The sequence below is a fragment of the Thermodesulfovibrio sp. 3462-1 genome (assembly GCF_040451425.1).
Lineage (GTDB): Bacteria > Nitrospirota > Thermodesulfovibrionia > Thermodesulfovibrionales > Thermodesulfovibrionaceae > Thermodesulfovibrio > Thermodesulfovibrio obliviosus.
In genome coordinates, this window is sequence record NZ_CP144374.1 from 1318094 (window position 1) to 1547258 (window position 229165).

The 229165-nt window shown below is 35.0% G+C and carries 242 protein-coding genes, 14 tRNA genes, 1 other RNA gene and 1 riboswitch (2 of these 258 cut by a window edge); of the genes, 126 read left to right on the forward strand and 131 right to left on the reverse strand.

Annotation, left to right across the window (positions count from 1 at the left end; translation table 11 throughout):
• Both V4D31_RS06725 and metE read right to left on the reverse strand, forming a co-directional pair.
• A protein-coding gene (locus tag V4D31_RS06725; RefSeq protein ID WP_353685684.1) for a ribonucleoside triphosphate reductase crosses the window boundary here: on the reverse strand, positions 1–337 show its start. 1745 nt of this gene lie to the left of the window's left edge; the window shows 337 of its 2082 coding nt (coding positions 1–337); the start codon lies at positions 335–337; its stop codon lies off the left edge, out of view.
• Positions 312–2558, reverse strand: coding sequence for a 5-methyltetrahydropteroyltriglutamate--homocysteine S-methyltransferase (gene metE / locus V4D31_RS06730; RefSeq protein WP_353685685.1), 2247 nt, complete (start codon positions 2556–2558; stop codon positions 312–314). The genes V4D31_RS06725 and metE overlap by 26 nt, the downstream gene beginning before the upstream one ends.
• A gap of 29 nt (positions 2559–2587) precedes the next feature.
• A riboswitch (cobalamin riboswitch) is annotated at positions 2588–2758 on the reverse strand.
• Between the two features lie 157 nt (positions 2759–2915).
• On the opposite strand from metE, the gene V4D31_RS06735 reads away from it, so the two are divergent.
• Positions 2916–5000, forward strand: a complete 2085-nt coding sequence (locus V4D31_RS06735; RefSeq protein WP_353685686.1) for an autotransporter outer membrane beta-barrel domain-containing protein — start codon at positions 2916–2918, stop codon at positions 4998–5000.
• A gap of 121 nt (positions 5001–5121) precedes the next feature.
• On the opposite strand, the gene V4D31_RS06740 is transcribed toward V4D31_RS06735, so the two are convergent.
• From V4D31_RS06740 to V4D31_RS06755, 4 genes are read right to left on the reverse strand one after another with little or no spacing between them, the layout of a single operon-like run.
• The gene (locus V4D31_RS06740) at positions 5122–5676 is read right to left on the reverse strand and encodes a LytS/YhcK type 5TM receptor domain-containing protein (protein WP_353685687.1); all 555 of its coding nucleotides are present in this window, start codon (positions 5674–5676) and stop codon (positions 5122–5124) included.
• A 42-nt stretch (positions 5677–5718) separates the two neighbouring features.
• Positions 5719–6462 carry an ABC transporter permease gene (locus tag V4D31_RS06745; protein WP_353685688.1) on the reverse strand — a complete coding sequence of 248 codons (744 nt, stop codon included), beginning with the start codon at positions 6460–6462 and terminating at the stop codon, positions 5719–5721.
• The gene (locus tag V4D31_RS06750) at positions 6459–7310 is read right to left on the reverse strand and encodes an ATP-binding cassette domain-containing protein (RefSeq protein ID WP_353685689.1); all 852 of its coding nucleotides are present in this window, start codon (positions 7308–7310) and stop codon (positions 6459–6461) included. The genes V4D31_RS06745 and V4D31_RS06750 overlap by 4 nt, the downstream gene beginning before the upstream one ends.
• On the reverse strand, positions 7307–9076 hold the full coding sequence (locus tag V4D31_RS06755) for an adenosylcobalamin-dependent ribonucleoside-diphosphate reductase (RefSeq protein WP_353685690.1): 1770 nt from the start codon (positions 9074–9076) through the stop codon (positions 7307–7309). Before V4D31_RS06755 ends, V4D31_RS06750 begins: the two co-directional genes overlap by 4 nt.
• Before the next feature lie 41 nt (positions 9077–9117).
• On the opposite strand from V4D31_RS06755, the gene V4D31_RS06760 reads away from it, so the two are divergent.
• Together V4D31_RS06760 and dapB are read left to right on the forward strand one after the other, a co-directional pair.
• On the forward strand, positions 9118–9336 hold the full coding sequence (locus V4D31_RS06760; protein WP_353685691.1) for a DNA gyrase inhibitor YacG: 219 nt from the start codon (positions 9118–9120) through the stop codon (positions 9334–9336).
• A complete protein-coding gene (dapB, locus tag V4D31_RS06765; protein ID WP_353685692.1) occupies positions 9290–10093 on the forward strand; it encodes a 4-hydroxy-tetrahydrodipicolinate reductase in 804 nt (267 codons plus the stop codon). The genes V4D31_RS06760 and dapB overlap by 47 nt, the downstream gene beginning before the upstream one ends.
• Positions 10094–10172: 79 nt before the next feature.
• Here the strand turns inward: dapB and V4D31_RS06770 are convergent.
• The 3 genes from V4D31_RS06770 to V4D31_RS06780 form a co-directional block, all read right to left on the reverse strand.
• Positions 10173–10245: transfer RNA gene (locus tag V4D31_RS06770), tRNA-Cys, on the reverse strand.
• An 8-nt stretch (positions 10246–10253) separates the two neighbouring features.
• Positions 10254–10326, reverse strand: a tRNA-Gly gene (locus V4D31_RS06775).
• Between the two features lie 3 nt (positions 10327–10329).
• Positions 10330–10578 carry a hypothetical protein gene (locus V4D31_RS06780; RefSeq protein WP_353685693.1) on the reverse strand — a complete coding sequence of 83 codons (249 nt, stop codon included), beginning with the start codon at positions 10576–10578 and terminating at the stop codon, positions 10330–10332.
• A 220-nt stretch (positions 10579–10798) separates the two neighbouring features.
• Between V4D31_RS06780 and V4D31_RS06785 the strand changes: the two genes are divergently transcribed.
• The gene (locus tag V4D31_RS06785) at positions 10799–11677 is read left to right on the forward strand and encodes a phosphoribosylaminoimidazolesuccinocarboxamide synthase (RefSeq protein WP_353685694.1); all 879 of its coding nucleotides are present in this window, start codon (positions 10799–10801) and stop codon (positions 11675–11677) included.
• Here V4D31_RS06785 and V4D31_RS06790 read toward each other — a convergent pair.
• Positions 11658–12500: a deoxyribonuclease IV gene (locus V4D31_RS06790; RefSeq protein ID WP_353685695.1), complete on the reverse strand. Its 843-nt coding sequence runs from the start codon at positions 12498–12500 to the stop codon at positions 11658–11660. The genes V4D31_RS06785 and V4D31_RS06790 overlap by 20 nt on opposite strands.
• 347 nt (positions 12501–12847) lie before the next feature.
• Between V4D31_RS06790 and V4D31_RS06795 the strand changes: the two genes are divergently transcribed.
• Both V4D31_RS06795 and V4D31_RS06800 read left to right on the forward strand, forming a co-directional pair.
• Positions 12848–13900 (forward strand): arsenic resistance protein, encoded by a 1053-nt coding sequence (locus V4D31_RS06795; RefSeq protein WP_353685696.1) that lies wholly within the window; start codon positions 12848–12850, stop codon positions 13898–13900.
• Positions 13901–13902: 2 nt separating this feature from the next.
• Positions 13903–14604, forward strand: coding sequence for a universal stress protein (locus V4D31_RS06800; RefSeq protein WP_353685697.1), 702 nt, complete (start codon positions 13903–13905; stop codon positions 14602–14604).
• Between the two features lie 123 nt (positions 14605–14727).
• Here V4D31_RS06800 and thiD read toward each other — a convergent pair whose 3' ends face one another.
• Genes thiD through V4D31_RS06815 form a run of 3 tightly spaced genes read right to left on the reverse strand, consistent with a single transcriptional unit; the run spans position 14728 to position 17074 of the window.
• Positions 14728–15495, reverse strand: a complete 768-nt coding sequence (thiD, locus tag V4D31_RS06805) for a bifunctional hydroxymethylpyrimidine kinase/phosphomethylpyrimidine kinase (protein WP_353685698.1) — start codon at positions 15493–15495, stop codon at positions 14728–14730.
• Positions 15492–16289 carry a YihY/virulence factor BrkB family protein gene (locus V4D31_RS06810; RefSeq protein WP_353685699.1) on the reverse strand — a complete coding sequence of 266 codons (798 nt, stop codon included), beginning with the start codon at positions 16287–16289 and terminating at the stop codon, positions 15492–15494. The genes thiD and V4D31_RS06810 overlap by 4 nt, the downstream gene beginning before the upstream one ends.
• Positions 16283–17074: an amidohydrolase family protein gene (locus V4D31_RS06815; protein ID WP_353685700.1), complete on the reverse strand. Its 792-nt coding sequence runs from the start codon at positions 17072–17074 to the stop codon at positions 16283–16285. Before V4D31_RS06815 ends, V4D31_RS06810 begins: the two co-directional genes overlap by 7 nt.
• Before the next feature lie 100 nt (positions 17075–17174).
• On the opposite strand from V4D31_RS06815, the gene V4D31_RS06820 reads away from it, so the two are divergent.
• From V4D31_RS06820 to V4D31_RS06835, 4 genes are read left to right on the forward strand one after another with little or no spacing between them, the layout of a single operon-like run.
• The gene (locus V4D31_RS06820; protein WP_353685701.1) at positions 17175–18377 is read left to right on the forward strand and encodes a 2,3-bisphosphoglycerate-independent phosphoglycerate mutase; all 1203 of its coding nucleotides are present in this window, start codon (positions 17175–17177) and stop codon (positions 18375–18377) included.
• The gene (locus tag V4D31_RS06825) at positions 18374–19723 is read left to right on the forward strand and encodes a TatD family hydrolase (protein ID WP_353685702.1); all 1350 of its coding nucleotides are present in this window, start codon (positions 18374–18376) and stop codon (positions 19721–19723) included. The genes V4D31_RS06820 and V4D31_RS06825 overlap by 4 nt, the downstream gene beginning before the upstream one ends.
• A 3-nt stretch (positions 19724–19726) precedes the next feature.
• Positions 19727–20047: a hypothetical protein gene (locus tag V4D31_RS06830; RefSeq protein WP_353685703.1), complete on the forward strand. Its 321-nt coding sequence runs from the start codon at positions 19727–19729 to the stop codon at positions 20045–20047.
• The gene (locus tag V4D31_RS06835) at positions 20035–20775 is read left to right on the forward strand and encodes a prepilin peptidase (RefSeq protein ID WP_353685704.1); all 741 of its coding nucleotides are present in this window, start codon (positions 20035–20037) and stop codon (positions 20773–20775) included. The genes V4D31_RS06830 and V4D31_RS06835 overlap by 13 nt, the downstream gene beginning before the upstream one ends.
• 3 nt (positions 20776–20778) lie before the next feature.
• On the opposite strand, the gene glgP is transcribed toward V4D31_RS06835, so the two are convergent.
• Positions 20779–22473: an alpha-glucan family phosphorylase gene (gene glgP, locus V4D31_RS06840; protein WP_353685705.1), complete on the reverse strand. Its 1695-nt coding sequence runs from the start codon at positions 22471–22473 to the stop codon at positions 20779–20781.
• The gene (locus V4D31_RS06845; RefSeq protein WP_353685706.1) at positions 22464–23270 is read right to left on the reverse strand and encodes a 1,4-dihydroxy-6-naphthoate synthase; all 807 of its coding nucleotides are present in this window, start codon (positions 23268–23270) and stop codon (positions 22464–22466) included. The genes glgP and V4D31_RS06845 overlap by 10 nt, the downstream gene beginning before the upstream one ends.
• 79 nt (positions 23271–23349) lie before the next feature.
• On the opposite strand from V4D31_RS06845, the gene rpsT reads away from it, so the two are divergent.
• The 5 genes from rpsT to acsB all read left to right on the forward strand — a co-directional run bounded on the left by rpsT (position 23350) and on the right by acsB (position 29126).
• The gene (gene rpsT / locus V4D31_RS06850) at positions 23350–23658 is read left to right on the forward strand and encodes a 30S ribosomal protein S20 (protein WP_353685707.1); all 309 of its coding nucleotides are present in this window, start codon (positions 23350–23352) and stop codon (positions 23656–23658) included.
• A 257-nt stretch (positions 23659–23915) separates the two neighbouring features.
• Positions 23916–24701: a dihydropteroate synthase gene (locus V4D31_RS06855; protein WP_353685708.1), complete on the forward strand. Its 786-nt coding sequence runs from the start codon at positions 23916–23918 to the stop codon at positions 24699–24701.
• Between the two features lie 9 nt (positions 24702–24710).
• Entirely contained in the window at positions 24711–25670 is a 960-nt protein-coding gene (locus tag V4D31_RS06860; protein ID WP_353685709.1) for an acetyl-CoA decarbonylase/synthase complex subunit delta, read from the forward strand.
• Positions 25642–26982: an acetyl-CoA decarbonylase/synthase complex subunit gamma gene (gene acsC, locus V4D31_RS06865; protein ID WP_353685710.1), complete on the forward strand. Its 1341-nt coding sequence runs from the start codon at positions 25642–25644 to the stop codon at positions 26980–26982. The genes V4D31_RS06860 and acsC overlap by 29 nt, the downstream gene beginning before the upstream one ends.
• Positions 26979–29126, forward strand: coding sequence for an acetyl-CoA decarbonylase/synthase complex subunit alpha/beta (acsB, locus tag V4D31_RS06870; RefSeq protein ID WP_353685711.1), 2148 nt, complete (start codon positions 26979–26981; stop codon positions 29124–29126). The genes acsC and acsB overlap by 4 nt, the downstream gene beginning before the upstream one ends.
• 4 nt (positions 29127–29130) lie before the next feature.
• Here acsB and V4D31_RS06875 read toward each other — a convergent pair.
• Both V4D31_RS06875 and V4D31_RS06880 read right to left on the reverse strand, forming a co-directional pair.
• Positions 29131–29204, reverse strand: a tRNA-Met gene (locus tag V4D31_RS06875).
• Positions 29205–29268: 64 nt separating this feature from the next.
• On the reverse strand, positions 29269–29553 hold the full coding sequence (locus V4D31_RS06880) for a hypothetical protein (protein WP_353685712.1): 285 nt from the start codon (positions 29551–29553) through the stop codon (positions 29269–29271).
• Positions 29554–30024: 471 nt separating this feature from the next.
• Between V4D31_RS06880 and V4D31_RS06885 the strand changes: the two genes are divergently transcribed.
• The 7 genes from V4D31_RS06885 (at position 30025) to proB (ending at position 35160) form a co-directional block, all read left to right on the forward strand.
• Positions 30025–30192, forward strand: coding sequence for a hypothetical protein (locus V4D31_RS06885; RefSeq protein ID WP_353685713.1), 168 nt, complete (start codon positions 30025–30027; stop codon positions 30190–30192).
• A gap of 296 nt (positions 30193–30488) precedes the next feature.
• A complete protein-coding gene (locus V4D31_RS06890) occupies positions 30489–31406 on the forward strand; it encodes a hypothetical protein (protein ID WP_353685714.1) in 918 nt (305 codons plus the stop codon).
• A gap of 149 nt (positions 31407–31555) precedes the next feature.
• The gene (gene hisG, locus V4D31_RS06895; protein ID WP_353685715.1) at positions 31556–32434 is read left to right on the forward strand and encodes an ATP phosphoribosyltransferase; all 879 of its coding nucleotides are present in this window, start codon (positions 31556–31558) and stop codon (positions 32432–32434) included.
• Between the two features lie 13 nt (positions 32435–32447).
• Complete coding sequence (gene rplU, locus V4D31_RS06900; RefSeq protein WP_353685716.1) at positions 32448–32762, forward strand: 50S ribosomal protein L21; 315 nt, start codon at positions 32448–32450, stop codon at positions 32760–32762.
• A 1-nt stretch (position 32763) separates the two neighbouring features.
• Positions 32764–33033, forward strand: a complete 270-nt coding sequence (rpmA, locus tag V4D31_RS06905) for a 50S ribosomal protein L27 (RefSeq protein WP_353685717.1) — start codon at positions 32764–32766, stop codon at positions 33031–33033.
• Between the two features lie 34 nt (positions 33034–33067).
• Positions 33068–34066, forward strand: a complete 999-nt coding sequence (gene obgE / locus V4D31_RS06910; RefSeq protein ID WP_353685718.1) for a GTPase ObgE — start codon at positions 33068–33070, stop codon at positions 34064–34066.
• Positions 34063–35160 carry a glutamate 5-kinase gene (gene proB, locus V4D31_RS06915; protein ID WP_353685719.1) on the forward strand — a complete coding sequence of 366 codons (1098 nt, stop codon included), beginning with the start codon at positions 34063–34065 and terminating at the stop codon, positions 35158–35160. The genes obgE and proB overlap by 4 nt, the downstream gene beginning before the upstream one ends.
• Here proB and V4D31_RS06920 read toward each other — a convergent pair.
• From V4D31_RS06920 to V4D31_RS06945, 6 genes are all read right to left on the reverse strand, one after another.
• Complete coding sequence (locus tag V4D31_RS06920; RefSeq protein WP_353685720.1) at positions 35147–36223, reverse strand: DUF763 domain-containing protein; 1077 nt, start codon at positions 36221–36223, stop codon at positions 35147–35149. The genes proB and V4D31_RS06920 overlap by 14 nt on opposite strands.
• 312 nt (positions 36224–36535) lie before the next feature.
• On the reverse strand, positions 36536–36802 hold the full coding sequence (locus tag V4D31_RS06925) for a hypothetical protein (protein WP_353685721.1): 267 nt from the start codon (positions 36800–36802) through the stop codon (positions 36536–36538).
• Positions 36768–37193, reverse strand: a complete 426-nt coding sequence (gene fliS / locus V4D31_RS06930) for a flagellar export chaperone FliS (protein WP_353685722.1) — start codon at positions 37191–37193, stop codon at positions 36768–36770. The genes V4D31_RS06925 and fliS overlap by 35 nt, the downstream gene beginning before the upstream one ends.
• Entirely contained in the window at positions 37190–38518 is a 1329-nt protein-coding gene (fliD, locus tag V4D31_RS06935) for a flagellar filament capping protein FliD (protein WP_353685723.1), read from the reverse strand. The genes fliS and fliD overlap by 4 nt, the downstream gene beginning before the upstream one ends.
• On the reverse strand, positions 38519–38908 hold the full coding sequence (locus V4D31_RS06940; RefSeq protein WP_353685724.1) for a flagellar protein FlaG: 390 nt from the start codon (positions 38906–38908) through the stop codon (positions 38519–38521). It lies immediately after the preceding gene.
• Between the two features lie 56 nt (positions 38909–38964).
• On the reverse strand, positions 38965–40497 hold the full coding sequence (locus V4D31_RS06945) for a flagellin (protein WP_353685725.1): 1533 nt from the start codon (positions 40495–40497) through the stop codon (positions 38965–38967).
• 207 nt (positions 40498–40704) lie between these two features.
• On the opposite strand from V4D31_RS06945, the gene V4D31_RS06950 reads away from it, so the two are divergent.
• Genes V4D31_RS06950 through V4D31_RS06975 form a run of 6 tightly spaced genes read left to right on the forward strand, consistent with a single transcriptional unit; the run spans position 40705 to position 46513 of the window.
• On the forward strand, positions 40705–40929 hold the full coding sequence (locus V4D31_RS06950; RefSeq protein ID WP_353685726.1) for a NifU family protein: 225 nt from the start codon (positions 40705–40707) through the stop codon (positions 40927–40929).
• Between the two features lie 4 nt (positions 40930–40933).
• The gene (locus V4D31_RS06955; RefSeq protein ID WP_353685727.1) at positions 40934–42139 is read left to right on the forward strand and encodes an N-acetylmuramoyl-L-alanine amidase; all 1206 of its coding nucleotides are present in this window, start codon (positions 40934–40936) and stop codon (positions 42137–42139) included.
• Positions 42140–43687, forward strand: coding sequence for a D-aminoacylase (locus V4D31_RS06960; RefSeq protein ID WP_353685728.1), 1548 nt, complete (start codon positions 42140–42142; stop codon positions 43685–43687). It abuts the gene before it with no gap.
• On the forward strand, positions 43684–44325 hold the full coding sequence (locus V4D31_RS06965) for a type 1 glutamine amidotransferase (protein WP_353685729.1): 642 nt from the start codon (positions 43684–43686) through the stop codon (positions 44323–44325). The genes V4D31_RS06960 and V4D31_RS06965 overlap by 4 nt, the downstream gene beginning before the upstream one ends.
• Before the next feature lie 3 nt (positions 44326–44328).
• Positions 44329–45402 (forward strand): AI-2E family transporter, encoded by a 1074-nt coding sequence (locus tag V4D31_RS06970; RefSeq protein WP_353685730.1) that lies wholly within the window; start codon positions 44329–44331, stop codon positions 45400–45402.
• Complete coding sequence (locus V4D31_RS06975; protein WP_353685731.1) at positions 45395–46513, forward strand: Vms1/Ankzf1 family peptidyl-tRNA hydrolase; 1119 nt, start codon at positions 45395–45397, stop codon at positions 46511–46513. Before V4D31_RS06970 ends, V4D31_RS06975 begins: the two co-directional genes overlap by 8 nt.
• Here the strand turns inward: V4D31_RS06975 and uvrA are convergent.
• Complete coding sequence (gene uvrA / locus V4D31_RS06980) at positions 46502–49243, reverse strand: excinuclease ABC subunit UvrA (RefSeq protein ID WP_353685732.1); 2742 nt, start codon at positions 49241–49243, stop codon at positions 46502–46504. The two genes, V4D31_RS06975 and uvrA, sit on opposite strands and share 12 nt — an antisense overlap.
• A gap of 65 nt (positions 49244–49308) precedes the next feature.
• On the opposite strand from uvrA, the gene V4D31_RS06985 reads away from it, so the two are divergent.
• The 8 genes from V4D31_RS06985 to V4D31_RS07020 all read left to right on the forward strand — a co-directional run bounded on the left by V4D31_RS06985 (position 49309) and on the right by V4D31_RS07020 (position 55530).
• Positions 49309–49851, forward strand: a complete 543-nt coding sequence (locus V4D31_RS06985; protein ID WP_353685733.1) for a DUF2148 domain-containing protein — start codon at positions 49309–49311, stop codon at positions 49849–49851.
• 203 nt (positions 49852–50054) lie between these two features.
• Positions 50055–51713, forward strand: a complete 1659-nt coding sequence (locus V4D31_RS06990) for a tetratricopeptide repeat protein (RefSeq protein WP_353685734.1) — start codon at positions 50055–50057, stop codon at positions 51711–51713.
• Positions 51713–52558, forward strand: coding sequence for a 4-(cytidine 5'-diphospho)-2-C-methyl-D-erythritol kinase (gene ispE, locus V4D31_RS06995; protein WP_353685735.1), 846 nt, complete (start codon positions 51713–51715; stop codon positions 52556–52558). The genes V4D31_RS06990 and ispE overlap by 1 nt, the downstream gene beginning before the upstream one ends.
• Positions 52559–52564: 6 nt before the next feature.
• A tRNA-Gln gene (locus V4D31_RS07000) sits at positions 52565–52636 on the forward strand.
• A 46-nt stretch (positions 52637–52682) separates the two neighbouring features.
• Positions 52683–53627, forward strand: coding sequence for a ribose-phosphate pyrophosphokinase (locus V4D31_RS07005; RefSeq protein ID WP_353685736.1), 945 nt, complete (start codon positions 52683–52685; stop codon positions 53625–53627).
• A 12-nt stretch (positions 53628–53639) separates the two neighbouring features.
• Positions 53640–54284: a 50S ribosomal protein L25 gene (locus V4D31_RS07010; RefSeq protein WP_353685737.1), complete on the forward strand. Its 645-nt coding sequence runs from the start codon at positions 53640–53642 to the stop codon at positions 54282–54284.
• Between the two features lie 5 nt (positions 54285–54289).
• Positions 54290–54859, forward strand: coding sequence for an aminoacyl-tRNA hydrolase (gene pth / locus V4D31_RS07015; protein WP_353685738.1), 570 nt, complete (start codon positions 54290–54292; stop codon positions 54857–54859).
• Positions 54856–55530 carry a zinc dependent phospholipase C family protein gene (locus tag V4D31_RS07020; RefSeq protein ID WP_353685739.1) on the forward strand — a complete coding sequence of 225 codons (675 nt, stop codon included), beginning with the start codon at positions 54856–54858 and terminating at the stop codon, positions 55528–55530. The genes pth and V4D31_RS07020 overlap by 4 nt, the downstream gene beginning before the upstream one ends.
• On the opposite strand, the gene V4D31_RS07025 is transcribed toward V4D31_RS07020, so the two are convergent.
• From V4D31_RS07025 to atpB, 5 genes are all read right to left on the reverse strand, one after another.
• Positions 55527–56381: a M48 family metalloprotease gene (locus V4D31_RS07025; protein WP_353685740.1), complete on the reverse strand. Its 855-nt coding sequence runs from the start codon at positions 56379–56381 to the stop codon at positions 55527–55529. The genes V4D31_RS07020 and V4D31_RS07025 overlap by 4 nt on opposite strands.
• Positions 56378–56845 carry an SH3 domain-containing protein gene (locus V4D31_RS07030; protein WP_353685741.1) on the reverse strand — a complete coding sequence of 156 codons (468 nt, stop codon included), beginning with the start codon at positions 56843–56845 and terminating at the stop codon, positions 56378–56380. The genes V4D31_RS07025 and V4D31_RS07030 overlap by 4 nt, the downstream gene beginning before the upstream one ends.
• The gene (locus tag V4D31_RS07035) at positions 56842–58932 is read right to left on the reverse strand and encodes an adenylate/guanylate cyclase domain-containing protein (RefSeq protein WP_353685742.1); all 2091 of its coding nucleotides are present in this window, start codon (positions 58930–58932) and stop codon (positions 56842–56844) included. The genes V4D31_RS07030 and V4D31_RS07035 overlap by 4 nt, the downstream gene beginning before the upstream one ends.
• A 66-nt stretch (positions 58933–58998) precedes the next feature.
• Positions 58999–59334, reverse strand: coding sequence for a F0F1 ATP synthase subunit C (locus V4D31_RS07040; protein WP_353685743.1), 336 nt, complete (start codon positions 59332–59334; stop codon positions 58999–59001).
• A 30-nt stretch (positions 59335–59364) separates the two neighbouring features.
• A complete protein-coding gene (atpB, locus tag V4D31_RS07045) occupies positions 59365–60042 on the reverse strand; it encodes a F0F1 ATP synthase subunit A (protein ID WP_353685744.1) in 678 nt (225 codons plus the stop codon).
• Positions 60043–60154: 112 nt separating this feature from the next.
• On the opposite strand from atpB, the gene V4D31_RS07050 reads away from it, so the two are divergent.
• Together V4D31_RS07050 and V4D31_RS07055 are read left to right on the forward strand one after the other, a co-directional pair.
• Positions 60155–61057, forward strand: coding sequence for a metal-dependent hydrolase (locus V4D31_RS07050; RefSeq protein WP_353685745.1), 903 nt, complete (start codon positions 60155–60157; stop codon positions 61055–61057).
• Positions 61054–61680, forward strand: a complete 627-nt coding sequence (locus V4D31_RS07055; protein ID WP_353685746.1) for a radical SAM protein — start codon at positions 61054–61056, stop codon at positions 61678–61680. Before V4D31_RS07050 ends, V4D31_RS07055 begins: the two co-directional genes overlap by 4 nt.
• On the opposite strand, the gene V4D31_RS07060 is transcribed toward V4D31_RS07055, so the two are convergent.
• Together V4D31_RS07060 and V4D31_RS07065 are read right to left on the reverse strand one after the other, a co-directional pair.
• Positions 61677–62921 carry a replication-associated recombination protein A gene (locus V4D31_RS07060; protein ID WP_353685747.1) on the reverse strand — a complete coding sequence of 415 codons (1245 nt, stop codon included), beginning with the start codon at positions 62919–62921 and terminating at the stop codon, positions 61677–61679. The genes V4D31_RS07055 and V4D31_RS07060 overlap by 4 nt on opposite strands.
• On the reverse strand, positions 62918–64126 hold the full coding sequence (locus tag V4D31_RS07065) for an HD-GYP domain-containing protein (protein ID WP_353687094.1): 1209 nt from the start codon (positions 64124–64126) through the stop codon (positions 62918–62920). Before V4D31_RS07065 ends, V4D31_RS07060 begins: the two co-directional genes overlap by 4 nt.
• A 52-nt stretch (positions 64127–64178) precedes the next feature.
• Between V4D31_RS07065 and pgeF the strand changes: the two genes are divergently transcribed.
• Both pgeF and V4D31_RS07075 read left to right on the forward strand, forming a co-directional pair.
• Positions 64179–64853, forward strand: a complete 675-nt coding sequence (gene pgeF, locus V4D31_RS07070; protein ID WP_353685748.1) for a peptidoglycan editing factor PgeF — start codon at positions 64179–64181, stop codon at positions 64851–64853.
• A 242-nt stretch (positions 64854–65095) separates the two neighbouring features.
• Positions 65096–65169, forward strand: a tRNA-Pro gene (locus V4D31_RS07075).
• A 48-nt stretch (positions 65170–65217) separates the two neighbouring features.
• On the opposite strand, the gene V4D31_RS07080 is transcribed toward V4D31_RS07075, so the two are convergent.
• The gene (locus V4D31_RS07080; RefSeq protein WP_353685749.1) at positions 65218–65484 is read right to left on the reverse strand and encodes a SemiSWEET transporter; all 267 of its coding nucleotides are present in this window, start codon (positions 65482–65484) and stop codon (positions 65218–65220) included.
• Between the two features lie 47 nt (positions 65485–65531).
• Between V4D31_RS07080 and V4D31_RS07085 the strand changes: the two genes are divergently transcribed.
• The 7 genes from V4D31_RS07085 (at position 65532) to V4D31_RS07115 (ending at position 70804) form a co-directional block, all read left to right on the forward strand.
• Complete coding sequence (locus V4D31_RS07085) at positions 65532–66371, forward strand: HDOD domain-containing protein (RefSeq protein WP_353685750.1); 840 nt, start codon at positions 65532–65534, stop codon at positions 66369–66371.
• On the forward strand, positions 66368–67609 hold the full coding sequence (locus tag V4D31_RS07090) for a sensor domain-containing diguanylate cyclase (protein ID WP_353685751.1): 1242 nt from the start codon (positions 66368–66370) through the stop codon (positions 67607–67609). The genes V4D31_RS07085 and V4D31_RS07090 overlap by 4 nt, the downstream gene beginning before the upstream one ends.
• Positions 67610–67745: 136 nt before the next feature.
• Complete coding sequence (rpsB, locus tag V4D31_RS07095; RefSeq protein WP_353685752.1) at positions 67746–68531, forward strand: 30S ribosomal protein S2; 786 nt, start codon at positions 67746–67748, stop codon at positions 68529–68531.
• Between the two features lie 12 nt (positions 68532–68543).
• Entirely contained in the window at positions 68544–69137 is a 594-nt protein-coding gene (tsf, locus tag V4D31_RS07100; protein ID WP_353685753.1) for a translation elongation factor Ts, read from the forward strand.
• Positions 69130–69882: a UMP kinase gene (gene pyrH, locus V4D31_RS07105; protein WP_353685754.1), complete on the forward strand. Its 753-nt coding sequence runs from the start codon at positions 69130–69132 to the stop codon at positions 69880–69882. The genes tsf and pyrH overlap by 8 nt, the downstream gene beginning before the upstream one ends.
• The gene (gene frr, locus V4D31_RS07110) at positions 69854–70411 is read left to right on the forward strand and encodes a ribosome recycling factor (protein ID WP_353685755.1); all 558 of its coding nucleotides are present in this window, start codon (positions 69854–69856) and stop codon (positions 70409–70411) included. The genes pyrH and frr overlap by 29 nt, the downstream gene beginning before the upstream one ends.
• Positions 70412–70804 (forward strand): TraR/DksA family transcriptional regulator, encoded by a 393-nt coding sequence (locus V4D31_RS07115; protein WP_353685756.1) that lies wholly within the window; start codon positions 70412–70414, stop codon positions 70802–70804.
• Here V4D31_RS07115 and truA read toward each other — a convergent pair.
• On the reverse strand, positions 70798–71562 hold the full coding sequence (gene truA, locus V4D31_RS07120; protein WP_353685757.1) for a tRNA pseudouridine(38-40) synthase TruA: 765 nt from the start codon (positions 71560–71562) through the stop codon (positions 70798–70800). The genes V4D31_RS07115 and truA overlap by 7 nt on opposite strands.
• 240 nt (positions 71563–71802) lie before the next feature.
• On the opposite strand from truA, the gene V4D31_RS07125 reads away from it, so the two are divergent.
• Together V4D31_RS07125 and V4D31_RS07130 are read left to right on the forward strand one after the other, a co-directional pair.
• The gene (locus V4D31_RS07125; RefSeq protein ID WP_353685758.1) at positions 71803–72471 is read left to right on the forward strand and encodes a hypothetical protein; all 669 of its coding nucleotides are present in this window, start codon (positions 71803–71805) and stop codon (positions 72469–72471) included.
• Positions 72472–72492: 21 nt separating this feature from the next.
• Positions 72493–73410: a histone deacetylase gene (locus V4D31_RS07130; protein ID WP_353685759.1), complete on the forward strand. Its 918-nt coding sequence runs from the start codon at positions 72493–72495 to the stop codon at positions 73408–73410.
• On the opposite strand, the gene V4D31_RS07135 is transcribed toward V4D31_RS07130, so the two are convergent.
• The 9 genes from V4D31_RS07135 to V4D31_RS07175 all read right to left on the reverse strand — a co-directional run bounded on the left by V4D31_RS07135 (position 73407) and on the right by V4D31_RS07175 (position 84413).
• Positions 73407–73829: a PPC domain-containing DNA-binding protein gene (locus tag V4D31_RS07135; RefSeq protein WP_353685760.1), complete on the reverse strand. Its 423-nt coding sequence runs from the start codon at positions 73827–73829 to the stop codon at positions 73407–73409. The genes V4D31_RS07130 and V4D31_RS07135 overlap by 4 nt on opposite strands.
• A 1-nt stretch (position 73830) precedes the next feature.
• The gene (locus tag V4D31_RS07140; RefSeq protein ID WP_353685761.1) at positions 73831–75057 is read right to left on the reverse strand and encodes a methyl-accepting chemotaxis protein; all 1227 of its coding nucleotides are present in this window, start codon (positions 75055–75057) and stop codon (positions 73831–73833) included.
• A gap of 41 nt (positions 75058–75098) precedes the next feature.
• Positions 75099–77273: an L-lactate dehydrogenase (quinone) large subunit LdhH gene (ldhH, locus tag V4D31_RS07145; protein WP_353685762.1), complete on the reverse strand. Its 2175-nt coding sequence runs from the start codon at positions 77271–77273 to the stop codon at positions 75099–75101.
• Entirely contained in the window at positions 77230–77766 is a 537-nt protein-coding gene (locus V4D31_RS07150) for a lactate utilization protein (RefSeq protein ID WP_353685763.1), read from the reverse strand. Before V4D31_RS07150 ends, ldhH begins: the two co-directional genes overlap by 44 nt.
• 2 nt (positions 77767–77768) lie before the next feature.
• Positions 77769–79064: a (Fe-S)-binding protein gene (locus V4D31_RS07155; protein ID WP_353685764.1), complete on the reverse strand. Its 1296-nt coding sequence runs from the start codon at positions 79062–79064 to the stop codon at positions 77769–77771.
• A 1-nt stretch (position 79065) separates the two neighbouring features.
• The gene (locus tag V4D31_RS07160; RefSeq protein WP_353685765.1) at positions 79066–80457 is read right to left on the reverse strand and encodes an FAD-linked oxidase C-terminal domain-containing protein; all 1392 of its coding nucleotides are present in this window, start codon (positions 80455–80457) and stop codon (positions 79066–79068) included.
• Positions 80454–82217: a lactate permease LctP family transporter gene (locus tag V4D31_RS07165; RefSeq protein ID WP_353685766.1), complete on the reverse strand. Its 1764-nt coding sequence runs from the start codon at positions 82215–82217 to the stop codon at positions 80454–80456. The genes V4D31_RS07160 and V4D31_RS07165 overlap by 4 nt, the downstream gene beginning before the upstream one ends.
• 94 nt (positions 82218–82311) lie before the next feature.
• Positions 82312–83211, reverse strand: coding sequence for an ornithine carbamoyltransferase (gene argF, locus V4D31_RS07170; protein ID WP_353685767.1), 900 nt, complete (start codon positions 83209–83211; stop codon positions 82312–82314).
• Positions 83208–84413, reverse strand: a complete 1206-nt coding sequence (locus V4D31_RS07175) for an acetylornithine transaminase (RefSeq protein WP_353685768.1) — start codon at positions 84411–84413, stop codon at positions 83208–83210. Before V4D31_RS07175 ends, argF begins: the two co-directional genes overlap by 4 nt.
• A gap of 50 nt (positions 84414–84463) precedes the next feature.
• On the opposite strand from V4D31_RS07175, the gene V4D31_RS07180 reads away from it, so the two are divergent.
• From V4D31_RS07180 to pyk, 8 genes are read left to right on the forward strand one after another with little or no spacing between them, the layout of a single operon-like run.
• The gene (locus V4D31_RS07180) at positions 84464–85012 is read left to right on the forward strand and encodes a 5-formyltetrahydrofolate cyclo-ligase (RefSeq protein ID WP_353685769.1); all 549 of its coding nucleotides are present in this window, start codon (positions 84464–84466) and stop codon (positions 85010–85012) included.
• Positions 85005–85568, forward strand: coding sequence for a GTP cyclohydrolase I FolE (gene folE / locus V4D31_RS07185; RefSeq protein ID WP_353685770.1), 564 nt, complete (start codon positions 85005–85007; stop codon positions 85566–85568). Before V4D31_RS07180 ends, folE begins: the two co-directional genes overlap by 8 nt.
• Positions 85569–86426, forward strand: coding sequence for a bifunctional methylenetetrahydrofolate dehydrogenase/methenyltetrahydrofolate cyclohydrolase FolD (gene folD, locus V4D31_RS07190; protein ID WP_353685771.1), 858 nt, complete (start codon positions 85569–85571; stop codon positions 86424–86426).
• Positions 86423–87070: a methylenetetrahydrofolate reductase C-terminal domain-containing protein gene (locus V4D31_RS07195; protein ID WP_353685772.1), complete on the forward strand. Its 648-nt coding sequence runs from the start codon at positions 86423–86425 to the stop codon at positions 87068–87070. The genes folD and V4D31_RS07195 overlap by 4 nt, the downstream gene beginning before the upstream one ends.
• Before the next feature lies 1 nt (position 87071).
• Complete coding sequence (locus V4D31_RS07200; RefSeq protein WP_353685773.1) at positions 87072–87956, forward strand: methylenetetrahydrofolate reductase; 885 nt, start codon at positions 87072–87074, stop codon at positions 87954–87956.
• Entirely contained in the window at positions 87956–89644 is a 1689-nt protein-coding gene (pilB, locus tag V4D31_RS07205) for a type IV-A pilus assembly ATPase PilB (RefSeq protein ID WP_353685774.1), read from the forward strand. Before V4D31_RS07200 ends, pilB begins: the two co-directional genes overlap by 1 nt.
• Position 89645: 1 nt before the next feature.
• Positions 89646–91208: an L-aspartate oxidase gene (nadB, locus tag V4D31_RS07210; protein ID WP_353685775.1), complete on the forward strand. Its 1563-nt coding sequence runs from the start codon at positions 89646–89648 to the stop codon at positions 91206–91208.
• A 5-nt stretch (positions 91209–91213) separates the two neighbouring features.
• Positions 91214–92632: a pyruvate kinase gene (gene pyk, locus V4D31_RS07215; RefSeq protein WP_353685776.1), complete on the forward strand. Its 1419-nt coding sequence runs from the start codon at positions 91214–91216 to the stop codon at positions 92630–92632.
• Here the strand turns inward: pyk and V4D31_RS07220 are convergent.
• The gene (locus V4D31_RS07220) at positions 92627–93535 is read right to left on the reverse strand and encodes a selenium metabolism-associated LysR family transcriptional regulator (RefSeq protein WP_353685777.1); all 909 of its coding nucleotides are present in this window, start codon (positions 93533–93535) and stop codon (positions 92627–92629) included. The genes pyk and V4D31_RS07220 overlap by 6 nt on opposite strands.
• Positions 93536–93655: 120 nt before the next feature.
• On the opposite strand from V4D31_RS07220, the gene V4D31_RS07225 reads away from it, so the two are divergent.
• From V4D31_RS07225 to V4D31_RS07235, 3 genes are read left to right on the forward strand one after another with little or no spacing between them, the layout of a single operon-like run.
• Entirely contained in the window at positions 93656–93919 is a 264-nt protein-coding gene (locus V4D31_RS07225) for a metal-sensitive transcriptional regulator (protein WP_353685778.1), read from the forward strand.
• 13 nt (positions 93920–93932) lie between these two features.
• Positions 93933–94115: a zinc ribbon domain-containing protein gene (locus tag V4D31_RS07230; protein WP_353685779.1), complete on the forward strand. Its 183-nt coding sequence runs from the start codon at positions 93933–93935 to the stop codon at positions 94113–94115.
• A gap of 42 nt (positions 94116–94157) precedes the next feature.
• Positions 94158–95582, forward strand: a complete 1425-nt coding sequence (locus V4D31_RS07235) for a 4Fe-4S dicluster domain-containing protein (RefSeq protein ID WP_353685780.1) — start codon at positions 94158–94160, stop codon at positions 95580–95582.
• Between the two features lie 92 nt (positions 95583–95674).
• Here the strand turns inward: V4D31_RS07235 and V4D31_RS07240 are convergent, their stop codons facing one another.
• Positions 95675–95920, reverse strand: coding sequence for a hypothetical protein (locus tag V4D31_RS07240; protein ID WP_353685781.1), 246 nt, complete (start codon positions 95918–95920; stop codon positions 95675–95677).
• Positions 95921–95979: 59 nt separating this feature from the next.
• On the opposite strand from V4D31_RS07240, the gene V4D31_RS07245 reads away from it, so the two are divergent.
• The 4 genes from V4D31_RS07245 to V4D31_RS07260 all read left to right on the forward strand — a co-directional run bounded on the left by V4D31_RS07245 (position 95980) and on the right by V4D31_RS07260 (position 97041).
• A tRNA-Arg gene (locus V4D31_RS07245) sits at positions 95980–96053 on the forward strand.
• 3 nt (positions 96054–96056) lie between these two features.
• Positions 96057–96132, forward strand: a tRNA-His gene (locus V4D31_RS07250).
• Between the two features lie 32 nt (positions 96133–96164).
• The gene (locus tag V4D31_RS07255) at positions 96165–96614 is read left to right on the forward strand and encodes a CBS domain-containing protein (RefSeq protein ID WP_353685782.1); all 450 of its coding nucleotides are present in this window, start codon (positions 96165–96167) and stop codon (positions 96612–96614) included.
• Positions 96615–96648: 34 nt separating this feature from the next.
• Positions 96649–97041, forward strand: coding sequence for a GGDEF domain-containing protein (locus V4D31_RS07260; protein ID WP_353685783.1), 393 nt, complete (start codon positions 96649–96651; stop codon positions 97039–97041).
• Here the strand turns inward: V4D31_RS07260 and V4D31_RS07265 are convergent.
• From V4D31_RS07265 to ssrS, 11 genes are all read right to left on the reverse strand, one after another.
• On the reverse strand, positions 96964–97410 hold the full coding sequence (locus V4D31_RS07265) for a DUF488 domain-containing protein (protein WP_353685784.1): 447 nt from the start codon (positions 97408–97410) through the stop codon (positions 96964–96966). The genes V4D31_RS07260 and V4D31_RS07265 overlap by 78 nt on opposite strands.
• Positions 97403–97912, reverse strand: coding sequence for a nitroreductase family protein (locus V4D31_RS07270; protein ID WP_353685785.1), 510 nt, complete (start codon positions 97910–97912; stop codon positions 97403–97405). Before V4D31_RS07270 ends, V4D31_RS07265 begins: the two co-directional genes overlap by 8 nt.
• A 30-nt stretch (positions 97913–97942) precedes the next feature.
• On the reverse strand, positions 97943–99145 hold the full coding sequence (locus V4D31_RS07275) for an MFS transporter (protein ID WP_353685786.1): 1203 nt from the start codon (positions 99143–99145) through the stop codon (positions 97943–97945).
• Positions 99138–100562: a glycoside hydrolase family 3 N-terminal domain-containing protein gene (locus V4D31_RS07280; protein WP_353685787.1), complete on the reverse strand. Its 1425-nt coding sequence runs from the start codon at positions 100560–100562 to the stop codon at positions 99138–99140. Before V4D31_RS07280 ends, V4D31_RS07275 begins: the two co-directional genes overlap by 8 nt.
• A 105-nt stretch (positions 100563–100667) precedes the next feature.
• Positions 100668–101738 (reverse strand): response regulator, encoded by a 1071-nt coding sequence (locus V4D31_RS07285; protein WP_353685788.1) that lies wholly within the window; start codon positions 101736–101738, stop codon positions 100668–100670.
• Positions 101735–102103 carry a response regulator gene (locus V4D31_RS07290; RefSeq protein WP_353685789.1) on the reverse strand — a complete coding sequence of 123 codons (369 nt, stop codon included), beginning with the start codon at positions 102101–102103 and terminating at the stop codon, positions 101735–101737. The genes V4D31_RS07285 and V4D31_RS07290 overlap by 4 nt, the downstream gene beginning before the upstream one ends.
• A gap of 2 nt (positions 102104–102105) precedes the next feature.
• Positions 102106–104775: an ATP-binding protein gene (locus V4D31_RS07295; RefSeq protein ID WP_353685790.1), complete on the reverse strand. Its 2670-nt coding sequence runs from the start codon at positions 104773–104775 to the stop codon at positions 102106–102108.
• A complete protein-coding gene (locus tag V4D31_RS07300) occupies positions 104775–105212 on the reverse strand; it encodes a cytochrome c family protein (protein ID WP_353685791.1) in 438 nt (145 codons plus the stop codon). Before V4D31_RS07300 ends, V4D31_RS07295 begins: the two co-directional genes overlap by 1 nt.
• Positions 105213–105250: 38 nt before the next feature.
• Complete coding sequence (locus V4D31_RS07305; RefSeq protein WP_353685792.1) at positions 105251–106048, reverse strand: TIGR00282 family metallophosphoesterase; 798 nt, start codon at positions 106046–106048, stop codon at positions 105251–105253.
• Positions 106038–107597, reverse strand: a complete 1560-nt coding sequence (gene rny, locus V4D31_RS07310; RefSeq protein WP_353685793.1) for a ribonuclease Y — start codon at positions 107595–107597, stop codon at positions 106038–106040. Before rny ends, V4D31_RS07305 begins: the two co-directional genes overlap by 11 nt.
• 143 nt (positions 107598–107740) lie before the next feature.
• Positions 107741–107917: non-coding RNA, 6S RNA (ssrS, locus tag V4D31_RS07315), on the reverse strand.
• Positions 107918–108009: 92 nt separating this feature from the next.
• Here ssrS and V4D31_RS07320 point away from each other — a divergent pair.
• Positions 108010–110361, forward strand: a complete 2352-nt coding sequence (locus V4D31_RS07320) for a DNA-directed DNA polymerase (protein WP_353685794.1) — start codon at positions 108010–108012, stop codon at positions 110359–110361.
• Here the strand turns inward: V4D31_RS07320 and V4D31_RS07325 are convergent.
• The 16 genes from V4D31_RS07325 to V4D31_RS07400 form a co-directional block, all read right to left on the reverse strand.
• A complete protein-coding gene (locus V4D31_RS07325; RefSeq protein WP_353685795.1) occupies positions 110353–110847 on the reverse strand; it encodes a Mut7-C RNAse domain-containing protein in 495 nt (164 codons plus the stop codon). The genes V4D31_RS07320 and V4D31_RS07325 overlap by 9 nt on opposite strands.
• Positions 110822–114937, reverse strand: a complete 4116-nt coding sequence (rpoC, locus tag V4D31_RS07330) for a DNA-directed RNA polymerase subunit beta' (RefSeq protein WP_353685796.1) — start codon at positions 114935–114937, stop codon at positions 110822–110824. Before rpoC ends, V4D31_RS07325 begins: the two co-directional genes overlap by 26 nt.
• A 57-nt stretch (positions 114938–114994) precedes the next feature.
• Positions 114995–118915, reverse strand: coding sequence for a DNA-directed RNA polymerase subunit beta (gene rpoB / locus V4D31_RS07335; protein WP_353685797.1), 3921 nt, complete (start codon positions 118913–118915; stop codon positions 114995–114997).
• A 27-nt stretch (positions 118916–118942) separates the two neighbouring features.
• Positions 118943–119332, reverse strand: a complete 390-nt coding sequence (rplL, locus tag V4D31_RS07340; RefSeq protein WP_353685798.1) for a 50S ribosomal protein L7/L12 — start codon at positions 119330–119332, stop codon at positions 118943–118945.
• A 14-nt stretch (positions 119333–119346) separates the two neighbouring features.
• Positions 119347–119925, reverse strand: coding sequence for a 50S ribosomal protein L10 (rplJ, locus tag V4D31_RS07345; RefSeq protein WP_353685799.1), 579 nt, complete (start codon positions 119923–119925; stop codon positions 119347–119349).
• 105 nt (positions 119926–120030) lie between these two features.
• Positions 120031–120717 (reverse strand): 50S ribosomal protein L1, encoded by a 687-nt coding sequence (rplA, locus tag V4D31_RS07350; RefSeq protein ID WP_353685800.1) that lies wholly within the window; start codon positions 120715–120717, stop codon positions 120031–120033.
• Positions 120718–120722: 5 nt separating this feature from the next.
• Positions 120723–121151, reverse strand: coding sequence for a 50S ribosomal protein L11 (rplK, locus tag V4D31_RS07355; protein ID WP_353684210.1), 429 nt, complete (start codon positions 121149–121151; stop codon positions 120723–120725).
• Positions 121152–121165: 14 nt separating this feature from the next.
• Positions 121166–121690 carry a transcription termination/antitermination protein NusG gene (gene nusG, locus V4D31_RS07360; RefSeq protein WP_353685801.1) on the reverse strand — a complete coding sequence of 175 codons (525 nt, stop codon included), beginning with the start codon at positions 121688–121690 and terminating at the stop codon, positions 121166–121168.
• A gap of 4 nt (positions 121691–121694) precedes the next feature.
• A complete protein-coding gene (gene secE / locus V4D31_RS07365) occupies positions 121695–121880 on the reverse strand; it encodes a preprotein translocase subunit SecE (RefSeq protein WP_353685802.1) in 186 nt (61 codons plus the stop codon).
• A 26-nt stretch (positions 121881–121906) separates the two neighbouring features.
• Positions 121907–121980 (reverse strand) — tRNA-Trp (locus tag V4D31_RS07370).
• A 4-nt stretch (positions 121981–121984) separates the two neighbouring features.
• On the reverse strand, positions 121985–122137 hold the full coding sequence (gene rpmG, locus V4D31_RS07375; protein ID WP_353684207.1) for a 50S ribosomal protein L33: 153 nt from the start codon (positions 122135–122137) through the stop codon (positions 121985–121987).
• Positions 122138–122141: 4 nt separating this feature from the next.
• Positions 122142–123341 carry an elongation factor Tu gene (tuf, locus tag V4D31_RS07380; protein WP_353685803.1) on the reverse strand — a complete coding sequence of 400 codons (1200 nt, stop codon included), beginning with the start codon at positions 123339–123341 and terminating at the stop codon, positions 122142–122144.
• A gap of 43 nt (positions 123342–123384) precedes the next feature.
• A tRNA-Thr gene (locus tag V4D31_RS07385) sits at positions 123385–123457 on the reverse strand.
• Between the two features lie 7 nt (positions 123458–123464).
• Positions 123465–123536: transfer RNA gene (locus tag V4D31_RS07390), tRNA-Gly, on the reverse strand.
• Positions 123537–123541: 5 nt separating this feature from the next.
• Positions 123542–123624: transfer RNA gene (locus V4D31_RS07395), tRNA-Tyr, on the reverse strand.
• A 38-nt stretch (positions 123625–123662) separates the two neighbouring features.
• Positions 123663–123735, reverse strand: a tRNA-Thr gene (locus V4D31_RS07400).
• A 110-nt stretch (positions 123736–123845) separates the two neighbouring features.
• Between V4D31_RS07400 and V4D31_RS07405 the strand changes: the two genes are divergently transcribed.
• From V4D31_RS07405 to V4D31_RS07425, 5 genes are read left to right on the forward strand one after another with little or no spacing between them, the layout of a single operon-like run.
• Complete coding sequence (locus tag V4D31_RS07405) at positions 123846–124247, forward strand: CBS domain-containing protein (protein WP_353685804.1); 402 nt, start codon at positions 123846–123848, stop codon at positions 124245–124247.
• Positions 124247–124693, forward strand: a complete 447-nt coding sequence (locus tag V4D31_RS07410) for a DUF47 family protein (RefSeq protein ID WP_353685805.1) — start codon at positions 124247–124249, stop codon at positions 124691–124693. Before V4D31_RS07405 ends, V4D31_RS07410 begins: the two co-directional genes overlap by 1 nt.
• A gap of 38 nt (positions 124694–124731) precedes the next feature.
• Positions 124732–124878 (forward strand): hypothetical protein, encoded by a 147-nt coding sequence (locus tag V4D31_RS07415; RefSeq protein ID WP_353687095.1) that lies wholly within the window; start codon positions 124732–124734, stop codon positions 124876–124878.
• A 4-nt stretch (positions 124879–124882) separates the two neighbouring features.
• Positions 124883–125458: an inorganic phosphate transporter gene (locus V4D31_RS07420; protein ID WP_353685806.1), complete on the forward strand. Its 576-nt coding sequence runs from the start codon at positions 124883–124885 to the stop codon at positions 125456–125458.
• A complete protein-coding gene (locus V4D31_RS07425; RefSeq protein ID WP_353685807.1) occupies positions 125439–125699 on the forward strand; it encodes an inorganic phosphate transporter in 261 nt (86 codons plus the stop codon). Before V4D31_RS07420 ends, V4D31_RS07425 begins: the two co-directional genes overlap by 20 nt.
• Here the strand turns inward: V4D31_RS07425 and V4D31_RS07430 are convergent.
• The 7 genes from V4D31_RS07430 to V4D31_RS07460 all read right to left on the reverse strand — a co-directional run bounded on the left by V4D31_RS07430 (position 125685) and on the right by V4D31_RS07460 (position 132552).
• The gene (locus V4D31_RS07430; RefSeq protein WP_353685808.1) at positions 125685–126125 is read right to left on the reverse strand and encodes a hydrogenase maturation protease; all 441 of its coding nucleotides are present in this window, start codon (positions 126123–126125) and stop codon (positions 125685–125687) included. The two genes, V4D31_RS07425 and V4D31_RS07430, sit on opposite strands and share 15 nt — an antisense overlap.
• Before the next feature lie 65 nt (positions 126126–126190).
• Positions 126191–127660: a Ni/Fe hydrogenase subunit alpha gene (locus V4D31_RS07435; RefSeq protein ID WP_353685809.1), complete on the reverse strand. Its 1470-nt coding sequence runs from the start codon at positions 127658–127660 to the stop codon at positions 126191–126193.
• A gap of 55 nt (positions 127661–127715) precedes the next feature.
• Positions 127716–128672 carry a F420-nonreducing hydrogenase gene (locus V4D31_RS07440; RefSeq protein ID WP_353685810.1) on the reverse strand — a complete coding sequence of 319 codons (957 nt, stop codon included), beginning with the start codon at positions 128670–128672 and terminating at the stop codon, positions 127716–127718.
• A complete protein-coding gene (locus V4D31_RS07445) occupies positions 128669–129085 on the reverse strand; it encodes a hydrogenase iron-sulfur subunit (RefSeq protein WP_353685811.1) in 417 nt (138 codons plus the stop codon). Before V4D31_RS07445 ends, V4D31_RS07440 begins: the two co-directional genes overlap by 4 nt.
• A 2-nt stretch (positions 129086–129087) precedes the next feature.
• Positions 129088–129984, reverse strand: a complete 897-nt coding sequence (locus tag V4D31_RS07450; protein ID WP_353685812.1) for a CoB--CoM heterodisulfide reductase iron-sulfur subunit B family protein — start codon at positions 129982–129984, stop codon at positions 129088–129090.
• An 11-nt stretch (positions 129985–129995) separates the two neighbouring features.
• Complete coding sequence (locus V4D31_RS07455; RefSeq protein WP_353685813.1) at positions 129996–130532, reverse strand: 4Fe-4S dicluster domain-containing protein; 537 nt, start codon at positions 130530–130532, stop codon at positions 129996–129998.
• Positions 130533–130551: 19 nt separating this feature from the next.
• Positions 130552–132552 carry a CoB--CoM heterodisulfide reductase iron-sulfur subunit A family protein gene (locus tag V4D31_RS07460; protein WP_353685814.1) on the reverse strand — a complete coding sequence of 667 codons (2001 nt, stop codon included), beginning with the start codon at positions 132550–132552 and terminating at the stop codon, positions 130552–130554.
• A gap of 331 nt (positions 132553–132883) precedes the next feature.
• Between V4D31_RS07460 and V4D31_RS07465 the strand changes: the two genes are divergently transcribed.
• A tRNA-Leu gene (locus tag V4D31_RS07465) sits at positions 132884–132966 on the forward strand.
• A gap of 285 nt (positions 132967–133251) precedes the next feature.
• Positions 133252–134325, forward strand: coding sequence for an ATP-binding protein (locus tag V4D31_RS07470; RefSeq protein ID WP_353685815.1), 1074 nt, complete (start codon positions 133252–133254; stop codon positions 134323–134325).
• Here the strand turns inward: V4D31_RS07470 and V4D31_RS07475 are convergent.
• The 6 genes from V4D31_RS07475 to V4D31_RS07500 are packed head-to-tail and all read right to left on the reverse strand — an operon-like array spanning position 134297 to position 140997.
• Positions 134297–134716: a universal stress protein gene (locus V4D31_RS07475; RefSeq protein WP_353684195.1), complete on the reverse strand. Its 420-nt coding sequence runs from the start codon at positions 134714–134716 to the stop codon at positions 134297–134299. The two genes, V4D31_RS07470 and V4D31_RS07475, sit on opposite strands and share 29 nt — an antisense overlap.
• Positions 134717–134727: 11 nt before the next feature.
• Positions 134728–135699 carry an SDR family NAD(P)-dependent oxidoreductase gene (locus V4D31_RS07480; protein WP_353685816.1) on the reverse strand — a complete coding sequence of 324 codons (972 nt, stop codon included), beginning with the start codon at positions 135697–135699 and terminating at the stop codon, positions 134728–134730.
• Between the two features lie 24 nt (positions 135700–135723).
• Complete coding sequence (gene der / locus V4D31_RS07485) at positions 135724–137067, reverse strand: ribosome biogenesis GTPase Der (RefSeq protein ID WP_353685817.1); 1344 nt, start codon at positions 137065–137067, stop codon at positions 135724–135726.
• A gap of 11 nt (positions 137068–137078) precedes the next feature.
• Positions 137079–138452, reverse strand: coding sequence for a sigma-54 dependent transcriptional regulator (locus V4D31_RS07490; protein ID WP_353685818.1), 1374 nt, complete (start codon positions 138450–138452; stop codon positions 137079–137081).
• Positions 138449–140446, reverse strand: a complete 1998-nt coding sequence (locus V4D31_RS07495) for an ATP-binding protein (protein ID WP_353685819.1) — start codon at positions 140444–140446, stop codon at positions 138449–138451. The genes V4D31_RS07490 and V4D31_RS07495 overlap by 4 nt, the downstream gene beginning before the upstream one ends.
• Positions 140443–140997, reverse strand: coding sequence for a DUF4390 domain-containing protein (locus tag V4D31_RS07500; protein ID WP_353685820.1), 555 nt, complete (start codon positions 140995–140997; stop codon positions 140443–140445). Before V4D31_RS07500 ends, V4D31_RS07495 begins: the two co-directional genes overlap by 4 nt.
• Before the next feature lie 81 nt (positions 140998–141078).
• Between V4D31_RS07500 and V4D31_RS07505 the strand changes: the two genes are divergently transcribed.
• The 9 genes from V4D31_RS07505 to glyA are packed head-to-tail and all read left to right on the forward strand — an operon-like array spanning position 141079 to position 147587.
• The gene (locus V4D31_RS07505; RefSeq protein ID WP_353685821.1) at positions 141079–141426 is read left to right on the forward strand and encodes an alanine-zipper protein; all 348 of its coding nucleotides are present in this window, start codon (positions 141079–141081) and stop codon (positions 141424–141426) included.
• A 40-nt stretch (positions 141427–141466) separates the two neighbouring features.
• The gene (locus tag V4D31_RS07510) at positions 141467–142234 is read left to right on the forward strand and encodes a sulfite exporter TauE/SafE family protein (RefSeq protein WP_353685822.1); all 768 of its coding nucleotides are present in this window, start codon (positions 141467–141469) and stop codon (positions 142232–142234) included.
• Entirely contained in the window at positions 142231–143193 is a 963-nt protein-coding gene (locus V4D31_RS07515) for an N-acetylmuramoyl-L-alanine amidase (protein WP_353685823.1), read from the forward strand. Before V4D31_RS07510 ends, V4D31_RS07515 begins: the two co-directional genes overlap by 4 nt.
• The gene (locus V4D31_RS07520; protein WP_353685824.1) at positions 143186–143692 is read left to right on the forward strand and encodes a GerMN domain-containing protein; all 507 of its coding nucleotides are present in this window, start codon (positions 143186–143188) and stop codon (positions 143690–143692) included. The genes V4D31_RS07515 and V4D31_RS07520 overlap by 8 nt, the downstream gene beginning before the upstream one ends.
• A complete protein-coding gene (gene racE, locus V4D31_RS07525; protein WP_353685825.1) occupies positions 143692–144498 on the forward strand; it encodes a glutamate racemase in 807 nt (268 codons plus the stop codon). The genes V4D31_RS07520 and racE overlap by 1 nt, the downstream gene beginning before the upstream one ends.
• Positions 144499–145209 (forward strand): ribonuclease PH, encoded by a 711-nt coding sequence (rph, locus tag V4D31_RS07530; protein WP_353685826.1) that lies wholly within the window; start codon positions 144499–144501, stop codon positions 145207–145209.
• Positions 145210–145211: 2 nt separating this feature from the next.
• A complete protein-coding gene (locus V4D31_RS07535) occupies positions 145212–145862 on the forward strand; it encodes a hypothetical protein (RefSeq protein WP_353685827.1) in 651 nt (216 codons plus the stop codon).
• A 37-nt stretch (positions 145863–145899) separates the two neighbouring features.
• On the forward strand, positions 145900–146352 hold the full coding sequence (gene rpiB / locus V4D31_RS07540) for a ribose 5-phosphate isomerase B (protein ID WP_353685828.1): 453 nt from the start codon (positions 145900–145902) through the stop codon (positions 146350–146352).
• On the forward strand, positions 146349–147587 hold the full coding sequence (glyA, locus tag V4D31_RS07545) for a serine hydroxymethyltransferase (RefSeq protein ID WP_353685829.1): 1239 nt from the start codon (positions 146349–146351) through the stop codon (positions 147585–147587). The genes rpiB and glyA overlap by 4 nt, the downstream gene beginning before the upstream one ends.
• On the opposite strand, the gene tadA is transcribed toward glyA, so the two are convergent.
• From tadA to V4D31_RS07580, 7 genes are read right to left on the reverse strand one after another with little or no spacing between them, the layout of a single operon-like run.
• On the reverse strand, positions 147581–148015 hold the full coding sequence (gene tadA, locus V4D31_RS07550; protein WP_353685830.1) for a tRNA adenosine(34) deaminase TadA: 435 nt from the start codon (positions 148013–148015) through the stop codon (positions 147581–147583). The two genes, glyA and tadA, sit on opposite strands and share 7 nt — an antisense overlap.
• Positions 148012–148656, reverse strand: a complete 645-nt coding sequence (gene hypB / locus V4D31_RS07555) for a hydrogenase nickel incorporation protein HypB (RefSeq protein ID WP_353685831.1) — start codon at positions 148654–148656, stop codon at positions 148012–148014. The genes tadA and hypB overlap by 4 nt, the downstream gene beginning before the upstream one ends.
• Positions 148646–149002, reverse strand: a complete 357-nt coding sequence (gene hypA / locus V4D31_RS07560; protein ID WP_353685832.1) for a hydrogenase maturation nickel metallochaperone HypA — start codon at positions 149000–149002, stop codon at positions 148646–148648. Before hypA ends, hypB begins: the two co-directional genes overlap by 11 nt.
• Positions 149002–149319: a YtxH domain-containing protein gene (locus V4D31_RS07565; RefSeq protein ID WP_353685833.1), complete on the reverse strand. Its 318-nt coding sequence runs from the start codon at positions 149317–149319 to the stop codon at positions 149002–149004. The genes hypA and V4D31_RS07565 overlap by 1 nt, the downstream gene beginning before the upstream one ends.
• Positions 149320–149321: 2 nt before the next feature.
• A complete protein-coding gene (locus V4D31_RS07570) occupies positions 149322–149729 on the reverse strand; it encodes a DUF948 domain-containing protein (protein WP_353685834.1) in 408 nt (135 codons plus the stop codon).
• A gap of 36 nt (positions 149730–149765) precedes the next feature.
• Complete coding sequence (locus V4D31_RS07575) at positions 149766–150341, reverse strand: CDP-alcohol phosphatidyltransferase family protein (protein WP_353685835.1); 576 nt, start codon at positions 150339–150341, stop codon at positions 149766–149768.
• Between the two features lies 1 nt (position 150342).
• On the reverse strand, positions 150343–151437 hold the full coding sequence (locus V4D31_RS07580; protein ID WP_353685836.1) for an inositol-3-phosphate synthase: 1095 nt from the start codon (positions 151435–151437) through the stop codon (positions 150343–150345).
• 126 nt (positions 151438–151563) lie between these two features.
• Here V4D31_RS07580 and xerC point away from each other — a divergent pair, with 126 nt between their 5' ends.
• From xerC to V4D31_RS07615, 7 genes are read left to right on the forward strand one after another with little or no spacing between them, the layout of a single operon-like run.
• A complete protein-coding gene (gene xerC, locus V4D31_RS07585) occupies positions 151564–152472 on the forward strand; it encodes a tyrosine recombinase XerC (RefSeq protein ID WP_353685837.1) in 909 nt (302 codons plus the stop codon).
• Positions 152473–153006, forward strand: coding sequence for an ATP-dependent protease subunit HslV (hslV, locus tag V4D31_RS07590; RefSeq protein WP_353685838.1), 534 nt, complete (start codon positions 152473–152475; stop codon positions 153004–153006).
• A complete protein-coding gene (gene hslU / locus V4D31_RS07595; protein WP_353687096.1) occupies positions 152997–154346 on the forward strand; it encodes an ATP-dependent protease ATPase subunit HslU in 1350 nt (449 codons plus the stop codon). The genes hslV and hslU overlap by 10 nt, the downstream gene beginning before the upstream one ends.
• A 13-nt stretch (positions 154347–154359) precedes the next feature.
• Positions 154360–155007 (forward strand): septal ring lytic transglycosylase RlpA family protein, encoded by a 648-nt coding sequence (locus tag V4D31_RS07600; RefSeq protein WP_353685839.1) that lies wholly within the window; start codon positions 154360–154362, stop codon positions 155005–155007.
• The gene (locus tag V4D31_RS07605; protein WP_353685840.1) at positions 154997–155581 is read left to right on the forward strand and encodes an FmdE family protein; all 585 of its coding nucleotides are present in this window, start codon (positions 154997–154999) and stop codon (positions 155579–155581) included. Before V4D31_RS07600 ends, V4D31_RS07605 begins: the two co-directional genes overlap by 11 nt.
• A complete protein-coding gene (rlmD, locus tag V4D31_RS07610) occupies positions 155578–156747 on the forward strand; it encodes a 23S rRNA (uracil(1939)-C(5))-methyltransferase RlmD (protein ID WP_353685841.1) in 1170 nt (389 codons plus the stop codon). The genes V4D31_RS07605 and rlmD overlap by 4 nt, the downstream gene beginning before the upstream one ends.
• 14 nt (positions 156748–156761) lie before the next feature.
• Positions 156762–157097, forward strand: coding sequence for a cupin domain-containing protein (locus tag V4D31_RS07615; protein ID WP_353685842.1), 336 nt, complete (start codon positions 156762–156764; stop codon positions 157095–157097).
• A 16-nt stretch (positions 157098–157113) separates the two neighbouring features.
• Here V4D31_RS07615 and V4D31_RS07620 read toward each other — a convergent pair whose 3' ends face one another.
• A complete protein-coding gene (locus V4D31_RS07620) occupies positions 157114–157686 on the reverse strand; it encodes a DJ-1/PfpI family protein (protein WP_353685843.1) in 573 nt (190 codons plus the stop codon).
• Between the two features lie 215 nt (positions 157687–157901).
• Here V4D31_RS07620 and greA point away from each other — a divergent pair, with 215 nt between their 5' ends.
• Genes greA through hslO form a run of 5 tightly spaced genes read left to right on the forward strand, consistent with a single transcriptional unit; the run spans position 157902 to position 161629 of the window.
• Positions 157902–158375, forward strand: coding sequence for a transcription elongation factor GreA (greA, locus tag V4D31_RS07625; RefSeq protein WP_353685844.1), 474 nt, complete (start codon positions 157902–157904; stop codon positions 158373–158375).
• Entirely contained in the window at positions 158368–159111 is a 744-nt protein-coding gene (locus V4D31_RS07630) for a dihydroorotate dehydrogenase electron transfer subunit (RefSeq protein ID WP_353685845.1), read from the forward strand. The genes greA and V4D31_RS07630 overlap by 8 nt, the downstream gene beginning before the upstream one ends.
• Positions 159111–160019: a dihydroorotate dehydrogenase gene (locus V4D31_RS07635; RefSeq protein ID WP_353687097.1), complete on the forward strand. Its 909-nt coding sequence runs from the start codon at positions 159111–159113 to the stop codon at positions 160017–160019. The genes V4D31_RS07630 and V4D31_RS07635 overlap by 1 nt, the downstream gene beginning before the upstream one ends.
• Positions 159991–160773, forward strand: coding sequence for an SAM-dependent chlorinase/fluorinase (locus V4D31_RS07640; protein WP_353685846.1), 783 nt, complete (start codon positions 159991–159993; stop codon positions 160771–160773). The genes V4D31_RS07635 and V4D31_RS07640 overlap by 29 nt, the downstream gene beginning before the upstream one ends.
• Positions 160766–161629: an Hsp33 family molecular chaperone HslO gene (gene hslO / locus V4D31_RS07645; protein ID WP_353685847.1), complete on the forward strand. Its 864-nt coding sequence runs from the start codon at positions 160766–160768 to the stop codon at positions 161627–161629. Before V4D31_RS07640 ends, hslO begins: the two co-directional genes overlap by 8 nt.
• Here hslO and V4D31_RS07650 read toward each other — a convergent pair.
• The 25 genes from V4D31_RS07650 to V4D31_RS07770 all read right to left on the reverse strand — a co-directional run bounded on the left by V4D31_RS07650 (position 161616) and on the right by V4D31_RS07770 (position 187652).
• The gene (locus V4D31_RS07650) at positions 161616–162032 is read right to left on the reverse strand and encodes a DNA polymerase ligase N-terminal domain-containing protein (protein ID WP_353685848.1); all 417 of its coding nucleotides are present in this window, start codon (positions 162030–162032) and stop codon (positions 161616–161618) included. The two genes, hslO and V4D31_RS07650, sit on opposite strands and share 14 nt — an antisense overlap.
• An 8-nt stretch (positions 162033–162040) precedes the next feature.
• Complete coding sequence (truD, locus tag V4D31_RS07655) at positions 162041–163213, reverse strand: tRNA pseudouridine(13) synthase TruD (protein ID WP_353685849.1); 1173 nt, start codon at positions 163211–163213, stop codon at positions 162041–162043.
• Between the two features lie 10 nt (positions 163214–163223).
• Positions 163224–163961, reverse strand: a complete 738-nt coding sequence (locus V4D31_RS07660; RefSeq protein ID WP_353685850.1) for a pseudouridine synthase — start codon at positions 163959–163961, stop codon at positions 163224–163226.
• A 3-nt stretch (positions 163962–163964) separates the two neighbouring features.
• Positions 163965–164951 (reverse strand): SurA N-terminal domain-containing protein, encoded by a 987-nt coding sequence (locus V4D31_RS07665; protein ID WP_353685851.1) that lies wholly within the window; start codon positions 164949–164951, stop codon positions 163965–163967.
• Entirely contained in the window at positions 164945–165943 is a 999-nt protein-coding gene (gene hypE / locus V4D31_RS07670; RefSeq protein ID WP_353685852.1) for a hydrogenase expression/formation protein HypE, read from the reverse strand. The genes V4D31_RS07665 and hypE overlap by 7 nt, the downstream gene beginning before the upstream one ends.
• Complete coding sequence (locus tag V4D31_RS07675; RefSeq protein ID WP_353685853.1) at positions 165936–166805, reverse strand: fibronectin type III domain-containing protein; 870 nt, start codon at positions 166803–166805, stop codon at positions 165936–165938. Before V4D31_RS07675 ends, hypE begins: the two co-directional genes overlap by 8 nt.
• 116 nt (positions 166806–166921) lie before the next feature.
• Positions 166922–168298: an argininosuccinate lyase gene (gene argH, locus V4D31_RS07680; protein ID WP_353685854.1), complete on the reverse strand. Its 1377-nt coding sequence runs from the start codon at positions 168296–168298 to the stop codon at positions 166922–166924.
• Between the two features lie 10 nt (positions 168299–168308).
• Positions 168309–170405, reverse strand: a complete 2097-nt coding sequence (gene fusA, locus V4D31_RS07685) for an elongation factor G (protein ID WP_353685855.1) — start codon at positions 170403–170405, stop codon at positions 168309–168311.
• A 73-nt stretch (positions 170406–170478) separates the two neighbouring features.
• Positions 170479–171780 carry an adenylosuccinate lyase gene (gene purB, locus V4D31_RS07690; RefSeq protein WP_353685856.1) on the reverse strand — a complete coding sequence of 434 codons (1302 nt, stop codon included), beginning with the start codon at positions 171778–171780 and terminating at the stop codon, positions 170479–170481.
• Positions 171777–172670, reverse strand: a complete 894-nt coding sequence (gene truB, locus V4D31_RS07695) for a tRNA pseudouridine(55) synthase TruB (RefSeq protein WP_353685857.1) — start codon at positions 172668–172670, stop codon at positions 171777–171779. Before truB ends, purB begins: the two co-directional genes overlap by 4 nt.
• Positions 172648–174759, reverse strand: a complete 2112-nt coding sequence (gene lptD, locus V4D31_RS07700; protein WP_353685858.1) for an LPS assembly protein LptD — start codon at positions 174757–174759, stop codon at positions 172648–172650. The genes truB and lptD overlap by 23 nt, the downstream gene beginning before the upstream one ends.
• Positions 174756–176057 (reverse strand): folylpolyglutamate synthase/dihydrofolate synthase family protein, encoded by a 1302-nt coding sequence (locus tag V4D31_RS07705; RefSeq protein ID WP_353685859.1) that lies wholly within the window; start codon positions 176055–176057, stop codon positions 174756–174758. The genes lptD and V4D31_RS07705 overlap by 4 nt, the downstream gene beginning before the upstream one ends.
• Positions 176054–176950, reverse strand: coding sequence for an acetyl-CoA carboxylase, carboxyltransferase subunit beta (gene accD, locus V4D31_RS07710; protein WP_353685860.1), 897 nt, complete (start codon positions 176948–176950; stop codon positions 176054–176056). The genes V4D31_RS07705 and accD overlap by 4 nt, the downstream gene beginning before the upstream one ends.
• Entirely contained in the window at positions 176937–177725 is a 789-nt protein-coding gene (gene trpA / locus V4D31_RS07715; protein ID WP_353685861.1) for a tryptophan synthase subunit alpha, read from the reverse strand. Before trpA ends, accD begins: the two co-directional genes overlap by 14 nt.
• Complete coding sequence (gene trpB, locus V4D31_RS07720; protein ID WP_353685862.1) at positions 177722–178909, reverse strand: tryptophan synthase subunit beta; 1188 nt, start codon at positions 178907–178909, stop codon at positions 177722–177724. The genes trpA and trpB overlap by 4 nt, the downstream gene beginning before the upstream one ends.
• A 139-nt stretch (positions 178910–179048) precedes the next feature.
• Entirely contained in the window at positions 179049–179390 is a 342-nt protein-coding gene (acpS, locus tag V4D31_RS07725) for a holo-ACP synthase (RefSeq protein WP_353685863.1), read from the reverse strand.
• Entirely contained in the window at positions 179387–180406 is a 1020-nt protein-coding gene (locus V4D31_RS07730) for a deoxyguanosinetriphosphate triphosphohydrolase (protein ID WP_353685864.1), read from the reverse strand. Before V4D31_RS07730 ends, acpS begins: the two co-directional genes overlap by 4 nt.
• Before the next feature lie 7 nt (positions 180407–180413).
• Complete coding sequence (gene selA / locus V4D31_RS07735; protein WP_353685865.1) at positions 180414–181784, reverse strand: L-seryl-tRNA(Sec) selenium transferase; 1371 nt, start codon at positions 181782–181784, stop codon at positions 180414–180416.
• 13 nt (positions 181785–181797) lie between these two features.
• The gene (locus tag V4D31_RS07740) at positions 181798–182109 is read right to left on the reverse strand and encodes a hypothetical protein (RefSeq protein WP_353685866.1); all 312 of its coding nucleotides are present in this window, start codon (positions 182107–182109) and stop codon (positions 181798–181800) included.
• A gap of 30 nt (positions 182110–182139) precedes the next feature.
• On the reverse strand, positions 182140–184764 hold the full coding sequence (gene alaS / locus V4D31_RS07745) for an alanine--tRNA ligase (protein ID WP_353685867.1): 2625 nt from the start codon (positions 184762–184764) through the stop codon (positions 182140–182142).
• A 3-nt stretch (positions 184765–184767) separates the two neighbouring features.
• Positions 184768–185103: a hypothetical protein gene (locus tag V4D31_RS07750; RefSeq protein ID WP_353685868.1), complete on the reverse strand. Its 336-nt coding sequence runs from the start codon at positions 185101–185103 to the stop codon at positions 184768–184770.
• Positions 185100–185594, reverse strand: a complete 495-nt coding sequence (locus V4D31_RS07755) for a regulatory protein RecX (RefSeq protein ID WP_353685869.1) — start codon at positions 185592–185594, stop codon at positions 185100–185102. Before V4D31_RS07755 ends, V4D31_RS07750 begins: the two co-directional genes overlap by 4 nt.
• Positions 185575–186600 carry a recombinase RecA gene (recA, locus tag V4D31_RS07760; RefSeq protein ID WP_353685870.1) on the reverse strand — a complete coding sequence of 342 codons (1026 nt, stop codon included), beginning with the start codon at positions 186598–186600 and terminating at the stop codon, positions 185575–185577. Before recA ends, V4D31_RS07755 begins: the two co-directional genes overlap by 20 nt.
• Before the next feature lie 38 nt (positions 186601–186638).
• Positions 186639–187199 (reverse strand): RNA 2',3'-cyclic phosphodiesterase, encoded by a 561-nt coding sequence (thpR, locus tag V4D31_RS07765; protein WP_353685871.1) that lies wholly within the window; start codon positions 187197–187199, stop codon positions 186639–186641.
• Positions 187200–187205: 6 nt separating this feature from the next.
• On the reverse strand, positions 187206–187652 hold the full coding sequence (locus tag V4D31_RS07770) for a phosphatidylglycerophosphatase A (RefSeq protein WP_353685872.1): 447 nt from the start codon (positions 187650–187652) through the stop codon (positions 187206–187208).
• A gap of 238 nt (positions 187653–187890) precedes the next feature.
• Between V4D31_RS07770 and V4D31_RS07775 the strand changes: the two genes are divergently transcribed.
• On the forward strand, positions 187891–188409 hold the full coding sequence (locus V4D31_RS07775; RefSeq protein WP_353685873.1) for a chemotaxis protein CheW: 519 nt from the start codon (positions 187891–187893) through the stop codon (positions 188407–188409).
• On the opposite strand, the gene V4D31_RS07780 is transcribed toward V4D31_RS07775, so the two are convergent.
• From V4D31_RS07780 to V4D31_RS07805, 6 genes are all read right to left on the reverse strand, one after another.
• Positions 188396–188800 carry a hypothetical protein gene (locus V4D31_RS07780; RefSeq protein ID WP_353685874.1) on the reverse strand — a complete coding sequence of 135 codons (405 nt, stop codon included), beginning with the start codon at positions 188798–188800 and terminating at the stop codon, positions 188396–188398. The two genes, V4D31_RS07775 and V4D31_RS07780, sit on opposite strands and share 14 nt — an antisense overlap.
• Positions 188801–188863: 63 nt before the next feature.
• On the reverse strand, positions 188864–189214 hold the full coding sequence (locus V4D31_RS07785; RefSeq protein ID WP_353685875.1) for a hypothetical protein: 351 nt from the start codon (positions 189212–189214) through the stop codon (positions 188864–188866).
• Between the two features lie 127 nt (positions 189215–189341).
• Positions 189342–190115 (reverse strand): 16S rRNA (adenine(1518)-N(6)/adenine(1519)-N(6))-dimethyltransferase RsmA, encoded by a 774-nt coding sequence (gene rsmA, locus V4D31_RS07790; RefSeq protein WP_353685876.1) that lies wholly within the window; start codon positions 190113–190115, stop codon positions 189342–189344.
• Positions 190108–190746 (reverse strand): hypothetical protein, encoded by a 639-nt coding sequence (locus tag V4D31_RS07795; protein ID WP_353685877.1) that lies wholly within the window; start codon positions 190744–190746, stop codon positions 190108–190110. Before V4D31_RS07795 ends, rsmA begins: the two co-directional genes overlap by 8 nt.
• Positions 190718–192073: a DNA repair protein RadA gene (gene radA / locus V4D31_RS07800; RefSeq protein WP_353685878.1), complete on the reverse strand. Its 1356-nt coding sequence runs from the start codon at positions 192071–192073 to the stop codon at positions 190718–190720. The genes V4D31_RS07795 and radA overlap by 29 nt, the downstream gene beginning before the upstream one ends.
• Positions 192074–192095: 22 nt before the next feature.
• The gene (locus V4D31_RS07805) at positions 192096–193679 is read right to left on the reverse strand and encodes an L-lactate permease (RefSeq protein ID WP_353685879.1); all 1584 of its coding nucleotides are present in this window, start codon (positions 193677–193679) and stop codon (positions 192096–192098) included.
• A gap of 112 nt (positions 193680–193791) precedes the next feature.
• On the opposite strand from V4D31_RS07805, the gene V4D31_RS07810 reads away from it, so the two are divergent.
• From V4D31_RS07810 to V4D31_RS07885, 16 genes are all read left to right on the forward strand, one after another.
• On the forward strand, positions 193792–194769 hold the full coding sequence (locus tag V4D31_RS07810; RefSeq protein WP_353685880.1) for an NrpR regulatory domain-containing protein: 978 nt from the start codon (positions 193792–193794) through the stop codon (positions 194767–194769).
• Complete coding sequence (locus V4D31_RS07815; protein WP_353685881.1) at positions 194769–197381, forward strand: CBS domain-containing protein; 2613 nt, start codon at positions 194769–194771, stop codon at positions 197379–197381. Before V4D31_RS07810 ends, V4D31_RS07815 begins: the two co-directional genes overlap by 1 nt.
• A gap of 25 nt (positions 197382–197406) precedes the next feature.
• Positions 197407–198498, forward strand: coding sequence for a DUF3782 domain-containing protein (locus V4D31_RS07820; protein ID WP_353685882.1), 1092 nt, complete (start codon positions 197407–197409; stop codon positions 198496–198498).
• Position 198499: 1 nt separating this feature from the next.
• Positions 198500–198760: a hypothetical protein gene (locus V4D31_RS07825; protein ID WP_353685883.1), complete on the forward strand. Its 261-nt coding sequence runs from the start codon at positions 198500–198502 to the stop codon at positions 198758–198760.
• The gene (locus tag V4D31_RS07830; RefSeq protein ID WP_353685884.1) at positions 198712–199284 is read left to right on the forward strand and encodes a polysaccharide deacetylase family protein; all 573 of its coding nucleotides are present in this window, start codon (positions 198712–198714) and stop codon (positions 199282–199284) included. The genes V4D31_RS07825 and V4D31_RS07830 overlap by 49 nt, the downstream gene beginning before the upstream one ends.
• Positions 199284–200387: a glycosyltransferase family 4 protein gene (locus V4D31_RS07835; protein ID WP_353685885.1), complete on the forward strand. Its 1104-nt coding sequence runs from the start codon at positions 199284–199286 to the stop codon at positions 200385–200387. The genes V4D31_RS07830 and V4D31_RS07835 overlap by 1 nt, the downstream gene beginning before the upstream one ends.
• Positions 200363–201532, forward strand: coding sequence for a putative lipopolysaccharide heptosyltransferase III (rfaQ, locus tag V4D31_RS07840; protein ID WP_353685886.1), 1170 nt, complete (start codon positions 200363–200365; stop codon positions 201530–201532). Before V4D31_RS07835 ends, rfaQ begins: the two co-directional genes overlap by 25 nt.
• A 39-nt stretch (positions 201533–201571) precedes the next feature.
• Entirely contained in the window at positions 201572–201703 is a 132-nt protein-coding gene (locus V4D31_RS07845) for a hypothetical protein (protein WP_353685887.1), read from the forward strand.
• Between the two features lie 34 nt (positions 201704–201737).
• Positions 201738–202838: a glycosyltransferase family 4 protein gene (locus tag V4D31_RS07850; protein WP_353685888.1), complete on the forward strand. Its 1101-nt coding sequence runs from the start codon at positions 201738–201740 to the stop codon at positions 202836–202838.
• A gap of 13 nt (positions 202839–202851) precedes the next feature.
• A complete protein-coding gene (locus V4D31_RS07855) occupies positions 202852–203943 on the forward strand; it encodes a glycosyltransferase family 9 protein (RefSeq protein ID WP_353685889.1) in 1092 nt (363 codons plus the stop codon).
• Positions 203931–205067 carry a glycosyltransferase gene (locus tag V4D31_RS07860; protein WP_353685890.1) on the forward strand — a complete coding sequence of 379 codons (1137 nt, stop codon included), beginning with the start codon at positions 203931–203933 and terminating at the stop codon, positions 205065–205067. Before V4D31_RS07855 ends, V4D31_RS07860 begins: the two co-directional genes overlap by 13 nt.
• A gap of 22 nt (positions 205068–205089) precedes the next feature.
• Positions 205090–207030, forward strand: coding sequence for an asparagine synthase (glutamine-hydrolyzing) (gene asnB, locus V4D31_RS07865; protein WP_353685891.1), 1941 nt, complete (start codon positions 205090–205092; stop codon positions 207028–207030).
• Between the two features lie 2 nt (positions 207031–207032).
• Complete coding sequence (locus V4D31_RS07870; protein WP_353685892.1) at positions 207033–208313, forward strand: O-antigen ligase family protein; 1281 nt, start codon at positions 207033–207035, stop codon at positions 208311–208313.
• Positions 208307–209323: a glycosyltransferase family 9 protein gene (locus V4D31_RS07875; RefSeq protein ID WP_353685893.1), complete on the forward strand. Its 1017-nt coding sequence runs from the start codon at positions 208307–208309 to the stop codon at positions 209321–209323. Before V4D31_RS07870 ends, V4D31_RS07875 begins: the two co-directional genes overlap by 7 nt.
• A 1-nt stretch (position 209324) precedes the next feature.
• Positions 209325–209648, forward strand: a complete 324-nt coding sequence (locus V4D31_RS07880) for a glycosyltransferase (protein WP_353685894.1) — start codon at positions 209325–209327, stop codon at positions 209646–209648.
• A 442-nt stretch (positions 209649–210090) separates the two neighbouring features.
• Positions 210091–210483 (forward strand): glycosyltransferase family 4 protein, encoded by a 393-nt coding sequence (locus tag V4D31_RS07885; protein WP_353687098.1) that lies wholly within the window; start codon positions 210091–210093, stop codon positions 210481–210483.
• Here the strand turns inward: V4D31_RS07885 and V4D31_RS07890 are convergent.
• Positions 210469–210762, reverse strand: coding sequence for a hypothetical protein (locus V4D31_RS07890; protein WP_353685895.1), 294 nt, complete (start codon positions 210760–210762; stop codon positions 210469–210471). The two genes, V4D31_RS07885 and V4D31_RS07890, sit on opposite strands and share 15 nt — an antisense overlap.
• A 75-nt stretch (positions 210763–210837) precedes the next feature.
• Between V4D31_RS07890 and aroE the strand changes: the two genes are divergently transcribed.
• The 13 genes from aroE to V4D31_RS07955 all read left to right on the forward strand — a co-directional run bounded on the left by aroE (position 210838) and on the right by V4D31_RS07955 (position 222304).
• Positions 210838–211665, forward strand: coding sequence for a shikimate dehydrogenase (gene aroE, locus V4D31_RS07895; protein WP_353685896.1), 828 nt, complete (start codon positions 210838–210840; stop codon positions 211663–211665).
• A 26-nt stretch (positions 211666–211691) separates the two neighbouring features.
• Positions 211692–212630, forward strand: coding sequence for a pilus assembly protein PilM (pilM, locus tag V4D31_RS07900; protein ID WP_353685897.1), 939 nt, complete (start codon positions 211692–211694; stop codon positions 212628–212630).
• Positions 212627–213181, forward strand: coding sequence for a PilN domain-containing protein (locus tag V4D31_RS07905; RefSeq protein ID WP_353685898.1), 555 nt, complete (start codon positions 212627–212629; stop codon positions 213179–213181). Before pilM ends, V4D31_RS07905 begins: the two co-directional genes overlap by 4 nt.
• Positions 213182–213185: 4 nt before the next feature.
• The gene (pilO, locus tag V4D31_RS07910) at positions 213186–213773 is read left to right on the forward strand and encodes a type 4a pilus biogenesis protein PilO (protein ID WP_353685899.1); all 588 of its coding nucleotides are present in this window, start codon (positions 213186–213188) and stop codon (positions 213771–213773) included.
• Positions 213770–214246, forward strand: coding sequence for a pilus assembly protein PilP (locus V4D31_RS07915; RefSeq protein ID WP_353685900.1), 477 nt, complete (start codon positions 213770–213772; stop codon positions 214244–214246). The genes pilO and V4D31_RS07915 overlap by 4 nt, the downstream gene beginning before the upstream one ends.
• Positions 214247–214248: 2 nt before the next feature.
• Entirely contained in the window at positions 214249–216246 is a 1998-nt protein-coding gene (pilQ, locus tag V4D31_RS07920) for a type IV pilus secretin PilQ (protein ID WP_353685901.1), read from the forward strand.
• A complete protein-coding gene (locus V4D31_RS07925) occupies positions 216246–216890 on the forward strand; it encodes a response regulator transcription factor (RefSeq protein ID WP_353685902.1) in 645 nt (214 codons plus the stop codon). The genes pilQ and V4D31_RS07925 overlap by 1 nt, the downstream gene beginning before the upstream one ends.
• Positions 216887–217699, forward strand: coding sequence for a hypothetical protein (locus tag V4D31_RS07930; protein WP_353685903.1), 813 nt, complete (start codon positions 216887–216889; stop codon positions 217697–217699). Before V4D31_RS07925 ends, V4D31_RS07930 begins: the two co-directional genes overlap by 4 nt.
• Before the next feature lie 86 nt (positions 217700–217785).
• On the forward strand, positions 217786–218220 hold the full coding sequence (locus V4D31_RS07935) for a prepilin-type N-terminal cleavage/methylation domain-containing protein (RefSeq protein ID WP_353685904.1): 435 nt from the start codon (positions 217786–217788) through the stop codon (positions 218218–218220).
• A gap of 61 nt (positions 218221–218281) precedes the next feature.
• The gene (locus V4D31_RS07940; protein ID WP_353685905.1) at positions 218282–220180 is read left to right on the forward strand and encodes a DUF2723 domain-containing protein; all 1899 of its coding nucleotides are present in this window, start codon (positions 218282–218284) and stop codon (positions 220178–220180) included.
• The gene (locus tag V4D31_RS07945; RefSeq protein WP_353685906.1) at positions 220167–220790 is read left to right on the forward strand and encodes a hypothetical protein; all 624 of its coding nucleotides are present in this window, start codon (positions 220167–220169) and stop codon (positions 220788–220790) included. The genes V4D31_RS07940 and V4D31_RS07945 overlap by 14 nt, the downstream gene beginning before the upstream one ends.
• 3 nt (positions 220791–220793) lie before the next feature.
• Positions 220794–221828, forward strand: a complete 1035-nt coding sequence (locus V4D31_RS07950; RefSeq protein ID WP_353685907.1) for a glycosyltransferase family 9 protein — start codon at positions 220794–220796, stop codon at positions 221826–221828.
• 107 nt (positions 221829–221935) lie between these two features.
• A complete protein-coding gene (locus V4D31_RS07955; protein ID WP_353685908.1) occupies positions 221936–222304 on the forward strand; it encodes a DnaJ family domain-containing protein in 369 nt (122 codons plus the stop codon).
• On the opposite strand, the gene V4D31_RS07960 is transcribed toward V4D31_RS07955, so the two are convergent.
• A tRNA-Ser gene (locus V4D31_RS07960) sits at positions 222305–222389 on the reverse strand.
• 34 nt (positions 222390–222423) lie between these two features.
• On the opposite strand from V4D31_RS07960, the gene mnmA reads away from it, so the two are divergent.
• Positions 222424–223452 (forward strand): tRNA 2-thiouridine(34) synthase MnmA, encoded by a 1029-nt coding sequence (gene mnmA / locus V4D31_RS07965; protein ID WP_353685909.1) that lies wholly within the window; start codon positions 222424–222426, stop codon positions 223450–223452.
• Here mnmA and argC read toward each other — a convergent pair.
• The 5 genes from argC to V4D31_RS07990 all read right to left on the reverse strand — a co-directional run bounded on the left by argC (position 223427) and on the right by V4D31_RS07990 (position 226942).
• Positions 223427–224467: an N-acetyl-gamma-glutamyl-phosphate reductase gene (gene argC / locus V4D31_RS07970; protein ID WP_353685910.1), complete on the reverse strand. Its 1041-nt coding sequence runs from the start codon at positions 224465–224467 to the stop codon at positions 223427–223429. The two genes, mnmA and argC, sit on opposite strands and share 26 nt — an antisense overlap.
• Before the next feature lies 1 nt (position 224468).
• Positions 224469–224855 (reverse strand): 30S ribosomal protein S9, encoded by a 387-nt coding sequence (gene rpsI, locus V4D31_RS07975; protein ID WP_353685911.1) that lies wholly within the window; start codon positions 224853–224855, stop codon positions 224469–224471.
• A 17-nt stretch (positions 224856–224872) separates the two neighbouring features.
• Positions 224873–225304 (reverse strand): 50S ribosomal protein L13, encoded by a 432-nt coding sequence (gene rplM / locus V4D31_RS07980; RefSeq protein ID WP_353685912.1) that lies wholly within the window; start codon positions 225302–225304, stop codon positions 224873–224875.
• A 78-nt stretch (positions 225305–225382) separates the two neighbouring features.
• Positions 225383–226123 carry an N-acyl homoserine lactonase family protein gene (locus tag V4D31_RS07985; protein ID WP_353685913.1) on the reverse strand — a complete coding sequence of 247 codons (741 nt, stop codon included), beginning with the start codon at positions 226121–226123 and terminating at the stop codon, positions 225383–225385.
• Between the two features lie 114 nt (positions 226124–226237).
• On the reverse strand, positions 226238–226942 hold the full coding sequence (locus V4D31_RS07990; RefSeq protein ID WP_353685914.1) for a YdcF family protein: 705 nt from the start codon (positions 226940–226942) through the stop codon (positions 226238–226240).
• 57 nt (positions 226943–226999) lie between these two features.
• On the opposite strand from V4D31_RS07990, the gene panC reads away from it, so the two are divergent.
• Complete coding sequence (gene panC / locus V4D31_RS07995) at positions 227000–227845, forward strand: pantoate--beta-alanine ligase (protein WP_353685915.1); 846 nt, start codon at positions 227000–227002, stop codon at positions 227843–227845.
• Here the strand turns inward: panC and V4D31_RS08000 are convergent.
• Positions 227842–228906: an HD domain-containing phosphohydrolase gene (locus V4D31_RS08000; protein WP_353685916.1), complete on the reverse strand. Its 1065-nt coding sequence runs from the start codon at positions 228904–228906 to the stop codon at positions 227842–227844. The two genes, panC and V4D31_RS08000, sit on opposite strands and share 4 nt — an antisense overlap.
• Before the next feature lie 19 nt (positions 228907–228925).
• Here V4D31_RS08000 and dtd point away from each other — a divergent pair, with 19 nt between their 5' ends.
• Positions 228926–229165, forward strand: the 5' portion of a protein-coding gene (gene dtd / locus V4D31_RS08005; protein ID WP_353685917.1) for a D-aminoacyl-tRNA deacylase. The gene runs 201 nt beyond the window's last position; only the first 240 of its 441 coding nucleotides appear in the window; the start codon lies at positions 228926–228928; its stop codon lies off the right edge, out of view.

Consider the following 229165-nt stretch of genomic DNA (forward strand, 5'->3'; position numbering starts at 1 on the left):
CCTTGCTGAGGTAGCTATCAATTAGCTCAAGCCCACCCTGACGGGCAATCTCACGCATACGGGCATGCTGATCACGATAAATAATATATGCTTTTGCAGTCTTACGATAAGGACTGCTTAAAAGTATCTCTTCAACAATATCTTGGATTTCTTCTACATGTGGGTCACGATCACGAATCAACTCTTCAGCTAAAAGCAAAACTTTAATTGTAAGCCTTTTTGCAGTTTCATAATCAAATTCTCCAGTTGCTTTACCTGCTTTTGATATTGCTATGGTGATTTTTTCAGGATTAAAGGGAGCAACTCTTCCATCACGCTTTATTATATTTTTGAACATCCTCAACCTCCTTTCGCATTATTTCTGCAACTTTAACCATGTTTTTAAGTGCGGGAATGGCTTCCTGCCACGCTCTTGTTTTAAGTCCGCAATCAGGGTTTATCCAGAAAAGTCTTTTATCAATAAACTTTATTGATCGCTTAACAATTTCTATCATCTCCTGAACAGAAGGAATTCTTGGGGAGTGAATATCATATATTCCAATTCCAATGCCTCTGTCATATTTAAATCTTTCAAAGGCTTTTAGAATCTCTCCCTTGCTTCTTGATGCTTCGATTGATATCACATCAGCATCCATTGCATAGATTTTATCAATTATATCATTAAACTCAGAGTAACACATATGAGTATGAATTTGAGTTTCAGGTTTTACAGCAGAGATAACAATTTTAAAGCTTTTTATAGCCCAGTCAAAGTATTCATCAACCTTTGCTTTTTTAAGAGGCATTCCTTCTCTGAAAGCTGGCTCATCAATCTGAATGATTTTTATACCAGCTTTCTCAAGCTCTATTACTTCTTCCTTAAGAGCAAGAGCAATCTGATAGGCAACTTCTTTTTTCGAAATATCCTTTCTCTGATAGGACCACTGAAGTATTGTAACAGGTCCAGTAAGAATGCCTTTCACTGGCTTTTCAGTGAGAGACTGGGCATAAAGTGTTTCTTTCAGAGTCAAGGGTTTTTCTCTCCATACATCGCCATAAATTATTGGTGGTCTTACACATCTTGAGCCATAGGATTGAACCCATCCATTTTTTGTTATGGCAAATCCCTGAAGCTTCTCTGCAAAGAACTCAACCATATCTGTTCTTTCAAACTCTCCATGAACTAAAACATCAAGTCCAATGTCGTGCTGAATCTCAATTGCCCTTTTGATTTCATTGTTGATAAAGGATTCATACTCCTCAAAAGAGATTCTTCCTGCTTTATAATCTGCCCTTACTTTTCTCAGCTCAGCGGTTTGAGGAAAGCTTCCTATTGTGGTCGTTGGAAAAAGAGGAAGTTTGAGAATTTCCATCTGTTTTTCATATCGTTCACTGAAAGAGGGTTTTCTGCAAAGAGCATTTTCATCAATCTGAGAGATTTTTTTCTGAACTTCAGGATTAGTAAATTTCATGGATAAATTCTGCTCTGGAGGCTCTTTACCTTCATTTATTGCTGTTTTAAGGATTGTAAGCTCCTCAAGCCTTTCATTTGCAAAGCTTAACAGGCGGAGGATTTCTTCAGGCAGACTTTCATTTTTCACAGTCACTGGAAGATGCATGAGAGGACAGGAGTTGGAAAGAATTATATGTTTCGTAAACTTTGTAAGAGTCTCAATGAGTTTCAATGCTTCTTTAAAGTCTGTCTTCCATGGATCTCTTCCAGAGACAACTCCTGCAATTAATGTTTTATCCTCTGGAAAGCCAAATTTTAATATGTTCTCAAGATTCTCCTTCCCCTCAACAAAATCAAATCCAATGCCATGAACTGGTAGTTCATAAACTATTTTTTCATACTGTGATAAAGATTCATAGTAAGTTTGGACATAGACTTTTATTTTACTGAGCCCGGTAGTGATTTTTCTGTAACAATTTATGATTGTCTGAACATCATTGTCTAATTCAAGAACCATTGCAGGCTCGTCAATCTGGACTTCCTCAACATCAGATTCTTCAAGCTCTTTAAGAAGTCTTCTGTAAACTGAAACTATACTGTCAGAGAAATAAGTATAATTTTTTACTTTGGCACAGTAAAGATAGGTAAAGGGACCAACTATCACAGGTTTTGTTTTAAGGTTAAGATTATTTTTCAGAAGTTCAAACTCTTTTAAGGCTTTGTTTTCCCTGAGTTCAAACTCAGTATCAGATTCAATTTCAGGAACAATGTAGTGATAGTTTGTGTTAAACCACTTTGTCATCTCTGAAGCAGGAGCATCTGCTGAACCTCTTGCTATTGCAAAGTATCTTTCCAGAGGGTCTTCAATTTTTTTGAATCTTTTGGGAATAACATTAAACATGAAGGAAAGATCAAGGATAAAATCATAAAGGGAAAACTCATTAGATGGAATAATGTCAATTCCATGCAGGGCAATGGTATTTGCATTATTGATGATTAATTTTTCAGCCTCTTCAATTAGCTCCCTTTGAGAGATTTTTCCACTCCAGTAGTGCTCTAAGGCTTTTTTAAGCTCTCTCTGAGGACCAATCCTGGGATAGCCAAAGACAGTAGTTTTAACGGTCATTTAATTCCTCCCACGAGGTATTCTGAAAGCCAAAGGCTTTCAGGCTGGATAGGTCTTCCGACTCTGGGCTAACTAACCTACTTGCCCGCCTTCCCAGAGCTATCTCCAGTGGCTTAAATGGGCTTTCGTTCCCAACACGGCTGCGGGGCAGCGGGGGATTCTCACCCCTCTTCCCTTACATCCAGCAATTTTGAAAATAAAAAAAAAAGAGAGATTTTGTCAAACCACATTTTGTAGAGCCTTAAGCTAATAAATTTTTGTCCTGGACAAGATCTCAGATTTTTATATGAGGCAATTCAGAGGTTGACTTTTTTTTTATTAAATTAGAATGAGAAAAATTTTACCGGGAGGTGTAATATGAGAGGTAAATTTATTACGGTGGGAAGTCTTTTGGGGTTTTTTCTTTTTTGTCTTTTATTTTTCTTAACAGGCTCTGCGGGGGCGACTCAGGTAAAAGGAGCTTCTGTTTCTTCAACAACGGACAATTACTCCCAGGATACCGATGTAGATGTTTCAGATAATTCAGGAGGTCGTGTTTATGGGATATTTGTAGAAAGGAGTTCAAATCCCCTTATTAAATTAACAATCAATGCAAATGTTAAGGGGACTGCAACCAATCCCGCAGGTGGGAGCGGGGCTTATGGGATATGCTCCTGGGATAGAGCTATAAACCAGCTAATCATTAATCAAAATGGAACCATTTCAGCAATTGCAACAGGTAATTATGCAGATGCATTTGGAGTTGTTGCAAACTCCATAGGTAGTTTTACCAATACTGGAAGCATTTCAGCAAATGCAACAGGTGGTAATGCAGAGGCATATGGAGTTCCTGCAGAGTCCATAGGTAATTTTAAAAATAATGGCAATATAGAAGTTTATGTGAATAGTAGCTCTCAGAACCCAAGTATTGACGCACTCGCACTTGTAGTATCAAATAGTAACAATGCAACAGTTATCAATGACGGAACCATGAAAGTAGTCCTTAGCCTACCTAAAAATGCTGACATGACAAATGTTAATGCTACAGTTTTCTACATTTACGGTTCTAATGTAACACTTTCAAACTATGGCTATACCTGGGTTGAAAGTAATGTGCCAGGGCCTAACTTAAGAACACTTTATATTGATAGCAATTCAAATGTTATTTTAAAAGACAAGTTTGCTATTACCTTTGGAGCACCTGGGGTTAATCCTGATACAAGACCAATTTATGTAGATTCTAATTCGAAACTTAACCTTAATAATGCCACTCTTATTGCAAGACTTGATAGTAGAAATTTAAGACTTAATGAACCCTATTACTTAATTGAAAACCACGGAACAGTTAATGGTCAATGGGGTGGGCTTGAGAGAGGATATCCTAATCCAGATATTCAGGTAGCCTGGTATGATCCACAAAGCCTTGGAGAAAATTCTGCTGTTGTCTTCCGTTATGCTCCAACTACAACCGCATTAGCACCTGTTACAGGAGGGATGGCAGGAGCTCCAATTATAACTTCAGCTATATCAGCAGCTCTGCTTACTTACTCTCCTACATCTATGACTATGGTTGTTGGCTATGACAGGCAACCAATTATGTTAGCTTCAGCAGGAGTTAGTGAGGCTGGATATATAGCTCCAGCTTATAGCAAGGGTATTTGGCTTATGCCTCTTTATACAAGGGTTAATGCTAATGACCTTGGGTTTGATGCAGATTCTTATGGATTTGCCCTTGGAGGAGGTGGAAGATTTGCACCAAATTTTGGGGTAGAACTCTATGCAGGTTATTTACGCAATAACCTTAATTTTAGCCTTAAAGGAGCAGATAGCGAAGATCAGGACCTTTACTTTGGAGGATTTAATCTGATTTATGCACCAAAGCCCTACTTTGCAAAGCTTATGGCAGTTGGATATTATGCCAATCATGACTACAAGGGTTATACAGGACTTTATTATGACCTTGTTGAAAAAGCAGATTATAACAGTTATGGACTCAGATTTGACCTTATTGGTGGATATATAATAGGTAATAAAACAAGGATTATACCTCAGGTCGGAGTAAGTTATGCATACTATAATACTGATAGCTTCTGGACAAAGGTTCCTGACAATCCTAATCTTAGAAGACGCTATGAGCCTGATGATCTTAATGTGTGGAAAGTTATTGCAGGACTGGATGTTATTTCTGATTTTGAGACTAAAGGAAAAACAAATGTAAGGGCTTTTGGAGGATTAAGGCTTGAGCAGGCAATAACTGATAATGATATTTCAGCAATTACCTATGCACCAAATCAACCAAAATACAAGCTTGAAAAAAGTATTGCAGATACAACTGGGATATTGCAGGCAGGAATTATTTTAAGCTTCAATAAGAGATTAAGCCTTGAGCTTTCTGGAAAAGCCGATCTTAATGCAGATTATCAGGCTTATACAGGAAGAGCTGTATTGAGATATAACTTCTAAGAGGTTGCATTGACTCAGGAGGTGTCCATGCACCTCCTGAAAGCATAAGCATTGGTGTAAAAATTACGAGCATGAGCATCATTGTCATCTGTTTTAAGCCTTGCAAGTGTTTCAAGTTCAACTATTTCAAGTTGTGTTGAAAATATATGGGCAAGTCCTCTTGCCACTTCAAGAGTAACATCTGAATTTCGCCTGTTTTAATTGCGTGTGCAGACTTTATTATAAACATCTGAATAATTTCTCCAGCAAAGCCTGCTAACCATGCTACATGCCAGGGAATTAATCCCTTCCTCCAGTATTTGTAAACAACTCCTCCGAAAAAACCCTCAACAACTGCTGACAATCCGCATGAAAAAGCTGTAAATCCGCCAACAAAGTATCTATGAACACCTGCAATAACTCCAGCTCCTGCTCCTACTAATGGACCACCAAGAAGCCCTCCTACCATAACACCAACAACTCTTGAATTAGCAAGTGCTCCGTGAATCTCAACTGCTCCAAATGTCCCAAGTATTCCAAGTCCTCCGCAGACAAATGTAAGAATTAATTTATCTTTAGTTGAAGGTTTCCGGGATAAAACTCTTCCCAAAGCAGGCATTCTTGAAAGGATAAAAGCTACTGTTGCTATAATACTAAGCCTTTGCGAAAGTATCAAAGTTAATTCAAGAATATCCATTTTTTAAAGTATAAAATAAAACTAAAAATATTGGCTACTGTTTCACTCACTGTATTTTTTCATTAAAGTTGAGCCAATGAGAAAAAAACAAAGACAATAAAATAAAATTAAGCTTAAAGAAATCATTGCCTCTGTATCAATATAACTTTTTCTTATCAGTATATTTGTATGAGTAAGGGGCATTATGTAGATTATTGGCTTAAAAATCAGCGGGATTCTATCAATTGAGAAAAATGTTCCACTGAAAAAAGCCATTGGCATTATGAAAAAGTTTGAGTAAGTGGCTGTATCTTCGTGTGATTTTGTTATCATTCCTGTTATCACACCAAGACAGGCAAACATAAAGCAATTAAGTAAAAGGGTTAAAATAAAAATCAGATTTATAGAAAATTTTGATGGTACTACAAAGCCCACAACAATTATAAGCAGAGAGGCAAAAAGCCCCTTTACCATTCCAGCCATAACCTCTCCTATCATTATGGAAAAAGGCTTTATGGGTGATTGAATGTAAACCTGAAAAGTCTTGAAATAGAGTCTGCTGAGATTAAGAGAGCTTGCAACCCATGAGTATGAATTGTTCATTGAGCTCATTGCTACAAGACCTGGCAGCAGAAATGTTAGATAATCAGTTCCTTCAGAAAGTTTTACTGTTTTTCCAAGCCCAAGCCCGAATGTAACAAGATAAATAATCGGTGCCATCATCGCTGAGAAAATGTATCCCAGTCTCAGAAGCTTTCGCCTGAACTGAAGCATCTCTTTAAGAAAAACAGGATACCAGCCTGTCATGTTGCTTCCCTGATTCCTTTAATTCTTTCTCCAGTTAGCTTTACAAAAACATCTTCAAGATTGGATCTTCTTATCATTACTCCATCGCCTCTGTGTTTTGCAATCTCATAAGCCTGTTCTCTACTGTGACATATCTCACTTATCAGCCTTCCCTCTTTATCAGTAAACTCAACCACATACTCACCAACATCTTTTTTAAGTTCTGAAGGGCTGCCAAGGGCAATTAACTTTCCATGTGAAAGAATCCCCACCCTGTCACAAAGTGCCTCTGCCTCTTCAATGTAGTGGGTTGTAAGAAGCACAGTTCTGCCCTGAGCCTTGATTTTTCTTATGATTTGCCATAGTTGTCTTCTTATATGGGGGTCAAGCCCGATTGATGGTTCATCAAGAAATAAAACCTTTGGTTCAGGCAGCAATGCTCGGGCAAGAAGTGTTCTACGCTGAAGCCCTCCTGAGAGAGTTGATACAACAGAGTGCTTTTTGTCTTTTAGCTCCATTACTTTGAGAATCTCATCAATCTTTATTTTAAGTTCTTTTACTTTGTGAAGCATTCCATAAATTAAAAGATTTTCGTAAACAGTAAGCTCTCTTTCAAGATTGTTTTCTTGAGGGACAACTCCTATGATTTTTTTTATTTCAAAAGGATTTTTTACAACATCAATCCCGTCAATAAAACATTCTCCTTCATCAGGTTTAGTAAGAGTTGTGAGTATTTTTACAGTGGTCGTCTTACCAGCTCCATTGGGACCGAGAAGTCCAAATATTTCACCTTTCTTTATTTCAAAACTCAGGGACTCAAGTGCCTTTACATTTCCATAACTTTTTGATATATTTTCAAGCTTGATCATACAGCATCATGAAATTTTGTTACTCTCGGTGTCCTTCCTTTTGTCTCACAGCATTCTGTGAGATGAGCATCACTTACTTTGAGAAGTGTTCCTGTCTTTGAGCCATATCTGAAAACTGTTATTCCCTTAAGTCCTTTTTTGTATGCAAGAATGAAAATTTTTGCTACTTCTTGCTTTTTTGTTCTCTGTGGTAGATTTATTGTTTTTGATACCGCATTGTCTGTGTATTTTTGAAAGCAGGCTTGCATTTCAATATGTTGCATAGGAGTAATTTCAAGGGCTGTTTTAAAAAGTTTTTTAATTTTTAATGGAACGCTTTTTATGCCTCTAAGAGTTCCTTTCTGTCTTAATTCATTAATAAATTCTTCACTGTAAAATCCCTGTTTTTGAGCGAAATCTATAAGATATTTATTTATTATCTCAAACTCTGTATCAAGAATTCTTTGTTTGTAGGCAAGTAAAAAATAAGGCTCTATTCCACTTGAACAGTCAGCAATTATTGAAATTGTTCCTGTGGGCGCAATGGTTGTTGTGGTGGCATTTCTCATCATGGTGCCTCTTTTATCCCATAAAGAGCCTTTGAAATTTGGAAAAACTCCTCTTTTTCGTGCAAGCTCCTGAGATGTTTCGTGAGATTTTTCCTTTATAAATTTCATTACTGTTTCAGCCAGTTGGAAGGCTTTTTTATGATTATAGGGGATTCCAAGCTCCACAAGACAGTCTGCCCAGCCCATTACTCCGAGCCCTATTTTTCTATTTCCCTTGTGCATTTTTTCAACCTCAGGCACAGGATAATGGGTAACATCAATTGCATCATCAAGAAATCTTGTTGCTATTTTTACATCATGCTCAAGCATCTGAAAATCAATGCTACCACCTTTTACATACTTTGATAGATTAATTGAGCCAAGAATGCATGCCTCATATGGTAAAAGAGGTTGCTCACCACAGGGATTTGTGCTTTCTATCTGACCTATATGAGGAGTTGGATTATATCTGTTTATTGTATCGATGAAAATAACTCCAGGGTCTCCTGTTTCCCATGTTGATTCAACAATTTCATCAAAAACTTCCTTTGCTTTAAGCTTTTTTACAACCTCACCATTTCTTGGATTTATCAATGGATAATAATCATCCTTAAAAAGAGCATCCATAAAAGCATCTGTAACAACAACAGAGATATTGAAATTGCTTAAATTTTCAAATCTTTTAATTCTTACAAACTCAAGAATATCAGGGTGATCAACTCTCAATATGCCCATATTTGCCCCTCTTCTTGCACCACCCTGCTTTATTATGTCAGAAGCTTTATCAAATATTTTCATAAATGAAACAGGTCCGCTTGCAATGCCACCTGTTGAGCGAACAACATCTCCTTTTGGTCTTAAGTGAGAGAAATTAAATCCAGTTCCACCGCCACTCTGAAGAATTAACGCAGCATCTTTAAGTGTTTTAAATATTGCCTCAATGGAGTCTTCCACAGGCAGAACAAAACATGCTGCCAGCTGAGCCTTTGGTTTACCGGCATTCATCAATGCTGGAGAATTGGGAAGAAATCTTAATGAGCTTATAATTTCATAAAACTTCTCTGCCCATTCAGAGGGATTTTCTTGATAAAGCTCTTCAGCCTGAGCAACATAATTGGCAACACGATGAAACATCTGCTCAGGTGTTTCAATGACTTCACCCTTTTCATTTTTAAGTAAATATCTTATTTCAAGAACTGTTTTTGCTCTATCCGTAAACACCATAATATAGTGTATCACATTAGTTGCAACTTTAGAAGATGAAAAATTAAAATTAAATCATGAAAATTAAATGTCCTATATGTGGTAAAGAAACAACAATTGAGAATAATCCCTGGAGACCCTTTTGTTCTAAAAATTGTAAAATTATTGACCTCTGGAACTGGTTTCATGAATACTATTCAATAAAAGTTGAAGAAGTAGATGAAACAATAAACATAGAGGAGGAACAAGATGATAAAAGTAACAGTATGTGGCGCAGCAGGAAGAATGGGCAGTAGGATTATTGCCCTTTCAAAGGATTACCCAGAGATAAAAATTGTTGGAGCTTTAGAATCAAAAAATAATCCAAAAGTAGGCTCAGATGCTGGAGTAGTTGCTGGAATTGGGGATTTGGGAATAAAAATAGTTGATGATATTGAAAGAGTTATTGATAATACCGATATTGTTGTTAATTTTACAAATCCAGAAGCTACTTTAGAACATCTTGAAATTGTAAGAAAGTATAAAAAATCAATGGTTATTGGAACAACAGGCTTTAGTAATGAACAACTCACCAAAATTCAGGAAATAGCAAAAGAAATCCCTATAGTGCTTTCACCTAATATGAGTATCGGCGTAAACCTTTTATTTAAAATTCTTAAAGATGTGGCAAAAGTGCTCGGAGATGACTATGATGTGGAAATTGTTGAAGCACATCACAGAATGAAGAAGGATGCACCCAGTGGAACAGCTATAAAAATGGCAAAGGTTATTGCTGAAGCATTGGAAAGAAATTTTGACGAAGTTGCTGTTTATGCAAGAAAAGGCATCATTGGAGAGAGAACAAAAAAAGAAATAGGAATTCAAACAATAAGAGCAGGAGACATAGTTGGTGAGCATACAGTTATTTTTGGTGGATTGGGAGAAAGAATTGAAATAACCCATAAAGCATCAAGCAGAGACACCTTTGCAAGAGGTGCTTTAAGAGCAGTGCTCTGGCTTTATGGAAAACCTGCGGGACTTTATGATATGGGAGATGTACTCGGAATAAAATAGAGGTTCTTAAAATTGCCAGTATAAAATTACTGTCGTGAGCGACTGCAGCGTTTTTGAAATCATTTTTTTAAAGAATTAAAGGCGACGGCCGGATTCGAACCGGCGCATGGCGGTTTTGCAGACCGCTCCCTTAGCCGCTTGGGTACGTCGCCAATAAAAAAGCGGGTGGCGGGATTTGAACCCGTGACCCCAACCTTGGCAAGGTTGTGCTCTACCAGCTGAGCTACACCCGCATATTAATTAACTCTTTTTTTGGGATCAAGAGAATCTATAATTTTCTCAAATATCTCTAATTGCTGTTCCATATTATCTAATTTTAATTCTAACTCTTTTATCCTTCTATTTGCAAATTCCTCGAGGGACTCAGCTTTTTTCAATAAATTTTCCCGCATTTCTTCAAAATCTCTTATAAGTTTGTTAATCTTTTTAAGCTCTCTTTTCTTTTTCCATTTTTTAAAAAAGGAAAGCATATAAAAAACTATCATAAAATCTCTCTTTGTGTCAATAATTGAATATTGGAGGCAGTCAGATTCCTCCATCGATGGTACCGGAATGATAGAAAAGAAACGAAGATGCTCAGAATCACAATAAACAAGGGGTGTACCGGAAATAGCAAAAAATGATAAAGTTTGGTATGATAATAAAAGAATTTTTAAAATTTTGTAAGTGTTTTAATAGTTTAAAAATTATTCGCAGGAGGCAATTGTGAATCATGTTATTGTTGAAACAAATTTGAAAGATGTAAAATTACTTCGCAGGGGAAAAGTAAGAGATATTTATGAAGTGAATAATTATTTGCTAATTGTTGCAACAGATAGAGTTTCTGCCTTTGATGTGGTGCTTCCAACTGGAATTCCAGGAAAAGGTAAAATTTTAACACAGATTTCTCTTTTCTGGTTTAATCAAGTAAAAGATATTATTGAAAATCATGTTGTTTCAGCTGATGTAGCTCAGTTTCCAGAGCCACTAAAAAAATATAAAGATATTTTAGAAGGAAGAAGTATGCTTGTGCGAAAAGCCAAGCCCCTTGCTGTGGAGTGCATTGTTCGTGGATACATAACTGGTTCTGGATGGAAGGATTATCAAAAAACAGGAATGATCTGCGGAATTAAGCTTCCAGAAGGACTTGTAGAGTCACAGAAGCTTCCGGAACCTCTTTATACACCAAGCACAAAGGCTCAGCAGGGACATGACATAAACATAAGCTTTGAGGAGACTGTTAAAATTCTTGGAGAAGAAACAGCTAAAAAAGCAAGAGATTTTTCAGTTGCGATTTATAAAAAGGCATCGGAGATAGCAGAAAAAAAAGGAATTATAATTGCTGATACAAAAATGGAATTCGGGTTTTTTAATGGAAAATTGATTATTATTGATGAACTTTTAACCCCTGATTCATCAAGATTTTGGTCAATAAAGGATTACTCTCCTGGAAAACCTCAGGATAGCTACGACAAACAAATTGTAAGAGATTATCTAATTTCAATAAACTGGAACAAAAAGCCGCCTGCACCTGAGCTACCAGAGGAAATAGTTAAAAAGACTGCTGAACGGTATGAAGAAATATTCAGGATTCTAACCTCTTGAGGATTTCTCTTACAGTAGAAAGATTTTTTAAATCATCATCGAAAGATTTTTTAGGTGTTTCAAGAATAAGTGGCACATGGGAGATTTCTTTTATTTTTAAAAAGTTTTCAAAGCCTTTTATGCCGATATAGCCTTTTCCAATATGTTCGTGCCTGTCAATACCAGAGCCTGCAGGTGCTTTTGAATCATTGAGATGAATTAATTTAATCAAATCAAAAGAGCCATATTTAGAAAGCTCTTCAATGAATTTTTTTAATCCGTTTTCATTTGCTATGTCATATCCAGCAGCAAAGAGATGACATGTGTCAATACAGATTCCTCCTATAATTTCACTCTCAACATTTTTAAATGTTTCAATTAAATCGGGAATTAATGCTGTAATCTTGCTTTTTGCTGTGTTTTCTATGAGGATTTTACATTTCTCAAGCTTTCCAATTTTGCTGAATCCTTCACGAGTTTTTGCAAAAATTTCTTCTTTTTCCATATCTTTATTGTCCTTTAAATGTATCACGTAGTAGTCTGCACCAAGAACATCAGCCATTAAAACTTCTCTTTTTAAAAGATACCGTGATGAAGCAATGGTTTTTGGGTTTGATGAAATGAGATTTATCAGATAAGAGGCATGAACAACTAAAGGATTCAACTTGTAAAGCTGCATAAGCTTCTTGAATTCATCAATAACTTCTACGCTAAACTCTGGAATCTGCCATAGCCGTGGACTGTGAAGAAATATCTGAAAAGTAGTGCATTGAAGCTCTACTGCTTCATTAATAGAATTAATTAAGCTGTTTTTAACAGAAGTGTGAACTCCAACTGGTCTCAACCGTATAAAATTTCCTTTTTGAAAAATTCCTCATTTAATTTTTTAAATCTTAACTGATGCCTTGCAATATTGTCAATTTTTTATAGTGTCCTGGTGATATAAAAATTTTTATATATAAAATTAATAGAGTAATGAAAAGAGGGTATCTTACATTGATTTAACAAAAACCAACATAAAGAAAGAAGAAATACACCAATTTATTATTTTGCATAATTGACATTGCCAGGAAAAATGAAAACTTGACAAAAATATCAAAATTTATTTATATATGTCTTAAAGATAAAGCGTCTCCACTGGCCCATTGATGACCCGGTGGGCACAACTGAAATTCATTGAGGAGGTTAAGGATGTTCAGGAGGGCTCTTGAAAAACTTCACAACTTCAGGTTGCTGCCGGTGTTTGTCATTGTCAGCATGGCCATTGGCATTGCCATTGGCAAGTGGTATGGTATTTCGAACTTTGAATTGACACCGCCTATTGATGCAATTAAATCCATATTTCACGGCACATATGAGTTTAGCATTGGGAATACCCTTGCCCTCGGCGTGGTTGTCGGTCTTTTTATGATGATGTATCCTGCAATGGCAAATATCAGGTTTGAAGATTTAGGAAAGGCTGCAAAATCTCCAAAACAACTCTTGATAGTCATATTCTTCAACTATGCCATTGCGCCGTTTTTCATGCTCCTGCTTGCAAAGATATTCTTAAGTGGTGAGCCTGATTTATACACAGGCCTTGTCCTTTATGGCCTCGCCCCTTGTATTGCGATGGTTATTGTATTTACATATCTTTCTGCCGGCAATGGACCCCTCGCAATAATCCTTGTTGCATTGAACTCAATCATTCAGATGATTCTGATACCTGTCTATGCAAAACTCCTTCTTGGAGAGATCCAATTCGATGTCTGGGTCGTTGGCGAGAGCGTGCTTTTGTATTTAGGCATTCCACTTGTTGCGGGGATGCTTACGAGGTTTCTCGGTGTGAGGCGATATGGTGAGGAATGGTTTAATAGACTGAAGTTCTATCTTGATACCATGTCAATCATAGGGCTTCTATTCACCCTTGTCGTAATGTTTGCATTGAAGGGAGATTTGATATTAGAAAAACCCTTCTTCATTGTCCAGATGGCGATACCCATGACACTCTTCTTCTGGACAATGTTTGTAATAGTTTATCTCACAGGATGGAAATTAGGATTGAATTACAGGGATGCAGTTGCGGTCGCCTTTAACTCAACAGGCAGGGATTTTGAGATAGCAATCGCAATAGCTATTACCGCATTCAATCCAACGGTCGCTTTGGCCACGGTCATCGGCCCGCTCATCGAAGTGCCTGTGATGCTTGCCCTTGTATGGTTTGCAAAGAAGACAGAGTTTAAACTCTTTAGAGGGAGGGAGTAGTCATGTATAAAAAGATACTTTATCCAATCAAATTTGAGGAATTCTCTCTTGATGTGCTCTCCTGTATATTGAATTTCAAAAAGGTCGGGACAGAGGAGATAATCCTTCTCCATGTCATAGATTTTGCCAGACTGCCGATGGACAAATACGAGGGCTATCATCCTGAAGATGTAAAGAGGCTCACAGAGATTGCTGACCTGAAGATGGCTGAGGGAATAAAGATTATAGAGGATGCGGGTATCAGGGCAAAAAAGGTCATAACAGTTGGAATCCCTTACAGAGAGATACTGAGAGTGGCTGATGAAGAAAAGGTCTCACTCATCGTCTCAGGCAGGCAGAAAAAAGGTGTGCTTGGTGAGATATTTATCGGCTCAAATACAGATAAGATTATTCGTTATGGCAATGTGCCAGTTTATATACCGAAGTATCCAGCCATATTTGGTGCAGATAAAGAGGCTTGCAGAAGGTTCTGCGAAAACTTTTTTAAGAAAGTCCTCTATCCAACCGACTGGTCAGATTGTGCAGAATATGCCCTCCAATACCTTAAAGGTCTAAGAGGTGCTGGTATTGAAGAGGTTATTGTTGCCCATGTGATGGATGAAAAGGCAATGAGGCTTCAGCCACCAGAAAAGTTCAAGGAGTTTGAAAAGGTTGATAAGGAGAGGCTTGAGAAAGTTAAGGAGGAACTCGAAAAAGGGAGGTAAATGAGGGTGAAGCGGAAGCTACCATGATGATCATAGTGGGATTGTTCATTCTCGTCTTTGTCTCTGGTATGCTTGGTCACAGAGTGAATTATTTTTATTAAACAAGCTCTAATCTTGTTGCTTTCAATCTATTTTCAATAACCTCATCCCATGACCTAATTTTAATGCATTTTTGATGGCATTTTTAACAAAATTTTTTGTATTCATTAAAGCTTCATCTGGTTCATATCCAAGACATAAAAATGAGAGAAAAGCTGAAGAAAAAGCACATCCTGTACCGTGAAATTCACCACAATATTTTTCATCTTCTGCTTTATAAAAATTTTCCCCATCATAAAGTATGTCAACTGTTTTTTCTTTAAAATGTCCTCCCTTAACTATTGCAAGGCTTGTTCCCATCTCATAAAGTTTCTTTAATGCTTGATAAACATCATCAACTTTTTCAATTTTTACTCCTGTAATTGTTTCTGCCTCTGGAATGTTTGCGGTAACAGCCATTGAAAGTGGAATGAGCTGTTCTTTGAGAATTTTTAATGCTTCATCCTCTATTAATTTAGCTCCCAGAGTAGAAATAATCACAGGATCAACAACGAATTTTTTTATATTGAATTTTTTAATTTTTTCAATTACGCACAGGAGTGCTTCTTTACTGTAAAACATGCCTGTTTTTGCTCCATCAGGTTTCATATCTCTCAGTAAAGTTTCAAATTGGGCTTCTATTACTTCCACTGGCATAGGATAAGTTAAAAAAAACTCTGATGTGCTCTGAGCAGTAACAGCAGTTATTATGCTAATTCCATAAATTTTTAAAGAATGAAAAACCTTTAAATCCATCTGAATTCCTGCTCCAGATGTTGGATCAGAAGCACCTATGGTTAAAGCTATTTTCATTTATTTTCAATGTGTTTTATAAATTCTGCACCATAAAGAAAAACTGCCCACCCATAAAACAGCCACATGAGAAGTGCAAGAAAAGTAGATACAGAGCCATAAAGACTGCTTATTTTGATTATATGTGTAACATAATAGGCAAAAACATATTTAGCAATTTCTATTAACAAAGTTGTAACTGCAGCTCCTGTTAAAATTGCACTCAGCTTAATTTTTTTGCTTGGTAAAATTTTATAAAGTAAAGCAGCAATAACAAACATGATCACAAAAGGAAGGATATATCTTATAAAAAAAATAAGCAGTGTGCTAAGTGAATAAAATCCAAGAGGTTTAAAAACTCTTATAAGGTAAGTAAGAGCAAAGGATAATGCCACAGTCAGTGTTATTAAAAGAATTATAAAAAAGGACATAAATAAGGACATTAGAAAATGTCTTTTTCTGTTGCTTTTGAAAATTTTATTAAGAGAAAATTCAATTGCTGTAAAAAGCTGTAAAGAAAAAATGCCATAAAGAAGAAGTGAGATACTACTTACCTCCTTTGAAGCTAAAATCTTTCTCAACTCCTTGATCATTTCCAGTTCTACCTCAGGGAAAAAAGAAATTAACCTTAAATAAACAAATTTTATAACTCTTTCTTCCTGGATTACATTAACCAAAACATTGACAACAAATATACTTAGAGGAATAATTGATAAAATTGAAAAAAAAGCAAGGGAAGAACTCAAAAAAACTCCTTCATCCTTATAAAAATCTTTTAAACTTAAGATAAAAACCTTGGGAAGTTTTGTCAGCATCTGAGTAGATTTTCTGCATTAAGATGGAAAATTTTCTCTAAAAATTCTTGCTCAAGACCGAGTTTTTTTAGATTTTCAATTTCTTTACCCTGGTCAGCCCAAGGAGAATCGGTTCCAAAAAGCACATAATCTGATGGATGCTTAAGTATCAATTCCTTAATTTTTTCATCAGGCATCCATCCAAAAGAAAAAGAAATTTCCATATATATTGGCTTTCCAATCATCAACTTTTCCACTTCATCCCATTGTTTCCATGCTCCAAGATGGGTTGCTATAAATTTTAAACCTGGAAATTTATTTATTACATTCATTATTCTCTGAGGGCAGGCAATGTCCCACTCAGGAAAGGCTATATCATAACCGCAGTGCATCACAACAACCAGATCATTTTCTATCAATGCTTCATAAATGGGATAAACCCGCTCATCATCAATTGCAAAGTTTTGATAAAAGGGATGCATTTTTATTCCACAGAATCCCTCTTTTTTTATCAACTTTATATGCGATTTAATTTCTTTGTCCTCAGGATGAACTGATGGCAGAGGAATGATTCTTTCAGAGCGAATTTTATCACTCCATCTAAGAATTGAATTAAACTGTTCTGGCTTTGTGGCAATATTACACAAGACAGATTTTGCTATATGATTTTTATCCATTGAACGAATAAGATCATCAAGGCTTCCATTAAGGCATGCTTTAACATTACTGTTTTGCTCAAGTTTTTTTATTGCCTTTTCAGCAATTTCCTCTGGAAAAGCATGGGTATGGAAATCAATAATCTGCATGAGTTTTATTTTATCCTTAAAAAATCTTAATTTGTCAATAAGGTTTTCCTTTTAAACTCTTTTTTGTTATTATTAATTATCCTGATTTAAGAGGTGCTTTATGGATATATCATCTTTAGTCCAAAAAAACAACACGAAAATAGTTTTTGTAATACTTGACGGAGTTGGAGGTCTTCCTATAAATGGGAAAACAGAGCTTGAGGCTGCAAACAAGCCAAATCTTGATGCTCTTGCAAGGGTTTCAGCTTGCGGGCTTCACATTCCTGTATATTATGGAATAACACCTGGAAGCGGACCCGGACATTTTGGAGTTTTTGGATATGATCCACTTCAGTATGAAATTGGTAGAGGTGTTCTTGAAGCGCTGGGACTTGGAATAGAACTAAAAAAAACTGATGTTGCATTAAGATGTAATTACGCTACTATTAAAAATGGCATAATTGTTGACAGAAGAGCAGGAAGAATTCCTACTGAGAAAAATATAGAGCTCACTGAGAGATTATCAAATCAGATAAAAGAAATTGATGGAGTGGAAATTATTTTAAAGCCAGGGAAGGAACATAGATTTTGTCTTGTAATGCGTTTTCCAAAAGTTATTAATGAAAACAATGCAATGGTTACTGATACTGATCCTCAGAAAGAGAGAAAGCCACCAGCAGAGCCTTTAGCATTAAATGAAGAATCAAAAGAAGTTTCAGAGATAGCTAAAAAATTCATTAAAAAAGCAGAAGAAATTTTAAAAAATGAAGAAAGAGCAAACTATGTGCTTTTAAGAGGTTTTTCTGCCCTGCCCCACATTCCTTCTTTTGAAGAAAAATACGCACTTAAAGCATGCTCCATAGCAGTATATCCAATGTATCGGGGAATTACAAGACTTCTTGGTATGGAAACTTTGCCTGTTGAGGGTGACATCAAGGAAGAAGTAGAAATGCTCAAAAAAGTCTATAAGGATTATGATTTTATTTTTGTGCACATTAAAAAAACTGATTCATTCGGAGAAGATGGAAACTTTGAAGGTAAAATAAAGAAAATTGAAGAATTTGACAGCTTTCTTCCTGAAATCATTTCATTAAATCCTGATACAGTGGTTATTACAGGAGATCATAGTACTCCAAGTTTGCTTAAAGCCCACAGCTGGCATCCTGTTCCTTTACTGATAAAGTCTCCCTATGTTCTTGGCGGCACGGTTAATGCCTTTACAGAAAGAGAATGCCTGAAGGGTGAGCTTGGAATAATTCCAGCCACAGCAATTATGCCAATGGTTTTAGCAAATACATTGAGATTGAGGAAGTTTGGAGCATGATTGACAGCCACTGCCATCTTGAAATGTTTAAGGAAGAAATTCCTGATGTAATTCAGCGTGCCTATGATGCTGGTGTGAATACAATTATTACAATTGGCTCAGATATTGAAAGCCTTGATGAAGCTGTAAAAATTGCAGAGCAATATCCTATGGTTTATGCAACAGTGGGGATTCATCCTCATGATGCAAAGGATTTTAATGAGGAAGTCTTAAAAAAAATTTTTGAATTAAGCAGACGCCCAAAGGTTGTGGGTATTGGAGAAATAGGTCTTGACTACCACTATGAGCATTCTCCAAGAGATGTTCAAAGGTATGCTTTTATTCAGCAACTTGAGCTTGCCCGTCAAATAGGCCTTCCAGTAGTAATTCACTCAAGAGAAGCCTTTGATGATACTGTAGCTATTTTAAAAGAGCAAAATGTCCACAAGGCAGTTATGCATTGTTTTAGTGGCAGTCTTTCTCAGGCAAAAAAAGCCATTGAAATGGGATTTTTTATATCAATTTCTGGAGTTGTTACTTTTAAAAATGCAAAAAAGATTAAAGAAGTTGCTCAGTTTATTCCAGATGATTACTTAATGATTGAAACAGACGCACCATATCTTGCTCCTGAACCAAAGAGAGGCAGAAGAAATGAACCAGCTTTTTTAATTTATACAGCAAAAGCATTGGCAGAATTAAGAGCAGTAACAGTTGAAGATATTGACAGAATAACTACTGTAAATGTGAACAAACTTTTTCGCATTGGAGAGCTTCCTAAAGGAGAGATTGCTTATAAAATCAGAAATACTCTTTATTTAAATGTGACAAACAGATGTACAAATATATGCCGATTCTGCGTAAGATTTCACACTGACTATGTAAAAGGACACAATTTAAGGCTTGAAAGAGAACCATCAGCTCGGGAACTTATTGAAGCAATAGGAGATCCAAAGCAATATAAAGAAATTGTTTTTTGTGGTTATGGTGAGCCTTTTTTAAGACTTGATCTAATTAAGGAAGTTGCAAAATGGATAAAAGACAATGGAGGTAAAGTAAGAGTAAATACAAATGGACAGGGAAATCTTATTCATGGAAGAAAGATTTTACCTGAACTTGCAGGATTGATTGATTCAATTTCAATAAGTCTAAATGCACAGGATAAAGAAACTTATAACAGGATTTGTAATCCTTCAAATCCTGATGCCTATGAAGCAGTTATAGAATTTATAAAAGATGCAAAAAAATATGTTCCAAATGTTCAGGTAACAGTTGTTGATCTTAAGGAAGTGGATATTAGAAAATGTGAAGAGATTGCAAATTCTATGGGTGTTAAGCTTAAAATAAGACATCTTGATCAGGTGGGCTGAAAATTGCTTGAAATAATTAAAAGAGATTTTTTACAGGGGCTTAAAACATTTAAGTTCTGGGCAGAGGTGCTTTCTCAGAGAGTAAAAATTGAGCTAAATGTTTTGAAACTCATTAGTGAAATAAATAAATTAAGCTTGAAAAGAGATTTATTCCTTAAATCTATTGGCAAAGAAATATATGAATCATGGAATGAGAATTTAAATATTAAAGAAAGTGAAAACATATCAAGTCTAATAAGACAAATAAGAGAAATTGAAGCTCAGATAGAGGATAGAAAGAAAAAATTAAGTGAACTTGAGGACCTCAGCAGGTGGAAATTCTGATATTGATTTTTGGGCTTGTGGTTGGCTCTTTTGTTAATGTATGTATTTATAGAATTCCAAGAAAAATATCATTGCTAAAACCTTCTTCTTACTGTCCTTCCTGTGGGAATTCAATCAAGCCGTGGCATAATATTCCTGTTTTTAGCTTTTTGTTTCTTAGAGGTAGATGCGCCTATTGTGGAGCAAAAATATCTTTAAGATATCCTTTTGTGGAATTATTAAATGGTATTTTTTATTTGTTAGCATATTTGAAATTTGGTTTAAATCCTTCTCTACCTTTTGTTTTGATTTTTATCTCAGCTCTGATAGTTATCTCATTTATTGACTTTGATTTTCAAATTATTCCAGATCAGATTTCAATTCCTTTGATTTTTCTTGGACTTATTTTATCTTTTCTGCCCCATAATTCATTAAACCTCACTCAACACATTAAAGATTCCTTAATTGGCATAGGTGTTGGAGGAGGGAGTCTTTTAGTTGTTTCTTTAATAAGCAGAGGAGGGATGGGAGGAGGAGACATAAAGCTTAATAGTGCAGTGGGAGCCTTTCTTGGATGGAAGGCAGCATTGCTTACAATTTTTATAGGAAGTTTTATAGGTTCAATAGTTGGCATAATAATGTTAAAAAAAACAGGAAACCGAAAAATTCCCTTTGGACCATTTCTTTCACTTGGTGCATTGACATGTCTGTTTTTAGGTGAAAAGATATTAAAGTGGTATTTTGGATAGAGCTTATCTTATATAAGCTTCAGTTACATAAAATCTGACCATTCTATGCGTGTTAAAATAATAGGCGTTTAAAGCTATTGCATTTTTCATTATCTTTATCCATATATGACGGTTTTCATAAAATAAAGGTAAAATTTCATTTGCGAGTTTGTAATATAAATCTTCAGCGTCTCTTTTTGGGTCAGAACTTTCTTCAAGAGTTCCAATAGCCCATCCAGTATAACCTTCAATCCAGCCTTCAATCCACCATCCATCAAGCACACTTAAGTTGGGAACGCCATTGTGGGATGCTTTCATTCCAGAAGTGCCTGATGCTTCATAGGGTTTCTGAGGAGTATTAAGCCATATATCAACTCCTGCAACAAGTTTCATTGCCATTGCCATATCATAATTTGGGAGATAGACTATTTTGAGCTTGTCTTTCAATCTCTCTTTTACTTCAAAAATTTTTTGTATAAGCTTTTTTCCACCTTCATCTTTTGGGTGTGCTTTTCCAGCATATATAATCTGAATTCTTCCTTCTCCAATAATTGCAAGGCGCTCGGGATCTGAAATTAACAAGTCAGCTCTTTTGTAAGGTGTTGCCCTTCTTGCAAATCCTATTGTAAAGGTATCGTAGTTTAAATTTGCACCTGTGAGTCTATTTACATAGTCAATTAAATGTTTTTTTGCCTGCATATGGGCATCCCATAATTCTTCTTCAGGAATTCTCCATGCTCGCACAAATATTTCAGGTTCATTTGCCCATCCAGGAAGATATTTATTGTAAAGTTTTTTAAACGGCTCTGACACCCATGTATATGAATGAACACCATTTGTTATTGCATGTATCTCATAACCAGGAAACATTTTTTCTGAGACTTCTTCATGTTTTTTTGAAACACCATTTATAAACTCGCTAAGATTAAATCCAAGCAAAGTCATATTAAGCATTCCATCTCCTGCAAGTTTTTTTAATAACCATAATGGAACTACTTCTCCCATTATTTTTTGAACCACTTCATATGGGAATCTGTCATGTCCTGCAGCAACAGGAGTATGGGTTGTAAAGACACACAGGTCTTTTACTTTTTCAGTATCCCATACAAGCTCATCAGACCATACTTCTTCAATGGGTCTTTTAAATCTCTGAAGAAGTTCCAATGTTAAAAAGCTTGAATGTCCCTCATTCATATGATATTTTTTAATTTCAAAACCAAGCTCATCAAGAATCTTTATTCCTCCTATGCCAAGAATTATTTCTTGCTTAAGACGATACTGCAGATCTCCTCCATAAAGATAGTGTGTGAGAGTTCTTGATTGAGGGTCGTTTTCTGAGATATCTGTATCCAGAAAAAGCACTGGCACTTTTCCACCAGTTCCACTTTCTATAACATAAAGCCATGCAGTTATATAAACTGGTCTGTTTTCTATTGTCACTGTAACAATTACATCAAGTTTAGTTAAATATTTTTCAATATCCCATGGATCAGGATGTTCAATCTGCCTTCCAAAGGGATCGAGTTCCTGTTTGAAATATCCCATTCTGTGAATAAGAGTAATGCCTACCATAGGAATTCTTAAATCAGCAGCTGATTTTAAAGTATCTCCGGCTAAAATGCCAAGTCCGCCGCTATAAGTATGCATCTCTGGCCTTATTCCGATTTCCATTGAAAAATAAGCAATTCTTGGTTCTCTGGTAAATTCATCTATGACCATATTCCATCCTCGGGTATTTTTTTGATTAATTCATTTATTGCCATTATACCTTTTTGTCCCATATCAAAACTAAATTCATTTACATATGTTTGAATATGCATTTTTATTACCTCTTCATTAAGTTCCTGAGAATATTTTTTAGTAAATTTTACAGCTTCATCAAAATGACAGTAAGCGTAATGTAAGCTTTCTTTAATAATTCTGTTAACAGTTTCTTTTATACTCAATGATTTCTTGCAGACAATACAACCCAGAGGGATTGGCAAAGAACACTCCTTTATCCAGAACTCTCCGAGATCAGCAACTAAATGTAGTCCTTTCAAAGAGTATATAAATCTTCCTTCATGAATTAAAACTCCTAAGTCTGCTTTTTGTTCAGTTACTTTATCAATGATTTCATAAAAAGGCATGAATTCCACCATATATTTCTTGTCAGTAAAATTTTTTTGCCAGTAAAACCACATAAGCAAAGAGGCAGTTGTAAACCTTCCTGGAAGAGCGAGTTTAATAGTGGAAAGATTTTTAAGTTTTTCAGGATTTTTTGTAATCACTACAGGACCCTGCTCTGATAAAGCTCCACCTGATGGAATAACTTCATAATCTTCTTTAAGATAATAAAAGGCATGGGATGAAATCTTTGAAATATCAAGAGCTTTTTCAAGGCAGAGAGAATTTAAAGTTTCCACATCTTCAATAACAAAATCAAAATTAAGTCCCTGGGTGTTTACTTTTTTTTCAATTATTCCAAAAAATATGAAAGTATCATTTGGACAGGGCGATATCCCAAATTTTAACATGAAATAATTTTAACAGATATTGAAACAATTATGAAAACTATGCTAATTTAAAAAATTAATACTCATATAGGAGGGGAATTTGGCAACCAAAAGATCAACGATTAAGAAAAGAAGCAAGTCAGTATTAAAAAGAATAAGACAGAATGAAAAAAGAAGATTAAGAAATCAGGCATGGAGGACAAGAATTAAAACCTCCATTAAAAAGGTTGAAGAAGCAATTGCGCAGAAAAATCAAGAAACAATTCAGACTTTACTGAAGGAAGCAATAAAAATTATCAACAAAGCTGCTTCAAAAGGCGTAATTCATAAAAATACAGCATCAAGAAAAATATCAAGATTGATGAAAAAAATTAATAGTGCTTTAGTTTCTTTAGAATCTGCAAACTAATTAAATTTCCCCAAAAAGTTTCCGACTTTTTGGGGAATCACTTTTTTGTCTACAGCCTCTGTTTAATTTAGATATTCCTCAGGGATATTCCTTACTACCACCTGTAAGAAATCTCTCTGGAATAACACAGAAAGCATCACTTTATCTTTTTTGATTTTGTCATCCCATAACTTTTTTTATTTCAACAGAAAAATCGAAAACTCCAAAAATTTCTGTTTAATTGTGTTAAAATTTTTTATTAAACTTTTGTTGGAGGAATGATGCTGATTATCGGAGAAAGATTAACTATTATATCAAAAAGAGTTCGTGAAGCAATTTTAAAGAGAGACAAACTACCCATTCAGCAGATTGCCATTGAGCAGTGGAAGGCTGGAGCTCACATGATAGAGGCAAACATTGGTCCTGCTGAGGACGATGGAGAGGCTCTTATGGAGTGGATGGTTACAACTATTCAGGAAGCAGTGCCGCTTCCTGTATCTCTTGATACAACAAATCCAGAGGCAATGGAGGCAGGATTAAGAATTCACAACAATAAATGGGGAAAGCCTTTAATAAATTCAGCATCCCTTGATCCTGAGAGATTCATAATGTTTGAACTTGCAGCAAAATACAATGCTCCCATAATTGCCCTTACTGTTGGCAAGGGTGGACTTCCAAGAGATGCTGAAGAAAGGGTTGAAATAGCTGTTCAGCTTATGGAAAAGGCAGCGGAATACGAGATTCCTTTAGAAGATATATATCTTGACCCACTGGTTCTACAGATATCAACATCTCAAAATCAGGCAAAGGAAGTACTCCGTGCTATAAAGCTTTTTCAGGAGCTCAATGACCCTCCTATGAAGACAATTGTAGGACTTAGTAATCTTTCAAATGGATGTCCCAGAGAGGTAAGACCTATTCTAAACAGATATTTTTTAGCCCTTCTTATGTATGAAGGTCTTTCCGCTGCAATTGTAAATCCATCTGAAGTTATTGATGCGATAAAAACAGTGGATGTCATAATGGGCAAAACCCTTTATGCCCATTCTTATCTTGAAATTTAGAGGTGTTAAATGAGCTTTTCAATCCCAAAGGAAACATATTCAGGAAAACTTCCTGAAATTACTTTTGGCAGAGAAAAAAAAGCTTTTTTTGGTGGAGAATCTGCACTGCCCTTTCATTTTTTTGAAGGGGAGTTTCCTCATAAGCCTTTGATCGCATTTGAAATTCAGGATGATGTGCCTGAGGACTATCCAGATGAACTTGCCAGGGTTTACTTTTCAGTATGGGAAGACCCTGTAAGATGGGCAAAATTCTGTGAATCTCTTGGTGCAGAAGCAATTGCTTTAAGGCTTATGAGTACTCATCCAGACAGCAGAGATTCCAAACCTGACAAGGCTGCCCAGACAGTAAAAAAGCTTATATCTGAGATAGACTTGCCAATGATTATTCTTGGAAGCAATCATATAGAAAAAGACGCTGAGGTTTTACCTGTTGTTGCTGAGGCTTCACGGGGATATAACTGCATAGTGGGAAAGGCACAGGAAGGAAATTATAAAACCATTGCTGCATCTGCAATGGCAGGAGGTCATAGTCTTATTGCCATGTCTGAGCTTGATGTAAATCTTGCAAAGCAGTTAAATATTTTAATTACGCAAATAGGATTTCCAAGAGAAAAGATAATTATAGATCCAATGTGTTCTGCTTTGGGATACGGATTTGAGTATACCTATTCAGTGATGGAAAGAATAAGAATTGCAGGACTTCTTCAGGGAGACAGTATGCTTTGTGTTCCAATGGTTGCTGATGTTGGCTTTTATGTATGGAAAACAAAAGAAACTCAAGCGACTGAGGAAGAGATTCCTGAATGGGGAAGCCTTCATGAAAGAGCTATTATGTGGGAAGCTGTAACAGCCTGTTCATTTCTGCTTTCAGGAGCAGAGCTTTTGATAATGAGACATCCTGAGGCAATAAAAATTACAAAAAAATTTATTGAGGACTTATATGGCACTTACTGGAATAGAAATATTTAAGCTTCTTCCAAAGATAAACTGTAAAAAATGCGGATTTCCCACATGCCTTGCCTTTGCAATGAAGGTTGCCCAGGGTCAGGCAGACATTGAACAATGTCCTGAGGCATCCGAGCAGGTGAAGGCAAAGCTCAAAGAAGCTGCAACTCCTCCAATAAGGGGATTTGTTTTTGGACCTCAAAATAAATCCATAAAAATCGGCGAAGAACAGTGTCTTTTCAGGCATGAAAAAAAGTTTTTCAATCCTACAGTGCTTGCATTAAAAATAAAAGACACTGATAGCAACATAGATGAAAAAGTGAATACAGTTTTGAATTCTCAAATAGAAAGAGTTGGCGAAATACTTAAAATTGATGCAATTTTTCTTGAAAATGAATCAAATGACCCTTCAAGATTTAAAGAAGCAGCTGAAAAAATTGTAAAAGCTCAGATACCTTTAATTCTTGGAACCTTTACCCCTAACTCTGCAGATCTGGTTTTAAATGATTTATCAGAGATAAGAGCAGTTATTTATGGAGCCAATGAATTAAACATTGATGAAATGGTAAGTATAGCAAAAAAATACAATGTTCCATTAACAGTTACAGCAAAGGGGATAGAAAAAGTTATTCCATTGGTTGAAAAAATTCAGAGCCTTGGATTTGAAGAAATACTCATTGATACAAAACCCGAGACAGCCATAGAACTTCTTACTGACAACACATTAATAAGACGAGCGTCATTGAAAAAGAGAGTTAAATCTCTGGGATATCCTGTCCTGACACTTATCAGAGAACAAGACCCATTTTATGAAACTGTTCTTGCCTGTCTGGCTATTCTTAAATATTCATCAATAGTTGTTCTGAATGAAATCACAGGATGGAAAAATCTCGTGCTTTTCACATTAAGACAGAATATATATTCAGACCCTCAAGTCCCGATGCAAGTAAAGCAGGACATATACAAGGTTGGAGAGCCTGATGCAAGTAGTCCATTAATAGTTACCACCAACTTTGCATTAACTTATTTTCTTGTAAAGGGCGAGATAGAAAACAGCAAAGTCCCTGCATGGCTTGCCATAATGGATTGTGATGGTTTGAGCGTTCTTACCGCATGGGCAGCAGGCAAGTTTTCCGCAAGCAAAATTGCACAGTTTATAAAGGAAAGCGGAATTGAAGAAAAATTAAATCATAGGGAACTCATAATTCCTGGATATGTTGCTATGCTCAAAGGTGCTATAGAGGATAAACTTCCTGGATGGAGGGTTATTGTAGGAACTAAGGAGGCAAGTGGAATTCCAGCGTTTTTAAGAAATTATATAAGGAGTAAAGGATGATAGATGAATTCATTGAAATAGCAAAAAAGGCACTGCAAGATTTATTGAAAGAAACTGAAGAGAATCTAAAAAACACCATTTCAGAAAAGATAGAAAACTTTTCCTTTGAACTTCCCGATACAACCTATGGACTTCCCCTTATCTATGCTCTTGAGGGAATTAAAATCAATAATCTCATTGAACTCAAAAGATTTTTTGAAAGAATAAAGGAAAGCTTCACTCAATCCACTGACGCGATAACGCTATCATTGAACTATCTTTATCTTTCTGAGATTGCTCTGTCACTGAATTACATAAATACTGAAAGTATTGATAAATCCTCAGAATTTAAGTTTTATGGATTTCTTGGAGATACAATTCAGAGAACGCTTGGAGTTCAGCTTGTTGATGGTAGAATCCCTGCAGTGGCAGTTTTGCTTGGCAGACTTGACAGTGACAAACTTCTTTCAATAATTAAAGAACTTCAGGAAAAGAGAATTCTTACTTTTCTAATTGGTGCTGTTGCAGAGGAATTTTTAAAGTCAGGGCAAAGACATGGCTTTGAAGCTTATATAGTCCCTGTTGGCACAAAAACAGAACACACAGTTTTTGTTATTGACTGGGCAGTAAGAGCATCTTTGATTTTTGGAGGACAGACAGCAGGAGATAAAGATGCAATAATAGAATATGTGAGAAAAAGAATTAATGCCTTTGCAATCTCTTTTGGAAGTCTTAATGAAAAAGCAGTTGCTATGGCACTGGGTGCAGCGGTGCTTGCAATTCCTGTGATAACTGATCAGAGCCTTCCTGATGTTTCAATTCCTGAAATAGCTGAATATCCTCTTTTAACAGCGGAGAAAGACTACTCAAAGATTGTCAGAAAAGCAATTGAAACAAGGGGATTGAAGATAGTTGTTGAAAAACCTTCAATTCCTGTTTCCTATGGTCCTGCCTTTGAAGGTGAAAGAGTTAGAAAAGAAGATACTTTCATAGAGTTTGGAGGACAGAAAACACCTGCCTTTGAATGGGTTAGAATGATGGATGTTGCAGAGGTTGAAGATGAAAAAGTTGAGATAATCGGCACAGACTGGCGTAACCGCTATGAACAGGGCGGAAGAATGCCCCTTGGAATTATTGTTAAAGTAGCAGGAAAAAAGATGCAGAAAGATTTTGAGCCTGTTATTGAACGCCAGATTCATACATTCATAAATGAGGCTGAAGGGCTCTGGCATATTGGTCAGAGGGATATAAACTGGATAAGAATAAGTAAAAAAGCAAAACAAGCAGGTATCAGCCTTGAACATCTTGGATTGATAATAATGAGCATGACAAAGGCAAGATTCAAAAGTATCGTTGACAGAGTTGAAGTTTTGCTTTATGTTGATGAAAAAGATATTCTAACTCTGAGAGAGGAGGCAAGACAAGAATACAGACGAAGAGATTTAAGACTTGCCAGGCTTACGGATGAGGAAGTTGATAAATTTTATTCATGTCTTCTATGTCAGAGCTTTGCACCAAAACATGTGTGTGTGATTACACCTGAGCGTCCCGGCTTATGTGGAGCATTCACATGGCTTGATGCAAAAGCAGCCTATGAGATTGAACCAACAGGTGGGAATCAGCCTGTTGAAAAAGGTGAATTAATTGATCCTATCTATGGAAGATACAGCGGAGTTGATGAGTATGTGAAGAAACACTCTGGGGGACAAATACAGACAATAAATCTTTACTCCATCATGGAAAATCCCATGACTTCGTGCGGATGCTTTGAATGCATTGTTGCAGTTACACCTGAAGCAAACGGAGTTTTAATTGTAAATCGTGGATACAGTGGTATGACTCCTATTGGAATGAAGTTTTCCACAATTGCAGGAATGATTGGTGGAGGAGTGCAAACCCCTGGATTTATGGGAGTTGGTGTTAATTACATTACCTCAAGAAAGTTTCTAAAAGGCGATGGAGGCATAAGAAGAATTGTATGGATGCCAAAGGAATTGAAAGAAAGAATAAAAGAAAGTTTTCAGAAAGTAGCAGAACAAGAAGGTGTGCCTGAGCTTTTTCAAAAGATTGCTGATGAAACAGTTTGTGAAGATATTGAATGTCTGATTGATTATCTCACTAAGGTCGGACATCCTGCCCTTGAGATGGAACCAATAATAAAATAAAAAATGGCGGCGAAGGGATTCGAACCCCTGACACGACGGATATGAGCCGTCTGCTCTGACCAGCTGAGCTACGCCGCCGAACAGTATTAATATATCAAAATCATCATTTTTTTGGCAAATATCTGAAAGACATTGAAATTGCCTACAGAAATAGAAAACCCTTGCTTGTCCTACCATCGAAAACTACTTTTTTCATCCCCAACCTGCAAAGCATGTGAGTAATCTCTCCAGATTTCAATAAGAAAACCATACTTCTGCTTGCAATAAGTTTCTCGAAATGACGAACCTCTGAGGCAAGACCCCTGACACATAGAAGGATATCCACAGTAGTTATAACCTTTTCCTTCTCTGAAATAACAACTTCATAGCCTTTGTTAAGCACAATATTTTCTTGACTGTAGCCACACTCAATTAAATAATAAATCATTAACCTTTGAATATATCCAATACTTTGTGCAAAAAGTTCTTCCTGTTGTTTAATAATATTGCTAATAAGTTTTTTTCTTTCTTCTGGAGACTCTGGCGTTTTATGAAGAGGTATTCCACTGCTTCCTCATTTTATATTTTTAAACAATATGCATCAAAAAATCGAATTGCCTCATTAAAAATCTATTTGAAATTCTATTCGTTGCCTCATATAAATGGAATATCTTAGTAATCGCTCATATGCTTTCTTTCTTCTAAGAAAAAAGCTTCTGAAATTACCCCTCTTTAAAAAATTTCCCTCTAAAATCCTTTGGCTTAAAGCTTTACTTCCTCAAATGGTTGCTAAACTTAAAGCCTTTGGATAGCTATCAACTGCTTTTTCCTTTTCGCACCCACAAGGGATGGAAGAACAACGTGGTGTCAAGAAAAAGGTATAGTTTTTACAAGATCAAGACCTTACTGGAAAATTGTCATGTGGAACAGAAGAATTGGAGTATTGGATGTAGCACTGGAAATAAAAGAGGAATTAAAGGAGATTTATGAAAAATTAAATCCTGCAGAGTTAAGAGAAAGGATTTTACAGCTTCAAGACAAACTTTTTAAATTAGCAACTTCTGTAAGAGGGATAAAATATGAATAGATTTTTATATGAGGCAATGAAATCAATTTCGAATAGATTTTTATGTGAGGCAATAAGCCTTCTTAATTTGATGGTCGGTGGTTTGCAGAATTGAACCCTTGAACTATTTTATTATGTCATTCATTGCTTTCTTTTCAAGTTGGAAAACACTTAGAAATTGCAGCTCTCATCCTCAAAGCTTCGGAAGCCCAGTAACATATAATTAAAAACTGTGAATTTCCCAGGCGAAAATATCAGAATTAAATCTGAATTTCCCTCTCACTCAAACCTTTCACTTTTCTTTTAAGGTTTTAACAATGTTAAAATATTTATCAAGACAATATTATAATGGTTTAATTTGTATGTCAGGGGAAATAATAAAAAAATCTATGGATTTATTTTACGTGGGAAAAGTTAAAAGCTATTTTAAAGGGCTTAATAAAAACCATGTAGGAGGTGTTGTACATATGGTTAAAAAATTTTTTCTCAGCTTTTTATCTATTATTTATCTTTTTATTTTCTTGTTTTGTTTATCCGTTAAATATTCAAGTGCTGAAGAAGTTACCCTAACTGAAGAACAAAAAAAACAGCTACAAGAACAAATTCAAAAGATGAAAGAAAATTTCGAGAAGATTAAAAATTTATCAGATACACAACAACAAGTAGAAACTTTAAAAGAACAAAAGCAGGCAACTCCAATGTCGCAGTCACAATTATCACAACCGTCTATCAATGAGCCTGAATGGGATGGTATTTATACTGTTGATAAAACTGGACAATATAGAGATTTAATTTCAATCACCAAAGCCAAAGCAAGTAGGCAAAAGGGGACATTGACAGGTAGGCAATATATAAGTGTTATTCTAGATCCTAAAGAAGTAAATTTCACTTCATGGAGTGAATTTAAAGGTTTTTTTATCAAAGGACAAAAATTAATAAGTCAGATCATAATGTATAAACTTAGACGGTCTTCTATGTTGGGACTTGATAAAGTTTTTACATTTCTTCAAGGAGCTGCAGGAGGCGAAACATATTCAGTTGAGGATTTAGATAATAATCTTTTTCCCACTCAACTGCGGTGTAAAACAAAATCTGATTCAGCATACTGTGAGTTCAAAGACCCGGATAGAATAAAACGCTATATTCAATCAGACTCTTCAAGTTGTATAATGATTCTTACTGGGGAATCTCTAGAAAAAGGTGCACAAATTTACGCAATATGTTTTAAAGATTAATAAGTTGAATATTTGAAATGCTTTGGATAGAAATTTATCTGATCTGTTTTTTTCGACTTAGAGACCATTTGAGAGAGTTAACATTGACGAAAACTTCATAAAAATTTTAAACTAAAATTTCTAAGTTTATTTCGGAGGTCTAAATCAGAATGGAAGAAAAAGTATTAAAACTCGGGCTGCCAAAGGGAAGCCTACAAGAAACTACATTGAAGCTATTTAAAAAAGCAGGATACAACATACATGTTTCCCATAGATCCTATTATCCTGTAATTGATGACGAGGAAATCTCAGCCATGCTTCTCAGGGCTCAGGAAGTGCCAGTTTATGTTGAAAAAGGGTATCTTGATTGCGGACTTACTGGATATGACTGGATTCTTGAACAGAATGTAGATGTAATAGAAGTCGCAGAACTCAGATATGCAAAAGAAGGATTTAGACCAGTTAGGTGGGTTATAGCAGTGCCAGAAGACTCTTCAATAAAAACTATTGAAGATTTGCAGAATAAAAGAATTGCCACTGAACTTGTAGGATATACAAAAAGATACTTAAAATCTAAAGGAATTAAAGCTGAAGTTTATTTTTCATGGGGTGCCACAGAGGTTAAACCTCCTTATCTTGCTGATGCAATAGTTGATTTAACTGAAACAGGCGCTTCTTTAAAGGCAAATAAACTACGCGTTATTGAAACAATTCTTGAGTCAACTACTCGTTTTATTGCAAATAAAAGTGCATGGAAAGATCCGTGGAAGAAGAAAAAAATGCAAGACATAGCAATGCTTCTTCAGGGTGCTCTGCTGGCTGAAGAAAAGGTAGGACTCAAGATGAATGTTCCAAAGGATTCTCTTAAAAAAGTGCTCAGCCTGCTTAATTCTCTACATTCTCCTACAATTTCCCAGCTTTATGATGAAAACTGGTATGCAGTAGAGGTTATAATAAATGAAAAAAGAGTGAGAGAGCTTTTACCCAAGCTTAAAGAGGCAGGTGCTTCAGGATTTGTTGAATATCCATTGAATAAAGTAATTCCATGAGGAGGTGTTTTTCATGTACGCTATTATAGAAACAGGTGGGAAACAGTTTAAGGTTAAAGTGGGAGATGTATTAAAAATTGAAAAGATTGATCTTGAACCAGGAAATGAAATAATGTTTGACAGGGTGTTGCTTTTTCAGGGTAATGAAGGGCTTAAAATAGGCTCTCCCTATATTGAAGGATTAAAAGTAAAAGCTGAAGTGATTGAAACTGCAAAAGATAAAAAAGTTGTTGTATACAGACCTCCGTCAAAAAAGGCTATTCATAAACTTAAAGGTCACAAACAATGGTATACTAAAGTAAAGATAAAAGAAATCATGGGAGGATAAAATGGCACATAAAAAAGGTGTTGGAAGCTCAAGAAATGGAAGAGACAGCCAAGCTAAAAGACTTGGTGTAAAAAGATTTGGTGGACAGTTTGTAAAAGCTGGCAATATCCTTGTCCGTCAAAGAGGAACGAAGTTTCATCCCGGAGCTAATGTAGGTGTAGGCTCTGATTATACCCTTTTTGCATTGATTGATGGTATTGTTAAATTCGAAAGAAAAGACAAGCAAAGACTGAAAGTAAGCGTTTATCCAGTTACAGAACCTGCCCAGTAAACTAAGGGTGGCTAATGCCACCCTCTTCAATTCTATGCAATTCGTTGACTATGTAAAAATTTATGTGAAAGCCGGTGATGGTGGAAGAGGTTGTATTAGCTTCCGAAGAGAAAAGTATGTTCCCAAAGGAGGACCAGATGGTGGAGATGGTGGTAAAGGAGGAGATGTAATAATTCAGGCTTCTGGTGAACTCCATACACTTCTTGATCATAAGTATAAAAAAACATACAAGGCACAAAGGGGACAACATGGTAAAGGAAGTAATATGAAAGGCAGAGACGGAGAAGATCTGATTATAAAAGTGCCTGTTGGAACAGTTGTTAAAGATGCTCTAACAGAGCAGATAATTGCTGACCTGAATGAAGAAGGCAAATATACAGTAGTGGCAAAAGGCGGCAAAGGAGGATTTGGCAATGCCCATTTTGCAACTCCCACAAATCAAGCTCCGAGATATGCTCAGTTAGGTGAAAAGGGGGAGGAAAGATGGATAATTCTTGAGCTCAAACTTCTGGCAGATGTGGGACTCATTGGACTTCCAAATGCTGGAAAATCAACCTTAATTTCAGTAATAAGCTCTGCTCGTCCAAAAATTGCTGATTATCCTTTTACTACCCTTGCTCCTGTGCTTGGAGTTGTAAAGTATGGGGATTATCAAAGCTTTGTTGTTGCTGATATCCCAGGCCTGATAGAAGGTGCTCACAAAGGTGCAGGACTGGGGCATCAATTCTTAAGACATGTTGAAAGAACTTCTTTACTTCTTCATCTTGTTGATGTATCAGATTTTTTAGATTCTGATCCAGTACAAGATTTTGAAAAAATTCAGAAAGAACTTGAACTATATAACCCTGCCCTAACAGAAAAGCCCTTTGCAGTGGTTGGGACAAAAATTGATATTTCATATAAAAGACAAAGACTGAACAGGCTTAAAGAATACTGCGAAAAAAGAGGTATTGATTTTTTCACGATAAGTGCAGTAAAAAAAGAAGGTATTGATGAACTTCTTAAATATCTTTCAGAAAGGTTGAAAAAGTGAGAATTGTTGTAAAAGTAGGAAGTAATCTTTTAACAGACAAAGCAGGAAGGATAAATCAGAAAAGAATTTCTTCGCTTACTCGAGAGATTTCGGAACTTCATAACAAGGCAATAGAAATTGTAATGGTTTCCTCAGGTGCAATTGCTTCAGGCTTGAAAAAACTCGGACTTAAAAGCAAACCCAAAGAAATAAGAAAAAAACAGGCAACTGCAGCAGTCGGACAACCACTTTTGATGTGGATGTATGAAAAGTATTTCCTAAAATTTAAAAAACACATAGCTCAGATTCTTCTTACAAGAGATGACCTGAGCGATAGAGTTCGTTATGTAAATGCAAAGAATACGATTCTCACACTTCTTGAGATGGGTATAATTCCAATAATTAACGAAAATGACACAGTAGCAACTGATGAGATAAAATTTGGCGATAACGATCAGCTTGCAGCTCTTGTTTCAGGGCTTGTTGAAGCAAATCATTTAATAATTCTTTCAGATGTTGCAGGTCTTTACACTTCAGATCCTAAAAAAGACCCTAATGCCAGATTAATAAAGCATGTAAAAGAGTTTTCAAAAGAACTTACTGAAATAGCAAAACCAACAAGCACGGGATATGGAACTGGAGGAATGTATTCAAAGGTTATTGCTGCAAAAAAGGCAACTTCCTTTGGAATCCCTGTTCATATTGTAGGTGGCAGAAAATATGGAAATATTAAAGCAGTGATTGAAGGAAAGCAGGTGGGAACATTCTTTGAGCCTGTGAAGGAAAAGGTTACCTCAAGAAAAGGATGGATTGCCTATGCAACAAGGTCTAAAGGAAATCTTTACATTGATGAAGGCGCTGTAAAAGCTTTGCTTAAAAATGGCAAAAGTCTTCTCCCATCAGGAATCAAAAAAGTGGAAGGAGATTTTGATGTAGGAGATGCAGTTTACTGCATTGATGAAAAAGGTGAAAAAATTGCCAAAGGACTGGTTAATTATTCATCATGTGAGATAAAGCTTATAAAAGGGAAAAAATCCTCGGAAATTGACAAAATTCTCGGCTATAAATACTCTGATGAAGTAATTCACAGGGACAATCTTGTTATACTTGTGTAATTTTTGCCAGCCTTCTTAATGCGGAAAGCTTTTCTGTTCTTTCGACTTTTGCTTCTTCAATTGCTTTTTTTAAAATCTCAATCGTTCTGTCATAAAGGGTTCTGTCCACAGGATAAGGAGTTCTGTCCTTTCCTCCATGAGCAAAACTGAAACGGGCTGGATCTTTAAAGCTCAAAGGAGTTCCATACAAAAGCTCACAGGTAAGTGCGAGAGCTCTTAAAGTTTTTGCTCCTACTCCCTTTGTCTCAAGAAGAGATTCAAAATCCTTAGGTTGCTTTTCATAGGTTTTAAGCAAAATTTTATATAAATTTTCTGCTTTTACATCATGAATTGTTACAGAATGTCTTTGAGGAAGTTTGAGTTCATTGATTTTTTTAATTTCTTTTATTATTTTTTCAGGATTTTCCTGCGAAAGTATCACTGAAGCCTGTCTAAGCTCTGAAGACTCTTTTGCTGTAAAATTCAATGTTTTTGTTTTTACATTGCAGCAAACTGCCTGATGAGGCTCTTCAACAAAACTCTTAAGAGTAAAACTCAACCAGTGATATCTTCTTGCTGTCTGGAGGGTTTCATTCATTCCCTGTTGAATAACACACCAATGCCCTTGTTGGGTAAAAATGATTACATGATGATATAAACTAAATCCATCCTGAACTGCCACATTGTCAACTTTTGCTGAAACTCTACTTGCATAGATGAGAGGCTCTGGTGCAAAACCTGACGAGTTAGCATAGTTTATTATTTCCTGTGGAGTCTGTAAAGCTTTCTTTGCCTTGCCTCCTGCAATGAACAATCCAAATTCATGCTCAACTCCTCTTAATGCTTCTTTCAGTGCTCCAGTAACAGTAGTGGTAACGCCACTACTGTGCCAGTCAAAGCCAAGAACGCAGCCAAGACATTGAAACCAGTAAGGATCAGAAAGCCTTCGTAGGAGTTCTTCCCTGCCAAGCTCTATTATCATTAACTCAACTATTGCTCTTGAAAGAGCAACCATTCTTTTAAATAGCCACTGAGGAGCTCTACCACTATGAAGAGGCATATTTGCTATTCCTGTTTTTTGCATAATTTATTATAAAATATAAAACAACTAAAAACTTAAAATTAGAGGCTAAAGTGCGAAAAAGAGTTCTGAAAAAAGCTAAATGTAAATATTGCAAGAGTCAGATTTTGATATTCTTTTATTGAAGTAGAATCGTGCTCTGCTGTAGTGAGTGCGGAGCAGAATTTAAAGTGTCTGAATATCTTGATGAAATTGATGAAGAAACATGGGATATTATCTCAAGACGCTCCTGTGATAGATCATAATTGGCAGTGATTTGCGAATTTTGATAAAATTAAGATTGAAATGGCACTTTGAAAACTTCTTGAAAGTTGATTAACCAAGATATTGTTTTGCTGCCTGAATTTTTTTTAATTCTTCAACTAAAAATTGCTTCTTTTCTTCAGAAAGTTCTTTCAAATAGGCTAAAACTCTACCCACTGCCTGCAATTCTTCAGAAGACAGACCTGCCATGTCCTCTGCATTGATCTCCTGAATAATTGAAAGAGCTTCTTCATAACGATTTTCCTTGAGGGCGATTTGAGCCTTAATCAGCAGACTTCTTATTTTAGACGGCTCCAGCAGTTGCTCTTCCGGGTTCATACTGTCCTTCCTTTGCCTGTTTTTTTACATCCTCCCATGCTGCCTTAAGATTATTTAAAATTTCTATGCATTTGGAAATTGTTTCAACATCATTAAAAAGATTGGCTCTTACAAGCTGTTCTACAATGGTTGTGTAAATTATGCTTAGATTTTCTGCAATCTGTCCACCACGCTGTCTGTCAAGAATGTCATTGAGATAATACATTATATCTGTTGCTCTGCTTAGTTCAATAGCCTTTTTCTTTACAATTTCAGGATCATCAACCCCTTTAATTATTAACTCCCTTGCAATATTAAGGGAAACAATTGCTCTATCATAAAGCATTGTTATAAGTTCAAGAGCATCTGCTCCCATTACCTTGCTTTGCAAATAGGCATCTACATAATTCATTTTTTACCTCCCTTTGTCATTTCTGAAAGTGTTGTCATAAAGTCTTGAAGTCTGTTACTTATTTGATTCATCTGTGATATAAATGATTCAAGACGGGCATACTCTTGCCTCAGTCTTTCTTCATATTTTGCAAGATACTCCTGCATGCTGGAGATTTTATCATCAATTGAATTAATCTGGGATTCTTCCATGCCTTCATATGTTTTTATTGAAGAAGTCCATCCAGTCAGTGCAGTGCTAAAAGAGTTTTTGATTGTAGTTATTATATTTTTTAATTTATCAGGATTTGATGATTGCAAAGACTGTAATGCATCGGTGTTTATTGAAATTGTTCCATCTTTGTCAGAATAATTAATTAAACCAGCACTTATAAGTGGATTGAGAAGATTTACAAAACCTGTTTTAATTGTTGTAACTGCGGCTTCACCCTGAAACTGAGCACCTTTGGCAGTCATTGAGTTTACAAGAGATATTACTGAATTATAATAATTTGCAAAGCTATTAAGAGTGGCTGTTATCTGAGAGTAATCTTCGCTCACTGTTAATGTGGCTGAACCTGTCTTGTTTACTGTAATATTAAGTCCTGTAAGCAACCCTGAAAATGTATTTGTTGGGCTTGTTACAGGAGTTGTTGAATTTCCTATTGTTATTGATGCATTCTGAGCATTCTGAATTGGACTGTCCAGGCTACCAAGCTCTACAGGCATTCCTGTTGCTTCAATAACATAAGAAGAAGTGGCTGTATTTGTTTCCTTTTTTGAGTTTGCAGGGTTTGCTTCAGTGAGCAATAGCCTGTAGTCTGAGCCTGTATAGTAAACTGAGGCTTTGATGTTGTTTTGAGCTGAATTTATACTATTTACAAGGTCCTGAAGCGTTTGCCCTGCTGAGTAATTTATATTGTAAGTAAGATAATTTAAGTCATCCGTCCAGTACTTAAGTGTAAGAGTTCCTGAAGATGAAAATGTCCCTGTTAATGAAGACAGTCCTTGTGTGCTTGCACGCATTTCTGTTTGAGCAAGCTTGTTAACTGTTATATTCATTGTCAGATTTGGAGTATCCGATGTTGCAGTTGCCTCTAAAACCGTTGTATCTGAAGAAGTTGCTTTTTTTGTATTAAAAATACTGCTTATGTTGAGATTGCTGAAAAAATTCTGAATGTCATTCAATGCACCATAAAGATTTGTAAGACTTGAAACCTTTGCCTGAAGCAGAGCTTTCTTCTGAATAAGGGCAGTAAGAGGCTGTTGCTTTATCTGCATTAATTTATCAATTATTGCTCCTGTATCAAGTGTTCCTGTAATACCTGAAAAATATAAATCTGCCACTTAAACCTCCCTCGAGTAAAATACTCCTTTAAGTTCTTCCATTCTTCTTAAAATCTCAACAATCCATTCTGGTGGAATCTGTCGTATTACTTCCTCTGTTGTCATATCAATAATCTTTGAGATAGGCATCTGAAGCTCCTGATCTATATCTATCTGAAGATATTTCTCAAGCATGCTGAATTTGTGTCTTAGCTCTTCCATCATTTTGTTAAGCTCTTGCTGAGACACTGTTATTTTTTGATTTTTATTTGTTCCACTTAAATTATCATCGTTTTCAGTTTTAATTATGTCTTTCTGATTTGCATAAATAATTGTTTGAGTATTGTCTGCTTCCGTGTGTCTGTATGGATTTATGATTATTGTTTCCCTTTCTATCCCATCCACCTTCATATTTGACTCCCTTTAAAAAATTAAACAGGGGAGGGAGTCCTCCCCTACTCATTTTACTATCTCAGAAGCTGAAGCACAAGCTGTGGAAGTGCATTTGCCTGTGCAAGCATTGCCATACCTGCCTGCATTCTTATCTGCATTGTTGTAAAGTTGCTCATCTCAGCTGCAAAGTCTGTGTTACGAATGACATTTTCAGCTTCCTTTGTGTTGTCATAGGATGTCTTCTGACCATCCCATATTGCCTGAAGATTGTTAATTACTGAACCAATCTGGGTACGAACTCTGTCAACCTTTTTAATTGCAGTATTTGCAATATCAATAGCAAGTTCTGCTCCAGCATTTGTTGTTACATTAATGCTATTTAGGTTATAAAAGCTTCCATTTCCTGTAGCTGCAACACCAAGACCTGCATTAGAACTGCTTATTCCAGTGAAATCATAATTATATGAATCTGTTCCAGCAATTGACAGATTTCCAACTTTTACAGCAGAGCCTGTAGCAGTAGTTGCTGATGATACTGATCCTGAAGCACCCTCAAGAAGTGTAGCAAGGTTAACAGAAAGACCACTAGTAGAAGTTACCTCTACTCCTATTGTTTCTCCAGTTGTTGTAAGGACAAGCCTACTTCCAGAAGTTGAAGCAGTTATATTTAAGCCTTTAGCTGAAGCTTGAGTATTTATCTGGGAGACAAGCTGATCAAGAGTAAGAGTTTGTCCAGAACTTACTGTAATAGAAATTGCGTTTGCAGAAGCGGTATTAGAGCCTACATAAAAATTTATAGTAGCAGACTGATTTGTTCCTGCCTGGATATTGCTGAAATCTGTGCTTGCTGTAGAGCTATTTTTTGCTCTTGCAGAGATTCCTAAAGACTGTAAGGTTGCATTATTGTTTATTGCATCTGCTATTGCCTTTGCATCAACAGCACCAGTATAGCTAAGATATGATGAATCTTTAAGACTTACGCCTGCTACAGTTACTGTATCAGCAGAAGCGTCATACTGCCAGTTTGCTGTAATTAATGAAGTATAAGCTGATGTTGCACTTGATGTAACCTGACCATTTCCCTGGACTACATAAGCACCAATGTTTGATGCCTTTACATTTGGAATACTTGTTGTAATTGTCTGATCTGCCCTTGCACCATAGTGGATAACCTTACTTGCAAATGTTCCATCAAGAAGTTTAATTCCATTGTATTCTGTATCAGTTGCGATTTTCTGAATGGCATCAACAAGATTTGTAATATCATTCTGAAGTGCTGCACGGGCATTCGGGTCATTGATGTCATTTGCTGCAGACTGCGCTTTTGTGTAAATTGTCTGAAGTTTTTCAAAAATCTGTCCAACATTTGACTCTGCAATCTGAAGTGCACTTATACCTGTCTGAATATTACGATTACCCTGGTCCAAAGCTGCTCCAACTGTTGCAAGCTGGTCTGCAATAAACAGACCTGCTGCATCATCTGCTGCACTTAAGATTCTCTGACCTGTTGAAATTCTTAAAAGAGATTTGTTCATTGCCCTTTCATTTCTTAAAAGGGCAGTGTGTGTTACTGTTGCCTCTGCATTGAAGTTAATTCTTAATGCCATGGTTTAAACCTCCATGTTTTTTATTTAGGATGCCTCCTGCATCCAGACAGCATACGGGTGAATTCGCTCCTTCACCTCCTTTCCACCCTGCTGTCTTAATTTTTTAATCGGTGAATTTTTAAAAAAGTTTAGCTTCACACCCCTTGAGCTTGAGAAAATATTTTGCAAATAGGGTATAATTATTAAAAACAACAGAGGAGGTTTTTCATGATTGACAGAACAAAGGTTGAGCAAGTTCTTGGCAAAATAAGAGTGGGACTTATGGCAGACGGAGGTAACATTGATCTTGTTGAGATTAAAGATGATGTAATTTATGTGAAGTTAAAAGGAGCATGTGGAACATGTCCAATGGCAACACTTACTCTTAAAAACTGGGTTGAAAAGACTCTTAAAAGTGAGATTCCAGAGGTTAAAGAAGTTGTAGCTGTTTAATGGGATGTTAAGATTTTTCAGGGTTCTATCCATTTTTGCTTTTGTAGCACTGTCTGCTTTTTCTGCTTTTGCACAGGAAAAGATTCAAGTTAAGGATATAAGATGTTATGAGCTTTCTGAAAGATTAAGGGTAGTAATTGAAACAACAGGAATTTCTGAGTTTGTAAAGGGAGAGCTTAAAAATCCTGAAAGACTTTTCTTTGATATAAAAAATGCCTCACTCAATAAAGAGTTAAAAAAAGAGTATTCAGTAAACAGCCCGGTTGTAAGCAAAATTCGCGTTGGACAGTTTGACGCCAATACAGTAAGAATCGTTTTTGACCTTAAAAAACCTGATTATGAATTCAAAATCATTCAGCTGGAAGATCCTTTCAGAATGGTAATTGATATATATCCGAGGGGAAATGCCAAGTCATCAATAAAATCTGATGATGGAGAAGTAAAAAACATACTGAAGCGAAAAATTGTCATTGATCCAGGGCATGGAGGTAAGGATCCCGGTGCAATTGGACCTTCAGGATTGAAGGAGAAAGATGTTACACTTGATATTGCTCTGAAAGTTAAAGAACTCTTAAAAAATGAACCCTCCTTTGAGGTAATCCTAACAAGAGACAGAGATGTTTTTATACCACTCAATGAAAGAACAGAGATTGCAAACAGACTTCAGGCTGATCTTTTTATTTCCATTCATGCAAATGCCTCTCCAAATTCTTATGCCCGCGGAATAGAAACATATATTCTCAACTGGACTGATGATGAGGAAGCAATAAGAGTTGCAGCAAGAGAAAACGCCATTTCTATTAAAAAAATGAAACAGTTAAAAAGTGAAGTGGGATTTATGCTGGCTTCTTTAGAAAGAGAAGCAAAGAGAGACAGCTCTGTTCGGCTTGCAGGATATGTTCATAATTCACTAACTGAAAGCTTAAAGGCTGCATTCTTAAGGCATGACAATGGACTAAAGGGTGCTCTTTTTTATGTACTTGTTGGAGCTCAGATGCCTTCCTGTCTTCTTGAAGTATCCTACATCAGCAATCCAGAAGAAGAAAAACTTCTCAGCAGTGATTCATATAGAATGCAAATAGCTCAATCAATTGTTGAAGGAATAAAAAATTATTTTATGCACACAGAGCAAATTAAAAAAGTAAAATATACAAGGCATAATTCTTCAAAAACTAAAGTAAATGGGCAAAAAACAAAAAAGGCAATTTAAATGGATTTGTTCATAGAAAAAGCCTTAATCTTTAATGGACTTGGCAGTCCTGCCTTTGAAGCTAACATAGGAATAAAAAAGGACAGAATAGTTTACATAGGCAAAGAAAAATACTCTGCCAGGGAAACCATAAATGCAAAGGGATTGATTCTTTCACCTGGTTTTATTGATACACACTCCCATTCTGATTTCACAATCCTTGCAGACCCTGTTGCAGAAGGCAAAATAACGCAGGGAATAACCACTGAAATAAATGGCAACTGCGGAGTATCAGGATTTCCAATGTTTGGTGAAGTTTTTGAAAGAAGACTTTCGGAAATAAACCTGCTTGGGCTAAAACCATGGAATGACTTTAAGCATTACATTGATTTATTGAAAAAAGCAGCTCCTTCAATTAATTTTATCACCTTATGCGGACACGGTAATATTCGCGGCTGTGTAATTGGATACAAAAATGTGAAAGCCCAAAAAAAAGAGATAAACAAGATGAAAGAAATTTTGAAATCCCATCTTGCTATGGGAGTAAAAGGTCTTTCAACAGGCTTGATATATCCACCTGGAATTTTTTCTGATACAGAAGAAATCATTGAGCTTGCAAAAACTTTAAAGAAATTTAAAGGTATTTACGCAACTCATATGCGGAGCGAAGGTGAAAAGCTTCTCAGTGCATTGGAAGAAACAGTTTTTATTGGAATGAAAACAGGAGTTTCTGTTCATATATCTCATCTTAAGACATCAGGGAAGGAAAACTGGTGGAAGATTGAAGCAGTTTTTAAAATTATTGAAGAGGCGCATTCTAATGGAATAAAAATAACAGCAGATCGATATCCTTATACTGCCTCTCAAACAGATCTTGATGCCTTCTTACCATCATGGATAATTGAAGGAAGCAGGGATGATATTATAAAGAGACTGAAAAACAAAAACATAAGGAATCAAATTAAGAAATATCTTAAACAGCGCGGAAGAGAGTTTCTAAACAGTCTTTTAATTTCCGATGCTGCTTTTAACAGAACACTTGAGGGCAGGAGACTGGGAGAGATTATTGATTTTGAATGCTCTGCTGACTTTATATGTGATTTACTGATTCGTTCAAATCTTCAAGTTGGAGTGATATACTTTGGAATGAGCGAGGAAAATCTTGAAAAAATTCTTTCCAGACCCTATGTTATGATAGGAACTGACAGCTCTGCAAGAAGTTCAAAGGGGATTACAAGACAGGGGAAACCTCATCCAAGAGGTTTTGGAAGTTTTCCAAGATTTATAAAAAGATATGTTCTTGATAAAAAGATATTAAGCCTTGAAGAGGCAATAAGAAAAATTACTTTTCTGCCAGCAAAAACTTTCAAAATAGAAAAAAGAGGAGCTATAAAGGAAGGCTATTTTGCAGATATTGTTATTTTTGATCCTGCTGAGATTGAAGACAGAGCCACCTTTGAAAATCCTTTTAATACTTCAAAGGGGATCAAATATGTTATTGTAAATGGAGAAATTGCTGTATTTGAGGGTTCTCTAACAGGAAAAAGAAGTGGAAGAATGCTTTTATGAAAGTTGTTGGAATCACATGTAGTATTGATGAAAAAAAGATTTATTTAAACAGGGATTATATCCAGAGCATTATCAGAGTCGGTCTTACTCCTTTAATAATTTCACCGGATATGACAGAAAAAATAATTGATAGTATTGATAAAATTTCAGGACTACTGATCTCAGGAGGTGAAGACATAAATCCAGAATTTTATGGAGAAAAAAATACTGCCTGTAAAAGTCTTGTTCCTGATGAGAGGGTTATGGCAGAGATGAAGCTTCTTGAGATATTTATTCAAAAAGAAAAACCTGTTCTTGGAATATGCTATGGAATGCAGCTTATGAATGTTTTTTTAGGAGGAACTCTCTGGCAGAACATTGAAACTGATATAAATCACACAGAAGGCGATCATGAAATTCAGGTCATTGATGATTTTTTATTGAAAAAAGGCATTTATAGAGTAAACAGTTCCCATCATCAGGCAGTTAAAACTCCTGGTAAAGGTCTTGAGATATTTTGCATGGCAAAAGATAAAGTTATTGAAGGAGTTTATCTTAAAGGGCATCCTTTTTTTATAGGAGTTCAGTGGCATCCAGAAAGAGATTGCTCTGAAGCCTCATGGAAGATTTGGCAAAGTTTTTCAAAAAAGATAAAATAAAATATGAGTCCTTCAAAAAAATACAGACTCTCTCTTGAAAGAAGCTTTTATATCTGGATTTTATTGTTTTTTATCGGTATTCTGGGGTATCTTAACTTTCAGATACTTAAGTCTTTTTTCGCCTCCCTTGGCTGGGCTACAGTTATTGCTCTTGTATTTCACCCTATTTTTGATTTTGTAAAAAAGTTTTTAAAATATAAAGGATTGTCAGCATTTGTAACAATTCTGCTCATAATACTTCTCTTTCTTCTCCCTTTTGTTTTTATATCATATCAAATAATACTTGAAGCAGGAGAGCTTATAAAAAAAGTAAATCTTCCAGAACTTGTAAATAATATAACAACAAATCCTGTACTGGTAAAAATACTTGAAAAGCTAAGCTTTATTACTGCAGGAGATGTTTCATCTACAGAAAATTTAATTAAAAATGAAATCGGAAATTTAATGAAAGAAAGCGCCTTAAGAATTGCACATGGATTTGGTGATGTAGTGAATCTGTTTATCAATCTTATCTTAACTTTTTTTATTGCTTTTTTCTTTTTAAAGGACGGAGAGAGCTTTGTAAAAAAAATTGGCGAGTTTTTACCCTTTGCTGAGACAGATAAAGTATCCATAAGAAAGCAGATAAAAAACATAATTTATACCACATTTTATGGAGGCATTCTTATAGCAATACTTCAGGGCACAATTCTTGGAATAACCTTTTATCTTCTTAATATTCCTTCAGCAACTTTGTGGGGATTTGCAACTGCTATAGCATCTTTTATCCCTGTCTTAGGAGCTTTTGCTGTATGGGGTCCTGCCTCTGTTTATTTGCTGGTTAAAGGTTATATTTTAAAAGGATTAATTCTTGCAGTTGTTGGAGCACTGGTAATAAGCTCAATTGATAATGTTTTGAAACCTGTAATAATAAAAGGTAGAGTAAAATTACCACTTATTTTTATATTCCTGTCTGTTCTTGGTGGTATCAAGGTTTTTGGACTTATTGGATTTATAATTGGTCCGCTTGTTTTTAGCCTTTTTGTTTCCTTCCTGGAGATTTTAAAGAACTTTATAGGAGGTGCTGAAAATGTTTGAGAGAAAGGATTTAGAAAGACTTGAAAAGTTCAAATTTGAAGATGCTTTCGTCGTAAGTCTTTTTCTTAATGTTTCTCCACAGGAGAGAAAAAAACAGGCTTATCTGTCAAAATTTAAAAATCTTGTAAAAGCTTTACCAGAAAAAACTCTGAGCTCTGTCAAAGAAGATATAGAAAAGATAGAGAGTTTTCTTCAGAGCGAAAGAGAATCTTTTAAAAAATCTCTTGTTATTTATAGCTGTATTAAAAAAGAGCTTTGGATAAGGTATGATTTAAATGTGGAACTTAAAGAGGATTTAATAGTTGATAAAACTCCTTATACAAGCCCGCTTTTTGATTTAATTGATAATTATCAGAAATATGGCGTTATTCTTGTTGACAAACGCACAGCAAGAGTTTTTTTAGTTTTCCTCGGAGATATTGAAGAATATGGAATGATTGAGCATGAAGATGTACCGGGCAAACATAAGAAAGGCGGATGGTTTGCTCTGGCAGAGAAGAGATATGAGAGACACATTGATTATCATGTAAAAATGCATCTTAAGGATGTTGTGGATAAGTTCGGAGATTTTCTTAAAGACAAAGAGATTAGAAGACTTATTGTTGCAGGTCCGGACGAAGCAATTTCCCATTTGATGGATATGATTCCTGATGAAGTGAAACTAAAAATAGTAGGAAGAGCAAACATTGAAAAACATGCTTCAAAGGAAGAAGTTCTGGAAAAAGTTCTTCCAATAATTGAAGAATATGAAAAATCTAAGGAAAAAGAAACAGTTTCCGAACTTATTACAAGGGCATTGAAAAATGACAACTCTGTCACTGGAATTGATGATACTCTGAAATATTTAAGAGAAAAAAGAGTAATGAAACTTGTCATAGCCAGAGATTATGAAGTAGAGGGTTACATCTGTGAAAACTGCGGTTTTGCAACAACTCAGCCTGTTGAATGCTGTATGGAATGTGGTAACTGCGTAATGAAAGCTGATAACTTACTGGAAAAGGCTACAGAAATGGCAATTGAGCAATCTGCCCTCGTTGAGGTTGTAAAGGATGAAAAGGACAGACAGAGACTTATTGAATATGGTGGTATTGGTGCCTTCTTAAGATTTTAAGTGTTCTCTTAGATATTTTGCAGTGTAGGAATTTTTAACTTTAAGGAAATCATGGAGGTTACCTTCGTAAAGAAGGTAGCCTCCTTCATCTCCGCCTTCAGGTCCAAGATCAATTATCCAGTGAGCATCTGCTATTACCTGAAGATTGTGTTCAATTATAATTACTGTCGCTGATTTATCAATGAGTCTTTTCACAATATGGAGAAATTTCTTTATATCTTCATAATGAAGTCCAACAGTTGGTTCATCAAGAATGTAAATAAAACCTTTAAGATTGGATTTTCTTGATGTGATTGAATTAATAATTTCTTCACAGATTTTAATTCTCTGTGCCTCACCACCTGAAAGAGTTGTAGCAGGCTGTCCTAATCTCAGATAACCAAGACCGAGTTCTCTCACAATATTTATTTTTTCTCTTAATGCAAACTCATCACAAAAAAATTCATAGGCTTCATCAAAGCTCATTGATAAAACTTCATGGATGTTTTTGTCTTTGTATTTTATTTCCAGCACTTCTTTTTTGAATCTTTTTCCTTCACAGTCCTCGCATGGTAAAAATAAATCTTCAAAAAAATACATCTGAACTCTTATAAATCCTTCACCTTTACAGGTTGGGCACTGACCTTCTGAACTGTTTACAGAAAAAGCACCAGAGGACAGTCCTCTTGCTCTTGCCTCTCTTTGAGAGGCAAATATGTCACGAATTTTGCTATAAAGCCCGAGATATGTAACTGGCATAGACTTTGGTGTTTTTCCAATGGGAGATTGATCAATGAGTTTTATTGTTTTAATATTTTTTATTCCTTCAATGCCATCAAATGAAAGGGGCTCTTCATTGTCCAAACCGAGCTGGTTTGCCACTGCTTTATAAAAGGTATCAACAACAAGAGAGCTTTTCCCTGAGCCTGAAACTCCTGTTACCACTGTAAGAGCGTTCAGTGGAAAATGAACTGTGATGCCTTTGAGATTATGTCCCCTGGCATTTTTTAAAGTGATAAATTCTTTGTAAAACCTGGAAAATTGGCTAATTAAATACGCATCATTTTCTTTAAGATAATTGGCAGTAGGTGTATTCATTTTTAAAAAATTCTTCATTTTTCCAGAGTAAATTACTTTGCCACCAGAACTACCACCTCCAGGACCGAGTTCTATTATCCAGTCTGCCTGTTTTATTACATCTCTGTCATGTTCCACAACTATTACTGTATTTCCATAATCTGTAAGCTCTTTCATAACTTTAATAATTCTATCAGTGTCTCTTGGATGAAGTCCCACAGTTGGTTCATCAAGAATATAAAGAGTTGCGGTAAGCTTATTTGAAAGCTGATTTGATATATTAAGTCTCTGGTACTCTCCCCCAGAAAGAGTTTTAATCTGCCTGTCAAGAGTTAAATATTTCAGCCCTACTCTTTCAAGAAAATCAAGCTTTTCAGAAATCTGTTTTAAAGGTTCTTCTGCGACCATGGCTTGTTCCGGAGAAAGTTTAAGTAATTGAATCCATTTTTTAAGCTCAGTTACTGACATAAAGTTTAAATCACCTATGTCAAGTCCATTTATTTTAAACATCAATGCTTCTTCCTTTAATCGCTTTCCTTTACATACTGGACACAGAGAAGGCTTTCTAATTCTTGAAAGAAAAACTCTTATATGAACCTTGTATCTTTTTCTTTCAAGTTCTTCAAGAAAATCATTCACTCCGTAAAAATACTGATTCCCTGTAAAAATAAGATTTTTGTGCGCCTCTGGTAGAGCTCTGTAAGGAATATTTACATTGATTCCTGAAAGCTTTGCTCCCCTGATAAGCTGCTGTTTCCACCATTTGAGTGATGGTCTTTCCCATATTTCAATAGCGCCTTCAGCAAGGGAAAGCTCTTTATCTGGAATAATAAAACTTTCATCATATTTGAGTATGTAACCAAATCCTTTGCATTCAGCACAGGCACCCTGTGGATGATTAAAGGAAAAAAGAAGTGGAGAGGCTTCTGGAGCTTTTATACCGCATTGAGGGCATATTGCCTCAGAAGGGAAATTGAGCAATATATTGTCTTCAACAATGTAAACTTTAACATTTCCCATCTTGAAAGCTATTTCCACTGAATCATTAAGTCTTGAAACATCTGAAATGCGTAGCCTGTCAACAATTATCATTTTCAATTTTTCATGAAATTCTGAAAGCTCTTTTACCACAGCATGAGTATTTTCATATATGAAAACTCTTGAAAAACCAAGTTTAATAAGTTTTTCAGTAGATTCTTCGCTTTCAAACATTATAAATGCTCTTTTGCCAGAGTAATTTTGTAAGAGTTCCTGAACGATCTTTGAAGGGCTCCATGCTTTTATCTCTCTTTTACATTCTGGACATATGGGAATTGCTATTTTGGAAAAAATTATTCTCAGATAATCATAAATTTCAGTATGAGTTCCAACAGTTGCTCTTGAACCTTTAACAGGATTCCTCTGCTCAAGAGCTATAGAGGGTCTTAAATTGTCAATTAAGTCAACATCCGGTCTTGGAAGTTTTTCAATAAATACTCTTGCATAACTTGACATGCATTCAATAAATCGCCACTGAGCCTCAGCATATATTGTGTCAAAGGCAAGAGATGATTTGCCAGAGCCTGAAATCCCCGTAATTACAGTTAATTTATTGTGAGGAATGAGTAACTCTATGTTTTTTAGGTTATTCTGCCTTGCTCCTTTAATTATGAGATAATCCTCTACTTTGCTCATGGGCATCTTTTATTCTAACTATATGATAAAATATTTAATCAACATTAACTTTGGGAGGTAAATAAATGAAGCTTAATCCAGAAAAAGAAGTAATTGAAACTGTAGCAAAAATAATGCTTATCTCAGCAAGAACAGCACCAAAAGCAAAGGGAGAAGATGAAATCGTTACAGCAATTGTTACTCAGGAAGAAAAAGAAGCAATTGCCAGACAGATGGAAGTAATTGGTGAGCAGGCTACCCATAAATTTTTCAAAAGAGATGCTCAAAATGTGAGAGATGCTGAAGGATTAATTCTTGTTGGGCTAAACTTTAAAAAACCTGCTGGAGTAAACTGCGGGGCTTGTGGTTATGACTGCAACTCAATCATTAAACAAAAGACATATGAGGTTGAATATTCAGGACCTGTATGCACAATCAGGGTAATTGATCTTGGTATTGCAATTGGCTCACTTGTTTCAGTTGCTAAAGAATTGGGAGTTGACAACAGGGTAATGTATTCTGTAGGTGTTGCCGCAAAAAAACTTGGATTTATGGATTCACAGATTATACTCGGTATTCCATTAAGTATAAAAGGGAAAAATATTTTCTTTGATAGAAAGCCTGTATAAAATGGTATAATTGATGTAGAGCATGAAGCTCTAAAAACCTCATGAAGAGGTTTAAAATCCCTATGAAAGGGGGGTGCCAAGATGATTAAGAAAGTTTCAGGAAAGGCAATGCCTACCTGCAAATGCAAAGGTTCCTGCTAAGTTAAAAAGAGGGGGAAAATCCCCCTCTTTTTTTATTGCTTCAGAGTATGCCATAATATTTTATGCGATATGTTTTATTTCTGATTTTTATTTTTTTTCTTTTTATTCCCCTACCAGCAAATGGAGAAGTTTATTTCAATTTCATGGCTGGATATTATGCCAGCATAAACGGAGATTTAAATAAAGCAATTGACTTTTACAAAGAAGCATTAAAAGAAGACCCATCATCAAAACTTCTCAAGATACTTTTAGCTGATTCATATTTAAATATTGACGAACTGGAAACAGCAAAGAGCTACATCAATGAAGTATTAAAGGAAGACCCTGAAAACACAAAGGCTTTACAGGTTCTTGCCTCCATTTATGTAAAGGAAAAGAAAATTAATGAAGCTATTGGAGTGTATGAAAAGATTCTAAGTCAATCACCAAACAGAATTGAAATGCTTTCAAAAATCGGTAATTTATATCTTATCTCCCAGAAGTATGATAAGGCAATTGAAACCTTTAAGAAAATACTGAAAGAAGACCCTGACAATATAATGGCTTTACACTTTCTTGGAGTAATTTACATTGAAAAAAAGGATTTTCAATCAGCTCGGGAGAGTTTTAAAGCAATTCTTCAACTTAATCCTGATTATGAGCCTGCATATACAAATTTAGGAGCAGTTGAGGAGATTTCCGGAAACTTTAAAGAAGCTGAGAAATATTTCAAAAAAGCATTGGAACTTAATCCTGAAAATCTTTTTGCAAGAGAACGCTTGATAAATCTATATCTTTCCCGTAAATCATACGGAGAAGCAATAAAAGAACTTGAAACCCTGAAAGAACAAAAATCAGAGGCAGAGCAGATCCATGAAAAACTTGTTATTCTTTATTTACAGACAAAACAGTATGATAAAGCTCAGGAAGAACTTGAGTATCTCCTACAAAAACATCCAGATGATCTGAATCTTATGTACTATCTTTCCTTAGTTTACATTGAAACAGGAAAACTAACAGAGGCTGAAAAGATACTGAAAAGAATTATCTCAATCAATCCAAAGCAGATAAATGCCTTTTTAAATCTTGCCACAGTTTATTTAAAACAGAAAAATCTTAAAGAAGCTTTAAATATTTATGATGAGATTCTTCAGTTTGCAGATAATGTGCCTGAAATTTATATCTATGCCACAGAAACTGCTATGGATTTAAAGGATTATCAAAAAGCAAAGCAATATATTGAAAAAGCGCTCAATAAATTTCCTGATAATGCTGATATTAACTTTACTGCAGGGGTTGTTTTTGACAAACTTGGCAGATTTGAGGAAACAGAAAAGTTAATGAAAAAAGTTATTTCTCTTAATCCAGAGCATGCCGAAGCTCTTAATTATCTTGGCTACAGCTATGCTGACAGAGGCATTAATCTAAAAGAGTCTCTATCAATGATAGAAAAAGCAGTAAAACTGAAACCCAACAATGGATATTATCTTGACAGTCTTGGATGGGTTTACTTCAAACTTGGAGACAATAAAAATGCTTTAAAGTATCTTATTGAAGCAATAAAATATGTAAAAGATGACCCTGTAATTCTTGAACATCTTGGAGATGTTTATAAAGAACTCGGAAATTTTAAAGAAGCTCTTCAGAGCTGGCAGGAAGCATTAAAACATAATGAAAAAGAAGAAGGTTTAAAAGAAAGAGTAGAAAAAAAGATAAAAGAAATTCAACCTTTAATCAAATAATGCGCATCTTTAAGGCATTTGCTAAAATAAACTGGTCGCTTTCAGTTTTAAGAAAAAGACAAGATGGTTACCATGACATTATCACATTAATGCATGCCATAGATCTGCATGATACCCTGATTTTTAAATCTTCGGAAACAATAGAAATTGAAACAAACCTGCCAGTAAAAAAGGAAAATAATCTGGTATACAAGGCAATTCAGGCATTACAGGAATACACTAAAATAAAAAAAGGTGTCCATGTTATCCTAAAAAAGGAAATCCCCTGTGGTGCAGGTCTTGGTGGAGGCAGTTCTGATGCAGCTGTTACTCTTAAAGCTTTAAATGAACTGTGGCAGCTCAATCTTGACATAAAAAAACTCCATGAGTTAGGAAGCTCAATTGGCAGTGATATACCTTTTTTCCTTTATCTTCCACTATGTATTGTGCAGGGAAGGGGTGATATAGTTAAACCTTTAAAAATTCAGAAATCTTATACGCTTTTGCTGGTTAAACCTGATTTCAGCATTTCTACAAAGTGGGCTTATGAATCTTTAAATTTTAAAACTCAATTGACAACAGAATATGAAAAAATAAATAATAATATTTGGCAGTTGTATAATCTACTCTGTAGTGGTGATGTTAATAGTTTTGACTTGTGGAATGATCTTGAAAAGCCTGTTTTGGAAAAGTATCCTGAGATAGATAAAATTAAAAAAAAATTGATTGAAGCTGGCGCTAAAAAAGCTCTGATGAGTGGAAGTGGCTCAACAGTGTTTGGATTGTTTAACAATGAAGCGGATGCTAAAAAAGCATTGAAAAATTTTGAAGGATACTGGTGTAAAGTGGTTCAAACCCTTTGTTGACATCTTTGGGGAGTCGCCAAGCGGCAAGGCAGCGGATTTTGGATCCGCCATTCGCAGGTTCGAATCCTGCCTCCCCAGTAAAAAACCCTCAGAAAGAGGGTAATTTTATTTTAAGGAGATGGGAATGCCTGATGGTATCAAGTTAATAACTGGAAATGCAAATCCTGAACTTGCTAAAAAGGTTAGTGATTATTTGCAAATTCCTTTAACTGAAACCATTGTTAGCACTTTCAGTGATGGTGAAATAATGGTTCAAATCAAGGAAAATGTGAGAGGTTCTGATGCCTTTGTTATTCAGCCTACCTGCACACCTGTAAATCACAACATCATGGAGCTACTTTTAATGATTGATGCATTAAAAAGAGCTTCTGCTGGAAGAATTACAGCAGTTATTCCCTATTATGGCTACGCAAGACAGGACAGAAAAGCTCAGCCAAGAGTTCCCATATCAGCAAAACTTGTTGCAAACCTTATTGCAGTTGCTGGAGCAAGCAGAGTTTTATCCATTGATTTACATGCTGGTCAGATTCAGGGATTTTTTGATATTCCTGTTGATCATCTCTTAGCTGCGCCTGTAATCCTTGATTATTTAAAAAAGAACAACCTTTTAAACAATATCATTGTTGTCTCACCTGATGCAGGTGGAACAGAAAGAGCAAGAGCCTTTGCTAAAAAAATTAACGCACCTCTGGCAATAATAGACAAAAGGCGTGATGCTCCAAATATTTCAAAGGTAATGCATGTAATAGGAGAAGTAAAAGATAAAGATGCCTTAATAATTGATGATATGATTGATACAGGTGGAACACTGGTTCAGGCTGCAGAAGCATTAAAAGAAAAAGGTGCAAAAAGAGTTTTTGCTGCATGCACTCATGCAGTGCTTTCAGGTCCTGCAATAGACAGACTTAATAATTCAGTGCTTGAAGAGATTATAGTTACAGACACTATTCCGGTTCATGACAAACAAGATAAGTGTCCAAAAATAAAAGTTCTCACTGTTGCTCATCTTTTAGGTGAAGCGATAAAAAGAATACATGAAGAAACTTCTATAAGTTCATTATTTGTGTAAGGAGGAATAGTTATGGAAAGATTTGTTTTAAATGCAGAAAAAAGAGAAAGGACAGGAAAGGCAGTAGCAAGGCAGTTAAGGAATAAAGGTATAATTCCCTGTATTGTTTATAAAAAAGGGTATTCTGTTCCTGTCCAGATAAGGGCAAAAGAACTTCTTCCATTTATGAACATTGCTACAAGAGAAAAATTATTCGTTACTCTTAAACTGAATGGAGAAGAAAAACAGGCAATACTTCAGGACTATCAGGTTGATCCAGTTAGCGGAAAACTTTTACATGTTGATTTTATGGAGGTAAGTGCCACTGAAAAAATCAGGGTTACTGTTCCTGTTGTTCTTGTTGGTGAACCAATAGGAGTTAAACAAGACAAAGGTGTGCTACAGCACGGAATTTCAGAAATTGAAATTGAAGCAATTCCTGAAAAGATACCAGGTCATATTGAAGTTGATGTCTCTAACTTAAAAGTCTGGGATGCAATACATGTGAGAGATATCAAATTTGAAGAGGGAATAAAAGTTATTTCAGATCCAGATGAAGTTATTGCTACAATTACATTAGAAGAGGAAGAAGTAGAAGCAGCTGCGCCTGTAGAAGAAACACCTGAACCTGAAGTTATAAAGAAGGGCAAGAAAGCTGAAGAAGAGGAAGAAAAATAAATTGAATGATTATAATTGTTGGGCTGGGAAATCCTGGAAGAAAATATGCAAATACGCGACACAATGTGGGTTTTATGATAGTTGATGAACTTGCCAGAAAGCTTAATGTAAAGTTTAAAGAAAAAGATGATTATTTAATAGCTGAGGCAAAGATTCAGGATAAAGATATAGCAATTGTAAAACCTCTAACTTACATGAACTTAAGTGGAAGAGCTGTAAAAAAGCTGGTAAATGAAAAAGTTTTACAGTCTCTTCCTTCTTCCCTGATTGTTGCCCATGATGATGTTGATTTACCCTTAGGCAAAATAAAAATAAAAAGGAATGGTTCCTCAGGAGGACATAGAGGGGTGCAATCAATTATTGAAAACATTGGAACGAAAGATTTTATCAGAGTAAAACTGGGAATCAGTAAAGACCCTGATCAGGATACATCGGATTATGTTCTGAGTCCTTTTAAAAAAGAAGAAAAGGAAACAGTAAAGGAGAAAGTTGCTTTAGCAGCAGACTCAATTATTGCTATAATTACTGAAGGTGTTAATAAAGCAATGAATATTTACCATCAGGCTGAAAGATGAGCTGGCTTTTTTTCATCATTGTTTTTATCTTTTTACCTGAACCTTCCTATGCATGGGGACCGCTTACTCATACTTATCTTTCATGGCAGATACTTTCTCTTTCGGGATTGGTAACTACAGAGGTTTTAACAATGATAAAACTTTATAAAGATTACTTTATTTATGGCAACATTATTCCTGACACAGTAATTGGCAAAAAATATCTCCCCCAAGAAAAAAATCCTCATTCATGGAAAACAGGTTTTATGCTTTTAAATATGGCAAAGACACCTGAAGAAAAATCTTTTGCCTACGGATTTTTAACTCACTTAGCAGCAGATGCGGTGCTTCACGATAAGATCAGAGAATTTAATTCCTTTCAGCATATTATTTTTGAAATAAAAGCAGACAGAATAGTTGACAGATTTTACTGGCTTCAAATAATGAGCATTAACAAAAAAGTTAAAAAAATAAGTGAAAAATTTTTTGAACAAACCCTGTTAAACTCTGTTGCCATCAAAACCTCAAAAAAAATATACAAATCATTGATTTTTCTGTCAGCGTTCAATACAGGCGAGTTAAGAAATCCGGAAGTATTTAATATTTTTCATTTAAAGTCTTTAACTGCTATGGTAGACATCCTCAATCATGGAGAAAATTCAAAAATAATAAGCCTTCCACCTTATAATTAGTTTTTTACAAAAAATCTGAATCTCTGTACTCTTTTCTTAAAGAGATTTAAATCTACACTTACTGAAGGGAGTTTATCTTTGAGATTATTTATTCTATCATCAGGTTGTGGATGTGTTTTGAAAATCCCTGTGCCATAAGCAGTAGTGGATTTTTTCAATCTCTCAAGAACATTAATTAATGCACGAGGATCGTATCCTGCTTTTGCAAGATATAACAAAGCAGATTCATCTGCTGAATACTCCTGTGTTCTGCTATAACCATTTACCACAAGGGTTTTAACTACATCGTCCACTGAGCCTTCAAAGATATTTACAAGCCTTACCAGTTCTTCAGAGCCAAACTGTCTTGCTGCTTTTGTGCCAATAATTGTGAGTGCCTCTGTCCATCTTGCCTGTTTAATTGAGTTTATTCCATCACGATGATTTATATGGGCAATTTCATGTGCAAGTATTGCAGCAATCTCATCCTCATTCTGTGCAAGCTTAATCATTCCTTTTGTAATCAATATTATGCCTCCTGGACAGGCAAAAGCATTTATTTCATTACTGTTTAATACTGCAAAGTGATAACCTCCATATGTAAATGGTTTTTCAGAATGCAAAGCAATTGTTTCGCCAATTAAATTTATATATCTCGTTAGTTCTGGATCTTCATAAAGAGGATAGGACTGTAAAAGTCTTGCTGCAACAGCTCTTCCCACATAGTATTCTTCTTCATCAGATATGGGTCTTGCTGCTTTTTCAGTTACCTGAATGGTGGTAAATGTTATATCCAAAGCTTTATTTATATCAACATTCTGACATGAACACAGGAAAAGCAGTAAAACTGATACAACGATAAACTTCTTCATTGTGGTTCTGAGAGTCCTCCGTTTTTTATGAAAGATATTATTTCCTTTTCAGGAATGCTATATTTTTCAATTCTTTCAACAAGATTATAGCGCATCTGCGGATGATTACTTCTGTATTGCCTTTCAACCTGTGGATTAAAGCCTTTTCCAGCAAGAGTTATCTCGCCCTCTGAAGGAGCTGTGGAATTAGTATAATTTCCATAACTTGTAACACTTCTTTTTTCAACCGCGGTTTTATGTATGTATCCTGATAGATTTTTAAACTTAACCCTGTACCAGTCCCTTTCTTTTCCGATTACATTGAGTATATCTCCATATTTTACATAGGCTTTTACAGGTGCAAAAAATCTTGGAGCCTCCCTTATTGCATTTTCCTTTGTTACAACAGTAATTGTGTCAGCCCATAACAGGGTAGTAAATAGAAAGAATAAAACAGCCACATTGAATATTATTCTTGACTTCATTTTTCTTCAATTTTAATAATAAACCAATCTTTTGTCAACTGCTGAGAATCGACAACTTCTTCTATTTTTTTTAAATAAAACCTTGATGGAAAATCTTCAGGAAAGTCTTTTACAAGAGAAAGAAAAATTTCTTTTGCTTCAGCCCATCTCTGTTGAGTGAAAAGTAAATATCCAGCATTATATTTTTCAACAAATAATATTTTTTCAGAGTCTGACTTTGTTTTTTCGCCTAAAATCTCAAATATGTTTATTGGTTTAGCCCTTCCTTTAACTGTTATTACTCCGAGTTGCCTTACAAGAAAATTATCCAATGTTTTTAAATATGTTTCCTCGCTGATTACAATATTTGTTTTAAAAAACTTGTTTACTCCTTCAAGTCTTGATGCTATATTTACTGTGTCTCCAATTACAGTATAGTTAAAAAGTCTATCACTACCTATATTCCCTACGATCGCATCTCCTGTATGGATTCCTATTCTAATGTTGATTGATGGGAATCCTTTTTCTGAAAACTCTTTATTTAACTCACGAAGAGATTCAATACATTCTAAAGCAGCTCTGCAGGCATTAATCTCATCTAAATCTGTTTTCAAAGGTGCACCCCAGAAAGCCATAATACAATCACCAATATATTTGTCTACAACTCCTCCATTTTTAATAACCACCAAGGTTAATGAATTAAGCACTTTATGAAGCATCATTGCTGTATCTTCTGGTGACAGTCTTTCTGATATAGAAGTAAAGCCTGCTATATCTGCAAAAAATACAGTAACAGTTTTTTTATTTCCTCCTGGTATTATGGTTTCAGGATGTTCAAGAAGATAATTAACAATTTTTTTATCCATATATTGAGTGAAAGTTCTTTTTATAAAGCTTTTTTCTCTTCCCTCTGTGGCATAGCTATAAAGAAGTGTCATTATGGAGCTACATAAGAGACATACAAAGGATGGTAAAAGCTGTAGATATAAAGAAAATCTGAATAAAATTAAGCTAAGCGAAAATAAAAATGCTGCCACACATAAAAAAACGACAAGATTTATTTTCATAGAATGCTGTTTCAGAAAAGCGTAAGTAATTATCACAGAGATAAAAAAAATCAGGACAAAAATAAGAAATCTGGGAACAATTTTAATAAAATCCTTATTAACCAGATTTTCAAAGGCAGTGGCATGAATAAATACACCAGGTGTTTTTGAAGACAGAGGTGTAGGCTTAAGATCAAAAAGCCCTGCGGCTGTAAGTCCTATAAAAACGGTCTTTCCTTTAAAAAAATCCTTTTTGATGTTTGAGTTTTGATTTTCTGATGTTGATGCATTAAGAAGCTCTACAAATGAAAAAACATGAAATGGATTTTTATCGCTTGAATATTTTAAGAGTAAATTTCCATCATTCAGAGGAATAACCATGTTGTCTATTGAGATCTCTTTATTTTTAACAGAAATGCTATTTTTTTGAATAAAGTAACTCATAACAAAACTGGGAATTACATAATCTTTAACCTTAAAAAATAGAGGCATCTGCCTGTAAATTCCGTCTTCATCAGGAAGAATGCTTACATTTCCAAGACCTTTAGCAAATTTTTTGAACTCCTCTATCGGAAAGATTACAGAATTGTATTCATATTTTACTGGTATCAGATCTTGATAGGCTATTTTTTTCGCATATTTTTCATCAAAATTTCTTTTTTCTTTTGATAAAACAATGGGCAGATAAACATTACCTGCTTTCTCAACTGCCTGTGCAAGAATTTTGTCATCTTCAACACCATAAGAAGAGTTCTCAGTAAAGAGTATATCAATGAAAACAGCATCAGCCTCTGAAAGATACTCAATAACAGGAGCATAAATCTGTCTTGGCCAGGGCCAAGTTATTTTTTGTTTGCTTAGTTCATCAATGCTTAATTGATCCACATAGATAAGGCAAATACTGTCAGTTTTTTTTGGAGGATTTAAATACTTTGAAAATGCATCATAAACTTTAAATTCAAAGGGTTTCAAAATTTCTGAAAGAAAAATCAAGGAGGAAAAGAGGAAAGAAACAATTGAAAGAATAACCACATTTTTTAATAAATTTTTTCTATTCATCATTAAGCTTAAAAAAAATAAAGAAGGAGAAGCAAATGCTCCTCCTTCTTTGAAAAAATGAAGGAAAAATTACTTTACAAAAGGATTTGCATAGTAAGTTATAAGAACTATTACAAGTGTGTAAATAACAAGAGTTTCAATCAATGCCAATCCAATGATGAAAGTGGTAAGAAGTTTACCTGCCACTCCAGGATTTCTCGCAGAGCCTTCCATTATTCCTCTCAATCCATGACCCATTCCAATTCCTCCACCAGCTGCTGCAAGACCAATTCCTACCAAGGCGCCAAGGCTTGCAAAACCATAGTAATTCAACTTTGCAGCATCAGGGGTAGCTTCTGCAGCAAAGGCTATTCCAGCAGAAAGAAGAAGAGTTAATAAAACAATTGCTGTTAAAACCTTTTTCATTACCTTACACCTCCTTTCTTTGTTTATTTTTTAATGAGACTCTTCTACTGCACCACCAATATAAGCTGCTGTAAGAATCATAAAAATATATGCTTGAATAAAGCTAACTGCAGTTCCTAAAATTAAAACAAGAGTAGGAACAAGCAAAGGCGTTAAAACTCCAAGAACCATTAATAGGAGATGTTTACTCATCATATTACCGAAAAGTCGGACAGAAAGTGTAACAGGTCTTGCAAGATGGCTGATCCATTCTACAATAAACATAAAAGCCATGAAAGGAATTGCATAAATGCTTCTAATAGGACCTAAAAAATGTTCAAGATATTTTATTCCGTGAACCTTAAAACCATAAAATTGATAAATAAAAAATACTGGAACAGCCATTGAAGCATTTGTATTTAGGTTTCCTGTTGGAGATTCAAAACCTGGAATAAGTCCAAATAAGTTACAGGTAAGAATGTAAAGAAATAAAGTTCCAAGAAGGGGAATAAAAGTTTTCGCATACTTACTCCCAACTGCATCTCGTGCCTGACTTGATAAAAATTCCAGAATAACTTCCATAACATTCTGAATTCCCGATGGAATTAAAGATAACTTTCCTCTAACGATTAAAGAAACAATAATAAGAAATATAATTGCTAACCAAGAATAACTAACATACGGCGGAATTGAAGGTAACAACATTCCCAAAAAGGTTGGTGCTTCCACTTTATGCCTCCTTTCCTAATTTTTGATTAAGTTATAATACATAAATTTTCTTCAAATGTCAAGCACAAAACAAAACTTCTTTTATTTATTTAATTTTTGTTACAATTTTTTTATGGATCCTGTTACCCATACTCTGTCTGGATTTGTATTGGGAAAAACGCTCAGTAAAAATAGATTAATTCTTGCTATTATTCTTGTTAGTTCCCTGATGCCTGATATTGATATTCTCACGAGGCTTTACAGCAAAGAGCTTTTTCTTATGTATCACAGAGGAATCACTCATGGAATTGGAGCATTGTTTTTGTTCCCTCTTTTACCAGGGATAATTTTTCGCAAAAAATTAGGCTTTTTGAAAGCATACTGCTGTTCATTCATAGCCTATGCCCTTCATCTTTTTCTTGATCTCACAAATCAATACGGAACAAAAATTTTTTCTCCCTTTGACTGGAATTCTTATAACCTCTCTTTAACTTTTATAATTGATCCCTATGTTTTAATCCCTCTTTTATTGGCAGTTTTTCTTTCAATAAAATTTAAAAAGCAGGCAAAATTTTTATATATTTTTTCACTGGCTTTCATTGCCTTATACATTGCAACAAAGGCTTACCTTAAAGCAGAGGCAATAGATTTTCTTAAACAGAAAATTGAAGCCCATCAATACAGAGTTTATCCCCTTCCCAATGATTTTCTAAGATGGTGGTTTGTGGCAAGGCATTCAGATGAATACATAACTGGATTTGTTGACCTTTTTACAAAGCGTGTATATGGTGATGAAAAATACAAAATCAAAAATGACCCTGCCATTATAAAATCAAAAGAAGCTGAAGCTGTCCGAGCATTGCTTTCCTTTGCAAAACATCCTGTGGCTGAGATTAAACATGAAGGTGATGTCACAGTAGTGGTTTGGAAAGAGCTTTCCTATGGATTTTTACCGAATGATAGATTTACTGCAAAGGTCTGGCTAAAGGAGACTCCACAGGGCTATAAAATAATAAATGCAAATCTAAAAATATGAAAGTCTGTGAAATCTTTGCAAGCATTCAAGGAGAAAGCTCTCTTGCAGGTATTCCTATGATTTTTCTGAGACTTACAGGATGTAATCTCAGATGCTCCTACTGTGATACAAAGTATGCTTATTATGAAGGTGAAGAGCTTTCAATTGATAAAGTTTTAAAAAAAATTCATTCATTTCCATTTAAATATGTTGAGATAACAGGTGGTGAACCTCTCCTCGAGGAGGAAGTTTATGAAATTATGAATCAGCTTGTCCAAACTCATACAGTCCTTCTTGAAACAAATGGTTCAATTTCTATTGAAAGAGTAAATCCTCAGGTGAAAATAATTATGGATATAAAAACTCCGGGAAGTGGAATGAGTGAAAGAAACTATATTGAAAATCTTAAATTTCTTAAAAAAATTGATGAACTTAAATTCGTTTTAACTGACAGGGCTGACTATGAGTGGGCAAAAGATTTTTTAAAAAATCATGAAATAAAAGTTAAAGAAATCCTCTTTTCTCCTGCCTATGGAATTCTTAATCCAGCAGAGCTTGCTAAATGGATAATTAGTGATGGTCTTTCAGTAAGGCTAAATCTTCAGATTCACAAGTATATTTTTGGAAACTTAAGAGGAGTTTAAGGCTTATAATACTTCTTCTTCTCGGGAAGATAATCCTGTTCAACATATCCACCATAATCATGAGGATACTTATAACCTTTTCCATGCCCAAGTCTTTTAGCTCCTTTGTAATGAGAGTCTTTCAGATGCTCTGGAACTTGAAAACTACGGTCTGCCTCAATATCATTTAATGCTTCTTCAATTGCTCTGTAACAGGCATTGCTCTTCGGTGCAAGTGCAACATAAATAGCTGCCTGAGCAAGAATTATTCTTGCCTCTGGCATCCCTACAAATTCAACTGCCTGTGCTGCTGAGGTTGCAACAACCAAAGCCATTGGATCAGCCAGTCCAACATCCTCACTTGCTGCAATTACTATTCTACGGGCAATGAAACGAGGGTCTTCACCAGCATAAATCATCTTTGCAAGCCAGTAAACTGCTGCATCAGGATCACTTCCACGCATGCTTTTAATAAAAGCTGAGGCTGTATCATAATGTTCATCTCCTGCTTTATCATAGACAATGTGTTTTTTCTGAATGCTTTCTTCAGCGATTTTTGTATCAATTCTTATAATTCCAGCACTGTCAGGTTGTGTAGTTAAAACAGCGATTTCAAGAGCTGAAAGAGCTTTTCTTGCATCACCCTCAGAAGATTTTGCAAGATGAAGGAGTGCTTCAGGTGTAATTTCAATTTTTAACTCTCCAAAGCCACGTTCTTTATCAGACAGTGCTCTTTTAAGAATTGTTATAATCTCTTGTTCAGTCAAAGGTTTTAATTCAAAGACATGACTTCTGGAAACAAGAGCAGAATTAAGATAAAAAAAGGGATTTTCAGTGGTTGCTCCAATAAGAATTATGTTTCCCTCTTCAATATCAGGAAGCAAGGCATCCTGAGAAATCCTGCTAAGCCTGTGAATTTCATCAATAAAAAGAATTGTTTTTTCACCTTTACTCAGTCTTTGCTTTGCTGCAAAAATCTGCTTTCTTATTTCTTCGATGTTTAAAGTTGTTGCATTAAGCCATTGAAAATGAGCCTTTGTTTTGTTTGCAATTATTCTTGCAAGAGCTGTTTTACCGGTGCCTGGAGGTCCATATAAAATAAGTGAAGCAATTCTGTCTGAATCAATTGCTCTGCGAAGAAGCTTTCCCTCTGAAAGAATATGATGTTGACCAATATATTCATCAAGATTTCTTGGAGTCATTCTATAAGCAAGAGGTTGTTTTTTTATGCTTTCTAAGGGTTTATCAAATAAACTGCTCATTGTATTTTACCGAGCATTTTTATGAAAGCCTTTAAAAGCTCCGTGTCATGATCTCCTTTTTCTTTTACAATTATGGAAAGTGCAAAATATGGAGTGAGTGGAGGCTTATACGGTCTTCTGGTTGTTAAAGCATCATAACAGTCTGCAATTGCTGTAATTCTTCCAAAAAGCTTTATTTCTTCTCCCTTCAAGCCATATGGATATCCCCTTCCTGAGAGTTTTTCATGATGTTGAAGTACTGCTAAAAGAGATTCTTTAGGAACTTCTTTTTTTTCTTTAAGGATTTCATATCCAAATAAAACATGCTGTTTTATGATATTGTATTCTGTCTCATTGAGCCTTCCTTGTTTATTGAGTATTTCATTGGGAATCTGACTTTTTCCTAAATCATGCAAAATTGCACCAATTCCAAGTTTATATATAGTATCTCTGTCAAGTCCTATCTGTATTCCCAATCCTACAGACAAAACTCCCACATTAACAGAGTGAGTGTAAGTATAGTAATCATAACCTTTTAAATGTAAAAGTTCATAAATTGAGTCAGGCTTATCAAGTATTGTTTCTATGATATTATTGACAACTTTGCCCACTTTTTTTATTTTTTCTCCACTTCTTGGTTCATTTAAAACTTCAGCTATTAAAACTTTTGCAGATTCTTTTATTATCAGCTCTTTTTCTTCAACTCTTTTACTCAGAAATTCAATGTACTCTCTAAATAAAGGCAAATCCTTCTTTTCAATTAAAATATCCCCTTCCTCAGGGATAGTATCTCCATAAATCATTGATGGTTTTTCCGATGATGCTTCAACAATTTTTTTGAAGTTAAAATCCTTTAAGTGATAAATAGGAAAATCAACTTCAATACCGGGGATTAAAAGATTTCTGTCAATCTGATAGAATTTTTCTTTCCAAAAAGAATAATTTTTAAAAGCTACTGGAGAGTCTAAAACTGATTCGGGCAATGCTCTTGATTTATAAGTATCCAGATCAGATTTTTCAACATAAACATGACTTATTCCTTTTTCCTTCAATACTTCAATAAAACTATTTGAAAGTATCGTTCCTTTATTGAAAATTTTTTTATCTATTCCTGAATCACGAATGTAGACATCAAAGGGTAAAGTTTTTTTGATTTTTAATTCTTCAAGAGGGATTTTAATTAGCTCTTTTTCATTGATCTTTTTTATTTTTGTTGCATAGCCCATCAATTAATTATCACAAAAAATTCTTAAAAAATGGAACATGCTTTTTTTCGAGATGTATAATAAAATAATGGTCATTTATCCAGAAATATTTAATGGACTACAGATTGAAGCATTTTTTACAAAAAAGATAGAGAAATTTGAAGATTTTAAAAATTCGCTTCCATTTAAGCTTTACATTCCTGTTCAAAGACATACAGATTTTATAGCAATTTTGAATTCTTACGCTGAGCCATCCATAGCAGACGCAGTGATTACAGATCAAAAAAATCTTTTTATAGGGATAAAAACAGCAGATTGTCTGCCAGCGCTGATATTTGATTCAGAAAAAAAAGTAATTGCCGCAGTTCATGCTGGATGGCGTGGAACAGCTAAAGGAATTTTAAAAAAGACAATTATAAAAATGAATGAAGTTTATGGATGTAAGCCAGAAAACTTGCTAATTGCCTTTGGTCCATACATTAAAGGATGCTGTTACGAAGTTGGTGAGGAAGTGGTTGATGCAATGAAGAAGGAAAATCCTGGAGAGGATTATATTTTTAGAGTAAATGGCAAAAACTACATTGATATAGGAGTTGCAAATCTTCTTCAGGCGATTTCCTTAGGAGTTAAAAGACAAAATATATGGATTTCAGATGACTGCACATACTGCAAAAGCAATGAATATGCTTCTTATAGATTTCATGGCAGACAATCTACAAGACAATGCGGAATAATAAGAATGTTATAATTTATTTGTCATTCCGAAGGGTTCGATGCCCCGAGGAATCTCTCCTTCTTATATCAGCCAATAGAGGATTGGATATTGAAAAAGACTTCAGATTGAACAGGATTTATGAGACCGAGTTCAATCCAGTGCTTTTTTATTGATATTGAAGGTAGTCAGAGATTCCTTACACTATCGAGGTGCTTGGAATGACAAAAAAAGAATGAGGATGCTCAGAGTGACAGAAAAGTGTTAATATAAAAAAACGGGGTGTAGCGCAGTCTGGCAGCGCGCACGGTTCGGGACCGTGGTGTCGGAGGTTCAAATCCTCTCACCCCGATAAAATGGTTGAAAAGCTCAGGCAGTTTGCCTTGGTAGCAAAAAGACTTTAACCATAACGAATTTTCATAAAAATAATTGAAAAAATTAGAATCAATGAGACAGAATTTGCTAAGATAACTGGAATTTCTTTGATTAAAACTCCGTAGACAAACCATAGCGTTATTCCTACTGCCATAAAAATAAACATTGTCAGTGAAACATCTCTGGCAGATTTTGTTCTGTAGATTTTTAATGCCTGCGGAACAAGAGCACTTGTTGTTATTATTCCTGCTACAATTCCAATAATGTTATTAAAATTTATTGAAAACTCCATAATTTATATTGTATTATTTAAAATAATTTTAAGCAAGAAGGATTTTTATGAACTCCAAAACTGACATAAGAATAGACATTCAAAAACTTAAAAAACTTCCTACGCTTTCATGGACTGCTGAAAGAATACTTAATTTAACATCAAAAGAGCTTACACATCTTGATGAACTTGTAGATATTATTGAAAGAGACCCGCCAATTATGTCAAAGGTTCTTGGTGTTGCCAATATAGTTTATTTCGGCATTTATAAACCAATTACAACAGTGAAAGATGCTCTTCTTAAAATAGGATTTAAAGCATTAAAAAACATTGCTTTAAGTATATCAATATTCAGCCTTTTTAAATCCTCACAAGAAAAAGAAAAAAGTTATATGAGGCTTTTTAAACATTCTATTGCTACAGGCACAGTATGTCAGATTATTTCAGAAAAATTTCTGAATGAGCCTTCAGAAGATAATTTCGCAACCGGTGTTCTTCATGATATTGGACTTTTTGCTCTTAATTATGCTTTTTATGAGCAGTTTCAAAAAATAGAGCAAGCTCTGTCAAGGGAAAACTCTTTAACTCAGGCAGAGAAAAAAATTCTCGGCACAACTCATTCAGAAATGGGAAAATGGCTTGCTGAGATTTGGGGACTGCCGGAGATATTCTGCGATGTAATTCTTTATCATCACGAGCCTCCTCAAAAATCTGTGAAATATGCAAAAAATGTTGCTCTTGTTCAACTCTCAAATTCTATTGCTGAAAAGCTTGGTTACCATCCTTTTGAAGTTAAAATAGAGAGTGAATTTTATAGAGAAAAAGTTTATAAACTCTTAGATGTTCCTGAACCAGAAGAATTAGTTAATGAATTAAAAGAGATTCTCAAAGAGGTGGAAAACTTATGAGAGAATTTTTATTAGATATTGGAAAAATTTTTAAAGTCGAAAATCTGGATAAACTAAGCGATGAAGAATTAAAACAAATTATTTTAGAACACATTAAAAAACACTCCTTTATAGAAAAATCTCTTCTTGAACTGACCGAAGATTTTGCATGTAGTGCTGAGCTATCCATAAGAGTCATTTCTTCTATTAATAAAATTCTTGACAGGATTTATGCTGAAAAGGATATTTACAAGTTTATCTCCTACTGTTTTGATGAATTTATAAAACTACTTCCTGTTGAAAATATATCATTTATGGAGAAACATCCTGAATTGAACTGGCTTGTTCTAAAGGTTGCTACAGGGAAAATTAAATTTAAAGATTTCAAGAAAAAAATATTTAATATTGACAGTAGCCTGGCAGATGCGGCTTTTAAAAAAGGAAATTTTATTTATGTGCCTGATGTAACAAAAGATGAGAGATTTGACAAAAAGCTTTCCAGCCTTCCAATAGGTTCGGTTTTATCTGTTGCTGTAAAAGTTGAGAATAAAATAGTCGGAGTAATCAACTTTTCACATCCTGAGGTTAATGCCTTTGATGAAGACTATATTTTCTTTTTTGTTTCAATGGTTAAGCTTTTCTCTGCAGTATTAACACTTTTTAAACTTTACCATGAAAATTTAAAATTTAACGAACAGTTGCAAAAGGAAGTAGATAGAAAAACATCAGAATTACAAAAAATAAATAAAAAACTTTATAAAGCTTCAATAACCGATTCTCTCACAGGAATATATAACAGGAGATTCTTTTTTCAGAGGCTTGAAGAAGAATATTCAAGGAGTTTAAGATATGGAAACAGTTTCTGTCTCATTCTTTTTGACCTTGACAGTCTAAAAAAAGTCAATGATATGTTTGGACATCCTGAAGGAGACAGACTTATAAAGCTTTTTGCAAAAGTTTTAAAAAATTTCAAAAGAAAGGAAGATGTTGTTGCAAGAATAGGAGGAGACGAATTTGGATGCATTCTTATTGGATCATCTCAAGAAGGAGCGATAAAATTTGCTGAAAGAGTAAAGGAGGAGTTTAAAGCTCGATATAAAAAAACTTCTGTCAGTGCCTCTGGTGCGATAGGCTGCATCGGTAAATGTGAAAGCTTCAAGTTTTATAAAGACTATAAAAAATTTTTTAAAGAAGTTGATAAAGTCCTTTTTAAAGCCAAAAAAATAAAGGATAAAATGGAGGTAATTGAAAGAAATTGAAAAAATATGATAAATTTTAAATTTAATGTTAAAGAGTCTTTGACTCTTTTAAAAACACACGCCCTGAAATTTCTCCGATGGTCCTTAAAGGTTAAGGAGAAAGGGCGGAGGTTAAAACCATTTAAGGAGGTTTTTTATGTCAGTAGTTACAATGAAAGAGCTTCTTGAAGCAGGTGCTCATTTTGGCCATCAGGTCAAACGATGGAATCCAAAAATGAAAAAGTATATCTTTGCAGAAAGAAACGGCATTCATATTATTGATCTTCAGAAAACAGTTAAAGGAATTGAGGAGGCTTATGAATTTTTAAAAACAGTTTCAGCAGAAGGAGGAAGCATTCTTTTTGTTGGTACAAAAAAGCAGGCTCAGGAGGCAATCCAGGAAGAGGCAAAAAGAGCAGGAGTTTTTTATGTAAATCATCGCTGGCTTGGAGGAATGCTTACCAATTTTTCCACAGTCCGAAAAAGTGTTGAAAAGTGGCAAAGAATTGAACAGATGAAAGAAGATGGCACTCTTTATTTACACACGAAAAAAGAGATTGCAAAATTAGAAAAGGAAAGACAAAAGCTTGAGTTAAATCTAATTGGAATTAAAGATATGATGGAACTTCCAAAAGCAATATATATCGTAGACATAAAAAAAGAAAAAATAGCTGTTGAAGAGGCAATAAAGCTTGGAATTCCAATCGTTGCAATTGTTGATACAAATTGTGATCCTGACCTTGTTGATTATGTTATACCAGGAAATGATGATGCAATTAGAGCAATTAAACTTATTACATCAAAGATGGCTGATGCTGTGCTTGAAGGCAAGGAAGTTTTCACAAAACGTCTTGAAGAAGAAGCTGAAAAGGCTGCAATAAAAGAAAAAATACTCCAGGAAGAGGAGTATGAGAAATCAATGACAGAATACATTGAACCATAAAGGAGGACACAGATGGCAATAACTGCTCAAATGGTAAAAGAACTCAGAGAAAAAACAGGTGCTGGAATGATGGAATGTAAAAAAGCACTTGAAGCATCAGGAGGAGATTTTGATAAAGCAATTGAATATTTAAGGCAAAAAGGACTTGCCACTGCTCAAAAAAAAGCAACAAGAGATGCCAGAGAAGGAATTATAACATCCTACATTCATATGGACAAAATCGGAGTAATGCTTGAGCTTAATTGCGAAACAGATTTTGTTGCAAGAAATGAAGAGTTTCGTCAGCTCGGTAAAGACATTGCAATGCACATTGCAGCATCAAATCCTCAATATATAAAAAGAGAGGATGTGCCAGAAGAGGTTATAAATAAAGAAAAAGAGATTTACAAGGCTCAAATAAAGGGGAATAAACCACCTCAGGTTGTTGAAAAAATTATTGAAGGAAAGCTTGAAAAGTTCTTTGAAGAGATGTGCCTTCTTGAACAGCCTTTTATTAAAGAGCCTGAGAAAAAAATAAAAGACCTCATTAATGAAAAAATTGCAAAATTCGGTGAAAATATTGTAGTCCGAAGGTTTGTTAGATTTCAGGTAGGTCAATGTGAATAAACCTGTTTATAAAAGAATTCTTCTGAAGCTTAGTGGTGAAGCCCTTATGGGGGAGCAGGGCTATGGTATTGATCCTTTTACTGTAAAATACATGGCAGAGGAAATAAAAAAAGCCTATCAATTAGGAGTTGAAATTGCTATTGTTATTGGTGGAGGTAATATATGGCGTGGTAGTGAAGCTGAGGCACAGGGGATTGAAAGAGCAACAGCAGACTATATGGGAATGCTTGCAACAGTAATTAATGCACTGGCACTTCAAAATGCTCTTGAAAAACAAGAAGTTGATACCCGTGTTCAATCAGCAATTGAGATGCGAGAGCTTGCTGAGCCTTACATAAGAAGAAAAGCAATAAGACATCTTGAAAAAGGTCGTGTAGTGATATTTGCTGCTGGCACGGGGAATCCCTATTTTACCACTGACACAGCAGCAGCTCTCAGAGCAATTGAAATCGGTGCTAATGTTATCCTTAAGGGAACAAAGGTGGATGGAATTTATTCATCAGATCCGGTTAAAGATTCAAAGGCGAAAAAATTTGATACACTTACCTATATGGATGTAATAAGAAATTCTCTTAAAGTGATGGATTCAACTGCTATTACACTTTGCATGGATAACAATCTCCCTATTGTGGTATTCAATATCAAAAAACCAGATAATTTAAAAAAGATAGTCTTAGGAGAAAAAATAGGAAGCATTGTTTTAAAAGAGGTGAAAAATGATGCAGGAATTCAAGAAGAAAGCTAATGAAAAAATGAATCAAGCATTGGAAGTCTTTAAAAAAGATCTTTCTACATTTAGAACAGGTAGAGCCTCTCTTGGAATTCTTGATAACATTAGAGTGGATTACTATGGAAGCATGGTTCCTCTTAATCAGGTTGCCACACTCGGGATTCCTGAGCCAAGAATGATTACAATTCAGCCGTGGGAACAGAGGATGCTTGCAGACATAGAAAAAGCCATAATGAAGTCAGATTTGGGACTTACACCAATTAACGATGGAAAAATTATTAAAATAGTTATTCCACCTTTAACAGAAGAAAGAAGAAAGCAACTTGTGAAAGTAGTCCGTAAAAGAGCTGAAGAAGCAAGAGTAGCAATAAGAAACATCCGCAGAGATATTATTGAAGAAATTAAAAAAGCTGAAAAAGAAAAGAAATTGAGTGAGGACGAATCTCGCAGACTTCAGGAAGAAATACAAAAAATAACAAACTCCTTTATTGAAAAAGTTGACCATGCTCTTGAGCAAAAAGAGAAAGAAATAATGGAGGTTTAAATGAAAATAGATCAGGAAAGAAAAGATAGATTAAAAAAAATGCTCAATCAAATGAAAGAGCAGATTCTAAGGGAAGCTCGCGAAGAGATGAAAAAGTTTCAAACCGTAGAAAAGCGACAGATTGTTGAAGCAGGTATGGATGATGCTGATTTGAGTGTTATTGATCTTTCAGAAGACATAAGCCTGAAACAGTTAAGCACACATAGAGACATCTTAAAGAAAATTGAAGAAGCCCTAAGAAAACTTGAGGAAGGCACCTATGGAATATGTGAAATGTGCGGTGATGAAATTCCTGAGGAAAGGCTCAAAATCCTTCCATTTGCCATATACTGCAGAGACTGTCAGGAAAAAATAGAGATGATAGAGAAATTTGAAGGTGAGGAAGGTCAGTAATATATTTTTTCTAAAAAAAGTCCACGGGAAGGGGCTGTCTGCATTCTGGAAGGCCTCTTCCCTGTGATGAAAGCCTCATTAATTGACTCAATACTGAGTTTCTCTCTGCCTACTTCTACAATGCATCCAACTATATTTCTTACCATGAATCTTAAAAATCCATCAGCTTCTATCCTGAATTTGATAAAATTACCACTCATGTTCATGTCCATGAAACAGAAATTGTCAAGCCTCTGCATGGTAAAATCATAAACAGTTCTTACTTTATTCTTTACCTCAGTACTGCCAGAAAAAGCTGTGAAATCTCTGGTTCCTTTAAACAAAGATAGGGATTCTTCCATTAAAGATAAATTGAGCTTTCTTGGATAGTGCCATACATATCTTTGAATAAAACAACAACACTGTTCATCAATACACAAGTAGTAAACATAAGATTTTCTTTTTACTGAGTACTGAGGATGGAACTCAGCAACAACTTCTTCAACTTCAATTACTCTTATATCAGGAGGCAGCAAAGAATTTAGAGCTTTTTTAAGGCTACTTAAAGGCATTTTAACATTGGCTTTAAAGGTTGCAACCTGTTCAATGGCATGAACTCCTGCATCAGTTCTTCCGGCTCCGCGAATTTTTATTTCTGTTTGAAATATCTTTGAAAGAGCTCCTTCAATCACTGCCTGAATAGACAGCTCCTTTTTCTGCCTCTGCCAGCCAGAATAATTACTGCCATCATACTGAATTGTCATCTTGACATTAACCATAATTTAGCATTATAACATCAATAGCTTTGTATCTTGCATGCATTTGCTCTGAGTCAAAATCAAATAGAAGTTTTCCAAGCCTTACAGTATCCTTTCATCTTTGTAAAGTTTGAGAATTCTGCCCTGAAACCTGAAAATGCTAATAAAGAAAACTGACAACAATTTCATGATAATAAATTTGATTTGCAAATACAATCGATTTCATAATATTATAAAAATAAAAAATGATGGAGATTAAATATGCAGGAAACTTTATTAGAAAAACGAGTTGATCAACTTGAACAGGCTTTAATGGAGCTTATTTATCAGGCTCGGAAAACTGAAATGGCAATTGAGAGACTTGCAGAAGAAAATAAAAAACTATCTCTGGAAATGAGAGAGTTCAAAAATGAAATGATAGAGTTCAAAAATGAAATGAAAGACTTCAAAAATGAAATGCTTAAATTTAAGAGAGAGCAACAGGAAGAAAACAAGAGAAAAAACAAAGAATGGAGTAATCTTGCAAAGAAAATGGGTACGATAGTGGAAGACCTGATTGCACCTGCCCTGCGCCCAGTGTTAAGTAAGTATTTTAATTGCGACATTCAGATGCTTGGGCAAAGAATACTTAAGAGAATAAAAGGTGAGGATTATGAGGTAGATGCAGTGGCAACTTGTGATGATATGGTTTTTATGATAGAAGTTAAATCAACACCATATGTTAAAGATGTTGATGATATAAAGAAAAAAGCAAAGAGATTTTTTGAGTTTTTCCCTGAATTCAAGGGTAAAAAATTGATAATAATATTTGGTAGTATCACTTCTCCTGAACAGGTTATAAAACATGCCAGTAAAAATAAAATATATGTGATGGCATGGAGAGAATGGGAATACATGGATATTTTGAATTTTGATGAGATAAAACAATAAAATAAATGGATATCATTTTCTATGGATAAAAAAATTGCATTTATTTATGACGACATTTTCTTAAAACATGAGACGCCTTCAAATCATCCTGAATCAAAGGATAGACTCATTGCAATTGTTAATCATCTAAAAAAAGAAGGAATATGGAATAGATTATTTCACATTAAACCAAGAAAAGCAACTGAAGAGGAACTTTCTCTGGTTCATGAACTCCACTATATAGAAAAAATTAAAAATTCTCCACCAGGATACATAGATCCAGATACTTATCTCAGCGAAAATTCTTTTGAGGTGGCATGCTATGCAGTGGGTGCTGTGCTGAGTGCTGTGGATGGTGTGTTAAATAAAGATTTTGATAGTGCCTTTTGTGCGGTAAGACCTCCGGGGCATCATGCTGAAATTGATGCTGCAATGGGATTTTGTATATTTAATAATGTAGCAGTTGGTGCAGCCTATGCAAAGACAAAGGGAGTTAAAAAAATTTTTATAGTTGATATTGATGTTCATCACGGAAATGGAACCCAGCATATATTTGAAGATGACTGTTCTGTTTTTTATTTTAGTTCCCATCAATTTCCTTTTTATCCTGGAACAGGTAGAGAGCTTGAAATAGGAAGAGGTGCTGGAGAAGGATGCACTTATAATGTACCATTGAGATCTGGCTCAGGCACGAAAGAGTATTTGACAGTTTTTCAAGATATAATGCCTCAGAAAATAAGAGAAGCAAAACCTGAACTTATCCTTGTCTCAGCAGGTTATGATATGCATAAAGATGATCCCATGAGCCATATAAATGTCTCAACAGAAGGAGTAAGAAGTATTGTAAAAAGCATTCTTAGGGCTTCTCATGTTCCTAAGATATTTGTGCTTGAAGGTGGTTATAATCTTCAAGCTCTTTCAGAATGTGTTAAGGTAACTCTTGAAGAGATGTTGAGTTAATTTTTCCATAAGAATAGCCCAGTTTCCTCATCAAAACCCCTGATGAAAGAATTCCCCTCCAATTCCAGGATTTCAAATTCAAAAGCAAAAACCTCAGCTTCATAAAGATGTCCACCAATACATGAAAAATCCTTTTTTGAAAGAACAATGTGAATGTGTGCAAAAGGCTCACCATCTTTTATTGAGATATTACCTTTTAATGAGAGTATTTCCATCGGCTCGTTAAATTCATGAGAGACATATTCCTTTTCACTCTGGTCATAATACCCTACTCTGGCTTTTTTAACAGCTCCTATTCCACTTATAAGCCCAGAGGTAATTGAATTTTCTTTTAAAAATTTTGTAATTCCTGATACAATTTCCTCTCCTTTAAAAAGCCTGCCCTGTAACACCCTTTTTACACTGAATTTTTTGAGCATTCTATTCCTCCTTTATAGCTTTATGAATTCCTATTGCAATATTTAAATCTTTACCAAGTTTTCTGATGTCAGATGCTGTTTGAGAAGTCTGTTCCACTGAAGTGGCAATCTCTTTTATTCCCTCTGCAATGCTTCCAATGTCCTGTGTTATATGGTCTGTAACTGAGCTCATTTCTTCTGTTGCACTGGCTATTTGCTGTATCATACTCTGCAGTTCCTGTGCTTTGTTTAATATCTGGCCAAGTATCTGTGCTGCCTTCTGGCTTAACTCAACTCCGCTTGCCACCTTCTTTGTAGCATCCTCCATAGAACCCTCTGCAACATCTACCTCACTCTGAATGCCTCTTATCATCTCCGCTATCTCATCAGTTGCCTTTGTTGTTCTCTCTGCAAGCTTACGCACTTCATCGGCAACCACAGCAAAGCCACGACCCTGCTCTCCTGCCCTTGCTGCCTCAATTGCTGCATTCAATGCAAGCAGGTTTGTCTGATCTGCAATGTCTTTAATTACTGTCACAATCTCTCCAATCTGGCGGGAACGATCTCCAAGAACATTTATTACTTCTGAAAGTTTCTGAATTGCTCCTTCTATTACTTTTATTTCATTGGCTGTGTTAAGTGTCATATCTCTTCCATCTTTAGCTACTTTTGCAGTTTCAACACTCACTTCTGCTATGTTTGAAGCATTTTTTGCTATGTCAACAACTGTCTGGCTCATTTCCTCTGCAGCACTGGCTATCTGACTGGCACGCTCTGTTTGAGATTTGAGATTACGGGATATCTCCTCTGTTGTTGCTGAAAGTTCTTCAGAAGATGAAGCAAGAGAATCAGATATCCTTTTTGATTCTGCAAAAAATTTCCTGCGTTTTAGAATAATTTCTTGTAAAATCTGACAGGCATCACCAAGTTCGTCTCTACAGTAGACATTAATGTCAACTGTGAAATCTCCTTTGTTAAGAGTGCCGAGAACTGATTTAAGTTCCATCGCTGATCTTCTAATAGATTTTGAAATGGAAATAGCAAGGGGAAATCCAATTAATATCGTAGATAAAGCAACTCCTGTAATTAGAAGGCAAATTGTTTTTATCGTAGTTAAGACATTCTCATCCTTCAATGATTGAATTTGAAAAAAAGCAATCACACCTAAAACCGCAATGAAAATAAGAGAAATAATGACAATTCCAAATCCTATACCGAGTTTTTTACCAATTGAGAGATTTACGAGCATATACCTCCTCCGTTTGTTATAAGCGTTCTATTATAACTCTTTCATTTAATTCTTTCAGCAAGCACCTGGAGTGAATGTTTTACTTCTATCTGAAGTCCTTCTTTATCAATTCCTCCACGAATCTGCATTACACAACCTGGACAGTCTGTGCAAACAAGCTTTGTTTGTGTTTTTTTAATGTTTTCAAGCTTTCTTCTCAGGATACTAACTGATATTTCAGGAAATTTTAATGAATAACTTCCACCCATGCCACAGCATGTGTCAGACTCGAACATTTCAACGAGTTTAAGTCCTGCTGAAATAAGACTCTCTCTTGGCTCCTGAAATATATTAAGACTTCTTATAAGATGGCAGGGATCATGATAGGTGAAGGTAATTTCAGGAAGTTCTTTAAATTTAATTCTGCCATCCTTTATAAGCTTATTAATTAACTCAGAGGCATCAAATACTTTTTCCGCAAGCCTTTGAGCAGAGCTTATTAATTTTTCATCGTAATTCTGTTCCTTTAAATCTTTAATAAACTGTTTTTTAAGTGCCACAGTGCATGTTGGACAGGCAGATACAATATAATCTGCATCTACACTTAATAAGGCCTCCACATTCTGTTTTGAATTGTTTGCTGCCACATCCATCACACCTGAATATCTTGCAGGTGCACCACAGCATGTTTGTTCATCCGGAAACAGAACTTCTATGCCTGCAGCATTAAGAAGCTTAACAAGAGCTTCTCCAATTTCAGGATAAGCAAAATCAATAAGGCAACCTGCAAAAAATACAGCCTTGTTTTTACATTCTGGCTGTTTAATTTTTTTGAATCTATCTCTAAAAGGAATATCAGCAATTGCAGGCAGGCTTCTTTCCTGAGTTAGTTCTGACAGAAAGAAAGGAAGATGTCTTATAAAACCTTTTGATTCAAAGGGTTTTTGAAGTTTTGAAGCTGCTCTTAATATTGAATGGAATAGTTTCCTATTGTTTACAATTGAGTAGATTGCCTTTGTTTTGAAGCTCAATCCTTCTTCTTTTGCAAGTCTTTTACGAATCTCCAGAATAAGCTCAGGAATATTTATTTTACCTGGACATACTCTAACACAGTTTCCACATTGAATACATAATCCTTGAATATCACTTGAAGCTTTAAGTCCTTCTGTCCATGCTGTAAGAATTGTTCCAATTCCACCTGTATAAACTTTACCAAAGACATGTCCACCTATAAGTCTGAATACTGGACATACATTGAGACAGGAAGCGCAGCGAATGCATTGCAGTGTTTGTTTAAAAATAGGATCCTTTGCTATCTCACTCCGTTTGTTGTCAAGCAATATTATATGAAACTCCTTTTGGGAGCCATCTATATGAATTTCAGGTTTGGTTACAAAAGATATATAACTTGTTATGAGCTGAGCTGTTGCACTTCTTGGTAAAGCTTTTATGATCGGGAATATATCTTCCAGCTTTGAAACAAGCTTTTCAACTCCTACAACTGCTACATGAATCTTTGGCAAAACCATTGTAAGACGAGCATTACCCTCATTTGTAAATATGACCAGTGTGCCTGTCTCTGCCACTGCTATATTTGCTCCTGTAATACCCATGTCTGCTGCAAGAAATTTTCTTCTTAGATGTTTTCTTGCAAATTTTACCATCTGGGCAATATCAGGTTCTACAGGCTCAACTTTTTTTGTAAAAACATCAGAAACATCATACCTTGTAAGATGTATTGCAGGAAGTACCATATGTGAAGGCCTCTGCCCTGCAAGCTGAATGATCCATTCTCCAAGATCTGTTTCATTAACTTCAATGCCATGCTCTTTAAGGTATTTATTTAAATGAATCTCCTCTGTTGCCATTGATTTTGATTTAACAATACTTTTTACATTGTTTTTCTTTGCAAGATCAATAATGTAGTTTTTTGCTTCTTCAGGATTTTTTGTATAAAAAACCTTTGCTCCATTTGCCTGGGCAGATTTAATAAAAGTTTGAACAAGCTCATCAAGATGTTCTGCCACATAGGCTTTGGCAGAGGCTATTTTTTCTCTTAATTCTTCAAAATCAAGTCCTTCATAGGCTTTACGCCTGCTTACAGCATAGGCTTCTGAAAACCTTGTTAGCGCTCCAGAAAGATTAGCATTTTGTAAAGCTTTTTTTATTTCTTCTTTAATCAATTCTTTCCTCCTAAAAATTTTCAATACAAAGAATAACAACCCTTTCAGGTCCATGAACTCCAATTGTAAGAACTCGCTCTATATCAGCAGTTCTGCTTGGACCACTTATTACTGTCATATATGGAAATTTTTTAATTTCTATCTGTTTAAATACTGACTCCATGTCAGGTAAGATCTTGTTCATTGGAAGAATTGCTATATGAATTTCAGGCAACGTAGAACAGAGTCTCTTTGAGACATTCTCTGATATTTCAACAAGACTTCCTGTCTCTGCTATACCAAAATCAACCTGATTTATCCCTATTTTTGCTGATGTTGCTGAATTAAGATCTATATTGAACTCAATCTGGGGAAGCTCTTCTTGGAAAGCATCTTTGTCAACTCCTTCAAGAAATTCTGAATCACACCATACCACTGCCTTTGAAATTTTATTTGAAGTATTCTGTTTAATAAAGTCTTTTATGAAATCAAGAGCCTCTGCTTTACTTTGAAATTTATGCACTTCTGCATTTATTGCTTCTGCTTTTTGCTTGAAAAGTTCAAACAAATTTATTCCTCCTCTTTTTTATATGACTGAGCCAATAAACTAACTGTATGCAAAACTCTGCAATTTCCATTCCATCTCTGGATTCCTTCAAAGATTTGCATCATGCAGGCAGGACATCCTGTACATACCACATCTGCTTGAGTTTGTTTTATATCCTCTGTCTTTGCCTGAGTAATTTTTAATGCAGTATCTACATGAGTTAAATGATAACTTCCACCACTTCCACAGCATGCATCAGGCTTTTTCATTTCAACCAGAGTTATTCCTGGTATCATTTTAATGAGCTGTCTTGGTTCATTAACAACTTTCATTGATTTTTTAAGATGGCAGGGATCATGATAAGTAACTTTTAGCTCTATTTTTCCTTTTGGTGGCTCAAATTTAATAATCTTTAAAAGAAATGTGGATATATCATAAACTCTTTCAGCCCACTTTTTTGCCTTTTCTTCATATTCAGAGCCTTCAAGAATTATTGGATATTCATGTTTAAGTGCACTTCCGCAAGAACCACAAACTGTAACAATATATTGAGCATTTGTTTTTTCAAAAGCATCAAGATTTTTTCTCGCAAGTTCTCTTGCTGTATCAATATCTCCATGAACCATTACTGGCATACCACAGCAGTTCTGGCTTTTGGGAGTAATTGTTTTAACATTGTTTTTCTTTAAAACATAAAGTAAATCCTCTCCAACATCAGGGTAAAAATAATTAACAGAACAACCTGTAAAAAATATGACCGTTGTCTGAGAATTTTCCACATCCACAACTTCTGAAACCTTATCTCTAAAGCTCTCTTTGCTGAGTTCTGGCAGAACAAAATCTCTATCAAATCTTTTCCCGAGATGTTTTAAAAATCCTCTGGGTGCGCGTGTTTTTTCTCCTTCTTTTGTAAGAAAAAATCCCTGCATTGCAGAAAAAGCTTTCATGCCCTTGTCAAAGAGTTCTGGATTTTTCAATAAGCCAAAAAGTGCCTTTTTCACAAAAGGAATTCCTTTTTTTCTTGCAATTGCTGCTCTCAATCCAAGTATAATTCTGTCAAACCTGACTCCAGAAGGACAGGCAAGCATGCAGGATTTGCATACAAGGCAGTTAAAGATGAGCTTTACAAGGGTTTCGTCATCTATGGTAATTTTATCATCAAGCACAGCCTCTCCAAGTGCAATTTTACCACGGGCAACTGATGATTCCTTTTTTTCTATATTATAAACAGGACAAACGGACATGCAATTTCCGCACTTCATGCATCTAAGTAGTTCTTTTTTTAATGTTTCCACATCATCAAAAACTGTCTTTGTCACTTCAGCCCTCCACAGGAACAAGTTTCCCAGGATTTAAAATATTGTCAGGATCAAGTGCCTGTTTGATTCTACGCATTGTCTCAACTCCAGCGAGACCTATTTCATTTTTGAGATATTTAAGCTTTGCAACACCAATTCCATGCTCACCAGAAAGAGTTCCACCTAAGGAGAGAGCGATCTCAAAGATTTCATCAACAGCCTTATGGAGCTTTTGCATTTCATCTTTATCTGCTGGATCCACAAGGATTGTTGGATGAAGATTTCCATCACCTGCATGTCCAAATGTTCCAATCATCAGATTATATTTTTTTGCAATATTCTGAATAGCAACCAGCATCTCAACAATTTTTGTTCTCGGTACTGTAGCATCTTCAAGAACTGTCGTAGGCTTTACCTGTGCAAGTGCTGGTAAGGCTGCTCTACGAGCTGCCCACAGGGAGTCTCTTTCAGCGTCAGTTTCCGCAATTTTATATTTACCATTGTTTTGTTTTATTATTTCCACGCATTTTTCAGCTTCCCATTCAACAGAATCTTTACCCATTCCATCAACTTCTATAAGAAGCAATGCCTCTACATCAGTAGGAAGTCCTACCTTTGCATAGTTTTCAACGGTCTGTATTGTGACATTGTCCATTATTTCAAGGGTTGCTGGAATAACATGATTACGAACAATGTCAGTGACTGTTTTACCAGCATCTTCGAGTCTGTCAAAGAAAGCAATCATTGATTTGCGATACTTTGGTGCAGGGATGAGTTTGCATATTATTTCAGTAATTATTCCCAAGGTTCCCTCTGATCCTACAAAAAGAGCTGTAAAATCGTAGGCTGTAACATTTTTCACGGTTTTTCCACCGTAACGGAAAATCTCTCCTGTTGGAAGCACTACTTCCATTCCCATGATATAATGTTTTGTTACTCCGTATTTCAATCCACGAAGTCCTCCAGAGTTTTCAGCCACTGAGCCGCCAACTGTTGCAGTTGCCATTGAGCCAGGGTCTGGTGGATAGAGAAGTCCGTATTTTGCAACTGCATTGTTTAAATCGGCGATAATAACTCCAGGCTGAACAGTTGCTGTAAGATTGTCTGGATCAATTTCAACTATTTTATTCATTTTTTGAAAGGCGATAACAACTCCTTTGCTAAGAGGAACAGGACCGCCACTGAGGCATGTTCCAGCGCCTCTTGGATAGATTGGAGTTTTTGTCTGCCTTGCAAGAAAAATTAGTTCCTGAATCTGCCTGGTATTTTCAGGAAAAACAACCACCCCCGGAATCTCCCGAGGGATCCCTGGGGTGGCATCATAACTGTATGTGATTAATTCAGCCTTATCAGTAAGAACATTTTCCGGACCAAAAATGTTTCTACACTTATTTATGAAATTGCTATCAATCATTTTACAGCTCCTCTTCCAACAACTCTTGAAATTATTACAATTAATATTGAAACAGCAAAGGTAATAATCAGATAATTAAGTCCTTCAGTAGAAGGAGTAGTTGCTGCAGATTTTGCTGCTGCAGCAGCTGCCTGTACGACCTGCTCCCAGTGAGGAATCATCCATGTAAATACATATGCCTGAAGCATTGCAAGCACACCCATGAGGAAGGTAAGGATTATGGAATGCTTGAGTGTGAATCTAAATATATCACCTTCATGTCCAACATATCCTGTTGCTGCAGTTGCAACAGCAATGGACTGCGGAGAAATCATTTTTCCAAAAACTCCACCAGAGGAATTTGTTGCCACTGTGAGAACAGGATCTATACCAATCTGACGGGCTGTAACTTCTTGAAGTTTTCCAAAAAGAGCATTTGATGATGTATCTGAACCTGTCATGAAAACTCCAAGCCAGCCAAGAAATGCTGCAAAGAATGGGAAAATCACTCCAGTTGACGCAAAGGCATAACCAAGTGTAATAGCCATTCCTGAGAAATTATAAAGATAGGCAAATCCAAGAATTGTTCCAATTGTCACAATAGGCCACTTAAGCTGATTAAGAGTTCGTCCAGCAACTCTGAGTGCTGTTCCGATTGATGCACCCATTACAGGGATTGAAAGAATTCCTGCAAAAAGAATTGCAGTTCCCGCTGCTGAAAGTACATTAAATATATAAACTGCTGGTTTTGGTTTCCCAAGATGGTCTATAATCTCTTTATCAAGACCAGTTATCGGAAATTTTATTGTTAAAAGCTGGTCAAGAGCTGCCTTTACTGGTTTAATACCCCATGCAGCAACGAAAATTGAAAGTAGAATAAAGGGTGCCCATGCTCTAAATACCTGTCCTGCAGTAAATTCAAGCTTTGCTCTTCCTGCTGCTGCTTCATGTTCAAAGGTCCAGGATTCCTTTGGATGCCATATTTTAGCAAATATTACTGTTGCAATAATAGAAACAATTGATGAAAGGATGTCTGGTAGATAAGGACCAATATAGTTAGATACTAAAAACTGTGTTAATGCAAAAGACCCACCACTTACTAAAAGAATAGGCCAGATTTCAACAGCTTTTTTCCATCCAGCCATAACAACTGCCATATAGAATGGAACAACGATACTGAAAAATGGAAGCTGTCTTCCAACCATTTTGCTCATTGCCATCATATCAACGCCAGAGACTGCTGAACCGACAACAATAGGAATTCCAATTGCACCGAAGGCAACAGGTGCTGTATTTGCAATAAGACAGATACCTGCAGCATAAATTGGATTGAATCCCAATCCTGCAAGCATTGCAGCTGAGATTGCCACAGGTGTTCCAAATCCTGCAGCACCTTCAAGAAATGCACCAAAAGAGTAAGCAATGATTACTGCCTGAACTCTTCTGTCATCGGAGATTGCAGCAAGTGAGTTCTTGATTACTTCAAACTGTTTTGTTTCAACAGAAAGATTGTAGATATAAACTGCTGTAACAACGATCCAGCAAACAGGCCAGAGCCCGAAAAGAAAACCATTAAAAACTGAAAGCACAGAAAGATTAACAGGCATTCCATAAGCAACTACTGAAATCAACATCGCAATAATAACTGCTGAAATTGCTGCCCAGTGCCCTTTCATTCTTTTGTAAGCAAGCGCCCAGAAAAGATAAAGAATTGGCACTGCCGCAACCAGAGCACTTAATGCAAGACTACCCAATGGATTGATGTCCATTTTCCAGGGCATAGTTTAACCTCCTTATTAAAATTTTTCAATAAATTATCCACAATTTAGAGAAGTTTGTAAATCAGCAAAATCCTACATAGTTGTAGGAAAATTCCTACATGGTAAGCAGAAATTCAAGAATTGCTTTTGAAGTATGGAGTCTATTTTCTGCTTGATCAAGAACAACGCTCTGAGGTCCGTCAAGAACCTCATCGGTGATTTCTTCTCCTCGGTGAGCTGGCAGGCAGTGCATAACTATTGCATCTGGTTTTGCTTTGCTGAGAAGTTTAGTGTTTACCTGAAAATTCTTTAACTTTTTTTTCTTTTCGATGCTTCCTTCTTCACCCATGCTAAGCCATACATCAGTGTAAATTACATCTGCCTGAAGTACTGCTTGCTCTGGATCGGAAAATATTTTTACCTCTGTAAAAGCTTTTGCTTTTTGCACAACCTCTTCTAAGGGCTCACATCCTTGAGGAGTTGCAATATTTATTTTAATACCAGTTAAAGCACTTGCCTCAATCAGTGAGTTTGCCACATTGTTTCCATCTCCAACATAGGCAAGTTTAATTCCTTCAAGCTTTCCTTTTTTCTCAAGAATCGTCATCATATCTGCCATTGCTTGACAGGGATGATGTTCATCAGTTAAAGCATTTATTACAGGAATTGTTGCCCATTTTGCAAACTCTTCAATTGTTTTATGAGAAAAAGTTCTGATTACTATACAATCAAGATACCTTGAAAGAACCTGTGCAGTGTCTTTTATTGTTTCTCCTCTTGAAAGCTGAAGCTCTTTTGAACTCAAACACATAGGATGCCCACCAAGTTGATAGATTGCAACATCAAAAGAAACCCTTGTTCTTGTAGAAGGCTTTTCAAAAATCATTCCAATACATTTGCCAACAAGAGAAGATTTTAAAAGATCTTTATTTGATTTAAATTCAATTGCTCTGTTTATCAATGAAAAAAACTCATCTCTTTTTAAATCCAAAACCCTGAGATAATCTCTCTTCACTGTGTGACCTCTCTCAGTGCTTTATCAAAAATACAGATTGCTTCATCAATATCATCCTTTTCAATTATCAATGGAGGAGTAAATCTTATTACAGAGCCGTCTCCTGCCAGTCCTATTAAAAGTCCCTTTTCCATACATTTTTTAACAACTGAAAGAGCATTTTGCTTTAACTGCACACCAATTAAAAGTCCTATTCCTCTTATTTCTTTAATTGTTTCTGGATATTTTTCCTGTAACGCCTTTAACTTTTTTATAAAATATTTTGAAATTCTTTGACAGTAATCCAGAAGATAGCCATCTTCAAGAACTGTCTCAAGAGTGGCCACTGCAGCAGCACAGGCAACTGGATTTCCTCCAAATGTAGAGGCATGGGTTTTCGGAGCAAAAGCCTGAGCAATTTCTTCCTTTGCAAGTATTGCTCCAATAGGGATTCCTCCGCCAAGACCTTTCGCAAGAGTCATAATGTCAGGTTGTATTTCAAAGTGTTCATAGGCAAAAAGTTTGCCTGTTCTACCAATTCCTGTCTGAATTTCATCAAGGATGAGAAGAATCTGATATTTGTCACATACTTGTCTTACTTTTTTAAAATACTCTTCATCAGGAACATAAATTCCACCCTCTGCCTGAATGGGTTCAAGAATTACAGCACAAGTTTTCTCTGTTATAGCTCTTTCTATAGCTTCAGCATCATTGAAGGGAACAAATTTTACTCCAGGAAGTAATGGCTCAAATCCGTGATGATATTTTTCCTGTCCTGTTACACTGAGGCTTCCAAAACTTCTTCCATGAAAAGAATTTTCTGCTGCAATAAATTCATAGCGTTGTTCACCAAATTTATTTTTCATGTATATTCTTGCAAGTTTAAGAGCACCCTCATTTGCTTCAGTTCCAGAATTACAGAAAAAAACTCTGTCTGCAAAGGAGTTTTCAATTAAAATTTTTGCAAGTTTTGTCTGAGGCTCTGTGTAATAAAGATTTGATACATGTATCAATCTCTGAACCTGTTTTTGGACTGCAATTACAACTTTTCTCGGACAATGTCCAAGCACATTTACAGCAATTCCAGCGAGACAATCAATATATTCTTTTCCATTGACATCCCAGACTCTTACACCCTTGCCCTTTCTCAAAACAACAGGAAATCTTGCATAGGTTGGCATTAGAAATTTTTCAGTGAATTCTATAATTTCTCTGGCTTCCATAAAGTTTTATAATACCATAAAAACGCCTGTTAATGGTATAATTTTAAATTGTGAAAAAAGAAATCAGAAAAAAAATGCTTGAACTAAGAAGCAAAATTCCGCAAGATTTAAAAATCAGAAAGGATGAAAAAATTGCTTTAAATTTTATTAACTTTTTGAAAGAAAGGCACGTAAAATCTGTCCTTCTTTACGCTTCCTTTGGAAGTGAAGTTGATACATGGAGAATTTTTGAATACTGTAAAAAACTTTCAATAAAAACCGCTTTCCCTAAGGTAAAGGAAAAATTTTTAGAAATCTACTGGGTAAAGGAACGCTCTGAACTGGCTAAAGGTTATAAATCAATTCTTGAGCCCTGTAATGCTCAAAAAGCCCAGATTGATGATATTGAAGTTATTGCTGTGCCTGGGTTGGCTTTTGACAAAAACTGCTTCAGAATTGGATATGGCGGAGGTTTTTATGATAGACTTCTTTCTAAGAAAAAAGGACTGGCAGCAGGCTTAGCCTATGAAGAGCAGGTTTTAGATCAATTACCTCTGGAATCGCATGATATAAAAGTTGATTTAATAATAACTGATGAGAGGGTGATAAACTGTGGTTAATAGAGAAAAAATTAAAAAAGGCGTAAGACTTATTATTGAAGGAATTGGAGAAGACCCTGAAAGAGATGGGATCAAGGATACTCCTGAGCGTATTGCAAGAATGTATGAAGAAATCTTTAAAGGTCTTGAACCTCCAGAGGAAGAGTTACTCAAATGCATTGAAGGTGAAACTCATGATGAAATGGTTCTTTTAAAAAATATACCCTTTTACTCAGTTTGTGAACATCATTTCTTACCATTTTTTGGATATGCCCATATTGCCTATATTCCAGATGGAAGAATTGTAGGATTAAGTGAACTTCCCAGAGCAGTTGACTATCTTGCAAAGAGACCACAGATTCAGGAAAGGCTTACAAAGGAACTTGCAAATCTCATCATGGAAAAATTAAGACCTAAAGGATGCATGGTTGTTATTGAAGCAGAGCATCTCTGTATGAGCATGAGAGGAATAAAAAAACCTGGTGCGAAAACGATTACTTCAGCTGTAAGAGGTATTTTCAGAAGAAGTCAAAAAACCAGACAGGAAGCCCTGGAATTAATAAATAAGGATAAATAGATGAGCACAGAGATTATTAATGGAAAACTTCTTGCTAGTAAAATCAAAGAAGAATTAAAAAAAGAAGTAGAAAATTTAAAAAACAAAGGAATTAATCCATGTCTTGCTGTGCTGCTTGTTGGTGAAAATAAAGCAAGTCAAAAATATGTTTCTTTTAAGGAAAAAACCTGTGGGGAATTGGGTATTGAAAGTTTAGTTTTCAGACTACCTGATGATGCAGATGAAGCAAATATAATTAAACTCATTAATGAGTTAAATGAAAACTCTCAGGTAAATGGAATACTTGTCCAGCTGCCTCTACCAAAACATTTAAATCAGCAAAAAATTTTAGAAAAAATAAATCCCTTTAAAGATGTGGACGGCTTTACTCCTTATTGTCTTGGAAGACTATTAGTTGATACTCCTTTATTTATTCCGTGTACACCAAAAGGTGTTTTAAGAATGCTTGATGAATATAAAATCAAGATCGAAGGTAAGAATGCTGTTGTTATTGGAAGAAGCATAATTGTTGGTAAGCCTCTTTCTTTGCTTTTATTGAAGAGAAATGCCACTGTCACAGTCTGCCACAGTAAGACAAAAGAGCTTCATGAGATAACAAAGAAAGCTGATATTTTATGTGTTGCCATAGGAAAGGAAAGATTTATAAACTCTTGCATGATAAAAGAAGGTGCAGTAGTTATTGACATTGGAATAAATGTTACAGCTGATGGGAAAGTTACAGGAGATGTTGATTTTGATGAAGTAAAACAAAAGGCTTCCTACATAACACCAGTTCCGGGAGGAGTTGGACCAATGACAATAGCAATGCTTATGGAAAACACAATTTATGCTGTAAAACTGCAACGAGGCTTGCTATGATTACAACTAAAAAGAAAGATTTTAAAGAAATTGAAAGATATATTGAAAATCTTGAAAGCTTTTTTCTTATTGGATGCTCAGAGTGTGCAACCCTGTGCGGAACAGGTAATGAAGAAGCGATTTTAAATTTAAAGCAATGGCTTGAAAGCAATAATAAAAAAGTAACTGGATGGATGATTGCAAAAACAGGCTGTCAGATTCTGGGAACAAAAAGACAACTTTCTCAATACAGAAAGAATATTGAGGAAGCTCAATGCATAATGGTTTTATCCTGTGGTGCTGGAACTCAAACTATTACGGAGCTTTTTGAAGAAAAACCTGTTATTCCTGTAAATGATACGCTTTTTATTGGCAACATGCGAAGATTTAGAGAATTTGAAGAAAGATGTCGCGCCTGTGGTGAATGTTTTCTTGCTATTACAGGAATTTGCGTTGTCACCCTCTGTCCAAAATCAATGCTCAATGGTCCCTGTGGAGGATATAAAGAGGGTAAATGTGAGGTTAATCCTATGAGAAAGTGCGTCTGGACAGTAGCTTACGAAATTCTTGAAAAAAGAGGAGTTGTTGAAAAATTCTATGAAAATATTTTAGGTCCAAAAGACTGGTCAAAAGCTAATTCACCAAGACAGTTTAAGGAGAAATAAATTGAGCAATCTCAAGAAAAAGCTAATGAATGGAGATTTTGTAATCACTGTAGAAATAACTCCACCTAAGGGACCTGAAATATCGCAAATGGTAAATAAATTGCAGGAATTGAAATTATTGGTTGATGCTGTAAATTTTACAGATAATCCTTCTGGCAAAATGCGAATGTGCTCTTTAGCTGCATGTAAAATTTCACTGGATTTAGGTTTTGAACCAGTGCTTCAGATGACTTGCAGAGATCGTAACAGAATTGGCATTCAATCAGATCTTCTTGGTGCCCATGCTCTTGGAATTAGAAATCTCCTTGTAATGACAGGAGACCATCCAATTTTGGGAGACCATAAAGAAGCAAAGCCTGTTTATGATATAGATTCTTCTATTCTTCTTAAAATGGTAAACAATCTTAACAGAGGAATTGCTTTGAATGGGAATGAATTAAACGGAAAAACTGATTTTTTTTACGGTGCTGTAGTAAATCCCAATGCAGATCCTCTAATGCCCCAATTGAAAAGATTTGAGCAAAAGCTAAAAATGGGTGCAGAGTTTTTTCAAACACAGATGATATTTGAGCTCGCATTACTTGAAAAATTTATGGAACATGCAGGAAAATTCAATACAAAGGTTATTGCAGGCATAGTTATTATAAGAAGTAAAAAAATGTTACACTATCTTGCCAGTAAAGTACCAGGGGTTAATGTGCCAGAGTGGTTAATAGACAGAGTTGAAAAATTAAAAGAGGATGATGTGGAAAAATTTGGACTGAATTTTTCAGCAAAATTAGTATTGGATATAATTGATAAAAAGCTCTGTCACGGTATTCACATAATGGCATTCTCAAAGGTTGAAGAAGTGAAAAATTTACTAAATTTTATTAAACTAAAATAATGGCGCTTGTAGGCATAACTTCCTTAGGAGAATATTTAGTTAAAAAAGCATTAATTACAGAGGAACAACTTTTTAATGCTCTAAAATATCAAAAAACAGAAAAAATCAGGCTTGGTGAAGCTCTTGTAAAATTAGGATATACCTCGGAAGAGCAAATTTTTTATGCATTAAGTGAAATATATGGATATCAGCTTATTCATCTTACTGCACAATCAATAGATAAAAATGTTCTTAAATTAGTTCCTGAAGAGTTTATAAAAAAATATAACTTTATTCCATTCGCTAAAACAGAAAATACTGTAAAAGTAGCCACTTCTGAACCCACGAATATGAATTACATAAAATCCATTTTAACAGGATTTAACATACAGTTTTATCTCATAAAACACAGTGAATTAACAGAAATTTTAAGCAATTTAATGAAGATAGATATTGCTGAAAAAGACTTCACAAGTTTAGTGGAAAGTGCAACTGCTCAGTCTACTGAAGATGAAACAGAGTTAAAGGAAGAAACTATTAAGCTAGAAGGTCCTATTATAAAACTGGCTGATAAAATAATTTTTGATGCATTAAAAATGAAAGCTTCTGACATTCACATCGAACCTTATGAAAAAGGTGTTTCTGTAAGATATAGAGTAGATGGTGTTCTTCATAATATATTAAATCTTCCACCTCAAATAAAAAATCCTTTGATTGCAAGATTTAAAATAATGTCTCATATTAACATCTCAGAAAAAAGAATTCCACAGGATGGAAGGATCAGATTAAAAATTTCAGGTAGAGAAATAGACTTCAGAGTATCAACTCTTCCAGTTATTCATGGAGAAAAGGTTGTTTTGAGAGTGCTTGAAAAAGGCTCACTTAAGCTTGATCTAACTCAGCTCGGGTTTGAACAGATTTCGTTAAAATTTTTTCTTGAAGCACTTGAAAAACCCTATGGAATGATACTGGTTACAGGACCAACTGGATCTGGAAAAACAACAACCCTTTATAGTGCTTTGATGAAACTCAACAAACCTGAGGTCAATATAATGACTGTTGAAGATCCTGTAGAGTACAGCTTCCCTGGAATAAATCAGGTTCAGGTAAAAGAAGATGTTGGCCGCACCTTTGCTTCTGTTTTAAGAGCTTTCTTAAGACAGGATCCTGATATAATCATGGTTGGCGAGATAAGAGATTTTGAAACAGCAGAAATTGCAGTAAAAGCAGCTCTTACAGGGCATCTTGTTTTAAGCACACTTCATACAAATAATGCTCCAAGCACTATTACAAGATTAGTAAACATGGGTATAGAGCCCTTTTTAATATCCTCTTCTGTAATTTTAATCGTAGCACAAAGATTGGTCCGAAAACTTTGCCCTCACTGTAAAAAAGAAAAACACTACTCAAAGGATGAACTTCTCCAGATGGGATTCCCTCAGGACAAAATTGAACAGGTTAAAATTTACGGAGCACAGGGATGTCCTAAGTGCAACAATACAGGATACTCAGGAAGAATCGCTTTATACGAAGTGATGCCCATTAAAGATGAAATAAAAGAGCTTATTCTGACAGGTGCTTCAGCATCAGAAATAAAAAAGAAAGCAGTTGAACTTGGAATGATAACATTAAGAAAGAGCGGAATATATAAAGTGATGAATGGAATTACATCAATTGAAGAAGTGCTTAGAATAACCTTTGAGGATTAATATGTCTGAAAAAATTTATACTGATTATCTCATCATTGGAAGCGGAGTCGCAGGCCTTAGAGCAGCAATTGAACTTGGCAGTCATGGAAATGTTCTTGTGGCAACAAAGGATTTACCTACTGAAAGCTCCACAGAATATGCTCAGGGTGGTGTGGCTGTTGCATTAAGCGATGAAGATGAGATAGGAATTCATTTTGAAGACACAATCAAAGCAGGAGACGGATTATGCAATGAAGAAGCAGTAAAAATACTTGTAAGTGAAGGACCTGAAAGAATTATGGAGCTTATTAATTGGGGAGCTGAGTTTGACAAAGAAGGCTCTAAGCTTGCTTTTACCCTGGAGGCTGCTCATTCAAGAAAAAGAATTCTTCATGCTCATGGAGACTCCACAGGAAGAGAAATAGAGAGAGTTTTGATAAACAAAGTTTCAAGCTTAGAAAGAGTTACTAAAGCCTCATTTACAATGGCTGTTGATCTTATCGTTGAAGAAGGCAGGTGTTATGGAGCACTGCTTTTAAAAGGAGACAAAATTATAAAATGTTTTTCTAAGGTAACTGTGCTTGCCACAGGTGGTGCAGGACAGGTTTATGCAAGAACAACCAACCCAAAAGTTTGCACTGGAGATGGAATGGCAATGGCTTTTCGGGCTGGTGCTCATTTAAAAGATATGGAGTTTGTTCAATTTCATCCAACAGCACTTTATGCACCAGGTATTCCTGCTTTTCTTTTAAGTGAGGCTTTAAGAGGAGAAGGTGCTCGGTTAAGAAATATTAACGGAGAATTGTTTATGAAAAATTACCACCATCTTGGAGAACTTGCACCAAGAGATGTTGTTTCAAGGTCTATAATATCTGAGATGGTAAAAACAAAATCCACACATGTATATCTTGATATGACTCATCTTGAGGAAAACTTTATTAAAAAAAGATTCCCCTCCATATACTCAACATGTTTGAGATTCAATTTTGATATAACAAAACAATGGATTCCTGTTTCACCTGCAGCTCATTTTATAATGGGAGGAGTTGAGACAGATGTCTGGGGCAGAACAAACATTGAAGGATTATTTGCAGCAGGTGAGGTAGCATGCACAGGAGTTCATGGAGCTAACAGGCTTGCAAGTAACAGTCTTCTGGAAGGACTTGTCTACGGATATCGTGCAGCATGTGCAGCCAGTGAATATGCTTACAGAAGGCAAAATATATCGAATAGCTTTGAATCAAAAATAGATAGCATAGAGGCATCAGAAATAAGTAAAATGAGAGAAGAACTAAGACAAACAATGTGGGAAAAAGTAGGAGTAATCAGATGTGGGAAATCTCTTAGCCAAGCAAAAACTAAAATTATTCCAATTTATGAAAAAATGACTGAAAAATTTTTTATTGATCCCTATACTATAGAGCTTAAAAATATGGTAGTGGTTGGCTTAATGATTACAGAGGCAGCTTTAGCAAGAAAAAACAGTGTTGGTGCACATTATAGAACTGATTACAGAGAAAAACTTCCAGGATGGGAAAAACATTTGAGAATTAGAAAAAAAGACACAACAGTTGAGGTATTTTAATCTTCATGAGAAAAGCTAAGATTGTCTGTACAATAGGTCCTTCCTCTGAACACAGAGAAATAATTAATGAGATGATAAAAAGCGGAATGGATGTTGCCAGGCTTAATTTTTCTCATGGAAACTATGAATGGTTTGAAAATGTTGTAAAAATAATTCGTGAAGAAGCGAAGAAATTAAAAAAAGCAGTAGCAATTCTCGGTGACCTTCAGGGAATTAAAATCAGAATAGGTGATGTTGAAAATGATGAAGTTCTGCTTCAGGAAGGACAAGCAGTAGAAATTTATCCTGGCAGTGAACTTTCAAATAATAAAAGAATTTTCATTTCCTATCCTCTTCTGCTTGAAGATGTTAAACCTGGCGAGGATATTTTAATAGATGATGGAATATTAAAAATCAAGATAATTGAAAAACTAAAAGATAAATTGATTGGTAAAGTTATTGAAGGAGGAGTTCTAAAGTCAAAAAAAGGGGTAAATCTTCCTTTTACAAGAACTTCTATTAGTTCTTTTACTGAAAAGGATAAATCTGATCTTGCCTTTGCTATTAAACTTGATGTGGACTATGTTGCTTTATCCTTTGTAAGAAATGCCCATGATATTGAATTAATTAAAAAATGGGCAGAGCAAAATAATATTAAACTGCCACCATTGATTGCAAAGATAGAAAAAAAAGAAGCCCTTGAAAACATTCATGAAATTCTTAATATTACCGATGGAATTATGGTAGCAAGAGGAGACCTTGGAGTTGAACTGCCACCTGAAGAAGTTCCTTTTTATCAAAAAATGCTTATAGATATTGCGAATCAGAGAAAAAAAATTGTTATAACAGCAACGCAGATGCTTGAATCAATGACAGAACATTCAAGACCAACAAGAGCAGAAGCAAGTGATGTAGCAAATGCTGTGCTTGACGGAACAGATGCATTAATGCTTTCTGCAGAAACAGCTACTGGACGATATCCTGTAGAGTCAGTCAAAACAATGAATTCAATTATAAGTTTTACTGAAAAAAATCTCTCAGATAAAATTGTGACAGCCTTTAAAGTGAGTAAATATTTTCCTGAAGCCATTGCTTCAGGTGCAGTGAAAGTAGCTCAGGATATAGAAGCAAAAGCTATTGTTGTTTTCACGCACTCAGGATTTTCAGCATTACTTATATCTAAACTTAGACCTTCTATGCCTGTGATAGCGTTTACCCCGGATGAAAAAGTGTGGAGAAGACTTTCTCTTCTGTGGAGCATTATTCCCAAACACATACCTCAAAAAATTGATATGATAGACAATCTATTTTTGAAAAAAACTGAAACAGAATTAAAAAATTTGAATATTGTCAAAAATGGAGATGCTGTTGTATTTGTGGCAAGCTCGCCTTTCTTAGGCAATAAAAATGTAGTAAGACTTCATAAGGTTGGCGATCCCTTATAAAAGTAAATCTGAATAGGGATAATTTTTAAGATATGTTATAAACTCTTCAACTGCTGGAGAAAGAATTGTATTTTTAGGTAAAACAATATAAAAATCTCTTGTTATTTTACCCTCTTTTAATTTAAGAATTCTCAGATTGCCACAAGCCACTTCTTTGCGAACAGCCCATTTTGAAAGTATAGACAATCCTATTCCTCTTTCAACTGCTTCTTTGATTGAACCTGTGCTTCCAAGAATAAGAGAAATATGCAAATCAGAAACACTGATGCCGTGTTCTGCAAGAAATTTTTCAATTATCACTCTTGTACTTGAGCCTTCTTCCCTTATTACAAAAGGTTCTTTAACAACATCATATATGGAAACAGATTTCTGGTTATTCAAAGGATGATCTGAAGAACAGATTACACACAACTCATCAGAAATAATTGAGTCAACAATAAATTTAGTTTTCCCTGGCATTTCAGAAATAATTCCAAAATCAATCATGCTTGAATTAAGCATTTCAAGAATTTTTTTAGTATTTCCAATTGACACACTCACTCTAATCTTTGGATGCCTTTTTTTGAAATCCACAGCCACTGCAGGCAAAATATAATTTCCCACAGTTGTGCCAGCCCCGATTTTTACACATCCTTTTATTAATCCTGTTATTTTACTTATTTCCTTTGCGGCTTCTGCATATAAAGTTAAAATCTGTTTCGCATATTTATAAAGTATCTCACCTGCAGGAGTCAGAGTGATACTGCCTGAAGAACGATCAAATAATTTAGTTTCATAAAGTTCTTCCAAAGCCTGAATCTGAAGGCTAACAGCCGGCTGAGTAAGATGAATAATTTCTGAAGTTTTAGAAAAACTCTTTGTTTCAGCCACTGTGCAAAATACTCTTAATTTATGATCTTCCATAAGTAAATTTATTTTAGCATAAAAATTTTTAATAGGCAAGACAAAATATACCTCATATATTGACAATTATTATCTGTCTTGTTTTATTATATAAATAAAATAATAGGGGGGTTAGGTATAATGGAAAGAGATAAAAATAAACTTATTCAGAGACTTAGAAGAATTGAGGGACAAATTAGAGGACTTCAAAGGATGATAGAAAGTGAAAGGGCTTGTGAAGAAATTATAACTCAGTTTGCCTCAATTAATGGAGCTCTAAAAAGTGCAGGATTTTTAATTGTAATGTTTTATCTTAATGATTGTTTAACTCGTAAATCAGCTTCTGTAGAAAATCTTGAAAAGGAAGTTGAAAAAGTTATAAAAACATATATTTATTCAATTTAAGGAGGTGAATTATATGCCTTTTTATGAATATAAGTGTAAAGAGTGTTGTGTAACCTTCCAGGTGTTAAAACCAATGAGTAAAAGAGAGGAGCCAGAGAAATGTCCAAATTGTGGAAGCCTTAAAACTGAAAGATTAATCTCTCAATTTATAAGTAACACTTTATCCTGTAATTCCTTTAGTTATACAGGTGGTTGAAAAATAAGATAGTAGGCAGTTTGCCGAATAAGGAGGAATGATATGAAACTGTCAAGAAGAGGATTTTTAGCAATGTCAGTAGCAACCACTGGTTCCTTGATTTTAGGGAAAAATGTGGATGCTCGGGAAGGCAAGTATGCCATGCTTGTAGATCTTACAAAATGTGATGGATGTAAAGATGAGACCATTCCAAGATGTGTGAAAGCCTGTAGAGACTACAATAAAAACAGATTCCCAGAGCCTAAAAAACCAATCCAGCCTTACTGGCCAAGAAAAACCTATGAAGACTGGTCTGACAAAAGAAACAAAATTGATACTTTAACGCCCTACAACTGGATTTTTGTGCAGAAGGTTAATATTGATGGACAGAAACTTTACATTCCAAGAAGATGTATGCATTGTGACAATCCACCATGTGTTAGGGAATGTCCTTTTGGAGCATTAACAAAACAACCAGAAGGCAACTCGGTTATCAATGACAAAATCTGCTTTGGTGGAGCAAAATGCAGAGATGTATGCCCATGGCATATTCCGCAAAGGCAAGCAGGAGTTGGAATATATTTACAAATCCTTCCTAAATATGCTGGCGGTGGAGTCATGTATAAATGCGATTTATGTAAAGATAAAATCAAAAAAGGTGAAGAACCAGCATGTGTGATTGCCTGTAGAGAAAGACTTGAGCAGCAGTCAGTTTTTACATTTGGTGAGAGAAAAACCATCTATGAACTTGCATACAGGAAAGCCAAAGAAGAAGGGCTTTATATTTATGGAGACAAACAAAATGGAGGCACTTCAACCCTTTATCTTTCAAAAATCCCCTTTGAAAAGATAGAAAAAGCGTTAAAAGAAAACAAAGAAAGGTTTCAAATGCCTGTTAATGTGGAAAACAAAATAGAATCAAAATTTAATCCAATTGGCAAACTGGTTCTGGCTTCAGGATTCCTTTCAGCTGCTGTAGCCAGCATAGCAGCCTTTTCATCTAAAAAACCAAAAAAGGAGGAACCCATTGTTTTTGTGGTAGGAGTGATTTTTCACATTTTTTATCATGGATTGAGAAAAGACTTTGCTCTTTTACCTAAAAAAGGAGATTTATCTCAAAGTATAAAAGTGCTTGCAGCAATGATAGGAATTGGTAAAGAGCCTCCGTCAGACAAGTATCTGCCTGAGCAGAGAATTGCCTATGTGGGAATTGGAGTAATAATTTTAATCTTAACAGTGACAGGCATCATAAAAATTCTTAAAAATCTTCAGTGGGTTGTCCTTTCACCAACAGTGGAATCCATAAATACTCTGATCCATACTCTTACTGGATTTTTATTTATGATAGCTTTCATTGTTCATGTTGGAACTGTTCTTTTATTTAAATCAAACTGGCCACTTCTTAAAAGTATATTTACAGGATGGGTTGATGAAGACTATGTAAAACACAGACATTCAATCTGGTATGAAAAGATTAAGATGCACTGATTTTAAGCAAAGCACAAATTTCTCTGATTTTGTCGTGAGTTTTTCTAAAGATTAACAGAGTTTTTAACAAATTTTGTTTAAAAACTAAAAACCTAATAAATTTCAATAAATTTTTTTCTTATGACCTCTCTGATTCTTTCATCAGAGGGGTCTGGTTCAGACAAAAACAACTCAATTAATCTTACGGAATTATTCGACAGGCAGTTTGGACATCTGTCCTGCATATGAATTGTAAAGCAGTCCATACAAAAACGAGCTAATCTTAACGGTATAAGACATTTTCCAAATTTTTGTTTAATTGTGCTTTTTTCTTCAATTTCATAAATCTTAGTTTCCATGGAAGTATTATAGAAGATATTGCAATAAATCAATTAAAATTTTTAAAATATATTAGTTTGCGCCTGTAGCTCAGTCGGATAGAGCAACTGCCTTCTAAGCAGTGGGCCGGGGGTTCGAATCCCTCCAGGCGCGTTGGCGGATGTAGCTCAATGGTTAGAGCACTGGACTGTGGCTCCAGGTGCTGCGGGTTCGAGTCCCGTCATCCGCCCCAAAAGATTGGTCGGGGCCTGTTATATTTTTATTATGAAAGTTAAAGAATTAATGACCTCTTGTCCTGTCACTTTAAATCTTTATAGTAAAATTCAAGATTTATTAAAGATATATTTAAAACACTCAATAGGAAGTGTTGTTGTGGTAGATGAGGACAAAAAACCCATCCAAATTATAACTTTAAGAGACTTACCAAAAATATTTTATTCTCAGCCTTCTCCTGAAAATATTTCTGAAACATTGAAAAAACTGAATAAAGATAAAAACTCATTAATAACCATATCCTCTGAAAACTCTTTTAATGAAGCTCTATATTTAATGAAACAGTTCAATATAAGTCATTTACCTGTTGTTGATACTAACAAAAAATTGTCAGGAATTTTAAGCTTGAAAGACATAATAAAAAATTTTCCAGAAGTTATCTGGATAGATCCTCTTACTGGCATTCATAATAGAGCATATCTGGATTTTTTTAAAAACTAAATTAAAAAGATTAAAAACTCCAACTACTCTTTTAATGATTGATTTAGACAATTTTAAAGATATAAACGATAGTTATGGTCATTTAATTGGGGATAATGTTCTAAAGAAAGTTGCTCAAACTTTAAGAAATAATATAAAAACTACTGATGAACTGATAAGATATGGAGGCGAGGAATTCATTGTTATAGCTTATAGGTGCGATTTTGTAGAAGGAAAAGCCTTGGGTGAAAGATTGAGAAAAGCTATAGAGAAATTAAAATTTGAAAAAAATCCTGATTTAAAAATTACTGTCAGCATTGGAGTCTCGCAATATGAACCTAACGAAAAAATTTCAAAAAATATAGAAAAATCAGATAAAGCACTGTACAAAGCTAAAATGCTTGGTAAAAATAGAGTAGAAGCATACCACTCTCCAGCCTCTTTCTGAAAGTATTTCTGAAATAAATCTTCTATGACAGCGAAAGAAAAGCTTTTCAGCACAGAAAAACACAGATAAACTTTTATCTGCAATTTCTTCAAGCTTTTCAATGCCGTTTTTAAACTCTTCAGTGTTCATGTAGGCTTCGTAGCCACCTTTTCTGAATCCACCAAGTTCTCTGCCAAGATAAATATAGTCAAATCCTTCGTTATTCAAAATCTTAGATAAACTATCTTTACTGAAATGGGGAAACTTCTTTGAGACTGGAAAACTCCGCACATCAATTACAGTTTTTATCCTGTAAGTTTTTAAAATCTCAATGAATTCCTCAATTGAACGATTGCTTGTGCCAACTGTATAAATAAATTTTTCAGACAATTTTTATGATGGCTTCATCAAGGGATTTTACTTTTTTAGGTTGTGGGGTATCATCAGGATAGCCTATTCCGATACATGAAATTATCCTTAAATTTTCAGGAATATTAAGAATTCCTCTTACATAGTTTTCCCTTTCTCTGTTTTCAGGATTGTAAATAGCACCCCAGCAGGCACCCAATCCAAGACTGTGAGCCTCAAGCAAGAGAGCCATAATAGCACATCCTAGATCTTCAAGCCAGTGATTGCTTTTCTTTTCATCAGCCAATGCTACAATAACATAGGGCGCACCTTCAATAAACTTTGTAAAGGGCTGGGCTTTGCTTAATTTTTGAATTGTTTCTCTATCCTTAACGATAATAAAATACCATGGCTGGGAGTTTCTTGCAGAGGGAGCATAAAGAGCTGCCTCAATGCATTTTTTTATTAACTCTTCTGGCGGAGCATCAGATTTATATTTCCTTATGCTTCTTCTTGATTTTATTATTTCAAAAATGTCGTTCATAAAAATATTATATCACAGTTCATCAATAGTTCAATTTTTATTAAACAGACTCTTTAAACTGATAATTAATAAAATTCCTGGAATTGCTACAAGGAAGGTCAAAAAATAAAAGGCTGGCCAGCCAGTGTTTTCAACAATAAAACCTGCTGTAGGACTTATAATCACTCTTCCAAAAGATGCCAGTGATGAAAGAAGTGCATACTGTGTTGCAGCAAAACTACGGTTGCACAAGCCCATTAGAAGTGCTAAAAATGCTGTTGTTCCCATCCCACCTGTGAAATTTTCAATCACTACTGTAAGAACAAACAATACAAAGTTTTTGCCTGCTAATGCCAGAGCCATAAACATAAGATTTGATGCTGCCTGAAGCAGTCCAAATGAAATCAATGCTTTGTAAAGACTTATTTTTCTTAGTAAAAAACCACCAAGTATTGAGCCTGCAATTGCTGAAATAAGACCGCCTATTTTATTAACTGTTCCTACCTCAGTGAGAGAAAATCCTACCCCTCTTATGAAAAATGCTGTACTTAATGAACTTGCGTAAGCATCGCCAATTTTATACAGAACAATGGATAACAGCAAAATAAAGCTTTTTTCTCTCTGCAATAAATCCCTTAAAGGTTCAATAAATGACTCTTTCAGGGTAGCTGGTTTTTTTATATCATCTGGTTCATCTGCCCAAAGAGTTGTAATTATTCCAAAAATTAACAGTGAACTTATTATTGTCAAAGCAGTCTGCCATCCAATATGGTCTGCAAGTAAAAGGCACCCTCCTCCAGCAACAATTAATGCAATTCTATATGCAGTTACTGCAAATGATGCACCGAGGCCTCTGTCCCTGGGGGTAAGGATTTCTGTTCTGTAAGCATCTATTGAGATGTCCTGAGATGCTGAAAAAAAAGCCACCATTGCTGCCATAAGGCTGAAAACAAGAAGATGCGTCGGAGTAAGGGTAATCATTAAAAACATTCCTAATAAAATCAGTATCTGGCAAATAATAATCCAGCCACGTCTTCTTCCAAGCCTTAAAATGCTAAATCTGTCAAATAAGGCAGACCATAAAAACTTAAAACTATATGGAAATGTTAAAATCGTCAAAATTCCAATTGTTTTTATATCGATTCCCTGAGTGGTAAGCCAAGCTTGAAGTGTTCCACTTACAAGAGGAAAGGGAAGTCCTGAAGCAAATCCAAGAACTGTTACAACTGTGAGATCCTTTGAGCGTTTATTCATCAATCCATTCAATTTTTACAGGCAGTTTGCCTGTTTTTTTGAATCCTTCATTTAATGCATCAAGAAAAGCAAGCACAGCAATTTCATGAGAGTCATAAACAGTAAGTATTGCTTTTGCCTTTTTAAAAGGACTTAAAACATAAGGATTCCCAAAAGAAACAACAATCGCTTTATTATTTGATATGATTTTTCTGATTATTGTTTTTTGATTTTCACTTAGTAAATATTCCTTTCCTGCTGCTTTGATATTTGTGAATGCCGCAATTAAAGGTATTGCATTTGATGGTTTATATTCCTTGAGATCATAGGCAGAACCAAAATAATTCTGAAATGCCTTTTTAATTTCCTCATTATAAGCTCCTGTAAGGTATGGAACGATTTGTCTGGAATTTAAATCATCTATTTCATTTTTTATAACAGTAACTGTTTTTTTAAATGCCCTGTGAATTAAAGAAACGTTTTCTTGGTTAACAATCGGAAATTTTCTCTTTATCTTTTCTCTTAATTTGCTAATTCTTCTACAGGCTTCTTTTATTCTTATGTCAGTAATCAATCCCTGTTTATAAGCTGTTTTTATTTCTTCCATAGCATTGTAGGGATTTTCAGGATGCAGCACTATGTCTGCTCCTGCCATAATAGCAAGGGTATGAGGATTTTCATATTCCATTAAAGCTTTCATATTCATTGCATCTGTAACAACTGTACCTTTAAATCCGAGTTTTTGCTTAAGCAATTCATTAATTGTTTTTTCTGAAAGTGATGCAGGCTTTATGTCAGAAGCAACTATATGTCCAACCATAATTGAAGAAACCCGGGATTTAATTGCTTCTTTAAAGGGTTTTATATGTGTTTCAATGTTATCTACAATATGCGGCAGACCGAGATGAGAATCTATACGAGTTGCTCCATGACCAGGAAAATGTTTTGCGCATGTTAATAATCCGTGAGATTCAAAAAATTTTATAAAAAATCTGCCATATTGGGAAACAACTTCAGGATTATCTGAAAAAGCTCTCGTGCAAATTATTGGATTTTCAGGCTCTGTATTGACATCAAGCACAGGAACAAGTGCAAGATTTATTCCTACATCCAATGCTTCCTTTATAACAATTGAATACAATGCTTTAAGCTCAGCCATGTCTTTTTTTAAATCAAATCCTGCTCTGATTCCCATTTGAGAAGGAATCAAGGTTGCATTTTTTATTTGCTGTCCAACACCTCTTTCAATATCAGAGGCAATTATTAATGGCTCTAATGCCATGCTTTGAAGATGTTGAATGAAATTTTTTATTTCTTCGTAATCCCCTCCAAATACTACAAAACCACCGATTCCATCTTTGACAAGTTTTTCAATGTAATGCCTGTATCTGAGATAATTTATTTTTTCACCGTCAAGCCTTGCTATGATTAGATTCATTAAATTATTCATACAATTTAAAGGCTCTCTTTGATTTTTTATGCACCAAATCAAAAAAGATTGCAAGTTTCTGATTTTCAAAAATTTGCAGGTTTTTGAGCAACCTTACTCTCTCTTAACAGGTATTCTTATTATAAATGTGCTGCCTTTCCCTGGTTCGCTTTCAACTGAAATAAAACCTCTGTAATACTGAACAATTGTCAGTGCAACTGTAAGCCCAAGACCAGGACCATAGACTTTTGATGTAAAAAAGGGGTCAAAAATTTTCTTGATCAGGTCTTTAGGGATTCCTTTACCTGTATCAGAAATCTTTATCAATATCTCATTGCCAGCCTGTTCAAGGAAAATCCTTAATAGTCGCTTTTCTGACTTTTCCATTGCTTCTATAGCGTTCTTTATTATATTGCGGAGAACAATCTTTAAATGTTCTTTATCTATATAAACATGTGACACATCCCTGAAATCTGTTTCCACTTCAATCATTTTATCCTCTATTTCCCTGCCAAGTTCATCTAAAACCTCTTCTGTGGCAACTTTTGGGTCAACATTTTCCACAAAGCCAATTGCTATCATTTTAAGATTCAAGATTTCTTTTAAAAGCCTTTCAAGTCTTTCTGATTCCTGAAGAATTGTCATAAGATAGGGTTTATTTGGATCCCCCGGTGGAAGACTATCATAAACTTTTCTCGCAAATCCTGCTATGCTAACAATAGGATTTCTAATTTCATGGGAAAGACTGTCAATAAGTTTTCTTACTGCTTCTGTTCTTTTTTCTTCAATCGCTTTCTGAGAACTCTCTTTTCTGGCAAGTAAAGAACGGATTCTTGCTGATAGCTCCCTGTAATCAAATGGCTTTGGAACATAATCATCTGCACCTATGTCAAGTCCTTTTACTTTACTTTCCACATCTGATTTTGCTGTGAGCATAATCACTGGAATAAAGCTTGTTCTTTCATCAGTTTTAAGACGCTTACAAACCTCATATCCATCCATCTTTGGCATCATAACATCAAGAACTATCAGATCAGGAAAGCTTTCATATACCTTTTTTAAAGCTTCTTCACCATCATAGGCTTCTTCTGTATTGTAACCTTCTGCCCTTAGTCTCTTTCTCAAAAGTTCTACTGTATCTATATTGTCATCAACAATTAAAATAGTTTGCTTCTGCTCGTTCATTTTTCCTTCAAGTAAATCTTTATTTGCTCGGGAAACTCTCTAACATTAATAGGTTTTGAAATATAGCCATCACATCCAGCCTCCAGTGCTCTTTCCTGATCACCTTTCATTGCATGAGCAGTAAAAGCTATTATTGGAGTGTCTTTAAAGTCTATTCTTGATTTAAGCCTTCTTGTTACTTCATAACCATCTATCTTTGGAATTGATATGTCCATAAGTATAAGGTCCGGTCTGTATGCTATAGCCTTGGCTAAAGCATCTTCGCCATCTACTGCCTCAATTATCTCAAAGCCTTGTTTTTTCAAAATCTTTTTTACAAGCTCTCTTGAGTCTTCATTATCGTCAACAACAAGAATTGTTTTCACATTCAACCTCCTATTTTCTTTAAACTATTCTTCAGTTCTGTTATGAGGTCTTCTTCTGAAAAAAGAGCTTTATTTATTACCTGTTTTATTCTACCATTTAATGCTTCTTTTTCTTCCTCTGTCAATTCTTTATTCGTAAGCGCAATTACTGGTATTTCTTTCAAATCAGTTGAAGTTTTTATAAAGTCAAGGAAATCAAAGGTAGATGCTTCAGGGTCTGTGATATTAATTATAAAAAGATCCGGTTTCTGAAATTTAACAACTGTAATAGCTTCTTTACTGTTCTTCACAGATATCACATCATAACCAGTTTCCTTAAGAATACCTGTTAAGTCATTTAATGTTTTTTCATCTCTTTCAAGGATAAAAACTTTCTTAATTGGACGATATGTTTCAATGGACTTTATCTTTCTAAGCAAAGAATGTCCATCAAGAGGTTTTACAAAATAATCTGCTGCTCCAAGACTGAATGCCAGGGTTTTATTGTCAATAATTGAAACAATAATTACAGGAATATCTTTTGTTTCTTCATCCTGTTTAAGTTCCTTTAAAACCTGCCAGCCGTCTTTCATTGGCATCATTATGTCAAGAGTTATTGCAACTGGCTTAATTTCTTTTATCTTATTAACTGCGTCTTCACTGCTGAGAAGTCCTATAACTTTGTAATCCTTTTCAAGATACTTTCTTATTAGATCAATTGCATCTGGATTGTCATCAATTGCAACCACAACTTTTTCTCTATCAGAAGATATGGATTCTATTACTACAGGCTCTTTATGCAAAACAAGATCACGAACAACTTCACAAATTCTACAGGCTTCTACTTTTTCTGGCCATGAAGCTATCTTCATCCCTTTACAATGAGTTCCAAGAACAAGCCAGCAACGCTTTTCAGCAGATCCGTATTCAGGACAGTTTACATGTCCACATTGAGTATAATCCCAGCATCTTACAGATTTGCCTTCATAAGAAGGGTCTTGCAAAAAAACTTCCTTCGGAACTTCAAAATACTGCGCAAGTGCTTCAGCCATTTTTTCTTCAATCACAGGATCTGGTTTGTCAAAAACCTCCTTTTTAAATGGCAAAAGAACATAAAAAGTGCTTCCCTTCCCAACCTCACTTTCAGCCCAAACCATTCCTTTATGAAGAGCAACAAGTCCTCGAACAATACTTAATCCAAGACCTGTTCCTTCATACTGCCTTGTTGTGGATACATCAGCCTGGGCAAATTTATCAAAGATTTTGTCAAGATCTTCTTTTTTAATTCCAATTCCTGTATCACTCACAGAAATTTCAACAAACTGAGGATTTCCTGCTTTATCTAAGCCTCTTTCTGAAATTCTTGCTCTTAATGTTATTTCTCCTTGATGTGTAAATTTTACAGCGTTTGATATTAAATTTATAAGAATCTGTTTTGCTTTGTCTTCATCAACATAAAGTTTTTCTGCTCCATCTTCTATATTTAATGTAAAACTCAATCCTTTCTTAGCTATAAGTGGTTCAAAAGTTACCATTATGCTGTCAACCAGTGCTTTCAACTGAACTTCTGCTAGTTTCAATTCAATTTTGCCTGATTCAATTTTTGAAATATCAAGAACATCATTTATTAATTGAAGAAGATGTCTTGCATTTGCAGCCACTTTTCTTAAAGAAGCTTTTTGATCTTCATTAAGAGGACCATCAACTTCATCAAGAAGTAAATCAGTATAACCAATTATTGCATTCATTGGAGTTCTCAGTTCATGAGACATATTGGCTATAAATGCAGACTTTAATGTGTCAAGCTCTTTCAATTGTTTGTTTGCTTTCTGAAGCAATGCAACAAGCTCATCTCTTTCTTCAAGAAGTTTTGCCCTGCGAGTAAGTTCTTTTTCAAGTTCCATCTTTGATTTGGCTACTTCATTAACCATATAATTAAAGGTTTCACATAAACTGCCTATTTCATCCTTTGGATAATTTATGATAGTTACCATTTCACCTTTTGCAAACTTATGTGTGGCATCAATTAATTTATTAAGAGGATTTTTAATCAATTTTTTCACTACTAAATTAATAATAAATACTGCAAAAATAAAGGCAGATATTGTGAGAATTATTGACCTTATCATCTGATATCTCACAGTCTTATAGACATCTTCTACATTTGTTTTCATTACCATTGCACCTAAAATTTTTTTTGAAGAGCCATGACAGTGAAAACATTCAGGAGAGTTTTTTATTGGAAATATTGAAATTAAATTTCTTTTACCCTGAACTTTAAAAACTTTTGAAAAAGTAAGCTCGCTATTTTCATTAAGAAATCTGTTAATTGCCCTTGAAAAATCTTCATTATCAATTACATGATCAACTCTTTTGTGGATAGTTTTCTTATCAGTAGAAAATGAAATTTGCTTGTTAAAGTCACATAAGTAAACATCTATGTTTGTATGTTTAGTTCCAATTTCTTCAAAATCTCTGTGAATTGTATCACTGTCTCCTACTGTAAGAGGATGTTTCACCGTGGCAAAAATTGTATCCATCATTTTTTTGTGTCCTGCCTCTGCTATTATTAATCTGTCTGGAAGTCCAAAATAAATTCTAAAAATTATTTCAATCAACATAACTGTAAATAATAAAGCTACAAAAACAACTAATAATTTATTTCCGATTTTTTTTGTTATAAAATCCAGCATCAGTGAGCTCCTCCATAAAGAAGAGGTTTAAATCTAAAAGCTCTGACTCTTTCTTCTGTATGACAGGATTCACAAATTTGAACATTGAGCTTTCTTTTAATAAACATGGGATTTTTTGTCTCAGCATGTTTTTTGCCAGGACCGTGGCATACTTCACAACCTGTATTTTTAAGATGAGGTGTTTTTTCTACTGAAACAAACCCTCCTTTTTTACCATATCCTGTTGTATGACATTGAAAACAGCCCTTTAATTCTTCTTCAGTAAATTTATTCTTCATTTTCTCAACTGCGTCAAAGGAATGAGACATTCTTGAATACTTAATAAAATTTTCGTATTGTTTGATATGACATTTTTTACACATTTCTGTTCCTACATATTCAGAAAATACAATAGAAGGACACAATAAAACAAAAATAGCAATGATTAAATTTTTCATAATTTAAGATTATCAAAAACAAAGGAAAATGTAAACTGCTACTGTCTTAGTGTTAGTCTTATAATGTTTTTTGCTGTAGCTGTAATTTTATCAACCTGAATTACTACTGCAGAAAATATTGATGCAGTGGAAGGAACATCAAATTTTTTAGGCATCTGGGTAAGAAATTTTTCTATAACTTCTTCCTTTTTAAATCCAATTACAGAGTCTTCAGGTCCTGTCATACCAACATCAGTAATATAAGCAGTGCCTCTGGGAAGTATTCTTTCATCTGCTGTCTGTACATGCGTATGTGTTCCAATTATAGCACTTACCTGTCCATCAAAATAGTAAGCAAAAGCTATTTTTTCAGAGGTTGCCTCTGCATGAAAATCTATAAAAATAAATTTTGTTTGCTCCCTGATTCTTTTTATTTCTTCTTCAGTAGTTCGGAAAGGACAATCAAGCAAATTCATAAAAACTCTTCCTAAAACATTGATCACAGCTATAATATTATTTTTTTTCGTTTTAGTTACAATACTTCCAAATCCTGGAATTCCTGCTGGATAATTCAATGGTCTGAGAATTTTTGCCTCTTTCGCAATGTAAGGAATAGACTCTTTTTTATCCCAGACATGGTTTCCTGTTGTTATTAAGTCAATTCCATATGAAAAAAGTTCCTGAGCTACATTCTCTGTGATACCAAATCCACCAGCAGCATTTTCTCCATTTGCAATTACAAATTCAATTTTATACTGTTCAACAAGCCCGGGAAGTATGGCTTTTACGATTTGTCTGCCTGACTTGCCAACAATATCACCGATAAAAAGAACATTTAATGTTTCACTACTTTGCATATTCTATGAATCTTGATTCTCTTATTACAGTTACTTTTATCTGACCTGGATAGCTAAGTTCCTTTTCTATTCTCTTACTTAACTCTTTTGCAATTAAAACACACTCCTCATCTGAAACCATATCAGGTCTTACAATTAATCTTATTTCTCTTCCTGCCTGAATTGCATAGCAGTTCTGAACTCCCTGAAAAGACATAGCAAGTTCCTCAAGTTTTGTAAGTCTTTTAATATAACTTTCAATTGTTTCTCTTCTCACTCCAGGTCGGGCTGCTGAAAGAGCATCTGCTGCTGCCACCAGTGCAGACTCAACACAGCTAAACTCCACATCTTCGTGATGACTCAAAATAGCATTTATTACTTCCTCACTCTCTCCATACTTTCTTGCAAGCATAGCACCAATTTCCTGATGTGAGCCTTCCATCTCATGGTCTACTGCCTTTCCTATGTCATGTAAAAGTCCTGCTCTTTTCGCAAGTTTTACATTCGCTCCAATTTCACCTGCCATAATTCCACTGAGCCACGCAACTTCTTTTGAATGTTGTAAAACATTCTGTCCATAAGAGGTTCTGTATTTTAATCTGCCTATGAGTTTTATAATTTCAGGATGAATTCCGCTAAGCCCAAATTCAAATACTGCTTTTTCTCCCTCTTCTTTTATAGCCAACTCTACATCTCTCCGGGCTTTTTCCACTACCTCTTCTATTCTTGCTGGATGAATTCTACCATCCATAATTAATCTTTCAAGAGCTATTCTGGCAATTTCTCTTCTTATAGGATCGAAACAGGAAAGAATTACAAGATCAGGAGTATCATCAACAATAAGATCAACACCTGTCAAAGCCTCAAAAGCTCTAATGTTTCTTCCTTCTCTCCCAATTATTCTTCCTTTCATTTCATCATTAGGAAGACTTACTGCAGTAACAGTAGCATCAACAACATAATCACTTGCATATCTTTGAACCGCAAGACTGAGGATTTCTTTTGCTTTTTTATCAGCTTCCTGCCTTGCTTCATCTTCTATCTTTTTAATGAGTTTTGCTGCCTCAAAACGAGCTTCCTCTTGTATTTTTCTGAAAAGCTCCTGTTTTGCTTCTTCTTCTTTCATTCCTGCTATTTTTTCAAGAAGTTGTTGCTGCTCAGAAATGAGTTTGTTATAGTGATTCTCCTTTTCCTGTAAAAGTTTTTCTTTTGAAAGTATTTCCTTTTCTCTTTTATTTAGTTCAATTTCTCTCTTTTCAGCCTGCTCAATTTTGCGGTCAACAAGCTCTTCTTTTTGCCTGAGTCTTTTTTCCTGATAACTAATTTCCTTTGTTTTTTCTTTTATTTCTTTTTCTGCTTCAAATTTTAATTGATATACAACCTCTTTAGCTGCAAGTTGGGCTTCTTTTTTTATTGTTTCTGCTTCTTTTTTTGCATCTTCAAGAATTCTCTGTGCTTCTTCATGAACTTTTATCTTATCTTCTTTAAGTCTATTTTTTTGGATAAAATAAACTACATATCCCGAGACAGCACCAATGACAATCGAAATGAAAATATATAAAAACTCCATCAGAAAACCTCCGAAAAATATATTTTAAAGGCTTAAAGGGGTTATGATGATGGGACAGAAATTAACTATAAAATCTATTTAAAAATTACATTAAAAAATTAAATAATTTTACATCTATCTAAAGTGGATCTCTCCACCATCATCATAACCCCGCCCTGCCGTGTGATAAGGAAAGTTAGATCCCCTTCTGACAAGTGGGTGCCTTGTAGGTAGGTTAGGCTTCCTCCGAAGAGGCATGCACACCGCTACCTACGCTGGCTCCCTAACGGATCTAACTGCCGGATCCCCTTTCCCTTCCATCACGAGCAGGGCAGGAAGCCTTTAATTATTTTATACCAAAAAGACATCAACATATGCAATCTTTATTTTAAGAAATGTAAAATTACTAACTCTTTCATGTATAATTAAACAAATGCTATTTTATCTACTGGACATAGATGACTCAGCAGAGGGCATTATCCTTTTTGGAGTAACAGAAGAGGGAAAAAGGGAAAAATTTGTTGATTCATCATACAGACCCTGTTTTTTAGTGCTTCCTTCAAATAAAGAAAAGGCTATTGAAGAAATTGAAAAAATCATTAAAGACAATTCGCTTCCAGTTACTGAAATAACTGAGGAAACTAAAATTTTTTACGGTGAAGAAAAAAATTTTATAAAAATCTATACAAAGAGGCATCAGGATTTACAAAAAGTAAGAGATGCCATAAAAGTTCTTGAAGCAAAAAGAGGCGGCTCAGGTTCAATAATTGATGAATTTGAATACCAAACCTCTGCATACAGGATGTATCTTGCTGAAAAAGGTCTGTCCTGCCTCAGCTGGCTTGATATTGAAATTCGTGGCAATCAGGTTAAATCCATTAAAAAGGCTAACAGAGCTTCACCAAAACTTAAAATTCTTGCCTTTGACATGGAAGTGCTTGAAGTCAAGCGAGGAAATCCTTCAATTGTAATGATTTCAATATTCGGAGAAGGACTGTCCAAAGTAATTACATATCAGGAAGCAAAATACAGTATCAATACAATCGTAGTAAAAGATGAAAAAGAACTTATAAAAAACTTTATTGAAACCATCAAGGATTATGACCCTGACATAATTGTTGGATATAACACAGACCTTTATGACATGCCGATTTTAAGAGAAAGGGCAAAACAGCTTAAGGTTGACATCGGTATTCTTTCACGGGATAACTCTGGAATAACTCTTTCAAAGCGAGCAAGATTTACAACTGCAAGACTTATTGGAAGAGTTCATATTGATATATTTAATTTTGTCTTTAACATTCTTTCTCCAATGCTTCAAAGTGAGCAGCTTACTTTAAAAAATGTATCACAGGAACTTCTCGGTGATACAAAACTTGATATGGAATATGAAGACATTTTGCAGGCATGGGATAAAGGGCATGAGATTGACAAGCTTGCAAAATACTGTTTAAAAGATAGCGAATTAGTTTATGAACTTACAAAAATGCTTCTTCCTGATATTGAAGAATTAACAAGAATTACAGGACAGTCTCTTTTTGACACATCAAGAATGCCTTATAGTCAGCTTGTTGAATGGTATTATATTAAAAAGGCAAAACAACAAAACAGAGTGATTCCAAATCAGCCAAAGTTTGATGAAATAAAACAGCGTCAGCAAACTACCTATGAAGGAGGATTTGTAAAAGAACCAGAGGTGGGCCTTCACAAAGGAATCGCTGTTGTTGACTTTGCCTCTCTTTATCCATCAATAATTGCAACATACAACATCTCAATTGATACCCTTAACTGCAGTTGCTGTAAAGACAATGGGTATAAAATTCCCGATTTTCCCTACTGGTTCTGTAAAAATCGCAAAGGTTTCGAATCTCAGGCAGTTGAAGAACTTTTGATTAAAAGACTTGAATTAAAAAAACAGCTAAAAAAACTTGATCCAGACTCTCATGAATACCTACTACTTGATACAAAACAGAGAGCTTTGAAAACAATCATAAATGCCTCATATGGTTATTATGCATATCCTGCAAGTAGATGGTATTCAAAAGAGTGTGCTCAGGCAATTACAGCTCTTGGAAGATACTGGATTAAAGAAGTTTTAAAAAAAGCTTCTGAGAAAGGATTTCATGCAATATATGCAGATACTGATTCAGCATTTCTAAGAGTTAACAGTAAAGAAGCAGTTGAAGAGTTTATTAAAGAAATAAATCAGAATCTACCAGGGCTTATGAGGCTTGACTTAGAAGATTTTTATGTCAAAGGACTATTTGTCCCAAGACAAATAGGAGGTGTGGCAAAAAAAAGATATGCTTTGCTTGATGAAAAAGGAAGGTTAAAAATAAGAGGTCTTGAAGTTGTCAGAAGAGACCTTTGTAAATTTGCAAGAGCTACCCAGCAGGAGATTCTTAAAATATGCCTAATTGAGGAAGACATTCCAAAAGCATTTAAATACCTTGATGAAAGAGTTAAAGCTTTACGACAAGGCAATTATGATTTAAAAGATCTGGTTGTCTACGAGCAGCTTTCAAAACCTGTTTCAGAGTATAAGTTGATATCTCCTCATGTAGTAGCTGCGAAGAGATTGCTTGAAAAGGGAATTCCTGTTGGTGAAGGAAGCGTTATCGGATATATAATTCAAAAAGGCTCCGGTTCAATAAGTGAAAGAGCTTATCCAATAGAGCTTGCCGATCCATCAAAAATTGACATAGATTACTATATTGAAAATCAGGTTTTACCTACTGCAATGAGGATTTTGAAAGTTTTTGAGAATAAAGGCACTTTATTTTAAATTTTTCAAGATTTCTTTTTTCACTTCATCAATTTTTTCTTTATGCGTTCCTTTCCAGTAAATTTTACCACAGGATTTGCATATGATAAATTCCTGGTTTGAGAATAAAACATAATCAGGCAGTTGCCCTCGAATTTCTTCTTTTTTAATGCTCTCAGTCTCTCCATTGCAAACAGGACATCTCGGTTTAAGATTTAAAAGGTCTAATTTAGAACAAAAAGAAAGTAAAACTTCTTTAATCTGCTCCTTAATTTCTTCTGATTGGATCAGCAAAACTTTTTTTAATAACTTTGATTTAGCAAGAGCGATGTCTCTGGTCAAAAGCACTCTGTCTTCCTGCAAAGAAAGCTTTATCAACTGTTTATCTGTAAAATCATTCCTGTATAATGTATCAAAACCAAAAAGCCTGAGCCAGCGGCTCAGGCTTCCAAGCATTACATCTGCTATAAAACGGGGTAAATCAGTTTTCTTCAATCCCTTTTTCACTTAATTGTTCTATCTGCATACTGTAAAAGTCGCCTTTTATCAATGTATCTTTATACACTGGGCAGCCTGTTCCAGCAGGAATAATTCTTCCCATAATTACATTTTCTTTTAATCCCCTCAATTCATCAATCCTTGCCTCAATTGCTGCATCAGTAAGCACTCTCGTTGTTTCCTGGAATGAAGCTGCTGATACCCATGACTCTGTTGACAAAGCTGCTTTTGTAATTCCAAGTAAGAGTGGCTTTGCCTGTGCTGGTCTTCCTCCACGAGCTATAACTTTTTCATTTTCCTCCATGAATGTAAATCTATCAACCTCGTCACCTATGAGAAAAGAAGTGTCTCCAGGATCTTCAATTCTTACCTTTTTCATCATCTGCCTTACAATCACTTCAATATGCTTGTCATGTATTGAAACACCCTGGAGTCTATAAACTTTCTGAATTTCATCTACAAGATATCTCTGAAGTTCTGTAGGACCCAGAATCTCAAGTATGCTGTGAGGATTAATAGATCCATCAATTAATGGCTCACCTGCTTTAACCCAGTCCCCATCGTGAACTATTACATGTTTACCCTTTGGAATAATATATTCTCTTGTTTCGTCTGCTCCTCTGACAACTATAACTCTTGAGCCTTTCTGACTTCCTTTAAATTCCACTATACCATCTATTTCACTTACAATTGCTGCTTCTCTGGGCCTTCTTGCTTCAAAGAGTTCTGCTACTCTTGGCAGTCCTCCTGTTATATCCTTTGTTTTAATAGTTTCTCTTGGAATTTTTGCCAGGATATCTCCTGGTTCTACTAAATCTCCTCTGTCAACTATTAAAATTGCTCCTGCTGGAAGAAGATACCTTGCAGGCGCTCCTGAAGGAAGCTTGGCTGTTTTGCCTTCTTTATCCTTTATCGTAACACGAGGTCTGTAAGTTGCTGGATAATCAATTACTATTTTATGAGAAAGTCCTGTGGTAGGATCTGTCTCTTCTTTAAAGGTTACACCTTCTACCATATCACCAAGTGCTACCTTACCGCCTATTTCAGTAATAATTGGAGTTGTATAAGCATCCCACTCAGCCAGTCTCTGTCCTGCTTCAACAAACTGACCTTCTTTAACAATCACTTTAGCACCGTATACAAGATTGTATTTTTCTCTTTCTCTTCCAGAAGAATCTGTAATAACAATCATTGCATTTCTGTTAAGAACAATCAGCGAGCCATCCTTTCTTTCAACAGAGTGAAGATTTTTAAACCTTACTGTTCCTGAAGTCTTAGCTTCAAGCACAGCCTGTTCAACGATTTTTGTTGCTGCTCCACCTATGTGGAAGGTTCTCATTGTAAGCTGAGTACCTGGCTCTCCAATAGACTGAGCAGCAATAACTCCAATTGCCTCACCTATTTCAACAGGTTCACTCCTTGCAAGGTCCATTCCATAACATTTTGAACAAACACCGAATTTCGTTCTGCATGTGAGCACAGAGCGAATTTTTACTCTATCAATTCCTGCATCCACAATCTTCTTTGCTACCACCTGATCTATTATTGTATCTCTTTTTGCAATAATTTCCCCTGTTAAAGGATCTTTAACATCTTCTGCCAGTGTTCTACCATATATTCTCTCTTCAAGAGGCATTACTATCTCACCACCTTCTATGAGAGCAGTGATATATATTCCTTCTTTTGTCCCACAATCATGTTCTGTAAGAAATATGTCCTGAGCCACATCAACAAGCCTTCTTGTTAGATAACCAGCATTTGCTGTTTTCAAAGCTGTGTCTGCTAACCCTTTTCTTGCACCATGCGTGGAGATAAAGTATTGTAGAGGAGTAAGTCCTTCTCTGAAATTGGCTGTAATCGGGGTTTCTATAATCTCACCTGAAGGTTTTGCCATAAGTCCTCTCATACCAGCAAGCTGTCTTATCTGTGCAATGCTACCACGAGCACCTGAGTCAGCCATCATGAAGATGCTGTTAAATGATCTCCTTTCAGCAAGTTCTTCTGGAGTGAATTCTTTGCCCTTTTCTGCTCCAAGCTCTTTCATCATCTCATCAGCAACTTTCTCCGTAACATTCGCCCATATATCTATAACTTTGTTATATCTCTCACCCTGGGTGATTAATCCTTCAGCATACTGCCTTTGAACTTCCATTACCTGAGCTTCTGCTTCACGAATAAGCTCTGCCTTCTTTGAAGGTATATGCATATCATCAATACATATAGAAATTCCTGACTGAGTGGCAACTTCAAATCCTAATTTTTCAAGCTTATTCAAAAATAAAACCGTATCCCTTTTGCCAAAATTATAGTGAATGTATTCAATCAGTTTTCCAAGTTCCTTCTTTGTAAGCTCCTTATTAATCATATTAAAGGGAACACCCTCGGGCACAATTTCTCTAAAAAGAATTCTTCCTACTGTGGTCTGAACAATTTGTCCGTTCAATCTAACTTTTATTGGAGCATGTTTTCCCACTGCATTGCTCTGATAAGCGAGAATAACTTCTTCAGGATCAGAAAAAACTTTACCTGCACCTTTTGCTCCCTTCTTTTCTTTTGTAAGATAGTAAATTCCTAAAACCATATCCTGTGTTGGCACAACAATAGGTTTACCATTTGCAGGAGAAAGAAGATTTCCCACTGACATCATTAGAACTCTTGCCTCAATTTGAGCTTCATAAGAAAGAGGAACATGAACAGCCATCTGGTCACCATCAAAATCTGCATTAAAAGCTGTACATACAAGAGGATGAAGCTTTATTGCCTTTCCTTCTACAAGTACAGGGTCAAAAGCCTGGATTCCAAGTCTGTGCAGAGTTGGAGCTCTGTTTAAAAGCACAGGATGTTCCTGAATCACCTCTTCAAGTGCATCCCATACTTCAGGACTTTCCTGCTCAACAAGCCTTTTTGCCTGTTTTATTGTTGTTGCATAACCCTTTTCTTCAAGTTTATTAAAAACAAATGGCTTAAAAAGCTCAAGAGCCATAGTTTTTGGTAATCCGCATTGATGCATATCAAGTTCAGGTCCCACAACAATTACTGATCTACCTGAATAATCAACTCTTTTACCAAGAAGATTCTGACGGAACCTTCCCTGTTTGCCCTTTATCATGTCACTTAAGGATTTAAGAGGTCTACGGGTGCCTGCTTTCAGAGCTTTTGAACGCTTGGTGTTGTCAAAAAGTGTATCTACTGCTTCCTGCAGCATTCGCTTTTCGTTTCTGATAATTACACTCGGAGCTTTAAGCTCCATAAGTCTTTTTAATCTGTTATTTCTGTTTATGACTCTCCTGTAAAGATCATTTAAATCTGAAGAAGCAAACCTTCCACCATCAAGAGGAACCAAAGGTCTCAGTTCTGGAGGAAGTACAGGAATAATGTCAAGAATCATCCATTCAGGCCTATTACCTGAGTTCTTAAAAGCTTCTACGACCTTGAGTCTTTTTGTAAGTTTCTTCTTAATTCCTGTAGATGTGGCAGTTTCTATTTTTTCTTTAAGTTCCTTTGTAAGGGCATCAAGATCAATTTTTTTAAGAAGTTCTCTGACAGCTTCTGCTCCCATCCCAACTTTAAATTTGCTGCCATACTGAGAAACATACTTTTTGTATTCCTCTTCAGTGAGAATATCCTTTTCCTTTAAAGGCGTATCTCCAGGGTCTATAACAATATAGTCTTCATAATAGATAACTCTTTCAAGCTGTCTGACAGAAAGGTCAAGCAACAGTCCCATTTTACTTGGAACACCTCTGACAAACCATATATGTGCCACAGGAGCAGCAAGCTCAATATGCCCCATTCTTTCTCTTCTTACCTTGCTCTGAATTACCTCAACCCCGCATTTATCACATATAACACCTTTATGCTTCATTCTTTTGTATTTACCACAAAGACATTCCCAGTCTTTTATAGGACCGAAAATTTTAGCACAGAAAAGTCCTTCAGGTTCTGGTTTAAATGTTCTGTAATTAATGGTTTCAGGCTTCTTTACTTCTCCATAAGACCATTCCCTTATTTTTTCAGGTGAAGCAAGTTTTATTCTTATCGCATCAAAATCTCTTGGATTTTTAGGTTTTTGAAAAAGTGAATAAATATCTTCTGTCAAGGTTTATACCCCCTTACCTTAAATTGTTCAAAATAGTTCAACTTCGTTCAACATTGTTTAAGTTTTTTTCTTTTTCTCCAGAAGATCAACATCAAGACAAAGACTCTGGAGCTCTTTTACTAAAACATTGAATGACTCAGGAACTCCCGGTTCCAGTACAGGATGTCCTTTAACAATAGCCTCATACATGCGGGTTCTACCTGCTATATCATCGCTTTTTACAGTTAAAAACTCCTGAAGTGTATAAGCTGCTCCATATGCTTCCAAAGCCCATACTTCCATTTCTCCAAGTCTCTGGCCACCAAACTGTGCTTTACCTCCAAGAGGTTGCTGTGTTACAAGGGAATACGGACCTATGGAACGAGCATGAATTTTATCTGCAACAAGATGATGCAGTTTGAGCATATACATATAGCCAACTGTAACAGGCCTCTCAAAAGGCTCACCTGTTCTTCCATCATAAAGAGTTACCTGACCTGTTGCTGGAAACCCTGCTTTCTTAAGCATCTCTTTTATCTCATCTTCTTTTGCACCTTCAAAAACAGGGCTTGCCACATAAAGACCAAGAGCCTTAGCAGCCAATCCTAAATGAGTTTCAAGAATCTGCCCTACATTCATTCTTGAAGGAACACCTAAGGGATTAAGCACAATGTCAACAGGTGTTCCATCTTCAAGATATGGCATATCCTCTTCAGGCAGAACCATAGAGACAACGCCTTTATTTCCGTGCCTTCCTGCCATTTTGTCTCCAACCTGAATTTTTCTTTTCATTGCAATGTAAACTTTAACTATCTGATTGACACCAGGAGGAAGCTCATCTCCCTTACGGATTCTTTCAATTTTTTCATTGTATTTTGCATAAATCTGCTTTATATGTTGCTCTACTTCTTTATTAACTCTGTTTACTTCTGCCTTAACATCTGGATCTTCTACCTTCAATTTGAGTAGTTGATTTACATCAAGAAGATTAACAACTTTCTCTGTAAGTGCTTTTCCCTTTGGGCATAAGATTTTTTCACCTTTACGAACATCCTCAAGAACAATTTTACCCTGAAGTATTTTTCTGATTCTGCTTGCCTTTGTTTCTTTAAGAATTCTTATTTCATCTTCTCTGTCTCTTTCTATTCTTTTTATCTCTTCCTCTTCTATAGCAAGGGCTCTCCGAGATTTTTCCTTTCCTTTTCTTGTTAAAATTTTTACATCAATAACAACTCCTTCAATTCCTGGAGGCACATAAAGGCAGCTTTCTTTAACATCTTCTGCCTTTTCTCCAAATATGGCATAAAGAAGCTTTTCTTCAGGAGTATAAACTCTTTCTCCTTTGGGCGTTACTTTTCCAACAAGAATATCGCCTGCTTTTACCTTTGCACCTATTCTTATAATTCCATCCTCATCAAGATCTTTAAGAAGCTCTTCATTGACATTTGGAATTTCTCTTGTAATCTCTTCAGGACCAAGCTTTGTGTCTCTACATTCAATCTCAAATTCATCTATGTGAATGGAAGTATAAACATCCTCTTTCACAAGTCTTTCACTGATCAGGATAGCATCCTCAAAGTTATATCCACCCCAGGGCATGAATGCCACAAGAACATTTCTTCCAAGAGCAAGTTCACCTTTGTCCATACTTGGACCATCAGCAAGAATTGTTCCTCTTTCTACAGTCTGACCAACTTTAACAATAGGCTTTTGAGTCATACATGTTCCTTGATTAGACTTGTGGAATTTTACAAGATTATATATGTCAACTCCACCACCTTCTTCAGTAACTCTGACAACAATTCTTGTAGCATCAACATTTTCTACTATTCCTGCTCTTTTTGCAACAACAAGCCAGCCACTGTCCCTTGCTGCATAAAGCTCCATTCCTGTACCAACTACTGGAGCTTCAGTTTGAATTAAAGGAACAGCCTGTCTTTGCATATTAGAACCCATAAGTGCTCTATTTGCATCATCATTTTCAAGAAAAGGAATTAAAGAAGCAGACAAACTAACAATCTGTTTTGGAGAGACATCCATATATTCCACTTCATCGCGTGATACCATTTTGAAGTCTCCCTTAACTCTTGCTGAAACAGTCTCTCCGATAATATTTCCATCTTTATCTACAGGAGTTGTTGCCTCTGCAATAACATAGTTTTCACTTTCAAGAGCACTTAAATAATGAACCTCATTTGTAACTTTTCCATTAACCACTTTTCTGTAAGGAGATTCTATAAAACCAAACTCATTTATTCTTGCATAAGTGGCAAGAGAAGTTATAAGTCCGATGTTTGGTCCTTCAGGGGTCTCAATAGGACATATTCTTCCATAATGAGTTGGATGGACATCTCGCACTTCAAATCCTGCTCTTTCACGGGTCAGTCCTCCAGGTCCTAAAGCACTGAGTCTGCGTTTGTGTGTAATTTCACTTAATGGATTTGTTTGATCCATAAATTGACTGAGCTGGCTGGTGCTAAAAAACTCTTTAATTGCTGCCATTACAGGCTTTGTATTTATAACATCATGAGGCATTGCTGTTTCAACCTCTGTAATTGTCATCTTCTCTCTAATTGCTCTTTCCATTCGCACCAATCCAATACGGAACTGATTTTCAAGAAGTTCACCAACTCCTCTGACTCTTCTGTTTCCAAGATGATCTATATCATCAACCTCTCCTTTGCCTGTTCTGAGATTGAGAAGATATTTAACAATTTCTATAATATCTTTGTCAGTAAGCACTCTCACTTCAAGTGGAATGTCAAGTCCTAATTTCTGATTTAATTTAAGCCTTCCCACTGCTGAAAGATCATATCTTTTTGGATCAAAAAACAATCCATAAAAGAGTTCCTCAGCAGCCTCTTCAGTAGCAGGTTCTCCTGGTCTTAATTTTTTATATATTTCTCTTAAAGCATCCTTTTTGCTGGTAACTCTGTCAGTAAGCAATGTTTCTCGTAATGATGGAAGATAGTTAACATTATCTATGAAAAGCAGATCTAATTTTTGGATTCTGGCAGCTATAATTCTATGTAAAGCTTCTTCTGTAATCTCTTTATTACTGTCAACTATAACTTCACCTGTTTCAGGATCAACAATATCTGAAAGAGTTATTCTCCCTATGATTTCACTTTTTGAAATTGGTATTTCCTGGATTCCTGCTTCTTTAATTTTTTTCAGTGCATACCTCGTAATTTTACTGCCTTCCTTTACTATAATCTCGCCATCAGGACCAACAATATCTATTTTTGTTCTAACTCCCATCAAAATATCACTTACAACTCTGGTAAAGGTTTCGTCTTTAATTCTTATTTCCTCTATGGGGTAAAAAATTTTCAACAGATCTTCATTTGTATATCCCAATGCCTTAAGAACAATGGTGGCTGGAAGTTTTTTTCTCTTGTCAATTCTCACATAAAGAAGATCCTTTGAGTCAAACTCAAAATCAAGCCAGGAGCCTCTTACAGGAATAATTCTTGCAGAGTAAAGAAATCTTCCGCTTATTCTGCTTTTACTTCTATCTGGCGCAAAATAAACACCAGGAGACCTGTGCAACTGGCTAACAATAACTCTCTCAACTCCGTTTATTATAAAGCTACCGGTCTCTGTCATCATTGGAAGGTCGCCAAGAAAAACTTCCTGTTGTCTTGATTCTTTGAGAAACTTCCTTCCCTCTTCATCTTTATCCCATATATTTAAACGAACCTTCATTTTTATAGGAACTGAATAAGTTAATCCCTTAACCATACATTCATAAGGGCTGAGCTTCGGTTCTCCAACTGAGTAGGAAATAAACTCTATTGTAGTTGTTCCATTGTAATCACTTATTGGGAAAACACTGTTTAAAGCTGATTGAAGCCCCTCATCTGCTCTTTCCTCTGGTGGAACATCTTTTTGAAGAAATTTTTCAAAAGATTTTTTCTGAAACTCTAAAAGATAAGGTACCTCCACAAGTGGAGGTACCTTTCCGAAGTTTATTCTCTCTCTTAAAGGCTTTATCATGGTTCTCCTTCTTTTTTTTAAGATTTTTTACTGTATTTCTACAGTTGCTCCTTCAGCTTCAAGTTTTGCTTTGATTGTTTCAGCTTCCTCCTTGGAAACACCTGTCTTAACTGGTTTTGGAGCACCATCAACCAAATCTTTAGCCTCTTTAAGACCAAGTCCAGTAAGCTCTCTTACCACCTTAATTACCTGAATTTTCTTGTCTCCTGCTGCCTTTAAGATTACATCAAAACTTGTTTTCTCTTCAGCTGCTGGGGCTGCTGCTTGAGCTGCTGGGGCACCTGGTGCTGCTGCTTGAACTGCCACTGGTGCTGCTGTCACTCCATATCTTTCCTCAAACTCTTTAATAAACTGACTGAGTTCAAGAATTGTTAGATTGTCAAAAAATTGAAAGACCTCTTCTTTTGTAATTGCCATAATTCTTCCTCCTTTTATTGAGCTTTCTTATTTTTCAATGCTTCTAATGCATAAAGTAATTTAAGAGTAACTCCATGCATTGCATAAGCCATTTTACTAAGTGGAGAACTCATTCCACCAACAAGCATACCGAGTAAGACATTCTTTGAAGGTAGTTTTGAAATCTCCTTAAGTTCTGCTGGAGAGCATACCTTACCTTCAACAACACCCTGTTTAATTTTAAATTTTTCATTCTTTTCGGAAAAATCAAGGACTTTTTTAACTGTAACAACAGGGTCATCATAACCAAAAACAACGCCTGTGCATCCCTTTAAGGAACTTTCCAACTGCTGCCTTAAAGATGCATCTGTCATAGCTATCCTGAAAAGAGTATTTTTACATACCTTATACTCTCCACCAGAGTCTTTAATTGCCTGCCTTAATTCTGAAACTTCAGCAACAGTTAAGCCCTGAAAATCAGTTAAAATAAAAGACTTGGCTTTGGATAGCTTGTCAACAAGTTCTTCAACTCTTTTTTTCTTTGTTTCTTTTGTAGTACTCAGATTATACCTCCTTTCCCGGACAGCGGTGCGGTCTTCTTCAATATGGTTCAAAGTTGTTCAACATTGTTTAACATTGTTCAATCTCGGCAGGCGGCTGTACCATTAAGCCTCATGGCACCTGCTGTCTCAGATTATTAATAACAGGCAAAGCCTGTTTTAAAGTTTAAGCTTTGATATATCTATTTTCAAACCAGGTCCCATTGTAGAAGAAAGAACTACTTTTTTAATATATTTTCCCTTTGATGTTGGTGGCTTTGCTTTAATTACTGATTTCAAAACTGCTATAGCATTCTCAACAAGCTTTTCTTTATCAAAGGAGAGTTTACCTATAGGAACATGAACAACACCGCCTTTGTCAGTTCTGTATTCAATTTTTCCTGCCTTTGCTTCCTTTACTGCTTTCGCAATATCAAAAGTTACTGTGCCAAGTTTTGGATTTGGCATTAATCCTCTTGGACCAAGGATTTTACCGAGTTTACCAACCTGCGACATCATATCAGGAGTAGCAATAGCTCTATCAAACTCAAGCCGGCCCTGCTGAATCTTCTCTATTAAATCTTCTGCTCCAATATAATCAGCTCCAGCCTGTTCTGCCTCTTTTTCTTTCTCACCTTTAGCAAAAACCAGAACCCTAACCTGTTTTCCTGTTCCATGTGGAAGAACTACAGTACTGCGAACAACCTGATCTGATTTTCTCGGATCCACTCCTAAATTTATTGCCATCTCAACAGTCTCATCAAATTTAGTAAAGCTATTTTCTTTTAGAAAATCAATTGCTTCCTCAAGTGTATACTCTCTTGTAGTGTCTAATTTTTCTTTCACAGCAGCTAATTTTTTACCCATCTATATTACCCCCTTATCTCCACACCCATACTTTTTGCAGTGCCAATAATCATTTTCATTGCAGCCTCTAAGGACTTTGTATTTAAATCTGGTAGCTTTGTTTTTGCTATTTCTTCAACCTGTTTCATTGTCAATGTGCCTACCTTTTCTTTTCCTGTTGCACCAGAACCTTTTATAATCCCAGCAGCTTTTTTAATAAGCTCACTTGCAGGAGGAGTCTTGAGTATGAAGGTAAAGGATCTATCCTTGTAGATAGTTAATACAACAGGAATAAGGGTATCTCCCATATTTTGCGTCTGAGCATTAAATTGTTTGCAAAATTCCATAATGTTGATACCATGTGGCCCCAATGCAGGTCCTACTGGCGGAGCAGGGTTTGCTTTACCTGCAGGTATTACAAGTTTTACCTGTGCTGTTACTTCCTTTTTTGCCATAATTTGTTCCTCCTTTAAACCTTTTCAACCTGTGAAAAATTAAGTTCTACAGGTGTCTGTCTACCAAAAATGCTTACCATAACCTTAACTCTTTCATGTTCAGAATCTACTTCATCAATATATCCTGTAAAATTAGTAAATGGACCATCGGTAATTCTAACTGTTTCTCCTTTTTCAAAATGAGTTTTTATCTGTGGAGCCCTGCCTTTTTCCAGTTGCTGCAGAATCATTTCTACTTCTTCTTCTGGAATAGGTGAAGGTTTTTTACCGCCAACAAATCCTGTTACTCTCTGAGTGGTTCTTATCAAATGCCATGTATCTTCATTTAGTTCCATCTCTACAAGAATATATCCGGGATAAAATTTCTTTTCCTGTTCTTTTTTCTTTTTCCCTTTGACTTCAATTATCTTTTCAGTGGGAATCAGGATTCTTGAAATTTTATCCTCAAGTCCCTTGCTCTTAACTCTTTCTTCAATTGAAGCTTTAACCTTTTCTTCAAACCCTGACATTGTATGAACCACATACCACTGTTTTGCCATATTTTCACCTAATAAACGCAGTTACAATTCTTGATAAAACAAAATCTATTAAACCGAGAAAAAAGGAGATTAAAACTACTGTTACAATTACTACCCATGTAGAGGCTATTACTTCGTGTTTTTTAGGATAATTAACCTTTTTTGCCTCTATTTTTACTTCATTAAGAAAATTCCTAAGCCTTGATATCATTTTTCACCTCAAAAAAACATGATGAACAGGCCAGGAGGGATTTGAACCCCCATCCCCCGGATTTGGAGTCCGGTGCTCTATCCGTTGGAGCTACTGGCCTATTCTTAAGCTTTTGTTTCTTTATGTAATGTATGTCTTCTACAATGCTTGCAATATTTTTTTAATTGCAACTTATCAGGCGTAGTTTTTTTATTCTTTGTTGTGGAATAATTTTTACTTTTACATTCAGTACACTGAAGTAGAATTATATCTCTCATTTTTTTACTCCAGCACCTCTGTAACTACACCTGCACCTACTGTTCTTCCACCTTCTCTTATGGCAAACCTCAATCCCTCTTCCATTGCTATAGGTGCTATCAACTCTACTGTGAGATTTACGTTGTCACCAGGCATTACCATCTCCACTCCCTCAGGTAACTTTATCACTCCTGTTACATCTGTGGTCCTGAAATAAAACTGCGGCCTGTATCCATTGAAAAAGGGTGTGTGCCTACCACCTTCTTCCTTCGTCAATACATAAACCTCTGCCTTAAATTTAGTATGTGGCGTAATACTCCCTGGCTTAGCCAATACCATCCCACGCTCTACTTCATCCTTGCCTATACCCCTAAGCAAAACTCCTATGTTGTCCCCTGCTCTTCCTTCGTCAAGTATCTTACGAAACATCTCTATCCCTGTGGCTACTGTCTTGCGTGTCTCCCTTAGTCCCACTATCTCTACTTCATCTCCTACCTTTATTATCCCTCTTTCTACTCTCCCTGTAACTACTGTCCCACGACCAGAGATGCTAAATACATCCTCTATGGGCATTAAAAATGGCTTGTCTATCGGTCTCTCAGGCTCAGGAATGTAGTTATCCAACGCATCAAGTAATTCCTGGATGGGTTTATACTCAGGTGCATTCGGATCTCTACTGGAACTCTCCAGTGCTTTCAGCGCACTACCCCTCACTACAGGTATCTCATCACCAGGAAATCCATACTTGCTCAGTAGCTCCCTTACTTCAAGTTCTACTAAGTCCAACAGTTCAGGATCATCTACCATGTCTGTCTTGTTCATAAATACTACTATGTATGGTACCCCTACTTGCCTGGCAAGCAGTATGTGCTCCCTGGTCTGCGGCATTGGTCCATCATTTGCAGCTACTACAAGTATTGAACCATCCATCTGTGCCGCTCCAGTTATCATGTTCTTTATATAGTCTGCATGCCCAGGACAGTCTACATGCGCATAATGACGCTTTTCTGTCTCATATTCTACATGCGCTGTGTTTATCGTTATCCCCCTTGCTTTCTCCTCAGGTGCATTGTCTATCTGATCATAACTCCTGTACTGCGCCATCCCCTTGAGCTCCAGATACTTCGTTATCGCTGCTGTCAAAGTGGTCTTGCCATGGTCAATATGCCCAATTGTCCCTACATTTACATGCGGCTTCTTCCTCTCAAACTTTGCCTTTCCCATTACCTTCCTCCTTAAAATCTTTAAAACTTTGTTTTCTTCTTAAAGCCCATGACCGGGATCGAACCGGTGGCCTCGTCCTTACCAAGGACGTGCTCTGCCAACTGAGCTACATGGGCATAAAAAAGCGGGAAACGGGATTTGAACCCGCGACCCTCAGCTTGGAAGGCTGACGCTCTACCGCTGAGCTATTCCCGCATATATGGAGGGGGAAGGATTCGAACCTTCGAAGGCAAACGCCAACAGGTTTACAGCCTGTCCCCTTTGGCCACTCGGGTACCCCTCCATTGTTAATATTATATCTTTTTATTTTCAAGCAATTCAAGCCACCGAAGGGATTTGAACCCCCGACCCGCTGATTACAAATCAGCTGCTCTACCCGCTGAGCTACGGTGGCATTTATAACTTATAATATAAGAATTTTTAGAGATAATTGTCAACTTTTTAAAAAAAACATATAATAATATTTTAAAATATTTTAACAAAATAATCTAAATGGAGGAAAAAATGAATACCAAAGTAAAAGAAATAATGAACACCAAACTGGAAACAATAAAACCTGAGGAAACAGTTTATGATGCTATTGAAAGACTGGTTGATAAAAGAATGAGGTCTTTAATAGTTCTGCCAAGAGACGAAAAAGATGTATATGGAGTAATAACTGTCAGAGATATTGTCTTTAAAGTAATTGCAAAAAACCTTGATCCCCACAAAATCAGAGTAGAAGAAATTGCATCAAAACCTGTTATAAGCATTGATAAAGAAACAGAATTGGAACATCTAATAAAGCTTATGGAAAAATTCAACATAGCAAGAGTTTTTGTTCATGAAGGTAAAGCAATTGTTGGAGTTGTATCTTTACTGGATGTAATGGGTGCTTCTTTAATAGAAAGAGCAAGGAGACAATGATGCTCAATAAAATTATTTCTGGTAGCAAATTAGAAAAAAAAGTAATAGAAGATATTAAAACGCATATAAAAATTTTATGTTCAGCAACTGAATGCTTTAAGTCTGCCATAACAACAGCCAATGTTGAAGCTACATTCTGCGTTGCAGATTTTGAAAGAGAGGCTGATTCAATTAGAAGAAGAATTATCTCTACAATCCATGAGGGTGCCTTTTTACCCTTTATAAGACCTAACATCTGCAAATTTATAGAAATGGTTGATGAAGCCTTTGATGTTCTTGAAGATGCTGGCTTTGAATTTAGATATATTAACATGGAACTTTATAAGATAATTGAATCGGAATGTGTAAAAATTGCTTCCATAAATACCAATATATGTGAACTCCTTTCAATTGCCTTTGACAGTCTGATTACTAAAGGAGACCTTAAGGAAAAAATCTTGCCATAAGAATATATGAAAAGCAGGTTGATGACCTTAAGTTTGATATAACAGAAAAATTAAGAAAAGTTGAGATAAAAAACTTTTGGGATGGCAAAATAATATCAGATTTTGTAGAGTATTTAACAAAAATAAGTGATTTAATAAAAGATGCAAGTGATTATCTTTATGTAATTGAGATAAGCCTGAGATAACTTTATGACGGAAATTGCTGTCTTAGTCAGTTTTCTCATTGCATTCTGCGTAGGTTCAAATGACGCATCCAATGCATTGAGTATATGTGTAGGTTCTGGAATAATTAAACTCAAAAGAGCAATATTACTTTTTGGTGGTCTTGTATTTGTAGGAATAATGCTTCAAGGAAGTAAAGTAATGAAAACTGTTGGTAAAAATCTTGTAGATGTAAATCTCTCAATTCTCATTGTCTCTATGACAGTTTCGGCATTTTTAATAATATTTTCAAATTGGCGTAAACTTCCACTTTCTACTCATCAGGTAATAATTGGAAGTTTAATTGATTCTGCTGTGGCTGCTGGTGTGAATGTAAACTTTTCAGCATTTCTTAAAATAGTTATCTCCTGGGTTATCTCTCCTTTTATGGCAGTGGGATTTTCTTTTGTCTTTTATAAAGTTCTTGAAAAAACTATTTCAAAATTTTCTTTCTTTCAGATTGAAAGAATTCTAAAAGTTTTGCTTCTTTTAAGTGGATTTTTAATTTCCTACAATACAGGAGCAAATGAGCTTGCCACAGTGCTTGGACCTGACAACACTTGACCCCTTTTCAGGCTTTTCTGCTCAGTTTGGAGCTGGATGCTGTGTTCTGTTCTTTACTTTTTTAGGAATGCCTGTTTCTACCACTTACTGTATAATAGGTGGCATTGTAGGAGTTGGATTGACAAAGGGAATTAAAACTGTTAAAGTAGAGCTTCTTAGAAAAATGGCTCTTAATTTTATAATTGCACCCTTAATAGGCTTCATTATTTCTTTTATTATTATGAAATCAATTTATTCGTAGGTATTCCTTTATCCTGGATACAGCTTCTGGAATTGCTGACTCTACCCGAGGAGAGCACTGTCTGCTTAAAGTTTCCACATCCTCTACTTCTATCCCGATGATTTTTATATCGTTTGGCATTTCATCTGGAAACACTGAATAACCAATCCTTATAATTTCAAAGATTGAAAAATTATGAGTTCCACTGGCATAGACATTTCCCCAGAAGTCTGCATTAAATTCAACAATGCTTCCAGGCTCTTTTCCTGTTTTTACTCCATCCACAATCACTGCTCTGTCATACCCCAATAATGCATCAATTAGATTAAAACCTATATTTAAAAATACAACAGTATCAACAATTCCTTCAAAATGTTCAACTACTTTTAAACCCACTCCATCATCTTTAAAATTAGGATTACCAATACCAATAATTACGCTTTTCATCTATCCTCACTGAAATAAGTTAGATAGAAAGAGCGGGGGTAAAACCCCCGCTAATAGTAAATTATTTAGCCTAATTCATAATTTCTTAGGCTTTTTATAACCTCACCATGATGGTCAATTATGTCAATTTTTACTGGAATTCTTCCAGGAAGTGTATGGGTTGAACAGGCAAAGCAAAGATCATAAGGACGATAGGCAATCTCAACAAGATTAAGAATTCCTTCGTCAATTTTACCATTCTTAATAAAGTTCTGGGCAGCTCTCTTAACTGCTATGTTTATAGATCCTTTGTTGTGAGTTGTGGCAACAATAAGGTTTGCATCAGTAACAATACCTTTTTCATCTGTTTTGTAATGATGAATCAATGTGCCTCTGGCTGCTTCAACAATTCCCACACCTTCACCAACAGGACTGCCAAGCTCCTGACGAACATTTGGATCTGTAATGCTTTCATCTGAAGCAATCTTTTTCACAGTCTCTGCAGCATGCATTAACTCAATTGCTCTCGCCCAGTGATAGGCTAATGTATTGTGAACAGGTTTGCCACCAAAGGCAGTAACCATCTTCTCATAAGCTTCCTGTGCCAAAGGAGTGTCAAATCCGCTTCCAACATTAAATCTTGCAAGTGGTCCTACACTGTAAATGCTTGTTCCATCTCCATCAACAAAACCTTTCCATCCAATTTTTTTCAAATATGGAGCCTTCTGATAGCTCCATGGAAGTGTTTTTTCTGCAATATAATCAAGATACTGTATTCCTTTAAATCTGCCTAATTCGTTTCCTTTGGTATCAACAATCTTTTGTGTTCCGTCATAATATATAACTTTGTCATTGTCATCAACTGTTCCAACATAATTGGTGACCACCTTATAAACATCACCTGTAACTAAAGCCATGTATTCTTTATTTTGCAGCACAACCTTATCAAATACATCAAGAGTTAATTTAGCAAGCTCAATACAGTCATCAGCACATTTAAGAATCTCCTGCCTTTCTTCTTCTGTGATTCTCTTTGACCAACCACCTGGCAGTGCTGCAACTGGATGACTGGTTCTTCCACCGGTGATCTCAAAAATTCTTACTGCTGAGAATCTCTTTTTTAATACAAGCTTTCCAACATCTGCACCTACTTTTAAAATAAGACCTATCAGGTTTCTCTCAGCAGGTGAAGCTGTTGGACCGCATACAAAATCTGGAAAACCAAGAGCATAAAGAATTCCTGTGTGGTCTTCTACAATATGGGCATTATAAAAAAGTTCTCTTATTTTTTTTGCTGTAGGAGTTGGTTCAACTCCGTAAACTGCATCTGCAGCCTTCACTGAGGCTGTGAAATGCACACCCCTTCAAACTCCACAGATAGTGCTTACGGTTCTAGGAACTTCCTCAATAGGCATACCTATGAGAAATTTCTCATATCCCATGAATTCAACAACCTGCAGAAAAGCATTATCAACATTTCCTTGTTCATCAAGGAAGATAGTAATTTTTCCATGACCTTCAAGTCTTGTCATCGGATTAATTTCAATTTTCTTCATTCCCTTTCCCCCCTTCTGGGTTATTTTTCTTATTATATCTCTTAAGCCCATTTTTCTATCTCTTTATTCTTTTACCAAGAAAAGAGCTTGGCAGTGTATATCTATAAAAAAGATGAACAGGATCTGGAATCTTGTCAACAAGCTCTTCATTGTCAAGCATACTTGCTATAGCGCTTATTGCCCTGAGGCCAAAGTCTTTAACTCCAGGAATTGGTCCTCCACAGCCTCTACATGGAATATTTGCAGAAGGACATTTTGCTCCACAGTCACCCTGTGTTACAGGACCAAGACATAGATATCCTTCTTCAAGAAGACAGCCGTCTTCACTTGGTGCTCCATCAATTGTTCTTTTTACCTCAGTTGCAAGCTTTTTGGGTCTGCCTTTTAACACTGGATTTCTATCGCACACTTCGCATACTGCTTTACCCATTGTAATCCATGAACCAGGAGGTGGAAGCTGACCAGAAAGTAAAGCTGTAAATGCCTTTGCTATGTGTTCATGATAGGGAGGACATCCACCAATGTAATAATCCACTTTTACAACCTGATCAAGAGCTCTTGCATCCATTAAAGTAGGTAAAGTTAATTCATATTTGCCATCAACGACAACAGTTGTCTGTGGTAATACTTTTTCTGGATTATCTGTACTAAAAGTGTTTATATAGGCTTTATCGAGCAACTGCTCTGTTGTATGTAAATTTACAAGTCCTTTAATTCCACCACAGGATGCACATATTCCAAAGGCAATAAGAACTTTACATTTCTGCCTCATTACCTTAGCAATGTGCTCGTGCTCAGAGTTTCTTATATTTCCAGAAATTAATCCCACATCAATTGAGCCATCAGGCATTGCTTCAAGGTCTTTATATTTTGCATCAGCCACTGTTGGTGCCCAAAAAACTATATCTAATTGAAGAGCAACATCTACCAGTGCTTCAGATAAATCTACAACAGCTATATCGCAACCACCACAGCCACCGGCAAGATAATATGCAAGTTTAGGCTTGCTCATTGTGCCCCTCCTTTCAATGGATTTGGTCCAAGCTGTCTTATTTTGGCATCGAACTCTGTCATAGCTTCAGAAAATCTCTTGCCTTCACTTCCTGAAATCCATTCAAGCTGAATTCTTTCAGGCTCTACTCCGAGTTCTGTAGCAACACGCTTAAAGAGTTTAAATCTTCTGATTGCTTTGTAATTACCTTCTTTATAATGGCAGTCACCAAAGTGGCATCCACCTATAAATACTCCATCTGCTCCTCTTATGAGGGCTTCTGCTATAAATTCTGGTTCAACTCTTCCACTACAGGGCACCCTTACTATATGCACTGTAGGAGGATAACTATAACGGAGACTTCCTGCCAGGTCTGCCCCTTGATATGTGCACCATTGGCAGGCAATAACAATAAGTCTTGGCTCCCATGCCATCTTTAATTCCCTCCTTTTATTTTAGTTATTATTCCATTCAAAGGAATTGATGCCTGCGCAGTTGCTTTTTCAACATCCGCACCCATTGCTATAGCTGCAAGCTGCACAATGTGAAGAGCAGGAATCTTATAGTCAAGTTTTTTCTGTTCTACTAATAAAGCTTGCCCAGCATCAAATTGTAGTAAACAGGAACTACAACCAATGACACATAAATCAGGATCAATTTCCTCTTTTATAACATCCAGCTTCTTTTTGAAAAGAGCAAGAGACTTTTCAGATGCTGTTGACCTCAATGCACCCATTCCACAGCAATCAGTTATTGTGCTGTAATGAGGGGCTATACCACCCATTGACTCACATATTTCTCTCAATCTTTTTGGAAAGAATGTATTGTCTTCATTTGTAGGATAGGCTTTGCTTGGCCAGAGATTGTGGCAACCTGTCTGCACAGCACATTTTACTCCATTAAGATTGTATTTAATTTTAGATTTAAGAGTATCAAGCCCGATTTCTTCATAAAGAAAATTAATGAAATTCCACACTTTTGTAGTCCCTTTGTATTGTTTCCCAACCTTACCAAGTATCTTATTAACCTGCTCTTTAATTTCAGGGTGCTTTTCCATGTGATATCTTGCTTCATTTAAAGAACCATAACAAGAGCCACAGCCTGTAATTATGTCAACGCCCTTTTCTTCAGCAATACTTAAATTCCATGCTGCTGCAGCTGCCCATCCTACTAAATCCACTGATGGCATAGTTCCAAAGGCAGGACAACATGCAGCTCCTTCAAGCTCTACAATTTCAACGCCAAGTTCATTTAACATATATCTTGCTGAATACTCAACATCTGGTCTATTGAAAGGTATGTTACATCCAAGGAAAAATCCTATCTTTTTCATTTCTCTCCTCCTTAATCAAGCGGGAATGGTGCTATTTCTTCCAGGATAGTTTGCTTTAAAACTTCCTGGTACTTTTTCCTTAATTCATCAAAGCTCAATGCTGTTGGTGGTTTCTCTGGCAGACCTGCTTTCTTTCTTCTTTCTTCAAATCCCTTTGGAAATACCGCATGACCGAACTTATATAAATTTCTTAAACCCTCATAGGTATTTGCAGGGCAGGACTCTACCTTAATTGCTGCTCTTCTTAATGCCTGAATTACTTCATAGGGTTTTATATCCATCGGACATATTTCAACACAACGGTTACAGGACTGGCATCCCCATATAGAGGAATCCTCAAGAAGAATATCTCTTAAACCAAGATTGGCTGCATGAACTATCCTTTTAATAAAAAATTCTAATCCTGCTAATGCCATGGGACATGTAGCTCCACATTTTCCACACTGTATGCATTCTCTTAATTCATCTGCGCCTAATCCTATTAATTCTTTTACAAAGCTTTCATCTGCCTGCGTAAGATCAATTACATTTACACCACCTTCTTCCATTTTTCCCTCCTTTTATTTTTTATGCTTCAGCTAATGCATCAATCTGTGCCAGAATTTGCTCAGTTGTAAATCCATGGAATGTAATCGCTCTTGATGGACATGCGCTGGCACAAACGCCACATCCTGCACAAAGAGCAGGTTCAATATATGCTTTTTCTTTGCCTTTGTATTCTTCAAGTTTTATTGCTCCATATGGACAAAGAGGAACGCAAACACCGCAACTGCTGCATTTTTCTCTATCCACTTCAGAAATAATTGCTTCAAATTTAATCTTACCTGGGATAACCAAAGCAGCTGCTGCAGAAGAAGCTGCACGTGCCTGAGCAATTGACTCTGGAATATCCTTTGGACCTTGCACACATCCTGCAAGAAATACTCCTTTGGCAGCTGTTTCAACTGGATAAAGCTTGGTATGAACCTCCCTTAAAAATCCTTCTCTTCCACATGTTGCTGCAAAAAGTCTGCCAAGTTCCTCTGTTCCTGCTGGAGGTTCAATAGCTGTTGCTAAAACAACCATGTCTGCCTCAAGCTCAACAGGAGAGCAAAGGTCAACATCAAAACCTCTCACTCTGAGCTTCCCATTTGGTTTTACATCAACTGCTGAAACTCTCCCTCCTCTGATTACCTTGACGCCCAATTCTTTTGTATAAACATAGAATTCCTCAAAATCTTTTCCTGCTGTTCTTACATCTATGAAAAAGAGATAAAGCTTGATATCCGGATATTTTTCTTTAAGAATTCTTGCGTGTTTTAGCATATACATGCAGCATACTTTTGAACAATAGGTATGATATCTCTCATCACGGCTTCCAACACAGGATATAAATGCAATGGTCTTTGGCTTTGTTCCATCAGAAGGTCTTTTAAGTTCTCCCTCTGTTGGACCTGTAGCTGAAAGAATTCTTTCAAATTCCATTGCTGTAACTACATCCGGGCTATGAGGCGAGTATTCTTTAAAGTGAGTTTTTTCCATTACTTTGTATCCTGTTGCAAGAATCACTGCACCAACCTTAAGATTTACATACTCATCTTTATCATCAAATTTTATTGCACCTGCTGGACAACCCTGTATTCCCTTAGGTGGGATTCCTTTTTCACAAATCTGGCAGGCTGGTTTGCCTGTTTTATCCATTGATTTGAAATAAAGACAGTTTGCTCTATCAATCACTGCCTTTTTTGGAACAGCCTGGGGAAACTCAATATAAGCTGCCCGTCTCTGATTCATTCCAAAGTTATATTCATTAGGAACCCTTGAAGGACAAAGTTGAGTACAGACACCACAGCCTGTGCATTTATCCCAGTCTATATATCTTGCCTTTTTCTTAACAGTAATATCAAAATTACCCACATAGCCCTTTACAGCATCCACTTCTGCATAGGTAATAAGTTCAATATTTGGATGCTGAGCTACTTCAACCATCTTTGGAGTAAGAATACACGCTGAGCAATCCATTGTTGGAAATGTTTTGTCAAGCTTTATCATCTGTCCACCAATTGATGGCTGTCTCTCAACAAGATAAACCTTAAGCCCCATATTGGCAAGGTCCAAAGCTGCAAACATTCCTGCGACTCCACCACCAACAACCATTACAGACTTTTCCATATCACCATAGCGATCATAAAGAGGCTCTGCCAATTTCACTTTTGCTACTGCGCTTCTTATGAGTCTTTTTGCTTTCTCTGTAGCACCGGTTTTATCATGCCAATGAGCCCAGCTATCTTGGTCTCTGATGTTAGCCATCTCTAAGAAGTATCTATTAAGTCCTGCTGATTCCACAGCATCTCTAAAAATTGGCTCATGAGTTCTTGGTGTACATGCTGCAACAACCACTCTATCAACTACTCCATCTTTAATATCCTTTTTAATAATCTCCTGGCCTGGATCTGAACACATAAAAAGATAATTTCTTACAACAGCTACATCTGGAAGAGTCTCGGCATATTTCACAACTTCTTCAATGTTCACCGCACCTGCAATATTCTCTCCACAATGGCATACATACACCCCTATCTTTGCCATCTTAAGCCCTCCTTAATATATTATTAAATTTTAATATGGTTTATCCTTTTTACCATTTTTTGAAAAATTTGTCAAGTAGTCGAATTGCCTCATTTAAAATCTACTTGAAATACCATTCGTTGCCGATTCCTTTTCGCACCCACAAGGGATGCAAGGACAACACGGTGTCAAGAAAAAGGTAAAAACTCCTTTTGAGAGAGTTCTTGAACGAAAGGATTTAGCAGAAGAAATAAAAGAGGAATTAAATTTATGTGAGGCAATAAGGAGGTATTTAAAACCATTTGAAACACATTGATTTTTTATGATTTTTTATGCTATTGTTTTTTTAATAGCCGGTGTGGTGGAACGGCAGACGCGGCGGACTCAAAATCCGCTGGGAGCAATCCCGTGTGGGTTCAAATCCCACCACCGGCATTTTGTTGATGAAGGTAAACTGAAAAACTGTTCAATAAAAATGATAAAAGAAAAGCTGAATCACAGAAAGAAGCTCGGAATCAGGAGTAGAGGTATTTGAGAATGTTATGTTTTTTGATTTTCAAGAAATCGCCATTGTTTGACATGTTTTATGCATCTATAGGTGGGAAAGACATATTTGCCAAATTTCGTCATAGAAAGTTAAAACTACATTTACCCCCCCCCCCGAGAAGTTAGGTATTGCCAATATTTGCAAAACTTTTTAAATAAGCCCTCTTTTATTCAATGAAATCACTACAATTTAAACTAACAGAAGAATCTTTAATTTCTATCTTTGATAGCCTTGATCACAACATGTCTATTATGGATAAAGAGTTAAATATTCTATGGGCTAATAAAGCCTTTGCTGAAAGATTAGGCATGAATCCTGAGGATGTTAAAGGTAAAAAATGTTATAGCCTGTGGCATAAAAGAAGTAGTCCATGTGAAGGCTGTCCATGCGTTAAAGCCCTTCAAACAGGCAATACAGAAACTGCTGAAAACATATCAGATGAAGGAAGACACTATATTTTAACTGGATTTCCGCTTAAGGAAAATGGAGAAATAAAGGCTGTCTTTGAAATCGGAAAAGAAGTAACAGAAAAGAAAATAATTAATGAAAAATTCAAGGAAGCTATAAAACTTGAAGGAATTTATGAAGTTCTAAATAATCTCACACATCAGTTTAACAATATATTTAACGGGATCTATGGATTTGCCCAATTGCTGAAAGAGAGAGTTACAGACAAAAATTATTCTCCATACATTGAAAAATTAATTGAATCTGTTGAAAAAGGTGTTAAATTGATTCAGGACTTGCTTGCCTTGAGAAAAGCTCCTTCTATGACAAAAGTTTTTGATCTGAATTTTCTTGTTATTTCCACTAAAGATGTGCTCAAAAATATAGCAGGTGAAAAAATAAATCTGAAGATTTCTTTATCTAAGGAAAGTCCTTTAATTAAAGGAGACCCACAGCAGCTCAGAGAAGTTCTTGTTGAACTTGTTCAAAATGCTAAAAATGCTATACCTGATGAAGGAGTTATATCAATCTCAACTGAAAAAATCAAAATTGACACTGAAGAAAAAATTGTTCTTACAATTTCTGACAACGGAGTTGGTATGGATAAAGAAACACTGGAAAAATGTTTTGAACCTCTGTTTACTCAAGATCCAAGAAAATTTGGAATGGGACTGTCAATTGTAAAAAATATAGTTCAAAAACATAATGGATTTATTGAATTAAAAAGCTCTCCCCATACTGGGACAACAGTAAAAATATTTTTCCCTCTTGCTACTTTACAACAAGAACAGGACACTTAGAATATTCAACAACTTTAGCAGATACGCTTCCAATGAGAAACTTTTTTGTACCGTGTTTTCCATGAGAACCTGTAACAATAAGGTCAACCTTCATTTTATGAGCTGTTTCAAGAATTTTTTCAGCAGGGTCTCCTTCTCTTACAAGAAATTTAATCTCAATAGGTTTTCCAGAAAGAGATTTTCTTATCCTTTCCATATTTTCCTCGGTCTCTCTTTTAAGCACTTCCGTAATTCTCTGTCTGTCAGCATCAGAAAGCTCTGTAAGATAAAGCTCTGGAACTACTGCAAGCACAGTGAGAGATGAATTCATGCTTAAAGCAATCTCCAGCGCCTTTCTTAATGCTTTGTCTGATGCCTTTGAGCCATCATGAGCTACCAAAATTCTCTGCATCTTTTCCTCCTTTATATCTTAATGTCCTTCAGTAACTCTCTGTTTTTCTTGAACCAGTCAACGGTAATCTGAATTCCTTCTTCTATTGAAACCTTTGGAGACCATCCTATATACTGTTTTGCCTCAGAGATGTCTGCCCATGTTGCATAAATGTCTGCTGGATGTCTTGGCTGCCACTGAATTTTTGCCTTTTTTTGAAGAACTTCCTCTATTAAATTTATTACATAAATGAGTTCCACAGGTCTGTCATTACCGAGATTCAAAATCTTATATCCTTCAAGATTCAGACACGCTACTGTTGCCTCTGCAATATCTTCAACAAATGTAAAATCTCTTTTCTGCTTTCCATCTCCATAAACAGTTATTGGCTCTTCAGAGTCTATTTTCTTGATAAATCTGAAAATGCTCATATCAGGCCTTCCAAAGGGTCCATAAACTGTAAAATATCTTGGAATTATTGTATTTATCCCATAAAGATAGTGATAGCTATAACAGAAAAGCTCTGCAGCCTTCTTTGAGGCAGGATAAGGAGCAAGAGGTTTATCTGTGGCATCAGAAACCTTAAAGGGCATTTTTTCTGTATCACCATAAACACTTGATGTTGATGCAAGAATAAATTTTTTAATCTCATGTTCCTTCATACATTCAAGAAGATTGATTGTTCCTGCTACATTTGTCTGAAGATAACCCCAGGGGTTTTCAACAGATGCCCTGACACCTGCCCTGGCTGCAAGATTAATAACAGCATCTATTTTGTGAGTTTTAAAAATGTTTTTCAGTATCTCAAAATCTTCAATGTCTGCTTTATAAAAAATAAAATTCTGAAATTTTCTTAGATCCTGAAGCCTTAATTCTTTAATTTTTGGGTCATAGTAGTCATTCACATTGTCAATGCCTATAACTGTAAAACCTTGATTTAAAAGTAATCTGCACGTTGCCCATCCTATAAAGCCAGCAGCTCCTGTTACAAAAATTGTTTGCATAGTTTTTTATTTTAACATAAAAAGTTATTTTCTTTGTTTAACTTTTATGCTTATGGGAGAAAATTCAAAATTAAATGTCTCTCGCAAAAGTTTTTCAATAAATTTGATATGATGCTGTTTGACTGCTGATTTATCATTAACAAAAACAACAAATGTAGGTGGTTCTACATCAACCTGGGTTATGTAATAAAACTTTAACTCCTTTCCACCTGAGGAAAGTACCACATCTTTCAATTTCTGATTAAAAAGTTTATTCAACTCAGATGTGGATACTCTTTTAGCGTATTCCTCTAAAATCTGGTCAATAATAGGGAAAATTTTTGTAAGTCTTGTTTTATTTGTTGCAGAAACAGTCAGATATGGAGCATAATCCACAAACCAGAGTTTTCTTCTTATTTCCTCTGCAAAAATTTTTGCCTTTCTGTCTCTTTCATCCTGTGGAATTAAATCCCATTTATTAATTAAAATTATCAATCCTTTTTTCTGCTCAGCCACTATGCCAGCAATTTTTTGATCCTGATTTACAATTCCTTCAGTAGCATCTACAACAAGCACTGCAATATCAGCCCTTTCAATACTTCTTAATGCTTTAAAGTATGAAAGCTTTTCAACATAGACTTGCTGGGATATTTCCCTTTTGTAGTAAGAAAGCCTCTTTATCCCTGCTGTGTCTATCAATAGATATTTTTTACCGTAGTATGTGCATACTGCATCAATAGCATCTCTGGTGGTTCCAGGCAATGGACTTACTATCATTCTTTTTTTGCCAAGCAAGGCATTGATAATCGTTGATTTTCCCACATTGGGCCTGCCAACAATAGCTATTTTTGGCAGTTCTTCTTCTGATTTTAATGATTGAGTTAGAGGGAGTCTTTCAATAATTTTTTCAATCAATTCTTCAAATCCATAACCTGTTAGAGCTGAAATCGGTATAAGTTGTTCTGTTCCTATGCTATAAAACTCGTATATTCTACTGAGTTTTGAAGGGTTATCTATTTTGTTCACAACCCATAGAATCTCCTTTTCTGTTTGCCTTAACCATCTTGCTGTTTCAATATCGTCTGGAACAAGCCCCTCTTTGCCATCAAGTAGATGAATTATTAAATCTGCCTCTGATATGGCAATCTCAATCTGTTCAAGCATCTGTTTCTGAATTATATTTTCAGCCTTCTGTTCAGGGAAAAAACCTCCTGTATCAACTACGGTAAATGTTTTGTCCTCCCATTTTGCAACTCCATAGTTTATATCTCTCGTTACTCCGGGAAGTTTATCTGTAATTGCTTTAATTTTATCATCAGACTTAATCATTCTATTAAAAAGCGTTGACTTTCCAGCATTAGGACGACCTACAATAACCACTGTGAACATTTAAATCTCCTTTAGTTTTCTGAAAACTCTTTGGGAAGAACTATGCCAAAAGCTTTGATTTTTTTATAGAGATTGCTTCTTTCTATTCCTATCATTTCTGCTGTTTTTGTCATATTCCAGTTATTCTCTTTAAGTTTCCTCAAAATAAATTCTCTCTCAAAGGCATCTCTTGCTTGTTTCAATGAGGTATAAGAAAAATATGTTTCTTCTCTTACTTTATTTTTTATTATTCCAGTATTTTCAATATCTTCAATCTCTATCACATCTTTTGGAACCATTATCATAAGCCTTTCTATGGCATTCCTTAGTTCTCTCACATTTCCGGGCCAGTCATAATCCTGAAGCATTTTCATTGCCTGAGGCTGCACTGTCTTTTTTTTCCATCCTTTCTCCCTGTTAAACTCATTTATGAAATAATTAATCAACTCTGGAATATCTTCTTTTCTTTCTCTTAAAGGAGGAATATAGATAGGAACAACATTAAGTCTCCAGTAAAGGTCCTCACGGAAATTGCCTTTTTTAATCTCTTCTGTAAGGTCTTTATTTGTTGCTGAAATAATTCTAACATTAACTGTTATATCCTTCGTGCCTCCAACTCTCTGAAACTTCTGCGTTTCAATCACTCGTAAAAGCTTTGCCTGTGTAAGTAAAGACATATCTCCAATTTCATCAAGAAAAAGAATTCCTTCATTGGCAAGCTCAAACTTACCAATCTTTCTTTCCACTGCGCCGGTAAAAGCTCCTTTTTCATGTCCAAAAAGTTCGCTTTCTATAAGTTCCTGAGGAATTGCTGCGCAGTTTACTTCAACAAAAGGAGCAGTAGCTCTGGGACTCAATAAATAAATCATTCTTGCTACAAGTTCTTTACCAGTTCCAGACTCACCTAGTATTAAAACCCTGGAGTCTCCTTTAGCAATCATTTCAATCTGAGTTTTTATTTTTTTCATTGTTTGAGAACTTCCAATAAGTTCATACCTTTTAGTTACACTGCTACGAAGCTTTATATTTTCTTGTTCAAGGCGTTTAAATTCTAATGCTCTTTCTGCAGTCAATATAATCCTTTCCATTGACAGAGGCTTTTCAAGAAAATCAAAGGCTCCAAGTTTTACAGCCTGAACTGCTATTTCCACATTTCCATGTCCTGAAATCATGATAACTGGAATATGAAAATCCTTTTCTTTTATCTTTTTTATTGCTTCAATTCCGTTCATCTTAGGAAGCCAGACATCAAGAAAAATTAAATCTATCACTTCTTTATCAAGGATATCCATGGCAGCCTCTGCATCTACTGCTGTAAGAGTTTTATATCCCTCATCTTCTAAAATTCCAGAGATAGTCTCAAGAATTCCCATTTCATCATCAACTATTAAAACTTTTCCTTTCAAACAGGCACCTCTATTTTAAAGATTGTTCCATGTGGTTTATTGTCCATAACATGTATATTTCCACCATGTTCATTAACAATTTTTCTTGCAATCGCAAGTCCAAGACCTGTGCCTTCCTTGTTTTTTGAAAAATATGGTAAAAACAACTTTTCTTTTATTTCATCATCCACACCAGGACCAGTGTCAGCCACCTCTATCTCAAGATTATTATTTAGTTTAACAGATATTGTTATTTCACCTTTACCATTCATAGCTTTTATTGCATTGTCAATTATATTTATCAGAACCCTTTTAAATTGCTCTGGATCAAGTAAAACATGTTTAATTTCGTCACACAATACAAGATTTATTCTGACATCCTTGTATCCTTTATAAAGTTCTATCACATCTTCTATTAAGTTTAGCGGATTTACAGATTCTTTTTTAATATCAGGAAGTTTACCCAATTTCTGAAAGGCATCAATTAAATTCTTAAGAGATTCAACTCCTGAGATAATTGTCTGAGTTGATTTTTCAAAGACTCTGCCAAAATCCTCCTCTTTATTTTTCCATTTTTTTATTAGTCTTTCCGTAGCAAGTTTAATTGGAGTAAGAGGATTTTTTATCTCATGGGCAAGTCTTCTTGCAACCTCTTCCCATGCAATTGCCTGTTGTGCCTTAACAATGTCTGTAATATCATCAAATACTACAAGAATTCCTGTAGCTTCGCTTTCCTGAGACTCTCTTAATGAAATAAATCTTGACCTGATTATTTTATTTTTACCTTTTATTTTGATATTTAAATCTTTGGAAATCTCATAAATTCGCTCCTCAGAAAGCTTTTTTATAAATTCTTTTAACTCATCAGATTCAATAAATTCAAGTATTTCTGCATAATGTTTGCCTTCTATTTTATTTCCTGGAATTTGTAGTATTTCTTCTCCTGCTTTATTTATTTTGAAAATTTTTCCACCCTGTCCAATAAAAATAATTCCTGAAGTAATATTGGAAAACATTCTTTCAAGGAGAATATTTCTTTCTGATAGATCAAAATAGGCTTTATCAAGCTTTGCTATCATTTCATTGAAAGAATTAACAAGAATTCCGATTTCATCAGAGCTTTTGGTAAGAATTTTAACTTTAAGATCTCCCTTTGAGACACGCTCGGTTGCCTGAACAAGCTCTTTAAGAGGATTTGTAATTTCCTGGGAGATTTTTAAGGATGCCCATAAAGCTAAAAAAACTATAATAAGACTGAGAAATCCAAGAAACATGAAATAGTTTGACTTAACAGCTTTTCTCATAGAACCCATTTTGAGATACTCTTCGTAATGAGCCTTAACTTCCTCAACCTTTTTTGTTATCTCAGAAGGAATTATCATTTTTAAAACCAAAACACCATTACTGTCAGGTATTGCAACAATAACTAAATCTCCATCTGAAGAAGAGACAATCTGAGCTGATTTCTTGCCCTGAAAAGCATCTTTTACTGATTCTGGCATATCAGTTTTAAAAGTTTTCAATCTTTCAACAGAAATTCCATGAGGAATGCCCCTGATTTTACCATTTTTTAAGTCTTCAGCAAGATTAAGAAGCTTTTCTTTTTCAAAATCGTAAAAAGCCTTAACTGTATCAACTGTTTTTGATATAATTTCTCTGTTTGATTTGGAAAAAATTCTTTCTATTGAATTTTCAAGAACTCCGCTAAAGGCAATGAATAAAAGAGCTGAGGGGATGAGCACCAATCCCACAAAAATGGTCACTATTTTTATCCTAAATCTGTATCCAGGGACTTCTCTATGCTTTTCAAGATAAAGCCTGAAAACGCTTCTTATGACAAAAAATCCCAGGGTTATAAGAGAGATTATGTTTATTACAAAAAGTGAAACGATTATAAACCTTGTAGGAATCTGTTCAGGTGGAAGCCTCAAAAGGTATATTTCAAAACCAAGAACTATAAAAAGTAGCGAGGTTAAAAAAACAGGAAAAAAATATTTTTTTAGTCTCTCTTTCATGGCAATCTAAAGTTTTCTGACTCTTTTGTTATTTTTTTTTCATATGTGGGTATAAAAAACAAAATATGTTCAAGCATTGAAGGAAGCCTCTTTATGTTTGATTCAACTGTAATTTTTATGTAATACTTACCTCTTTCCACATTATTGATATTTACAATTTTTACAGGTTCTATTTTTAAAGCCCAGTCCAGAGCCTCCTGCCAGTTTTTAAACCTTTTTTCTGTTAAAGTCTCTCCCTGCAAAGTTTTTACAATGAATTCATCTTTTATTGGATCAGAAATTAAAACTCTCTGTATCTGAACTCCACTTATAAACTCATCTGGAATAATTGACCAACTTCTGTAAAGCTCTATCAGTATAAAAATATTTTTACTTAAACCATTTTTAAAATCTTCAATAAATTCTTGAGAAGGAATAATGCGAGCTTTTACTATGAGGAAAGCATTGTCTCTCTGAATCTCCATATTTATGTTTTCAATTGCCCAGGCATGAAATGGGATAAGCAGTAAAAATCCCACACTAATAATCAGCCTTCTTATGAATTTTTTCATCAGTTTTATTATATTATTTTTTGTTTTACTTTTTCTTAATCTTTGTGTTAAAAACAAAATTAAAGCATTTGGAGGTGGACAATGAAAAAGTTTTTAATTATTGCAGGAACAACATTTATTTTGTTAAGTGGTTGTGCAACAAAGGAGTATGTAAAGGAGCAAACAGATCCAATTTATCAGAAACTTGAAAAAATTGAAAAACAACTGGAAAACATGAACAAAGAGATTTCATCTCTTCAAAAAGAAATCAAAACCGTTGATTCTAAGGTAGATTCTGTGCAGTGGACAGCAAAAGAAGCATTGAAAAAATCAGAAGAAGCTGTGAAAGAGTCTCAGGCTGCAGTTATGCAGGCTCAGGATGCTGCAAAAAAAGCTCAGGCTGCAGCAGAAACATCTAAAAAAGCTTTTGAATTACAACAAAAAAAGTAAATTTGACATTTTAACTTAATAAGTATTAAATTTTTTGATTGTGAAAAATCAGTTTATCCATTCCCTATGGATAGGAGTTCTTGCTGGCTGTTTTGGCGGACTTGTTGGACTTGGTGGCGGAGTGGTTATGATTCCACTAATGGTGGCTGTGCTTAAGATTACCCAGCACAAAGCACATGGAACAAGTTTATTCGCTCTTGTATTTACAGGTATCACAGGTGCTGTTACTTACGGAATGAAGGGTTCTGTAGATGTTGTTGCTTCTTTGATCCTTGCAGTAACAGCGATTTTTACTGCCCGGGCAGGTGCACGATTTGCACACAGTCTTGCAGAATGGAAACTTAAAAGAGCCTTCGGTGCTTTTTTAATTTTTGCTGCCCTAATTCTTGTTGCAAAACCTTATCTTACTGAGCTGTATCATCTTGAAATTGAAGGAATTGCGAAGATTATCACACTTCTTATAATAGGTATTTTTGCAGGTTTTCTGGCTGGAATGATGGGCATAGGTGGAGGCACTGTTATGGTTCCTGCCCTTGTTATTATATTAAATTATGGTCAGCACATAGCACAGGGCACATCTCTATTATGCATGGTTCCTGCTGGAGCAGTTGGTGCTTATACACATTTAAGGCTTGGTAATGTCATTAAAGGTCTCCTTCCCGGATTGATTTCTGGTATTATTGTTGGAACTTACATTGGCTCTAACATTGCCCATGTTCTTAGTGATGCTTATTTGAGAGTAATATTTGCCTTGATTATAATATGGACAGGAATAAGATTCTTAAAAACACCAAAACCTGTTAAATGATTAAAAAAACTGTATTTATAATTTTAGTTTTGTCTATTTTATCAACAGCCTTAGCTCAGGAGACTGCTCAAAAAATAGTTTTAAAATACGGAAAACATCAGGATTTTTATAGATTTGTCCTGGTATGCGAAACAATTGAGACTGCACATTCAATAAATGTAAAATTGCTGAATGATGGTAAATTAAAATTAAGCTTTCCAAATTCATTTGAAATTGAATTTGAAGGAAAAGTTTTATCCGATCAAGATAAAGTAAATAATCTAAAAATTTTTAAAAGTGATAGTAGTCTAATTATCAGCACTTCAAACATTAATAAAATAAAAATTTCAAGACTTGAATCCCCACCAAGACTTGTAATAGATGCATTTTTTGAATCGCCTCCACAGGAAGAAAAATTTAAATCAGCATCAATACTCCTTGATCCAGGACATGGCGGGCTGGATTCAGGAATAAAGGAAAAAGATAGCAGTGAAAAAGAGCTTGTGCTGTATATCTCCAAGGAAATAGCATCAAGGCTTGCACAAAAAGGAATAAAAACATCACTTACAAGAGCTACTGATGAAAATTTATCCCTTAAAGAAAGGTCAAAAATTGCAAATACCTTAAAACCTTCTGTTTTGTTAAGTATTCATCTTTCAAGCGAAGAAAGTTTCATTATTTATACATCTCCAAAGAAAATAAACATATCAAAAGATGATCCATCAAAGATTTTTCTTAAAGAAGACAGTTTAGTAAAAATTTTTGTAAAAAAAATAAAAGAGAAATTTTCAGAACCTGTTTATACAGAAAAACTGCCTGCCACTCTTCTTAAAGAAGCTTGTCAACCAGCTTTGATGATTGAAATTCCTAAAAGAGCTTTATTTTCTGAGAAAAGTTATGTAAACAAAATTATAGATGTCCTTGTTCAGGGAATTCTGGAAAACTTTAAAACAAAAGTGCAAAAAACAAACGATGAATAAAAAATTAATTACAATTTCAGCTTTAATACTGGTTGCAATATTAACGACTATAGTTTATTTCACTTTATTTAAACACGAGAAAAAAACTTTTGAAAAATTTCAAACAGAGCAAGCCATGGTAAACTTTAAAATATACCTGCCTTCTTCAAATTCTATAGTTATAAAAGAAATATATCTCGAGAAAGAAAGCTCAGAGTTAAAAAATATTGAAAGAATTCTTGAAATTTTTTTATCAGAACTACCTTCAAAAGAAACGAAAATTCTTGGCATATACAGAGACAAAGAAAATGTCGTTTATATAGATTTATCAAAAAATTTTGCCATACCTCAAAGTATGCTTGAGGAGTATTTTTTGCTCAAATCCCTCTATAAAACATTAAAAGAGAACTTTCCGTGGATAAAAGATATTAAAATATTGATAGAAAGCCGAGAAATTGAAACTATATCAGGACATATCTCAATTGCATCATCTTTAAAAGAAGCAGTGGAGGAAAATTAATGCAAGAAAAACCGATAGGTATTTTTGACTCTGGAATTGGAGGCTTAACAGTTTTAAAAGAAATTGCAAAGCTACTTCCAAATGAAAACCTCATGTATCTTGGTGATACTGCACGAGTTCCCTATGGAATTCGTTCTGCTGAAACTGTTATTAAATATTCTCTTGAATGTGCAAGCTTTCTTTTTAAAAAAGAGATTAAAATGCTTGTCGTGGCTTGTAATACCTCTTCATCTGTAAGCCTTGAAATTCTGAGAGAAAAATTACCAGTACCTGTTATTGGTGTTATTGAACCCGGAGTTAGGGCAGCATTAAAAGTTACAAAAAACGGCAAAATCGGCATAATTGGAACAGAAGCAACTATTCAGAGTGAAGCCTATCCTAAAAAAATTAAGACACTAAAACCCGATACAGAGGTTATTTCAAAAGCCTGTCCTTTATTCGTTCCATTAGTGGAAGAAGGAATTTTAGAGGGAAGCATTGCAGAACTGGTAGTTGAAAAATATCTTAAAGATTTGAAACACAGTGGAATTGACACTTTAATTCTCGGTTGCACCCATTATCCTTTGCTAAAAAAAACTATTCAGAAATATATGGAAGGAATAAGGCTTGTGGATTCCGCTCAGGAAATTGCTCTGGAAGTAAAAAATCTACTTATCCATCAAGAGCTTATAAATAAAAGCTCTGAGCATGGTTTAAAAACCTTTTATGTAACTGATTCACCAGAGAGATTTAAAAAGATAGGTGAAATATTTTTAAACTATGAAATTAACAATATTTTTAAAGTATCTCTTGAGGAGGAAAAGTAAATGAGGCCTGATGGACGAAAAAATGATGAACTCAGAAGTTTAAAAATTGAAAAGAACTTTATTAAAAACGCTGATGGTTCAGTTTTAATTGAACTTGGTAATACAAGAGTAATATGCACAGCATCAATAGAAAATAAAGTTCCACCTTTTTTAAAGGATCAGAAAAAAGGATGGATCACAGCTGAGTACGGAATGCTTCCTCGGTCAACTCCAGTAAGAATGTTAAGAGAGTCCACTGCTGGCAGAGTTGGTGGAAGAACTCATGAAATTCAAAGACTCATTGGAAGATCATTGAGAGCAGTTGTTGACCTTGAAAAACTTGGAGAAAGAACAATATGGATTGACTGCGATGTTATTGAAGCTGATGGAGGAACCCGAACAGCCTCAATAACTGGTGGGTATTTAGCTTTAAGAGAAGCTATTAAAAAAGCAATGAATGCTGGAATGATTACTGAAGATCCTTTGAAAGACAGTGTTGCTGCTATAAGTGTTGGAATAGTCTCAGGTGAACCCCGCCTTGACCTCTGCTATCAGGAAGACTCTCAGGCAGAGGTTGACATGAATATAGTGATGACAGGGTCTGGAAAGTTTGTAGAAATTCAGGGAACAGCAGAATTAATGCCTTTTTCTAAGGAAAATCTGCTTCAACTAATTTCTCTGGCAGAAAAAGGAATAAGGGAGTTATTAAGGCTTATAAATGCTCTTGATTGAGTATGTATCATGTATTGATACTGCATTTTGATGATACATACTTTTATCAGCGCAATTTAAGAAAAAAAGCTTTTGCAGAGATAGATCTGCGCTCTCTTAAAGAGACAAAATTCATGTGTCCTGAAGATCGTCTGAAACTTATTGAAAAAAGAATTCCTCTACATCAGTCTTTAATAACTTTTATCGGTAAAGGAGATTATCATTACATCTCCTTTCTTTTTCTTAAAAGAATAAAAGAACACTTTGCCCTTTTAGTCATTGATAATCATCTTGATATGAGAGCCTTTAATGGAGATATTATAAGATGTGATTCATGGATTTACAGGGCAGGTTTTCTTAAAAATCTTAAAGAAATCTTTTACATAAACTCTTCAAACATTGGAAAAATCTTTGAAGTAAAACTTCCAATTTATTTGAGCATAGACAAGGACATAATTGATAAAAAACATTTAAATACAAGATGGACACAAGGCAGTATATCTCCACAACAACTTTTTAATTTTTTATTTAACCTTCTTTCTAATAACAAAATAATTGCTGCAGATATCTGTGGAGAACCAGAGCTTGATATAGAAGAATTAAGAAAAAGTGAAAAAATTAATCTCAAGATTGTTGAAATTTTACAATCATTAAAAATGAAAAAATCCGCATAATTTACTAAAATTAACTTAATCATATATAATACTCAACATGAAGGTTGCGATTGGGTCTGATCATGCAGGTTTTGAATTAAAAGAAACTGTCTCCCATATGCTGAAAAACATAGGATACGAAGTTGTTGATATGGGCACAGGCTCCTCATGCTCTGTTGATTATCCAGACTATGCAGAGGCTGTTGCAAAAGCTGTATCTGAGGGTGCTGTTGAAAGGGGAATTCTGATATGTGGCACTGGTATAGGCATGTCAATTGTTGCAAATAAGTTTAAAAATGTCCGAGCAGCTCTCTGTAACGATCTTTTTACAGCAAAGATGTCAAGACTTCACAATGATGCCAACATTCTCTGCATTGGCGGAAGAGTTGTAGGAAAAGACCTTGCAATGGAAATAGTAAATGTCTGGTTTAACACTTCTTTTGAAGGTGGAAGACACATAAGAAGGCTTGAAAAAATAAATCTTATAGAAAGGAAGGTTCTTGATAAATGAAATGGAAATCTTTAAAAGACACTGATCCCGAAATTTATTCATTAATACTTAAGGAAAAAAAGAGAGAAAACAACAAAATCCTTATGATTGCTTCAGAAAATTATGCAAGTAAAGCGGTTATGGAAGCTCAGGGCTGTCTTTTTACAAATAAATATGCTGAAGGATATCCTGGCAGAAGATATTATGGAGGTTGCGAATATGCTGATGAGGTTGAAAGACTTGCTCAAGAAAGATGTAAGCAACTTTTTAATGCTCAGCATGTAAATGTTCAACCCCACTCTGGCACACAGGCAAACATGGCTGTTTATTTTGCTATGCTTCAACCTGGAGACACAATAATGGGAATGAGTCTTCCTCATGGTGGACATTTATCCCATGGTTCAGCTGTAAATTTTACAGGAAAACTTTATAAAACCGTATTTTATGGAGTAAATAAAGACACTGGTTACATTGACATGGAGGAAGTTCGCAAACTTGCTCATGAACATAAACCTAAAATAATTATCACTGGTGCGAGTGCATATCCAAGAATTATTGATTTTAAAGCATTTGCTGAAATAGCAAAAGAAGTGAATGCCTACTTGATGGCAGACATTGCTCATATAGCTGGACTGGTTGCTACAGGAATTCATCCTTCTCCTGTTCCCTATTCTGATTTTATAACAACAACAACTCATAAAACTCTTAGAGGACCAAGAGGCGGTATTGTTATGTGTAAAGCTGATTATGCAAAAGCTATTGATAAAGCAGTTTTCCCAGGGATTCAGGGTGGTCCCCTTGTTCATGTAATTGCAGCTAAAGCTGTTGCCTTTAAAGAAGCTCTAACAGAGGAATTTAAAGAATATCAGAAAAAAGTTGTAAAAAATGCAAAAACCCTTGCAGAGGCATTAAAAAGAAGAGATTTTAAATTAGTCTCTGATGGAACAGACAACCATTTGATGCTTGTTGACCTTACTAATTTTAACATTACAGGGAAAGAAGCTGAAGAAGCTCTTGATAAAGCTGGTATAACTGTAAATAAGAACACCATTCCCTTTGACACAAAGCCTCCAACAGTTACTTCTGGTATAAGAATAGGCACTCCATGTGTAACAACAAGAGGAATGGGAGAAGAAGAAATGGAAGAAATTGCTGAAATTATTGAAAAAATCATAAAAAACATCAAGAATGAATCAGTAATAAAAGACATGAAAAAAAGGGTAGAGAGGCTCTGTAAAAGATTTCCAATTTATTGATTTCTCAATTCCTTAAAAAATCTCTGCAAAACAGCACGGCATTCTTCTTCAAGAATGCCTGATGTGATTTCAACCTGATGATTTAGTCTTGGATCCTGAAGAATTCTGTATAAACTTACGGCTCCTCCACCTTTTGGATCACTACATCCATAGACAACTCTTTTTATTCTTGCATGAACTATAGCACCAGAACACATTATACATGGCTCTTTTGTTACATAAAGAGTTGCCTCTGTAAGTCTCCATGCACCAAAAACATTTGCTGCCTGCTTGATTGCCAGCATTTCTGCATGGGCAGTAGGATCATGGGTTGTTTCTTTTATGTTATGAGCTCTTGCAACAATTTCACCATTCAAAACAATAACAGCACCAACAGGAACTTCACCTAATGCATATGCCTTTTCCGCTTCTTTTAACGCTTCCTTCATGAAATATTCGTCAGAAGCCAGTTCGTCCACTCATCAATACCCTGCCCTGTTTTGCATGATACTTCAAATATCTTTATATTTGGATTGAGAAATTGGGCATCCTTTTTGATTTTATCAATGCTTACATCAAGTAAATCTCTGAGGTCAATTTTGTTAATAATCAAAACAGAGGATTCCTGAAACATGAGAGGATATTTAAGAGGTTTGTCATCTCCCTCAGTAAGACTCAAAATCATTACTTTAACATCTTCTCCAACTTTAAATTCTGCAGGACATACAAGATTTCCCACATTTTCAATAAATAAAACATCCAGATCTTTAAGTGGTAGCTCTTTAGCTGCATCAGCTATCATGTTTGCATCAAGATGGCACGCACCTTCTGTATTGATTTGAACAACAGGAACACCAAGGCGATCAATTCTTTCAGCATCTCGAGTTCCTGTTATATCACCTTCAATAACACCAACTCTTACTTTATCCTTGATTGCTGCAATTGTTCTCTCAAGTAAAGAAGTTTTCCCCGCACCAGGAGAACTCATGAGATTTATTACATAAACCCCTGCTTCTTTAAACATTTTTTTGTTTTCTTCTGCTATTCTCTCATTTGCATCAAGAATTTTTGTTGTCAACTTAACTTTCATCACTGACCTCCATTTCAGTTATATTAAGTTCTTTACCTGAAATCAAATTTATTGAGAAACTGCCACAGTATGGGCATTCAAAAATAATATAATTTTCGTTACTTTCAAACTCTTTCCCACAGTCCTTACAAACTCCTCTCACAGGAAGTTCCTCAATTATCAGTGTGGCATTCTTTGCAATTGTGTCTTCTTTTAGGACATTAAAGGCGAAAAGCAGAGCATCAGTCATTACGCCTGTTGCTCTGCCTACTACAACTTTTATTGTCTCTATCTTACTGTATCCATTTTTAGAACACTCATTCACTGCAATATTGAGCAATTCATAGGCAATGGATGCCTCATGCATCAGCTTTCTTGCTCCTTATCTTTGGAAAGTTCCTTTTCATAAACTTCTTTCCCTGCTTCAACTGCTTTTGTAATAGCTGATTTTTTCTCTTCAAGAGTTTCTTTAGCTTTATCAAGAGTTGAAGCTATCTTTTCTTTGGCTTCCTTTATATAGGAAGTTGCCTTTTCCTTTACATCTTCTGCTGTCTCTTTAATCTTAGTTCTTGTTTCCCTTCCTGACTGTGGAGCTAAAATCAAAGCCAGGCCTGCTCCTACAATACCACCAAGCAAAAAGGATAAAAATACTGATTTTGCACTAAAACCTCTTTCCTCATCCATTTTTATTTACCTCCTTTCTTTAAGTTTTCTAAAAAAACATTAGCTGCCACAGTTGCTGCTGTTTTCAATGCACTGGTTCTTAAAGAAACCGAACTCTTTAGCTTTTGAACAGTTGTTAAAACTTCAGAAATAATAAAACTCAATTTTTCTATAGCTTCTGAAAGTTCTCTCACCTTGCGGGTCACTTCATTTACATCATCAACAGAACTCTTTACACCCTGAATAACCTTCTCAGTCTCTAAAATTGCAGGATCTAACTTCGTTTTTGTTGAATTGATAAATTCTTTGATAGCATTTATACCTCTTCTTAATTCAATTGCTACCACAATAAGAAAAATAAGTGCAGAAATCAGACTCACTGTAGCAAGAAAATATCCAATGCTCAACAGAATTATTAGAGTCTCATTCATTTTTCCCTCCTTTTTTAAAGGATAACATTTTAGCCATTACTGGAGCAAATTTTTAATCTGCTTTCTGGCATAAAAAATTCTTTGAATTACTGTTATCCAACTAAGAATTGTAAGAATAACCAATACAGGATAAAGCAAGCCTGTTAAACATCCAAAAGCGAGTGAAATCAGTCTTTCAGGCCTTTCTATTATGCCTACACTGCAGCATACTCCTACTGCCTCTGCCCTTGCTCGGACATATGATATTAAAAAAGAGGCTATCATACATAATACAGTAACAATAAAAGCAACCTCGTCATTAAGTCTGAAAAAATACCACGATATTCCGAGAAATATAAATCCATCGGCAATTCTATCAAAGGTAGAGTCAAGAAGTGCACCAAATCTGGTTGCTCTTCCATTAACTCTGGCAACTATTCCATCAATAAGGTCAAAGGCTCCTCCAGCAAGTATAAAAATTCCTCCCAGAAAGAGATTAAAGGGGATTATAAATCCTGATGATGATGTAATAAGCATTCCTATAAAAGTAATAACATTTGGATTAACAGGTAAGGCTTTTGCTAAAGGTGTTAATGGTTTGTCTAAAAAATGACTGAATTTTTCACTGAGCAAGTTATCGTTCCCTCTTGCCTTCTATAAACTCCTCCAACATAGTTCTTGCCACTTCGTCAGGATATTGAACTCTTGGATGTTTCATAAAGTAAGCAGATGCTGATATGAGCAACCCACCAATTTTTCTATCAAGGGCTAATTTACAGCATCTTATTGCATCAATTACAACACCTGCACTGTTAGGAGAATCCTCTACAGAAAGCCTTAATTCAAGATTAATCGGAACATTTCCAAAAATTTCACCTTCAATTCTTAAAAAGCATATTTTATTGTCATTTAACCATGGAATATAATCAGAAGGTCCAATGTGAACATGCTCATTGGTAATCTCGTGAGAAATCTGACTTGTTACAGCCTCTGTTTTTGAAATCTTTTTTGAAGCAAGCCTTTCTCTGTTAAGCATATTGAGAAAATCAGTGTTACCCCCAACATTAAGTTGGTAGGTATTTGTTATTTTTACTCCTCTGTCCATGCATAGCTTTGTAAGGACTCTATGAACAATTGTTGCACCAATCTGGCTTTTTATGTCATCACCAATTATTGGAATATTTTTGCTTTCAAATTTTTTGATCCATTCATCATCAGAGGCAATAAAAACAGGAATGCAGTTTATAAAAGCAACGCCTGCATCCAGAGCTGCCTGAGCATAAAAACAAGTTGCCTTTTCTGAGCCAACAGGTAAATAACTTACCATTATCTCAGCACCTGATTGTTTCAGAACCTTAACAACATCTACTGGTTCTGCTTTTGCTGGAATAAATCTTTTTTCTTCTGGATAATTATTCATGTGTTCAGCAACTCCATCAAGAACAGGACCCATACATACTTTTACAGGATAATCAGGCAGGTCTGGATAAAATATTTTTGTGCAATTTGGCTTAGCAAATACAGCTTCCCTGAGAGGTTTATTTACCTTTCTTTCATCTATATCAAATGCTGCTACAACTTCTATATCTCCTGGGACATAACCTCCTAAATTAAAATGCATAAGACCGGGAACATCAGTTCCAGAATATGTTTTATAGTATTCAATTCCTTGAATTAAAGCACTTGCACAATTACCTACTCCAACAATAGCAATTTTTATTTTACCCATTTCAATCTCCTGTCTTTAACTTGTAAAAAAAATGTTAAAACAAATTTTTATAAACTAATAAATGCCTTTATGTCAAGAATTAAACTGTTGATTTAATTTATCATTGGATTTTACAATATTTTTTAAATGATGAATAAAACCGAATCTTGCATAAATGATTTTTTAAATTATATAAGACTTCAAAAAGGAGACTCTATCCATACCATCAGAGCTTACAAAAAGGATTTGGAAGAGTTTTTTAACTTTGCTAAGACAGAGCCTGAGCAGGTTGAACCCGTTACAATCAGAGGTTTTATTTCAGAGCAGATATTAAAAGGCAGATCAAAAACAACAGTAGCAAGAAAACTTTCCACATTGAGATCATTTTTTTCTTATCTTTACTCTGAAGGAATAATAAAAATCAATCCTGCAAGAGTTGTTCCCTCAGTTAAAACAAAAAGAGCTCTACCAAAATTTCTCACAGTTGATGATGCTTTTAAGCTTGTTGAAGCACCTCAGGAAGACAAATTTATATCGCAAAGAGACAGAGCAATCCTTGAACTTTTTTATGGAAGTGGAATAAGAGTAAGCGAACTTTGCGGATTAAACATAGAGGATATAGATTTAAAAGAAGGATTAATAAAAGTAAGGGGAAAAGGAAAGAAAGAAAGAATTGTCCCTGTTGGACAGAAAGCAAAGGAAGCATTGAAAAAATATCTTGCAATGAGACAAATTTTACGAATTAAGAAAAAGCTTTCAGCTGAGGAAGCTCCACTTTTTATAAACAATCGGGGTAAAAGAATTTCTGACAGGCAGGTAAGAAGAATTGTTGAAAAATATGCAAAAATCATAGGAGTTCTTGAAAAAATTGGGCCTCATACATTAAGACATACCTTTGCAAGCCATCTCTTAATGGAAGGTGCTGACTTAAGAGTAATACAAGAATTACTTGGTCATGCATCTCTTTCAACAACCCAGATTTATACCCATGTTGATCTAAAACATCTGATGGATGTATATGATAAAGCTCACCCACTTTCAAAAAAGGAGGAATAAATGAATTTACATGGAACAACAGTATTATGCATAAGAAAGAATGACTCAGTTGTTATTGCCTCTGATGGACAGGTTACAATGGGAAATACTGTACTAAAACATAATGCAAAAAAAATAAGAAAACTATACAATGGTCAGGTTCTCACAGGTTTTGCAGGCTCAACTGCAGATGCTTTCACACTTTTTGAGAAATTTGAAGGCAAGCTTGAAACATACAAAGGGAATCTGCTAAGGGCTGCTGTTGAGCTTGCAAAGGACTGGAGAACTGATAGGATCCTTAGAAGGCTTGAAGCATTGTTAATTGTAGCAGACAGACAGCATATCCTAATTATTTCCGGAAATGGCGATGTTATAGAACCAGAAGACCCTGTAGCAGCCATAGGCTCTGGAGGTCCCTATGCTTACGCAGCAGCAAAGGCACTTTATGAGAATACTGAACTTAATGCAAAGGAAATTGCTATAAAAGCAATGGAAATTGCTTCAAAAATCTGCATTTATACAAACAATCAAATCATAATGGAGGAATTAAGCTGATGGAAAATCTTACGCCTAAGAAAATAGTTGAAGAGCTTGATAAATTCATTATTGGACAAGTTGAGGCAAAAAAAGCTGTTGCAATTGCCTTAAGAAACAGATTTCGCAGACAAAGGCTTCCAAAGGAGCTGAGAGATGAAGTTTTGCCCAAAAACATTCTCATGATAGGACCTACAGGAGTTGGAAAAACTGAAATTGCAAGAAGACTTGCAAGACTTGTAAATGCTCCATTTATAAAGGTTGAGGCATCAAAATTTACAGAAGTAGGATATGTGGGAAGAGATGTTGAATCAATAATCAGAGATCTTACAGAAGTTGCAATGAACATGGTAAAACAGGAACACACACAAAGAGTTCAAGAAAAAGCTAAACAGATGGCAGAAGAAAGAGTTCTTGATATACTTTTACCTCAGCCAAGATACTCAAGAGAGATGAATGAAGCAACAGAAGAAAAAACAAGGTATAAAGAAACAAGGGAAAAACTAAGAAAACAACTGAGAGAAGGAGTTCTTGATGACCGTTACATTGAGATTGATTTAAAAGAGAAAGTTGTGCCTTTCGGCATTATATCAAATGTTGCTATGGAAGAGATAGAAATAAACCTTAAAGAAATGCTTGGCAGTTTTCTTCCAGAGCGTGTAAAAAGAAAGAAGGTAAAAATTTCAGAAGCCCTTCATTTATTCACTCAGGAAGAGGCAAATAAACTTATTGATATGGAGAAGGTAACAAAGGAGGCAATTGAAAGAGTTGAACAAACAGGAATCGTCTTTATTGATGAAATTGACAAAATTGCATCTCGTGGAAGCTCCTATGGTCCTGATGTATCCAGGGAAGGTGTTCAAAGAGACCTTCTTCCAATTGTTGAAGGTTCCACAGTCACAACAAAATATGGACCTGTAAAAACAGACCATATTCTTTTTATTGCAGCTGGAGCTTTCCATGTGGCAAAACCATCTGACCTTATACCTGAATTGCAGGGAAGATTTCCAATAAGGGTTGAGCTCAGCTCTCTTGGTAAAGAGGAATTTGTAAGAATTCTTACAGAACCTGACAATGCACTTATAAAGCAATACATTGCCCTTTTGGCAACAGAAAATGTGCATCTTGAGTTTACCAGTGATGGAATTGAAGAAATTGCAGAAATAGCTCAGCAGGTAAATGAAAAAACAGAAAACATTGGAGCAAGAAGGCTTCATACTGTAATGGAAAAACTTCTTGAAGATATATCTTTTAATGCTTCAGAACTTAGCGGGCAGAAAATCGTGATTGATGCAAAATTTGTTAGAGAAAAACTGAGTGAAATAATCAAAAGTGAGGACCTCAGCAGATACATATTATAAGTTAAAAATATTAATGCTGTTACTGATACTGTGTTCATGCGCTCCTCAAAAGCCTCCTCAAATAGAGTATGTTCCAGAGGGAACACGGAAAGTAGTTGCATCCTGGTATGGAGCAGAGTTTCACGGAAGACCAACAGCATCAGGACAAATATACAACATGTATGATTACACCTGTGCACATAGAGAATATCCTTTTGGAACAAGGCTGAGAGTTGTAAACCTTCAAAACAGTAAAGAAGTTGTGTGCACTGTTAATGATAGAGGACCTTTTATCCCGGGAAGAGACCTTGACTTGTCCTATGCATCGGCAAAAAAAGTTGGTTTAATCGGACCAGGCACAGCAGAAGTCTTAATACAACCTGTTGGAAGAGACATGAGCTATGTAAGATATGTAAAATATACTCCTGTTTATGGAACATTAACAATTCAGGTAGGTGCTTTTCGTGAAATTGAAAATGCAATGAGATTAAAGCAGGCTTTGAACCTTAAATATCAAAATGTTTATATAAATAAAGTAGTGTTAAGAGGAGAAACCTTTTATAGAGTCAGAGTTGGAAAGTTTACAAACTATGATGAAGCATACAATTTAGCAAAATTAATGGGACAAGAAGGATATAAGGTGATTATCACCAATTTTACAGGAGGAAAAGATGAAATTTGAAGATGTAGTAAAATTTCACGGACATAGCTGCCCCGGGCTTGCCCTTGGATATAGAGTTGCCACTGCAGCGCTGGAAGAACTCGAAGTCCAAGACCGCTCACATGATGAAGAAATTGTATGCATTGTGGAAAATGATTCCTGTGCTGTTGATGCCATTCAAGTTATTACAGGATGCACCTTTGGTAAAGGAAATCTCATATTCAGAGATTATGGGAAACAGGTTTACACATTTTTTGACAGAAAAACAGGCAAAGCTGTAAGAATCTCAATTGATTTTGAATTCAAGGAAACTGAAAATGAAAAAGCACTATGGCAGAGATTTATGCAGGGAGACAGCTCCACTGAGGTTGTTGAATTCATCAATAAAAGAAAGGCAGAGAAAATAAAACAGATTCTCAATGCAAAAAAAGAGGAAATTCTTAAAATTACCTATCCAAAGATTAATCCACCAAAGCAGGCAAGAATTTTTAAAAGTTTGAGATGTGCAAACTGTGGAGAAAAAGTTGCAGAGGCAAAAGCAAGAATACTTAATGGGAAAATTCTCTGCATCCCCTGCTTTGAGGAGATGTTATGAAGGAGATAGAAATTCATCTTACTGGAATCGCCCATCTTGGTGAAGCAATTGGTAAGTATGATGGCAAAGTGGTATTTGTTCCATATGGAATTCCTGGAGAAACTGTAAAAGCAAAGATAATAAAAGATGAAGGTGATTATCTAAGAGCAGAGATTGTTGATTTAGTTGAACCTTCATTTTTTAGAGAAGACCCTCCGTGTAAACTTTTTGGAGTGTGTGGCGGCTGTAGTTTTCAGCATGTGACATACAGCTATCAAATAAAATTGAAAGAAATTGTTGTGATGGAGCAGCTTAAAAGAATTGGAGGTTTTGAAAATCCTGAAGAATTCACCCTTCTCACAATAAAAGCAGACCATCCCTATAATTACCGTAACAGAGCTGATTTCTCAATAAATAGGCAAAAACTCCTGGGATTTAAAATGCGAGCAAGTCATAAATTTATTCATGTAGATTACTGTCACCTGATGCATCAAAAAATAAATGAAATTCTTAATGTTCTTCAGGGTAAAACACCAAAGAGGAAAACCCATAATGTTACAATACGATATGGAGTAAACACTGGGCAGTGGCTTGTTCAACCTGAAATGGATACTGAAGAAATTGAAACAGGACAGAAAAATTATACTGAAAAACTTTTGGGGCATGAATTTCTCATATCAGCACCTTCATTCTTTCAGGTAAATACCTACCAGGCTGAAAAACTTATTGAAACAGTCCTAAAATACATAGATGGAGATGACAGAGTAATCATAGATGCTTACGCTGGAGTTGGCACATTTACTGTGTTTTTAGCAAAAAAAGCAAAAAGAGTGATTGCCATTGAAGAGAGTCGGTCTGCATGTAAAGATGCTCAGATAAACATTAAAAACTTTGACAACATCATATATCTGTGCAAAAAAACTGAAGAAGCTTTATATGAACACAGCATTGATGCAGATGCTATAGTTCTTGATCCACCAAGAGTTGGATGTATGAAAGAAGTCCTTGAAGCCATTTCGGAAAAAAGAATTAAAAAAATAATCTATGTATCCTGCGAACCTTCCACCCTTGCAAGAGACTTGAAATATTTAGGACAAAAGGGATACAAACTTATAGAAGTTCAACCAGTTGACATGTTTCCCCAGACATATCATATTGAAAATGTAGCTTTAATGAAAATTGAATAAAGGAGGAATTTGGTATGGCATTAAAAATCAATTTAAGTGAAGTTCAGATGAATCCCCATCCTAAATTTAATGGAGTAAAAGTTGGTTATGTAGTTACAAAGGACAAACACCCTGAATTAAGCATCATAATACTTGAACTCGATTCAGGAGTTGAAATCCCTTTGCACACACATGAAAAAGAAGTAGACAGCATCTTTATAATTGAGGGTGAAGGCCAGATGTATATAAACAATGCATGGCAAGCAGTAAGAAAAGATGATATCATAGCCATTGGCAGTAAGGAACTGCACGGACTTAAGGCTAAAACACCCTTAAAATGCTATGTTGTTCACGCTCCGGGCTTATGGTAGAATTTTAACACCGGAATTATTTAAGAAGCTTTAGTATTGCTATTGCAAAAGCTTCTGCTGCATGAGGACCGGATGCAGTAACAATTTTCCCATCTACTGTAACATCCTGTCCTGTATATATTGCTCCTTTTGCTTTTAAAGCAGAAGCCTCTGAACTCCAGACAGTAGCTTTTCTATTTTGAAGAACACCTGCTTCAGCTAAGATTCTTGGTGCAATGCATATAGCTGCTACTACTTTGTTTTGTTTTACCGCTTCCTGAGCAATTTTTAATGCTACAGAATTATTGAAATATTCAGTTGCACCTGTTCCACCAACAAATACAACTGCATCATAATTTTTAATATTCACATTATTAATCAATAAATCTGGTTTAACTTTTGCTCCAAGCATTCCTGTAGCAGTATGCAAGGAAGACGAAGCGATTGTAACTTTAAATCCTTTTTTTTCAAAAATTTCCTTGGGCTTTAAAAGTTCTTCATCTCTGAAGTTTTGTGAGGCAATAATCATAAGAATAATTTTACTCTTTTCAGCTAAAGCGAGATTAATTAGAATGCAGAGAAGTAAAAATCCTATAAAAAATTTTTTCATTATTGATAAAGAATATCAAAATTTAATGGACTCTGTCAATTACCTGAAATCTCCTTAAGTTTTTTATTTCTTTATATTTTCTTAGCCTGTTGGCTTAAAAAGCTATGTTGAAAACTTTCATCAAAACAGAGACAATCTTAGAAACTTTACTGAAATATTATAATTTTGCTACATTAAATAAAGAAGAATGAACACTGATGGAGGACTCTTAAAAGATGGATAGAATTCCTATGACCCCTGAGGGTTATGAAAAACTGAAAAGTGAGCTTGACAGACTAATAAAAATTGAGCGTCCTGCAATAATAAAGGCAATTGCAGAAGCCCGTGCTCACGGCGATTTATCAGAAAATGCTGAGTATCATGCTGCTCGTGAAAAGCAATCATTTATTGAAGGAAGAATTCAAGAACTTCAGGCAAAGCTTTCCCGTGCCTATGTAATTGAGCCAGCAAAGATAAATCAAAACAAAGTTGCCTTTGGTGCAAAAGTAAAAGTGGTTGATCTTGATACAGATGAAGAAAAAGAGTTTCATCTTGTTGGTCCTGATGAAGCAGATGTAAAAAACGGAAAAATTTCAATTACTTCACCTGTAGGAAAAGCTTTAATAGGGAAGGAAGTTGGCGATCAGGTTACCATAAAGGCTCCTGCAAGAACAATTAATTATGAAATTATCTCTATAAGCTTTGAATAAGCTATTTAAGTCAAAAATAATAAGTAACGAAGCACTTACAGAGGAAATTTATTTACTATCCCTTGAATTTCCTGAGAGTATTGAAACAAAACCAGGACAGTTCTGCATTCTTAGATTAAATGAGAGACTTGATCCCCTTCTTGGAAGACCTTTTAGCATTTTTGACCATGTACCGGGTGAAATCAAATTTTTATACAGAGTAAAAGGAAAGGGAACAAAGATACTGAGTCAACTTAAAAAAGACCAGCTAACTATTATAGGTCCGTTTGGAAAATGGTATCCTTTCCCTCAGGGAGATTTTATAGTAATTGCAGGAGGAATCGGGCTTGCTTCAGTTTATTATCTGATTAAAAAATTTCCTAAAAAGGCACATCTTTTTTACGGAGTAAGAAATGAAAATGAGATACTCTTTTATGAAGAGTTAAAGGAGTTTGCAAAGCATGTTTATATTTCAACTGAAAAAGAAACATCATATACATACAGAGGCGTTGTTACAGAGCTATTTAAAGAAAAAGGCAAAAATTTATCCTTACCCATTTATGCCTGCGGACCTATGGTAATGATAAAAGAACTTAAAAAGATAGTTAACGAAGCCCAACCATGTTATGTAGCTACAGAGGAGAGAATGGCTTGCGGAGTTGGTGCATGCCTTGGCTGTGTAATAGCAACAAAGCAGGGATTTAAAAGAGTTTGCACGGATGGACCTGTTTTTGAGATTAAGGAGCTTTTGTTATGATGCCATCCTTAGAGGTTAAAATAGGTAATGTTACTTTTAAAAATCCTGTTTTAACAGCTTCTGGCACCTTTGGATACGGACTTGAGTATTCTCAGTTTGTCGATCTCAATCTTTTAGGCGGAATTGTTGTAAAAGGGCTTTCACTACAGCCAAAACAGGGAAATCCTCCCCCAAGAATTTATGAGACTGCATGCGGAATGATTAACTCAATCGGGCTACAAAACATAGGCTTTGAAGCATTTAAGAAAGAAAAAGTTCCATTTTTGAAAAAGTTTAATACTAACATAATAGTTAATTTTTTCGGTGAAGATCTTAATGAATACATTGAAATGGCTCGTTTACTTGATTCCCTGGAAGAGATTAATGCTCTTGAGATGAATGTTTCATGCCCTAACAAAGACAGTAAATGGAGAAGAATGGGACTGGAACCACAGCTGTTGAAAAAAGCTGTAAAGGAAGTTAGAGCCAGTACAAAAAAAACACTAATTGTAAAACTCAGTCCTCAAGGAGATGTTGCTTTAATGGCAAAAATCTGTGAGGATGAAGGTGCAGATGCTGTTTCTCTGATTAATACATTTCCTGCAATGGTTATTGATATAAAAACACGTAGAAGTATGTTAGGAACCTCTACAGGAGGTCTTTCAGGTCCTGCAATAAAGCCCATAGCATTAAGAGCAGTATGGGAAGCTTCACAGGCTATTAAAATTCCAGTAATTGGAATAGGAGGAATTGTTACTGCAGAGGATGCATTACAGTTTTTAATTGTAGGAGCAAGAGCTATTCAAGTGGGAACAGCTAATTTTATAAATCCTCAGTCAACAATAGAAATAATTGAAGGAATTAAACAATTTTTGATTGCAGAAAAAATAAAAGATATAAATGAAATCATCGGAAGCTTTATCCAGTAAAATAATTACGCTTTTAACAGATTTTGCTCTAAAAGATCCTTTTGTCGGTCAGATGAAGGGAGTTATTTTAAGTATAAATCCCCATGCAAAAATAGTTGATATTACTCATGAAATTGAACCTCAGGCAGTTGAAGATGCTGCTTTTGTTCTGTATGAAAGTTTCCATTATTTCCCTGAAGGAAGCATTCACATAGCAGTTGTTGATCCAGAAGTTGGCTCGCAGAGAAAAGCTTTAATAGTGAAATCACAGGGGCACTATTTTGTTGCACCTGATAATGGTATTCTCAGTTATGTTTTAAAAGAGCCTTTTTATGCCGTGTGCATTGAAAATGAAAGGTATTTTTTAAGAAAAAGTCCTACTTTTCAGGGTAGAGATGTTTTTGCCCCGACTGCTGCATGGCTTTCAAAGGGTATTGAAATAAATGAATTTGGAAGCCCTGCAAAGGATATTAAAGTCTTCAAAACTCTTTATGATACTGAAAAATCTGATGATAAAATTGTCGGTAAAATAGTTTATATTGACAGATTCGGTAATGCGATAACCAATATAAAACCAGAAGGTAAAAAAATAAGACAAATAAAAATTAAGGAGTTAATACTTCCAGTGGTAAGCTTTTATTCACAGTATCCCCATAAACCTGCAGCTGTTATAAACAGTGATGGATTTATTGAAATATTCATTTACATGGGTAATGCTAAAGAAACTCTAAACTTAGAGAAAAAACAGACTGTGGAGGCTTTTTTAGATGGATGAAGTTGTAAAGGGATTAATAAAGGATGAGCATGTTTTAGTTGTAGCAACGATCTGCACAGAAACAGTTGAGTATGCAAGAAAAATTCATGATACCTGGCCCACAGCAACTGCAGCTATGGGAAGGGTTATTGCGGGAAGTCTTCTTTTAGCATCAACACTTAAGGACAGACAAAAGGTAATGATTCAGATAAAGGGTGACGGACCGCTTAAAGAGGTTGTTGCTGAGGCAGACTTTCTTTACAGAGTTCGTGCCTATGTTAAAAGACCTCATATTTATATGGGATTGAAAAATGAAAAAATTGATGTGGGAAGAGCAATAGGTAAAGGTTTTTTAAATGTAATAAGAGACCTCGGGTTAAGAGAATACTACCAAAGCAGTGTGGCACTTCAAACAGGTGAGATTGCAAGAGACCTTGCCTATTATTTGAATGTTTCTGAACAGATTCCTTCAGCAGTCTCTCTTGGAGTTTATGTAGAACCAGACAATTCAGTTAAGGCTGCAGGTGGATTTATGATTCAGACAATGCCTGAAACAAAAGTTGAGATAATTGATTTTCTTGAAAGAAAGCTTTCTCAAACTCCATCAGTTTCATCAATGATACTGCAGGGAATGGATTGTCTAAAAATTCTTGAAGAAGCCGTAGGACTTCCCATTGAGGTTATTCATAGAGGCACTGTGGCATACTTCTGTCCATGTACAAAAGATAGAGTTATCAGTGCAATTGTTACTCTTGGAAGAGAAGAAATTCAAAAAATGATTGATGAAGGTGAAACAGTTGAGGTTGAATGCTATTTCTGTAAGAAAAAATATAAGGTAACAGTAGAGGAATTACAGAGTCTTCTCAGGGAGATTTAAGTTTCAGTTTAAAATTATAATCAGCAAATCTGTCCTTTTTCTTAATAAAAAGCCACTCATCTGATTTTCCTTTAAGTTTCACCAGAACAAAGTTTCCTTTTAGAATCTCACCTTCCATAAAAATCTCCCACTGCCCCTCTTCAGGAGAGCCTTTTACAGTGCTGTAACTGCCTTTATCCCAGATATAGACTTCTCCAGCTCCATACTGCCCTTCAGGAATAACACCTTCAAAATTACCATACTCCAGTGGATGATCTTCCACCTGAATTGCAAGACGCTTCTGCTGAGGATTCATTGAAGGACCTTTTGGAATTGCCCATGATTTGAGTACTCCATCCTTTTCAAGTCTTAAATCAAAGTGAAGCTTTTTTGCATGATGCTCATGGACAACAAAATAAGGCATGCCCCCTCCTATTTCTTCGCAAAAATTCTTTTAATAACCATTGTGGCATAGGAGCCTCTTGGAAGAATAAATCCGAGAATGAGTTTCTTTTTACCTTGGTAAACTTCATCATCTTCAATTTTATACTGTATCTTCGGAATAACAAGAACTACTCTGAGAACTGATTTAAAAAATGACTGCCTTATTTTTTTAAGATTAAACTGTGCAGGTCTTATCTGCCTTTCTGAAAGTATCTCATTGTATATTTCTTTAACAACAGTATCTGATATTTCTGTTTTTGAAGAAGCTAAAGGAATTTCCAGGTTCTTAAAATATTCGAAATTTTTGTCATCAATTTCATCAAAAAATATGTATTCTCCCGCGATTCCTTTATGATAAAGGAGATTCTCCGGAGGTAATAACCTTTTTATAAGTCTTCTTACTGTTTCATTCCAGATAAAGCTTTGATAGGCAGCAAAAAACATTGACATTTCTTCTTTTGGAATTTTTTGCAAGGGCAAAATATAATCCTTTGGATGCTCTTTAAGATATGTGAATGTAAATTTTTCAAACTTTGTTTTTGCTAAGCTCAGGCAGATACTCCAATTTCCCCAGTTTTCAAAAATCTTTCTTTTTCTTTCCTTTGCTAATTTTTTATCTTCAGGATATATGTGAGTAAGATAAATTTTGAGTGCACCATTGTAGTGACCTTTAACGATTTTTTCAGCAATAAATCCCTGATCTGGATCATAGCTTCCAAAACGCTGATCATCAAAGTAGTTTATAAATCCTTGTGTTTTAACTTTTTCTATGCGTGGGATGATAAGATCAATCATTTTTTCTGATATTGCTCTTACAGTTAGTTTAAACACATTGTAATCAATCAGCAGTGGAGTCATTGGTTGGTCTGAAAATCCAACATGTTTGAGTTCAAAATGGTCTTCTTTTAAATCAATTTTACGAGGCAGATTCTTTATTGTTATAAACTGTTCTGTAATGCCGTGTCTGTCTTTTTTACCACCATAGGAGATGTTGTCCAGGGGAATTTTCAACTTTCGTGCAATTTTTTTTAATAGATCAAAGGTATTCCATCCTATCTTCTTTAAAATAAAAACATTGTATGGACCTTCTTCTTTCAATGGTATTGAACTTATCTCTTTTACAATGAAGTCTTCAGGTTTTACTTTAATTTTATACGTCATTTTTTGAATTTTATTTTTGAGCCTTTTTGATTAACCCAGCTTTCTTTTTTAATTCCTCTATTTCCTCTTTTGTCAATGCCCGGTACTCACCTGGTTTAAGTTCTCCTAATTTAATACCGTCAATGGAAATTCTTATAAGTCTTATCACAGGATGTCCTACTCTTTCAAGCATTTTACGAATCTGTCTTTTTCTTCCTTCATGAAGTGTGATTTTAATCCAGGAGTTTGCCTTAAGTTTTTTGATAAAATTGACACTCACAGGAATTGCAAGTTTTCCCTCAATTTTTATACCTTTTCTCAGTTTTTCAATTGTTTCAGGTTCAATTATTCCATCAACTTTTACCAGATAGGTTTTTTCAATCTCTGAACTTGGATGCATTACACGATATGCAAGCTCTCCATCATTGGTAAGAATTAGTAAACCTTCAGAGTCATAGTCAAGCCTTCCAACTGGATAAACCTTGAATTTAATACCTTTTAAAAAATTTTTTATTGTTAGTCTTCCCTGTGGATCAATTAGTGAAGTTATTACTTTTCTCGGCTTGTAAAAGGCATAATAAACTTTTGGCTCAGGTCTTATGAGAAGTTTTCCATCAACCTTTATGTAGTCTTTTTCAGGATCTGCCTTCTGTCCAAGTTGAGCAATCTGACCATTTACAGTAACTCTTCCTTCTTTAATTAATTCTTCTGCTTTTCTTCTGGAGGCAATTCCAAAGTCAGAAAGAATTTTTTGCAATCGCTGCATCATAGACTAATCCATAATTTCAATATAAGCTCTCTGACGAAGTCCTCTTATCCAGAGCTTATATTCCTTTTTGAATTTTTCATCTTCTAAAAGATTTCTTACATAATTTACAAGCTCTTGCGAGCCTTTGCTGAAACAGACTCCATCAAGCTTAAAAATAAAAACTCCATGCTCTGTCATCATTGGTTCGCTTATCTGCCCTACGCTCATTTTTGAAAAAAGGTTCGAAAGTTCTGGGGCAATTTCATTTTTTTTCAAAAGACCGATTGCTCCTCCTAATTTGGCTGATACATCCTCACTCAGCTGAGAGGCAACTTTGCTAAAAGATTCTCCCTGAATAAGTCTTTTAAAAATTTCATTGATTTTTGCCTTCAATTCCTCTGTATTTTCTCTTTTTTTGATAACTATCTGACTAACATAGTATCCATCATCAACACAACTTAATTCAGGATGAGCTTTGATGTATCCATTTATCTCAGCATCAGTAACAACGATTTTGCTCCTTACAAGAGAGTTCAATGCTCGCCCAATTATTATCTGTTCCTTAAGCATCTTTTTGTAATCATTAAGGGTCATACCTTCCTTTTTAAGGGTTTCTATGAAACCTTCATCAGTGAGATTGTATTTTTTCTTTATATCATTTATTGCTCCCTCTATCTCACTATCACTAACAAAAATTCCATATCTTTCTGCTTCCTCAATCTGAAGTTTTGTATCAATAAGTTTTTCAAGGAATTCTTCCTCATGAGCTTTGAAGTATTTGAATTTTTCATCGGGATTTAATGCTTTAAAATCATCCTTTGCATTGAACTCCATAAATTTGTAAAGTTCACTCCATGTAATAACTTCTTTATTAACCACAGCTACTATTTTGTCAACAAAAAATTTATTTTCCTCTGCCCAGCCTGATTCAATTAAGAAAATCAGTGATAAAATAAAAAAAACAAAAAATTTGAGCAATTTTAACTCCTCCTTAACCCTTAAATTTAACATATTCTTGGTAATTGCTCTCCCGGAAGCATATCAACTATTCTTGTGCCTCCAATGGATGTTTTAAGTAAGACTTTACCACTCTCACCAGTCACCTCTCCAATTATAGCAGATTCCTCTCCGAAAGAGTGAGATTTCATTAATTCAATTATTTTATCAGCCACACTGGATTTCACAATAGCTATAAAAATTCCTTCATTTGCCACATAGAGAGGGTCAAGCCCTAATAGTTCACAGGCTCCTTTAACAGTATCATGAAGGGGAATCATATTTTCATAAATTAAGATGTCTTTACTTGATTCAAGAGCCAATTCTTTAAGTGTTGTTGCCACTCCGCCACGGGTTGGATCACGCATTACTTTAATATAGGGAGCAAATTCTTTTAAAATTTCTGATATTAATCCATTTAAAGCCCTTGAGTCGCTTAGCACAGGAGGATCAAAAACAAAGCCGTTCCTTTCAGTCATCACAGCAATTCCGTGATTTCCAATAGAGCCACTTATTATGACTTTATCTCCAACTTCTATTTTAAAAGGTGAAAGCTCAATTCCTTCTGGAACTATGCCAATGCCTGAGGTGTTTATAAAAATTCCATCACCCTTTCCTTTGTCAACTACCTTTGTATCTCCTGCAACTATTTTTACCCCTGCTTTTTTGGCTGCATTTGAGATGCTATTTAAAACTCTTTCAAAATCCGATATTGGGAAGCCTTCTTCAAGAATAAAACCAACAGTAAGATAAAGAGGAATAGCACCAACAACAGCAAGGTCATTTACTGTTCCATTAATTGCAAGGTCTCCAATGTCTCCACCAGGGAAAAATATGGGAGAGACTGTGTAGGAGTCAGTTGTTATTGCCAGTTTTCCTGAGTGATTAATGGAGACTATAGCAGAATCCATTAAAGAATGTAGCTCAAATACAGGAGCAATATATTTTTTTATAAGCTCATGCATAAGCTTTCCACCACTTCCATGTCCAAGAAGAATTCTATCCATTTGGCACCTCCACTTTTATTTCAATAGGTTCGCTTTCCTTAAAAGGACCTGCTGAAGAAATTCTATAAAAAACAGGTGATTTCAAATTATTAATATTATACTGCACATCAAAAAACAATGGAATCATAGTCTCACCAATCAGGATAAAGTCTGAATCAGTAGCTGTTTTACGATAAACCTTGTATCCCTTAATCCATTTTTCAGGAACTTCTTTCCAAGAAATATAAACACCATTTTCATTGATTGTCCAAAAAACCTCTTGAGGTTTTGATGGAAGGAAATCTTTCAAAGGAACTTTTACTTCGCTTCCTTTTCCTTCAATGTAAACATTGGGTTCAGATACATAAGGAGTAACCAGATAAGTTAAAAATTGAGATGTAAGATCATCTTTAAATCTCTCTTCAATCAAGAAATAGTTTTTTTCTGTAGAGCCTATTTTTTGTATCTGACCGCTCTGTATCCTATAAATGTTGTACATAACTGAATCATTTGAATCCCATGAAAGTAACACTCCTTGTTCTGTAATTTTATATTTTAACCCTTTAATTTCTGGTAGTTTTTTCAGAGTTATCTGACTTTCTATAGGTTTACTATAAATCCCTTTTTTATTTATGGCAAAAATTCTATATTTGTATCTCTGCCCGAAAATAAAATCTTTGTCTTCCAATGAAGCTGTCTCAGGGCTAAAAAATCCCAAGGTTTTTATTCCTCCAACACTTTCTCTTTCCAGGAGAAAACTGCTCAATTTTGCTTTATTTTTTTCTGGATAGCTCCATGAAATCACAATTTTATCATAATAGGCTGTTAAATTTAACCCAGTTGCAGGCTCTGGCTGAAGATAATCCTCAAGTGTAGGGTCCATCTTTCTTCCACAACCTGTGAGGAGAAAAATCAATGATATAAAAATTACTAAAAAGGATGAGATCCCTCGCTTCGCCTGGGATGATCTCTTTTTTGTCATTCCCTCGATACCCCTCTTCATTCCCTCAATCTCTTTTTCAACAGCTTTATCTGCTCCTTTACACTCTTTTTTGAACTGCTTCCGTAGGAGATTTTTGCCTCAATTGAACCTTCCGAAGTCAGTATTTCGTAAACATCTCTGTCAATTTTGCTGGAAAACTTTTTAAATTCCTCCATACTTAAGTCTGTGAGGTTCTTTCCCTCTTCAATGCAGTAAAGCACAATTTTTCCTGTTATTTCATGAGCATTTCTGAAGGGAACCCCCTTTTTTACAAGATACTCTGCAAGGTCTGTAGCAGTGGTAAAGCCTTTCTCTGAAGCCTCTTTCATCTTATCTTTAATGAACTTTATCTCAGGAAGCATCTCATTAACTATTTTAAGGCTCATGCTCACTGTTTCAACTGTATCAAAAACAGGTTCTTTGTCTTCCTGCATGTCTCTGTTGTATGTAAGTGGAAGTCCTTTCATTGTTGTAAAAAGAGAAAGCAGATTTCCATAAACTCTGCCTGTTTTACCTCTAATTAATTCTGCGGGGTCTGGATTTTTCTTCTGAGGCATCATGCTTGAACCAGTTGAGAATCTATCGGGAAGCTCTATGAATTTGAACTCATCCGTTGCCCAAAGTATTAGCTCTTCAGCAAACCTGCTTAAATGCATCATGACCATTGCTCCACAGTATAAAACATCAAGGACAAAATCTCTATCTGAGACAGCATCAATGCTGTTTGGAATAACTCCTTCAAATTCAAGCTCTCTTGCAGTGAATTCCCTATCAATTGGAAGGCTGCTACCAGCTATTGCACAGGCACCAAGGGGACACTTATTTATTCTTTTTAATGCTTCTTTAAGTCTTTCACGGTCTCTTTCAAACATCCATGCATAGGCGAGAAGATGATGAGCAAGAAGCACTGGCTGAGCCTTCTGAAGATGGGTGTAGCCAGGCATAATTGTATCTATATGTTTTTCAGCAATGGATATGAAGGTTTTCTCAATTTCTGTGAGTTGTTCAATAAGTTTAGAAACTTTTTTCCTGAGATAGAGTCTCAGGTCTGTTGCTACCTGATCATTCCTTGACCGTGCGGTATGAAGCTTTGCACCTGCAGAGCCAATCTTTTCAATAAGAGCTCTTTCAATGTTCATATGAACATCTTCAAACTCCTCTTTGAATTGAAATTTACCCTGCTCAATTTCTTTAGCAATCTCTTTAAGTCCCCGAAGTATCTGCTCAAGCTCAAAGGCATTAATAATACCCTGTTTATGGAGCATCTTTGCATGAGCAATGCTTCCATCAATGTCCTCTCTCCAAAGTTTATGGTCAAAAGAGATGGACTGGGAAAACTCTTCAAGAGTCTTTGCTGTCCCTTCCTTAAACCTTCCACCCCACGGCTTTTTCATTTATTTATCCTTACTCCTCTGCCTTTGCTTGACGCTCTTTCTGCCTCTCAGCAATTATTTTCTGTGCAATATGAGAAGGAACTTCTTCATAATGAGAAAACTCCATTGAATAAATTCCTCTTCCAGATGTCATGCTGTGAAGCTGATTGGCGTATGTAAGCATCTCTGCCATTGGAACAAGAGCAATTATTTTTTGATTTCCTCCTGCCTGAGGTTCAACCCCCTGAACCTTTCCTCTTCGGGCATTGAGATCTCCAATTATTGTGCCAAGAGTTTCATCAGGAACAATAATTTCAGCTTTCATAATTGGCTCAAGAAGTACAGGCTTTGCCTCCATAAAAGCTTTTTTTAGAGCAAGGGCTCCAGCAATTTTAAATGCCATTTCTGATGAATCCACAGGATGATAGGAACCATCATAAAGGGTTACTTTTATGTCAATGATTGGATAATAGGCAAGAATTCCCTCTTTCATTGTTTCAATAATTCCCTTCTCAACTGCAGGACGATACTGCTGGGGAATTACTCCACCAACGATTTTGTCAACAAACTCATAGCCTTTGCCTCTTTCCAGTGGTTCAATCTGAATCCAGCAGTCTCCATACTGCCCACGGCCACCTGACTGCTTCTTATACTTACCCTGTGCTTTTGCAGAGGCTTTTATTGTCTCTCTATAGGGAACCTTTGGTGCCATAAGATTAACTTCAACTCCAAATTTTCTTTTTAATTTCTCAAGAGCTACTTCAATGTGAACCTGTCCCATTCCACTGAGAATCATGTCCTTTGATTCTTCATCTCTGGAAAATCTCAGTGTCGGGTCTTCTTCAAGAAGCTTATGAAGTCCTGCACTAACTTTTTCCTCATCTCCACGAGTTTTTGGTGCAATTGCATAAGATATGATTGGTTCAGCAAATCTAACTTCAGGTAGCTGAACTGGATTGTTTTCATCGCATAGAGTATGCCCTGTAAGTGTATCCTTAAGTTTAACTGTTGCCACAATCTCTCCAGGACCTGCTTTCTGACAGGGTATTTGAGATTTCCCGAGAATATAATAAATCTGACCAATTCTTTCCTTTGTCCCTGTATTTGGATTAAGCACCGTTGAGTCAGCCTTGAGCAAACCAGAAAAAACTCTTATGTAGGAAATTTTTCCAGCAAAGGGGTCAATCGTGGTTTTGAAAACATAGGCAGCAAGTGGTTCAGTTTCAGAGGGCTGTCTTATGACTTCACTTCCATCCTTTGGATTGATACCTTTTATAGGATATATATTTGCTCTTTCCTTTGGGTCAGGTAGAGCAAGTATGATGCTGTCAAGTAATGCTTCTATGCCAACTCCAACAAGTGCTGAACCTGCCAGTACAGGGATGAATCTTCTTGCTAAAGATGCATCATGCAATCCCTTCCTTAACTCTTCTTCAGTAAGCTCACCACCTTCAAGATATTTTTCAAGAAGGCTGTCATCAAGCTCTGCAATCTTTTCTACAAACTTTTTTCTATATTCTTCAACAGTTGAGGAAAGATACTCTGGAATGGATGCCTCCTTTAGTGAGTTTCCTTCATAAATGTAGGCTTTTAATGAAATCAGATCAACAAATCCGTTTAATCCTGGACCTTCACCAATTGGAAGTGTCAGAGGTATTGCTTCCTGTCCGAAGACTTTTTCAATCTCAGCAACAGCTCTATCAAAGGAAGCATTTTCTTTGTCAAGTTTGTTTACAAAAACAACTCTTGGAAGGTCATACTCATCGCAGTATTTCCAGATTCTCTCAGTTTCAGCTTTTACTCCTGAAATTGCACTTACAATAACTACAGCACCATCAACAACTCTAAGAACTCCTTTTGTATCTTCAAGAAAGTTTACAAAACCTGGAGTGTCTATTATGTTGATCCTATAATCTTTGTAGTCGCAATACACAGCTTTGGAGCTTAATGTCATGTTTCTTGCAAGCTCTTCTGGTTCATAATCAATTACCTTGCCTGTTGTCTCTCCAGTTGTAACCCTGTCAATCTGCCCTGTTTTAAAAAGGATTTGCTCCGCAAGCTTTGTGTTACCTGCACCTGCATGGGCAACGATTGCAATATTTCTAATTTTACTGATATCTCTGCTCATACTCCGCCTCCTTTTTTATTTTTTAAATTTTCCTTCGGCTAAAATTAATTTCCCATCTTACTTACCTTTAGTTTTAATCTTCATCTCCAAAAACTCTTTTGTAAATAAATTCTATATTTCTTGTGTAATAGTTTAGCTCAAAAATGCTCTTTATTTCACCTTCAGTGAGATATTTTCTCACCTCACTATCATTAAGCAAAAGATCCATGAAAGGCTTGCTGTCTTTCCAGCTCTGCATGGCATTTGATTGAACAATTCTGTATGCTTCCTCCCTTGTAAGTCCTTTTTCAATCAATGCAAGAAGAACACGCTGAGAATTATAAAGTCCAAAACTTAGTTCAATATTTTTAAGCATTCTTTCAGGATAAACTCGCAAATCTTTAATTATTTCATAAAGTCTGTTTAGCATATAATCAACCAAAATGCAGTTGTCAGGGATTATAACTCTTTCCACTGAAGAATGAGATATATCTCTGTCATGCCATAAAGCAATATTTTCAAAGCTTGCGAAGGCATTTGAACGAACCAGCCTTGCAAGCCCGCTAAGATTTTCACAACCCACTGGATTTCTTTTATGTGGCATTGCTGATGAGCCTTTCTGTCCAGCAGTAAAGGGTTCTTCTGCCTCCAGCACCTCTGTTCTCTGAAGGTGTCTTATCTCAACAGCAACCTTTTCAATCATTGCAGCAATCAATGCAAGAACACTTAAAAATTCAGCATGTCTGTCCCTCTGGACTACCTGAGTTGCCACAGGCTCTGGTTTAAGCCCAAGTTTTCTTAGCGCAATTTCTTCAATTTGTGGTGGAATATTTGAAAATGTTCCAACAGCACCTGAGATTTTACCCACAGAGATTCTATCAATTGCTGAGACAAGCCTGTCAATGTTTCTTTTTGCCTCTTCATACCACAGAGCAAATCTCAATCCAAAAGAAGTTGGCTCAGCATGAACTCCATGACTGCGCCCCATGCATATTGTGTCTTTGTATTGAAATGCTTTTTCACGGAAAAGCTCTTTGATTTTCTCCAGATCGTTCATTATTAGTTCTGCTGCCTGCCTCATCTGCAAAGCCAGTGCAGTATCAACAACATCAGATGATGTAAGCCCCATGTGAATGTAACGTGATACTGGTCCAACCTTTTCAGCTACAGCAGTTAAAAAAGCTATTACATCGTGTTTGACAGTTGCTTCAATTTCATCAATTCTTTTGAGGTCAAAGTCAGCTTTCTCTTTTATTTCCTTTAAAGCATCTTTGGGAATTTTTCCAAGCTCTGCCCATGCCTCGCAAACAGCAATCTCAACTTCAAGCCATTTTCTGAATTTGTTTTCAGGACTCCAGATTTCACCCATTTGTTGTCTTGTGTATCTTTGTATCATAAATCCTCCTCCCATATAATTCTTTCTGGTTTTATGATTACGCCATTACCAAAGCCTATTCCAAGTATTTTCCCTGTTTTATCCTTAACCTTTACCCATCCTGCAGGAACAATGCCTGAGAGAATTTTTATAGAGTTGCCATTAATAAATCTTTTAACCAGCCTATCATCTACTGTCACAGATGGGATAAAATATAAAGCCCTGTCAATATTTAATATGGATGAAACTGAACTATCTAACCCTTTTTCATATAGGGCTTTCAATCCATCAATATCAGTTGAATTTTCAATCTTAAACTGTCCCACCCTTGTTCTCTCAAGTTCTACTATGTGAGCACCCATTCCCAGTTGTTCACCGATGTCATGACACAGAGCCCTGACATATGTGCCTTTGCTGCATACCACCCTGAATGTGACAAATGGAAGAGCAAATTCTTCAATATTAAATGAGTGGATGAAAACCTTTTTTGGTTTTCTTTCTATCTCAATTCCTTTCCTTGCAAGTTTATGAAGAGGCTGTCCTTCCACTTTAACTGCTGAATACATTGGCGGAGTCTGCATTATTTCACCTTTGTATTTTCGAATTATTTTTTCTAATTCTGTTCTATTAAGTTCAAAATTATCAACCTCTTTTATAACTTTTCCTTCAGCATCATGAGTATCCGTTGAAATCCCGAATCTTGCTTTAAAAATATATTCCTTTTCAAGTTCCATAAGAAGCGGCGCTATTTTAGTTGCCTCATTAAGACATACAAGCAAAACTCCCGTTGCCATTGGATCAAGTGCACCAGCATGTCCTGCTTTTTTAGCTTTTAAAATCTTTTTTACTTTTGTAACAGCATCCTGACTTGTAAATCCCTTTGATTTATTAAGAACTACCACTGCGTTCATAAATCCTTATTGGACCTATTCCCTTTAATTCAAAAATTATAAGGAAGCTGAATTCAGAGGTTTTTCTTCCCTGTATTTCCACAGGTCTTCTTGTTATTGAAATATTCGCTGCCCAGCAAGACTCAGCATATCTTATATTTAATGAACTATCTCTTAATCCAGCTCCTTTAGCATCATAGTTTACATTTGCTGTAAATGACCATTTTTCTGACAGTTTTTTCACTACTGTCATTGCATAGGTTTTTATTTTTCCCTCTTTTTCCTGAACATTGTACTGATCCCTTAATGTAGGAGACCACAAATAGGCAGGAGAAAGTGCTTCATTTCTTGTATATCGCTCACTTAATGATAGAGATGTTGTTTCATCCGGAGAAAAGCTTATATCACTGTTAAATCTTTCAATTCTTTTTTTCGATATATTCTGATATGTATCAAATCCAAGACTTATTTTCCAAAATGAGATTCTTCCTTCCAGAAGAACAGGATAAAGTTTATCCCATTCATTTTTTGCCCTAAAGTCATATACCTGCGTAATTCTTGCCTCAGCATTAAAGCTTTTCAGGTTTAATTTATTATAAACTCCAGCCCTTAAAAGTGCTGTATCATCAATTATCTCAGAACTCTTTAAAATTGGCGGCTTACCATTGACTCCAATAAAAATTCCTTCTACAAAAGGTTCAATGAGATGAGTAAAACTTTGCTGTGTTTTGTAAATTTTCATAAAGACTTTTGCATTATACTGAATCATTTCCCTGTGAGAAGTATTCTCATAGGGAGAGGTTTTTTCAAGATTGTAAAAGATTTCATTTAATCCGAGCGTTTGCGTTAATTTAATAGCATCTCCCATTGTATGACTTATTTGAGGAGCTATCTCAAATCTCTGTCCTTTAAGTCCATCTTCTTTATAAAACTCAGCCACATTGGTGTTAAAATTTACATTAAATTGTCCAAGCCTGTATGGATAGACCACATATCCAAGCTCTGTTTTTACTGGAGGACTTGTGTTTCCCTCTTTTAGATCCTTCCATCCCTGTCCAAGTAAATAAAATCTTGATTGAACTCCAGGAACAGAAAGCTCTACAGAGGACTGTAAAAATCTATCATATCTTGCTGAAAGGTCTTTGCCGTATTCTTTAAAAAGAAATGTATTGGAAGCTGAACGAACATCCCCGTATTCCCTGTAAAAGTCATTTTTATTAACATAGTTTAAATCTACAAGCAAGTCAAAGTTTTTAAATCTTTGAAGATGAATTCCTCTTAATTCAATATAATCTTTGTTAAGTTTTCTATCTTTAATCTGATAGGCATACCACATTCCTTTTGTGTCAAAGTCAAGGTATCTGTATTCAATTGCCTTGCCAACCCCGATTTTTGAAAAATAGTCAATATAAAATGTTGCATCTTTATTGCTGTCAATTACAAGATAATAAGCAGGACTGAAACGAAATCCACGAGTATTTGAGTTTCCGAATTTTAATGGTAAAAAACCTGACTTTTTAGTTTTTCCTCCTGGTCCCCAAAACACTGGAGTAAAAAGAATGGGCACATCTTTTACTTTAAAAGTTGTGATTTTTGATGTTAATGAATCATCAACTATAAGGTCAACAAACTCTCCTGTAAAACACCATGGTTGAGCACTGTCTGGCTCTGGTTCACATGTGGAGAATGTGGCTTTTTTAGCCTTATATTTTATTTCACTTAATCTTTCAATTTCTTTAGCTTTTATCCACATATCCTGTTTTTTTATGTGAAGAAGGGCATTTTTTAAAAAACCTGTTTTTTTGTCTCTGTTAAATTTTCCTTCCTCTGCCCAGGTAGTAATTTCATCGTCATCATAATAAAGGTCTCCATAGGCTTCTATATCAGCAGTGTTTTCATAATAAATTACTTTCTGAGCTTTAAGATCAAAAGTTCCATCACTCATATAAACATCGCCGATTGCAATGATTTTTTTGTCTTTTTCAAATCGTTCCAGTGTGTCAGAGATTATCTCCATAGCGAATAAAGCAGAAACATTTAAAAAAATGGTTAAAGCGATCAATAAACTCATTATTAACCAGCTTTTGAATCTGCCTGTGTTATATTTCATGTAAGCTCTCCAAGTCTTCTATGCAATGTTTTCTCACCAAGATACTCTTTCAGTTCACCTATTAAATAAGTTGAGCCTGTGCAAAGAAGGAACTTATGGTTATTTTTACATATGGAAAGCCCCTTTTTAAAAGCTTCTGTCGGGTTAGGCACAAAGAAATCAATCATTGAAGTACAATTTTGATTTAATTCTTCATATGTGATAGCTCTTTCATAGTGAGGCACTGTAAAGATTATTTTATGAGCATAAGTTTTAAAACAATCAATAAATCCTGATACATCTTTATCTCGCATCATCCCAAAAACTATCACAGGTCTTTCATCTGTAAGAGCTTTTAGTGATTTTACTAAAGCCTCCGCAGCAGGTGGATTATGGGCTATGTCAAAGATTATAAGAGGTTGCTTTGATACAACTTCAAGTCTTCCCTGTAATCTGACATTTTTAAGTCCTTCTTTAATAAAATTTTCATTCCATTGAGGATATACGCTCATAAAAGCTTTTAATCCTACAGAGGCATTTTCAAGTTGATGATGTCCTGTAAGAGGTAAAAATAAGGCTAAAGGCTGAATCTTGAAGCCTGAAGCCTGAAAAACAAAGCTAATTCCATCTAAATCAATTGATTTAAGCTCAGCTGAAAACTCTTTCCCATATGTAAAGACTGAACAGCCGAGTTCACTGGCTTTTTTATAAATCTCTTGTTCTGCATAAGGATTTTGCTTTGATGTAACAACAGGAACTCCTTTTTTTATAATCCCTGCCTTTTCTCTTGCAATAGAGCTTATATCAGCTCCGAGAAAATCCTGATGATCAAGTCCAATACTGGTAATTACAGAAATAACAGGTGTTACCACATTTGTAGCATCAAGCCTTCCTCCCATACCTGTCTCAAGGACTGCGTATTCAATGTTTTTTTCTTTAAAGTAAAGAAAAGCCATTATAGTAACATATTCAAAAAAAGTAAGCTCCTCTGCAAAAGGTTTAATTTTTTCAATTAATCTTACAACTTCATCTTCAGAAATTTCTCTATCATTAACAATTATTCTCTCTGTAAATCTTGTAAGATGCGGAGAAGTGAAAAGTCCTGTATTTAATCCGTGCGTCCTTAAAAGAGTGTAAATTATTTTAGAAACAGAGCCTTTTCCATTTGTACCTGCAATATGAATTGATTTAAAACTTTGATGGGGATTGCCAAGCTTTTCCAACACTGAGAAGACTCTTTCAAGACCAAACTTTATGCCATTTGTTCTTTTTCTATAAAGTTCGTTTATCAATTCTTTATATTTCTTTGTCTCTGTCATACTTCAGAAACACTGTCCTGAGGAAGGTTAGACGAATTATTAAGATTATAGGAGCTTGATGCTGGCATAATAATTTCAATTAGCTTATAAATAGTACTTTTTAATTCCTTTCTTTCTACAACAATATCAACCATTCCGTGTTCAAGCAAAAACTCGGCTCTCTGAAATCCTTCGGGAAGTTGCTGTTTTATTGTTTCTTGAATAACCCTCGGTCCTGCAAAGCCTATAAGACTGCGGGGCTCTGCAATGATTATGTCACCAAGCATAGCAAAAGATGCAGTTACACCTCCAAAAGTGGGATCAGCTAATACAGAAATATAAAGTATGCCTGCTTCTTTAAGTTTACCTATTGCCTGTGCTGTTTTAGCCATCTGCATCAATGAAAACATTCCTTCCTGCATTCTTGCTCCACCAGATGAAGATACGATAATTAAAGGAACTCTTCGCTCCAATGCTCTCTCAGCAGCTCTTGTTACTTTTTCTCCAACAACTGTTCCCATGCTTCCACCCATGAAGGAAAAATCAAGAACAGCGATTACTACATCTCTTCCATTGATTTTTGCATCACCATAAATGGCTGCTTCTTTGAGCCCTGTCTTTTTTTCATTTTCAATAAGCCTTCCTTTATATGGCATCGTATCTTTAAAGTCAAGAGGATCAGGACTTTTAAGTTCAGGGTCTAATTCTATAAAGGTTCCGTTGTCTGTTATAAGGGAAATTCTTTCTTTTGCTGAAATTCTAAAGTGATACTGACATTTAGGGCAAACCTTAAAATTGTTCTCAAGCTCTTTGCGATAAATTATTTCTTTACAGTTTTCACATTTTACCCACAATCCTTCAGGAATTTTTACCTTTTTCTCTATTTTTGGTTCTTTTCTTTTAAACCATGCCATTTATTGCCTCTCTGAGTGATTTAATAAAATCATAAGCCTTTTCAGGCACTTCATGAAAAATCTTTACAATGGCACTTCCCACAATTACTCCATCAGCGAATTGGGCTACATATTTAGCCTGCTGAGGTTCACTGACTCCAAAACCTACGCAAACAGGTTTTCTAAAACTTTTAACGAAATTTATATGCTCAGTGAAAGTGTTGTCAAGTCTGAGTTCAGTGCCTGTTATGCCTGTTATTGACACATAGTAAACAAACCCAGTTGAAGCTTTTACAACTTTTTTAACTCTTTCTGGAGTTGATGTGGGTGCTACGAGGAAAATTGTATCAATACCGTATGCTTTAGCAAAATGTCTATAAATTTCCGATTCATCCACTGTAAGGTCAGGGAAAATTACTCCTGACACACTGGCTTTGCTTGCATCCTGAAAAAACTTTTCTATTCCGTATCGGAAAACAGGATTTAGATAGGTCATTAAAATTATGGGTGTATCTATGCTCCCCTTGAAATCGTGTAGAAAACTGATTATTTTTCTTAGAGTTACACCAGAGTTTAATGCCCGTTCTGCTGCTCTCTGTATTGTTGGTCCGTCAGCAAGAGGATCTGTAAAAGGCACACCAAGTTCAATAAGGTCAGCACCAGCCTCACTTAAAAGCTTTAGCCTCTTTGCAGTCTCATCAAGGCTGGGATCTCCTGCCATAATGTAGGGTATAAATGCTTTTTTGCCTTGTTTTTTTATATATTCAAGCTTTTTTCTAACAGCAAACCCATTCATAAAGATATTCCTTTTATCCTCGCTACTTCCTGAACATCCTTGTCTCCTCTTCCAGAGAGGTTTACAATAATTATTGAATCTTTTGGCATCTCAGGTGCAATCCTTACTGCCCAGGCCACTGCATGGGCAGACTCCAAAGCAGGAATAATTCCTTCGAGTCTGCTTAAAAGCTCAAATGCTTCTAAAGCTTCATCATCTGTTGCGTATGTATAGTTTACCCTGCCTGTGTCTTTTAGATAGGCATGTTCAGGACCAACAGAGGCATAATCAAGGCCTGCACTTACAGAGTGAGTTTCAAGAATATTTCCATCTTCATTTTCAAGAACATAGCTAAGGCAACCCTGAAAAATTCCCTTTGCTCCTCCTGCAAATCTTGCTGCATGAAGCCCTGTATCAATACCTTTACCACCTGCTTCAACACCAATCATTTTTACATCTTTATCCCCCAAGAAAGCACTGAAAAGTCCTATGGAGTTACTTCCACCTCCAACACAGGCAACTAAAACATCGGGAAGTTTGCCTTCTTTTTGAATTATTTGCCTTTTTGCCTCTCTACCAATAACACTTTGAAAATATCTAACAAGAAGTGGATAAGGATGAGGACCAAAAACAGTGCCTAAAACATAATGAGTTGTCCGCACATTTGTGGTCCAGTCTCTTAAGGCTTCATTTATGGCATCCTTTAAGGTTTTTGAACCTGTATCAACTGGAATAACCCTTGCACCAAGAAGATTCATTCTGAAGACATTGAGCTTTTGCCTTCTTATATCCTCAGTTCCCATGTATATGTCACAGCTTAGTCCGGCAAGTGCAGCACCTGTTGCAGTAGCTACACCATGTTGCCCTGCTCCTGTTTCAGCAATAATTCTTTGTTTTTTCATTAATCTTCTTGCAAGCAGTGCCTGCCCAAGAGCATTGTTTATTTTGTGAGCACCTGTATGGGCAAGATCTTCTCTTTTTAGATATATCTTTGCTCCACCAAGATATTCAGTTAATCTCTTGGCAAAGTAAAGAGGTGTCGGTCGCCCCACATAGTCTTTAAGTAAGGCTTCAAATTCAGCATTAAAATTTTTATCTCTTTTTGCCCTTTGAAAAGCTCTCTCAAGCTCTTCAAGTGCAGGCATTAAGGTTTCAGGGACGAAGCGGCCTCCATACTCTCCAAAGTATCCTCTTTTTTTACCCATGAAAAGTATTATAGCATGAAGATTTTAAGTTTTGCATTTGATAACAGGCTTACATAATTTCTTAAAATGCCTTTCTTGAAAGGATTTCTTCCGCTTCCCTGTCTAACTTTTTCACTCATTGCCCCATGAGGAATTAAAGCTAAATAATAATAACCATTGCTACAGTGTATTTTTTTTCATGAGAGAGGGATACAAAAATTTTCCTATTCAATCCTTCTATTTTAACCTCTGGTGAACCATCAGAATTGTTTTTTACTTCAATATGCTTTAAAGTTAAACCTGAAGGTTTTTTCAGTGCCTTAATCACTGCTTCTTTTACAGCAAAACGAGCTGCAAGATGGCAGAAAGGATTTGAATAACTAAAGCTGTAAGCAATCTCTCCTTCAGTAAAAACTCTATCTAAAAATTTTCTTCCAAATCTTTCGTATATTTTTTTTATTCTTTCAACGGAAACAATATCAACACCAATCCCTTCAATCATTGGACTGCCCAGCTCTTGGGTATAAATATTTTTTCAAAGGTATAAAGGGCATATCTGTCTGTCATTCCTGCAATAAAATCACATATCTTTCTGTGAAGTTCCTTTTCTCCAAGACCCTGAGCATCTATTGCTTGAGGATTTTCAAGGTAATAATTATAAAGACTTTCAAGTATTCTCTTTGCTTTTTTAAATTCCTGAATAACCCGCTCATTGTAATAAACTTTTTCAAAAAGAAAATCTCTAAATTCAGAAACCATTTCTTCCATTTCATAAGACATGGAGATTTTTTTATAATCTTCTTTTATAGTGGTAAAAATAACATCTCTGACCATCTTATCAATTCTCTTTGAATGTCTATCACCAAAAAATTTTAAAAACTTTTGCGGAATATCATTTTTTTTGATAATTCCAGCTCTCAGTGCATCATCAATGTCATGGTTCAGATAGGCAATAACATCTCCTACTCTAACGATCTGACCTTCAAGAGTCACTGGCTCGTCACTTAAGATCTTTCCCCTACCTTTTGAATGTTTAAGTATTCCGTCCCTTACTTCAAATGTAAGATTAAGTCCTTGTCCATTTTTCTCAAGAACATCAACTACTCTCAAACTCTGCTCATAATGTTCAAATCCTCCTGGATGAAGTTCTCTGAGGATTGCTTCTCCTGCATGTCCAAAAGGAGTGTGTCCCAGATCATGCCCAAGTGCAATGGCTTCTGTAAGGTCTTCATTAAGTCTTAAGGCTCTTGCAATTGTTCTGGCAATTTGAGAAACTTCAAGCACATGAGTTAGTCTGGTTCTATAGTGGTCACCCTGAGGAGAAAAGAAAACCTGAGTTTTATGCTTCAGCCTGCGAAAAGCTTTGCTGTGAATAATTCTGTCTCTGTCACGCTGAAAGGCTGTTCTAATATCATCCTCTGGTTCAGACTTCAGCCTTCCCTTTGTTTGACAGCTTAAACATGCCCTGGGATGTAGAACACTTTTTTCTATTTCCTCATATTGTTTTCTAAGGTTCATATAAACATTATTCCATGATTTGTTTTACAGCTTTCACAAGCAATGGAATTTCTCTTTCCTGTAAGGTTCTCGCATCAAAAATAACAAAATCTTCCTTTATTCTCCCAATAACTGGAGGCTGAGTTTGTCTTAATTTTCCTGAGAATTCATCAGGCTTATCTGTCCTGATAGCAATAACATAGGTTTTAACTCCACTTTCAGGAAGTGAGCCTCCACCTGGCATTGATACATCTTCTTTGAGCATTGCCTCAATTCCGTGTTTTTTAAACAATTTCAATATCTTAGCTGCTCTTCTTTTAATTTTTTCTGGTGGTTCAAGAATCATTCTCAATGTGGGAATTTTTTCAATAGCTTCTTTTTCATCAAGATAAAACATTAAAGTTGCCTCAACAGCTGCAAGCGTAAGTTTATCAACTCTTAATGCCCTCATAAGAGGATTTTTTGATATTCGTTCGATAAGCGCAGATTTGCCAATTATAAATCCTGCCTGCGCTCCTCCGAGAAGTTTATCTCCACTGAAAGTAACAATATCAGCTCCTTCATCTACCACTTCCTGAACTGAAGGTTCTCCATAAAAGCCGTATTTTTTTAAATCAATAAAACATCCACTGCCAAGATCAACCATTACCGGAATTCCTCTCTGTTTTCCAAGTTCACATAGTTCTTTTACTGAAACTTCTTCGGTAAAGCCGATAATCTTAAAATTTGATCTGTGCACTTTCAGTAACAGGGCTGTATTTTCATTTATTGCTCTTTCATAATCGCTTAATCTGGTTTTATTTGTTGTTCCCACTTCCCTTAAGATGGCACCTGATTGAGCCATAACATCCGGAATTCTAAAAGAACCTCCTATTTCAACGAGTTCTCCACGAGAAACGACAACTTCTTTATCTTTAGCAAGTGTGTTAAGACAAAGGAAAACTGCACCTGCATTATTATTTACAACAACAGCTGATTCTACATTCACAATTTTTCTAACAGCATCAACTATGTGAACATATCGTTTGCCTCTCTGCCCTTTTTCTAAATCATACTCAAGATTTGAATAACTTTGCGCAATTTCAACAACATGTTTTATTGCCTCTTCTGGAAGTATTGCTCTTCCAAGATTTGTATGAATCACAACTCCTGTTGCATTTATAACAGGCTGAAGAGAATACTTTTTATTTAAAGAATTCTTTATCTCTTCAATTATGCTGTCTTCATCAATCTCTAAAAAATTGTCTTTTAAAACCTTAGCTCTCAAACTATCAAGAACCTTTCTTACTGCTTCCCTGACCAGTGAGTAAGAATATTCTTTAAAGAGAACTTTTATTTTTTCATTCTTTAGAATTCTGTCAACTGACGGGATCTTTCTTAAAATATCGGGTTTATCCATAATAGATTTTCAATTATTCTTTCAATTTTTCTTCAATCTTTGTAATCCTTAGATTCATTTCATTTATCAGAGCTTTCATGTTTTCAATCTCATCTTTTGTTGCTAAATTCATCCCCTGAAGTGTCTTTTGAATCATTTCTTTAAAGTTTTCTTTAAAGCCCTCCTTTGCTTCTTCAGATTTTGAGATGAATTCATTAATTATTTTTGCAGCCTCAGACTCGCTCATCTTGCCTCTTTTTACAAGGTCATTGAGAAATTCTTTAAGTATTTCCTGCATTCCAAGACAGGCAAAAATCATATTTTTAAACAAATCCTGTAATGCCATTTTTTCCTCCTTGTTCAATAGTTCAAGGGTTCAATGTTGTTTAATTAATTCATAAAATATTTCTACTGCTTTGTCAATGCTTGCAGCATCAGGACATCCACCCTGAGCAGAATCAGCCCTTCCCCCACCTTTACCACCAACAGCCTGAGTTATGCTCTTTAAAAGTTTTCCAGCATCATATTTACTTGTAGCATCTTTTGTAACTGAAAGAATCAGAATCCCCTGCCCATCAGTCTTTGATGCAAGTAAAATTACTGCTGGATGCAGTTTTTCTCTAAGTTTGTCTGAAAGTGCTCTTAAGGATTTTGTATCAACCCCTTCAAGTTTTACTGCCAGTGCTTTAACTCCGTCTATGTCTCTTGCCTGTTTTACAAATCCGTCAATACTGTGACTTAAGAGTTTGTCCTTCAAGGCTTCAATTTCCTGTTGCTTTGACTTTAATTCATTAATAAGTCTTTGTATTGCTTTTACAGGTTCTGCTGATTTAAGAATTTGAGAGATATTTTTTATCTGCTCTCTATATCTGTTAGCATATTCAAGGGCAGAGACTCCTGTGACAGCTTCCAGCCTTCTGATTCCCGAGGCAACAGAGCTTTCTGAAATAATATAAAAACTTCCTATTTCACCAGTAGATTTACAGTGAGTGCCACCGCAAAGTTCTTTACTGAATCCGAGAATTTTTACAACCCTGACAGTATCTTCATATTTATCTTCGAAAAGGGCTATAACCCCCTCATTCAAAGCCTCATTAAGGGATTTTACCTCTACTATGACAGGTAAATTTTCAAGTATTTTTTCATTGACAATGCTTTCAATTTCCTGTAACTCAGCGTCACTCAAAGCATCAAAATGGGTAAAATCAAAACGAAGTCTGTCTGGTGCAACAAGGCTTCCAGCCTGCTTTACATGCTCCCCGAGAACAACTCTTAAGGCAGCGTGAAGAAGATGAGTTGCTGTGTGATTTCTCGCAATTGCCTTTCTTCTTTCTATGTCAATCTTTGCAAAAACTTTTTCATCCTTTTTTATGCTTCCTTCAATAACTCTTACTTTATGACAGTGAAGTCCTGCTATCTTCTTGGTATCAAAAACCTCTGCCTTACCTGAGCCTGAAATTATTATCCCTGTGTCTCCTACCTGTCCACCTGATTCTGCATAAAAGGGCGTTTCATAGAGGAAAACTTCTCCTTCTTCGCCTTTTTCAAGTATCTTCACAGTCTTTCCATTTTTTATGATGGCATGAATGATTGTTTCTGCTTCATAATCAGTGTAACCCGTAAATTTAAAATCATGATTCCCGCTTCTTAACTCTTTATATACTTCATCTATTCCGATTTCCTGAGCCTTTGAAGCTGCTCTTGCCCGCTCACGCTGTTTATTCAACTGTCTGTGAAAACCTATCTCATCAAGCTCCAAGCAAGAATCTTGTGCCATTTCCTTTATTAAATCAAAAGGCAAACCAAAAGTATCATAGAGTCTGAAGATTTCTTCTCCGGGAAGAACCTTTGAACCTGATTTCTTAAGATTTTCAAGAATCTCATCAAAAATCTGCTGTGCCCTTTCAAGGCTTCTAAGAAATCTTTCTTCCTCCACTTTTATGATCTTTTCAATTCTTTTTCTTTCAAAAACAATCTCAGGATAAATTGTTCCAAGACTTTCTATAACAGGTTCAACAAATCTATAAAAAGCCACTCTATCATACTGAAGTAGCTTAATGTGTCTCAATGCCCTCCTTATAATTCTTCTTAAAACATAACCTCTTCCCTCATTGGAAGGAATGAGTCCTTCAGCTATCAAAAATGTGGAAGCTCTTATGTGGTCTGCAATAACTTTTATTGAAACATCAGTTTTCCTTTCCCTACCGTAGCTTACATTTAAAACAGAACAAATTTCAGAAATAATTGGCTGAAAAAGGTCTGTATCAAAATTTGTTTTCTTCCCCTGTAGAACTGCTGTAATTCTTTCAAGTCCCATTCCTGTATCAATACTTGGCTTAGGAAGGGCTGTCAATTTCCCCTCTTCATCTCTGTTGTATTGCATAAAAACAAGATTCCACAACTCAAGAAATCTGTCACAGTCACATCCTACAGAACAGTCAGGCTTTCCGCATCCAAAATCCTCACCCTGATCAATTATTATCTCAGAGCATGGTCCACATGGACCTGTATCTCCCATCTGCCAGAAGTTATCTTTTTCACCAAGGCGCACTATTCTTTCAACTGGCATGCCTACTTCTTTCTCCCATATATCTGCAGCTTCATCATCGTCTTTATAGATTGAAACCCAGAGTTTTTCTTTCGGAAGTCTAAAATGTTCTGTTAAAAGTTGCCATGCGAAAAATATTGCTTCCCTTTTAAAATAATCTCCAAAGGAAAAATTACCAAGCATCTCAAAGAAAGTATGATGTCTTGCTGTAAATCCAACATTTTCAAGATCACTGTGTTTTCCACCTGCACGCATACATTTCTGACAGCTGGTGGCTCTACTGTAAGGTCTCTGTTCTTCACCAAGAAAGACTCTTTTAAACTGAACCATACCTGCATTTGTAAATAACAATGAGGGGTCATCCTTAGGAATGAGTGGAGAACTCTTTACATGTTCATGTCCATGGGAAACAAAGTAGTCCAGAAATAGATTCCTTATTTCAAAACTTTGCATTTACTACTCCTCACCTATTATTCTCTGCTCATTGCTTATTATGTAGGTGAGCTTGCCATCAACAAAAATAAGCCTTGATTTTAAAAGTCCTAAAGAAGAAGAATAAATCCATTCTTCTCTTTGCTTTCCTTTCTCAGGTGTAAGAACCCTTACAGAAGAAGGATTCCCCCATGCAAGTCTTACCTGCTCCTTTGTCATCCCAAGTGCTATCTCTCCTTTTGCAATTCTTTCCTGAATCTCTGGTGGATAATTTTTAATCTCATCATAGGTATATCTAACACCCTGCGAAGCACATCCAAAAATAAATAACGCGATAAACAAAGCAATTAAAACTCTCATTTCAACTCCTCCTTTAAATTGTCATTGTCTTGAGACTCTATATCTCCGGGGAATTTTTCATTCAAAAATTTATTTATAGTGTCCCATGAAAATCCTCTTCTGAGAAGAAATCCTGCTATTTTAGCCATTTTTTTATCCTCTGGATCATTTTTTATTAAATGAATTTTTCTCTGGATAAGTTTCTGAGCAAGGGAAAATTCGTCTATTTCCGGAATGCTGTCAAGTAATTCTTTATCAATGCCCCTTCTTGTAAAGTAGTTTTTTAAACCCATATTACCAAGAAATCTGTCTTGTGCAATTTTTTCTGCTTTCTGGATAAATCTACTGTCATCTATAAATCCATTCTGCTTTAAATAGGCAACCGCATCATCAATATCCATTTGAGAAAATCCTTTTCTGTAAAGTCTATCTTTTAATTCAGCCTCTGTTCTATCTTTTTTTGTAATTAACCTCAATGCACATTTTAATACTTCATTGTTCCGATTTTTCACCTTCTATGACCTTTGGCTTTAATCCATAAGCATCCATAACTTTGGAATAAATTTCATTGAAGATTTCTGGATGACTTTTTAAATATTCTTTAGCATTTTCTCTACCCTGAGCAAATCTTGTTCCGTTGTAACTGTACCATGCTCCAGATTTTTCAATAATTCCTTTTTCCACTGCAAGATCAAGAACCTCGCCTGTCTTTGATATTCCTTCATTAAAGTAAATATCAAAGTGAGCCTCTTTGAATGGCGGTGCTACTTTATTTTTCACAATTTTAACTCTTACTCTACCACCTGTTGTATCCTGTCCTTCTTTTAATGTGTCTGTTTTTCTTATATCCAGCCTCATTGAAGCATAAAATTTTAGTGCGGTTCCTCCAGGAGTTGTCTCTGGATTTCCAAACATTACTCCAATTTTCTGTCTGAGCTGATTTATGAAAATAACAACTGTCTGAGACTTTGATATAGCTGCTGTAAGCTTTCTTAAAGCCTGACTCATAAGCCTTGCCTGAAGACCTGGAAGAGAATCTCCCATTTCTCCTTCAATTTCAGCCTTTGGAACAAGAGCAGCAACTGAGTCAATAACAATAATGTCAACTGCTCCGCTTCGGACAAGGGTTTCTGTTACTTCCAGAGCTTGCTCTCCAGTATCAGGCTGGCTTATTAGTAAATTTTCCACATCAACACCTAATTTTGAAGCGTAATTCACATCAAGGGCATGCTCAGCATCTATAAATGCTGCAACACCTCCAAGCCTCTGAGCTTCTGCAATTGCATGGAGTGCAAGGGTTGTTTTACCTGAAGATTCAGGCCCAAAAATTTCTATAACTCTTCCGCGTGGATATCCTCCAACACCTGTTGCTATATCAAGGGATATTGAACCTGTAGGAATTACACTTATTCCTTCTGCTTGAGCCTTTGTTCCAAGACGCATTATTGCGCCCTTGCCAAAATTTCTCTCAATCTGGGATATAGCAATCTCCAATGCCTTTAATTTCTCCTTATTCATAAATCACCTCTTAAGCTTTTTTTTATTATACCATTAAACTATTTGAGCAAAGGAAATCTCTCCAAAACTGAATAAATTGAACCTTTTGGAGTCAATATGCTTTTCATTAAAACAAACTCTTTAACCTCAAATTGAAAATCAAAAGACTTTTCAGAAAATTTCTTTAAAATCTTCTCAAAAAAATATTTCCCATTCCTGTAATTCTTCACTCTTGCTAAGGTTATGTGAGACTTAAATTGTCTTTCTTCCCTTTGAAAACCAAGACTGGAAGTCTCCTCGTCAATCCTTTTTGTTAATCTCTTAAGTATCTCTGTATTTTCTGTGCCAATCCATATGACTCTTGGTTTTATTTTATCCGGGAAAACTCCAGGAGTAGTAATTTTCAATGTAAAATTAGAAAACTCATTTGATAAGGATTTCAAAGTGTATGTTAAAGAAGGGATAATTTTTTCTTCAACTTCACCAAGAAATTTTAATGTAATATGAAAATTTTCTTTCGGAACAATATTAACTCCATCAATTGATGATTTGAAATTAGTCAAGTCTGCAAGAAATTCTCTAACTTGCTGAGGAAGTTCTATTGCTATAAAAAGACGCATAAAATATCATAACAGAAGAAAAATTCTTATTAAAAGATTGCTAAGAAGTCCTGCCAGAAAATCATCAATCATGATACCAAATCCACCATCTATTCTTTCAGCCTGCCTTATAGGAGGAGGTTTTATAATATCAAAAAACCTGAAAAGCACAAATCCTGCAATCAGAACATTCAAGTTTAACGGAAGAAACATAACTGCTGTAAGATAGCCTGCAAACTCATCTATAACAATGCAGGAAGGATCTTTAATACCCAGATGCTTTGCCACTTTTTCTGAAGAAATTGTTCCCAGAATAAATGAACTCAGTAACATTGATAACATAATCGTATCATGGGGTTTAAAAATCCATAAAAGAGCCATTGCAAAAGCAGAAGCCACTGTACCAGGTGCAAAAGGACAGTATCCAATAAAAAAAACTGTAGCAATAATCTTTGAAAGCATTAAAAATTTCACTTTTTTATTATGCTTAACAGTCTTAGTTTAGTCAACAATGCAAGGGGATTCCTGAAACTGCCCGATGGACCTGTTCTCAGGGTAGCGAGGAGTCTTCAGAAAGCACTTCTGTCCTTCAGGATTACCTAACATTAGATAGAAATGACATTTTCTATCGGCATTTTTAGAAAATTGAATTGTTATTGACAAATAGGTTACACTTCATTATAATTCACTAAAAAAGTCTATGGAGGGTAAGATGGACACAGCACTGGTAGTAAGTGAGAAAAAAGCAGGTGGAGATACAAAAATTCTCCAGCTTGTTACATTTACTCTTGGTGGTGAAGAGTATGCTGTTGATATTCTCAAAGTTCAGGAAATAAACAGAATGAAAGAAATTACAAGAGTTCCAAATGCTCCATACTATGTTGAAGGCGTTATAAATCTTCGTGGGAAGGTTATTCCTGTTGTTAGTCTGAGAAAAAAATTTGGACTTCCTGAGGAAGAAGAAACAGCAAAACAAAGAATTATGATAATGGATATTCAGGGTATAACTATTGGATTGATTGTTGACTCGGTCTCTGAAGTTCTAAGAATATCCACTGACATCGTTGAACCACCTCCAGCTATGACTTATTCTGTAAGTTCAGAATTTATATGGGGAATTGCAAAACTTGAAGACAGACTTATTATTCTTCTTGATATGGACAGACTTATTGGTAAAGAAGAAAGTGAAGGAATGGTTGAGGCCACAGAGAAGGCAGCTATTGAGGAATAAACTTCCAGTATCTCTTTTTGTGCTGTCTTCCTCCACTCCAGCAAGGCTTCATATTCTCATCGCGGAATGAATAAATTTTGGCTGTTGATATATTATGGATTGATCTTGCAATAATAAAAAGCTCACCCTTTTTGGAAAAAAACTTAGCGCCATGAACAACCACCTCATCTCCAAGATTGAATTCTATTTTTTCCTGTTCAATATACCATCTCGGTGCTGTAATAATATTGTAGATTTTATCATGCTTTGTAATTCCTATTACCACAGGTCCATAATCTCTATAAATAATTTCAGCAATTTTCCCCTTAATAGCAATCTCTGTGTTTGGATCATAACTTTCTTCCCATTCCTGAGCTTCTGCAATCTGTCCTATGGCTATCAGAAAAATCATTATAACTATGCTCCATTTCATTGCATTAATCCTTAAAAAAGGGGGCACAAGCCCCCTTGATTTTTACCATCCACAGATTCTTCTGATGTTTAATCCTCTTTTCCCGGCTGGTGCATAGGGAAGTCCCATTTCATAGGCTTTTTTGTGCATCTCCACTTTTAAACTTGCTCTTTCCTGTTCTTTGTGTTTGATTGCATTCCAATCAGGGTTTGGCTGTGCCCAGAGGGTCAAAAGCTCACCCCTTAGCTGTAAATCCTTCTGATAAAGTGGTTGAATTTCCTTGCAATACTGTTGCGCCTTAGCTGAATCAACTCCTATTGGATACTGAGGACCCATTCCTCGCTGCGCAAAAGATACACCTGCAAATACTGTTAGTGCTGTTAGTAATGCAAACACCGTTAAAAACTTTTTCATTTCTTTCACCTCCTTTTTGTGACTTTTCTTTACTTCTTTTAAATATCAATTACCATGCCAGAATTGAAATATATTGATTTTATGAGGTTTTATATGAAACTGTTGCCTTTTTTTTGCAAAATTTGCATTATTTTTTGCAAAATTTGCAAAGTTCATTAGTAATGTAAGCAAAATCCTCAATTGAAAGCTCTTCTGCTCTTTTTAAGGGATTTATGCCGATTTTATTTAGAAATTCCTTAGGTTCATCAACGACTGATTTTAAAGAGTTGGCTATCATCTTTCTGCGCTGGCCAAAGGCTGATTTAACGATTTTAAAAAATATTTTTTCATCAGCTACTTTTACAGCTGGCTCAGTTCTTCTTTGAATTTTAATTACTGCTGATTCAACCTCTGGTGGAGGGCTAAAAAATTTTGCAGGAATATAAAATTTTATTTCAGCAGTCGTATAATACTGGACAATAATGCTTAAAGCAGAGTATGCTTTTGAACCAGGAACTGCAATAAACCTCTGGGCAACTTCTTTCTGCACAGTAAGAGTCATTGAAATAAAATTTCTCACTTCAATTAATCTGAAAATTATAGGTTTTGTTATGTAATAGGGAATATTAGCAACAACTTTAAACTGTCCAATCTCTTCATAGGGAAACTTGAGAGCATCCTGATTGAATAGCTTCAAATTTTGTCTTTGACGGAATCTTTCTTTTAAAATTCTAAAAAGCGCTGGATCAATTTCAATTGCTATAACTTCCCTCGCCTGCTCAATTAACAATGCTGTTAAATCGCCCATTCCTGCACCAATTTCAACAACTTTGTCCTGAGGCTCAATTTCTGCAACATTGACAATTCTTTGAAGAATCTCCTTATTTCTTAAAAAATGCTGCCCGAGCTTTTTTTTAGCCATTTATCAGTTTTAATTTTTCTATGTTGATTTTTAAGGTTCTATTTTTGTAATAAACAATAATTCTGGAAGGCATTATGAGGTTAGTTTTATCTTCAGTCTGAAACTGTTTAAAGTCATTATAAGTTATTAAAATTTGCTGATTTTCAAAGGTAAAACTCTGACTTACAGGCATAAATCCTTTTTTATTTAGCAATACTTGTCTGTCACTATTTTTTTCCTTCAAAATAAAATTATTGTCTTTTTCTCCAATCTCAAAATCACCAATCCACCACATAAAACCCTTTCTTACCCCGGTTAAAATTTGCTTTACCTTATCTTTTTCTATTAGTAGGGTTGATGATACTTCTTCATTTTTTTCATAAATTTCACCTGCAGGAAAGCCCATATAGTAAATGCGAAGAAGTGTTTCATTTTTACTAATTTTAAGTAAAGCATCTCCACTGAGAAAATTTCCTTTGCTTTCATAATCAATAGCTAAGGAGCTTTCAATGCCCTGATAATTCTGCATTTTTTTTATAAAATCCTTTACATCCTCAGCATAAAACTCTTTCAAAATCTCTGGTTTCTTTTCTGCACAACCAGAAAATAAAAAAATAACCAGACTAACTGTTAATAACCTCAATAAGTTCATTAATTGATGTCACTCCTTTTATGTTTAGATCATAACCTTCTTTAAGCCTTTCAAGATTGCTTTTAGGGATAATTGCTCTTTTCATACCTATTCTGGAGGCTTCTTTTAATCTTAACTCAGTTTGAGATATTGCACGAATCTCGCCACTTAATCCAACTTCACCAAAAATAACAGTTCTATCAGGCAAAGGCATATCTCTAAAAGAGGAAACAATGGCAGAAATTATTGCTAAATCCGAAGCAGGCTCTGTAATTTTTAATCCTCCAACAACATTTACAAATATATCTGCACTGGCAAGATTTACTTTCCCGCGTTTTTCAATAACAGCAATTAAAAGATTTACTCTCTGATAATCAACTCCAATAAAATTTCTTCTTGGCATTCCAAACTGTGAAGGTGAAACCAGTGCTTGTATTTCAGTGAGAATTGCTCTTGTTCCTTCAATTGTTGCTGTAATGGCTGAACCACTTGACACTCCATGTTCAGAAAGAAAAATTAAAGAAGGATTTTCAACCTCTGTAAGTCCCTGTGAAGTCATCTCAAAAACACCTATTTCATTGGTTGGACCAAAACGGTTTTTTACACTTCTCAGGATTCTATAGGCATATCCCCTGTCTCCTTCAAAATAAAGAACTGTATCCACAAGATGCTCAAGCACTCTTGGACCTGCTATTGCTCCTTCTTTTGTGACATGACCGATTAGAAAGACAGGAATCCCTGTGGATTTTGCAAAATTCATAAATTTTGCTGCGGAATCTCTAATCTGACTTACAGAACCAGGTGCTGAAACTGCTTCTTCAGTGTAAACTGTCTGAATTGAATCAACAATTAGTGTAGCTGGTTGAGTTTCTTTTGCACATTCAATAATTTTCTCAACAAGGGTTTCACTAAGAAGCAAAATTCCTTCTGAAGTAATTCCGAGTCTTTCTGCTCTAAGTTTTATCTGTGTAAGAGATTCCTCTGCTGAAACATAAAGAACTTTACCATACTGCAATGAAAGGTTATTGGATGCCTGCAGTAGCAGTGTTGATTTCCCAATACCAGGGTCTCCTCCAATAAGAATAAGAGAGCCTTTAACTAATCCGCCACCAAGAACTCTGTCAAGTTCTGCAATTCCAGTTAAAAATCTGTCCGATACTGTAATTTCAATTGAACTAATGGAAACAGGCTGAACAGTTTCTGATAAAATTTTTCTTTCAGTTCCTGCTTCTATAGTTTCCTCAACAAAGCTGTTCCATGCGCCACAATCAGGGCATCGGCCAATCCACTTTGGTGAAATATATCCACAGCTTTGGCACTGAAAAACTTGCTTAATCTTTGCCTTCATTCATTAATAATAATTCATTTTTTTATAAATAAACAATTATCATAGTCATTGCACCTGTTATGGCACACATAAGTAAAACTGGAACTAAAACTGCTTTTATAAACTGTGCTTCTTCTCTACCGCCCACACCAATTGTAGCAGCAGCATTTGTAATCTTAGAAGGAGTTATTGCAGAGGCTATTCCACCACCAACTGCATGGGCTGCATAAATCCACATGAAAGCATTTGCTCCGACTGTTGAAAGAGTTGCTTCCCATTGAATTTTTGCAAAAAGAACATTTGAGGCTGTTTCACTTCCTCCAACAAATGCACCAAATAAACCAAGAAAAGGTGCAATGAATGGATAAGCAGGACCAAAAACATTTGCAAGTGTTATTCCTATAATTCTGTCCATGTTGTACTGGGCAAAATATTGAGATGGGACAAGCTTTCCATTTACAACTTCCATTGCAGACCATGCCATAATAAATGCCACAGCAAAGAAAAGTGAGTAAGCAAGAAAAGGTCCCCATATTCTTGTTATCCAGAGCTTGAAAACATTCCTTAATTGTTTACCTGATGGTTTAAGTATAAATATTGAAATAAAAGAAACAACCATTATCCAGAACCAGACATTCCCAAGAATGTTCAAATCTTCTTTTTTATCAGCAATAATTCTAATTACTTCAGTCTGACCCAGAACATTTTCAAGTTTCATTTTAATAGTGGGGATATTTACAATGAGTGAGATTATTATTAACAGGATAAATGGTAGGCAGGCTATAAAAACTTCTTTATTAAAAATAGATTTACTTTGCTCCTGAGTGTTATTCCTGCGATAAATAAAATAAACTGTGAGCATGGTAATCAATCCAGAGATAATTCCTATAATTTCTACTGGAAGAATTCTGAAACCGGCAATTACAAGGGCAGAAACTGAAAGCATAAGACCTGAAATCATTGCAGCTTTCCAATTTTTCTTTATAGCTTCTTTACCTCCAACAACTTTGAGCATCAAAAAAGCAAAAATCACTGAGATTACAGGCAATAAAACAGTTACTTTGAAAGTATAATCCCAGATAAAATCATTAAGGCTTTCTATGTTAGGAGGCTTTATTCCAAAAGCCATTGCAACTTTTGAAGGCAGTGTTAGAGGAATTGTAAATAGAGCAAAGGAAGTAAGAGGGTCATAGCAAAGAATGCTTATGCCAATTGCAGCAATAGGAGAAAATCCTAATAACAAAAAAATCGGTGGAAACATTGCAGGAGTTACCATACCAAGTGATGTGCTTAAAGAGCCAAATCCCATTCCGATGAAAAGGGTTTGTTCTTCTTTGTTTCGAGCAATTCCTTTTACATAATCAATAATTTTCTTTAATGCACCGGTTTCTCTCATTAAAAATATTAAAAACATTGTAAAAACAACTGCCAGTGAGATCCCAAATGCTTTAACAATTCCAGTAAGTGTAGCACCCCATACAACATTCCATGGAGTTTTAAAGTAGTAAACCGCTACAAACATAGCAAGGATCCATCCTACTACAGAAACAAAACTCCCTGAACGATAAAAAACAAGCATACCTATTAAAACCACAAGAATTGGGAAAAGGGCTAAAAAGAAATCCATTTTAACCTCCTTTTAGAGTTGAAAAATTTAAAAAAAGCTTAATATTTTAAACAATTTTTCATTATAAAAATCAACCATGTTATAATTTTAAATAAACAAATCTGGAGGATTTATGAATCGAACACTTATTGCTATCTTAAAAATTCTTGCAAAGGAAAACAAAATAATAGGTTCAAAAGAAATTGCAAAAAGGCTTAAGATGTATGGAATAAATCTATCAGAAAGAACAGTAAGATATCATCTGAAAATTCTTGATGAAAGAGGCTTAACAAAAATTTTTGGTAAAGAAGGCAGAATTATTACTGAAAAAGGAAGACAAGAGCTTGACACTGCAATTACAGTTGAAAAAGTTGGATTTATAATAAATAAGATTGAAACTTTGAGTTATCTTTCTGATTTTGATATAAATTCCTGTAAAGGCAAAATTATTGTCAATCTAAGTTACATTCCAAAGAACAAACTAAAAAAAGCTCTTAAATCAATGGAAAATGTTTTTAATTCATCCCTTGTAATGAGTAACAGGATTGTTTTTATTGAAAAAGATGATGAAGCTGTTTTGCCTGACGAACATGTTTGTATAGGAACAGTATGCAGTGTTACTCTTAATGCTATTTTATTAAAACATGGAATACCTGTTATTTCAAAATTTGGCGGAGTCCTTGAAATAAAAGATGGATTGCCTTATAAATTTAGTGCTCTTATAAGATATGATGGAACATCTCTTGATCCGCTGGAAATATTTATAAGAGGTAAGATGACCAATGTTTCAGGTGCCATAAAAAACGGTTATGGAAGAGTTCTTGCAAGTTTTAGAGAAATTCCAGCAGTATGTCTTAACAAAGTAAAAGAGATTTATTCAACCATGCAGGAAAAAGGCTTTCAGGGAATTCTTGTGTTTGGTGAGCCAAATCAAACTCTGCTTGACATTCCTGTTGGAATAGACCGTGTTGGCATTATAGTGGTAGGAGGATTAAATCCCATTGCAGCAGTTGAAGAAACTGGTATTCAAACATACACTTCAGCTATTTCAACTCTTTATGATTATCAAGCAATGATTGATTTCAAAGAACTTAGCAACGAACTTAAATAATGCAGATAATAACAACTCACCTTAATGCTGATTTTGATGCCCTTGCCTGTTGCATGGCAGCAAAGAAGCTCTATCCAGAGGCAGATATTGTATTGCCAGGGTCGATGGAAAAGAGGGTTAAGCTTTTTTTTGAAACTTTTAAACCATTTGAAATAAAAAAATTAAAAGAAATAGATTTAGACAAGGTTAAAACCTTAATAGTTGTTGATACAAGAAGTGTTCATAGGATAGGAGAGCTTGCTCAACTATTAAAAAAGCCAGTAAAGGTGCATCTTTATGATCATCATCCGAAGACAGAGGATGACATAAAGGCAGATTTTGAGATAACAGAGCAGGTTGGTGCCCTTGCATCACTTTTTACAGAGATCTTTCGTAAAAAAAATATTCCTATTACTCCTCTTGAAGCAACTCTTCTTTGTCTTGGAATTTATGAAGAAACAGGATGCCTTGTCTTTCCATCAACAACTGAAAGAGATGTTTTAGCAGTAGCATATTTGCTAAAAAGAGGTGCAAATTTAAATATAGTGTCTCAATTTCTCAAAGAAGAACTTTCACGTGAAGAAGTATCTCTTCTTAATGAACTTTTAAATTCACTGCAGGAATACTTAATCAATGGAATAAGAGTTAACATTGCCCATGCAGTAAAAGAAGAGCCTCAGGATGTTTCTCACATTGCTCACAAAGTAATGGATCTTATTGACACAGATGCTCTTTTTCTTATTATTGAGATGGAAGATAAAATTTTGATAATCGGAAGAAGTAACACTCCACAGGTTGATGTGGGTTCAATTTTAAGTGAATTTGGAGGAGGAGGGCACTGGGCAGCAGGCAGTGCTACTTTAAAAGAAAGACCTGTTAATTTATTAATTGATGAACTCATAAAAATTATTAAGCAACAGGTAAAGCCTGAGAAAATCGCAAAAGATTTAATGACAACTCCAGTAATCTCTGTTCAATGGGACAGAACAATTAAGGAAGTTGAAGATATGATGACAAAGTATGGCATAAATGCCATGCCAGTAATTAAAAACAATAAATACATTGGTGTAATTACAAGAGGCGTTGTTGAAAAAGCAATTTTTCACGGTCTGAAAAAATCAAGAGTTGGAGATTTTGCCACAACAGATGCTTACACTGCAGAACAAGACACTCCTTTATGGGAAATAGAAAAGAACATGATTGAACTTAATCAAAGATTTGTTCCAATTCTCAAAGATGATAAAGTTGTTGGAGTTATTACAAGAACTGACATATTGCGTAATTTATATGAGGAGCTGATAAGAAAGTTCAAGATTTCAAAACCTAAGGAAGAAATTGAAGAATCTAAAAAAAATGTAGCAAACTTGATGAAAGAGTTTCTTCCTGAAGAAATTTATAAAATTCTCCTCACTGCAGGAAGTCTTGCAGAAGAAATGGGATACGGAGTTTATTTAGTAGGCGGTTCAATAAGAGACCTCCTTATGAGAAAACCAAGTCCTGACATAGATATTGTAGTTGAAGGAGATGGAATAGCTTTTGCTCAAGAACTTTCAAAAATAATAAACGGCAAAGTAATTCCTCATCGAAGGTTTGGCACTGCCAAGATTTTAATAGAAATTGAAAAAAATGGCGAAGTTAAAAGATTCTCCATAGATATTGCTACTGCCAGAACAGAATATTATGAGTCTCCTGCAGCTTTACCAAAGGTAGAGACTTCATCTATAAAAAAAGATCTATACAGAAGAGATTTTACGATAAATGCTCTGGCTGTTAAACTTAATACAAAAGATTTTGGTTTGCTTTTAGATTTTTTTGGTGGACAAAGAGATATAAAAGATAAAAAAATCAGAGTGCTTCATAATTTAAGCTTTGTAGAAGACCCTACAAGAGCCATAAGAGCCATAAGATTTTCAGAAAAGTTGGGATTTAAAATATCTAAACATACTGAAAATTTGATAAAACTTGCAGTTAAAATGAGCATTTTTGAGAAACTTAAAGGACCAAGACTTTATGAAGAGCTGATTTTACTTTTAAAAGAAACTTTACCTCATTATTCAGTAAAAAGACTTGCAGATTATGGCTTGCTCAAAATTCTTCATCCCTCTTTTGATGAAAAGCTTTTTAATGAGCTTGTTAAAGCTCATGAAACTGTTCAAGGCATGGAACTACTTTTTTTGAAAGAAAAATATAGGAAAGAATTCATTTACTTAGTGGTGCTTTTGTGGAATCTTAAGTCGCACGAAAGGGAAGAATTTCTTAAAAGAATATGCGCTCCAGAGAATGTAAAAAAACAACTTATTGAAAACATTACTTCAGCTGAGAAAGCCTTACAGAATTTTCCTTCTGAGGAATCCTTTTTAGAAGTATATAAGCTTTTAAGCTCTTTAAATATAGAAACAATAATTTTGATGATGATTTATGCAGAGGAGCAACAAAAAAGGGCAATTTCAATTTATCTTACAAAATTAAAAGAAATAAAACCTCTTTTGCGGGGAGAAGATTTAAAAAAACTTGGAATTCAGCCAGGTCCTGTATACAAAAAAATTTTTGATGAAATTTTAAAGGAAAAACTTCAGGGCAGACTTCTTTCAAAAGAAGAAGAGATAGAATTTGTAAAAAAGTTTGGAAAATAAAAAAGATTGTATGATATCATAAGTTATGACAACAACTAATCTTGAAGAGATCAAAAAAATTATTAAAAATGAACTGCCAACAATTTTAAAAACAGATCCTTCTTTTCGCAGATATATTCTTCAAATAACAAAAGCTTACTATCCTCCAAAGAAAAAAACAGAGGACAGAATTGAGCAGCTCTATCAACAACTTTTGCAGATGCAAGAAAAATCTGACAGAAAATGGGAGGAATGGAGCAAACGCTGGCAGCAAACACAGGCAGAATGGAACAGAAAATGGGAAGAGAATGAGAAGCGCTGGGAGCAAACACAGGCAGAGTGGAACAGAAAATGGGAGGAATGGAGCAAACGCTGGGAGCAAACACAGGCAGAGTGGAACAGAAAATGGGAAGAGAATGAGAAGCGCTGGGAGCAAACACAGGCAGAATGGAACAGAAAATGGGAGGAATGGAGCAAACGCTGGGAGCAAACACAGGCAGAATGGAACAGAAAATGGGAGGAATGGAGCAAACGCTGGGAGCAAACACAGGCAGAGTGGAACAGAAAATGGGAAGAAAATGAGAAGCGCTGGGAGCAAACACAGGCAGAATGGAACAGAAAATGGGAGGAAAATGAGAAGCGCTGGGAGGAAAATCAAAGAACAATCAATGAAATTCTTAAACGGCTTGAAAAGATTGACAAAAGACATCTTTACACAATTGGTGCACTTGGTGCAAGATGGGGGCTTTATTCAGAAGAGTCTTTTCGTAATGGACTTAAAGCAATAATTGAGGAGTCTTTCGGCGTTGAAGTAATAAGGTATGTTGATTATGATCATGAGGGAGAAGTTTTTGGCAGACCAGACCAGATTGAGATTGATTTAATAGTAAGAAATGCAGAACTCATTGCCTGTGAGATTAAGTCTTCAATGAGTAAATCTGATATGTATACACTGTGGCGAAAAAAAGAATTCTATGAAAAGAAACATCAAAAAAAGGTTGACAGAGTTATTGTAATATCTCCAATGGTTGATCCTCGTGCTAAGCCAGTGGCGGAAAAGCTTGGGATAGAGATTTATACTCATTCAGATGAATTCATAGAAAAAGAAGAAAAAAATATAGAGGATATATCAAGTTAAATTGATTTTTGACAGCATCCCTGTTTTAATGTATTATCATGTAATGCCCTGTAATAGTGTCCTTAATGTTACTCCAGAGATTTTTGAAGAACAACTGCGAGGCTTAAAAACAAAAGGCTGGAAAACGCTTGATGCAAAAGAGTTTTTATATCTCATGGAAAATCCTGAAAAACCAAGAAAAAATGTCTTCTTATCACCTTTGATGATGGCTTTGTGGATAACTATATTTACGCCTATCCAGTTCTCAAAAAATACAAAATGAAAGCATTGCTTTTTGTAGCAACAGAGTTCATAACGGATTTAGAGCTTAAAAGAGACAGTCTTAACCCTCTTTCTCATAAACAAATGTGGAGGCTTGCTTTTTCAGAAAGAAAGCATGAAGTTATGTGCACATGGAATGAACTCAGGGAAATGCAGTATGAAGGTGTTTTTGATATACAGAGTCATGGACCCACACATAAAACGCCTGATTTCATAGAAATGGCTGATTATCAGACACTGGAAAATGATTTAAGAATAGGGAAAGAATTATTAATTAAAAATCTCGGGAAAGAGCCTCTTCATCTTGCCTGGCCCAGAGGAGTTTATGACAGTAAAGCAGTAAAAATAGCAAAAAAACTCGGATTTAAAGCTCTCTATACAACTCAAAGAGGAGCAAATACAGATGATCTCTTTCATATTAAAAGACTGGCTATAAAAAACAAAGGCATAGGATGGCTTAATAAGAAATTAATCATTTATAGCTCTTCACTATTAAGCAAAATCTATTATAGAATAAGATTTTAATGAAAATTGCTTTCATAAAAAGAAACTTCTCCTATCATGGTGGCGCAGAAAAATATCTTTCCACCCTTATAGAGGCTTTTAAAAAAAAAGAATGGGAAATTCATATATTTGCAAACAAATGGATAACACATGAAGAAGTAGTATTTCATAAAGTTCCAATTCTGCCATTAGGATCATTTTTGAAAGCTTATAGCTTCAACCACAATCTCAAAATTAATCTTAAAGAGTTCGATTGTGTTATTAGCTTTGAGAGAACCACAAATCAGCATATTTACAGAGCTGGAGAAGGATGTCATAGAAGATGGCTTGAATTACGCTCTTTAATTGAATCTGAAATAAAAAAACTATCATTTAAACTGAATCCCCTTCACAGGTATTATCTAAGGCTTGAAAGGGAAATCTTTGAGAAAACTCCATTAATCATTGCAAACTCCCATATGGTAAAAAATGAAATAATTAATTACTATGGAATCCCTTCTTCAAAAATTACAGTAATTTACAATGGCGTTGATACTGAGAAATTCTCACCGGAAAATAGAAAAAAAAATAGTCAATTAAGACATACACTTAAACTGCCAGATGGCAGGAAAATTATTCTTTTCGTTGGTTCAGGTTTTAAAAGAAAGGGACTTTTTACCCTTCTTAAAGCAATGGCGATTTTGAATCATAAACCATATCTGCTTCTTATTATAGGTAAAGGAGATATAAAAAGATACATGAAGATATCTAAAAATCTTGGTATTGAAGATAAGGTTTTTTTTATGGGCACAAGAAAAGACATTGAGAGCTTTTATGGCATTGCAGACCTTTTTGTTCTTCCAACAATTTATGATCCTTTTAGCAATGCTACCATTGAAGCAATGGCATCGGGAATTCCAGTAATTACAACTACAAACAATGGTGTGGCAGAATTAATTGAAGAGGGGAAAGAGGGCTTTATCATAAAAAATCCCTTTGCACATGAGGAGCTTGCAGATAAGATAAACACTGCCATGGGGAATACTAAAAAAATGGGAGAGTTTGCAAGGAAAAAAGCAGAACATTTTACCATTCAAAGAACTGTAGAGGAGTTCACCGGATGTATAAAAAAATTCTTGTCATAAAGCTTCGTCATATAGGAGATGTTTTAATTACAACGCCTGTTTTCAAAGCTTTAAGAGAAAATTTTCAGAATTCCTTTATTGCTGCATTAGTAAACCAAGGTACAGAGGCTGTCCTTGAGAAAAATCCTTACATAGACAAGATTATCACCTATGACAAAGGAATAAAAAAATTACCTGCTTTTAAAAGATATATTGAGGAGATGAGATTTCTGATGGATATACGAAAGATTGGGTTTGATACCACTATAGAGCTTACAGGAGGAGACAGAGCAGCAGTAATATCCTATTTTTCAGGAGCTAAAAAAAGAATTGGCATAAAATCAAGAGGATTTTTTGGGAAAAAACATCTTTATACTGAGATTTTTGAAATAAACTGGCATAAACATACAGTGCTTCAGAATCTTGAAGTTCTTGAAAAAATGGGGCTAACAATCGGAAAACCTGAAGTAATTCTTAATGTTACAGAAGAAGAAAAAACTTGGGCAAAAAACCTGATTTTTCCTTGTTATTCCGATCATTCATTTTGTCATTCCGAGCAAAAGCAAAAAATCTCTTCCTTTAACAAAAAACTCATCCATATTCATCCTACATCCCGCTGGCTTTTTAAATGTTGGAAGGATGAATACATGGCAGAAGTTATAAAGTGGTTGATTTCCAGTGGACACAGAGTTGTTCTTACTTCATCCCGAGATGATAGAGAACTTAAAAAGATTGAATCAATTCTTTCATATATTCCTTCTTTTAGTTCTGAGCCCATCGGCTACGCTCAGGAAAAATCTCCCATAATCAATCTTGCAGGTAAACTAACCCTGAGGCAACTCATAGCAGTCTCATCAATTTGTGATTTTTACTTTGGCATAGACACAGCACCAATGCACATAGCAGCAGCATTAGGCAAGCCGGTTATAGCACTTTTTGGTCCAAGTGGAGCATTCCATTGGGGTCCGTGGGATAATGAAGCAATTGAGAAACCTTATCCTCAAAGAAATGGCATCCAGAGATTTGGCAAAAATATAGTAATTCAGAGAAACTGGAGTTGCATTCCCTGTGGTCAGGATGGTTGCGGAGGCTCAAAAATAAGCAAATGCCTCTTTGACATAAAACCTGAGGAAGTAATTGAGGTTCTAAAAAACGTATTAAGTTGAAAATATTCAATGATAACAGACATGTGATATAATAATTTCATGTTAAAACTTAAAAATTTATTAAAAAAGCATGAGCAAAGACTGATTGAGAGAGAAAAAGAAAGGACTGATGCGATTGAGCCTTATGAAATTATACAAAAGAGATATATACAAATTTTTAACATTTCTTGATAAATTATCCCAGTGAAGGTAATAAACAGGGTAAATGAAGATAATTTTACATACTGAGTCATCAATGGGTTGGGGAGGACAGGAAATTCGTATCCTTCAGGAAGCAAAAGTTATGAGAGGTAGAGGATATAGAGTTTTAATTGCTGCAGAAGAAAATAGTGAAATTTTAAAGAGAGCTAAAAAGGAAGGTTTTGAAGTATTTGCTGTTAAATTTTCAAAATATCATCCACTTTCTTTCTTAAGAATTAAGGCTTTGATAGAAAAAGAAAAGGTTGATATAGTTAATACCCATAGCTCCAAAGACAGCTGGGTTACTACAATTGCAGCAAAGTTAGCCTCTAATAAACCTAAAATAATTAGAACAAGACACTTATCAACTCCGATAAAAAATACTGCTCTAAATCGATTGATTTATAATGTCTTACCTGATATTATTATAACCACATCAGAAGAAATAAGAAAAAACATGATAAATATAAATAAATTCAATCCTAATAAAATTTTCTCAATCCCCACTGGAGTAAATTTAGAAAAGTTTGATCCTGAAAAAGTTAAACCAATATTTAATAGCAAAGAATTCAAGGTAGGAACAATAGGAGTTTTAAGAAGCTGGAAAGGACATATATATTTGTTAGAAGCTATTCCTTTAATATTACAATATATTACCAACATTAAATTTTATATCGTAGGAGACGGACCACAAAAACAAAACATTGAAAATCATATAAAAAAATTAAATATAGAAAAATGGGTTATTATGTTAGGACATAGAGAAGACATCCCTCAAATATTAGCTTCATTAGATGTAGTTGTTCATCCTTCCTATGCTAACGAGGGAGTTCCACAGGCTATCCTTCAAGCAATGGCAATGAAAAAATGTGTTATTGCTTCAGACATTATAGGTATTAGGGAAGTTGTGATTAATGAAAAAACAGGTTTACTTGTGCCTCCTAAAAAACCTGAAGAAATTGCAAAAGAAATTATACGTGTTTATAAGGACCCAAATTTAAAAAAAATATTAGGCACAGAAGCCCAAAAATTTGTAAAATATAAATATTCCACAGATGAAATGTTCAGAAAAATAGAAGAAATATATAAAAAATTCCCTAAAAATGAATTCTCGAACGCCATTTAGAATATTGCAATTTTTGTTTATAATTTATAGATTTCCGAAATTAATTTTAAAAAGGATTTTAAAATATAAAAAACCCAACAATCCTAAAAAAATATTAATTATTCATCAACTATTTTTGGGAGATACATTGATGACCACTTCTTTATTAGCAAAGATAAGAAAAAATTTTCCTACAGCTGATATATATTATGCTATGCCTGAAGTGTTTATAAAACTGTATTCTACAAATCCTTATGGTGTAGTTCCTGTAGGATTTAATGTATTTAAGTGGAAAACATTTTTAAATTTGTTGAAACTACCTAAATTTGATTGGGCAATAATTCCGGGTGATAATAGGTATGGATGGACAGCTTTCGCTATAGGAGCAAAATGGATTACAGGATTTGCTGGAGATACTCCTAGATATAAAAATTGGTGTTTTGATGAGCTTAAATCTATTCCTAATATTCCTCAATCATGGTCTGATATTCTTACAAACCTTGTGGAAGGAATAGACCCTGACCCATTTAATTTTAAAGAATGGCCACAGCCTTCTTATAAACCATTTAAAATGCCACCAGCTAAATATGTATTATTACATATAGGAGCAAAATCCAGACTTAAATTATGGGACAATCAAAAATGGAAAAAAATTATAGAATATTTAAAACAATATCATCTAAAGATAGCCCTAAGTTGCGGGCCAAATGAAAAAGAATGTTTAAATGGAATAGACATAAATGATCCTAATATTTTTCTTTATCCAGGAAATCTCGATCTTGTTCAAATGTGGGAACTCATAAAAAAAGCATGTTTATTAATCTCTGTAGATAATGGAATTGCTCATTTATCCAAGATAATTGGAACCCCAACTATTTGTCTTTTTGGTCCAGCTTCTGCTATATTATTCGATAAAGGACGATTTTGGCAATATTGTCCTTTTCTCTCAATTTCAAAACCTATAAAGTGTAGAAATCAAAATAAAATGTTTAAAAGAAATATCAACTGGATCCAAACATGTCAAAGACTACCACATCAATGTTCAGAGGCAAAATGTATGGAAATAATAGAAGTAGAAGACATAACCAACGCTGCAGAATTTTTTATTAAAAAATGTTGCGAATAGGATTACTTATTGATTCATTAATTGGTGGTGGTGCTGAGCGAGTAGTATTGAATCTTTTTTCAATATTTAGCCGCCTAGGCCATGATCCACATATAATTTTAATTAAAAATAAAATTGATATACCAATTGAAGAAGTACCTTCTTCTAAAATTCATATTCTTTCAAAAGACGGAGTTTTAAGTCATAATAAATTTCTTAATAAATTAATGTTATCACAAAAACTCAAGCAAGTCATTAGAAAAATCGAAAGTGACGGATTGAGTTTTCATTTTTACATTTCAAATGCAGAGGATATGGATAGAATAACCAAAATAGCTAAACTGCCAAATGTTTATATAAGATATAGAAATTGCATGTCAGAATATATTAAAAACAAAATAGGAAATAAAGGCTATATAAAAACATTGATAAGAAAGTATCGTTTTTTAAGGAAATTTAGGAAAATTTATAACAATAGACACATAATCACTGTCTCACAAGCTTTAGCCGATGATATTTTAAAAAATGTAGGAATCAAACCAAAATCTATAAAAACAATTTATAATCCCTTTAATTTTGAGAAAATTAGAAAATTAGGCAATGAGAAAGAAGATTTACCTTCTGAACCATATATAATTTATGCTGCCAAATTTGAAAATCGAAAACGTCATGATCTTCTGATAGATGCATATTATAAAGCAAATATTCCTCATAAATTAGTTCTCATAGGAGGTTGTTATACAGAATCTGATAGGTTGACTTTTAAAAAATTGTTAAATCAAATCCATAGACTTAAGCTGCAACATAAAGTTATTCTCCCGGGTTTTCAAAAAAATCCTTATCCTTGGATAAAAAACGCTTCTTTATTTGTTATGTCTTCTGATAGTGAAGGACTTCCTACAGTTTTAATAGAATCTCTAATATTAGGAACTCCTGTTGTAAGTACCGATTGCCCCACAGGACCAAGAGAAATATTAACTGGACAGCTTAGTAAATTTCTCTCACCGCCTGGTGATTCGGAAGCATTAGCAAAAAATATAAAGTCTGCGCTTGATAGTTATCCTGAAATAAATGAGGATATATTAAAAAAATTTGATGAAAATTATGTTGCAAAACAATATATTGAACATTGTTTAAAAAAATAAATAAATTATAATAAATAAATTTATGTGCGGAATTGCTGGAATTTTTAAGAAAAATTTTATTAACCCTTTATATATAGAAAAAATGCTATCTGTGCTATCTCATCGAGGCCCTGATAAGAAAGGTTTTGTTTGTTTTCAGACAGGAAAGCACAAATATTATCCTCTAAATTCAGTAAAAAATATTCAATATTCAAAAAATTTTGATTTTATTTTAGGGCATGTAAGATTAAGTATAATTGACTTGACAGATTCAGCACATCAGCCAATGTCAGACGAAGAAAATAAACTTTGGATTGTTTACAATGGAGAGATTTTTAACTATAAAGAGTTGCGTAAAGAACTAGAAAAATTGGGATATAGGTTTAAATCTAATTCTGATACTGAGGTATTATTGTATGCATTTAAAAAATATGGACAATCATGTCTTGAAAAATTAAGAGGATTTTTTGTGTTTTGTATATATGACTCTAAAAACAATAAGCTTTTTATAGCAAGAGATAGATTGGGGAAAAAACCACTTAAATACTATTGGGATGGAGAGTATTTTTGCTTTGCATCTGAAATTAAGGCATTACTTAAATTGCCATGGATTAAAAAAGAAATTTATATGAAAGCTGTTGAGCAATACCTTTCGTTGCGATATATTTTGTTTCCTTATACAATAATAAAAGGAATTAAGAAATTACCTCCAGGATGCTTTATGGAATTTTTTCTTGATACTCCCCAAAAAGAACCTGTTATTACTCGATACTATTTCCCATGTTTTCAACCTAAAATCAATATTTCTTATAATGATGCAAAAGAACAATCTCTGAATTTATTAAAAGAATCAATAAAATACAGGTTGATATCTGATGTGCCTTTAGGTTTATTTTTAAGTGGCGGGATTGATTCATCCACTATATTGGCTGTGTTATGTTATTCTACAGAAAATTATAAAATTAATACGTTAACTGCAGGATTTACAGATTCTAATTATGATGAAAAATATTATGCTAGTTTAATAGCAAATTTTCTAAATACTAATCATATAGAGAAAAATATCATATTAAATCCTAAAGAAGATTTAACTAAAATAGTATGGTATTTTGACGAACCTTTTGGTGATCCATCTGTTATTCCAGTATTCTATCTTACAAAAGCTGCTTCTCAGTATTTCAAAGTAGCTATTACAGGAGATGGCGGAGATGAGTTATTTGGTGGATATAAAAGATATTACATACATTACAGAAATCGTTTTATTAACTATTTACCTTTTAAAGCACTTTATAGAATTATTAAAGCTTTTAATAAAAAAATCCCGTTTAATTGGGATAAAAAACACAGTTGTGGTAAAGTTTCAAGAATTATGGAATCTATTTCTGACAATTTAATAAACACATATCCGTTGAGATTTTCAGGATTTTCTCTAAGAACGCAAGAAATTTTATATAATGCAAATTTCTCTCATAATGAAAAAATTTGGCCAGATGAAATTTTAAAACTTTTAGAAAAGACAAAAGTATCAAATTCTATGGAGATTCTTATGGCATTAGATCAAATCACATACTTATCAGAAGATATTTTAGTTAAAGCTGATTTAGGAGGAATGGCTCATAGTTTAGAAATTCGAAGTCCTTTTCTTGACCATATATTTGTTGAGTGGATCAATAAATTACCTTTGTCATATAAAATAAATAAAAAAATCCTTAGAGATATAATTAGAGATAAAGTTCCAGTTGAAATATTAGGTAGGAAAAAAGCTGGGTTCAATCCACCTATTGGTAAATGGATGAAAACTATTCTAAAAGACGACTTATTTTATTATCTTCTTTCAGATGAAAGCCCATTTTGTTTATTTAAAAAAGAGGAGATAAAAAAAATAATGGATCTACACTTTTCAGGGAAAATCAATTTAGGAGAACCTTTATGGATTCTTTTAGTATTAGGAATTTGGCTAAAGACTTATAATTTAGAATTATAAATATGCTAAAAAATTACTTCATCGATAAAGAAAAAATATCATTCATAAATCTCGTTCTTCTTTGTGTTCTTATTTTTGTTCTTCCAATTGCTCATACAGCGACCATTCGTTCGGTTGCTATGTTTACTCCTATGCTTCTTTTATTTGGGAGATATTTTATTGCGAAAGATTTTAAATGGATAAAAACTTCCTTTGAATTGCCATTTTTTGCTTTTTTCTTGATGGCAATTATTTCTATATTTACCTCAGTTGATAGGCATGAAACAGTCAAAGAAATATGGGGAGAATTAATTGTACCTATTTTGCTTTTTTATACAACTTATTATGCTATAGAAAACAAAAATCATGCATTCATTTTGTTGAAAGCTTTATTTATAGGAAGTCTGGTTTTTAGTTTATATTCTTTTTATGATTTTTACCAGCATGGTGGGAAATTTTTTACAGTTGTTTACAAAGCTGGAGGCTTAAGAGATCCTGGAGGTGGTGAGGTTGCTGCTTTATATCATACAATGGTTATTCCTTTCATATTTTGGGCTCTATTTTATTGGGAAAATACTAAAGAAAAAATTTTATTATTTTTTATTTTCTTAATTAATCTTGTAGCTTTTCATATAACATTTGTCCGTGCTGGCATGCTTGCTTTAGCATTTCAAACTGTATTCATAATTGGAATTCTTTTAAGAGAAAAAAAATGGATTTTGAGCATCTTTCTTGCTATAATTCTGATTTTTACAGTCCACCTGTACGTTGAAAAAAAGATGCTTCGTGAACTACATAATGAAAAAATACCTTCAATAAAAGATTACATAAAAATGTCTCCTGAAGAAATCGCAGGAACTAATCCTTCATCAATGAAACAAAGATTAGCTATGTGGAAAACAGCAATAGAGAAAATTGCTGAAAATCCATTCTATCCTCATGGTTATGGCAGATTTTTATTTGGTAAAACTGTAAGAAATGAAAAAAATAAACATTTTATTTATCCTCAAACACATAACACTTTTATAGGTATAACTTTTGAGCTTGGAATTCAAGGTTTGGTAGTCTTTCTCTGGATAATAGGAAAGTTCTTTTTTGTGTGCTGTAAATACTGGTATAAGTATAAACAAAGCATTGTTAAGTATCTCTCAGTTTCTCTAATTACAATGATGATAGGTTACTGGATTAATAACTTTTTTGGAAGCTTTGATGGTGATGACAGCAAATTACTTTTTATGATGCTTCTTGGTATTGGTATGGCAATTATGCATAAAACGCTTAAAGAAAAGGAATTCAAATGCTGAATAAAATTCTCTTTATCCGCAGGGACAACATTGGAGACCTTGTATGTACTACACCAGCGATTCATGCGGTAAGGAAAAAATATCCTCATGCAAAAATAGGTATACTTGTCAACACCTACAATGCTGATGTGGTAAAAAACAATCCTGATATTGATGAAATATATATCTATGAAAAGGCAAAACATGTTCCCGAGAAAAATAAAATTTTAGTGTGGATGAACAATTTAAGATTGCTTATGAAAATAAGAAAAGACAAATATGATGTTGCAATAGCATGCGGTTCTTATTCTCCACGACTTGCAAGATATGCCTACATGACAGGAGCTACTGTTAGAATAGGATATATACCGAAAGATATTGAAAAATCAACATCTTATAATATGGCTTTGCAGGAACCCGAACAGCCAATGCATGAAATTGAAAGAGTTTTTAGACTTTTATTGCCCTTAGGAATTGATGAAATCCCAAATAAATTAAAAATTTTCCCATCACAATCTGAGATTAAAAGGGTAAAAGAGTTTTTAAAAAGAAAAAATAAACTTTTAATTGCCTTTCACATAAGTAGTAGAAAGCCTGAAAATAGGTGGTCTGCGGAAAAATTTATAAATCTTGCAAAACTTGTTTTAGCACATAACAATGCAGATATAATGCTTTTATGGTCTCCAGGAAGCGAGAAAAATCCTTATCATCCTGGAGATGATGAAAAAGCAGAGTTTATTATTAAATCACTACCTCAAATTATTCCATACAAAACAAATCATTTAAGAGAGCTTATTGCTGCTCTTAGTGTTGCCAATGTGGTAGTGTGTCTTGATGGTGGAGCAATGCATATTGCCGCAGCATTAGGTAAACCAATTGTCACTGTATGGGGTTCTACAGAGCAGCAAAGATGGAAACCATGGGGCGTTAAACACATTATTTTACAAGAGCAAACAAAAAAAGCTGAAAATATTACATCTGACCAAGTCTTTGAAGCAGTGCAAACTCTTCTTAAGGAGATTTCATCCTAAGATGTTTATTAAGATTCTTCATACAGAGTCCTCGCCTGGATGGGGTGGGCAAGAAAACAGAATTCTTAACGAATCAATAGGGTTACAGAAACTTGGAGCAAAGGTTTACATTTTGTGCCAGCCTGAAAGCAAGCTTGCTGAGAAAGCCAAAGAAGCTGGAATTGAGGTTTTCACATCTCCGATGCGAAAAAGTTACGATCTTAAAGCAATTTACAACACAGCAAGGCTAATAAATAAATTAAATATTGATGTTGTGAACACCCATAGTGGGAAAGACAGCTACATTGGAGGATTTGCTGGTAAATTATCAAAAAAACTCCACTAATTGTCCGAACAAGACATCTTGCATTACCTATAACATCAACATTTTCATATAAATATCTTTCAGATTTTGTTGTCACAGTAAGTGAGTATGTAAGACAATATTTAATTCAAAAAGCGCAGCACGCGCTGAGCCTTTTTTTTTTGAAAAAACGTATGTAAGACAATATTTAATTCAAAAAGGCATTCCTGAAAAAAAAGTTTTTGCAGTTCCAACAGGCATTGATTTAGAAAAATTCAATCCTGGTAAAGTTAAAGGCACACTTAAAAAAGAGCTTGGACTAAATCAAGACACTCCTTTAATAGCGACAGTGGCAGTATTAAGGAAGAAAAAAGGGCACCATATCTTAATTGCTTAATTGAGGCAATTCCATATGTTTTAAAAAAATTTCCAGAGGCTGTTTTTGTTGGAGAAGGACCTCAAAGGAAAAACATAGAAGAAAAAAATTAAAAGACACGGTCTTTCAAAAAATGTTATCATGCTCGGGCATAGAGAAGATATCCCGCAAATCTTGAGCTCAATTGATTTATTTGTTCTTCCAACACTTCAGGAAGCTCTTGGAACATCTTTTATTGAAGCAATGGCAATGGGAAAACCAGTAATTGGTTCTAATATTGACGGTGTCAGAGAGGTTATTGATAACGGATTAAATGGATATCTTGTTCCTCCAGAAGCTCCTGTGGTTTTAGCAGAAAAAATTATAGATCTTCTTTCTAACAGAGGAAAGGCAAAGGAGTTTGGAGTTCATGGAAGGGAAAAAGTTGAAAATAAATACACTATTGAAAAAATGTGCAATGGAATGCTTGAAGTATATTTAAAGCATTTAAAAAAACTTTAAAAATCCAATAAGAATACCTGTCTGGGCAATTAAAAATCCTGCAACCCATTTAATAATGTCAACCTTAAATTGAGCAAGTTTTATTTCCATGTTTGCTTCAACTTCTCTGATTCTTGCTTCAACTTCCTTAATTCTCAATTCAACTTCTTTTATATCTCTTTTTGTAGCAAGATCATCTTTTATTTCTCTCTCAAATTCTTTAAAAAATTCAATAAATGCATCTGTTGCTTCTTCTCCGAGTCGCTCTCTTACAGATTTTGGCAGGGTTAAAACTGGCATGTTTCATTATAATAAAATTTTGAAAATAATGGCAATCTTACCAAAAATTTTTTATATTTTGTTAAAATACTTACCATGATTACTGGAAAAACAAAAATAATTGGGATATTCGCTGATCCCGTTGAGCATACCTTGTCTCCTTCAATTCATAATGAAGCTTTTCAATATCTCGGGCTTAACTATTGTTATGTGCCATTCCATGTAAAAAAAGAATATTTAAAAGATGCTATTTTTGCCATCAAAGCTTTGAACATAAAGGGTGTGAATATAACAGTTCCCCACAAAGAAGCAGTCATTAAATATCTTGACGAAGTTTCAGATGAAGCTAAATATATTGGAGCAGTCAATACAATTTTAAATAATGAAGAAACTCTGAAAGGGTTCAATACAGATGCAAAGGGCTTTGTTTTGTCACTTAAGAATGAAAAGATACTGATTAAAGATAAAATTTTTCTGGTGCTTGGTGCAGGAGGTGCTGCAAAAGCCATAGTTTACGGAATTTTAAAAGAAGGTGGAAGAGTTTACATTTATAATAGAACTCTGGCTAAAGCCATGGCAATAAAAGAAAGGTTTAGTAACTTAGGATTTATAGAGGTAGTAAGCATCATTGACAAATCTGTTACTGAAAAAGTACAGACAATAGTAAATGCCACTTCTCTTGGGTTAAAAAAGGATGATCCGATGCCTCTAAGCCCTGAATTATTAAAATCCGAGCATGTATACTGTGATATTGTTTATCCTGAAACTCATTTAATGAAAGAAGCAGAAAAAATTGGATGCAAAGTTATTGGAGGCACTGGAATGCTACTGTGGCAGGCCGTAGCTGCCTTTGAAATATGGACTGGGCTGCAGGCTCCTGTCGAGATCATGAAAAAAACTCTGAATAAAGTATTGACAAAATAGTAATTTTGTAGTATAAAACTTAAAAAATGATTCTTGGCATAGAAATAGAAACTTCTTCTATCAGGGTTGCTTACATAGGGAAAAAGTATGAACTGACTGAGTGGGAGATCTTTGAACTTCCTGAAGGAGCAATCGGTTCTGAAGGAATAATTGATACTGACAGTGTTGTAAAAACTCTTATAAAAATCCCGTCTAAATTTAATTTGAAAAATCCAAAAGCAGCATTCGCAGTTTCAGGACCTGCCTACACAGCAGTAAGAATAATTCAGGTTCCTTTTATTGATAAAGATGAAATTACTTTAAATCTTCCAATGGAACTTGACAAATACATTCCATTTAATGCGAAAGAAGTTTACTATGACTTTCACATACTTGAAGCAGTAAAAGATAAAAATTTAACAGAACTTCTTGTAGCAGTGGCAAACAGGCAGATTGTAACCGAATATGTTAATGTTTTTGAAAAAGCAGGCATAACTCCTCAGGTTGTAGATATTGGAGCCTTAGCTCTTTATAATGTATATGAATTGAATTACAGAGAGACTGACACCACTCTTATTGTAAATGTTGGAGAAAATGTTATTAACTTCATTATTGCCAGAGATGATAAACCTCTTTATGTAAGAGATAGCACAATTACTTTCAAGATTAACATACATGAAGCTCAGGAAGAAGAAATAAGGAATTTTGCAGATGATATTTCTGCAGAAATCTACAGGCAAATTGAATACTTTAAATCTTTTTTAACAGAAAGACCCGTAAAAAAGATATATCTTACAGGCTATCCCGTGATTTCTCCCATTTTTGTTTCATCAATTGAAGAAAGACTGGATCAGGAAGTCTTCATATTGAATCCTTTTAGAAAAATCAAAATAAATAAAAAAATTGCATCAAAGATGCATAAATATTCAAATATAGCTGCTATATCAATCGGATTGTCTCTCAGGGGAACGGAGAAGATAAAATGATAAAAATAAATCTTTTACCAAAAAAAGAGGTAAAAAAAGAGGGCAAAAAAATTGAAATTAAATTATCAGGAGATATTGTTAAAAAACTATCAATTCCCGCAGGTTTAACTTTGATTGTCCTGGCAGCCATTTTATTCTACTGTGAGCTTACAAAATCAGCTCTTGAAAAAGATATTCAGCTACAAAAAAGAACCATTGAAGGGCTTCAGAAAAAAATGCAGGAAGTTAAAAAATTTGAAGCAATGAACAAAGATATAGAAGCAAAGGCAAAATTAATTGAAAACCTTAAAAAAATGCAGTCAGCACCTGTTAGTATTTTAAGTATTGTGGTAAAAAAACTTCCCGATGGAGTATGGCTTACAGGAGTCGCATTTGATAATACAGTTACAGTGGAAGGAATAGGATTTTCAAACCTGAATGTTGTCCAGTTTGTTGATAATCTTAAAGCAACACCAGAGTTACAGGATGTTTATCTTGTAGAATCACAACAAACTGAGTTTGAAAAACAGGCTGTTTATAAATTCACCGTAAAATTCAAGTTAAAGGTATAATATTATGGATTGGGAAGGACTTTCAAAGAGCAAAAGAATTCTTTTAATGATTCTACCATGTCTTGTTCTATTTGTTCTTTTCAGTTCTGTTTATTTATTGCCAGCTGTTGAAACTATTAATAGATTAAACTCTGAAAAAAAGAGCCTGAAAGAGGAAATAGATAAAGCCAATATGATTGTCAATAAATATGAAGACTTAAAAGCTCTTAATGAGCAACTTCAGAAAAAAATGGAGTTTTTAAAAACACTTCTTCCAAAGGAAGCAGAGGTTTCCGATGTGTTAAAAAAGGTTTCTGAGATAGGACTACAAAAAGGACTGGTTGTAACATCATGGAAACCCAAGGAAAAAATACCCCATTCCTCCAATGAAGTCTATGAAATTCCTGTTGAAGTATCCATGCGCGGGAAATATCATACATTTGGAACATTTTTCGCCGATATTACAAAAATAGAAAGAATAATCAACATAAAAAAGATGGAAATTAAAAAAGGAGAAAAAGATCCGACAATGCTTAATGCAAATTTAACTGCAGTAACCTATTCATTGATACCTGAAGAAGAAAAGAAAAAAATACAGCAAAAGAAAAAATGATGGAAAGAAAGAGAATTTTAATTATTACTGGAGCATTGGTATTATTAGCGGTTCTACTAATAGGATTTTTATTACTTAACAAAGAGGAAAAATCTCAACAGATAATAATAAAAACTCCAAAAAGACAACCAGTTCAAATAAATCAACCTAATATTGTATTTCCCACATACAACTATGATGCCCAACAATTAAGAGATCCCTTTGCACCATTAATCGTTAAAAGAGAGGCAAGAAAAAAAGGTGCTTCACCTCTTGAAACTTACGAAATAGAAGAACTTAAACTTACTGGAATTGCTAAGGATAAAAAAGGTGCTTTAGCACTCCTTCAGGCACCTGATGGAAGATTTTATATTGTGAGAGAAAACGATAGAATAGGATATACCGGAGGAAAAGTAATAAAAATTTTAATGGATAGTATTGAAATTAGAGAAAACAACAAAGTTAAATACTTAAAACTCAAGACGGAGGAATAGAAATGATAAATAAAATTTTCTTTATTTTAATCTTCATATTTCTTTTTGCATTAAATGCTCTGGCAGTAGAAATCAGCAACATAATTACCGAAGGAGACACATTAAAAATAAAGCTTACAGAAAAAACCGAGTTTAATCTTCTTCCTTGTGAAGACCCATTTAAAATAAAAATAGAGCTTAAAAATACAAACCCAGGTATTTTAGAAAAAAAAATGTTTTTAAGAGAAGGGATAGTGAGTGAAATTTCCGCTCAGGTAAAGGACAATAACACCGAGATAGAACTTCTTGTGAGTGAACCTGTCAGACCTGAAATTAAAATGGAAGATAATATTCTCACAGTTTCTTTTAATTCTCCTCCAGCTCAACCATCCACAGCTACAAAAATCATTGAAATGGCAATGGATAAAACAGAAGAAGGCTTTGAAATATCAATCCAGGCAGATAATGAACTTCCTGAGCCATCGGTAAGTAAAGTTGATGATTATATCAATGTGGATTTTCAAGGAGTAAGTTTTGAAACAGAAACTGGAAATATTCCTGTTTCTGTAAAAAGACAGGGTGATGAGCTTATATTAAGCTTCTTTTTTGGAAAAGATTTTGATGTTGAACCTGTTTATCTCGGAGATGAAGTAATTCTAAATGTTAAAAAGGTTAAAAAGCTTAAAGTTGCTAAATTAGAACAAGAGCCTTCTTACGAGACAATTATACCAAATATTAAAAGTGAAAAACCTGTTTCTCTTGACCTTCAGGATGCTGACATTGTAGGAGTTTTCAGACTTCTTGGAGACATAGGAGGATACAATATTGTCATACATCCTGAGGTAAAGGGCAAAGTAACGCTTAAGCTTATAAATGTTCCATGGATAAAGGCTATTGATGTAATATGTAAAACATTTCAACTTGAAAAAAACTTTGAAGGAAACATAATAAGAATTGCTCCAATTAAAGTCTTTCAGGAGGAGAAAAAACTTGAAGCAGAAACAAAAGATCTTTTCAAAAAAGCAGAGGAGGAACAGATTCGTATATTTGTTTTGAAATATGCTGCTGTTGATAAGGTAAAAACAACCATAGAGGGATCAAAAATTCTTTCACCTAAAGGCAATATCTCCACTGATGAAAGAACAAGAACAGTGATTGTTAGAGATGTTCCTTCAGTGCTCGCTCAGGTAGCCTCCCTTATTCAGGATCTTGATAAACCCACAAGGCAGATACTTCTTGAAACAAGAATTGTAGAGATATCAAGCAGTTTTTCAAAAGCTTTTGGATTTGAATGGGGTATTTTCTGGCAGCCTCCTGATACAAGAACAACAATTACTGGCTCTGTAGGAGCATCTACCACAGGCACATTACAAAACTCATCAATAAATTTTGCTGGAGTGCCAGGTGGAATAACTCCTCTTGGAGTAAATCTTCCTGCTTCAACAGGAAGTGTCACCTCACCAACAACTGCATTCACAATTGGATATATTAATGCAGCTCGCACACTTGCTCTTGATTTAAGAATTTCAGCGCTCCAACAATCAGGAAAAGGCAAGGTTATATCAAATCCAAAGGTTATCACTCTTGACAATCAGAAGGCAAAAATAGTTCAGGGAGCAAGTATCCCCTATGGAGAAAAAGATGTTCAGAGTGGACAGATATCAACAAAGTTTAAAGATGTTGCCATAACAGTTGAGGCAACTCCCCATCTTATTGATGATAAATCAATGCTCCTTGATGTAAATGTAGTAAAAGAAGACCTTGTTGAGTTTGTAAACATTGGAGGAGTTTATGCTCCGAGAACTCAAAAAATAGAAGGAAATACAAAGGTTTCTCTTAAAGATGGAGAAACTCTTGTCATAGGTGGAATATATAAGAAAACTGACAGTACAACAGAATCAAAGGTCCCAGGGCTTGGGGATATTCCTCTGGTTGGCGAATTATTCAAGAGTCGTGGAAGAGATGAGAGTCTTTATGAAGTTATGATATTCATTACTCCAAGAATCCTGAAGTATGAGTGATGAGGATTCTTCTTATAGAAGATGATAGAATTTTCGGAGAAACACTCAAAGATTATCTCAAAATTGAAAATATAGAAACTGTATGGCTATGGGATGAAAGAGGGCTTCCAAAAATTATCACCCAATATGAATTTGATGTAATAGTTATAGACCTTATATTAAACTTTAGCTCTGGCGAAGACATAATAGCTGTATTGAGAAAAGCAGGCATTGAAACCCCGATAATGGTAATCACTGCCAAAAAAACTTTAAATGACAAAGAAGAATGCTTCCTTAGGGGAGCAGATGATTATCTTACAAAGCCTTTTGAATTCAAGGAATTTGTCCTGAGGCTGAAAGCATTAAACAGGAGAAAGCATTTACCCAGTGTTTTTACCATTGGTGATGTTATTGTAAATATTGATGCCAAAACAATCCACAGAGGCAGTGAAGAAATAAAGATTTCAAAAAAAGCATGGCAACTTCTTGAATTTCTTCTTAAAAATAGAGGAGAAATTGTAAGTTCTGAAAAAATCCTGAACTATGTCTGGTCAGGAAAAGCAGTGGGAGATGAAATTGTAAGAGCCTACATTAAAGAACTGAGAAAAGTGCTACCACCAGACAGCATAATAACCTATCCAGGAAGAGGATATAAACTCAGTTGAAATTCCAAATTAAAATAATCATTGTTTTTTCTCTGGCTTTAGCCCTGATTCTTTTTTATTTAAACACAGTGATCTTGAATTTTCTGGATTCTTTTAAAGAAGACTATGTATTGCAATCTTTAACTGAAAAAAATTTCATTGAGCAGAAATTTCAGGAATATGTAAAGAATGTATTGCTATGGGAATTTCTGCTTGTTTTAAGTTTAATGCTCATTTTATACAAGATTATTGAAAAAATGCTTAAGCAAGAAAGAGAGTATATGGATTTTTTAGAATTAATTCTTTTAAATATCTCTCACAAATTTGGTAATTTTTTAGCCACTCATAAAGGCAATATAGAGATCTTAAAAATCAAATACGATAAGAAAGCCATTCAAAGACTTGAGACCAGTTATAATTACATTCACAATGATTTTTGTAAAATTTTAGAAACAATAAATCGTTTTAAAAGTTTCTCATCAAACAAAGAAAAAGTTAATTTAAAGGAAATAGTAGAAAAAAATCTTTCAATATTTGAAATAAATAAAAAACTCCTAATTAATCTGAAAGATGTTTTTATCTATACAAACAGGCAGATGTTGGACAATATTGTATTTTCACTTATAGAGAATGCTATCAAATATTCCAGTGAAACAATTCATATAAGGCTGACAAAAAACTTTCTTGCAATAAGAAATGACATTTCAGAAAAAGAAAAAGGCTCTGGAGTAGGATTAAAAATTACAGAAGCTCTTGTAAAAAAACAGGAATTTAAACTAAAATATCGGGCAAAGGAGAATAAATTTATTGTAGTTTTAAAATTCACATAATTTTCACAACTGATTTAAAATTTTTTGTTTATAATTTTTCATAGAAGGCTTCCTTGAAGCCTGAAAAATCTTCTGGAGGTTTAACTATGAAAAAAGTATTTTTAAGAGACCAGAAAGGTTTCACCCTGATTGAACTATTAATCGTCATCGCAATTATTGCAATTCTTGCCTCAATTGCTATCCCCCAGTACATGAAGTATCAGCAAAAAGCAAAGGTATCCTCTTATGCAGAACCAATGGCAAGAGCATGCATGATGGATGCTGCTGCATACTGTGTTGAACATCCTGATACAGGAAGCGGTTACACAATTCCTGTGGCAAGTCTTAAAAACTGCTCACAAGCAAATATTACAATCCAAACTCCTGGTGGAAACGTTATATTATCTGGAAATGATGCTATTACCTGTGATTCTACAGGTTCAATTGCTTCTGGTACTGTAATAGGTTCTTTAGAGGGTGTGACTGCTTACCAAGCATACTGCTCTGTTGCTGGTGGTGGATTTAAGTGCGAAGTTAAATAATTTAATAGGGCAGGCATGAGCCTGCCCATTCAATTCTTATGAAATTCAAAAACTCTTATATATGAATTTTAAAAACTTTTTCCTTCCTGCTTCTTTCTTTTTTATTATCTTCCTTTATCTCTTCTCACTTCCTCCAATTCTTTCAACAGGTGATGGAGGAGAACTTATAGCAGCATCATTCGGACTTGGCAGTCCTCATCCTTCAGGCTATCCTCTTTATGTTCAGATTGGTAAAATATTCAGTCTTCTTCCTGCTGGGAACATTGGAATCAGAGTTGAGTTAATCTCAGTTTTTTTCTCAATACTTACACTTTTTCTCGTATACTTTATGGTTTTTAAACTTTCAGGACAGAATCTTGAGGCATCCTTTGCTGCTATTGCATCTGTGATTTTTCTTGCTCTGTCCTACTCATTCTTTGGACAGAGCATAGTGGCAAAGTTTTATACTTTAAACTCTTTTTTTGTTATGCTTTTAATTTTATGTGGGACAATTGTAGTTTTAAATGGATATGACAGAAGAATGCAATTTATTGCTTCATTTATTTTGGGGCTTACGCTTTCAGCGCATCATACAGGATTTATGATGATTGTACCCCTTGGTGTTCTTGGATTTTTTTATTTCAGAAATTTTTTACGAAATCTTCCATTGAGTTTTCTCTTTTTCTTCCTTGGCTTTTCAGTTAATCTTTATCTCTTTATAAGAGACATGAAAGGAAATCTTTTCACCATGATACCTGTAATTGACATGGATTCTTTCTTAAAGGTTTTTTTAAGAAAAAACTATGGAGCAGGTTCATCAATTGATGTTACAGCCTCTGGTTTTGTTAATTTTTATGGATATTTCTACGCTTTTAAAAACTATCTTTACCTTATTGAAAAAAATTTTACTTTGTTTTCTATACCTTTTTTTATTCTTGGAGTTGTGTGGCTCTTTAAAAAATCAAAAAAACTTTTTATATTTGTTTTAACATCCTTTTTTATCTATTCAATTTTTCTTGCAAAGTTAACATTTTCAATGCAAAATCCTGACATTCATGAACTTTATGTGATAGGACATCAATATTTTATTCCATCCTTTGCCATTTACTGTGGTATAGTCGGGTTGGGGAGTTATTTTATATATAGCATTTTTGAAAAATATGGTTTTTACTCTCTTAAAAAAATTGTTCCAATTATTGTAATTTTCTTCCCTTTATTAATGATATTTGACAGGCTCACAGATCAGTATCAGGGAAAAAACTATGTTCCCTATTCGCATACAAAAGGGATTTTTACATCTCTACCAGTAGCATCAATTTATATGACCTACGGAGACAATCATGCTTTTCAGGGATGGTATTTAAAACTTGTTGGAAGATACAGAGAAGACATATGTCATATTGTTCTTGATGACTATAAAACCATGGTCTGGGCACTGCATGGCTGTAAACCCTATAGCCTTTACAGAGGACTTTTTCCTGAATTTTTTGATGGAAATTTGATAGATCTCACTGAAAAATACAGATATTACTCAATCATTGCTTTATCAGAAAAACATCCCCTTTATACCGTGGTTGACAGTTACCCTTATTTTTATATCTTCATTTATCTTGGAAAATCATCGGATAAAAGAAATTTTGATACATTTTTCATGGAAAGGATGAAAAAAATTGAACCTTTTTTAAATTATGAAGACTGCCTCACCCATACAACAGACGATGTTTACACGCTTCAGCTATGTAATTTTTCTACAATTGGATATATAAGCATCGCAAAAGCATATGAAAAAGCATCCGATAAAGACATAGCAGAAGTGGTATTTGATCAGAAATTAAGCTACGGCGATTTTACAGCACCCTTTAGGATGAAGCTTAAGGTTAATGATGAAAATGAAAAATATCTCAGCATTTACAATGCAGTAAAAAAATACAATAAAATGGATAAATTTCACCTATCAGGGAAAAAAAATGAAAAAGATTAGTTTATTTTTTCTCACAGTGCTTTTCATAATGCTTTTAATTCTTTATCTAAGACTTTTTTTACAGCAAAAAGACTTTATTAATGAAGCAAAACAAACAAATAGTCCAGTAAAAGCAATCAGTTATTATGAAAGAGTTATTCTGTCATATATCCCATTGAGTCCTTATAACAGAGAGGCAGTTAATGGAATTCTTGAGCAATGTAAAAAAATTGATAATGAACAGAAACTTTACTGTTATGAAACATTGAGAAGCGCTCTTTATCAAGTAAGAAGCTTTTATCAGCCCTACAGAGAGGAAATTAAAAGGCTTGAACCTCTTATCGCAGAGATTAAGACACATGAGATGATTCAATGGAAATATAATAATCTTTCAGAGAGGGATTATCAGCGTCTTTACAATTATAATATTGAAATCCTACGTTATGATGGTTCTCCATCTGTATTCTGGAGCATGGTGTCTGTTTTATCTCTTTTTGCATGGATTTGTTCTATTTGCTTTATAATTTTTAAAGGATTTAAAACTCCAATAAATAAAAGATATCTCCTATGGGGATTGACAGGATTCATAGTGTTTTTTAGCCTATGGATTATAGGGCTTTATAATGCATAAGCCATGAAAATTCTTATTTTACCACTTTACGGAATAGGCGATACATTGATGACAACTCCAGCAATTGAGACTCTGAAAAAATCCATTGACTGCAAGATTGTCAATATATGCATGTTCAAAAGCACTTATGAAGTCCTTCAAAACAATCCCTTCATTGATGAACTCATTTATTTTCCATTTTTAGAACAGAGTTTTTTTAATTCGTTAAAATTTGTTTTTGCACTGAAAAGATTTGATTGCGCAATAAATTTTTATCCTTCAAACAGAAGGGAGTATAATTTATTGAGCTTTTTTACCAGAGCAAAAATCAGACTGGGGCATAGATATTTAAAAAGAGATTTAAGAGAGCTTAACTTTCTTAAAAATCGCACTTTAAAGGAAAACCCGGATCTCCACAATGTAGAAGAAAATCTCAGAATTCTTGAGCTTCTTGGGATAAAAACAGATAATGCTCCAGCAATGAAGATTTATCTTGATCAAGAGGAAATTCAACAAGGAAAGGCATTTGTAAAAAAACTTTCTCAAAAGTCAGTAAAAGTGGGTATTCATACAGGAACAAGTAGTTTTAAGGGACACAGACAGAGAAGATGGCAAAAGGAGAATTTTCTGGAACTTATAAATAGTCTGCCAGATGTAGATTTTTTCCTCTTTGGCACAATAGAAGAAGAACAGGAAAATAAATTTATATTCAATAATGCGAAATATGGTAATGTAATTATTATTCAAAATACACCTATTCGTAAAGTGGCATCAATCATTGCTCATCTTGATGCATTTGTTTCAAATGATTCAGGACTTATGCATCTTGCTGCTGCGGTAAAAGTACCTGTCGCAGCTATTTTTGGCCCTACAAATCCAAAATGGGTTTATCCATGGGGTGTAAAACACAGAATAGTAAGAGTTAATTTAAATTGTTCTCCATGTTTTTATTACTCTCCAGAACCTCTAAAATGTAAATCCGGGCTTGATTTTAAATGTTTAAAAGATATTGATGTTTCAATGGTAAAATCAGCATTGGAGTCATTAATTAAATCATAAATCTAATTTTACCCTTTCCTTCTCTTTTAGCTAAATAAGCGCATTGGTCAGCTTCTTTTAAAAGAAAATTTGACATTCCCATAATTTTTTCTGGCATCATAAAATTAATGAACATATTTGAAAAAATTGCTGAAGAAAAAATCCGGGAAGCAATGCAGCAGGGAATTTTTGATAACCTTCCCAATAAAGGAAAACCTTTAGAACTGGAAGACTTTAGCTGGGTTCCTGAAGATTTAAGACTTGCCTATAAGATTCTTAAAAATGCAGGATGTATTCCACCAGAGATGGAAATTAGAAAAGAAATAATTGACCTTAAAGAACTTCTCAAAACAATAGATGACGATGAAGAGAGAATTAAAAAAATCAGAGAGCTCAATTTTAAGTTACTGAAGTTCAACATTGGAAGAAAACAGCCCTTTTATCTTGAAGACTTCCCTGAATATGAAGATAAAATAATAAAAAAATTTATAGGATAACGGAGAGGGAGGGATTCGAACCCCCGGTGGTTTTACCCACAGCGGTTTTCGAGACCGCCCCAATCGTCCACTCTGGCACCTCTCCAGAAGGTTTATAATAAATTATATCACTTATAAAAATGGAAAAAGTAGTTGTTGCGATGAGTGGAGGTATTGACTCAGCTGTTACAGCCTATTTATTTATCAAAGAAAAAAGGGCTGTAGAAGGAGTTTTTTTTATTCTCTTTGACGAGCCACCAAACATAGAACTGGCAAAGAAAACTGCGGATTTTCTCAGAATAAAGCTTCATATTGAAGACCTAAGAGAAGATTTTAAAAGATATGTTATCAATCCCTTTTTTGAAAGATACAAAAAGGGACTCACGCCAAATCCATGTATTCTTTGCAATAAATACATAAAATTTCCCGCTCTTAAAAAAATTGCTGATAAGGTATCTGCGAATTTTTTTGCCACAGGTCATTATGCGAGAGTGTTGAAAAAAAACGACAAATGCTTTCTTCTTAAAGGTATTGACAAAAAAAAAGATCAATCCTACTTTCTTTATGGAATAAACAGATTATTTCTTAATCAACTTCTTTTACCTCTTGGAGAATATACAAAACAGCAAGTTAAAGAAATTGCTCAGCAGGCTCAAATTCCTTCTAAAGTTGCTGAGGAAAGTGCAGAAGTCTGCTTTCTCAAAGACAAAAGATACTATGAGATTCTTAAGCCAGCATCTTATGGCCCTATAATTGAAGCATCAACTGGAAAAATTATTGGACAGCATAGAGGAATACATCTTTTTACCATTGGACAAAGAAAAAGACTGGGAATTTCATCTCCCTATCCTCTTTACGTAGTAAAAATAGAGCCGGCTATAAATGCAGTCTATGTTGATTCAAAGGAAAAGGCTTTTATGAAAGAATTTTATGTTAATCAACTGAACTGGCTTGTTGAGCCTGAAACTAATAGTTTTACCTGTGATGTTAAAATTCGCTATGCCATGAATCCTGAGAAAGCCTTCGTAATCATAATTGATAAAGACAGAGTCAGAGTAACTTTTGATGAGCCTCAGTTTGCACCAACACCCGGGCAGAGTGCTGTTTTTTATAATGATGAAGTTGTTTTAGGTGGAGGAATAATTACGGAGACAGTGCAAGGCTTCTGAGAGCCTTTGTCTCATCAATTCCAAACATAATGTTCATGTTCTGCACAGCCTGTCCTGATGCACCTTTTACAAGATTGTCTATAGCAGAGACAAGAATAAGCCTTTTTGTGCGGGGATTAACAACTGTACCAATGTAACAGTAGTTTGTTCCTTTTACATGCTTTATACCAGGGATTTCACCTTCTGGCAGAATCTGAATAAATGGCTCATTCTGATACTGTTGTCTAAGAATTTCTATTGCATCAGCAGTGGATAAATCTTTGTTCATACTGGCATATATTGTTGATAAAATTCCTCTGTTTAAGGGCAATAGATGGGTTGTAAAATCAATGGTTATTGAACTGCCAAAGGCAAAACCAAGTTCCTGCTCTATCTCAGGTGTGTGTCTATGTTTTGCCACATTGTAAGCCCTGAAATCCTCATTTACCTCACAATAGTTTAAACTGATTTCAGCTTTCCTTCCTGCTCCAGAAACACCAGAGCAGGAATCAATAATAATTGTAGATGCCTCAATCAGTTTATTCTTTAAAAAAGGATAAAGAGGAAGAATCACACTTGTAGGATAACATCCTGGATTGGCTATGAGTGTTGCTTTCTTTATTTGTTCCCTGTAAATTTCTGGCAATCCATAAACTGCTTCTTTAAGTAGCTCAGGATATAAATGTTGAGTTTTATACCATTGTTCATAAATACTTGCATTCTTAATTCTGAAATCAGCAGAAAGGTCAATTACTTTTTTGCCAGCCTGAAAAAGTTCTGCAGCCACCTGTTGAGATTTTCCATGGGGGAGTGCAAGAAAATAAACATCTGCCCTACTTTTGATTTTTTCAATTTGAAGACTTTCAAATTTAAGCTCTTTATAAATAAAAAAAGCAGGGAAAATCTCTGAAACTTTTATCCCTGCTGATTTTTCAGAAGTAACTCCGACTATCTCAACTTCATCATGCAGAGCAAGAATTCTTAAAAGCTCACTTCCTGTATAGCCACTTCCTCCGCATATGAAAACTTTTAGCATTTTATCTCTTGGAGAACTGAAATCTCTTTCTTGCCTTTGGCTGTCCGTATTTCTTTCTCTCTACCTCTCTTGGGTCTCTTGTAAGAAGTCCTTCTTTTTTGAGCTTTGGCTTAAGGTCTGGATTAAGATTTACAAGAGCTCTTGCAATTCCATGCCTGATAGCTCCAGCCTGACCACTTAAACCACCTCCATCAACTTTTACAATTGCATCATACTTGCCAGTCACACCTGCTACATGAAAAGGTTGCATAAGTATCATTCTCAGGGTTTCTCTTGGAAAATACTCTTCCACTGGTTTTTCATTAACTGTGATTTTCCCTGAGCCAGGCATTAGGATTACCCTTGCGATTGACCTTTTTCTTCTTCCTGTAGCTAAATTTTCAGCCATTATCTTCACCTCAAAAATTAACTTATTTTCAGAGGTTCAGGCTTCTGTGCAGCATGAGGATGCTCCGAACCTCTGTAAACTTTCAGTTTTTTTATCATTTTTCTGCCCAGTCTTGTTTTTGGAAGCATGCCCCAGACAGCATCAACAATAACTTCCTCAGGTTCTTTTTCAAGCCTTTCTTTAAGAGTTTCTGCTTTGAGATTGCCCATAAAACCAGTGTGATGATAATAAACTTTGTCAGTAAGTTTTTTTCCAGTTATCTTAATCTTCTCAGCATTGATAATTATAACAAAGTCTCCATTATCTACATTGGGAGTATAAGTTGGTTTGTGCTTGCCCATCAAAATCTTTGCGATTCTTGATGCAAATCTCCCAAGAGTCTGCCCATTTGCATCTGCAATATACCACTGTCTGTTAACTTCTTCTTTTTTTACAAAAGCGGTTTTCATTTTTATACCTCACCCCTAAAAATTTAATTATGAGCTAAAATTATAAAATACCTTAAAAATTAATTATTTGTCAAATAATTAAGGGATTGTCTCTATAAATGCATATTTTGGTTCATGAAGAGGAATAACCATATCAGTCATCTCTTTAGCTTTTAAAACTATGTCATAGGCTTCATAGGAATTTATAAGGGTTCCTGGAGGAATCACCTCCATGCCCATACCAAGGATTTTTGGTGGAGGATTAAGGTTTTCTTCAATTATACAAAATCCTGTTATTAAAAAATTGCCTTTTTCAGTATTTATGAGAACAGACATACCGCCCGGAGTATGGGCTGGCATATGAATCATTTTTATTCCTGGAAGAACTTCTGTATCTTCCTTTAATGGTATAATCTGACCATTGCTTTCAATCTCAGTAATAAAGTCTTCGTTGTATCTAAAATCAAGGGGATGAGGATTATGAACCTGCTTAAGCTCATTTTCATGAACATAAAATATGGCATTCACGCATTTTGAATCATTTTCACAATGGTCATTATGTAGATGTGTGTGTATTACAATATCAATATCTTCAGGCTTTAACCCCCATTTTGCAAGCCCTTCCTCAAATTTGTAAACTTTTCCAACAGCTTTTTCAATCTCAGTTGAACTACGAGGAGCAAACTCTCCTGTATCCACCAGAATGTTCTTGTTTCCACCCTCAATATACCATGAAAATATAGGTATAACAAATGGTTTACCATAGTCATGTTGATAGGTCATCATACCTTTGTCAAAAATTTTTGCTCCTACTACAATTGGATGAATCCTGTAAATCATTTTATTATATTAAGTATTTTTTACAAAATTATGTCAAGTTCATTTTCTAATTTAAAAATTCCTTTCGGAAATGATCTAATAAAATAACAGAGAAAGTCATCTGTCCTAAAAATTTTAAACTATTAATAAAGCGAGGTATTCTCTTATTGCTTTTGATGAAAGCGCAAAATTGCTAAATTTTGGTAAAAAACTGTAAATATTGTAATGGTTACTTTTTTTGAAATCTGCAGGATAAGGCAATACATTAAGGCCTGTTTTTTTAAAAAGTTTTTCTGCCCTCTTCATATGATAGGCTGATGTAACAAGAATTAATTTTTTAAAATTCTTTTGCCTGCATATTTCACTGACATAAAAAGCATTCTGAGATGTATCCTTGCTTTTACTTTCTTCAATAATTTTACCAGATTCAACTCCCAATTCTTTTAACATTTGAGCAATTGCTGCTGCCTCTGAAATCTTTCCTTCTATAGCTCCACCAGAAACAATAACAGGAAGTTTAGTTTTTTTATAAACCACATAGCCTGCAAATAACCTGTTTAATGTATCCTCATTAAGAGAGCCTACGGAATAGGTACCTCCTCCAAGTATAACAATGGCATCAGCATTTAATTCTTCAAAAGCTTTATGTCTTTCAAGTGGATAAAACAACAAATCCTTTACAGGCTCAATAGATATTAAATAAACAAATAAAGCTGATAAAATTGCTAAAAAGCGAATAAATTTTCTTTTTTTCTCTAATACTGCTATCAAAAGAAAAATTATTATTAAGATGCCAGGTGGCAAAATCAAGGAAGTCAGAAATTTTTTCAGAAAAAACATAAAATTAAGTATAGCAAAATTGCCTGTTCAATGCAAAATTAAGTATAATTTTAAATTATGGAAACAATAAGAATACCAAGAATAATGAGGGAAATATCCAAAGATTTAAGAGCAAAGGGGAAATCTATAGGATTTGTTCCCACAATGGGTGCTCTTCATGAAGGACATATCTCTTTGATAAAAAGAGCAAAGCAAGAAAATGATATTACTGTTGTAAGCATCTTTGTAAATCCAACACAGTTTGCTCCAGGAGAAGATTATGAAAAATATCCAAGAGATGTGGAGTCAGACAAAGAAAAACTACAAACTATTGAAATTGATTATCTATTTCTACCCGATGTTGAATCTCTTTATCCAAAAGGATACAGCACTTATGTAACAGTAGAAGGTCTCAGTGACAAACTTTGTGGAAAATTTAGACCGGGCCATTTCCGAGGTGTTGCCACAGTGGTTTGCAAGCTTTTTAACATTGTAAGACCTACAAGGGCATATTTTGGCCAGAAAGATTACCAGCAATCATTAATAATCAGGAGAATGGTTGAGGACTTAAATTTTGACATTGACATTGTTGTCTGTCATACAATAAGGCATGAAGATGGATTAGCAATGAGTTCACGAAATCTCTATTTAAATGAACAAGAGAGAAAATCAGCAACTGTTATATACAAAGCTTTACAGCAAGGGGAAAAACTTTTAAAAGAAGGAGCTGAACCATTGGATGTAAAGTTGAAAATGATGGAAGTTATTAAAAAAGAATCACTTGTAAAAGAAATCCAATATGTTGGAGTCTTTGATCCAGAGACACTTGATGAAGCAAAAGAAAAACAGAAAAAATACTTACTTGCTGTTGCTTTAAAAATTGGAGATACAAGATTGATTGACAATCTTCTTGTTGAAGTCTAATCTTTAAATGTTTCCCTGATTTTAAGAAATTCATCAAAATTATTAAGGAAAATATCTAAAAGTTGAGGATCAAAATGGCTTTCCCTGCCTTTTTTCATAATATCAATTGCTTGCTCAATACTAAAAGCTGGCCTGTAAACCCTATCTGATGTTATAGCATCAAAAACATCGCATACAGCAACAATTCTTGCATAAATGTGTATTTCTTCTCCTTTTAGCCCGTAGGGATATCCAGAGCCATCCCATTTTTCATGGTGTTGTTCAGCAATTATTTTTCCTGCTTGTAAAGTGATAAATTTTGGCTGGGAAGTCAAAATTCTTCCACCTATAATAGTATGAAGCTTCATTATTTCAAATTCTTCAGGAGTTAGCGGACCAGGCTTTTTCAAAATATTGTCTGGAATCCCTACCTTACCAACATCATGTAATGGTGATGCATAAAATATAATATTTTGTTCTGACTCTGGCAGTCCTATAAGCTGAGCAAGAAGCTTGGAATAATAACTAATTCTTCTAATGTGCTGTCCTGTTTCTTCGTCTCTGAATTCAGAAATCATACCAAATTTTACCACCATTTCATACTCTGCTTCTTTTGCAAGCTCAAGTGCCTCTCTCAGTTCCTTTGTTTTTTTCATTAACTCTTTCTGCAAAACTTCATTTATATTTCTTACTAAATCTTGATATTTTTTAACCTGTAAATTGTTAATCACCCTGAGTTTTAGCTCTTCTGCATCAAAGGGTTTTGGAATAAAGTCATTTGCTCCATGTTTTAAAGCATTTTTTCTTTCCCTATCATCTCCAGAAAGAACAACAACAGGAATGTGTGATGTTCGAGAATCAGATTTTAAAACTTCTAAAACCTCTATCCCGTTCATTCTTGGCATTCTTATATCAAGAACAATGACATCAGGAGTGTGGTTTTTTAGAATTTCCAATGCTTCTACTCCATCCCTTGCTGTAAGAATCACAATATTTGGAGAATCTATAAAAATAGCAGATATTAATTCCAGGTTTACAGCTTCATCATCAACTACTAAAATTTGGGAAACTTCTTCAAACATGGTATGATATATTAACAAAATGATTGCATTATTGCAAAGAGTAAGTAAAGCAAGCATAGAAGTTGAAGGGAAAAAGGTATCAGAAATTGGGAAAGGTATTGTTGTTTTTATCGGGATACAGAAGCAGGACAGTGAAAAAGATGCCCAATATCTTGCAAATAAGATTATTAATCTGAGAATTTTTGAAGACAGCGAAGGTAAAATGAATTTGTCAGTAAAAGATATTTCTGGTGAAATCATGGTTGTATCAGAGTTTACT

What these genes read in the sequence shown, in the direction of transcription:
- hslV (WP_353685838.1), top strand. Translation starts at nt 152,473, where the DNA reads ATGAATTTACATGGAACAACAGTATTATGCATAAGAAAGAATGACTCA.
- V4D31_RS06760 (WP_353685691.1), top strand. Translation starts at nt 9,118, where the DNA reads ATGAAAATTAAATGTCCTATATGTGGTAAAGAAACAACAATTGAGAAT.
- V4D31_RS07255 (WP_353685782.1), top strand. Translation starts at nt 96,165, where the DNA reads ATGAAAGTTAAAGAATTAATGACCTCTTGTCCTGTCACTTTAAATCTT.
- V4D31_RS06845 (WP_353685706.1), bottom strand. Translation starts at nt 23,270, where the DNA reads ATGTTAAAATTTGGGATATCGCCCTGTCCAAATGATACTTTCATATTT.
- V4D31_RS07480 (WP_353685816.1), bottom strand. Translation starts at nt 135,699, where the DNA reads ATGCAAACAATTTTTGTAACAGGAGCTGCTGGCTTTATAGGATGGGCA.
- radA (WP_353685878.1), bottom strand. Translation starts at nt 192,073, where the DNA reads ATGAAGGCAAAGATTAAGCAAGTTTTTCAGTGCCAAAGCTGTGGATAT.
- V4D31_RS07925 (WP_353685902.1), top strand. Translation starts at nt 216,246, where the DNA reads ATGAGGATTCTTCTTATAGAAGATGATAGAATTTTCGGAGAAACACTC.
- V4D31_RS06880 (WP_353685712.1), bottom strand. Translation starts at nt 29,553, where the DNA reads ATGATTTATTATTTAATTGAGTGTGGCTACAGTCAAGAAAATATTGTG.
- fliS (WP_353685722.1), bottom strand. Translation starts at nt 37,193, where the DNA reads ATGAATTATGTAGATGCCTATTTGCAAAGCAAGGTAATGGGAGCAGAT.
- V4D31_RS07035 (WP_353685742.1), bottom strand. Translation starts at nt 58,932, where the DNA reads ATGATGAATAGAAAAAATTTATTAAAAAATGTGGTTATTCTTTCAATT.
- pgeF (WP_353685748.1), top strand. Translation starts at nt 64,179, where the DNA reads ATGTATAATAAAATAATGGTCATTTATCCAGAAATATTTAATGGACTA.
- V4D31_RS06795 (WP_353685696.1), top strand. Translation starts at nt 12,848, where the DNA reads ATGTTCAGGAGGGCTCTTGAAAAACTTCACAACTTCAGGTTGCTGCCG.
- argC (WP_353685910.1), bottom strand. Translation starts at nt 224,467, where the DNA reads ATGCTAAAAGTTTTCATATGCGGAGGAAGTGGCTATACAGGAAGTGAG.
- V4D31_RS07025 (WP_353685740.1), bottom strand. Translation starts at nt 56,381, where the DNA reads ATGAAGAAGTTTATCGTTGTATCAGTTTTACTGCTTTTCCTGTGTTCA.
- V4D31_RS06990 (WP_353685734.1), top strand. Translation starts at nt 50,055, where the DNA reads ATGCGATATGTTTTATTTCTGATTTTTATTTTTTTTCTTTTTATTCCC.
- V4D31_RS07450 (WP_353685812.1), bottom strand. Translation starts at nt 129,984, where the DNA reads ATGAAAAAGATAGGATTTTTCCTTGGATGTAACATACCTTTCAATAGA.
- V4D31_RS07295 (WP_353685790.1), bottom strand. Translation starts at nt 104,775, where the DNA reads ATGCTGGATTTTATAACAAAAAAAATCGGAAATAAATTATTAGTTGTT.
- V4D31_RS07405 (WP_353685804.1), top strand. Translation starts at nt 123,846, where the DNA reads ATGAATACCAAAGTAAAAGAAATAATGAACACCAAACTGGAAACAATA.
- V4D31_RS07235 (WP_353685780.1), top strand. Translation starts at nt 94,158, where the DNA reads ATGAAACTGTCAAGAAGAGGATTTTTAGCAATGTCAGTAGCAACCACT.
- V4D31_RS06885 (WP_353685713.1), top strand. Translation starts at nt 30,025, where the DNA reads ATGTGGAACAGAAGAATTGGAGTATTGGATGTAGCACTGGAAATAAAA.
- V4D31_RS06985 (WP_353685733.1), top strand. Translation starts at nt 49,309, where the DNA reads ATGAAGCTTAATCCAGAAAAAGAAGTAATTGAAACTGTAGCAAAAATA.
- V4D31_RS07890 (WP_353685895.1), bottom strand. Translation starts at nt 210,762, where the DNA reads ATGCCAGTTTTAACCCTGCCAAAATCTGTAAGAGAGCGACTCGGAGAA.
- aroE (WP_353685896.1), top strand. Translation starts at nt 210,838, where the DNA reads ATGATTACTGGAAAAACAAAAATAATTGGGATATTCGCTGATCCCGTT.
- V4D31_RS07940 (WP_353685905.1), top strand. Translation starts at nt 218,282, where the DNA reads ATGAATTTTAAAAACTTTTTCCTTCCTGCTTCTTTCTTTTTTATTATC.
- V4D31_RS06825 (WP_353685702.1), top strand. Translation starts at nt 18,374, where the DNA reads ATGATTGACAGCCACTGCCATCTTGAAATGTTTAAGGAAGAAATTCCT.
- V4D31_RS06820 (WP_353685701.1), top strand. Translation starts at nt 17,175, where the DNA reads ATGGATATATCATCTTTAGTCCAAAAAAACAACACGAAAATAGTTTTT.
- V4D31_RS06940 (WP_353685724.1), bottom strand. Translation starts at nt 38,908, where the DNA reads ATGAAGGTGGATGGGATAGAAAGGGAAACAATAATCATAAATCCATAC.
- ispE (WP_353685735.1), top strand. Translation starts at nt 51,713, where the DNA reads ATGCGCATCTTTAAGGCATTTGCTAAAATAAACTGGTCGCTTTCAGTT.
- V4D31_RS06740 (WP_353685687.1), bottom strand. Translation starts at nt 5,676, where the DNA reads ATGGATATTCTTGAATTAACTTTGATACTTTCGCAAAGGCTTAGTATT.
- V4D31_RS06890 (WP_353685714.1), top strand. Translation starts at nt 30,489, where the DNA reads ATGTTAAAATATTTATCAAGACAATATTATAATGGTTTAATTTGTATG.
- V4D31_RS07815 (WP_353685881.1), top strand. Translation starts at nt 194,769, where the DNA reads ATGCAGATAATAACAACTCACCTTAATGCTGATTTTGATGCCCTTGCC.
- V4D31_RS07650 (WP_353685848.1), bottom strand. Translation starts at nt 162,032, where the DNA reads ATGCCTTATTTTGTTGTCCATGAGCATCATGCAAAAAAGCTTCACTTT.
- V4D31_RS07850 (WP_353685888.1), top strand. Translation starts at nt 201,738, where the DNA reads ATGAAGATAATTTTACATACTGAGTCATCAATGGGTTGGGGAGGACAG.
- rfaQ (WP_353685886.1), top strand. Translation starts at nt 200,363, where the DNA reads ATGTATAAAAAAATTCTTGTCATAAAGCTTCGTCATATAGGAGATGTT.
- V4D31_RS06965 (WP_353685729.1), top strand. Translation starts at nt 43,684, where the DNA reads ATGAAAGTTGTTGGAATCACATGTAGTATTGATGAAAAAAAGATTTAT.
- pilB (WP_353685774.1), top strand. Translation starts at nt 87,956, where the DNA reads ATGGCGCTTGTAGGCATAACTTCCTTAGGAGAATATTTAGTTAAAAAA.
- V4D31_RS07990 (WP_353685914.1), bottom strand. Translation starts at nt 226,942, where the DNA reads ATGTTTTTTCTGAAAAAATTTCTGACTTCCTTGATTTTGCCACCTGGC.
- V4D31_RS07240 (WP_353685781.1), bottom strand. Translation starts at nt 95,920, where the DNA reads ATGGAAACTAAGATTTATGAAATTGAAGAAAAAAGCACAATTAAACAA.
- acpS (WP_353685863.1), bottom strand. Translation starts at nt 179,390, where the DNA reads ATGATTGAAGGGATTGGTGTTGATATTGTTTCCGTTGAAAGAATAAAA.
- V4D31_RS07535 (WP_353685827.1), top strand. Translation starts at nt 145,212, where the DNA reads ATGTATCATGTATTGATACTGCATTTTGATGATACATACTTTTATCAG.
- V4D31_RS07410 (WP_353685805.1), top strand. Translation starts at nt 124,247, where the DNA reads ATGCTCAATAAAATTATTTCTGGTAGCAAATTAGAAAAAAAAGTAATA.
- V4D31_RS07305 (WP_353685792.1), bottom strand. Translation starts at nt 106,048, where the DNA reads ATGCAAAGTAGTGAAACATTAAATGTTCTTTTTATCGGTGATATTGTT.
- V4D31_RS06810 (WP_353685699.1), bottom strand. Translation starts at nt 16,289, where the DNA reads ATGCTGACAAAACTTCCCAAGGTTTTTATCTTAAGTTTAAAAGATTTT.
- V4D31_RS07420 (WP_353685806.1), top strand. Translation starts at nt 124,883, where the DNA reads ATGACGGAAATTGCTGTCTTAGTCAGTTTTCTCATTGCATTCTGCGTA.
- hypE (WP_353685852.1), bottom strand. Translation starts at nt 165,943, where the DNA reads ATGGATAGAATTCTTCTTGGACATGGAAGTGGTGGAAAGCTTATGCAT.
- pilQ (WP_353685901.1), top strand. Translation starts at nt 214,249, where the DNA reads ATGATAAATAAAATTTTCTTTATTTTAATCTTCATATTTCTTTTTGCA.
- frr (WP_353685755.1), top strand. Translation starts at nt 69,854, where the DNA reads ATGATGCAGGAATTCAAGAAGAAAGCTAATGAAAAAATGAATCAAGCA.
- V4D31_RS07050 (WP_353685745.1), top strand. Translation starts at nt 60,155, where the DNA reads ATGGATCCTGTTACCCATACTCTGTCTGGATTTGTATTGGGAAAAACG.
- nadB (WP_353685775.1), top strand. Translation starts at nt 89,646, where the DNA reads ATGTCTGAAAAAATTTATACTGATTATCTCATCATTGGAAGCGGAGTC.
- V4D31_RS08000 (WP_353685916.1), bottom strand. Translation starts at nt 228,906, where the DNA reads ATGTTTGAAGAAGTTTCCCAAATTTTAGTAGTTGATGATGAAGCTGTA.
- V4D31_RS07060 (WP_353685747.1), bottom strand. Translation starts at nt 62,921, where the DNA reads ATGAGCAGTTTATTTGATAAACCCTTAGAAAGCATAAAAAAACAACCT.
- V4D31_RS07140 (WP_353685761.1), bottom strand. Translation starts at nt 75,057, where the DNA reads ATGCTCGTAAATCTCTCAATTGGTAAAAAACTCGGTATAGGATTTGGA.
- V4D31_RS07515 (WP_353685823.1), top strand. Translation starts at nt 142,231, where the DNA reads ATGATTAAAAAAACTGTATTTATAATTTTAGTTTTGTCTATTTTATCA.
- thiD (WP_353685698.1), bottom strand. Translation starts at nt 15,495, where the DNA reads ATGAAAATAGCTTTAACCATAGGTGCTTCTGATCCAACATCTGGAGCA.
- V4D31_RS07275 (WP_353685786.1), bottom strand. Translation starts at nt 99,145, where the DNA reads ATGAATAAACGCTCAAAGGATCTCACAGTTGTAACAGTTCTTGGATTT.
- dapB (WP_353685692.1), top strand. Translation starts at nt 9,290, where the DNA reads ATGATAAAAGTAACAGTATGTGGCGCAGCAGGAAGAATGGGCAGTAGG.
- pilO (WP_353685899.1), top strand. Translation starts at nt 213,186, where the DNA reads ATGGATTGGGAAGGACTTTCAAAGAGCAAAAGAATTCTTTTAATGATT.
- V4D31_RS06780 (WP_353685693.1), bottom strand. Translation starts at nt 10,578, where the DNA reads ATGATAGTTTTTTATATGCTTTCCTTTTTTAAAAAATGGAAAAAGAAA.
- V4D31_RS07600 (WP_353685839.1), top strand. Translation starts at nt 154,360, where the DNA reads ATGCTGTTACTGATACTGTGTTCATGCGCTCCTCAAAAGCCTCCTCAA.
- V4D31_RS07985 (WP_353685913.1), bottom strand. Translation starts at nt 226,123, where the DNA reads ATGATTTACAGGATTCATCCAATTGTAGTAGGAGCAAAAATTTTTGAC.
- tuf (WP_353685803.1), bottom strand. Translation starts at nt 123,341, where the DNA reads ATGGGAAAGGCAAAGTTTGAGAGGAAGAAGCCGCATGTAAATGTAGGG.
- argH (WP_353685854.1), bottom strand. Translation starts at nt 168,298, where the DNA reads ATGAAAAAGCCGTGGGGTGGAAGGTTTAAGGAAGGGACAGCAAAGACT.
- V4D31_RS07175 (WP_353685768.1), bottom strand. Translation starts at nt 84,413, where the DNA reads ATGGAAGCCAGAGAAATTATAGAATTCACTGAAAAATTTCTAATGCCA.
- rpiB (WP_353685828.1), top strand. Translation starts at nt 145,900, where the DNA reads ATGAAGGTTGCGATTGGGTCTGATCATGCAGGTTTTGAATTAAAAGAA.
- nusG (WP_353685801.1), bottom strand. Translation starts at nt 121,690, where the DNA reads ATGGCAAAACAGTGGTATGTGGTTCATACAATGTCAGGGTTTGAAGAA.
- V4D31_RS06950 (WP_353685726.1), top strand. Translation starts at nt 40,705, where the DNA reads ATGATTGACAGAACAAAGGTTGAGCAAGTTCTTGGCAAAATAAGAGTG.
- hisG (WP_353685715.1), top strand. Translation starts at nt 31,556, where the DNA reads ATGGAAGAAAAAGTATTAAAACTCGGGCTGCCAAAGGGAAGCCTACAA.
- rny (WP_353685793.1), bottom strand. Translation starts at nt 107,597, where the DNA reads ATGGAGTTTTTATATATTTTCATTTCGATTGTCATTGGTGCTGTCTCG.
- V4D31_RS07220 (WP_353685777.1), bottom strand. Translation starts at nt 93,535, where the DNA reads ATGGAAGATCATAAATTAAGAGTATTTTGCACAGTGGCTGAAACAAAG.
- V4D31_RS07135 (WP_353685760.1), bottom strand. Translation starts at nt 73,829, where the DNA reads ATGCTCAAAAAATTCAGTGTAAAAAGGGTGTTACAGGGCAGGCTTTTT.
- V4D31_RS07475 (WP_353684195.1), bottom strand. Translation starts at nt 134,716, where the DNA reads ATGCAGAGAATTTTGGTAGCTCATGATGGCTCAAAGGCATCAGACAAA.
- obgE (WP_353685718.1), top strand. Translation starts at nt 33,068, where the DNA reads ATGCAATTCGTTGACTATGTAAAAATTTATGTGAAAGCCGGTGATGGT.
- V4D31_RS07605 (WP_353685840.1), top strand. Translation starts at nt 154,997, where the DNA reads ATGAAATTTGAAGATGTAGTAAAATTTCACGGACATAGCTGCCCCGGG.
- rsmA (WP_353685876.1), bottom strand. Translation starts at nt 190,115, where the DNA reads ATGGCTAAAAAAAAGCTCGGGCAGCATTTTTTAAGAAATAAGGAGATT.
- pth (WP_353685738.1), top strand. Translation starts at nt 54,290, where the DNA reads ATGATTATAATTGTTGGGCTGGGAAATCCTGGAAGAAAATATGCAAAT.
- glyA (WP_353685829.1), top strand. Translation starts at nt 146,349, where the DNA reads ATGAAATGGAAATCTTTAAAAGACACTGATCCCGAAATTTATTCATTA.
- metE (WP_353685685.1), bottom strand. Translation starts at nt 2,558, where the DNA reads ATGACCGTTAAAACTACTGTCTTTGGCTATCCCAGGATTGGTCCTCAG.
- greA (WP_353685844.1), top strand. Translation starts at nt 157,902, where the DNA reads ATGGATAGAATTCCTATGACCCCTGAGGGTTATGAAAAACTGAAAAGT.
- V4D31_RS06970 (WP_353685730.1), top strand. Translation starts at nt 44,329, where the DNA reads ATGAGTCCTTCAAAAAAATACAGACTCTCTCTTGAAAGAAGCTTTTAT.
- V4D31_RS07520 (WP_353685824.1), top strand. Translation starts at nt 143,186, where the DNA reads ATGAATAAAAAATTAATTACAATTTCAGCTTTAATACTGGTTGCAATA.
- recA (WP_353685870.1), bottom strand. Translation starts at nt 186,600, where the DNA reads ATGAATAAGGAGAAATTAAAGGCATTGGAGATTGCTATATCCCAGATT.
- V4D31_RS07020 (WP_353685739.1), top strand. Translation starts at nt 54,856, where the DNA reads ATGAGCTGGCTTTTTTTCATCATTGTTTTTATCTTTTTACCTGAACCT.
- V4D31_RS07580 (WP_353685836.1), bottom strand. Translation starts at nt 151,437, where the DNA reads ATGGGTAAAATAAAAATTGCTATTGTTGGAGTAGGTAATTGTGCAAGT.
- V4D31_RS07065 (WP_353687094.1), bottom strand. Translation starts at nt 64,126, where the DNA reads ATGGGCTATGCAACAAAAATAAAAAAGATCAATGAAAAAGAGCTAATT.
- truA (WP_353685757.1), bottom strand. Translation starts at nt 71,562, where the DNA reads ATGGTTAATGTCAAGATGACAATTCAGTATGATGGCAGTAATTATTCT.
- secE (WP_353685802.1), bottom strand. Translation starts at nt 121,880, where the DNA reads ATGATATCAAGGCTTAGGAATTTTCTTAATGAAGTAAAAATAGAGGCA.
- V4D31_RS07915 (WP_353685900.1), top strand. Translation starts at nt 213,770, where the DNA reads ATGATGGAAAGAAAGAGAATTTTAATTATTACTGGAGCATTGGTATTA.
- V4D31_RS07950 (WP_353685907.1), top strand. Translation starts at nt 220,794, where the DNA reads ATGAAAATTCTTATTTTACCACTTTACGGAATAGGCGATACATTGATG.
- V4D31_RS07810 (WP_353685880.1), top strand. Translation starts at nt 193,792, where the DNA reads ATGAATCGAACACTTATTGCTATCTTAAAAATTCTTGCAAAGGAAAAC.
- V4D31_RS06800 (WP_353685697.1), top strand. Translation starts at nt 13,903, where the DNA reads ATGTATAAAAAGATACTTTATCCAATCAAATTTGAGGAATTCTCTCTT.
- tsf (WP_353685753.1), top strand. Translation starts at nt 68,544, where the DNA reads ATGGCAATAACTGCTCAAATGGTAAAAGAACTCAGAGAAAAAACAGGT.
- V4D31_RS07845 (WP_353685887.1), top strand. Translation starts at nt 201,572, where the DNA reads ATGTTAAAACTTAAAAATTTATTAAAAAAGCATGAGCAAAGACTGATT.
- panC (WP_353685915.1), top strand. Translation starts at nt 227,000, where the DNA reads ATGGAAACAATAAGAATACCAAGAATAATGAGGGAAATATCCAAAGAT.
- V4D31_RS07085 (WP_353685750.1), top strand. Translation starts at nt 65,532, where the DNA reads ATGAACTCCAAAACTGACATAAGAATAGACATTCAAAAACTTAAAAAA.
- V4D31_RS07125 (WP_353685758.1), top strand. Translation starts at nt 71,803, where the DNA reads ATGCAGGAAACTTTATTAGAAAAACGAGTTGATCAACTTGAACAGGCT.
- fusA (WP_353685855.1), bottom strand. Translation starts at nt 170,405, where the DNA reads ATGAGCAGAGATATCAGTAAAATTAGAAATATTGCAATCGTTGCCCAT.
- pilM (WP_353685897.1), top strand. Translation starts at nt 211,692, where the DNA reads ATGATTCTTGGCATAGAAATAGAAACTTCTTCTATCAGGGTTGCTTAC.
- V4D31_RS07505 (WP_353685821.1), top strand. Translation starts at nt 141,079, where the DNA reads ATGAAAAAGTTTTTAATTATTGCAGGAACAACATTTATTTTGTTAAGT.
- V4D31_RS07285 (WP_353685788.1), bottom strand. Translation starts at nt 101,738, where the DNA reads ATGAACGAGCAGAAGCAAACTATTTTAATTGTTGATGACAATATAGAT.
- V4D31_RS07500 (WP_353685820.1), bottom strand. Translation starts at nt 140,997, where the DNA reads ATGAAAAAATTCATAAGAAGGCTGATTATTAGTGTGGGATTTTTACTG.
- rpmG (WP_353684207.1), bottom strand. Translation starts at nt 122,137, where the DNA reads ATGAGAGATATAATTCTACTTCAGTGTACTGAATGTAAAAGTAAAAAT.
- V4D31_RS07615 (WP_353685842.1), top strand. Translation starts at nt 156,762, where the DNA reads ATGGCATTAAAAATCAATTTAAGTGAAGTTCAGATGAATCCCCATCCT.
- folD (WP_353685771.1), top strand. Translation starts at nt 85,569, where the DNA reads ATGAGCACAGAGATTATTAATGGAAAACTTCTTGCTAGTAAAATCAAA.
- V4D31_RS07620 (WP_353685843.1), bottom strand. Translation starts at nt 157,686, where the DNA reads ATGAAAAAATTTTTTATAGGATTTTTACTTCTCTGCATTCTAATTAAT.
- V4D31_RS07445 (WP_353685811.1), bottom strand. Translation starts at nt 129,085, where the DNA reads ATGGCATGGGAGCCAAGACTTATTGTTATTGCCTGCCAATGGTGCACA.
- uvrA (WP_353685732.1), bottom strand. Translation starts at nt 49,243, where the DNA reads ATGAGCAAAGTAGAGGATTATCTCATAATTAAAGGAGCAAGGCAGAAT.
- V4D31_RS07260 (WP_353685783.1), top strand. Translation starts at nt 96,649, where the DNA reads ATGATTGATTTAGACAATTTTAAAGATATAAACGATAGTTATGGTCAT.
- trpA (WP_353685861.1), bottom strand. Translation starts at nt 177,725, where the DNA reads ATGAATGGGTTTGCTGTTAGAAAAAAGCTTGAATATATAAAAAAACAA.
- V4D31_RS06735 (WP_353685686.1), top strand. Translation starts at nt 2,916, where the DNA reads ATGAGAGGTAAATTTATTACGGTGGGAAGTCTTTTGGGGTTTTTTCTT.
- V4D31_RS07635 (WP_353687097.1), top strand. Translation starts at nt 159,111, where the DNA reads ATGCCATCCTTAGAGGTTAAAATAGGTAATGTTACTTTTAAAAATCCT.
- V4D31_RS07820 (WP_353685882.1), top strand. Translation starts at nt 197,407, where the DNA reads ATGACAACAACTAATCTTGAAGAGATCAAAAAAATTATTAAAAATGAA.
- V4D31_RS07010 (WP_353685737.1), top strand. Translation starts at nt 53,640, where the DNA reads ATGGAAAGATTTGTTTTAAATGCAGAAAAAAGAGAAAGGACAGGAAAG.
- pyk (WP_353685776.1), top strand. Translation starts at nt 91,214, where the DNA reads ATGAGAAAAGCTAAGATTGTCTGTACAATAGGTCCTTCCTCTGAACAC.
- rpsI (WP_353685911.1), bottom strand. Translation starts at nt 224,855, where the DNA reads ATGGCTGAAAATTTAGCTACAGGAAGAAGAAAAAGGTCAATCGCAAGG.
- V4D31_RS07080 (WP_353685749.1), bottom strand. Translation starts at nt 65,484, where the DNA reads ATGGAGTTTTCAATAAATTTTAATAACATTATTGGAATTGTAGCAGGA.
- rpmA (WP_353685717.1), top strand. Translation starts at nt 32,764, where the DNA reads ATGGCACATAAAAAAGGTGTTGGAAGCTCAAGAAATGGAAGAGACAGC.
- V4D31_RS07455 (WP_353685813.1), bottom strand. Translation starts at nt 130,532, where the DNA reads ATGGAAGAAGGTGGTGTAAATGTAATTGATCTTACGCAGGCAGATGAA.
- V4D31_RS07675 (WP_353685853.1), bottom strand. Translation starts at nt 166,805, where the DNA reads ATGGACCCTACACTTGAGGATTATCTTCAGCCAGAGCCTGCAACTGGG.
- V4D31_RS07935 (WP_353685904.1), top strand. Translation starts at nt 217,786, where the DNA reads ATGAAAAAAGTATTTTTAAGAGACCAGAAAGGTTTCACCCTGATTGAA.
- V4D31_RS07640 (WP_353685846.1), top strand. Translation starts at nt 159,991, where the DNA reads ATGAAATCATCGGAAGCTTTATCCAGTAAAATAATTACGCTTTTAACA.
- V4D31_RS07005 (WP_353685736.1), top strand. Translation starts at nt 52,683, where the DNA reads ATGCCTGATGGTATCAAGTTAATAACTGGAAATGCAAATCCTGAACTT.
- V4D31_RS07165 (WP_353685766.1), bottom strand. Translation starts at nt 82,217, where the DNA reads ATGCCCTGGAAAATGGACATCAATCCATTGGGTAGTCTTGCATTAAGT.
- V4D31_RS07905 (WP_353685898.1), top strand. Translation starts at nt 212,627, where the DNA reads ATGATAAAAATAAATCTTTTACCAAAAAAAGAGGTAAAAAAAGAGGGC.
- truD (WP_353685849.1), bottom strand. Translation starts at nt 163,213, where the DNA reads ATGACGTATAAAATTAAAGTAAAACCTGAAGACTTCATTGTAAAAGAG.
- V4D31_RS07945 (WP_353685906.1), top strand. Translation starts at nt 220,167, where the DNA reads ATGAAAAAGATTAGTTTATTTTTTCTCACAGTGCTTTTCATAATGCTT.
- V4D31_RS07780 (WP_353685874.1), bottom strand. Translation starts at nt 188,800, where the DNA reads ATGATTTTTCTGATAGCCATAGGACAGATTGCAGAAGCTCAGGAATGG.
- V4D31_RS07115 (WP_353685756.1), top strand. Translation starts at nt 70,412, where the DNA reads ATGAAAATAGATCAGGAAAGAAAAGATAGATTAAAAAAAATGCTCAAT.
- selA (WP_353685865.1), bottom strand. Translation starts at nt 181,784, where the DNA reads ATGGATAAACCCGATATTTTAAGAAAGATCCCGTCAGTTGACAGAATT.
- thpR (WP_353685871.1), bottom strand. Translation starts at nt 187,199, where the DNA reads ATGCGTCTTTTTATAGCAATAGAACTTCCTCAGCAAGTTAGAGAATTT.
- V4D31_RS07775 (WP_353685873.1), top strand. Translation starts at nt 187,891, where the DNA reads ATGGACACAGCACTGGTAGTAAGTGAGAAAAAAGCAGGTGGAGATACA.
- V4D31_RS07430 (WP_353685808.1), bottom strand. Translation starts at nt 126,125, where the DNA reads ATGAAAAGCGTAATTATTGGTATTGGTAATCCTAATTTTAAAGATGAT.
- rplK (WP_353684210.1), bottom strand. Translation starts at nt 121,151, where the DNA reads ATGGCAAAAAAGGAAGTAACAGCACAGGTAAAACTTGTAATACCTGCA.
- asnB (WP_353685891.1), top strand. Translation starts at nt 205,090, where the DNA reads ATGTGCGGAATTGCTGGAATTTTTAAGAAAAATTTTATTAACCCTTTA.
- V4D31_RS07030 (WP_353685741.1), bottom strand. Translation starts at nt 56,845, where the DNA reads ATGAAGTCAAGAATAATATTCAATGTGGCTGTTTTATTCTTTCTATTT.
- rlmD (WP_353685841.1), top strand. Translation starts at nt 155,578, where the DNA reads ATGAAGGAGATAGAAATTCATCTTACTGGAATCGCCCATCTTGGTGAA.
- acsC (WP_353685710.1), top strand. Translation starts at nt 25,642, where the DNA reads ATGGCACTTACTGGAATAGAAATATTTAAGCTTCTTCCAAAGATAAAC.
- ldhH (WP_353685762.1), bottom strand. Translation starts at nt 77,273, where the DNA reads ATGGACCTGAAAGGGTTGTTATTCTTTGTATTGAAAATTTTTAGGAGG.
- V4D31_RS06855 (WP_353685708.1), top strand. Translation starts at nt 23,916, where the DNA reads ATGATGCTGATTATCGGAGAAAGATTAACTATTATATCAAAAAGAGTT.
- V4D31_RS07795 (WP_353685877.1), bottom strand. Translation starts at nt 190,746, where the DNA reads ATGAACTTATTGAGGTTATTAACAGTTAGTCTGGTTATTTTTTTATTT.
- xerC (WP_353685837.1), top strand. Translation starts at nt 151,564, where the DNA reads ATGATGAATAAAACCGAATCTTGCATAAATGATTTTTTAAATTATATA.
- racE (WP_353685825.1), top strand. Translation starts at nt 143,692, where the DNA reads ATGCAAGAAAAACCGATAGGTATTTTTGACTCTGGAATTGGAGGCTTA.
- V4D31_RS07750 (WP_353685868.1), bottom strand. Translation starts at nt 185,103, where the DNA reads ATGAGAGTTTTAATTGCTTTGTTTATCGCGTTATTTATTTTTGGATGT.
- V4D31_RS07870 (WP_353685892.1), top strand. Translation starts at nt 207,033, where the DNA reads ATGCTAAAAAATTACTTCATCGATAAAGAAAAAATATCATTCATAAAT.
- rpoB (WP_353685797.1), bottom strand. Translation starts at nt 118,915, where the DNA reads ATGATAAAGCCTTTAAGAGAGAGAATAAACTTCGGAAAGGTACCTCCA.
- acsB (WP_353685711.1), top strand. Translation starts at nt 26,979, where the DNA reads ATGATAGATGAATTCATTGAAATAGCAAAAAAGGCACTGCAAGATTTA.
- alaS (WP_353685867.1), bottom strand. Translation starts at nt 184,764, where the DNA reads ATGCAAAGTTTTGAAATAAGGAATCTATTTCTGGACTACTTTGTTTCC.
- V4D31_RS06860 (WP_353685709.1), top strand. Translation starts at nt 24,711, where the DNA reads ATGAGCTTTTCAATCCCAAAGGAAACATATTCAGGAAAACTTCCTGAA.
- V4D31_RS07740 (WP_353685866.1), bottom strand. Translation starts at nt 182,109, where the DNA reads ATGGCATTACAGGATTTGTTTAAAAATATGATTTTTGCCTGTCTTGGA.
- hypA (WP_353685832.1), bottom strand. Translation starts at nt 149,002, where the DNA reads ATGCATGAGGCATCCATTGCCTATGAATTGCTCAATATTGCAGTGAAT.
- V4D31_RS07665 (WP_353685851.1), bottom strand. Translation starts at nt 164,951, where the DNA reads ATGTTAAATTTAAGGGTTAAGGAGGAGTTAAAATTGCTCAAATTTTTT.
- V4D31_RS07880 (WP_353685894.1), top strand. Translation starts at nt 209,325, where the DNA reads ATGTTTATTAAGATTCTTCATACAGAGTCCTCGCCTGGATGGGGTGGG.
- V4D31_RS07320 (WP_353685794.1), top strand. Translation starts at nt 108,010, where the DNA reads ATGCTATTTTATCTACTGGACATAGATGACTCAGCAGAGGGCATTATC.
- V4D31_RS07805 (WP_353685879.1), bottom strand. Translation starts at nt 193,679, where the DNA reads ATGGATTTCTTTTTAGCCCTTTTCCCAATTCTTGTGGTTTTAATAGGT.
- V4D31_RS07130 (WP_353685759.1), top strand. Translation starts at nt 72,493, where the DNA reads ATGGATAAAAAAATTGCATTTATTTATGACGACATTTTCTTAAAACAT.
- V4D31_RS07495 (WP_353685819.1), bottom strand. Translation starts at nt 140,446, where the DNA reads ATGAAAGAGAGACTAAAAAAATATTTTTTTCCTGTTTTTTTAACCTCG.
- V4D31_RS07860 (WP_353685890.1), top strand. Translation starts at nt 203,931, where the DNA reads ATGTTGCGAATAGGATTACTTATTGATTCATTAATTGGTGGTGGTGCT.
- rplM (WP_353685912.1), bottom strand. Translation starts at nt 225,304, where the DNA reads ATGAAAACCGCTTTTGTAAAAAAAGAAGAAGTTAACAGACAGTGGTAT.
- purB (WP_353685856.1), bottom strand. Translation starts at nt 171,780, where the DNA reads ATGATACAAAGATACACAAGACAACAAATGGGTGAAATCTGGAGTCCT.
- rplL (WP_353685798.1), bottom strand. Translation starts at nt 119,332, where the DNA reads ATGGCAATTACAAAAGAAGAGGTCTTTCAATTTTTTGACAATCTAACA.
- V4D31_RS06925 (WP_353685721.1), bottom strand. Translation starts at nt 36,802, where the DNA reads ATGAACCCGGAAGAGCAACTGCTGGAGCCGTCTAAAATAAGAAGTCTG.
- rpsB (WP_353685752.1), top strand. Translation starts at nt 67,746, where the DNA reads ATGTCAGTAGTTACAATGAAAGAGCTTCTTGAAGCAGGTGCTCATTTT.
- V4D31_RS07570 (WP_353685834.1), bottom strand. Translation starts at nt 149,729, where the DNA reads ATGAATGAGACTCTAATAATTCTGTTGAGCATTGGATATTTTCTTGCT.
- hslO (WP_353685847.1), top strand. Translation starts at nt 160,766, where the DNA reads ATGGATGAAGTTGTAAAGGGATTAATAAAGGATGAGCATGTTTTAGTT.
- V4D31_RS06815 (WP_353685700.1), bottom strand. Translation starts at nt 17,074, where the DNA reads ATGCAGATTATTGATTTCCATACCCATGCTTTTCCAGAGGAAATTGCT.
- rplU (WP_353685716.1), top strand. Translation starts at nt 32,448, where the DNA reads ATGTACGCTATTATAGAAACAGGTGGGAAACAGTTTAAGGTTAAAGTG.
- mnmA (WP_353685909.1), top strand. Translation starts at nt 222,424, where the DNA reads ATGGAAAAAGTAGTTGTTGCGATGAGTGGAGGTATTGACTCAGCTGTT.
- lptD (WP_353685858.1), bottom strand. Translation starts at nt 174,759, where the DNA reads ATGAAATATAACACAGGCAGATTCAAAAGCTGGTTAATAATGAGTTTA.
- V4D31_RS07195 (WP_353685772.1), top strand. Translation starts at nt 86,423, where the DNA reads ATGATTACAACTAAAAAGAAAGATTTTAAAGAAATTGAAAGATATATT.
- V4D31_RS07470 (WP_353685815.1), top strand. Translation starts at nt 133,252, where the DNA reads ATGAAATCACTACAATTTAAACTAACAGAAGAATCTTTAATTTCTATC.
- glgP (WP_353685705.1), bottom strand. Translation starts at nt 22,473, where the DNA reads ATGGTCATAGATGAATTTACCAGAGAACCAAGAATTGCTTATTTTTCA.
- V4D31_RS07660 (WP_353685850.1), bottom strand. Translation starts at nt 163,961, where the DNA reads ATGATGCAGCGATTGCAAAAAATTCTTTCTGACTTTGGAATTGCCTCC.
- V4D31_RS07440 (WP_353685810.1), bottom strand. Translation starts at nt 128,672, where the DNA reads ATGAGCAAGCCTAAACTTGCATATTATCTTGCCGGTGGCTGTGGTGGT.
- V4D31_RS07230 (WP_353685779.1), top strand. Translation starts at nt 93,933, where the DNA reads ATGCCTTTTTATGAATATAAGTGTAAAGAGTGTTGTGTAACCTTCCAG.
- V4D31_RS07955 (WP_353685908.1), top strand. Translation starts at nt 221,936, where the DNA reads ATGAACATATTTGAAAAAATTGCTGAAGAAAAAATCCGGGAAGCAATG.
- V4D31_RS06945 (WP_353685725.1), bottom strand. Translation starts at nt 40,497, where the DNA reads ATGGCATTAAGAATTAACTTCAATGCAGAGGCAACAGTAACACACACT.
- V4D31_RS07565 (WP_353685833.1), bottom strand. Translation starts at nt 149,319, where the DNA reads ATGGATGAGGAAAGAGGTTTTAGTGCAAAATCAGTATTTTTATCCTTT.
- V4D31_RS07785 (WP_353685875.1), bottom strand. Translation starts at nt 189,214, where the DNA reads ATGAAAAAGTTTTTAACGGTGTTTGCATTACTAACAGCACTAACAGTA.
- V4D31_RS07730 (WP_353685864.1), bottom strand. Translation starts at nt 180,406, where the DNA reads ATGAACCTTAGAAAACAATATGAGGAAATAGAAAAAAGTGTTCTACAT.
- hypB (WP_353685831.1), bottom strand. Translation starts at nt 148,656, where the DNA reads ATGAAAGTTAAGTTGACAACAAAAATTCTTGATGCAAATGAGAGAATA.
- V4D31_RS07225 (WP_353685778.1), top strand. Translation starts at nt 93,656, where the DNA reads ATGGAAAGAGATAAAAATAAACTTATTCAGAGACTTAGAAGAATTGAG.
- V4D31_RS07460 (WP_353685814.1), bottom strand. Translation starts at nt 132,552, where the DNA reads ATGGCAAAGATAGGGGTGTATGTATGCCATTGTGGAGAGAATATTGCA.
- rplA (WP_353685800.1), bottom strand. Translation starts at nt 120,717, where the DNA reads ATGGGTAAAAAATTAGCTGCTGTGAAAGAAAAATTAGACACTACAAGA.
- accD (WP_353685860.1), bottom strand. Translation starts at nt 176,950, where the DNA reads ATGGCATGGTTTAAAAGAAAAGAACCAAAAATAGAGAAAAAGGTAAAA.
- trpB (WP_353685862.1), bottom strand. Translation starts at nt 178,909, where the DNA reads ATGGGTAAAAAAAGAGGATACTTTGGAGAGTATGGAGGCCGCTTCGTC.
- truB (WP_353685857.1), bottom strand. Translation starts at nt 172,670, where the DNA reads ATGAACGCAGTGGTAGTTCTTAATAAATCAAAGGGATTTACAAGTCAG.
- V4D31_RS07705 (WP_353685859.1), bottom strand. Translation starts at nt 176,057, where the DNA reads ATGACAGAGACAAAGAAATATAAAGAATTGATAAACGAACTTTATAGA.
- V4D31_RS06920 (WP_353685720.1), bottom strand. Translation starts at nt 36,223, where the DNA reads ATGCAAAAAACAGGAATAGCAAATATGCCTCTTCATAGTGGTAGAGCT.
- rph (WP_353685826.1), top strand. Translation starts at nt 144,499, where the DNA reads ATGAGGCCTGATGGACGAAAAAATGATGAACTCAGAAGTTTAAAAATT.
- tadA (WP_353685830.1), bottom strand. Translation starts at nt 148,015, where the DNA reads ATGAAGGAAGCGTTAAAAGAAGCGGAAAAGGCATATGCATTAGGTGAA.
- V4D31_RS07055 (WP_353685746.1), top strand. Translation starts at nt 61,054, where the DNA reads ATGAAAGTCTGTGAAATCTTTGCAAGCATTCAAGGAGAAAGCTCTCTT.
- V4D31_RS06960 (WP_353685728.1), top strand. Translation starts at nt 42,140, where the DNA reads ATGGATTTGTTCATAGAAAAAGCCTTAATCTTTAATGGACTTGGCAGT.
- V4D31_RS07280 (WP_353685787.1), bottom strand. Translation starts at nt 100,562, where the DNA reads ATGAATCTAATCATAGCAAGGCTTGACGGTGAAAAAATAAATTATCTC.
- V4D31_RS07270 (WP_353685785.1), bottom strand. Translation starts at nt 97,912, where the DNA reads ATGAACGACATTTTTGAAATAATAAAATCAAGAAGAAGCATAAGGAAA.
- V4D31_RS07875 (WP_353685893.1), top strand. Translation starts at nt 208,307, where the DNA reads ATGCTGAATAAAATTCTCTTTATCCGCAGGGACAACATTGGAGACCTT.
- V4D31_RS06975 (WP_353685731.1), top strand. Translation starts at nt 45,395, where the DNA reads ATGTTTGAGAGAAAGGATTTAGAAAGACTTGAAAAGTTCAAATTTGAA.
- V4D31_RS06750 (WP_353685689.1), bottom strand. Translation starts at nt 7,310, where the DNA reads ATGATCAAGCTTGAAAATATATCAAAAAGTTATGGAAATGTAAAGGCA.
- V4D31_RS07040 (WP_353685743.1), bottom strand. Translation starts at nt 59,334, where the DNA reads ATGAAAAAGGTTTTAACAGCAATTGTTTTATTAACTCTTCTTCTTTCT.
- V4D31_RS07300 (WP_353685791.1), bottom strand. Translation starts at nt 105,212, where the DNA reads ATGAAAAATTTAATCATTGCTATTTTTGTTTTATTGTGTCCTTCTATT.
- V4D31_RS07160 (WP_353685765.1), bottom strand. Translation starts at nt 80,457, where the DNA reads ATGATTGATAGCAATTTCATAAATAAGTGTAGAAACATTTTTGGTCCG.
- V4D31_RS07090 (WP_353685751.1), top strand. Translation starts at nt 66,368, where the DNA reads ATGAGAGAATTTTTATTAGATATTGGAAAAATTTTTAAAGTCGAAAAT.
- V4D31_RS06745 (WP_353685688.1), bottom strand. Translation starts at nt 6,462, where the DNA reads ATGACAGGCTGGTATCCTGTTTTTCTTAAAGAGATGCTTCAGTTCAGG.
- V4D31_RS06955 (WP_353685727.1), top strand. Translation starts at nt 40,934, where the DNA reads ATGTTAAGATTTTTCAGGGTTCTATCCATTTTTGCTTTTGTAGCACTG.
- der (WP_353685817.1), bottom strand. Translation starts at nt 137,067, where the DNA reads ATGTTCACAGTGGTTATTGTAGGTCGTCCTAATGCTGGAAAGTCAACG.
- V4D31_RS07835 (WP_353685885.1), top strand. Translation starts at nt 199,284, where the DNA reads ATGAAAATTGCTTTCATAAAAAGAAACTTCTCCTATCATGGTGGCGCA.